The sequence below is a fragment of the Candidatus Pseudomonas phytovorans genome, from assembly GCA_029202525.1.
Classification (GTDB): domain Bacteria; phylum Pseudomonadota; class Gammaproteobacteria; order Pseudomonadales; family Pseudomonadaceae; genus Aquipseudomonas; species Aquipseudomonas phytovorans.
Genome location: CP119325.1, coordinates 781,167 through 1,011,852, shown reverse-complemented (window position 1 = coordinate 1,011,852; position 230,686 = coordinate 781,167). Strand labels below are relative to the sequence as shown.

Genomic DNA, 230,686 nt, shown 5'->3' with positions numbered 1-230,686 from the left:
CCCGCGAGGCCATTGGCGGCGTAGTGTTCGGCGGCCTGATCGGCTACGCCACCTACCGCATGATCAAGAGCATCGAGCAGTACCAGGTGGAAGTCATGCTGACGCTCGCGCTGGTCATCGGTGGCTCGGCCATGTGTTACGAGCTGCACGTCTCGGCGCCGATCGCCATGGTGGTGGCCGGCCTGATCATCGGCAACCTGGGGCGCAATCTGGCGATGAACGACATGACCCGTCGCTACATGGACGGTTTCTGGGAGCTCATCGATGACATGCTCAACGCCTTGCTGTTCGCACTGATCGGCCTGGAGCTGTTGCTGCTGCCGTTCAACTGGATGCACCTGGCGGCCGGCAGCGTGCTGGCGCTGGCGGTGCTGCTGTCGCGGCTGCTGACCGTGGCTCCGGCCATCGTGCTGCTGCGCCGCTGGCGCCCGGTGCCCAAGGGCACGGTGCGGGTGCTGACCTGGGGCGGCCTGCGTGGCGGGGTATCGGTTGCCCTGGCGCTGTCGCTGCCACTGGGTGAGGAGCGTGACCTGCTGCTGTCGATCACCTACATCGTGGTGTTGTCGTCGATTCTGGTGCAGGGTTTGAGCATTGGCCGGGTGGTGCGCCAGGTCAGCGCCCACCCTTGAGAATGCCGGGGCCGCTTTGCGGCCCAATCGCGACGCAAGGCCGCTCCCACAAGGAGAATGCGATTACCTGTGGGAGCGGCCTTGTGTCGCGATTGGGCTGCGGAGCAGCCCCAGAAAATCACTCTACTGCAGAGTCCGGGAACTGGTCCTGCACGTACTTGATCTCGGTACGCCCATGGGCTGCCGGCAAGCCATCATCGCCCAGGTTGACGAACACCATCTTGTCGACGGTCAGGATGCTCTTGCGGGTGATCTTGTTGCGCACTTCGCATTTGAGGGTGATCGAGGTGCGGCCGAACTCGGTGGCAGTGATGCCCAGTTCGATGATGTCGCCCTGGCGCGAAGCGCTGACGAAATTGATTTCCGATATGTATTTGGTGACCACGCGCTGGTTGCCCAACTGGACGATGGCGTAGATGGCCGCCTCTTCGTCGATCCAGCGCAACAGGCTGCCACCGAACAGCGTGCCATTAGGGTTGAGGTCTTCGGGTTTAACCCACTTGCGGGTGTGAAAGTTCATCTGTACTCCTGACCTGCTTGGCTAACGTGTAGCAATCATGGCAGAGCGGCCGCCTTCGCTCCATTGAACATCGACTATCGTCGCGATTAATCGACAGAAAACCTTGGGCAAGCCAGCAGGCGCAGCTATAATCTCCGCCGCTTTACATGGTTGCCCACAGCGGTGCCATGCCCGCCACCTGTCCGAGGGGCGCTGCAGCAGACTAGGGTTTGTAGCCTAGGCCTGTCAGGCTCGGATGGGGCGTTGCTCGCTCTTGCGGGCGCTTAACGCACAACGGCGCCCATTCGCACACTACGAATGGAGGCTCTCATGAGCGCTGCAAACATGCCTGCTGGTTTTACCGATTTCAAAGTCGCCGACATCTCCCTGGCCGCCTGGGGCCGTCGCGAAACCATCATTGCCGAATCGGAAATGCCAGCCCTGATGGGCCTGCGTCGCAAGTACCTGACCGAGCAACCGCTCAAGGGTGCGAAGATCCTGGGCTGCATCCACATGACCATCCAGACTGCCGTGCTGATCGAAACCCTGGTAGCCCTGGGTGCCGAAGTGCGCTGGTCGTCCTGCAACATCTTCTCGACTCAAGACCAGGCCGCCGCATCGATCGCCGCCGCCGGCATTCCGGTATTCGCCTGGAAAGGCGAAACTGAAGAAGAGTACGAGTGGTGCCTGGAGCAGACCATCCTGAAAGATGGCCAGCCATGGGACGCCAACATGATCCTCGACGACGGTGGCGACCTGACCGAACTGCTGCACAACAAGTACCCACAGGTACTGGACCGCGTGCACGGTGTGACCGAAGAGACCACCACCGGCGTGCACCGCCTGCTGGACATGCTGGCCAAGGGCGAGCTGAAAGTGCCGGCGATCAACGTCAACGATTCGGTTACCAAGAGCAAGAACGACAACAAGTACGGCTGCCGTCACAGCCTGAACGACGCCATCAAGCGTGGTACCGACCACCTGCTGTCGGGCAAGCAAGCCCTGGTGATCGGCTACGGTGACGTGGGCAAGGGCTCGGCTCAGTCCCTGCGTCAGGAAGGCATGATCGTCAAGGTCACCGAAGTTGACCCGATCTGCGCCATGCAAGCCTGCATGGACGGCTTCGAGCTGGTCTCGCCGTTCATCGACGGTATCAACGACGGCACCGAAGCCAGCATCGACAAGGCCCTGCTGGGCAAGATCGACCTGATCGTCACCACCACCGGTAACGTCAACGTCTGCGACGCCAATATGCTCAAGGCCCTGAAGAAGCGTGCAGTGGTTTGCAACATCGGCCACTTCGACAACGAAATCGACACCGCCTTCATGCGCAAGAACTGGGCATGGGAAGAGGTCAAGCCGCAGGTACACAAGATCCACCGCACCGGCGCTGGCAGCTTCGACCCACAAAACGACGACTACCTGATCCTGCTGGCCGAAGGCCGCCTGGTCAACCTGGGTAACGCCACTGGCCACCCAAGCCGCATCATGGACGGTTCGTTCGCCAACCAGGTGCTGGCACAGATCTTCCTGTTCGAGCAGAAGTACGCCGACCTGTCGGCCGAGAAGAAAGCCGAGCGCCTGACCGTTGAAGTGCTGCCGAAGAAACTCGACGAAGAAGTGGCCCTGGAAATGGTCCGCGGCTTCGGCGGCGTGGTCACTCAGCTGACCAAGCAGCAAGCCGACTACATCGGCGTGACCGTCGAAGGCCCGTTCAAGCCGCACGCCTACCGCTACTAAGCGACAGCCGCAGCACTCTTGAACGATGCCAAGCCAGGTCGGCCTCTACCGATCTGGCTTTTACTTGCAGCTTGCCGCTAGAAGCTTGCTGCCAGAGGAACGCCTGATGTCACAAGAACGCCGCTACAGTTTCGAGTTCTTCCCGACCAAGACCGACGCCGGTCATGAAAAGCTGATGGGCGTCGCCCGCCAGTTGGCTGCCTGCAACCCGGACTTCTTCTCCTGCACCTACGGTGCCGGTGGCTCGACCCGCGACCGCACGCTGAACACCGTGCTGCAGCTGGAAAACGAAGTGAAGGTACCTGCTGCACCGCACCTGTCGTGCGTGGGCGACACCAAGGCCGAACTGCGCGCCTTGCTGGCCGAGTACAAGGCCGCCGGCATCAAGCGCATCGTTGCCTTGCGCGGCGACCTGCCGTCGGGCATGGGCATGGCCAGTGGCGAATTGCGCTACGCCAGCGACCTGGTCGAGTTCATCCGCCAGGAAACCGCTGATCACTTCCACCTGGAAGTGGCCGCCTATCCCGAGATGCACCCGCAGGCACGCAACTTCGAGGCCGACCTGGGCAACTTCGTGCACAAGGTCAAGGCCGGTGCCGACAGCGCCATCACCCAGTACTTCTTCAACGCCGACAGCTACTTCTACTTTGTCGAGCGCGCACAGAAGCTGGGCGTGGACATCCCGGTGGTGCCAGGCATCATGCCGATTACCAACTACAGCAAGCTGGCGCGTTTCTCCGACGCCTGTGGCGCCGAAATCCCGCGCTGGATCCGCAAGCAGCTGGAAGCCTATGGTGATGACACCGCCAGCATCCAGGCCTTCGGCGAAGAAGTGATCACCCGCATGTGCGAACAACTGCTGCAAGGCGGCGCACCGGGCCTGCACTTCTATACCCTGAACCAGGCCGACGCGAGCCTGGCGCTGTGGAACAACCTCAAGCTGCCGCGCTGAAACTTTTTGGCAAAGTTTGCTTAAGAAATGCTTAAGGCTTGGGTCATAGACTCAAGCCTTATTCATTTTCGGGTCATACAGGTCTTGCCAGCCATGCAACATCCCCAGCCCTCGCGCCCGCAGCTCGTCTACCTGGCTTTCGGCCCGGCAACCTACCATCAGGAAGCCTGCTTCAGCATCGTCAGCGCCCTCGCCCACCTGGGCACGGCAGCAGGCGAGGCCATGGACATCCAGGTGTACACCGACAACCCGCAGCCCTACGCCAGCCTGCCCGTCACCGTTCATTTGCTGGACGAAGCCACGCGCCAGGCCTGGAACGCCCCGCACGGTTATCATTTTCGCAGCAAGCATGTACTGCTGCGCCAGGTGCTGCAGCAGCACCCGCTGGCAGTACTGATCGACACCGACACCTTCTTCCGCACCTCGCCGCTGCACCTGTTCGCCCGGGTGGCCCCGGGCAAGCTGCTGTGCAACGCCATTGGCCCGCGCTATGGCGCAAACCAGACGTGCCTGCTGTACCGGAACCTGCTGTCCATCCTGCAAGCCCGTGGCCTGGCCGACTGCCAGATGCCACTGGTCAACTCCGGGGTCATCGGCCTCACCGCCGGGGACGCCAGCGCCCTGGACCATTCCATCGACCTGATGGACGCGTTTCACCCGCTGGCGCGCGAGGCCTACACCCTCGAAGAGTTCTGCCTGGCAGTGGCGGCCTATCGCAAACTGGAAGTGACCGAGTGCACCGATGTCATCCACCATTACTGGAGCCGCAAGGCGCAATTTCGCGCCAAGATCCAGGCTTGGCTGCGCAAGCACGGCCATGACCCACTGAGCCAGGCGGCACTGGCCGACGTTGCCTTGGTCAACGACCAGCTGCCGCGGCCACCGACACTGCATCGCTTGGGCTACAAGGCGCTGAGCCTGACCCTGCCGAGCCACGAGCGCCAGTTTGCCCGCGAATTACTGTACGGCTGCTATCCCTACCCCAACGAGTTCGACCGTGCCTGCGCACCGGCCTGGTGGGACAAAGCGCTGGAAAACCTCAACGCCCGCCATGGCCGCATGGAACCCGAACGACTGCGCCAGTGCCTGCGTCACCCTGGGTTGCGCCTGTCACTGGGTGAGCGGCGCAAAGATATCGAGGTGCACCTGCTGAGGCCCTCCCAGACTGAGTAAGCCTGTGCTGGCCTTGATTCCGCCGAGCGCGTAATCTCCGGCCATGCCACTCGTCGCCCGCCTGTTCTGGATCCTGCTGCTCGCCTGCCTGAGCCCGTTGGCCCTGGGCGAGCGCCTGCGCCTGGTTTCAGATGACTGGGCGCCCTACATTTATCAACACGATGGCCAGCCCCACGGTATCGACTACGAGGTCACTACCGAGGTTTTCAAACGCCTTGGCGTCGAAGTGGAATGGCAGTTCCTTCCATGGAAGCGCTGCCTGGCAATGGTCGAACAAGGTCTGGCCGATGGCATTCTGGACATCTTTCAGACCGAAGCCCGGCGCCCCTATCTGGTATACGCCCCCGAGCCCTTGTCGGAGGTCGAGTTCGTGCTGTTCCAGGCGCGCGCACACCGCCATGCAGTGGCCGGGCCAGACGACCTCACGGGCCTCACTGTAGGTACCTCGCCCGGCTACGCCTATGGCGCCGCGTTCAACCAGGCCACACATTTTCAACGTGAAGCCGCACCGACCCAGGAAGCCAACTTCGGCAAACTGGTGCTGGGCCGTATCGACCTGGCAATCACCGACCGTATGGTTGGGCATTACCTGATCCGCCATCTGGGCCTGGCTCAGCAGGTCGAAGAACTGCCTCTGGTGATCAACCGCCAGGCCCAGTACCTGGGGCTGGTGCGCAAGCCGGGGCGCGAAGCACTGGCCCTGGCCTTTGCCGAAGAACTGCAGCGTTTCAAGCAGGAACCGGCCTTTGCCGCCATCAGTCAGCGCTATACAGGCGACATCGGAAACATTCTCAACGCCGTTGAGCAGCAGGAAAGCAGCACAGCGCGATAGCTCTGTTATACTCGGGCCTTCCCGCCCGGCTCACGCCCGGACGCTGGCCTCGCAACAGGCATCCCGATCGGCACCGACGCACCTTCGCGTCACCCTCCTTTCCCGGATGTGCAGTGAAAGCCCAGCTGGACCGGACGCGATCGCATCCCACCGATGCCCCTCGCGCCAGGCAGAACATCCCAACGGGCCCAGCCCACACGAGAACAGGATCGCCCATGTCCTTTGCTTCCCTCGGTCTCTCCGAGGCTCTTGTCCGCGCTATCGAGGCTGCGGGCTATACCCAGCCGACCCCTGTGCAACAGCGGGCGATTCCCGCCGTGTTGCAAGGCCGCGACCTGATGGTTGCCGCACAGACAGGTACTGGTAAAACCGGCGGTTTCGCCCTGCCGATTCTCGAGCGCCTGTTCCCGGCCGGCCACCCCGACAAGTCGCAGCGTCACGGCCCGCGCCAACCGCGCGTACTGGTCCTGACTCCGACTCGCGAGCTGGCAGCCCAGGTGCACGACAGCTTCAAGGTCTATGCCCGTGACCTGCCACTGGTCAGCGCCTGCATCTTCGGCGGCGTTGGCATGAACCCGCAGGTCCAGGCGATTGCCAAAGGCGTTGACGTGCTGGTTGCCTGCCCGGGCCGCCTGCTCGACCTGGCCGGCCAAGGCAAGGTCGACCTGGCCCATGTGGAAATCCTCGTGCTCGACGAAGCCGACCGCATGCTCGACATGGGCTTCATCCATGACGTCAAGAAGGTCTTGGCGCGCCTGCCAACCAAACGCCAGAACCTGCTGTTCTCGGCCACCTTCTCCAAGGACATCACCGACCTCGCCGACAAGCTCCTGCACAACCCGGAGCGTATCGAGGTCACGCCGCCGAACACCACCGTAGAGCGCATCGAACAGCGCGTCTATCGCCTGCCCGCCAGCCACAAGCGTGCGCTGCTGGCACACCTGATCACCCTGGGTGCCTGGGAACAGGTGTTGGTGTTCACCCGTACCAAGCACGGCGCCAACCGCCTGGCCGAGTACCTGGAAAAGCAAGGCCTGACCGCCGCTGCAATTCACGGCAACAAGAGCCAGAACGCCCGCACCAAGGCCCTGGCCGACTTCAAAGCCAACAGCGTGCGCGTACTGGTCGCCACCGACATCGCCGCCCGCGGCCTGGACATCGACCAGTTGCCCCACGTGGTCAACTTCGAGTTGCCGAATGTCGAGGAAGATTACGTGCACCGTATCGGCCGTACTGGCCGTGCCGGTCGTTCGGGCGAGGCCATTTCGCTGGTCGCACCGGATGAAGAGAAGCTGCTCAAGAGCATCGAACGGGTAACCCGGCAGAAGATCGCGGACGGCGACCTGATGGGCTTTGACGCCAGCCAGGTGGAAGCCGAGAAACCCGAGGTACGCGAACGCCCGCAAAGCAACGGCCGTGGCGGTCGCAACCAGCAGGCCCGTGGTGAAGGCAGTAAAGACACCAACGGCGGCCGCAAGGACAAAGGCAAGGATAAAGGCAAGGCCAAGCCACAGGCTGCCGAAAAGCCGGCCGACAAGGAAAAGAGCGGCGACAGGCAACAGCAGCCGCGAAACCCGCGTGACAAGAAACCACGCCAGCCACAGCAGCAGGCCAGCAGCAGCGCGCCTAAAGCACAGGGTAATCGCGACCCGGAAGAGTTCCTGGACGACGACGTCGACAACTTCGGCAACCGCGCCGACTATGTCAGCCCGTACCAAGGCAAGAACCAGGGGCGTAACCGTCGCCCGGGCGCTGCCGCAGGCGCAGGCGCAGGCGCAGGCCAGGCTCAGGGAACCAGTCAACGCAGCAACGCTGGCGGCCAGCAACGCAGTAGTGGCAGCGCTGGCGCCGAAAAACGCAGTGGTGGCAGCGCCGGCGGCGATAAACGCCCGCCCCGCGCCAACAACGGTGGCGGTGCCCGTCGTGATGGCGGCGCTGGTGGCCGCAGTCGCCCGGCCCGTGACGATGCTGCCCGGCAAGAGCCGGCCGTGCGCAACCCGCGTCAGCCGGAAAAACAGCCGGTGATCATCCGCAAGGAGTCCAAGCTCGACCGCTTCCCGACGCCTGAGCAGTTGGATGACCTGCCGAGTCGCCCCCGCGGCGAGAAGCCTGCGCTGCTGACCCGCAAGGGCGGATAGCAAAAAAAGGGGGCCGCTAAGCGGCCCCCTTTTTATTTCAGCTAAGCCGAATTACTTCTGCTTCACACCTTCAACACTGATATCCAGGTCCAGGGTCTGCGAAGTCGGGCCTGGGCCTTTGATGCCGAAGTCGTTCAGGTTAAGAGTGGTGGTGGCGTTGAAACCAGCGCGCTCACCGCCCCATGGGTCTTTGCCTTCACCGTTGAAGGTAGCCTTGAAGGTGACCGGCTTGGTCACGCCGTGCATGGTCAGATCACCAGTCACGTCAGCGGTCTTCTCACCGGTGGACTTAACCGCGGTGGAGACGAATTTCGCGTCAGCGAACTTGGCTACATCCAGGAAGTCTTTGCTGGCGATGTGCTTGTCACGCTCAGCATGGTTGGACCACAGGCTGGCGGTTTTCACATCAACGCTGATCTTGCTGGCTTCAGGCTTGGCGCTGTCCCAAGTGAAGTTGCCGTCGAAGTCCTTGAAGGTACCGTGGATGAAGCTGTAGCCCAGGTGGCTGATTTTCCAGTCTACGAACGCGTGCTGGCCTTCCTTGTCGATCTTGTACTCGGCAGCCATGGCCTGGCCGGCGGAAAGCAGAGCGGTACCGAGCGCCAGAGCGGCAAAAGTCTTTTTCAACATCCTTATGTCCTTCCTATGCAATTGAGGTTGAGAGTCAAGCTTTGCGGCCCAACATGCGTGTCAGGGTCGCGTCACGGTCGATGAAATGGTGCTTGAGCGCTGCCAGGGCATGCAACACGGCAAAAATCACCAGGCCCCAGGCCAGCCACAGATGAATCACACCCGCCACATCTGCCTGGTCGGGGAGGTCGCTGATCAGTGCCGGCACTTCAAACAGGCCGAACACCGGAATGCCGACGCCGTCAGCGGTTGAAATCAGGTAACCGGCAGCCATCACCGCAAACAGACCCAGGTACAGGGCCAGATGGCCCAGCTTGGCCGCCAGGCGTGTGACCGCGCCGTGGTTGGCCGGTGCCGGTGGTGGCGGGCTGATGAAACGCCAGACCACCCGCAACAGCATCACCGCCAACAGCACCAGGCCGATGCTCTTGTGCAGGTCCGGGCCGGCCTTGCGCCAAGGGCTGTAGTAGTCGAGCCCGACCATCCAAAGGCCCAGGCCGAACAGGCCGAAGACTGCCAGTGCCACGCCCCAGTGCAGAATGATGCTGACCACGCCGTAGCGAGAAGGTGAATTGCGCAGTTGCATGTTGGCGTGTATCCCCGTGAAAGCTGTGCACAGACTAACGCGTAACGTATCGAAGAAAAGCGGAAAAAGTTGCTTCGGTTTATCGAGAAATCCGATATGTATTCTGTAAGCTTCCCATTAAGGAAACATTAACGATAGTCGGAGAGTGCGAGGTTGTCAGTGCCGGCCCTATCGCCGGCAAGCCAACTCTCATAGAACTGCACTTAACATACAGATGTAGCAGGGACCCTGTGGGAGCGGGCGCGTCGAGGCGTCGAACCGCCGCGAACACCGGCGTTGCCGGTGCCATGCACCGCGTTGGATTCTTCGCGGGCGCGCCCGCTCCCACATGGACTGCACAGGCTCAATGCCTTGGCTGTACCTGTGGGAGCTGGCTTGCCGGCGAAAGGGCCAGCGCTGGCAATAAATCAGCCAGCCTTGGCCTGAGTATTGGCCACAGCCTTCTTGGCCGGTTCGGCCTTGGCAGTCGCTTTCTTGGTCTCAGCAGGCTTGTGCGCTGGCTTGTGCGCAGGCGCATGCTTGACCGATGCGGCCTTGGTTGCCGCAGGCTTGGCAGCGGCTTCCTTGACCACAGGTGCAGGCGCAACCGGTTCTGGGGTAGCTTGTGGCGCAGGCGCAACTACCGGCGCCACCTCCTCAGCCTTGGCGATTGGTTCCACCTTCGCTTCGGGCTTGTCCGCGCCACCAAACAGACGCTTGAAGAAACCGGGCTTGTCCTGCTTGGCCTCTTCGACCTTGGTCGGCTCGGCTTTGACAGGTGCCTTGTCAGCCTTGTCGCCCTTGTCGGACGAACCACCAAACAGGTTGGAGAAGAACCCGCCCTTGCTGTCCTTCGCGGCCGCCGCACCGGCTGCCGCTGCCGCCGCAACCGGCACCGCCTTGGCGGGGTCGAACGACTTGCCGGCCAACAGGTCCTGGGCCTGGATGGCCGCACGCTGGCCGCTGCGCAGGGCGCCTTCCAAGGTGCCCGGGTACAGGGCATCGGTGTGCTCACCGGCAAAGGTGATGCGCTGCACCGGGCGCTCCCACAGGCGCCAGTATTTGCTGATCTGCCCCGGCCCATAAGCCAGGTAGGCGCCACCGGTACCGGCGTCAGTGCTGTAGCGCTTGACCTCGTAACCGGTGAAGGCACCGCGGGCCTGCGGGTAGAACGCATGCAGGCGGATCAGTACCTGGTCGACCATCTGTTTGTCGCCGAACGCCTGCAGCAGGCGGGCGTTGTCGCCGGAGAGGTTGATCACCACGTTCGCGCCGCCTTTGAGCGCCGGCTCGATCCACAGCATGCCAAGGCCGGCGTTACTGAAGATTTCGCCCGACATGCGCGCGCGGCTTTCCCACACAGGCTTCTTGAACTTGAGCATCAGCTGGTCGCGCCAGCCATAGTTGGTACCTTTGAGCGCCGCCAGGTGCTGGTTGTCCAGGCCAGGGGTCATCTGGATCTTGGCAAGGGCGCGCAGCGGTACGGCCATGACCAGATAATCCGCCTGGTAGCCGACACTGCCGACTTTCACCGTGACGCCATCCTTGTCCTGGACGATGGCAGTGACCGGCGAGCTGGTCTTGATGGTTTTAAGCTGTTTGACGAAAGCCTGGGCCAGCACCGGGCTGCCACCCGGCAGGCGAGCTGCCCGCAGGTCACGGTCGCTCACGCCTCGGTACACGCGGTTCTGCTGGGCAAAGTACAGCAGCGACAGGCGCGACGGCTCATCATAGCGGGTACGGATTTGCTGGTTGATCAACTGACGGGCGGTGGTCGGCAGTTGCAGTTTGTCCAGCCAGGTGGAAACGTTGATCTGGTCAAGGGCGAACAGCGTGCTGGTGGCCTGCGGGTTCAGCGGGTCATCGATCGAACGGGCCAGGTCATCGAGGGTTTTCTCGTAGCGCTTGAGCGCTTCGGCGGTAGCGGGTTGCTTGGTGGCCAGGTCGGTGGCGCTGAAGTATTCACCGTCGATCAGGTAACCGGGGGTACGCACAAACTCTGGCGCCGGCAGTGTTTCAAGCTTGAAACGGTCAAGGTACTGGTTGAGCACCGGCTGCGCCTTGGCATTACCGATCCACTCGCTGGTGGCCAGGCCCGAACGCCCGCCCATGCCCGACTTGGCCTCCAGCAGGGTCACCTGCCAGCCTTTGTTCTGCAGCTCATAGGCAGCCGTCAGGCCCGCCAGGCCGCCACCCACGACAATCGCCGTGGGCGTCTTGTCCTTAGCCAGCGCGGCGCCACTGGAAACACCAATCAATACCAACGCGCACAGGCGCACCCAAGCAGCAGCCATGTCGGCGAACTCCGAGTCAAAGGTTACAGAAACGGGGAGAGGCAGGAATGCCCCGGGGGAGATGCGTTAAGAATACGTCACCACTGCCGACCCTGCCAGCGCAGTGATATCAAGTGCCTTTGGCAACTGACATTTTTGCCAGTAGCCATGCCATGCGGGAGCAGGCGAAGCTGGCGAGGATGGCCAGAAGCCCCGCCAGGAGGGCACGCGCATGATCTTCGAGGAGCACTTCCAACACGTTGAACGGCAGTTCTTGTGGCACAAGCAGACGCTGTGCACGCCTTCCGGGCTGAGTATCCGCTCCAACAGCACGTCATGGACCGGCTTTCATGAAGCGTTCAAGGGCGAAGAGGGTACCGAGTTGGTGATTGGTGAGCACAGTGACGTAGAAATCTCCTTCGGCGAGTGCCTGCGCCTGGAGTACTACGTGGTCAGCGATTTCCTGTGTGACGATCTGCACATGCTGTTCGATGCTGAGCAGCATGATTACGACCTGGCTACCCCTGCCCCGCGCAACTTCTACTGGCTCACCCTCGAAGGCAGCGGTTTTCGCGACCTGCGCCCAGGTCCCATCGCCACGCAGCCTTACCACCAGGTGATAGACGGGCCATTCCGGCGCCTGACCATCTCCACTTCGCAGGCTGGCACCGTGCACATCCGCAAGCTCGAATGGACCGGCACCCAGCGTCATTGAACGGCGGCGGTTGTCCTGCCCTGCGGCATTGCTTAGGCTTACGCGGTCGAACCACGCCGCAAAGCCAGGAGAAGTGCCCATGGGCCTCAATGATCAGTGGATGCAACGTGACCTCAAGGTCCTGTGGCACCCCTGTACCCAGATGAAAGACCACGAGCAGCTGCCGCTGATCCCGATCAGGCGCGGCGAAGGCGTGTGGCTCGAAGACTTCGAAGGCAAGCGCTACCTGGATGCGGTGAGCAGCTGGTGGGTCAACGTATTCGGCCACTCCAACCCGCGCATCAACCAGCGCATCAAGGACCAGGTGGACCAGCTGGAGCACGTGATTCTGGCGGGTTTCAGCCACCAGCCGGTGATCGAGCTGTCCGAGCGCCTGGTGGCCATGACCCCGGCCGGGCTCGACCGGGTGTTCTACGCCGACAACGGCTCGTCGTGCATCGAAGTGGCGCTGAAGATGAGCTTCCACTACTGGCAGAACGTCGGCAAGCCAGGCAAGAAGCGCTTCGTCACCCTGACCAACAGCTACCACGGCGAAACCATTGCCGCGATGTCGGTCGGCGATGTGCCGCTGTTCACCGAGACCTACAAGGCGCTGCTGCTCGATACGATCAAGGTGCCGAGCCCGGACTGCTACCTGCGGCCCGAAGGCATGGGCTGGGAAGAGCACTCGCGCAACATGTTCCAGGCCATGGAGCAGACCCTGGCCGAGCACCACGCCTCGATCAGCGCCGTGATCGTCGAGCCGCTGATCCAGGGTGCGGGCGGCATGCGCATGTACCACCCGATCTACCTCAAGCTGCTGCGTGAGGCCTGCGACCGTTACGACGTGCACTTGATTCACGACGAGATTGCCGTAGGCTTTGGCCGCACCGGCACGATGTTCGCCTGTGAACAGGCCGGTATCCGCCCGGACTTCCTGTGCCTGTCCAAGGCTTTGACCGGTGGCTACCTGCCGCTGGCCGCCTGCCTGACCACCGACAAGGTGTACCAGGCCTTCTACGACGACTACCCGACCCTGCGCGCGTTCCTGCACTCGCACAGCTACACCGGCAACCCGCTGGCCTGTGCTGCGGCGCTGGCGACCCTGGACATATTCGAACAGGACAACGTGATCGAAGCCAACAAGGCTCTGGCCACGCGCATGGCCACTGCCACTGCGCACCTGGCCGATCATGCCCACGTTGCCGAAATCCGCCAGACCGGCATGGCCCTGGCCATCGAAATGGTCCAGGACAAGGCCACCAAGGCCGCCTACCCTTGGCAGGAGCGGCGTGGCCTGAAAGTATTCGAGCATGCCCTGACCCGCGGCGCCCTGCTGCGCCCGCTGGGCAGCGTGGTGTACTTCCTGCCGCCGTATGTGATTACCCCGGAGCAGATCGACTTCCTCGCCGAGGTGGCCAGCGAAGGTATCGACATTGCTACCCGCGATAGCGTCAGTGTTGCAGTGCCGGCCAACTTCCATCCCGACTTCCGCGACCCGGGCTAATCTTGCGACCTGAACGCCTAACCCCTGTAGGAGCGGCCTTGTGTCGCGAAAGGGCCGCACAGCGGCCCCGGCAATTTGTGCATCACCGCTGAAATCCTGGGGCTGCTGCGCAGCCCTTTCGCGACACAAGGCCGCTCCTACAAAGGACGAGCCCCCTTTTCCAACGAGCACTCCATGAGACTGTCCCGCTTCTTCATCGACGCCCCCCTGAGCCTTGGCGAGCACGACCTGCCCGAAGCCCAGGCCCACTACATCGGCCGCGTACTGCGCATGGCCCCCGGCGACGCCGTGCAGCTGTTCGACGGCAGCGGCCACGAATACCTTGGCCAGTTGCTTGAAGTGGGCAAGAAGACCGTACGTGTCAGCCTCGACCAGGCCCTCGCCGGCCAGGCCGACTCCCCGCTGCATGTGCACCTCGGCCAGGGCCTGTCCCGTGGCGAGCGCATGGACTGGGCGATCCAGAAGGCCACCGAGCTTGGCGCCAATGAAATCACCCCGATCGTCAGCGAACGCTGCGAAGTGCGCCTGAAAGACGAGCGCGCCGACAAGCGCCTGGCCCACTGGCGCCAGGTTGCGATCAGCGCCTGTGAACAATGCGGCCGCTCTACCCTGCCGGTCATCCACCCCCCGGTGACCCTGGCCGAATGGCTGGCTGGCACCCAGGCTGACCTGAAACTGGTCCTGCACCCGGTAGCCGAGCCGCTTACCAGCCACGACAAACCTGCGACCCTGGCATTCCTGATCGGCCCCGAAGGCGGCCTGAGCGATGCCGAAGTCGAGCAGGCCAAGGCGTCTGGCTTCGACGCCGCGCGCCTCGGTCCACGCGTGCTGCGCACCGAGACAGCACCCGTGGTGGCGCTGTCGGTGGCACAGCAACTGTGGGGCGATTTTTAACTAGCGCACATAGAACGACACCGCCACGAAGTGCAGCAGGCTGCCGGCAATCACAAACAGGTGCCAGATGCCGTGCGCGTGGCGCAAGCGGCTGTCCAGGGCGAAGAAGATGATGCCCACCGTGTACAACACGCCGCCGGCGGCCAGCCAGACAAAGCCGGCGGTGCCCAGGGCCTGCAGCAGTGGGTTGACGGCTACCAGCACGATCCAGCCCATTACTGCATAAATGATGATCGACAGAACCCGCGCCTCGGAGCGCGGCTTGATCTCCTGCAGCATGCCGATCACCGCCAGCCCCCAGACCACACCGAACAAGCTCCAGCCCCAGGGGCCGCGCAGGCTGACCAGGCAGAACGGCGTATAGCTGCCGGCGATCAGCAGGTAGATCGACAGGTGATCGAGCTTGCGCATGATCACCTTCGCCCGCCCGCGGGTGCTGTGGTACAGGGTGGAAATGCTGTACAGCAACAGCAGCGTGCTGCCGTAGATGGAGAAACTGACGATTTTCCACGGGTCGCCTTGCAGGCCCGCGACCACGATCAGCCAGATAGCACCGATACAGGCCAGGACGGCACCGACCAGGTGGGTCCAGGCGTTGAAGCGTTCACCGTAATACATGCAAACACAGACCTCCTGAGGTGGGCTGGGTTCCTGATGTGATGCTTATGGCCTCTTCGCGGGCACGCCCGCTCCCACAGGTTATCCACTGGCCCTGTGGGAGCGGGCGTGCCCGCGAAAGGGCCCTGTGCCTTGCATCCTACCCAAGGTCAGGTTGCAGTTCGGCGTCACGCACCAGCCTCTCCAGCGCCACCAGGTCTGGCACCCGCGCCACCTGCTCACCCACCTGCACCGCCGCCAGTTCCAGCCGCCCCAGCGCCACATCCACATAATTCAGCTGGCTATCGAGCTTGCAAGAACGCGGTATGTCCTGCAGCAGCAGCGCCAGATAGCGCAGCCCGGTGTCGCCCAAGGCATTGAGTACCACAACCCGTGCCCGCTCGCCACACGGTGTCTCACCCCCGCACGCCGCCTCGAAGCCGATCAGCGGCAGGCGCTGTTGGCGCCAGTCGATCCAGCCCAGGTGCCAGGCGGGGTCGCCGTGCTGGCACACCAGGTTGCGCTGCCCGCTCAACTCGGCAACTGCCACGTTGGGCAACACCAGAGTACGGTCTCCCAACGGCAGCAACAGCCCGGTCAGGCTGCTACGCTGGCCGGAAATCAGTTCAAGCATGGGCCTGGCTCCAATGGGCGATGCTCTGCAGCAGCAGCGACTCCTGGTACGGCTTGCCCAGGTATTCGTTGACGCCGATGGCCATGGCGCGGTCGCGGTGCTTCTGCCCGGTGCGCGAGGTAATCATGATGATCGGCAGGTCTTTCAGCCGCTCGTCACGGCGAATGCGTGTGGCCACCTCGAAGCCGTCCATGCGTGGCATCTCAATGTCCAGCAGCAACACGTCGGGGCGGTGCTCTTCCAGCAGGGCCATGGCATCGACCCCGTCCTTGGCCGTAAGCACGCTCATGCCGTGGCGTTCCAGCAGGCGGCTGGTGACTTTGCGCACGGTCACCGAATCATCCACCACCATCACCAGCAACGCACGCCGTGGTGCCGGGCCGAGCAGCTGGCGCTGGCTGCCGCCACCGGGCAAACGGGCCAGGCGCCGCTGCTGGCCGCGCAGCTGGCCAAGCAGGTCGAGAATCAGCACTACCCGGCCATCGCCCAGCAATGTTGCCCCCGACAGCCCTGCAACCGCAGCAAATTGCGGGCCTAGGCTCTTCACCACGATCTCGCGGCTGGGCGACAGGTTGTCGGCCTGGATGGCGAACGATTGCTCCTTGGAATGCACCAGCAGCACCGGCAACGGCACGCTCTGCCCGAGCAACGCAGGGCGCGGCAGGCCTTGCAGCAACTCGCCCAGGTAGCGCAGTTCGTATTCGTGGCCGGCGTAGACATAGCGGGGCGAGTCCAGCTGATAGCACGCCGCCAGTTCTGCCGGCGGCACGCGGACGATGCCCTCGATGGTATTGAGCGGGATGGCGTACTGCTCTTCGCCCAGGTGCACCATCAGCGCCCGGTTGATCGACACGGTGAACGGCAGGCGGATCAGGAACCGCGCGCCCTTGCCCTGGGCCGACTCGATGCTCATCGAGCCACCCAGTTGCTTGACCTCCTCGTGCACCACATCCATGCCCAGGCCGCGCCCGGAAATCTGGGTGATCTTCTCGGCCGTGGAAAACCCCGGTCGCAGGATGAACTGCAGGATCTCGTGATCGCTCAAGTCCGCCTGCGGGTCCAGCAGGCCACGCTTGATGGCCTTGCGCCGTACCGCGTCCAGTGGCACACCGGCACCGTCGTCAGTCATTTCGATAACGATGTCGGCACCTTCGTGGAGCAAATTCAGGTGGATGGTGCCCTGCTCCGGTTTGCCGGCGGCCAGGCGTGCTTCGCGGCTTTCCAGGCCATGGTCGACAGCGTTGCGCAGCATGTGCTCCAGCGGCGCCACCATGCGTTCCAGCACACTGCGGTCCAGTTCGCCTTCAGCGTTGCCTACCACCAGTTCCACCTGCTTGCCCAGTTCGCTGGCCACCTGCCGCACCACACGCTGCAGGCGGGGTACCAGGCGTTCGAAGGGCACCATCAAGGTGGCGGTCAGGCCTTCCTGCAACTGGCTGTTCACCCGGGCCTGTTGCTGCAGCAGGCTGTAGGCCTCCTGGGCGCGCTGGGCGAGGGTTTCCTTCAGGTCGAGCAAGTCCGAGGCAGACTCGAACAAGGCCCGCGACAGTTGCTGCAACTGCGAATGGCGGTCCATTTCCAGGGGGTCGAAGTCGTCGTAGGCATCGCTTTCGAATGGCTGGCGGCTGGAAATCCGCCCTTGGGTCTCGATGTCCAGGCGCAGCAACTGGTCGCGCATGCGCTCCAGGGTGGTTTCCATCTCGTTAAGGGTGAACTGCGCGTCGTTGACCTGCTGCTCAATGCGCCCACGGATGATCGAATGTTCACCCGCCAGGTTGCCCAGGTCATCAAGCAACTCGGCATCCACCTTGACCATGTCGCCTGGCGCCCGCTCTGGTGCTGCCGCCGGCATCTCGCTGGCGGCGGCTTCCACGGGCCCTTGGCCGGCTGCACTGTCGGTCAGGGCTGCGCTGCTGAAGTTGCGGATATAGTCGATCAGCGCCGTGGCGGCATGCAAAGGCTGCCCCAGCCGCACGGCATCAAGCATGTGCGCCAGGCGGTCATGGCAGTTCTGCAACAGGGCGAACAGTGGCGGGCTCGGCGGCAGACGCCCGGCAGCCAGCAATTCGTAAAGGAATTCCAGCTCGTGGGCCAGGTCGCCGATCGGGGCAATTTCGACCATGCGCGCCACACCCTTGAGGGTGTGCAGGTCGCGCATGAGGTTGTCCACCTCGACGCTGCTGCGCGGGTCGGCCTGCCAGCGCGCCAGGGCCGCGGCGGCGCTCTCGACGATATCCGAGCTTTCTTCAAGGAACACTTCCAGCAGCTCTTGGCCGGGGCTTTCCGGCGCGTCAGGCAGTGACTCGACCACCTCTGGCAGCAACGTGTCATGCGACAGCCCCAGGGTATCGGTCAGGTCCATGTCCGGGTGCAGCGGTGTGACCGTGTCGATACCCACAAGGCCGGTGGCATCCGGTGCCAGGGCCTGGTCCAGCAGATTACGCAGGCTGTCGACCAGCTCCGGCCGTGACACGATGTCCTGCCCGGCGGCCACTTCGTCGAGCATGTCCAGCAGGGCTTCATGGCCGCGCTGCATCTGGGTGAAAAACCGTGAATCAGCGGGCAGGCTGCCCTCCTCCACCGCGCCATACAGGTCCAGCAAGGCCTCGCACACGTCATCCATCTGCCACAAGTCGGCCAGGTGCGCGGCGTGGCCCAGGGTAGTCATCTGGTCAAGCAGAGTATCCAGGGCGTCCCGCTGGCCGGGCTGTTGCTGCCAGCGCGACAGCAACGACTCGGCATCCAGCAGAGTGTCCATGGCCTGGGCGAGGAAGCTGGCAATCAGCTGCGGGTCGCGCTTGCTGCGCCGGGCATGCTGCGGGTCGTCGTGCACGCTGGCCAAGTGGCTATCGACGGCCTGGCCAACCGTTTCGATCAGCTCTGCGGCACCAGGGATGGCTGCCAGTGGTGTACTGTCGAGTTGCGCCAGGCCGAGATGGAACAGCGAGCGCGCGGCTTCCAGCCATTCGATCTCGGCCATTTGCAGTGGTAATTGGTGGCCCTTGTATTCCCGGGCCAGGCGGTCGAAGGCAGTGGCCAGTTCGGCGACCGGCATTACCCCGGCCATGGCGGCACTGCCTTTGAGTGTGTGCAGGGCACGTTGCAGGCCATCGCTGACCGGTGTGTCGTGGCCGTCGGCGCCCTGCAGGAAATCATCGAGGCTAGCCAGATGGCCATGCGCCTCACTGCGGAAGATATCCAGCAACTGTGGATCGAGGCCATCGATACTGGCCGCCGCCGGTGCGTCGTTTTCAGCCAGGGCATGCAGATGCCCCGCCAGCTGTTCGATTTCGGTCAGTTGCGGCAGTTGGCCGGCGGCAAAGTCGGCCAGCAGATCGGGCAGATGGACGAACGCTTGTTGCAGGGCCACCACGCCTTCCGGGCTAAGCACGCTGCGGCCCTCCAGCACCCGGTTCAGCAGGTGCTCGGCGCCCCAGGCCAGTTCGGCTACCGCTTCGGCATGCACCATGCGGCCACTGCCTTTGAGCGTATGCAGCGCACGGCGCACTTCCTCCAGTGCCCCGCGCTGCTGGTTGTCGGCACGCCAGCGTAGCCAGTGGCGCTCAATATCCGGCAACAATTCGCCCGCTTCTTCGAGGAACACCTCGCGCAGCTCGTCATCGATGCCATCGCCATTGGCGTCCTGGCCCGTTTGAGCGTCAGCCTGCGCACAGTACACGCCCAACGCCGCCAGGCTGCCACGCGCCCTGTCGATGAACGGCTGGCCATCGGCAAGCGGGTCGGCCACCCGCCACTGCAGGTAACATTCAACGGCGCTCAGGGCCTCGGCCAAGTGGGCCAGCTCATCGGCGGGCGGTTCCTCCTCCAGATGCTGCAACCAACGCTGTGCATAGCTTGCGCAGCCGGCAAGCAGCTCGGCCACGGCGGGTAGCATCAACATGGCCAACGCCCCGCGCACCTGCTGCAGCAGCCCGGGCAAGGGTTGCAACCGCTGCCGGGGCCAGTCGGACTCCACATAATCGCCGATCAGGTCCTTGGCCTGCTGCAACACGTTCAGCGACTCGTTCAGCACCAGCTGGCGGATCTCGGCCAGGTCCGAACCCGGCAGGCCGCCCTGGCCGTTTTCTTCCAGCGGGCCGACCATGCCGTTCAGCGAGGCCTCCACATACAGCAGGGCACCCGCTACATCCATCAACACCGCGTCGTCCACCGCTCGCTCACCCTGGGCCAGGGCCTGCAGCGCCAGCACCTGGTCGATGATCACACGCCGTGGTTGCTGGAAACCCAGCACAGCCAAGGTGTCAGCCACGTGGCGCAGCGGCGCCAGCAGGGCATCGAGCTGCTCGTTGTGCTGGCGGTCGCTGCGCACGAACTGGTCCAGGCGCTCCTTTATGCGCATTAGGTCGTCGCACAGCGCGGTCACCACCGAGCGCAGGGCATCGCGGCCCGGCCCGGCCTGCAACTGATCGCGCCAGTTGCCCAGCGACAGGTCGAGGTTGGCCAGGTCGTCAGAGCCGGCAAAGCGCTGCGCTGCGCCGCTGATCAGGCTGGCCTGGGCCAGCGGCTCGATGCCACGGCAGGCGCGCAGTTGGTTGAGCAGCGGCAGCATCACCAATGGCAGGTCGTGGCGGGCACCGCGCAAACGCTCCAGGTATGAGGGCAACTGCTCCAGGCCGCGGAACAACGCACCCAGGCAATCACCCCGTGGGCTCACCTGGCCGTCGGCCAGGGCCTTGGCGAACAGCTCCAGTTCTTCGGCCAGGCGCGTCGCACCTCGCAGCTCAAGCATACGTAGGCAGCCATGCACCTGGTGCAGGTTGTCGACCACGAAGGCCAGTATCGACAGGTCGCCGGGTTCCCCGGCAAAACGCTCCAGCGCTTGGCGCGCCTGCCCCAGGCAGTCGAGGATGGCAGCCTTTGTCCAGGCCAGCGCCACCGTGTCGTGACGCTCGGGGCTTAAAGCAACAGATGCCATGGGCACTTCCTCAGCGCGGCGCTTCACTTCGGTTCAGCAGGTGGCGGCAGGGTGAAACCGGAGACCGAACGGCGCATCTCGCTGGCCATACGGGCCAGGTGGCGGATGCTGTCGGCAGTGGCTCCGGAGCCGGCGGAGGTCTGCGCGGTAATCTGCTGGATGACTGCCATGGTGTGGGAGATCTGCCCGGCCGACGAGGTCTGCAGTTGGGCAGCATCAGAGATGCTGTGGATAAGATCGGCCAGGTTCTGCGATACCCCTTCGATCTCGGCCAGCGCCACGCCGGCATCCTGGGCCAGGCGGGCGCCGCGCACCACTTCGGCGGTGGTTTGCTCCATGGAGATCACGGCCTCGTTGGTGTCGGCCTGAATGGTGCGCACCAGCGCCTCTATCTGGCGGGTGGCCGAGGACGAGCGCTCGGCCAGGCGCTGCACCTCGTCGGCAACCACCGCAAAACCACGGCCGGCCTCACCAGCCAGCGAGGCCTGGATCGCCGCGTTGAGGGCAAGAATGTTGGTTTGGTCAGCAATGTCGTCGATCAGACTGACAATGTCGCCGATTTCCTGGGAAGACTCACCCAGGCGTTTGATCCGCTTGGCGGTGTCCTGGATCTGCTCGCGAATGTTGTCCATGCCATTGATGGTGTTGTGCACCACCTCGTTACCCTTGTTGGCGATGGCCACCGAGCGTTCGGCCACCTTGGCCGATTCGTAGGCATGCGCCGATACTCGATCGATCGACTCGACCATGTCGCCGACCGCCTCGGAGGCCTCGCTGATCTGATCGGCCTGGTGCTCCGAGGCCTTGGCCAGCTGGCGAGCGGTGTTTTGCGTGTCCTGCACGGCAGCGGCGACCTGCACGGCGCTGTGAATGATGGTGGCGACCAGATCGCGCAGCTGGTCCACGGAATAGTTGATCGAGTCGGCAATGGCGCCAGTGAAGTCTTCGGTCACCGATACGGTCACGGTCAGGTCGCCATCAGCCAGCTCTTCGATTTCGTCGAGCAGGCGCATGATCGCCTGCTGGTTGCGTTCGTTCTTTTCCGCCGTCTCGCGCAGCTGGCGGTTTGTGGTACGCACCATGACCAGGCCGATGAGGATGATCGAGGCCAGTGCCAGCAGGCCCAGGGCGTAGCCGCCCACTGTGTCGAGAGTGCGCCCACCGGCCAGGTTTTCGAAACTGTTGGCCAGGTGCGACGCTTCGTCGAGCAGGGTTTGCGACAAGCTGAAGATGTTGCCTGCTGCCTCGCGTACGCGGAACAGTTCGGGCGAGGTTTCGAGGATTTCATCCACGGAGCCTGCGACAAACTGGAACAGTTCAGCGATCTCGGCCAGGCGCGCGCGGGCGTCGGCGTCTTCGACGCGGGTTACCTGGATTGCCGCGTTGCCGCTGAGCATGCCTTCCAGCACCTGGCCAAAGCGCCCGGCATCGCGGCCAAAGGCATCGGCTGCCTGGGCTGCAGTATCGTCACCGGCCAGCACAGTGTTGACCGAACCCAGAATGCGCTCGGCCAGCAACAGCTGGCGCTGGGCGACCGCCACCTGGGCGGCCGGAGCGCCGCTTTGCAGCAGGATCTCGACCACTTTTTCGTATTCCACCTGCAACTGCGGCACGGTTTCGGCCAGCGTCGCCGCCACTTGGTGCAGCGACAGCACGGTCTGCTCGCTGGCCAGGATGGTGTCGGTGTTCTTGCGCAGGTTTTCCCAGTCGCGGCGTACCGACTCCATCTCGTCACGGACCGTGGGCGGCGCGGGCGGCAGGCCGGTGGACTTGTCACCCTGACGCAGGTAGCCCCAACGCCGTTCGAAATCATTGCGCGCATCCGATAGCAGCTTGAAGGCCAGAGCCTTGCCAGCGGCCGCTTCGGTGGCGTTCTTGGCGATGCGTTGCGACAGCACCCGCAGTTCGCCGGCATGGCCGATGTACTGCTTGTCGTAGTTGGATTGGGTGTTCAGGTACGCGAAGTTGGCGAACAACAGGATGATCGACAAGATCAGAATCAGGAACAGCACAGTGATCTGCGCGATGCTGCGGGTACGTGGGCTCACCGTGGTTGCGGTGACAGAGGTGGCAGGCTTGTTCACGTTCGCAGGTCCTATAACGCCACATCAAGAAAGCCCGGCGCCTGGGCCAGGGCGAAGGGGCTGAAAATCGCCCAATTGCGTTCGCGCGGGAAATGCCCCTGCACAAACCGTGCAGCAGCGTGGATCAGTGGCTGCGGCGGCGAAAGCTGCAGGCTGTCCAAGGCAAAGTGCTGCAAGCCCAGTACCTCGTCCACCAACAGGCCGACGAACAAGGCCTCGTGGTCCAGCACCAGCACCCGCCGTTGCTTGCCCGGGGCGACGTGACCCAGGCCGAAGAAGCTGCTCAGGTCCATCACCGGCAACAACCGGCCACGCAGGTTGGCTACACCGCACACCCATGGCTGCACACCTGGGACGCGGCTGCTGCGCGGCTCGCGCAGCACCTCGGCCACTTCGCCCATGGGCGCGACGAACCACTGCCCGGCAATGCGAAAACCAATACCGCTCCACTGTTGCAGGCGGTTGTCCTGCGGCGGTTGGTCGGCAACCAGCAGGCGGCAGCGCCGGTCAATGTCCAGCAACAGCTCGAAGGCGGTCAGCGACGCGCCCTGCGGGCGGGTGGTCAAGCGCCCAGCACTTCTTGGAGCTTGGCGATCAGATCGTCTTCTTCCACCGGTTTGGTCACGAAACCCCGCGCGCCTTGGCGCTTTGCCCAAATGCGATCAGTTTCCTGGTCTTTGGTGGTAACGACCAATACTGGAATGGCGCTGGTCTCGGGATCCTTGCTCAATTGCCGGGTCGCCTGGAAGCCGTTGAGAACAGGCATGACAATGTCCATCAACACGGCATCGGGCTTTGCCTGGCGGGCCAACGCCACGCCATCGGCACCGTTGCTGGCTTTGAGCACCTCATGACCGTGCTTTTCAAGCCATCCGGCCAATTTGTACATCTCTGTCGGCGAGTCGTCGACAATCAGAACTCGGGCCATGCTGTTTCCCCATCAGGAAAGTAAGGCCGTGCCATGGCGGGGCGCGGTCAGGGTGCGTGTTGTTGAGGCGCGGTAAACCCGGGCACATGGGCACGGATCGCGTCGAGCAGCTCTTCCTTGCTGAACGGTTTGGTCAGGAACTGATCAGAGCCGACCACCCGGCCGCGGGCCTTGTCGAACAGCCCGTCGCGCGACGACAGCAGAATCACCGGGGTGTCCTTGAAAGCACTGTTGTGCTTGATCACGGCACAGGTCTGGTAGCCGTCCAGGCGCGGCATCAGCACATCGACAAAGATGATGCTGGGCTGGTGGTCGACGATCTTGGCCAGGGCATCGAAGCCATCGCTGGCAGTGATCACCTCGCAGCCCGCTTCACCGAGCAGCATCTGCGCGGTGCGGCGGATCGTGCGCGAATCGTCGATCACCATCACCTTCAGGGGTTGTTCCATAGACGCCTACCAATGGAAATTAGCTGCACTTTTAGCACACTCCGGGTGGCCATTCCATCTGCGCCGCCCCTTGACCGGCGGCGTTCGCGGCGCCACCCTGAGCCACTTTTCTTTCGATCCATCGCGGCCACCTGCCGCCAAGAGGAACCACCCCATGAGCGTTCGCCTCGGCATTGTCATGGACCCCATCGCGTCCATCTCCTACAAGAAGGACAGTTCGCTGGCCATGCTGCTGGCCGCCCAGGCCCGCGGCTGGAACCTGTTCTACATGGAACAGCAAGACCTGTATCAGGGCGAAAGCAAGGCCCGCGCCCGCATGCGCCCGCTGAAAGTGTTTGCCGACGCGGCGCACTGGTTCGAGCTGGGCGAGGAGCAGGACAGCCCGCTGGCCGAACTGGACGTCATCCTGATGCGCAAGGATCCGCCCTTCGACATGGAGTTCGTCTACAGCACTTACCTGCTGGAGCAGGCCGAAAATGACGGCGTGCTGGTGGTCAACCGCCCGCAGAGCCTGCGCGATTGCAACGAAAAGATGTTCGCCACACTGTTCCCGCAGTGCACCACGCCGACGCTGGTCAGCCGCCGCCCGGACATCATTCGCGAGTTCGCCGCCAAGCATGTCGACGTGATCCTCAAGCCGCTGGATGGCATGGGCGGTACGTCGATCTTCCGTCACCGGGCTGGCGACCCCAACCTGTCGGTGATCCTGGAAACCCTGACCGCACTGGGCACCCAGCAAATCATGGCCCAGGCCTACCTGCCGGCAATCAAGGACGGCGACAAACGCATCCTGATGATCGATGGCGAGCCGGTGGACTACTGCCTGGCGCGTATTCCGGCCAGCGGCGAGACCCGTGGCAACCTGGCCGCCGGCGGCCGTGGCGAAGCACGCCCGCTGACCGAGCGCGACCGCTGGATCGCCGCCCAGATCGGCCCGACCCTGCGCGAGAAAGGCCTGCTGTTCGTGGGGCTGGACGTGATCGGCGATTACCTCACCGAAATCAACGTTACCAGCCCCACCTGCATCCGCGAGATCGATGCCGCCTACAACACCGATATCGGTGGCAAGCTGATGGATGCCATTGATCGCAAGCTCAAGGCGCGCTGACAGCCAACGCGAAGCAAAACTGCAGAGTGGGGTATGATGCCGGTCCTATTCGACTGAGCTGCTGCCCCGCCCTGCAGTTGCTGGATACCTGATGACGCTGCCCGCTGACATCCCTGCCGACCTGCTGCCTCCCCGTGTTCGCCCGGTGGACCGGCTCGGCTTTACCCTGTTCCTGGCTGCCCTGGTGCACTTGGCGCTGATTCTTGGCGTCGGCTTCACCGTGGTCAAACCTGCCGAAATCCGCCACACCATGGACATCACCCTGGCCACCTTCAAGAGCGAGAAGGCGCCGGAGAAGGCCGATTTTCAGGCCCAGGAGAACCAGCAGGGCAGCGGCACGCTGGACAAGAAAGCGGTGCCCACCACCACCGAGCTGGCGCCCTTCCAGGACAGCAAGATCAACAAGATCACCCCGCCGCCTGCCGCCAGGCCCGAGGTGATACCACCCCCTACCCCGCAGAAGTCGGCGGTAGTGACCACTGCGCCCAAGCCGCAGAAGGTCGAACCCAAGCCCAAGGAAAGCAAGGCACAGCCCAAGCCGGCCGCACCCGTGCCAGACTTCGACAGCTCGCAGCTGTCCAGCCAGATCGCCAGCCTGGAGGCGGAACTCTCCAACGAACAGCAGCTGTACGCCAAGCGCCCGCGCATCCACCGTTTGAACGCCGCGTCGACCATGCGCGACAAGGGCGCCTGGTACAAGGAAGAGTGGCGCAAGAAGGTCGAACGGGTCGGCAACCTGAACTACCCCGACGAAGCGCGCCGGCAGCAGATTTACGGCAACTTGCGGATGATGGTGTCAATCAACCGCGATGGCTCGTTGTACGAGGTGCTGGTGCTGGAATCGTCCGGGCAGCCGCTGCTGGACCAGGCAGCGCAACGCATCGTGCGGCTGGCGGCGCCGTTTGCGCCGTTTACCGGGGATCTGGCCGAGTTTGACCGGCTGGAAATTATCCGCACCTGGCGGTTTGCTCGTGGCGACCGTTTGTCCAGCAACTGATTTACTGGCTTCACCGGCCCTTTCGCGGGCACGCCCGCTCCCACAGGATTTACACCGGATCGGAAGCTCGTGGAGAACCTGTGGGAGCGGGCGTGCCCGCGAAGAGGCCGGCACAAGCGACACAAAGCGGACCTTGTCAGCCCCGTCACCTGGCGCCACACTATCCCCCATGAAAACCCTCGCCCCGAGCTACCTCAAGCACCAGTTCCTGATCGCCATGCCGCACATGGCCGATCCGAACTTCGCCCAGACCCTCACGTACATCGTCGAGCACAATGAGCATGGGGCCATGGGCCTGGTGGTCAACCGGCCGCAGGAGCTGAGCCTGTCCGACATCCTCGAGCAGCTGCGCCCGGACGAAATGCCGCCGGCCAGCACCTTGCAGGTGCCGATCTACCAGGGTGGCCCGGTGCAGACCGACCGCGGCTTCGTGCTGCACAGCAGCGAATGCAGCTTCCAGGCCACGGTGGCCCTTGAAGGGCTGTCGCTGACCACCTCGCAGGATGTGTTGCTTGCAATTGCCGCAGGGGTAGGCCCGAAACAGAGCCTGATCACACTGGGTTATGCCGGCTGGGAAGCGGGCCAACTGGAAGCGGAACTGGCCGACAACGCCTGGCTCAACTGCCCGTTCGACCCACAAATCATCTTTGACCGGGCCAGCGACCTGCGCCTGGAAGCAGCCGCCGCCAGCCTTGGCATCAACCTGCACCTGCTGACCAGCCAGGCGGGCCACGCCTGATGGCAGAACTTCAACCAGAGCTACGGCTGTTGCTGGGTTTCGACTACGGCACCAAACAGATCGGCGTGGCCGTCGGCCAGGTGATCACCGGCCAGGCCCGCGAGCTGTGCACCCTGAAGGCGCAGAACGGCGTGCCGGACTGGGCCCAGGTGGAAAAACTCATTGCCGAATGGAAGCCCGACGCCATTGTCGTCGGCCTGCCGTTGAACATGGACGGCACACCCAGCGAAATGAGCGCCCGCGCCGAAAAATTCGCCCGCCGCCTGAACGGCCGTTTCAACCTGCCCGTGCACACCCACGACGAGCGCCTGACCACCTTCGAGGCCAAAGGCGAGCGCATGGCCCGTGGTGGCCAGCGCGGCAGCTACCGCGACAACCCGGTCGACGCCATCGCCGCGGCACTGTTGCTGCAAGGCTGGCTGGAGGCCAATACCTGATCATCTTTGCCGCCGGGCCCGCCCGGCGCACCCTTCCGAGGAGCCCGCAATGAGCCTACCCAATCCCGCCGACCTGGTTCGGCAGATGGCTGTCGACCTTCGCGCCCACCTGGCGCGCCGGGCAATCACCGAGCCCCGTTACATCGGTATCCGCACTGGCGGTGTCTGGGTTGCCCAGGCCCTGCAGGAAGCCATGGGCGACACCAGCCCCATGGGTACGCTGGACGTTTCGTTCTACCGCGACGACTTCAGCCAGAACGGCCTGCACCCTCAAGTGCGCCCGTCCGAGCTGCCGTTCGAGGTCGAGGGCCAGCATCTGGTGCTGGTGGATGACGTGCTGATGAGCGGTCGTACCATTCGCGCGGCGCTCAACGAACTGTTCGATTACGGCCGCCCGGCCAGCGTCACCCTGGTCTGCCTGCTGGATCTGGATGCCGGCGAATTGCCGATCCGCCCGAATGTGCTCGGCGCCACCCTGTCGCTGGCCGCCCATGAACGGGTAAAATTGACCGGACCCGCACCGCTCGCCCTCGAGCGCCAGGACCTCGCCCCCGCTTCCGCCCTTTAAGAGTCCCCCGCGATGACGCCAATCGACGCCAAGCGCCCGCTGCAGCTCAATGATCAGGGCCAGCTGCGCCACTTCCTCTCGCTCGACGGTTTGCCCCGCGAACTGCTGACCGAGATCCTCGACACCGCCGACTCCTTCCTGGAAGTCGGTGCCCGGGCCGTGAAGAAAGTCCCGCTGCTGCGCGGCAAGACCGTGTGCAACGTGTTCTTCGAGAACTCGACCCGTACCCGCACCACCTTTGAGCTGGCGGCCCAGCGCCTGTCTGCCGACGTGATCAGCCTGAACGTGTCGACCTCCTCGACCAGCAAGGGCGAGACGCTGTTCGACACCCTGCGCAACCTGGAAGCCATGGCCGCCGACATGTTCGTCGTCCGCCATTCCGACTCTGGCGCCGCGCACTTCATCGCCGAGCACGTGTGCCCGGACGTTGCCGTGATCAACGGCGGTGACGGCCGCCACGCGCACCCGACCCAGGGCATGCTCGACATGCTCACCATCCGCCGCCACAAAGGCAGCTTCGAGAACCTCTCGGTGGCCATCGTCGGCGACATCCTGCACTCGCGCGTGGCCCGCTCCGACATGCTGGCGCTCAAAGCGCTGGGTTGCCCGGACATCCGCGTGATCGGCCCGAAAACCCTGATCCCGATCGGCATCGAACAGTACGGCGTCAAGGTTTACACCGATCTCGCCGAAGGCCTCAAGGATGTCGACGTGGTGATCATGCTGCGCCTGCAGCGTGAGCGCATGGCCGGCGGCCTGCTGCCCAGCGAAGGCGAGTTCTACCGCCTGTTCGGCCTGACCACCGCGCGCCTGGCCGGGGCCAAGCCTGACGCCATCGTCATGCACCCGGGCCCGATCAACCGTGGCGTGGAAATCGAGTCGGCCGTGGCCGACGGCAAGCACTCGGTGATCCTCAATCAGGTCACCTACGGCATCGCCGTGCGCATGGCCGTGCTGTCCATGGCCATGAGCGGGCAGAACGCGCAACGTCAATTCGACCAGGAGAACGCCCAGTGACCATCAGTATTCTTGGCGCCCGGGTCATCGATCCCAGGACGGGCCTGGACCAGGTGACCGACCTGCACCTGGAGAGTGGCCGCATTGCTGCCATCGGCGCCGCGCCGGCCGGTTTCAGTGCCAGCCGCACGATCCAGGCCGATGGCATGGTCGCCGCACCGGGCCTGGTCGACCTTGGCGTGTCCCTGCGTGAGCCGGGTTACAGCCGCAAAGGCAACATCGCCAGCGAAACCCGCGCGGCCGTGGCCGGCGGTGTCACCAGCCTGTGCTGCCCGCCGCAGACCAAGCCTGTGCTGGACACCTCAGCGGTGGCCGAGCTGATTCTGGACCGCGCCCGCGAGGCCGCCAACAGCAAGGTCTACCCGATCGGCGCCCTGACCAAAGGCCTTGAAGGCGAGCAGCTGGCCGAACTGGTGGCCCTGCGCGACACCGGTTGCGTGGCCTTCGGCAACGGCCTGAAACAAATCCCCAACAACCGTACCCTGGCCCGCGCCCTGGAGTACGCCGCCACTTTCGACCTGACAGTGGTGTTCCACTCCCAGGACCAGGACCTGGCCCAAGGCGGCCTGGCCCATGAAGGTGCCATGGCCAGCTTCCTTGGCCTGCCGGGCATCCCGGAAACCGCCGAGACCGTCGCCCTGGCGCGCAACCTGCTGCTGGTCGAGCAGAGCGGCGTGCGTGCGCATTTCAGCCAGATCACCAGCGCCCGTGGCGCAAGGCTGATCGCCCAGGCCCAGGAACTCGGCCTGCCGGTAACCGCCGATGTGGCGCTGTACCAGCTGATCCTCACCGATGAGTCGCTGCGCGAGTTTTCCAGCCTGTACCACGTGCAACCGCCGCTGCGCACCGCCAAAGACCGGGATGGCCTGCGCGCCGCAGTCAAATCGGGCGTGATCCAGGCAATTTCCAGCCATCACCAGCCGCATGAGCGCGACGCCAAGCTTGCCCCGTTCGGCGCCACGGAGCCGGGTATCAGCAGTGTCGAGCTGCTGCTGCCACTGGCCATGACCCTGGTGCAGGACGGCCTGCTCGACCTGCCGACCTTGCTCGCCCGCCTGAGCAGCGGCCCGGCTGCGGCCCTGCGCCTTCCGGCCGGTGAGCTGAAAGTGGGTGGTGCGGCCGACCTGGTGCTGTTCGACCCGCAAGCCTCGACGGTTGCCGGCGAGCAGTGGTTCTCGCGTGGCGAGAACTGCCCGTTCATCGGCCACTGCCTGCCGGGCGCCGTGCGTTATACCTTGGTCGATGGGCACGTTTGCCACGAGGCCTGAGTAACCCTCACTGGCCTCATCGCCGGCAAGCCAGCTCCCACAGGAAATCACTGCCCTCAAGGCCTGTGGTGTTCCTGTGGGAGCTGGCTTGCCGGCGATGAGGCCAGCGCAGGAGAACACTGACCATTCATCCCCCACGGTTGAAATCTTCCCCCCCACCCCCATATGAGTCTGCATCAGGCACTTTCGCCCCGCTGCGTGGAGACTCTCCCCTTGACCACCATCGTTTCTGTCCGCCGTAACGGCAAAGTCGTCATGGGCGGCGACGGCCAGGTATCCCTCGGCAACACCGTGATGAAAGGCAACGCCAAGAAAGTGCGTCGCCTGTACCACGGCCAGGTCATTGCAGGCTTCGCCGGTGCCACCGCCGACGCCTTCACCCTGTTCGAGCGCTTCGAAGGGCAGCTGGAAAAACACCAGGGCCATCTGGTTCGCGCCGCCGTCGAGCTGGCCAAGGAGTGGCGTACCGACCGTTCCCTGAGCCGCCTGGAGGCCATGCTGGCCGTGGCCAACAAGGACGCCTCCCTGATCATCACCGGCAACGGTGACGTGGTCGAACCCGAAGACGGCCTGATCGCCATGGGTTCCGGTGGCGCCTATGCCCAGGCCGCAGCCCGCGCCCTGCTGAACAAGACCGACCTTTCGGCCCGCGAAATCGCTGAAACCGCCCTGAACATCGCCGGCGACATCTGCGTATTCACCAACCACAACCTGACCATCGAGGAGCAGGACCTGGCCGACTGATTCAGCTGCTCTGGCGCCTCTTCCCGGTGAAGGGGCTTTTCCACGCTGACTCATCTGCCCAAGGCCCCTATTGACCATGTCCATGACCCCCCGCGAGATCGTCCACGAACTCAACCGCCACATCATCGGCCAGGACGACGCCAAGCGCGCCGTGGCCATTGCCCTGCGCAACCGCTGGCGCCGGATGCAGCTGCCTGCCGAGCTGCGCGCCGAAGTAACGCCGAAGAACATCCTGATGATCGGCCCTACCGGCGTCGGCAAGACCGAAATCGCCCGCCGCCTGGCCAAACTGGCCAACGCGCCGTTCCTCAAGGTCGAAGCCACCAAGTTCACCGAAGTGGGCTACGTGGGCCGCGACGTCGAGTCGATCATCCGTGACCTGGCCGATGCAGCGCTGAAGATGCTGCGCGAGCAAGAGATCATCAACGTGCGCCACCGCGCCGAAGACGCCGCTGAAGACCGTATCCTCGATGCCCTGCTGCCGCAGGCCCGGGTGACCAGCTTCAGCGAAGAAGCCGCCCAGACCAGCAGCGATTCCAACACCCGCCAGCTGTTCCGCAAGCGCCTGCGCGAAGGCCAGCTGGACGACAAGGAAATCGAGATCGAAGTGGCCGATGCCGTGGGCGTCGAAATTGCCGCCCCGCCCGGCATGGAAGAAATGACCAACCAGCTGCAGAGCCTGTTTGCCAATATGGGCAAGGGCAAGCGCAAGGCACGCAAGCTGAAGGTGAAAGAAGCGCTGAAGATGGTTCGCGATGAAGAAGCGAGCCGCCTGGTCAACGAGGAAGAGCTCAAGGCCAAGGCCCTGGAAGCGGTCGAGCAGCACGGCATCGTGTTCATCGACGAGATCGACAAGGTTGCCAAGCGTGGCAATGTTGGTGGTGCCGACGTTTCCCGTGAAGGCGTGCAGCGCGACCTGCTGCCGCTGATCGAAGGTTGCACCGTCAATACCAAGCTGGGCATGGTCAAGACCGACCACATCCTGTTCATTGCCTCGGGTGCGTTCCACCTGAGCAAGCCGAGCGACCTGGTACCCGAGCTGCAAGGTCGCCTGCCGATTCGTGTGGAACTCAAGGCACTGACCCCGGAAGACTTCGAGCGCATCCTGCAAGAGCCGCACGCGTCGCTGACCGAGCAGTATCAGGCCCTGCTGAAAACCGAAGGCCTGAACATCGAGTTTCTCGGTGACGGTATCAAGCGCCTGGCCGAGATTGCCTACCAGGTCAACGAAAAGACCGAGAACATCGGTGCCCGCCGCCTGCACACCCTGCTTGAGCGTTTGCTCGAAGAGGTGTCGTTCAGCGCTGGCGACCTGGCCAGCACCCATGACGAAGCGCCGATTCAGATCGACGCTGCCTATGTGAACAGCCACCTGGGTGAGCTGGCGCAGAACGAAGACCTGTCGCGTTACATCCTGTAAGACCGCAGGGGCCGCTTTGCGGCCCTTTCGCGACACAAGGCCGCTCCTACAGGGGGCCGCAATTTCCTGTAGGAGCGGCCTTGCGTCGCGATGGGCTGCAAAGCAGCCCCCCTTGCACATTCCCCAAAATCTCCAGAAGCTGTGCTTCATCAGCTACCGAGAGATTCCAGCCATGGCCCGCCTGCCCACCGCCATCAACCTGCACAAAGCCTCGAAAACCCTCACCCTCACCTACGCCCCCGGCGAGGTCTACCACCTGCCCGCCGAACTCCTGCGCGTGCACTCCCCCTCCGCCGAGGTCCAGGGCCACGGCAACCCCATCCTGCAATTTGGCAAAATCAACGTCGGCCTGGTCGGCCTGGAACCCGCCGGCCAATATGCACTGAAACTGACCTTCGACGACGGCCATGACAGCGGCCTGTTCACCTGGGAATACCTGGAGCAGCTGTGCCTGCGCCAGGAGCAGCTGTGGGCCGAATACCTCGACGAGCTGCACAAGGCCGGAAAATCCCGCGACCCGGCCGAATCGGTGGTCAAACTCATGCTCTAGCGCAAGGTCTTCAGGGTTTAGAGCGCATTTTCTAAATTCATCTGTTTGAATGACTTACAGACAGCCCAGTGAAGGGCTGTCTTGCGCATTACATGAAAGTCGGGTAACCAATGGGTGTGGCAAGTTCCCTGCATCACTTTGCAGGCAGTCAGAACCCCCGCAGCACCGCTGTTCCTTATCACTGGTCACCCGAGTAGCAGTACCGGGCTCAGAACTGTGCACCTGTCACAGCAACCGGTACTCGTCTCAGGACAACGGAGCGTCGTAGATGAGTAACAAGAACAACGATGAGCTGCAGCGGCAGGCCTCGGAAAACACCCTGGGGCTGAACCCGGTCATCGGCATTCGCCGCAAGGACCTGTTGAGTTCGGCACGCACCGTGCTACGCCAGGCCGTGCGCCAACCGCTGCACAGCGCCAAGCATGTGGCCCACTTTGGCCTGGAACTGAAGAACGTGCTGCTGGGCAAATCCAGCCTGGCCCCGGAAAGCGACGACCGCCGGTTCAACGACCCGGCCTGGAACAACAACCCGCTGTACCGCCGCTACCTGCAAACCTACCTGGCCTGGCGCAAGGAGCTGCAGGACTGGATCGGCAGCAGCGACCTGCCACCCCAGGACATCAGCCGGGGCCAATTCGTCATCACCCTGATGACCGAAGCCATGGCGCCGACCAATACCTTGTCCAACCCGGCAGCGGTCAAACGCTTCTTCGAAACCGGTGGCAAGAGCCTGCTCGATGGCCTGTCCAACCTGGCCAAGGACATGGTAAACAACGGTGGCATGCCCAGCCAGGTGAACATGGACGCCTTCGAAGTGGGCAAGAACCTGGGCACCAGCGAAGGTGCAGTGGTGTACCGCAACGATGTGCTGGAGCTGATCCAGTACAGCCCCATCACCGAGCAGGTGCATGCCCGCCCGCTGCTGGTGGTACCACCGCAGATCAACAAGTTCTACGTATTCGACCTGAGCCCGGAAAAGAGCCTGGCGCGCTACTGCCTGCGCTCGCAGCAACAAACCTTCATCATCAGCTGGCGCAACCCCACCAAAGCCCAGCGCGAATGGGGCTTGTCCACCTACATCGATGCGTTGAAAGAGGCAGTCGACGCGGTGCTGGCAATCACCGGCAGCAAGGACCTGAACATGCTCGGTGCTTGCTCGGGCGGCATTACCTGCACGGCCCTGGTGGGCCACTATGCCGCGCAGGGCGAACACAAGGTGAACGCCCTGACCCTGCTGGTCAGCGTGCTGGACACCACCATGGACAACCAGGTGGCGCTGTTCGGCGATGAGCAAACCCTGGAGGCCGCCAAGCGCCACTCCTACCAGGCCGGCGTGCTCGAAGGCAGCGACATGGCCAAAGTGTTTGCCTGGATGCGGCCCAACGACCTGATCTGGAACTACTGGGTCAACAACTACCTGCTCGGCAACGAGCCGCCGGTGTTCGACATCCTGTTCTGGAACAACGACACCACACGGCTGCCGGCCGCCTTTCACGGCGACCTGATCGAAATGTTCAAGACCAACCCGCTTACCCGTGCAGATGCACTGGAAGTGTGCGGCACCCCTATCAACCTGAAGAACGTGCAGTGCGACATCTTCAGCGTTGCCGGCACCAACGACCACATCACCCCCTGGCAGTCGTGCTACCGCTCGGCGCACCTGTTCGGCGGCAAGATCGAGTTCGTGTTGTCCAACAGCGGCCACATCCAGAGCATCCTCAACCCGCCGGGCAACCCCAAGTCGCGCTTCATGACCGGTGCCGATCGCCCGGGTGATCCGTTGGCCTGGCAGGAAAACGCCACCAAGCACGCTGACTCCTGGTGGCTGCACTGGCAAAGCTGGCTGGGCGAGCGCGCCGGTGAGCTGAAAAAAGCGCCAACCCGCTTGGGCAACCGTGCCTACGCTGCTGGCGAGGCCGCCCCTGGCACCTACGTTCACGAGCGTTGAGCTGCAGCGCCGTGGCGCTCTGCAGGCGCCACGGTGTTTACTTCACCCAAGAGTCACGCGCATGCCGCAACCCTATATCTTCAGGACCGTCGAGCTGGACAACCAGTCCATCCGCACCGCCGTTCGCCCAGGCAAGCCGCACTTGACGCCGTTGCTGATCTTCAATGGCATCGGTGCCAACCTGGAGCTGGTGTTTCCGTTCATCGAAGCGCTGGACCCGGACCTGGAAGTCATTGCCTTCGATGTGCCCGGGGTTGGCGGCTCATCAACGCCACGCCACCCGTACCGTTTCCCCGGGTTGGCCAAGCTGACGGCACGCATGCTCGACTACCTGGATTACGGCCAGGTCGATGCCATCGGCGTGTCCTGGGGCGGCGCGCTGGCCCAACAGTTTGCCCATGACTACCCCGAGCGCTGCAAGAAGCTGGTGCTGGCCGCTACAGCGGCCGGTGCGGTGATGGTGCCGGGCAAGCCCAAGGTGCTGTGGAACATGGCCAGCCCCAGGCGGTACATCCAACCGTCCCATGTCATCCGGATTGCACCGATGATTTATGGCGGCGCATTTCGCCGTGACCCGGACCTGGCCCTGCACCACGCTTCCAAGGTGCGCTCGGGTGGCAAGCTGGGTTACTACTGGCAGCTGTTCGCCGGGCTTGGCTGGACCAGCATCCACTGGCTGCACAAGATCCAGCAGCCCACCCTGGTGCTGGCCGGCGACGACGACCCGCTGATCCCGCTGATCAACATGCGCCTGCTGGCCTGGCGGATTCCCAATGCCCAGCTACACATTATCGACGACGGTCACCTGTTCCTGATCACTCGGGCCGAGGCCGTTGCACCGATCATCATGAAGTTTCTCCAACAAGAGCGTCAGCGCGCAGTCATGCACCCGCGTCCGGCATCGGGCGTGTAGGAGCGGGCTTGCCCGCGAAGCGCGGCATGGTCAGGACGAGGGAGTGTTGCCATGAAAGACAAACCGGCCAAAGGAACGCCAACGCTTCCCGCCACCCGCATGAACGTACACAGCGCCATCCTCGGCCTGCGCGGCCGTGACCTGCTTTCCACGCTACGCAGTGTTGGCCGGCACAGCTTGCTCAACCCCTTGCACACAGCCAGCCACCTGCTGGCTCTGGGCGGGCAACTGGGCCGGGTGATGCTGGGCGACACGCCCTACCAGCCCAACCCGCGCGATGCCCGCTTCAGTGACCCGACGTGGAGCCAGAACCCGTTCTACCGTCGCGGCCTGCAGGCCTACCTGGCCTGGCAGAAGCAGACGCGCCTGTGGATCGAGGAAAGCCACCTGAACGACGATGACCGAGCCCGGGCGCACTTCCTGTTCAACCTGATCAACGATGCCTTGGCACCCAGTAATTCGTTGCTCAACCCGGTGGCGGTGAAGGAGCTGTTCAACAGTGGCGGGCAAAGCCTGGTACGCGGCGTGGCGCACCTGCTCGACGACCTGCGCAACAACGATGGCCTGCCACGCCAGGTAGACGAGCGTGCTTTCGAAGTGGGCGGTAACCTGGCCGCGACCCCCGGCGCCGTGGTGTTTCGCAACGAGCAGCTGGAGCTGATCCAGTACAAGCCAATGAGCGAGAAGCAGCACGCCCGGCCACTGTTGGTGGTGCCGCCGCAGATCAACAAGTTCTATATCTTCGACCTCAGCGCGACCAACAGCTTCGTGCAGTACATGCTCAAGAACGGCCTGCAGGTGTTCATGGTCAGCTGGCGCAACCCCGACCCGCGTCATCGGGAATGGGGCCTGTCCAGTTATGTGCAGGCGCTGGAGGAAGCGCTGAACGCCTGCCGCAGCATCAGCGGCAACCGCGACCCCAACCTGATGGGTGCCTGCGCCGGCGGCCTGACCATGGCCGCGCTGCAGGGGCACCTGCAAGCCAAAAACCAGTTGCGCCGGGTACGCAGCGCTACCTACCTGGTCAGCCTGCTGGACAGCAAGTTCGAAAACGCGGCCAGCCTGTTTGCCGACGAGCAGACCATCGAGGCGGCCAAGCGCCGCTCGTACCAGCGCGGCGTGCTCGATGGCGCCGAGGTGGCGCGGATCTTCGCCTGGATGCGGCCCAACGACCTTATCTGGAACTACTGGGTCAACAACTACCTGCTGGGCAAGCTGCCACCCGCTTTCGACATCCTCTACTGGAACGCCGACAGCACACGCCTGCCCGCCGCCCTGCATGGCGACCTGCTGGACTTCTTCAAGCTCAACCCGCTGACCCACCCGGCCGGCCTGGAAGTGTGCGGCACCCCCATCGACCTGCAACAGGTCGGCCTGGACAGCTTCACCGTGGCCGGCAGCAATGACCACATAACCCCTTGGGACGCGGTGTACCGCTCGGCCTTGCTGCTGGGTGGCGACCGGCGCTTCGTGCTGGCCAACAGCGGGCACATCCAGAGCATCATCAACCCGCCCGGCAACCCCAAGGCCTACTACCTGGCCAACCCGAAACTGAGCAGCGATCCACGCGCCTGGTTCCACGACGCCAAACGCAGCGAAGGCAGCTGGTGGCCGTTGTGGCTGGAGTGGATCACCCCGCGCTCGGGCCCGCTCAAGGCGCCGCGCGCCGAACTGGGCAACGCCACCTACCCACCGCTAGGTCCTGCGCCAGGCACCTACGTGCTGACCCGATGAGCATGCTGACTGGATGAAGACTCGCGACCGTATCCTTGAGTGCGCCCTGCAGCTGTTCAACCAGCAGGGCGAGCCGAACGTTTCCACCCTGGAGATTGCCAACGAACTGGGCATCAGCCCGGGCAACCTGTACTACCACTTCCACGGCAAGGAACCCTTGGTGCTGGGCCTTTTCGAGCGCTTCGAGGAAGCGCTGATGCCGTTACTCGACCCGCCGCTGGAAGTGCGCCTGGATGCCGAGGACTACTGGCTGTTCCTGCATTTGATCGTCGAGCGCATGGCGCAGTACCGATTCCTGTTCCAGGACCTGTCCAACCTCACCGGCCGCCTGCCCAAGCTGGCGCGCGGCATGCGCAGCCTGATCAATGCCCTCAAGCGTACGCTGGCTGCATTGCTGGCCAGCCTCAAGGGCCAGGGGTTGGTAGAGAGTGAGACCCAGGCACTGGGGCAGCTGGTGGAGCAGATCACCCTGACACTGATGTTCTCGCTGGATTATCAGCGGGTGCTGGGGCGCGAGGGGGATGTGGGGATTGTGGTGTATCAGGTGATGATGCTGGTAGCGCCGCACTTGCAGGTACAGGCGCGGGCGGCGGCGGAGCAGTTGGCGATGAAGTACCTGGAGGGGTAAACCGCTGAGTCGGCACTGCTTTTGTGGGAGCGGGCTTGCCCCGCGAACCAGGGCGAAGCCCTGGCCATGAAACTCCGGTGTCCGGGCCGGCCTCTTCGCGGGACAAGCCCGCTCCCACAGTGGACTGCAGTGTCCTTGTGGAAGTGGGCTTACCCACGAAAAGCGCGACGCGGTATCAGATCAGGGTACCGGTGCTGGTTGGGGCCGACGGTGTGCTGCTGGCCGGAGCGGCGGTAGGTGCCGGGGCTGCGGTTGCAGCTGGCGCAGCGCTGGCCGCTGGAGCTGCAGGCTTGGCCGCCACTGCCGGTTTGGCCGGCGCTTTCTTCACTGCGGGTTTCTTGGCTGCCGCAGGTTTAGCCGCAGGCTTGGCGGCGACAGGCTTGGCTGCAGGTTTCGCCGCTGCCGTCTTGGCTGCCGGCTTGGCCGCCGCGGTTTTCGCCGCAGGCTTGGCCGCTGCCGCCTTGGCCAGTGGCTTGGCCGCTGCCTTGCTGGCTGCCGGCTTGGCCGCCGCTGCGCGCGACGAAATCGGCGTGACCGAAGCACCGGTCAGTTTCTCGATCTGCTTGGTCAGGCTGTCCACCTGCTGATGCAGGGCCTTGATCTCGTTGCGGCTCGGTACGCCCAGGCGCGAGATGGCGCTGTTCAGGCGTTTGTCGAAGGCCTCTTCGAGTTCGCTCCACTTGCCCAGTGCACGGTCCTTCACGCCAGACACGCGCGATGTAGTCGACGACTTCGCAGTGTCGGCTACTTCTTCAGCCGTCTTCTTCGCCTGTTTCTCGGCCTTCTCGCCATCTTTCACCAAGGCGTCGAACAGCTTCGGGCCGTCCTGGTCGACTTTCGAATAGATACCCAGCCCCGCCAGCCAGATCTTGCGGGAGTACTTCTCGATCCCGCCGACCCAGGAGCTGCCTTCTTTTTCGGTGTTCTTCTTGCCAGCCATCCTGCTCTCCTTATGGTTTGTGCGCGACGCGCTCAAGCAGCTCGTGCAGCTGTTCAAGCTTGACCGACAACGCCTCAACGTCATGTTTAGACGGAATGCCAAGGCGATTCAAGGCGCGCCCTACCCGTGCGTCGAAAGCTTTTTCGATCTTGTCGAGTTGAATTTCCACCTTGCCGCGTACGCGACTGACTTCTTCGGCGGCTTCGTCGATCTGATGGTTGGCAGCATCGAGCTCTTTGTCGATGTGTTTCTTGCCACGCTTCTCGACGCCTTCGCCGGCCTTGACCAGCTCATGGAAGTAGTCGGAGCCTTCCTGGCCAACCCGCGCATAAGCGCCGATGCCAGCCAGCCAGATCTTGCGCGCGTAGCCGCGCACTTCGCCCAGCGTACCCAGGGCGTCGTCCTTTTTCTTCACAGTCACTTTGGCCATGCTCTGTACCTCATGCTCATGAGTGGAGGAGAACCGCCCATGAAGGTTGGGCTTGAGCATAAGGTAGGGGCAGGAATTAGAATCTTCACCCTAAGATCGCCGCACTGATGTATCTACCGCAGTAGCTCCAGGCTGGCGCTCCAGCATTCGGCTCCCGCTTACTGGAGCCATAGCCATGCCCCTGTCACCGACCACGTCGCCCCTATCGCTCAGACAGCTGGTAGCGAAGCAGTTCGCCAACCGCCCCCGCTTGCGCGAGGTCATTGCCGCCGCAGGCTTCGACGCACTCGCAGCACGCTACCCATGGACCCGCAAGAACCACCCGCAGCTGCAATCCTTGAAGGGCTTCAGCATCCTGCCCGGCCCGGATGAACAAGCACCGGCACAGCCAGGCAAGCTGGTCGACACATTGCTAGAGCATTTCCTCAACGGTCAGCCCATGGCGCTCAAGCCCACGGCCCGGCTCAGCCTGGCCCCACCGGCCATCTTTCGCCCCCAGGAGGCAGCGCCGACCATCGACATTCGCATGGCCGACCTGAACACGGCCTTCGACGATATGCTTGCGACTCTCGGCGAGGCATTCCAGCAGGCACAAGTCAGTTTCTGGAACAGCCGCGAAGCCGACTCGGATGTCACCCCACTGTGCTGGATGCAGCAGGTTCTCAAGGCCGCATTGCTCGGCACGCTTGAACGCCAGGGCCTGGACAGCGACCAAAAGGCCTTGCTCTACGCCGTCCTCGCTCAAACCAGCCCATCGGCAAACGTGCAGGGTTTGCAGATTTCGTTCAACACTCAAGGCAGCACAGTTCATCAGGTATTGCCGGACCTGCTCGTCACTGGAAAAAAAGGCGCGCGCGATCTGGTCTTGTGGTGCAAGCCGTCTGGCACCGTACGCGGTTTCAACGGGCTTGCGGCCTTCGCCGCTGCCCTGCGCGAAGCGCTTTGCGAACACTATGCGTTCGATACGATGTCCTGGGCCTGCACAGCACTCACCGAAGACCCGTTCGGCTATCAGGCCCGGCAACTGCTCAACGCAATACTGCAACAGATCGACCGCGTGCAACTCGGCGCTACCAAACAGGCAAGTGATCTAGAGGCAGTCTTCAGCCGGCTGAGCGATCCTTCATCGACCTTCCCGGCGTGCTTCCTCCTTGAGCAATTGACACCCGCGATCAGGCTGCCTGACTGGCTGGAGAACGCCACGGTGACAGATCGGTTCCAGTACCACATGGCGCTGCTGGAGCTGTCGGCAGAGCACATGCTGGCACAGGGTGAATCATCCCTGGACGGGATCGAAGACCTGCAGCAATTCACTGTTCGCCGCCTGCGCGAGCAGATGCGCGATGACCACCCGGCCGATCCGCCTTACAACCCTGATCAGGTGCAAATAACGATTTCACAAGTGGTGCAGACGTCCTCCGCGGGGCCTGCGAGACTTGAGTACCTGAAAACCATCAGCCTGACCGAAATGGCCATCTCACGTCTGCCCTTGGGCAGTGACCAGGTAGCCTCGGCCATTCAATTGGCCGATCAACAGACGCTGAGCAGCTGGATGAACCTTGACTATGTCAATGCACTGATCGCAGCCGTGGACATTGGCGGCCACTATCCAAAATTTGTTCACGACCAGTTGCAGGCCGGTGCCGACACCGACAAACGCCGCCAGCGCTTTGCTCAGGAATGGCGTGCTGCCCTAATGCTGAGCGCGCTACAGGCAAAAATCGGCGGGCAGTTGACCGAGCAAACCTGGCAGGCAATCGCTGACTTCTGTCGCCGCAAAGCCGACTCCAGCGCACCGCTCAGCCTGGCGCCACTGGCATTCAACAGCGTGCCGGGTGGCCCGAAGGCCAACCAGGTACATGGCATGTTCGTCATCGAGGTACCTGCCACTGCGGCCTGGGTACTTTACCGCCCCATGGCCACAGCGCAGGCCGTCAGGCAGTTCGACAGCCGCAGCCAATTGATGACAGCCATTCGGGCTGAACAAGGCCTGCAGCAAGACATCCTCACCTGGCTGAATGACGACGCCCGGCCCATTTATGCCAATGACGGCTTTACCCACCCGCACCTGCATGCCGGCCTCACCGAACTGGCGCACCTGCTGGGGCCGGCCTCCGGGCTGGCCGTTGGTGCCATTGAGCAACTGAGGGCCCCCGTCACCTTGGCGTTCACGCCATGGACCGGTGATCCGGACCTGATGATGTTTCAGGCCAGGGCCGACATGCTCCTGTTGCTGGCTTCACGGCAGAGTGTTTCCAACGCCGAGCAGCGCTGGGCGCTGGTCGTGCAGTTCGCCTGGCTGGCGTTCAACACGGCGACGATCCTGCTGCGAGGGCCTGCCGGCCTGGTTGCCTGGTTGGTTGCAGCCCTGCTCAGCATCAAAGATGACCTGACAGCATTGACCCAAGGCAGCAGCGAAGAAAAGCTGCTCGCCGGCGCGGACATACTGCTGAACCTGGCCATGCTGCTGGCGCATGGGCACGTGACAGCCATCCCCGCCCCTGAAACCGAAACGCCGATTCGGCCCGGGCCGCGCCGCAGCCCCGGCGCAACGGCCAGGCAACCACCTGAACAAACAACCTGGCAGGCCCTCGCCGAGCAACCTCGGCCCGCAGCGCTGAACGTGAGCCAATGGGGCCACGACCAGCGGGTCGGCAACCTGCCCAGTGAAGCCCGCGCGGCCCTCGACACCTTGCGTGCGAAGGTCAACCTGAACGGGCAGCCTGCGCTGGCCAGCGGCCGTATGCGTGGCTTGTACAAGGTTGACGAGCGTTACTACGCAAAACTGCAGGGTGTCTTCTTTGAAGTCGAAGAGCGCTGGAACGGTATGCGCATCATTGGCCCGCAGGTCAGCGAAAGCGAATGGTCGCAGACCTGGGGCGCAGAGCCAGACGGCTACTACATGGCTGACCGCGAACGCAGCAACGGGCCTTGGCTGACGCGCTGGAACGGCGAATGGATGCTCGACCTGCACCTGCCGGGCGGCATGCCGAAAACGGCCAGGGCGCTGATCGATGAAAAAAAAGAAGCCTTCAGCAAAATGCTGGAAAGCCGAGTGGCAAATGACAAAAAACTGACCAGTACGGATACGTTCATCGATGGCTACCTGGAACGGGTAAAAGCCTACGACCAGGCGCACTTGGCATTCGAGAAATCCCTGGATGACTACCCCGGCGTTGCACTCGACAACCTGCCTGAACACCTGCAGGAGCGGCGGCAGGCGCTACGGACTCTGCGCAACGAAGCACGGGCAAACATCAATGTACTGGCCCTTACCTACGAAAAGCAGGCCGGGCTGATCAGGGAGCAGGCAGAGCTTTACGCCAGCATGAGCGACCCGAAATACGCCAGGTTCGACCCCAAGGGCGCTGCTGTCTTTGGCCGCGGTCAGTGGTGGGAGCAGTTGCTGACCGCCGACCTGCAGCAGTTCCGCCGCCTGCTCGACATGAATGACTATGAAGCGCTCAAGCGCCAGTCGCGTCGGCTGGTGCAACTGCCTTTCGGCCAGGAGCAGGCACAACTGTACCTTGACTACAGCAAGAACATCGACGCAGCACTGGGCATCCATAGACGTGTCTTCAACGTCAGTCAACGCCTGGACCAGAACCTCAACGAGGCACTGACAGACGGGCAGATCCAGTTCTCAGGCAAGCGCAAGAAGCTCGACACCATCATCAACAACCGGCGCTACTCGACCCTGATCACCCGTGGCCAGATCCTCAGCGATCTGGTTCAACTGGTCGTGAGAAGGGACCAGCTGACTGCAGAGAACTTCGAAAGCACCCTCCTTGCGCAACAAGACCTGCGCAGCAGGCATCTGCATGAGGCCCTGCTGAGCCACGACAGCCTCACGGCAGCCCACCTGAAGCCAGAAGAGCAGAAAGAGCCACTGGAGAGCGCACTGCGCGAGTACAAGCTGTCACTGGGCAACGCCGAGTATTTGCTTTCACGCAACATTCCCGCAGTGGACAACAGTCGGCTGAATGAATACATCGGCGAGATCAATGCCTTGATCAGCCTGACCGAGCATGACCTCGCCGCCATCTCGGCTGCGGCCGACACACAGGATGCGCTGCCCGAACAACAGCTGACCCATAAGGTACGCCCTGCCAGACGCAAGATCATCCGCACCAGCCGGGGCCGAGCCCTGGTCGTCGAGGAGGCTGAGGAGGGCAGCGAAGCCGTGCAGATCGACCCGCTGACCGAACAGACCATTACCCGCTATCAGCAACAGGGCGATCACTGGGAAGCGGTGCCGCAAAGGGTGCCCGCACCTGACTACGCTCGCCTGCGCCGTACCGGCAATGACCTGCTGGCCCAGAAAGCCGCCAGGATCGCCCACGCCTCCCGCCACCTGGACGGGCCCAACAGCCTGGCCGACCTGCTTGATTTCTATGTGCAGGACATGTCTGAGGTCGCCGTGCAGTTGCGAACCGGCCCGGAGCAAGGGCATTCACTGGCCAGCCGGCTGGAGCAGGCGATTGACGAAGTAAAGGCAGAAAAACAACGCCTGCTGACCAGCGCCTACCTTGGCACCCGGCACCCGGACAGCAGGGCCTTGCGTTTCCTGGTGCAAGCAGACGAAGTCGAGGTCAGGCTGAGCAAACGCCGCAAGAAGCTCAAGGCCAACGACTATCTGGATGTCTATGACATTGATCGCCTGCAACCCAGGCAGAAGCTTTGGGAAGCGCATTTCCACTACACGAGCGCCAGTGCCGCTGCGCGCCGCTTTGCGAAAGGCCATTTGAAGTTCCCGAACGCCATGAGCCGTGACGAGCGTCTGCAGCGGGCACTGGCCGCCACGGAGCGTTATGACATCTATCGGGGCGATCTGCGCCTGGAGCAGATCGAGGACCTTATCCCGTTCCCCGACAACTGACAGCAGCAGGTATCAGGCCAGCGCCTTTTCCAGCGCCCGCTCGATTTCGCCCTTGATGGTGCCGCTCATCATCGACAGCATCATGCCGAGCTTCAGCTCCACGCGGATGCTGTCTTCGCCGATGTGCACGCTGCCGTTTGCACCGCTGCGTGCCACGTCGACCCGGTCACCGTTCCAGGTGGCCTTGAGGTCATATTCGCGGCTGAGCTTGTCGACCAGCGCTTCTGCCTTGGCACGGGCAGCATCGCGGCCGAGGGAGTGTTTGCGTTCGACGCTGATCTGGGTCATGCGGGTGTTCCTGAAGATGAAGACATAATTGGCATTATGCCCGCCCCTGCCCACTGGCACACCCCGCCAAGACAAATCCGCCCGTTCGCCCTAGAATGGCGGTAATTTTTTCCGGTGAAGCGATATGAACGACCAGCGCAAAGGCGACCACGCCGAACCCACCACCCATTTCGGCTACGCAGACGTCCCTGAGAGCCAGAAGGCGAAAAAAGTCGCCGAAGTGTTCCATTCCGTGGCCGCCAAGTACGACTTGATGAACGACGTGCTGTCCGGCGGCATGCACCGCCTGTGGAAGCGCTTTACCATCGAGCTGTCGGGCGTGCGCAGCGGCAACCGGGTGCTGGACATCGCCGGCGGTACCGGTGACCTGGCCGCCAAGTTCTCGCGCCTGGTCGGCCCGACTGGGCAAGTAGTATTGGCCGACATCAACGATTCGATGCTCAAGGTTGGCCGTGACCGCCTGCTCGACCGTGGCGTGGCCGGCAACATCGAGTTCGTTCAGGCCGACGCTGAAAAGCTGCCGTTCCCGGACAACCACTTCGACTGCGTGACCATTGCCTTCGGCCTGCGCAACGTCACCCACAAGGACGAAGCCATCCGTTCGATGCTGCGCGTGCTCAAGCCCGGTGGCCGCCTGTTGATCCTGGAATTCTCCAAACCGACCAACAAGCTGATGTCCAAGGCCTACGACGCCTACTCGTTCGCCTTCATGCCGCTGGCCGGCAAGCTGATCACCAATGACTCGGAGAGCTACCGTTACCTCGCCGAATCGATCCGCATGCACCCTGACCAGGAAACGCTGAAAAGCATGATGGTCGATGCCGGTTTCGACCGCGTTACCTACCACAACATGACCAGTGGCATCGTTGCCGTGCACCGGGGGATCAAACCCTGATGCTGCTGGCCGGGCTGCTCGCCAGCGTCGAACATGGCCTGAACCGCGTCCTGCGCATGGACAGCACGGCCCTGCCGCGGCTGGCCGCGCTGGAAGGCAAGGTCATCGAGATCGACTGCCGCCAACCGGCCCTGCAGGTGTTCATCCTGCCAGATGAAGACGGCCTGTTGCTCGCCGCCCACTGGGAGGGCGAGGTCGACTGCAGCCTGCGCGCACCGGCCGGCAGCCTGGCGCACCTGGCCCTGGCCAGGGACAAGACCGCCGTGCTGCACAGCCCGCAGGTCGAATTGCATGGCGACAGCGCCGTGCTGCTCGACCTGTTCGGCGTATTGCAAGACCTGGAGCTGGACTGGGAGCACGAGCTGCAACGCTGGCTCGGCCCTGTGGCTACGGCGATGCTGGCAGGCCACATCCGCCTGCGTGCACGCTGGACCCGTCAGGGTCTGGCGCGCTTCAGCCAGAACCTTTCCGAGTACCTGGCCGAAGAGTCCCGCACCCTGGTAGGCAAGCGCGAAGCCGAAGCTGCCTTCAGCGCGCTCGATGCCCTGAAGCTCGATACAGAACGCCTCGAGGCGCGCATCAAGCGCCTCTCCCGATCCCTTGATACCAGCGAAAACGCATGAAGCTGCTCGCCGTCCGCCGTCTTTTTCGCATCCAGCGTGTGGTCATCCGCTACCGTCTCGATGACCTGCTGTTCGAACAGCCAATGCTGCCCTGGTGGCTGGCCAGCCTGCGCCTGCTGATGCCGTGGCGCTGGCTGCCACGCAAACCCACCGAACTCAGCCGTGGCGCGCGCATGCGCCTGGCGTTGCAGGACCTGGGGCCGATCTTCATCAAGTTCGGCCAGTTGCTGTCCACCCGGCGTGACCTGCTGCCCACCGACATCGCCGACGAGTTGATGCTGCTGCAGGACCGGGTGCCGCCGTTTGACCCGAAACAGGCCGTGGCACTGATTGAAGCGCAGCTGGGCGCGAAGGTTGGCGAGGTGTTCAGCCGTTTCGACGTCGAGCCACTGGCTTCGGCCTCGGTGGCCCAGGTGCACGCCGCTCGCCTCAAAACCGGCGAAGAGGTAGTGGTCAAGGTAGTGCGCCCGGGCCTGAAGCCGGTGATCGCCCAGGACCTGGCCTGGCTGTTCCTGATTGCCAAGGCCGCCGAGCGCGCCTCGGCCGATGCCCGCCGCCTGCACCCGGTGGAAATCGTCGGCGACTATGAAAAAACCATCTACGACGAGCTCGACCTGCTGCGCGAGGCTGCCAATGCCAGCCAGCTGCGACGCAACTTCGAAGGTTCCGAGCTGATGTACGTGCCCCAGGTGTACTGGGACCTGTGCCGCCCAAAAGTGCTGGTGATGGAGCGCATCTATGGCGTGCCGGTCACCGACATGGCCACTCTGGCCGACCAGCGTACCGACATGAAGCTGCTGGCCGAGCGAGGTGTGGAGGTGTTCTTCACCCAGGTGTTCCGCGACAGCTTCTTCCACGCCGACATGCACCCAGGCAACATCTTCGTCAGCACGGTCAAGCCGTGGAGCCCGCAGTACATTGCCATCGACTGCGGCATCGTCGGCAGCCTCACCGCCGAGGACCAGGACTACCTGGCGCGCAACCTGATTGCCTTCTTCAAGCGTGACTACCGCCGTGTTGCCCAGTTGCACATCGATTCGGGCTGGGTGCCGGCACACACCAAGGTCAACGAATTCGAAGCGGCAATCCGCACCGTGTGCGAACCGATCTTCGAAAAACCGTTGAAGGATATTTCCTTCGGCCAGGTGCTGATGCGCCTCTTCCAGACTGCGCGGCGCTTCAACATGGAGGTGCAGCCGCAGCTGGTACTGCTGCAAAAGACCCTGCTCAACATCGAGGGCCTGGGCCGCCAGCTGTACCCTGACCTGGACCTGTGGAGCACCGCCAAACCGTTCCTTGAACGCTGGATGCGCGACCGCTACAGCCCCAAGGCTGTGTTCGGCAATATTCATGGCCAGGTCGAGCAGTTGCCGCACCTGGCGAACATGGCCCGCGACCTGCTTGAACGCCTGTCGCAGCCGCACTTGAACGATCCGCAACTGCCGGAGCGCCGCCGTCAGGGTGACCGCTGGGCGCTGCGCCTGCTGGGCGCCGGCCTGCTCGGCGGTGGTGCGGTGCTGGCTGCTGGCGCCGCCGAGGCCTCCAGCCTGGCCGCCCCGGCTGCCTGGCCAGCCTGGCTGATGCTGGCCGCAGGCCTTTACCTGATCGTGCGCCAATAGCCAGCCGCGCCTGTGGCTGGCACACTAGCGCAAAGGGCCCGGCACAGGAGCGGGCCCGTTTTGGAGTCGACGATGAAAGACTGGCTGGACGAGATCAAGTGGAACAGCGATGGCCTGGTACCGGCGATCGCCCAGGACCACAAGACCGGGCGCGTGCTGATGATGGCCTGGATGAACCGCGAATCGCTGGTTCTGACGGCCACCGAGCAACGTGCCATCTACTGGTCGCGTTCGCGTGGCAAGCTGTGGCGCAAGGGCGAGGAATCCGGGCATGTGCAGAAGCTGCATGAAATGCGCCTGGACTGCGACGCCGACGTGATCATCCTGATGGTCGAACAACTGGGCCATATCGCCTGCCATACCGGCCGTGAAAGCTGCTTTTATCGCGTCTATGAAGACGGCCAGTGGAAAATCGTCGACCCGGTCCTGAAGGACCCGGATGCCATCTACAGCGCAGGACACTGACATGAGCGACACCCTCAACCGCCTGGCCGAAGTGCTTGAAGAACGCAAGCAAGCGGCGCCCGACAGCTCCTATGTGGCCAGCCTGTACCACAAGGGCCTGAACAAGATCCTCGAAAAGCTCGGCGAAGAGTCGGTCGAAACAATCATTGCCGCCAAGGATGCCGAGGTCAGCAAGGATTACAGCGATGTCATCTACGAAACCGCCGACCTGTGGTTTCATAGCCTGGTGATGCTCAGCGCGCTGGGCCAGCATCCGCAAGCCGTGCTTGATGAGCTGGATCGCCGCTTCGGGCTGTCCGGGCACGATGAAAAAGCCGCGCGCCAGCCTTCGGCTTGAGCAAACAGAATTCTAGGAGAGCAGCATGGGTATTTTTGACTGGAAACACTGGATCGTCCTGCTGGTTGTCGTGGTCCTGGTGTTCGGCACCAAGAAGCTGAAAAACTTCGGCAGTGACCTGGGCGAGTCGATCAAGGGCTTTCGCAAGGCCATGAACGACGAAGAGAACAAGCCGGCCGAGCAAACCCCGCCGCCAGCCCAACCTGTGCCACCGGTACAGAACACTGCCCAGCAGCAACAGGGCCACACCATCGAAGGCCAGGCCCAGCCGGTCCAAGAGCCACAGCGGAAAGACTGACCCATGTTCGGCATCAGTTTCAGCGAGCTACTGCTGGTCGGCCTGGTCGCCCTGCTGGTGCTCGGCCCCGAGCGCCTGCCCGGTGCCGCGCGCACGGCAGGCCTGTGGATCGGCCGGCTCAAACGCAGCTTCAACAGCATCAAGATGGAGGTCGAGCGCGAAATCGGCGCCGACGACATCCGCCGCCAGCTGCACAACGAGCACATCCTGCAGATGGAAGAGGAAGCCAAGCGCATCCTCAACCCGATGACACCACCCGCGCAGCCACCGGTGACCACAGCCAGCGTGCAACCACCTGCCGGGCTCGAAGCCCGGCCGGTAGAAGCACCTGCCGCCCCGGCCACACCTTCTGAACCGCCTCAACCGCCGCGAGCCCCATGAGCGAGAATCCGGAACAAGACCAGCCAATGCCGCTGGTTTCGCACCTGACTGAACTGCGCACCCGCCTGCTGCGCTGCGTTGCTGTCATTTTCCTGATCTTTGCCGGGCTGTTTTCCTTCGCCCAGCAGATCTACACCATCGTCTCGGCGCCACTGCGCGATCACTTGCCAGCCAACGCAACGATGATCGCCACCGATGTGGCCTCGCCGTTCCTCACGCCATTCAAGCTGACCATGATCGTGTCGCTGTTCCTGGCGATCCCGTTCATCCTTCAGCAAATCTGGGGCTTTATCGCGCCCGGGCTATACCGTCACGAAAAGCGCATCGCCATCCCGCTGCTGATATCGAGCATCCTGCTGTTCTACGCCGGTATGGCCTTCGCCTATTTCCTGGTGTTCCCGCTGATGTTCAGCTTCTTCGCGGCGGCCACACCTGAAGGCGTGTCGATGATGACCGACATCGCCAACTACCTCGACTTCGTGATGACGCTGTTCTTCGCCTTTGGCGTCGCCTTCGAGATCCCGGTCGCCGTGGTGCTGCTGGTGTGGATCGGCGTGGTCGATGTGAAGTACCTGAAGAAGGTCCGTCCCTACGTGATCATCGGCTGCTTCGTGGTCGGCATGATCCTTACGCCGCCGGACATCTTCTCCCAGACCCTGTTAGCCGTACCCATGTGGCTGTTGTTCGAAGTCGGCGTGCTGTGTGGCAGCCTGATCCGCAAGCGCAGCGCCCACGACGAAACCGCCGACGACCCTGACGACCAGCCACCAGCGACCCAACCGTGAACCTGTTGCTTCTTGAAGAGGCCGACTTTGTCTCGGCCGACCGCGTCGTTCTGGCTGATCGGCGCTTCACCCACATGCAGGAAATCCACGGCGTAGCGGTGGGCGACAACCTGCGCGTGGGCCGCATAAACGGCCTGATGGGCAAGGCCACAGTGCTGCGCCTGGAAAAGCACGAAGCCGAACTGGAAGTGGCCTTCGACCAGCAACCACCGGCCAAGCTGCCGCTTACCCTGGTGCTGGCGGTGCCACGGCCGAAGATGCTGCGCCGGCTGTTCCAGACCGTGGCCACCCTCGGCGTGCCGAGGCTGATTCTGGTGAACAGCTACAAGGTCGAAAAAAGCTTCTGGCAAACGCCATTCCTGCAGCCAGACAGCATTCGCGCCAACCTCATCCTCGGCCTTGAGCAGGCACGCGACACTGTGCTGCCCGAGGTGATCATCGAGAAGCGCTTCAAGCCCTTCGTCGAAGACCGCCTGCCGGCCATCGCCGACGGCACCCTCGGTTTAGTCGGCCATCCAGGCCCCTACCCCGCCTGCCCGCGCGCCGTAGAGCAGGCCGTCACGCTGGCCATCGGCCCCGAGGGTGGCTGGATCCCCTATGAAATAGAACTGCTCGGCAAGGCTGGCCTGGCACCGGTACAACTGGGTGATCGGATCCTGCGGGTAGAAACCGCCGTGACTGCGCTGCTTTCGCGTATTTTCTGACGTAAACGTCACTTTCTCGCCCATCAAGTTTCCCCCTCCCGAGCCGATGGCCTTGGCAACACTACAACTATTTGTGCTGCCAAGCCGCCCGGGAGTCGTACATGTATCAATGGTTAGCCCAATCGCTGGGCAATGTGAGCGTCAATCGCAAACTGGGGCTGGGCTTCGGCCTGGTGCTGCTGTTGACCTTGGCCATCACCCTGACCGGCTGGCTCGGCATGGACAGTATCATCGACCGTGGCGACAAGCTGGGGAACATCTCGATGATCCATCAGTACACCCAGGACTTGCGCATCGCCCGCCAGCACTATGAACGCAACCGCGACAACGTAGCCGTGGCAGAGCTGGAAAAGGCGCTGGACGACCTGGAGCGCCAGATCCAGCTGATGCTTGGCCAGATCGAAAAGCCCGACGACCAGCAACGCCTCCAGCAGCAGATGACAGCGGTGCGCCAATATCGGCAGGCGTTCGCTGACCTCAAGCAATCCGCGGCGGACCCGGACGCGACGGAGCAGGCCTTGCGGCACATGGCCGAGCAAGGCACGGTCCTCTTGCAGACCAGTCAGGCAATGACAGCCTCGCAAACTAAAGTGCGCGACGCCGGCGCAGCCCAGGCCAAAACCCTGCTCGCGGCGGCCACCGCGCTGGCGCTGGTGCTGGGGCTACTGGCGGCCTGGGCCATCACCCGGCAGATCATCATTCCGCTGCGCCAGACCCTGCGCGCCGCCGAGCGCGTGGCCAATGGCGACCTGACCCAGAACCTGCCGGTGCAGCGCCGCGACGAGCTGGGCCAGTTGCAGGCCAGCATGCAGCGCATGACCCAGGGCCTGCGTGAACTGATCGGCGGCATTGGCGATGGTGTCACGCAGATCGCCAGCGCTGCCGAACAGCTGTCGGCAGTCACCGAGCAGACCAGCGCCGGGGTCAACAACCAGAAGGTCGAGACTGACCAGGTGGCGACTGCCATGAACCAGATGACCGCCACCGTGCACGAAGTGGCACGTAACGCCGAACAGGCTTCGGAAGCCGCCTTGATGGCCGACCAGCAAGCGCGCGAAGGCGACCGCGTGGTGGGTGAGGCTGTGGCGCAGATCGAGCGCCTGGCCGGCGAGGTGTTCAACTCCAGCGAAGCGATGAACCAGCTCAAGACCGAGAGCGACAAGATAGGCAGCGTGCTCGATGTGATCAAGTCGGTGGCCCAGCAGACCAACCTGCTGGCCCTTAACGCCGCAATCGAGGCTGCCCGTGCGGGCGAAGCCGGGCGTGGCTTTGCCGTGGTTGCCGACGAAGTGCGCAGCCTGGCCCAACGCACCCAGCAGTCGACCGAAGAGATCGAAGAGTTGATCGCCGGCCTGCAAAGCGGTACCCAGCGCGTGGCCAGCGTGATGGACAACAGCCGCCAGCTGACCGACAGCAGTGTCGAGCTGACGCGCCGTGCGGGTAGCTCGCTGGAGACCATCACCCGCACCGTGTCGTCGATTCAGGCGATGAACCAGCAGATTGCCACGGCAGCGGAGGAGCAGACGGCGGTAGCCGAGGAGATCAACCGCAGCGTGATGAATGTGCGGGATATTTCCGATCAGACTTCGGCGGCGAGTGAAGAGACGGCCAGTTCAAGCGTGGAATTGGCGCGGCTGGGGACCCACCTTCAGGGGTTGGTGGGGCGGTTCAAGCTCTAAACTGAGGGGCGGGCTGCCTGCGCTGGCCTCTTCGCGGGCACGCCCGCTCCCACAGGTATCGCGCAGGTTTCACGGGCTGCGCAGTACCTGTGGGAGCGGGCGTGCCCGCGAAGAGGCCGGTGCGGTTAAAGCACCTGGCGCAGGAACGCCTGAGCACGCGGATCCTTCGGAGAAGCAAAGAACTCCGCCGGTGCCGAGTCTTCCAGCAGCTTGCCGTGATCGAAGAACAACACCCGGTCAGCCACTTCACGGGCAAAGCCCATTTCGTGGGTGACGCAGACCATGGTCATGCCTTCCTGAGCCAATGTCTTCATCACGTCCAGCACCTCGCCGACCATTTCCGGGTCCAGTGCAGAAGTCGGCTCATCGAACAGCATGACCTTAGGCTCCATGCACAGGGCGCGGGCAATCGCTACACGCTGCTGCTGGCCACCGGAAAGCCGCGACGGGTATTCGTTGGCCTTCTGTGCAATACCGACCTTTTCCAGCAGCGCCCGGGCCTTGGCCTCGCGGTCCGCCTTGTTGCGCTTGCGCACCACCTTCTGTGCCAGGCACAGGTTTTCCAGCACGGTCATGTGCGGGAACAGGTTGAAGTGCTGGAACACCATACCGACTTCGCGGCGGTAGGCGTTGATGTCGGTCTTCGGATCGGCCAGCTGCAGGCCGTCGATGGCCACATGGCCTTGGTCGAAATGCTCCAGCCCGTTGAGGCAGCGCAGGAAGGTGGACTTGCCCGAACCCGACGGGCCGAGCACCACCACCACTTCGCCCTTGGCCACCTGAGTGGTGACGTTATCCACAGCCCGTACCACCTGGCCACGGGTGTCGAAGATTTTCAGCAGGTCACGGACTTCAATCACTTTGCGCAAGCCTCCGCTCAAGCCGGCTGGCAATGTGCGACAGCGGCAGGTTGATCAGCAGGTACAGGCCTGCCACGCAGAACCAGATCTCGAAGGTCGAGAACGAGGTGGTGATGGCCTCACGGCCGCTCTTGGTCAGTTCAGTGATGGCGATCACCGACACCAGCGAGGTGTCCTTGACCAGGCTGATGAACTGGCCGGCCAGCGGCGGCAGCACGCGTTTGAACGCCTGCGGCAGGATCACGTGGCGCATCGACTGGCCAGCATTCAGGCCCAGCGAGCGGGCGGCCTCATTCTGACCTTTGGTAATCGATTGCACCCCGGCCCGGACGATTTCAGCCACGTAGGCGCCGGTGAACAGCGCCAGCGCCGCCACCCCGGCAAACTCGCGGGACAGGTTGAGCACGGTGCCGATGAAGAAGTAGAAAATGAAAATCTGCACCAGCAGCGGCGTGCCACGCACCAGCTCGACATAGACGGTCGAAAGGTCACGCAGGGTCGGGTTGCTGGACAACCGGCACAAGCCAGCGAACAAGCCGATGACCAGGCCCAGGGCGCCAGACACTACCGACAGCCACAACGTGGTCCAGAGGCCCCAGGCCAGCGGGCCGGCTGCCCAGTGACGGGTGACACCAATCTGGTCGCCTTCGGCAACATCGTCGCCGCGGCTCAGTTGCAGGCTGTCCTTCGCCACGTCGAGCACTTGCTCGTCACCTTGCTCGTCCTTCAGCGTGACGCGGGCGTTATCGCCGGCAATGACGATGTCCTGCACGGTGCCATAACCGGCGGCCCGCTGTACGTCCTCGGCCTTGTAGGCGAAGTACTGCGGTACACGGTTCCAGCGCCACTCGTAGGACATCATCGAGGTGGCCATGTACAGGCTGATCGCCAGGCCGACCAGCACCAGGGCGGTCAGCCCGTGCCAGGGCCACTGGGCTTTCTTGTGTTTGATCACGTGGGGTACTTCCGTAAATGCGAACGCGCAGGGTTTGCCTGCGCGTCGGGGTCAAAGCCGGGCTTGTGGCCTGGGCCTTATTCCATGTCCTTCAGCCAGTCCTTGTTCTTGAACCACTTGTCGTGAATACGATCGTAGGTCCCGTCATGCTTGATCTGGTGCAGGAAGTTGTTGATGAAGTTGATGCTGTCGTAGTCGCCTTTCTTCAGGCCGAAGGCCAGCGGCTCATAGGTGAAGGGTTCTTCGAGGAACAGCAGCTTGCCAGCGCCGGCCTTCTCTACCGCTACCACGTTGTACGGCGCGTCATAGACGAAGGCGTCAGCCTTGCCGTTGACCACGTCCATCACCGCTTCCTGTTCGTTGTCGTAGCCGTGGTACTTGGCTTTGCCGATCAGCTTCTTGGAGACCATTTCGCCGGTAGTGCCCAGCTTCGAGGTCAGGCGGTACTTCTCGTTGTTCAGGTCCTTGTACGACTTGATTTCGCCGGCCAACTCTTTGCGGATCAGCAGGGTCTGGCCAACCACGATGAAGGGTTCGCTGAAGTTCAGGCGCAGGTTGCGTTCCTGGGTCAGGGTCATGCCGCTGCCGATCATGTCGAACTTGTTGGTCAGCAGGGCCGGGATGATGCCGTCATAGGCGGTGGAAACAGCCTCGAACTTGACGCCCATGGACTTGGCCATGGCTTTGAGGATATCGACTTCGAAGCCGATGATCTCGCCACGCTTGTTGGTCATCTGGAACGGCATGTAGGTCGGGTCCATGCCCACCTTCAGGGTGCCGCGCTTGACCGCGTCGTCGATAGCGCCGGCCTGGGCCGCTGTCACGGCGACCAGGGCGGTAACACCGACCATCAGTCGCGAAAGGTATTTCTTGATCATCACCAAGTCCCCTAGCAAGAAAAGTAGCGAATCTTATTGTGTTGGCACGGCCGTACTGGCCGAAGCTTCGTATCGGAGAAGGATGCTAACGCATGGCGGCCCGGGGACCTAGAGCTGGCGGGGACTTTGTTGGCCAAAAAACGGGGGAGCCCTGAAAAGCTTCGCGGGCACGCCCGCTCCCACAGGTACTGCACAGCCTTTGAGGCATGCGCTGTACCTGTGGGAGCGGACGTGCCCGCGAGGAGGCCCTGTCAGGCGCCGACGAGTGCCGGTTGGCCTTCATTCTCCGGATGCAGCGGCAGCAACGGCGAATGCGGGTCGTTCTTGATCGACGCACGCCACACATCGATCCACGCCGCATTGTGCTCTGCCCACATTTGCTCATGCAGGCGAGTCAGCGCCACCGGGTCGCTGAGCAGGGCCAGGCGGGTGTTGAGATCCAGCCCTTTTGGGCCGACCTCGATCGCCTTGGCCACGCGCTCGGCACGCAGCGCTTCGATTGGCGCCGCCTGGCCGTGACGGGCAGTGGCCATGGCGCAAGCCAGGGCGTTCTGGCGCGGGTCGACCACGGCCCGCACGAAGCCGTCATGCAGGGCATGCCAGCGGTTTTCGTGGGTGTACTGGTCAGTAGCCAGCAGCTCTTGCGGAGTGGCGTATTCCTCGGGGATGAGGAACAGCTTCTCGTCCTTGGCCGCCAGGCCCAGGCGAGTGCGGCTGGAGATCACCGAAACCGGGATCGACAGCATCAGCGAACCAACGATTGGCGCCAGCCACCACAGGAAGCTCGGGTTCAGCCAGGCCACCAGAGCAGCCCAGGCAATGCCCAGCAGGGTTTGCGGGCCATGGCGACGCATTGCCTCGCTCCACGGCGTGGAGTCGTCGTCGCGCTGTGGCGAGTTCCAGGTCGCAGCCCAGCCGAGGAACGCGGCCAGCACGAAGCGGGTGTGGAAGATCATGCGCACCGGTGCCAGCAGCATGGAGAACAGCATCTCCATCAGCATCGACAGCGTGACCTTGATACGCCCGCCAAACTCGACCGCGCCCTTGGCCCAGATCAGGATGATGCTGAGCAGCTTGGGCAGGAACAGCAGCACGATGGTGGTGGAGAACAGCGCCACGGCCTTCTCGGGGTGCCACTGCGGCCAAAGCGGGTAAAGCTGATACGGTTCGATGAAGTACTGTGGCTCCATCAGCGTGTTGGTCGCCAGCAATGCGGTCGACAGCACCAGGAACAGGAACCACAGCGGCGCCGACAGGTACGACATCACCCCGGTGAGGAATACCGCACGGTGCACCGGGTGCATGCCCTTGACCAGGAACAGGCGGAAGTTCATCAGGTTGCCGTGGCACCAGCGGCGGTCGCGCTTGAGCTCATCGAGCAGGTTGGGCGGCAGCTCTTCATAGCTGCCCGGCAGGTCGTAGGCAATCCACACGCCCCAGCCGGCACGGCGCATCAGCGCGGCTTCGACAAAGTCGTGGGAGAGGATCGCACCGGCGAACGCACCCTTGCCCGGCAACGGCGCCAGGGCGCAGTGCTCGATGAACGGCTTCATGCGGATGATCGCGTTGTGGCCCCAATAGTGCGACTCGCCCAGCTGCCAGAAGTGCAGGCCAGCGGTGAACAGCGGGCCGTACACGCGGGTGGCAAACTGCTGCATGCGCGCGTACAGGGTGTCCATGCCCGAAGCTCTCGGCCCGGTCTGGATGATGCCGGCGTCCGGGTTGGCCTCCATCAGGCGCACCAGGCTGCTCAGGCATTCGCCGCTCATCACGCTGTCGGCGTCGAGCACGACCATGTACTTGTACTCGCCACCCCAGCGACGGCAAAAGTCGTCGAGGTTGCCGCTCTTGCGCTTCACCCGGCGCCGACGGCGGCGGTAGAAGATGCGGCCGAAGCCTTTGGTTTCGCGGCACACGTCCAGCCAGGCCTGTTGTTCGGCTACGGCAATGTCGGTGTCGTTGGTGTCACTGAGCACGAAGAAGTCGAAGCGGTCGAGGTTGCCGCTGGCGGCCACCGACTCGAACGTTGCGCGCAGGCCGGCGAACACGCGCGGCACGTCTTCGTTGCAGATCGGCATCACCAGCGCGGTACGCGCCTCGGGAGCAATCGGCTCGTTGCCGGCGCTACTGCCCGAAATCTTGTATTTGTCGCGCCCGGTGAGCAGCTCCAGGAAGCCCATCAGTGCGGTCCAGAAGCCCGCCGACACCCAGCAGAACAGGATGCCGAAAAGCACCAGGATGGAGGTTTGCAACGCATACGGCCACACCTGCACCACCGTATCCCACAGCGGCTGGCTGAGGATTTCGTCGAGGTCGACGAACGACCAGCCCTGATACGGCAGGATGCCCTTCATGTACCAACCGGCGATGATGGTCTGGCCGATCATGAGGGTCAGCAGGATGTAACGGCGAATGGAGCCGACCGTGCGCCAGCGTGCCGGCGGCAGCTCGCGCTGGGGTGGCTGGGGCGCGTTGGGGCGGCCGGTCATGCGCCGCCACATGCGGATCAGCACGTTGGTGCGCCAAGGTTCTGGCACCACTTTGGTACGTTTGATCGGCGGGGCGATCTTCAGGCAAAGGCGCCCGCTGCCGTCGACGCCGAGCATTTCGGCATCTTCCAGCTCGGCGGCGCTGCCCACGGTCAGGCGCGGGCCCACCGAGGCCTGCACGGCCTCGGCCGCGTTGGCGGCCGGGTTGGCCGCCAGGCGTTGGTGCAACTCAGTGAACGACGTGCAGTTGGCGAGTTCCGCCCGCTGCTCGTCACTCATCGGTAGGTGAGCCAGGTATTCGCCAAGCGATACTGGCCTTGCGCTTGAGTTACTCATCGGCAGGCAACTGATAGCTCCAGGTCTCGGTCAGCACCTTCTCGGTGGTGGCCGGGGCCCCGTTGGTGGGCGCCGCATCGGCGGCAGGTTGTTCGGCCTTGGCAGGTTGCTCAGCCTTGACGGCCTTCTCGGCCTTGGCATGCTTGGCTGCGGCCTTGTCCTGCTTGGCGTCCTGGGCAGGCTTGGCGGGTTCGACCGGCACATCACGCAGCAGCGCGGCACGCATTTCAGTCGATTTGTTGGCTTCCTTGACCTTCAGGCGCAAGGTCAGGCGCCAGCCCTTGGTCTCAGGGTTATAGCGCAGATTGTTCTCGACCACCTCGGCGTTGTCGTCAACGCTGATCTGGCTGCGCACTACGGTGTCTTGCGGCAATGCGGCCAAGGCCGGGCCGGCGAAGTCGACCAGGAATGCCACGCTGCCGTCTGGCTGGCGGATCAGGTTGGATTGCTTGACGTCACCGGTGGAACGCAGGGTCTGCTTGACCGAGCCCAGCTCAGGCGCCTGGAACTTCGCCTCGTCGATGGTCCAGTGCAGGCGGTAGGCGTACTCGATCGGCTTGCCGGCTTCCGGCAGCTTCTCCGGGCTCCAGAAGGCAACGATGTTGTCGTTGGTCTCGTCGGCAGTCGGGATTTCGACCAGGTCAACGGTGCCCTTGCCCCAGTCACCCTTAGGCTCGATCCAGGCGCTTGGGCGCTTCTGGTAGTTGTCGTCGAGGTCTTCGTAGTCGCTGAAGTCACGCTGACGCTGCATCAGGCCGAAACCACGCGGGTTCTCGACGCTGAAGTTGCTCACGGCCAGGTGTTTCGGGTTGTTCAGCGGGCGCCAGATCCACTCGCCATTGCCGGCGTGGATCGAAAGGCCTTCGGAGTCATGCAAGGCCGGACGGTAGTTGAGGACCCTGGACGGCTGGTTAGGGCCGAACAGGTACATGCTGGTCAGCGGGGCGATGCCCAGGCGGCTGACCTGGTCACGCAGGAACACGCGGGACTGCACGTCGACCACGGTGTCGTTGCCCGGGCGCAGGGTCAGCTTGTAGGCGCCGGTGGAGCGCGGCGAGTCCAGCAGGGCATAGATCACCAGGTGCTTGTCGGCCGGTTTGGGCTTCTCGACCCAGAACTCGGTGAAGCGCGGGAACTCTTCGCCCGACGGCAGCGCGGTGTCGATGGCCAGGCCACGGGCCGACAGGCCGTACACATGGCCCTTACCGACGACGCGGAAATAGCTGGCGCCAAGCAGAGTCATGATCTCGTCTTGCTTGTCGGCCTTGTTGATCGGGTACAGCACGCGGAAACCGGCGTAACCCAGGTTCTTGGTGGTGTCCGGGTCATGTGGCACGTCACCGAACTCGAAGCGGCTCGGGTCGTACTTGATTTCCTCGACCTTGGTGGCGGTGACCTCGTTGATTTTCACCGGGGTGTCGAAGTGCATGCCCTGGTGATAGAACGACAGCTTGAACGGGGTCTTGTCCTTGGCCCACTCGGCCTTTTCCTGCAGGAAATGAATTTTCTGATAGTCCGCGAACTTCATGTCGCGGAACACCGCCGGCAGGTTGCTTTTGGGTGCATCGTACTTCTGGCCGGCGAGATCCTTTGCCTTGGCTGCAACATCGTCAAGATTGAATGCCCACAGCTGGCCCGCGCTCATCAGGCCGACCACTGCCACACTGGCCAGCAGGGCCTTGCGTAGCCCGATGCCGGGGATTCTTGATGCTTTTTGGGGACTAACAATCACGAGCAACCCTCGCCGAAAACAGATCATGAAACCAACGGCCAGCGACAAATGCCGGGTTGGCGAGCACTGTTCGGACCCCGTGAGGGCGTAATGATTCCCCAAACGGATCCAGACAATGCTCGAGTCAGAGTGAAACGAACCTGCGAACGCAGGTCCATGCAGCGCGCGATTATCCAGCAGGTCGCGTGACAACGCATCAGGCTGGAACAACTATTTATCGTACAAAACCCCTTGTTTTCATATAAACAAAGGGTTTTTTGACCTCATATTTGTAACATAAATGTTACGGGGCCATCATTGATCAGATGCACCTGCATGTCTGCACCGAATCGGCCACTTGCCACGTTGCCGTGCTGGCCCTTCGCTTGCTGAAAAAGATAGTCGAATAATTCGGCGCCGAGGGCCGGCGGTGCTGCCGTCGAAAAACTCGGGCGCATGCCGTTGCGGGTGTCTGCCGCCAAGGTGAACTGCGACACCAGCAACAATCCACCTCCCACATCCTTCAGCGACAGGTTCATTTTGCCCTGTTCGTCGCTGAACACACGGTAGTTCAGCAGCTTGTGCAACAGCTTATCGGCCTGTTCGCGGGAATCTTCAGGCTCAACCGCCACCAACACCAGCAAACCGTGGTCAATGGCGCCGACCACCTCGCCGGCCACCTCGACCTTTGCGCCGCGCACGCGTTGCAGCAGGCCTTTCACGCTTCTTCCAACGGCAGGTCGAGCAGGCGCCGGGCCATCTGGTCGGCGGCACGCACCAGGGCATCGGTGATGCCAGGCTCGGACGCCGCGTGGCCGGCGTCACGGATCACCTTGAGCTCGCTGTTCGGCCAGGCCTGGTGCAGAGCCCAGGCGTTGTCCAGTGGGCAGATCACGTCGTAGCGGCCATGCACGATCACCGCCGGCAGGTGGGCGATTTTCGGCAGGTCACGAATCAGCTGGTCAGGCTCGAGGAAGGCGTTGTTCATGAAGTAGTGGCATTCGATCCGAGCAATCGACAGCGCCCGCTGCGGCTCGGAGAAGCGGTCGACCACCAGCGGGTTGGGGCGCAGGGTAGCGGTACGGCCCTCCCAGGTGGACCAGGCTTTGGCCGCATGCATCTGGGCGATCTGGTCGTTGCCGGTCAAGCGTTTGTGGAAGGCGCTGACCAGGTCGCCGCGCTCTTCCGGGGGAATCGGCGCGATATAGTCTTGCCAGTAGTCGGGGAACAGGCGGCTGGCACCCTCCTGGTAGAACCACTCGATCTCCTGCGGCCGGCACAGGAAGATGCCGCGCAGGATCAGGCCGTGCACGCGCTCGGGGTGCGTCTGGGCGTAGGCAAGGGCCAGGGTCGAGCCCCACGAGCCGCCGAACAGCACCCATTTGTCGATGCCCAGATGCTCGCGAATGCGCTCCAGGTCCTCGACCAGGTGCCAGGTGGTGTTGTTCTCCAGGCTCGCGTGGGGCGTGGAGCGGCCACAGCCGCGCTGGTCGAAGGTGATGATGCGGTACAGGTTGGGGTCAAAGTAGCAACGGCTCTGCGCGTCGCAACCGGCGCCCGGGCCACCGTGGATGAACACCACGGGCAGCCCCTCTGGCGAGCCACTTTCGTCGACATACAGCACATGCGGCGCTTCCACGGCCAGATCGTGCCGGGCGTAGGGTTTGATCTGCGGGTAGAGGGTCTGCATTGCGCACTCCGTGTGAGGATATTGACTGCCGTTGGGCATCATAAACCTGAATTGCGCTTTGAGCATGTGTCTGAGCGAGATCATCTTATGTGCAGGCCGCAGACTTGGCTCAATAGCATGGGGAGGTCCAGTCAAAGCGAGACTTCCCATGATCGACGCAACCAAACCTGAGGCGCACCGCGATCTTGTCGCCAGCAAGCTACCCGATTGGGTGGCCAATGCCCACCCGGAGCAGCGCCAGCTCATGCGCAGGGCGGCAAGCCAGCGCGATCCCCGATTCGACCGCGCATGCCAGGAAAACCCTGGGGTAGCACAGGCGCTGGTGCAAACCTATGGCCAACACCTGCAGGCACAGCCCAGGCTTGACGCATTGCTGGCAACGGTGCCGCAACTGCAGCAGTTCGCCACTGACCTGCTGTCGAAAGCAATCAGCAAGCGCTTCAACGAGCAGGTCGATGTCTCGAAGACCTACCTGATGAATTTGAGCATGGCTGCCGCTTTCAAAGAGGGGCTCTCCAGCCCCGGCAGCGACCCCTTTGTGACCTCGTCCCGCGCCCTGACCCTCGCTACCCAACCCCTTCTGCACAGCGCACTGCAAAACTTCGAGGCCTTCGAAGCACTGCCTGGAGGCTTGAGCGCCGGCAACAGTGCGTCATACATCCTCGACAGCAATGACGTCAGCCTGGCATCCAAAGCACGAAAGCTGCCCATCGCCGCCGAGGAATTTGCAGCGCTGGCACGCGAACTGGATATCGGCGGCAAGTACCAGGCACTGCTCGATGCTATCGATCCCCCGGCTTCCCAGCCTGACGCCGGGGCCTTTCGCGCAGTGTTCGCAGCCGCCGAGCGCTCCACATTCCATTTGCACGTTCACCACGCCTTTCTGCTTGGCAGAATCGACAAAGCGATCCATGAAACGTTACTTAAGCTCGATAGCGAAAAAAAAGTCGAACATGACGGCCATCCGGTGCTGTGTGGCGGCATCGAACTGTTGCACGTCGCACTCACCGGCGCCCTGACAGTAGGTATCGATGCGCGTGTCCCAACGGGGGCAGGGCGATTCCCGCCTGGCCCTGTATACCCCTATGACGGCTGGCTGGTGCTCTACCTACCCGGCATGCCCGAGCCACTGACCCAGCACGCCTCCAGGGCCCATGCCGAAGCATTCCTGCTCCAGCACTTGCCAGCGTTCCGGCGCCCAGAGGGCCTGCAACTGCTACCCGACCGCCACAAAAGCACGTTCCTCGACAGGCTCACCGACACTCTTGAGCCTTATACCTGGAACGCCAGTGGCCAATATAAAGAGCGTTTGCCCGACCCCGATGCCCAGGTCAGGCTCCACGTGCATCCGTTCACCCAGGCATTTCTGGATGAGCGGGTCACGCAGCGGCAACAACGCCTGAGGGATGACGGCCTGTTCCATGCCGTACCGACGGCAACGCAGGACGGCAAGGCCAGGCAGCGCCTGTTCGGCTACTTCGAGTCCATGGCCCTCCTCAGCCTGAACGTGACTGCGCTGTTCATACCGCCGCTTGGGGCCGTGATGCTCGGCGTAACTGCAGCGCAATTGCTCAATGAAGCCTTCGAGGGTATCGAAAGCTGGCTGGACCGAGACCGGCAGCAAGCGTTCGACTACCTGATGGATGTGATCGACAACGTCGCGATCATGGCTGCGCTGACAGCGACAGCCATGGCACAAGGCCGCCCCGTGGTAGAACGGATACCCGTGGAAACCCCCTCATTCATCGAAGCACTTGAGCCTGTCGCGCTGCCCGGCGGCGAGCGGCGACTGTGGAGGCCCGACCTGGCCCCTTTCGCCCATGACAAGGTGCTGACAGCAGGGCTCAAGCCCGACGAATTCGGTTTGTTTCACCACGATGGCAAGACCTGGCTGCCCATCGAGAACCGGGTTTTCTCGGTCAGGCAAACCGGCAATGGATATCACCTCGAACACCCTGCCCGTGCCACCGGCTATCAACCGCCGGCGCTGCACAACGGTGCAGGGGCGTGGCTGCTGCCCACAGAGCAACCGCGAAGCTGGGCCGGCATGCGCCTGTTCCGCAGGCTTGGGCACCTGCAGGCCAGTTTCAGTGAAGCTGCCACCGCGCAGATACTGCGTGTCAGCGGCACCGACGAGCACATGCTGCGCAATGTTCTGTCTCACAGCCAGCGGCTACCAGCGCTGCTGGAAGACACGATGGAGCGCTTTGCCCTTGATCAGCACATACAGCAGGTACTCCCCGAAGCATCGGTCATGGCACGCAGCGCGGAATTCAGCCGCCGCACCCAGGCAATCATCAACCCCCTTACCCCTCGAGCAGCGCTGCTACGCAGGGTCTACCCGAAACTGCCCGCCACGCTATGCGAGGAACTGGCGCGCAGTGCCTCGTACGCCGAACAACGCATGCTGACTGCTGGCAAGGTGCCTAACCGCCTGGCTGAGGAAGTTCGGCTTTATCAACAACACGTGCGCCTGGCGCGCGCTTACGAAGGCCTCTATCTGCGCTCTGCGCGTAACTGGGACAGCGACCGCCTGGCCCTGCGCATGCTCGAACGGCTGCCAGGCTGGCCCGACGACCTGAGGGTAGAGTTAAACCAACGGCAGGTTTCCCCGGCACAAACCGACAGCATCGGGCCGGTAGGGTCGAGTCGACGGCTATCAATCAACAGCGCCTGGGCCGGCTACCTGCAAACCCCGTCGGCCGATACCCCGGATGAGCAGATCCGCACCCACGACAGCCTGTACGCCGCCGTGTTCGAAGCCTTGACCGGCTCACATAAGTCGGCGCTGGGTATCGAGTCGGCGGCGGCCCTGTACGAACGGGTGCAGAACGCCCCTTTGCTCTCACGCGCTGAACTGCGCAACGTGTTGCACATGCAGCCAGCGGTGTTTCGTTCGCCGATGCGCCTGGCCGATGGGCGCCTGGGCTATCGCCTGAGCGGTGATGGAAAACTGGCAGAGCGGCCGAGCAGAAGCATCTTGTTGTCGCAACTTGACGAGATGACCTTGGCGCCCGAGTTCGCCGTATCATCGGAACGCGTCCTGGTGGCCCTGGAAACCGCTGGCCGGTCGCCCGGGCAGATACAGGCGCGTATCGAGCAACTACGTGCCGAGCACCAGGCACTGCGCCAGAGCCTGGACGAGGCATTCTCCGGGCCCGGCCAGATCGCGGGCCTGGGTGCCAGTCGCGCCAACAGGCAAGAAATCGAAATGGCCCTGTGGCAGCACTGGATTCACAGTGCCGTGCCCGAGCTTGACGAGTCGCCAGGCGTGCTGCGGCTTTCCAGGATGTTCATCGCCGAATTTCCCCGGCAATTGCCTGACTTCATTGGTTTACGGGTCAGCCGCTTGCAACTGGACAACATCGTCCTCGATCACTCGAACGACGGTGCGCTGGCCTGGACAGATTTCGAAGCGCAATTGAGCAACGTGTTCCGGCATTTCCCCAATCTGTTGGCCCTCGAAATCGGCCGTGACTACAACACCCACGCTGGCGCCTCGGGGTTCGCCAACAGCCTGCCGTTGATCGTCAGCAGTTTTCCCCAGCTCGATGAACTGAGGCTGATCAACCAGAACCTGACACTGTACCCGCTGGACCTCGAACGCTTTGCCGCGCGCGAGCAACTGCGCTACCTGGACCTGAGCGGCAACCGTCTCGCCCCCCTCACCCGCTTCAGCTTCCCGGACTGGTACCTGGACTACCTGGGCCTGGACCGGATGGCCCTGGAACAGTGGCCGCAATGGCTCGACGAGGCGGCGCTGGAGCGGATCGGCACCTTGTCGCTGCGGCACAACAACCTCACCTGGGTACCGACGCTGTTGGTGAACAACGCCGAAAGCCTGAACACGCAAACCCAAGTGCTATTGGAAGGCAATGCCCTGCGCCCTGCCCAGTTGCTGGATATGCACCGCAGCCAGACAAGCCTGCGCCGCCGATTCGGTTTCAGCTTCGGGCACACGCTTGTCATCGAGCAATATCAAGCGTTGCGCGACGATCTGGAGCAATGGAGCATGGCCTCTACCTCGTCGGCAGCGCCGGACGATCAAGCGGCAAGCGCCCGAGCCAGGATCGCCCAGTCGACCCTCGATTTCTGGGAACGTCGTGCCCGTGAAGACACCCTGAGCCCCTGGAACCTCGATGACTTCAGGCTCGAAGACTTCCCACCTTCGCTGCCGGCGTTCTTCATCCGCTGCGCCGACATTGTCAGGCTGACCCGCATGCAAGCCACGGCAGAGCAGCTTGACCAGTGGCTTGAACGCTTCACACATATCACCCATTTGACCCTCGACGGCCATGTCCAGCCGCTTTCGCGACTGCCCGAGGCACTGACCCAACTGCCGGCGCTCAGCCGCTTGAGTGTGATCAACCAGGGGTTGGTGATCGACAACCAGGCCATGCGCGTGATCGCACGGATGCCCGCCTTGAGGGAGGTGGATATCTCTGGCAACCGGTTGAGCCCGGAGTTGCGCAGCCTCAATGGCATGGCTCCGCGTCTGGACCGCCTGGCGCTACGCAATATAGGCCTGGAAAGCTGGCCTGACTGGCTGGACAATCTGATGCCCAGGTACACCTTAGACCTGCGGGAAAACCTTCTGACAGCACTTCCCCAGCCGATTCTTGACAACCCGCAAAGCACATTTGGCAGCGTCGCAATCCTGTTGACCGATAACCCGCTGACCACTGAAACGATGCGAACAGCCCATCTTTCGCAGCGCTACGACCGCAGCTACACCTTCGACATGGATTTGCCTTTTGACATCCTCAACGCCTTGCCAGGCGGTATCGAGCCCGACGGCGCCTTCGGCAGCTCGCTGGGCAGCCTTGGCAGCCTTGGCAGTACAGGCAGCACCGGCAGTTACCACCACCATGGCTTCGCCCCCTGGGCACCAATGCTCGCGCTGGATGCCGACCCCTGGCTGGAGGATGCGGGTAGCTTGCGAGCGCCGCGCAACGCGCAGTGGCAGCAACTGCGCCAGGCCGGCGACGCCGACAACCTGCTGCAACTGATCACCCAGCTGACAACTGCCGTGCCCTACCGCAATACCGAAACCCGGGCAGGTATCACCGAGCGTGTCTGGCGTGTGCTGGCCATCACGGCCAGTCAGCCCGATGAGCGGGAGGTGTTCGATGCGATTGCCGCCGAGGCGATCCGCGAGGGGACCTGCCCGGACGGGATCCTGCTGCAGTTCCAACAGGTCGAGCAGATGTGCATGATCGTCCAGGCCGTTCTGGATACGACCGGAGCGGATCGTGAGTCACGCCTCTATCGCTTGCTGCGCCGCCACTTCCGCCAAGAGCGGCTCGATGAAATCGCCAGTTCAAGGTCACTGCACCAGGATGCCGCTGAGGTGCGCCTGGCCTACCGGCGCCTGCTGGCCACACGCCTGGACTTGCTCACCCCCGCTGACGAAATGATGTTCGGCGCCGACGTGAGCTCAATGGACGCCACAGATGCGGCGCTACGTATCTGGGAACAAGAAGAGGGGGAAGACTTTCTGACGTTCGCCGGCATTACGCCCTTCTGGACAGATTATCTGCGCGAAGCTTACGCAGAGGCTTTTGACCGGATCGAAACGAAATTCCAGAGCGCGGTGAACAACCTGCAGTACGACCAGCCAGAGGCGAGCCTGGACGAACTGGAGGCGCCGACCCGCGCGCTGGAGGCTGGGCGTGACCAGCAGGTGGCAAACCTGATCGCCGAGCTGACCATGCGCATTCGGGCCGAGCACCAATAGCCGTTAGCGACCGTAGTGCTCATGCCCCCACTGCACGGTGGTTTCCAGCAGGCGGCGCAAGACCGACTGGGTCGGCTGCGCCAGCTGCTCACGATAAGTGAAAGGCTCCATTTCATCCATGTAGGTGCTCTGCGCCAGCTCCAACTGCACCGCATGGATGTTGTTCGCCGGATCACCGTAATGCCGGGTGATGTGCCCGCCTTTGAAACGGCCATTGAGCACATGGCTGTAGCTTGGCGCTTCGGCACATACGCCCAGCAAGCGGTCGGCCAGTGCCGGATCGCAGCTGGCGCCATTGAAAGTACCCAGGTTGAAGTCCGGCAACTTGCCATCGAACAGGTGCGGGATGTGCGAACGGATGGAATGCGCATCCCACAACAGCGCATAGCCAAACTGCTCGCGCAACCGGTCCAGTTCGCGACGAAGGGTGTCGTGATACGGGCGCCAGATCTGCTCCAGATAGCGATTGCGTTCTTCGCTGGAGGGCGCCAGCCCCTCCTTGAACAGCGGCTCGCCCTCAAACAGCGTGGCCGGGTACAGGCCTGTGGTCGCGCCGGCGTACAGCGGCTTGTCGTCATCCGGGCGGTTCAGGTCAATGACAAAGCGCGAATACTCCGCCGCCACCACGCTGGCCCCCATGTCGCGGGCAAAGTCGTACAACTGTGGGATGTGCCAGTCGGTGTCTGGCAAGCTGCGCGCCTGGGCGACCAGGCCGTCACGCACCGCGTCGCTCAGGCGCAAGCCCGCATGCGGCATGCTGATCAGCAGCGGCAGGCGGCCTTGGTGAAAACTCAGTACCTTGTCCATCGTGCCTCACTCAGTTGGAAATCTCGTTACCCTTGCGCACCACGCGCTTGGGCAGGTCGCCGCCCAGCCAATAGGCCAGGTCGGCGGGGCGTTCGATGTGCCAGGCGACGAAGTCGGCCACCTTGCCCACTTCCAGCGAGCCGTGGCTGTCACCCAGGCCTAGCGCCGTGGCGGCATGCACGGTGACGCCGGCCAAGGCTTCTTCCGGGGTCATGCGGAAACAGGTGCAGCCCATGTTCAGCATCAGCCGCAGCGACAGCCCTGGCGAAGTGCCGGGGTTGAGGTCGCTGGCCAGGGCAATCTTCACCCCGTGACGGCGCAATGCGTCCATGGGCGGTAACTGGGTTTCGCGCAGGAAGTAAAACGCGCCGGGCAGCAGCACCGCGACCGTGCCAGCCTTGGCCATGGCGATGGCATCCTCCTCGGTCATGAACTCAAGGTGGTCGGCCGACAGCGCCTGGTAACGCGCCGCCAGGCTGGAGCCGTGCAGCGACGACAGCTGCTCGGCGTGCAGCTTGACCGGCAGGCCCAGCTCGCGCGCTTTGATGAACAGGCGCTCGACCTGCGCCGGGGAGAACGCCAGGTGCTCGCAGAAGGCATCCACCGCGTCCACCAGGCCCTCGGCGGCCAGCGCCGGCAGCATCTCGTCGCAGATGTGCGCGATGTAATCGTCGGCACGGCCGGCGTACTCCGGCGGCAAGGCGTGGGCGGCCAGGCAGGTGGCGCGCACCGCCAGCGGCAGCTCATCGGCCAGGCGGCGGGCCACGCGCAGCATCTTGCGCTCGTTGGCCAGGTCCAGGCCGTAGCCGGACTTGATCTCAATCGTGGTCACACCATCGCGCATTAACGCCTGAACCCGCTGGCGGGCACTGGCGAACAGCTCGTCCTCGCTCGCCGCGCGGGTGGCCCGCACGGTGCTGGCTATGCCACCGCCCTGCGCGGCGATTTCGGCGTAGCTCACGCCCTGCAGGCGCTGCTCGAACTCGCCGCTACGGTTGCCACCGAACACGGCGTGGGTGTGGCAGTCGATCAGCCCGGGGGTGACCCAGGCGCCGCCCAGGTCCACGGTGCGGTCAGCGTCGACCGGCGCCAGTTCGGCTCGTGGACCGATCCATTCGATCAGGCCGGCGCTGGTGACGATGGCCGCGTCCTCGATGGCCGAGTAACGGCCCTCGGCCATGGTTGCCACATGGCAATGCTGCCAGAGGGTTCTCATGCACAATCTCCTTTGCTAGCGGTGCAGCTCGACCGGCTCTGCTACCGGCTTGCCCTGCCCTGCGCGCGGCTTGCACCACAGCAGGTAGGACGCCACCAGAAACACCACCCAGACCACGCCGACGATCAATGCCGGCTGGGAATCGGGGAAGTACCCGAGCACGCCAAAGATGAACACCATGAACGCAATGGCCATGGCTGGGCCGTAAGGCCAGAACGGTACCGGGAACTGCAGCTGCGCCACCTGCTCACGGCTCATGCTGCGGCGCATGGCCACCTGGGTAAGCAGGATCATCAGCCACACCCACACGGTGGCGAAGGTGGCGATCGAAGCAATCAGCAGGAACACGTTTTCCGGGATCAGGTAGTTGAGCAGCACGCCAATCAGCAGCGCGGCGCCCATCACCACCACGGTCATCCATGGCACACCGTGCTTCGACAGCTTGCCGAAGCTGCGTGGCGCATGCCCTTGATGGGCCAGGCCATACATCATGCGGCCAGCACCGAAGATGTCGCTGTTGATGGCAGAAATTGCGGCGGAAATCACCACCACGTTCAGCACTGCGGCGGCAGAGCCAATCCCCAGGTTGCTGAAGATCTGCACGAACGGGCTACCTTCGCTGCCGATCTGCGGCCACGGGTACAGGCACATCAGCACGAACAGGGTGAGCACATAGAACAGCAGAATGCGCAGGGGCACGGCGTTGATTGCCTTGGGGATGACCCGCTGCGGGTCCTTGGCTTCACCAGCAGTAACACCAATGATCTCGATGCCGCCGAAGGCAAACATCACCACGGCAAAAGAGGCGATCAGCCCGCTCACGCCATTGGGCATGAAGCCGCCATGGTCGAACAGGTTGCTCACACCCACGGCGTGCCCGGAACCCACTTGGCTGAAGCCGAAAGCCATGATGCCGAGGCCGGCCAGGATCATCGCGACGATGGCGCCGACCTTGAGCAGCGACAGCCAGAACTCCATCTCGCCGAACACTTTGACGTTGCACAGGTTCAGGCCGCCAATCAGGAAGACGATGCCCAGGACCCAGATCCAGCGGGCCACTTCCGGGAACCAGAAGCCCATGTAGATCCCGAAGGCGGTGACGTCGGCGATGGCGACAATGACCATCTCGAAGGCGTAGGTCCAGCCGAGGATAAAGCCGGCCATGGGGCCGAGGTAGGTGCTGGCATAGTGGCCGAAGGAGCCGGCAACCGGGTTGTGCACGGCCATTTCGCCGAGCGCGCGCATGACCATGAACACGGCGGCGCCGCCGATCAGGTAGGCCAGCAGCACGGCTGGGCCGGCCATCTGGATGGCCGAGGCAGAGCCGTAGAAAAGCCCGGTTCCGATCGCGGAACCGAGGGCCATGAAACGGATGTGGCGGGCATTTAGCCCGCGCTTGAGACCTTGAGCTTGTTGCATGTCACGTCCTTAAATTGTTTTTGTGGTCGTGAGATCGAGGGGCTTCTTGCAGCCCTTTCGCGGGAAAAGCCCGCTCCCACAGGTACCGCGCAGGTCTGAAACCTTTGGTACTCCTGTGGGAGCGGGCTTGTCCCGCAAATGGGCCGCACAGCGGCCCCAGAGGGCATTACAGGCTTGGCAGCACACCCGCCGGCAGCAGACCGGTCAGGCTACCCTTGGCCAACAGTTCCACAGCCTTTTCGATGTCCGGCGCAAAGAAACGGTCACGGTCGTAATGCGGTACTTCGCTGCGCAGCGCCTTGCGCGCCTGCTCCAGCTTGGCCGAAGTCTTCAGGCCTTTGCGCAGGTCCAGGCCCTGGCACGCGCCCAGCCATTCGATGGCCAGTACGCCACGGGTGTTATCGGCCATTTCCCACAGGCGCTTGCCGGCAGCCGGAGCCATCGATACGTGGTCTTCCTGGTTGGCCGAGGTTGGCAGGCTATCGACACTGTGCGGATGCGACAGGGCCTTGTTCTCGCTGGCCAGGGCTGCTGCGGTGACCTGAGCGATCATGAAGCCGGAGTTGACCCCACCGTTTTCCACCAGGAACGGCGGCAGCTGGGACATGTGCTTGTCCATCATCAGCGAGATGCGGCGCTCGCTGAGCGAGCCGATTTCGGCGATAGCCAAGGCCAGGTTGTCGGCGGCCATGGCGACTGGCTCTGCGTGGAAGTTGCCACCGGAAATCACGTCACCTTCGGCCGCGAACACCAGTGGGTTATCCGACACGGCGTTGGCTTCGATGCCCAGTACCTCGGCGGCCTGGCGCAGCTGGGTCAGGCATGCGCCCATCACCTGTGGCTGGCAGCGCAGCGAGTACGGGTCCTGGACCTTGTCGCAGTTCTTGTGCGACAGCGACACTTCGCTGGCATCGCCCAGCAGGTCGCGGAAGCAGGCAGCGGTGTCGATCTGGCCGCGCTGGCCACGCGCCTCATGGATACGCGCATCGAACGGCGAACGCGAGCCCAGTACGGCTTCGACGCTCAGGCCGCCGCAGGCAATGGCCGCAGCGTACAAGTCTTCGGCCTGGAACAGGCCACGCAGGGCATAGGCAGTAGACGCCTGGGTGCCGTTGAGCAGGGCCAGGCCCTCCTTGGCAGCCAGGGTCAGCGGTTCGAGGCCGGCAACCGCCAGGGCTTCGGTGGCCGACAGCCATTGGCCCTTGTAGCGGGCTTTGCCTTCGCCCAGTAGCACCAGCGACATGTGCGCCAGCGGCGCCAGGTCACCGGAAGCCCCCACCGAGCCTTTCAGCGGGATGTGCGGGTAGACTTCGGCGTTGACCAGGGTGATCAGCGCGTCGATGACTTTGCGGCGAATGCCGGAGAAGCCACGGCTCAGGCTGTTGATTTTCAGCACCATGATCAACCGTACCAGGTCGTCATCCAGCGGCGCGCCGATACCGGCGGCGTGGGACAGCACCAGCGAGCGCTGCAGGTTTTCCAGGTCGTGGCTGGCGATGCGGGTCGAGGCCAGCAGGCCGAAACCGGTGTTGATGCCGTAGGCAGTGCGGTCCTCGGCAATGATCTGCTCGACACAGGCGACGCTGGCGTCAATGGCCGGTGCGGCGCTGGCATCCAGTTGCAGGCGCACGGGTGCGGCGTAGATTGCGCGCAGCTGGGCCAGGGTCAGGGTGCCGGGCTTGAGGGTGAGTTCGGTCACGTTACTACTCCAAATCGCGTGGAGCCGCAGACCCGTTCGTGGGTGCCTGCGCGCTCCTTCTTGTTGTTCAGTATCACCCCTTGCAGGGTGCGATCCAAAGCGTGGCTATCAGCCAGTGATCATCGGCAGGTCCAGGCCCTGCTCCTTGGCGCAGTCGATGGCGATGTCATAACCGGCATCTGCGTGGCGCATGACGCCAGTCCCTGGGTCGTTGGTCAGTACACGGGCGATGCGCTCGGCAGCTTCGTCGGTGCCGTCGCAGACGATGACCATGCCCGAATGCTGCGAGAAGCCCATGCCTACGCCACCGCCGTGGTGCAGCGACACCCAGGTGGCGCCGCCTGCAGTGTTCAGCAGGGCATTGAGCAGCGGCCAGTCGGAAACAGCGTCCGAGCCGTCACGCATGGCTTCGGTTTCGCGGTTGGGGCTGGATACCGAACCCGAGTCCAGGTGGTCACGGCCGATCACCACCGGCGCCGACAGCTCGCCGCTGCGGACCATCTCGTTGAACGCCAGGCCCAGCTTGGCGCGCAGGCCCAGGCCAACCCAGCAGATACGTGCCGGCAGGCCCTGGAAGCTGATGCGCTCGCGGGCCATGTCCAGCCAGCGGTGCAGGTGGGCGTCGTCGGGGATCAGTTCCTTGACCTTGGCGTCGGTCTTGTAGATGTCCTCGGCCTCGCCAGACAGCGCCGCCCAGCGGAACGGGCCGACGCCGCGGCAGAACAGTGGGCGGATATAGGCCGGAACGAAGCCCGGGAAGTCGAAGGCATTGGCTACGCCCTCTTCCTTGGCCATCTGGCGGATGTTGTTGCCATAATCGAAGGTCGGGACGCCCTGCTTCTGGAAGTCCAGCATGGCCTGCACGTGCACGGCCATCGACTGCTTGGCGGCCTTGACCACTGCAGCCGGTTCGGTCTGCGCGCGGTCGCGGTACTGTTCCCAGGTCCAGCCGGCAGGCAGGTAACCGTTGAGCGGGTCGTGGGCGCTGGTCTGGTCGGTGACCATGTCCGGGCGCACGCCACGCTTGACCAGTTCTGGCAGGATTTCGGCAGCGTTGCCCAACAGGGCGATGGAGATGGCTTTGCCTTCGGCGGTGTACTTGGCGATGCGTGCCAGGGCGTCATCGAGGTCGGTAGCCTGCTCGTCGACGTAGCGGCTGCTCAGGCGGAAGTCGATGCGGCTCTGCTGGCATTCGATGTTCAGCGAGCAAGCGCCGGCCAGGGTGGCAGCCAATGGCTGGGCGCCGCCCATGCCGCCGAGGCCTGCGGTGAGTACCCACTTGCCTTTCAGGCTGCCACCGTAGTGCTGGCGACCGGCTTCGACGAAGGTTTCGTAAGTGCCCTGGACGATGCCTTGGCTGCCGATGTAGATCCAGCTGCCGGCGGTCATCTGGCCGTACATGGCCAGGCCCTTGGCGTCCAGTTCGTTGAAGTGCTCCCAGTTGGCCCAGTGCGGCACCAGGTTGGAGTTGGCGATCAGCACGCGCGGGGCATTGCTGTGGGTCTTGAACACGCCGACCGGCTTGCCCGACTGCACCAGCAGGGTTTCGTCGTCTTCCAGGCGGGTCAGGGTTTCGACGATCTTGTCGTAGCATTCCCAGTTACGGGCAGCGCGGCCAATACCGCCGTACACCACCAGCTCTTTCGGGTTTTCCGCAACCTGTGGGTCGAGGTTGTTCATCAGCATGCGCAGTGGCGCTTCGGTCAGCCAGCTTTTGGCGGTCAGCTTGTTGCCACGTGGGGCACGGATTTCAACGTCACGGTATTTGTTGTTGTCGGTCACGGGAAAGGTCCTCTGCGGTCGTCCGCGGGCGGGTATGTCGTGGTCAATATACAAACACACCTTTACTTGTATGTACAAGCATGGACAACCAAAATAATCGGACTGATCCGCTGATTGGCTCGGAAAACAACGGGGCCGCTGCGCGACCCTTCGCGGGCTTGCCCGCTCCCACAGAGAATTTCACAGCCTTCGAGGCTTGCGCTGGACCTGTGGGAGCGGGCAAGCCCGCGAAGGGCTGCGCAGCAGCCCCGGCTATCTCAATTTGGAATGAGTTCGATCAGGCAGCACCGCCCCTGCACATCCAGTCCCAGCAACTCATCGTTGCCTTCCAGCCGCAGGCAGTCATACAACCCCAGCCGCTGCATCTCGCGCCCGGCAATGGCCACCTCGACCTGATTACTGGCCGCAAACAGCAACACCGTCGAAGCCGAGCTATACACCTTGCTGGTCCCATCCAGCCACTGCAGCCTCGCCCGATACCGCTGCGGCGCATAGATCAGGTTGAAATCGCGAATCGCCCCACCCAGCAGCTTGCAGCTGACCTGGCTCTCGCCACTGAAGGCAAACGCATCGAACGGCAACAGCGGTCGGCTGGCTTGGCCGTCGACCTGCAAGCGCATGCCATCGCCCTGCAACACGGTGATGATCCGCTGGTAACCGGCAAAGGTGGAAAAGCCACCCGACTCCTCGATATCGGCAATCGACAGGCGCCAGCCAAAGCCGTCCAGGCCTTCGCCACTGTCGCGGGTGATCTCTTCGGTGAAACCGCCGCCGTTCTTCCACGGCATGCGCGGGTAATCCTGCGCGCGCAACAACTGCAACTGGCTCATTTGCTGAAACGTCCTTCCAGGCGATGACGGGAACCGGGGTGAATCAGCCGTGCAGCGGTCACCGGCTGACGACCGGACCAGGTACGCCGGCGAATCAGCAGACAAGGTTCGCCACGCTCGATCTGCAACAGCCGACACTCTTCTGGCTCGGCGAGGATCGCCTCGACCACGTGCTCGCCTTCGGTCAATGGCGCCACCTGAGACAGGTAGGCGTACGGTGTCTGCCGGGTGAAATCCTGCTTGAGGTAGTCGGGTGCGATCGCCGCGTTGACGTAGCGGTCCTCGATCTGCACCGGCACACCGTTCTCGAAATGCACGATCAGCGAGTGGAACACCCGCTGGCCTTCGCGCATGTCCAGGGCCAGGGCCCGCTCGGAACCGGCGGCTTCCTCGTTGAGGGTGATCACCTGGCAGCTATGCTGGTGGCCACGCGCGGCGATTTCGTCGGCAATGTTGTTGACCTCGAACAACGCCGAACGGCCTTTGGGCTCAGCCACGAACGTACCCACCCCTTGCATGCGCACCAGCAGACCATCGGCGGTGAGTTCGCGCAGGGCACGGTTGATGGTCATGCGGCTGAAGCCCAGCTCGCTGACCAGTTCGCTCTCCGAGGGGACCCGGTGATGGGGGGGCCAGCTGCCGTTGTCGATCTGCTGGATGATCATCTGTTTGACCCGGGCATAGAGCGGCGCCGGGCCCTCGCCCATCTGGGCAACCAGCGCGGAGACAGGAGGTGTCGGCACGGCGTTGAGTCCTTTGCAATGGAATGAGCGGTAGCTTGCCGCAGTTTACCCGGCAGGCAAACGCCTGTATATGTATATACAAGTTAACAATAACAGGATTTCCCCGATGTCCGCCTACTTCGCCGATCGCGCCTTGCTACCTACAGGCTGGGCCAGCCATGTCCGTATCGAGGTGGCCAGCGATGGCCATGTGTCCCGCATCGAGCCGGGCGCTTCGGCCGAAGGCGCCGAGCGCCTGGCCGGCCCGTTGCTGCCCGGCATGCCCAACCTGCACTCGCATGCCTTCCAGCGTGCCATGGCGGGTCTGGCGGAAGTCGCCGGCAACCCCAATGACAGCTTCTGGACCTGGCGCGACCTGATGTACCGCCTGGTCGGGCAGATCAGCCCGGACCAGTTGCAGGTCATCGCCCGGCAGCTGTACATCGAAATGCTGAAGGCCGGCTACACCTCGGTGGCCGAATTCCATTACGTGCACCACGATCAGGCTGGCAAGGCTTACGCCGACCCGGCCGAACTGTCCCGCCGCATCAGCGCCGCTGCGGCCGATAGTGGCATTGGCCTGACGCTGTTGCCGGTGCTGTACAGCCATGCCGGGTTCGGCGGCCAGGCCGCCAATGACGGCCAGCGGCGCTTCATCAACTCCACCGAACAGTATCTGCAACTGCAAGCGCAACTGGCCCCGCTGCTGGCCGCGCAACCCGCGCAGCAACTGGGCCTGTGCTTCCACTCGCTGCGTGCGGTGACGCCGGGGCAGATCGCCGAAGTGCTGGCGGCCAGCAACGCACAATGCCCGGTGCATATTCATATCGCCGAGCAGCAGAAGGAAGTGGACGACTGCCTGGCCTGGAGCGGCCTGCGCCCGCTGCAATGGCTGTACGAGCATGTGGATGTAGACCCCCGCTGGTGCCTGGTGCATGCCACCCATGCCGAGCCGGATGAAGTCACCGCCATGGCCCGCAGTGGCGCGGTGGCAGGGTTGTGCCTGACCACAGAGGCCAACCTGGGCGACGGGATTTTCCCGGCGGTGGACTTCCTGGCCCAGGGCGGGCGCATGGGTATTGGCTCGGACAGCCATGTGTCGCTAAGCGTGGTAGAAGAACTGCGCTGGCTGGAATACGGCCAGCGGCTGCGCGACCAGCGACGCAACCGCCTGTACCGCGGCGACCAGCCGATGGTCGGGCGCACGTTGTATGACGCCGCGCTGGCGGGCGGTGCGCAGGCACTGGGGCAAGCGGTCGGGGAACTGGCCGTGGGCAAGCGTGCCGACTGGCTGGTACTGGATGGACAGGACCCTTATATCGCCCTGGCGAATGGCGATGCCATTCTCAATCGCTGGCTGTTTGCCGGGGGTGATCGCCAGGTGCGCGATGTGATGGTGAATGGGCAATGGGTGGTGCGCCAGGGGCGGCATTCGCAGGAAGAGGAAAGCGCGCGGGCGTTTGCCGGGGTGTTGCGGCAGCTTTTGGGTTAGGTGTACTGGGGCTGCTTTGCAGCCCCGGAAAATCAGTGCATTTTTACGATTTGCTGATCGGACGCACGCCAGATCAGGCGGCTGGTGTCATAACCTTGCTGCCGCGCTTTGGACAGCAGGCTTTCACGCTCCCAGGCCGGTAGTGTCGGCGTGCGTGACAAAATCCACAGGTACTTGCGGTCCGGGCTGCCAACGACTGCCGTGCGGTAGTGATCGTCCACGTACAGGATCCAGTATTCCCCCCGAGCTACACCAGGCACCAGCTTGGTAAACCAGTTATCGAACTCTACCCACAGCTTGTCGGTGTGCCCCGGTTCCTGAATGTTGGCATGCCCTTCAGCGCGCAGCCATTCGTCACCCATGGTGCGACAGCGGTTGAGTACGCCATAGCTACCATCAGGTTTGAGGTTGTAATGGGCCTCGGACTGTTCGCAACCTTCCTGATAGCGCATGGGCAGGCGCGCCAGTTCGTACCATTTGCCCTGATAGCGCTTGAGGTCGACATTGCCAGCGGTTTTCGGCGCCAGCGGGTCGTGCACGGAGCCTGCACACCCCCCCAGCAACAACGCCAGGCATACGCCCATCAGCAGGTATAAACGCCTCATTTGAGCCCCTGCCCTGAATACATCAGCACCTTGTCAGCCGCGTACTGCACGCTGATGAAGCTCTTCTCGTCCCCCCAGGTGCAGCTGCTCATACCCAACGCGCCAGAGCACTCGGTCGGCGTGCCGAGCAACTGCTCGATCTCGGCCTTGTTCATACCGGCCTTGATCCTGGAATAGTTTTCCTGATTGATCTTGCTGCAGGCAGTCAGAACGACGCACAGCGACAACAGGGCGAGGGAACGCAACGACATGAAGGACACTCCTGGAGAGATGAGACAGGCGAGTGGCCTGCAGTGACCTTCGACGTGAAAATCCCTCCCAGGTTCCCTGCCCCACCCTGTTTGCCCCTACACCATTGGTCGGATGGCCACTACTGTGCGATTAATCACAAAGCATTAATCATCGCCCAATAAAAAAGCCGCCCCTGTAGGGGCGGCCTTGTATCACGATCGGGCTGCGCAGCAGGCACCCTGCGGCCTCAGAACCGAGACCCGGGCTCCAGCAGAAAGTCCATCTCTTCGCTGGTACTCGGACGCTCCAGCACCAGGTTGCGGTGCGGAAAGCGCCCGAACCGGGCGATTACCCGCTGGTGCTGCTCGGCGTAGTCGAGGAAGCCTTCGAACAACCGGCGGTTGGCCTCGGGCTGCTCGTCCAGCAGCGTCTGGTAGCGCTCCACGCACAGGTTCTGCCAGTCCAGCACCTCGGCATGCTCCAACACCAGCAGCACGAACACCCGCTGGATCGGCAGCAGCTGGTAGTCCCAGCCCTTCTGCAGGCCCTGCATGGCCACCACCTGGGCACGCCGGTCGCCCTCGAAGGCGCGCGGCGTGTCGCGGTAGATCATGCGTGGCAGCTGGTCCAGCAGAATCAGCAGGCCCAGCCAGCCCTGCGGGCTTTGCTGCCACTCGTCCAGCCCGCCCGCCAGGGCCTGCTCGACCAACTCGCCAAACAGCGCATGGGCATCGGCATCGTAATGCTTGCCGAACCACAGCGTGTTTTTCTCGTCAGCCACGGCCTGGGCATTAATGCCCCAACCGAACCACCATTCCAGCAACGGCTGCCAAGGTGCGAGCATGGTTTACTCCTTGTGGTACGCGGTGACGCGCTCGACCTCTTCCTTCGAGCCCAGAATCACCGACACGCGCTGGTGCAGGCCTTCAGGCTTGATGTCGAGGATGCGCTGGTAACCGTCGGTGGACACGCCGCCAGCCTGTTCGATGATGAACGACATCGGGTTGGCTTCGTACATCAGGCGCAGCTTGCCCGGCTTGCTTGGGTCGCGGGCGTCGCGCGGGTACATGAACAGGCCGCCACGGGTCAGGATGCGGTGCACGTCGGCCACCATCGAGGCGATCCAGCGCATGTTGTAGTTCTTTTTGAGCGGGCCGGTCTCGCCTGCCAGCAGTTCGCCGACGTAACGTTGAATCGGGGCTTCCCAGTGGCGCTGGTTGGACATGTTGATGGCGAACTCGGCGGTGCTTTCCGGTACGCGAATATTCTCGTGAGTCAGCACGAAGCTGCCCAGTTCGCGGTCCAGGGTGAAGCCTTTGACGCCGTTACCCAAGGTCAGGATCAGCATGGTCTGCGGGCCATAAATGGCGTAACCGGCGGCGACCTGCTCGGTGCCTGGCTGCAGGAAGGCGTTCTCGTTCAGGGTTTCGTTCTGGCTCAGGTACTCGTTAGGGCAACGCAGTACCGAGAAGATGGTGCCGACCGAAACGTTGACGTCGATGTTCGACGAACCGTCCAGTGGGTCGAAGACCAGCAGGTAGGCGCCTTTCGGGTACTTGCCCGGGATCTGGTAGGCATTGTCCATTTCTTCGGAGGCCATGCCGGCCAGGTGACCGCCCCACTCGTTGGCTTCGAGCAGGATATCGTTGGAAATCACGTCCAGTTTCTTCTGGACTTCGCCCTGCACGTTTTCAGTGCCCATGCTGCCCAGCACGCCGCCGAGGGCACCCTTGGACACGTGATGGCTGATTTCCTTGCACGCACGCGCCACCACTTCGATCAGGAAGCGCAGATCGGCAGGGGTATTGTTGCTGCGGGTCTGCTCAATCAGATAGCGACTCAGGGTAACGCGGGACATGTATGGCTCCGAACGGATTGGGGGAGTAAAAACCCCCGCAGTTTACAGGGAGAGTGTCAGGCTAGCGAGTGATGAGACTCGCCACGGCTGTCTGACGGCACAATAGGTCGGTAGTTCAGCCTGCGCCAGGCCGGCTGTCGAGTGGGACTGCTTTGCAGTCCATTCGCGGGGCAAGCCCGCTCCCACAGGTTTTGGGCTGCCTTCAAGGCAACGGAGATCCTGTGGGAGCGGGCTTGCCCCGCGAAGAGGCCGGTACAGGCCTACATCAATCCAGTGCCTTCCAGATCTCCGAGGCATACTCGCGAATGGTCCGGTCCGACGAGAACCAGCCCATCCGCGCCGTGTTCAGCACCGCCATGCGCCACCACTCCTGCGGCGTGTGCCACAGCTCCTCGACCCGCCGCTGGGCATCCCAGTAGGCGTCGAAATCGGCACATACCAGGAAGCGGTCATACGCCACCAGCCCGTCGATCAACCCGGTGTAGCGTGAAGGGTCGTCTGACGAGAACACCCCGCTGCGGATCGCCTGCAGCACATCGTTCAGGCGATTGGACGCCGCGATTGCGGCACTTGCACCAAAATCACCGGAGCGCTTGCGCGCCTCGACCTGCTGCGCGGTCAGCCCGAAGATGAACATGTTGTCGGCGCCCACCTGCTCGCACATTTCCACGTTGGCACCGTCCAGAGTGCCGATGGTCAGCGCGCCGTTCAGGCCGAACTTCATGTTGCTGGTACCGGACGCTTCATAACCGGCCGTGGAAATCTGCTCGGAAAGGTCTGCCGCCGGGATGATGCTTTCGGCAAGGCTGACGTTGTAGTTGGGCAGGAACACCACCTTGAGCAGGCCACGCACGGTCGGGTCGTTGTTCACCACCCGGGCGATGTCGTTGGTCAGCTTGATGATCAGCTTGGCCTGGTGATAACTGGCCGCAGCCTTGCCAGCGAAGATCTTCACCCGTGGCGCCCAGTTGGTGCCGGGGTCGTTACGTATGGCCTGATACAACGCCACGGTGTGCAGCAGGTTGAGCAACTGGCGCTTGTATTCGTGGATGCGCTTGACCTGTACATCGAACAGCGCCTCGGGGTTCACCGTGACACCTATGCGGTCCTGGATGATGCTGGCCAGGGCGCGCTTGCTGTGCAGGCGCTGAGCGGCGAACTGCTTGCGGAAACCGGCCTTGTCAGCGAAGGGCACCAAGCCTGCCAGTAGCCCTTCAGGGTTGTCCTTGAGCTCCGGCCCGAGCGCTTCGACCAGCATCTCGGTAAGCTGCGGGTTGGACTGGTACAACCAGCGGCGGAAGGTAATGCCATTGGTCTTGTTGTTGATCCGGTGCGGGTAGAGCTTGTGCAGCTCGGAGAACACCGTGCTTTTCATCAGCTTGCTGTGCAGCGCCGACACGCCGTTGACGCTGTGCGAACCCAGGAACGCCAGGTTGCCCATGCGCACCCGGCGGCCGTTGTCTTCCTCGATCAACGACACCGCGCGCAACACGTCGAAATCGTGCAGCCCTTTGGCCCGCAATGCGTCGATGTGGTAGGCGTTGATCAGGTAGATGATCTGCATGTGCCGCGGCAGCATGCGCTCCATCAGTGCGACCGGCCAGGTTTCCAGAGCTTCGGGCAGCAACGTGTGGTTGGTGTAGGCGAGCGTGCCAACGGTCAGCTCCCAGGCCTTTTCCCACGGCACTTCATGCTGATCCACCAGCAGCCGCATCAGCTCTGCCACGGCAATCGAAGGGTGCGTGTCATTGAGCTGGATGGCCGCCGCATCGGGCAGGTTGAGCAGGTCTTTGTGCATGTTCAGGTGGCGGCGCAGCAAGTCCTGCAGCGAAGCCGACACGAAGAAGTATTCCTGGCGCAGGCGCAGTTCCTGGCCGGCCTCGGTACTGTCGGCCGGATACAGCACGCGCGAAATGCTCTCAGCCCGCGCCACTTCGGCCACAGCGCCCAGGTGGTCGCCCGCGTTGAAGCGCTCCAGGTGCAACTCTTCGAGGGCTCGGGCACGCCACAGGCGCAAGGTATTTACGCTTGCACCGCGCCAGCCGACCACCGGCGTGTCATAAGCCACCGCACGCACCGTTTCGCCCGGCGACCACACCTGACGCTGCTGGCCGCGGCTGTCGTGCACCGTTTCAACGCTACCGCCAAAGCTGATCGGGTAGATCACCTCGGCGCGCTCGAACTCCCAGGGGTTGCCGAAATCCAGCCAGTTCTCGGTCTGCTCTTGCTGCCAGCCGTCGACGATGGCCTGACGGAACAAGCCATGCTCGTAGCGGATACCATAGCCGTGGGCGGCGATACCCAGGGTCGACATGCTTTCCATGAAGCAGGCCGCCAGGCGGCCCAGGCCGCCGTTACCCAGCGCAGCGTCGGGTTCGAGCAGGCGGATGCGCTCCAGGTCAACATTCAACCCTTCCAGTGCATCCCGGGCGATATCCAGCAGCCCCAGGTTGCTAAGGCTGTCGTACAGCAGGCGGCCGATAAGAAATTCCAGCGAGAGGTAGTAAACCCGCTTCTGGCTGCGTCTATAGGCCTGGCGAGTGTGGTCCATCCAGTGGTCGACCATGTGTTCGCGCGCAGCCAGGGCGATGGCTTCGAACCAGTCATGGTCAAAGGCGTGCTCCGGGTCCTTGCCGACCGCGTAGGTCAGCTTGTTGAGTACAGCGGCACGAAAATCCGCGACTTCGGCGTCACGTGCTTTGGGTTCCTGGGACATGCGGCATCCTCGGGCAAGTTGACGAGAGCGGAGGGAGATAGATGAGACTAGACCCTTCGACAGGGAGTGACAGTTACTGTTCGCAGTTTTCATGCCCACTCTGCGAATCCGGCAAAAGGTTGTTCATAATTTGAACAATTCCGGTATCATCGCGCGCCCCAAGACCGTGATACACCCTATAAAGATGAAAACGACCCTGATCGCCGCCGCCGAAGTCGACCGCCTGGAGACTTGGCAGCGCTACGCCAGCCACATGTGCCACGGCTGCCATTCGACCTGCTGCACCCTGCCGGTAGAGGTGAAGATCAAGGATCTGATCCGTATCGGCGTGGTGGACGAGTTCGAAAAAGACGAACCGCCGAAGAACGTGGCCAAGCGCCTGCAGAAAGACGGCATCATCGAGCGCTTCAACCAGAAGTCGGGGATCTTCACCCTGACCCGGATGAGCAACGACGACTGCATGTACCTGGATCGTAAAAGCCGCTTGTGCACCATTTATGACAAGCGCCCGGATACCTGCCGCAACCACCCCAAGGTCGGGCCGCGGCCTGGGTATTGTGCGTATAAGCCCAAGGTGGTTGGGCGCTGATCTTCAGCCTTCAAGGGCCTCTTCGCGGGCAAGCCCGCGAAGAAGCCAACGCAAATTCTGAAGGCATAAAAAAACGCCCCCGGCCTTTCGACCGGGGGCGTTTTCATTCAGCCGGAACTAACTTAGCTGTTCTTGGCTTTCTTGGCGGCGCGGGTACGCTCGCTTTCGTCCAGGATCTTCTTGCGAAGACGGATGGACTTCGGCGTTACTTCGCACAGCTCGTCTTCCTGGATGTATTCCAGAGCCTGTTCCAGGGTGAAGCGAACAGGTGGAACCAGAGCGATGACTTCGTCTTTACCCGAAGCACGCATGTTGTCGAGCTTCTTGCCCTTGGTAGGGTTGACGCCCAGGTCGTTGTCGCGGCTGTTCTGGCCTACGATCTGACCGTTGTAGATCTCTTGGCCGTGCTCGACGAACAGCTTGCCGCGCGCCTGCAGGGTTTCCAGCGAGTAGGTCAGCGCCTTGCCGGTTTCGACCGAAACCAGTACGCCGTTCTGACGGCCGGACATGTGGCCGGACTTCACGGTGTCGTAGCGATCGAAGATCGAAGTCAGGATGCCTGCGCCGTTGGTCAGGGTCAGGAACTGGTTACGGAAACCGATCAGACCACGTGCCGGGATGTTGTATTCCAGGCGTACACGGCCCTTGCCATCCGGGACCATGTTGGTCAGGTCGCCTTTACGCAGACCCATCTCTTCCATGACCTTGCCCTGCGCTTCTTCAGGGATGTCGATGGTGACGTTTTCGAACGGTTCCTGACGCACGCCGTTCACTTCACGGATGATCACTTCAGGACGGCCCAGGGCCAGTTCGAAGCCTTCGCGACGCATGGTTTCGATCAGTACCGAGAGGTGCAGCTCGCCGCGGCCCGAGACCTTGAACTTGTCTGGGGAGTCGGTTTCTTCAACGCGCAGGGCTACGTTGTACAGCAGCTCCTTGTCCAGACGGTCCTTGATGTTACGGCTGGTGACGAACTTGCCTTCCTTGCCGCAGAACGGCGAGTCGTTGACCTGGAAGGTCATCGAAACGGTAGGCTCGTCAACGGTCAGCGGCTTCATCGCCTCAACGGCAGTCGGGTCGCACAGGGTGTCGGAGATGAACAGCTCGTCGAAACCGCTGATGCAGACGATGTCGCCAGCCAGGGCTTCTTCGACGTCAACGCGGTGCAGGCCGTGGTGGCCCATCAGTTTCAGGATACGGCCGTTACGCTTCTTGCCGTTGGCGTCGATGGCAACAACCGGGGTGTTCGGCTTGATGCGACCACGGGCAATACGGCCAACACCGATAACACCCAGGAAGCTGTTGTAGTCCAGAGCGGAGATTTGCATCTGGAACGGGCCGTCACGGTCAACAGCTGGCGCTGGAACGTGGTCGATGACCGCCTGGTACAGCGGGGTCATGTCTTCGGCCATTTCGGTGTGGTCCAGACCGGCAATGCCGTTCAGGGCCGAGGCGTAGACAACTTTGAAGTCCAGCTGTTCGTCGGTAGCACCGAGGTTGTCGAACAGGTCGAAGATCTGGTCCAGAACCCAGTCAGGACGTGCGCCCGGGCGGTCAACCTTGTTGATCACGACGATTGGCTTCAGGCCAGCTTCGAAAGCCTTTTTGGTCACGAAGCGGGTTTGCGGCATCGGGCCGTCTTGAGCGTCGACCAGCAGCAGTACGGAGTCAACCATCGACATTACACGCTCAACCTCGCCACCGAAGTCGGCGTGGCCGGGGGTGTCGACGATGTTGATGTGGTAGCCGTTCCAGTTGATGGCGGTGTTTTTCGCCAGAATGGTAATACCGCGCTCTTTTTCCTGGTCGTTGGAGTCCATGACGCGCTCGTCGTTGAGCTCGTTACGCTCCAGAGTGCCGGACTGACGCAGGAGTTTGTCGACCAGGGTGGTTTTACCATGGTCAACGTGGGCGATGATGGCGATGTTACGCAGATTTTCGATCACAAGTGTATCTCGATCAGAGGATTCGGTTGCCGCCTATTGTAGGCGGCCAATATGTACTGTTTAAGGCTCAGCGGGCCCGGCGGTCGGGAGGGCGATGGCGGATACTGCCGCCATACAGCCCCGGCGTCTTATGTCGGACGATAAACACGCACATTGGCATGTCCCTCACTGAGCAGATGGTGTGCGTGCAAACGGCTCATCACACCCTTGTCGCAATACAGCAAGTACTGGCGCGTAGGGTCCAGGTGCTTGAACTTGCTGTTGATGGCATAAAACGGCATGGCCTGGACTTCGATACCTTCCAGCACCAGAGGTTCGTCTTCCTGGGCATCAGGGTGACGAATGTCGATAACGATCTGGCCTGGCAGCGCCTCGGCCACTTCCTCGATTTCGATGTCCTTGCCCAGTTCATCGATCACGTGGTCGATGGAAATGAACTTGGCGCGCTCCAGGGCACGCTCCAGCACGGCCATGTCGAACTGCTTTTCTTCGTGCTCCATGCGATGACGCTTGGCATGGGTGGTCGGGTTCACCGAGATCACACCACAGTATTCCGGCATGTGCTTGGCGAAATCGGCGGTTCCGATTTCGGTGGCCTGGTCGATGATGTCCTGCTTGTGGCTGGCCAGCAGCGGGCGCAACACCAGCTTGTCGGTGGCCGAGTCGATGATCGACAGGTTCGGCAGGGTCTGGCTTGACACCTGGGAAATTGCCTCACCGGTTACCAGCGCCTCGATCTGCAGGCGGTCGGCCATGTGCGCGGCGCCTCGCAGCATCATGCGCTTGAGGGTCACGCCCATGTAGCTGTTGTCGACCTTGTTGAGGATCTCGCCGACCACTTCTTCAAACGGCACGCTGATAAACAGCACGCGCTGGCTGCTGCCGTACTTCTTCCACAGGTAGTGGGCCACTTCCATTACGCCCAGCTCGTGGGCACGGCCGCCGAGGTTGAAGAAACAGAAATGGGTCATCAGGCCACGGCGCATCATCTGGTAGGCCGCCACGGTGGAGTCGAAGCCACCGGACATCAGCACCAGCGTCTGCTCCAGGGCACCCAGCGGATAGCCACCAATGCCGTTGTGCTGGTTGTGAATCACGAACAGGCGCTGATTGCGGATCTCCATGCGCACCACGACTTCAGGCGTCTTCAGGTCGATACCCGATGCGCCGCACTGCTGGCGCAGCTGGCTGCCGACGTAGCGGTCGACGTCCATCGAGGTGAAGTCGTGGTGGCCGCCGCGCTTGCAGCGCACTGAAAAGCGCTTGCCGGCCAGCAGGTGACCGAAGTGCTGCTTGCACTTGGCAACGATGTCGTCGAAGTCACCCAGCGGGTATTCCTCTACCTGCAGGAAGTGGGTGATACCCGGGGTGCAGGTGAGGCGTTCGATGATCTCGCGCTGGACCTTTTCGTCTTCGACGCGGGTGACCACTTCGAGATTGTCCCAGACACCATCGACCGCGAGCTCAGGATCGAGGTCCTTGAGCACGTTGCGGATGTTCTTGGCGAGCTGGCGGATGAAGCGCTTGCGCACCGGCCGGCTCTTGATGGTGATTTCTGGGAAGACTTTGACGATAAGTTTCATTGGTTAACAGCGCGCGCAGGGCCTGCCGAAAATGTGGGGCGCGAATTATATCGGAAATTGCTCAGGATTTGACCAACTTTTGATCAGAAGCTTTCAGATAAATGCAGGGGGTGAGTTTTGTGGCGCCTGTTCCGGCCCTTTCGCGGCGGTTCGGCGCTCCGACACGCCCGCTCCCACAGGGACTGCACAAATTTCGAGGGCTGTGAGATTCCTGTGGGAGCGGGCGCGCCCGCGAAGAGGCCCTCAAAGCAAGCACACCACTCAAGCAGTGCACCATATCAGTGCGCCTCAACCAAAATTCGCATCTTAAGGGTGCACTTTTCCGGGCCAACCCAACACCAAATGCCCCGAAACGCCTCCTTTTATCCCCCGCTCGCCATTTTCGGGCACTGGCATGCAATTTGCTCCCTTGTGAGGCAGGTAAGCTTGGCCGACTATCCGCGCCCGGCAACACCCTTTTTCCAGGGCAGCGGCCCACCGCGCTCTAGACCATCCGGAGGACAACATGTCGAAGTCGGTTCAACTCATCAAAGATCATGACGTCAAGTGGATTGATCTGCGTTTCACGGACACCAAAGGCATTCAGCACCACGTGACCATGCCGTCGCGTGACGCACTGGATGAAGACTTCTTCGAAGTCGGCAAGATGTTCGACGGCTCCTCCATCGCTGGCTGGAAAGGCATCGAAGCTTCCGACATGATCCTGATGCCGGTCGACGACACTGCCGTACTGGACCCGTTCACCGAAGAACCAACCCTGATCATCACCTGCGACATCGTCGACCCGTCGAGCATGCAGGGCTACGATCGCGACCCACGTGCGATCGCCAAGCGTGCCGAAGAGTACCTGAAGAGCACCGGCATCGGTGACACCGTATTCGCAGGCCCGGAGCCAGAGTTCTTCATCTTCGACGAAGTGAAGTTCCACTCGGACATCTCCGGCTCGATGTTCAAGATCTTCTCCGAGCAAGGCTCGTGGATGACCGGCGCTGACGTGGAAGGCGGCAACAAAGGCCACCGTCCAGGCGTGAAAGGCGGTTACTTCCCGGTTCCGCCGTTCGACCACGACCACGAAATCCGTACTGCCATGTGCAACGCACTGGAAGAAATGGGCCAGATCGTTGAAGTTCACCACCACGAAGTGGCGACTGCCGGCCAGAACGAAATCGGCGTCAAGTTCAACACCCTGGTGAAGAAAGCTGACGAAGTACAGGCCCTGAAATACGTCGTGCACAACGTTGCCGACGCTTACGGCCGTACCGCCACCTTCATGCCGAAGCCACTGTACGGTGACAACGGTTCGGGCATGCACGTGCACATGTCGATCTGGAAAGACGGCAAAAATACCTTCTCGGGTGAAGGCTATGCCGGCCTGTCCGACACCGCCCTGTACTTCATCGGCGGTATCATCAAGCACGGTAAGGCCCTGAACGGCTTCACCAACCCGTCGACCAACTCCTACAAGCGTCTGGTCCCAGGCTTCGAAGCCCCGGTAATGCTGGCCTACTCGGCTCGCAACCGTTCCGCCTCGATCCGTATTCCTTACGTCGGCAGCCCGAAAGCCCGCCGTATCGAAGCACGCTTCCCGGACCCATCGGCCAACCCGTACCTGGCCTTCGCGGCCCTGCTGATGGCTGGCCTGGACGGCATCCAGAACAAGATCCACCCAGGCGATGCTGCCGACAAGAACCTGTACGACCTGCCACCAGAAGAGGCCAAGGACATTCCGCAAGTCTGCGGCAGCCTGAAAGAAGCCCTGGAAGAGCTGGACAAAGGCCGTGCGTTCCTGACCAAGGGCGGCGTGTTCTCCGATGACTTCATCGATGCCTTTATCGACCTGAAGAGCGAAGAAGAGATCAAGGTACGTACCTTCGTACACCCGCTGGAATACGAGCTGTACTACAGCTGCTGATCTGATCGACGCCTGGCGTCGATGACATGATCAAGACGGCCTCCTCCGGGAGGCCGTTTTCGTTTCTGCTGCCTGCAGAAATTTCCCCCGCCACGCTATGCTCTATCTTGGTGCAAGATTTAGCGGCGTGCCCTGATTTGCTCCCCAATCTGGTTCAGATTAAACGATTCATCAAGACTTTCTGATCCGAAAGTGCGCAGATACAGGCCTTTATCGGCCAATCCCGCTTCTTTTCGGAGCTTTGGTTTGTTTCTTGCATTTTCTTCCAAGAGAGTCTCGCATCAGCCGATGCACCCCGAGCCCGGCCCTGGCCAAAAAAGTGCCAGGCAAGCGCCAAAAGAGGTCACCGACGCCTTATGACCATCAGCGATGCACAGCACCGCCTGCTTCTGGACAACCTGACCACCGCCACGCTGCTGCTTAACGCCGAGCTGCGCCTGGAGTACATGAACCCGGCTGCCGAAATGCTGCTGGCGGTCAGTGGCCAGCGCAGCCATGGGCAGTTCATCAGCGAACTGTTCACCGAATCGACCGAAGCGCTCAGCTCGTTGCGCCAGGCGGTGGAGCAGGCGCACCCGTTCACCAAGCGCGAAGCGCAACTTACGTCGCTGACCGGGCAGACCATCACCGTCGACTACGCGGTAACACCGATCCTGCACCAGGGCCAGACCCTGCTGTTGCTCGAAGTGCACCCGCGTGACCGGCTGCTGCGCATCACCAAGGAAGAGGCCCAGCTGAGCAAGCAGGAAACCACCAAGATGCTGGTGCGCGGCCTGGCCCACGAAATCAAGAACCCCCTTGGCGGTATCCGCGGCGCAGCCCAGTTGCTGGCGCGTGAGCTGCCCGAGGAAGGTCTGCGCGACTACACCAACGTGATCATCGAAGAGGCCGACCGCCTGCGTAACCTGGTCGACCGCATGCTCGGTTCGAACAAGCTGCCATCGCTGGCCATGACCAACATCCACGAAGTGCTTGAGCGGGTCTGCAGCCTGGTCGATGCCGAAAGCCAGGGTTGCATCACTTTGGTGCGCGATTACGACCCAAGCCTGCCGGACGTACTGATCGACCGCGAGCAGATGATCCAGGCCGTACTCAACATCGTGCGTAATGCCATGCAGGCGATCAGTTCGCAGAACGAACTGCGCCTGGGCCGCATCACCCTGCGCAGCCGCGCCTTGCGCCAGTTCACCATCGGCCATGTGCGCCATCGGCTGGTCGCGCGGGTGGAAATCATCGATAACGGCCCGGGCATCGCGCCGGAACTGCAAGACACCCTCTTCTATCCCATGGTCAGCGGCCGCCCGGACGGTACCGGGCTGGGCCTGGCCATTACCCAGAACATCATCAGCCAGCACCAGGGCCTGATCGAGTGTGAAAGCCACGCAGGCCACACCGCCTTCTCGATCTACCTGCCCCTGGAACAAGGAGCCACCGCCTCATGAGCCGAAGTGAAACCGTATGGATCGTCGACGATGATCGCTCCATCCGCTGGGTCCTGGAAAAAGCCCTGCAACAGGAGGGCATGACCACCCAGAGCTTCGACAGCGCAGATGGTGTCATGGGCCGCCTGGCACGCCAGCAGCCGGACGTGATCATTTCCGACATCCGCATGCCGGGCGCCAGCGGCCTTGACCTGCTGGCACAGATCCGCGAACACCACCCGCGCCTGCCGGTCATCATCATGACCGCCCATTCAGACCTCGACAGCGCCGTAGCGTCTTATCAGGGTGGTGCCTTCGAGTACCTGCCCAAGCCGTTCGATGTCGACGAAGCCGTCTCGCTGGTCAAGCGCGCCAACCAGCATGCCCAGGAGCAGCAAGGCCTGGATGTGCCACAGAAACTGGCGCGCACACCGGAAATCATTGGTGAAGCCCCGGCGATGCAGGAGGTGTTCCGCGCCATCGGCCGCCTCAGCCATTCCAACATCACCGTGCTGATCAACGGCGAGTCCGGTACCGGTAAAGAGCTGGTGGCCCACGCCCTGCACCGTCACAGCCCGCGTGCGGCATCGCCGTTCATTGCCCTTAACATGGCGGCCATCCCGAAGGACTTGATGGAGTCCGAACTGTTCGGCCATGAGAAAGGTGCCTTCACCGGTGCTGCCAACCTGCGCCGGGGCCGCTTTGAACAGGCCGATGGCGGCACCTTGTTCCTCGACGAAATCGGAGACATGCCCGCCGATACCCAGACTCGCCTGCTGCGAGTGCTGGCCGATGGCGAGTTCTACCGGGTTGGCGGCCATGTGCCGGTCAAGGTCGACGTGCGCATCATTGCCGCCACGCACCAGAACCTGGAGTCGCTGGTGCAGGCCGGCAAGTTCCGTGAGGACTTGTTCCACCGCCTGAACGTGATTCGTATCCACATCCCGCGCCTGGCTGACCGCCGTGAGGATATCCCTGCCCTCGCCCGCCACTTCCTCGCCCGCGCCGCTCAGGAGTTGGCGGTCGAGCCGAAGGTGCTCAAGCCGGAGACCGAAGAGTTCATCCGCAACCTGCCGTGGCCGGGCAACGTGCGGCAGATGGAGAACACCTGCCGCTGGATCACCGTGATGGCTTCCAGCCGCGAGGTGCTGATCGGCGACCTTCCGCCCGAGCTGCTGAATCTGCCCCAGGATGCCGCGCCGGTGACCAACTGGGAGCAGGCCCTGCGCCAATGGGCCGACCAGGCGTTGGCGCGTGGGCAGACCAACCTGCTGGACAGCGCGGTGCCGAGCTTTGAACGGATCATGATCGAGACCGCGCTCAAGCACACGGCCGGACGGCGCCGGGATGCGGCGTTGCTGCTGGGTTGGGGGCGTAACACCCTGACGCGCAAGATCAAGGAGCTGGGCATGAATGTGGCGGGTGGTGATGACGAGGAAGGTGACGAACACTGACTCTCGGTAATTCTGCAAGATCCTTGGGGCTGCTGCGCAGCCCATCGCGACACAAGGCCGCTCCTACAGGAGAACGCAATCCTCTGTAGGAGCGGCCTTGTGTCACGATGGGCCGCAAAGCGGCCCCAGCCATTTCAGCCCCCGATGCACCGATCCTGTGCCCGATGCACCTCGCGAAGGCACAAATCCCTTCAAAACCCGACCAAATCCCCCTCAAAGCCCAGTATTTCCGGGTTTTGCAAAACTGGCACGCCCCCTGCAATAGCTAATACATATCCAGTTTCGGGGGCCCTGGTACAGGCAGGCCGGGTGAACCCCTCTTTTATTTGCAGCACCGCCCGTTTCGGGGACCTCGGTACAGGCAGGCCGGGCCATCCCCTCTTTACACGCAATACGCCGTAGCCCTTTTTGGGGACCCTGGTACAGGCAGGCCGGGATATCCCCTCTTTTATTCGTGCAGTTTCACTTGCACCCGCCAACGCCCATCGTCCTCTGCACCGGCCCACTCGCCGTGCAGGGGACGCGCGGCAACCACCGTCAGCAACAACCCTTCTTCAGTCTTCTGCACCCGCCAACTGACCGGTTTGCCCTGCAGGCTCAATTGTCCCTGTCGGGCCTTGCCCTGGGCCTGGAACAACAGCGCAACCGTGCCTTCCACGTGCTCCCCATGCAGCTTGGGTTCTTCGTTGAACCACAGCGTCAGGCCATCCTGTACCACCTCCACCTGCTGCAGCTCTCGCTCGTCGGGCGCAGTCAGGCGGCCGATCATCAGCCCTACCATCAAGCCTACAATCGCCAGCGACAGCATTACCCGCGGGAAGGCCTTCGAACGCACGTCCGGTTCAGGGGTAGAATGCCCGTCATCTTCACGCTTGGAGCCGTGCATGTTTCACGTCATCCTTTTTCAACCAGAAATTCCGCCGAATACCGGCAACATCATTCGCCTGTGCGCCAACAGCGGCTGCCACCTGCACCTGATCGAACCCATCAGCTTCGAACTGGATGACAAGCGCCTGCGGCGCGCGGGGCTGGATTACCATGAGTATGCCACGCTCAAGCGCCACGAGAGCCTGGCCGGATGCCTGGAAAGCCTGGGTAATCCGCGGCTTTTCGCGTTTACCACCAAAGGCTCGCACCCTTTCCATGAAGTGGCCTATCAGCCGGGCGACGCTTTTTTGTTCGGGCCAGAGAGCCGTGGGTTGCCGGCCGAGGTGCTGGACAGCCTGCCGACCGAGCAACGCCTGCGCCTGCCGATGCGGCCGGGGTGCCGGAGCCTGAACCTGTCCAATACCGTGGCGGTGACGGTGTATGAGGCCTGGCGGCAAAACGGCTTTGCCGGTAGCTGATCTTTCACCTGCAAGGGCCCTTTCGCGGGCTCGCCCGCTCCCACAGGTACTCTGCCGATCTTGAGACTTGCACCTCACCTGTGGGAGCGGGCATGCCCGAGAAAGGGCCGGAACAGGCAACAAAAAAGCGCCCCGAGAGGCGCTTTTTTGATACTGAGCAGTTATTACTGCACAGTCGGCGCTTCGCCCGCTTCCTGCATGCGCTGCATTTCTTGCGCGTACAGGGCGTCGAAGTTGACCGGCGACAGCATCAGGGCCGGGAACGAACCGCGGGTCACCAGGCTGTCCAGGGTCTCACGGGCGTACGGGAACAGGATGTTCGGGCAGAACGCACCTAAGGTGTGGCTCATCGAAGCCGCATCCAGGTTGGCGATCAGGAAGATACCGGCCTGCTGCACTTCAGCAATGAACGCCACTTCATCACCGTTTTTCACGGTAACCGACAGGGTCAGTACCACTTCGTGGAAGTCACCTTCCAGGGCTTTCTGCTTGGTGTTCAAGTCCAGCCCAACGCTCGGCTCCCAGGTCTGACGGAAGATCTGCGGGCTTTTCGGGGCTTCGAACGACAGGTCGCGCACGTAGATGCGCTGCAGGGAGAACTGAGGGCTGTTGTCTTCTGCAGCAGCGCCGTTGGTCTGTTGGTCAGTCATGGCAGATCCTTATCCTAATGTTTTTGAATGCAGTGCAAATCAGGCCGCCAGCAGCGCGTCGAGCTTGCCGGCGCGCTCCAGGGCATAGAGGTCATCGCATCCACCGACATGGGTGCTGCCGATCCAGATCTGCGGCACCGACGTACGACCAGCCTTCTGGCTCATCTCGGCGCGAACCTGCGGCTTGCCGTCGACCTTGATTTCCTCGAAGGCCACGCCTTTGCTCTCAAGCAGGTGCTTGGCGCGCATGCAGTAGGGGCAGTAGTCGCTGGAATAGACGATGACGGGCTTCATATCACTTCACCAGGGGCAGGTTATCGGCTTTCCAGCTGGAAACGCCACCGCTCAGTTTGGCAGCGGTGTAGCCAGCCTTGAGCAGCTCGCGGCAGTGGGTGCCGGACTGCTGGCCCATTGCGTCGACGACGATCAGGGTCTTCTCTTTGTGTTTGTCCAGCTCGCTCATGCGGGCGGCCAGCTTGTCCTGCGGAATGTTGATCGCACCGACGATGTGGCCGGCGGCGTATTCCTTGGCAGTACGGATGTCGAGGACCAGGCCCTTGTCGGCATTGACCAGGGCGGTCAGTTGGCCATTGCTCAGGCTCTGGCCGCCGCGGCGGATTTCATTGAGCAGCAGCAGGACCAGCAGAACAACGAAGATCGCAACCAGGATGTAGTGATCTGTCGCGAATTGAATCAGGTGAGCAACCATCAGCGGTGTTCCAGGCGATTGAAAATGCCGGCCAGTATACACAGCCCCCCAGTACCACCAAAGCCCGACGGGCCGGCCGCAAAGGTACCTTCATGTTGCCACATTGGCCGCGCTGGTCAGGGAACAGGACGAATATTCGCCGCAGGTGGCGTATTTGCCCTAAAATGCGTGTCTTTATCATCTTTGAACAACCGTGAGTTTGATTGATGACGAGTACGCCCAAACCCCTGGTCCTGATCATCCTGGATGGCTTCGGCCACAGCGAAATCCCCGAACACAACGCCATCTTTGCCGCCAATACGCCGGTCTATGATCGCCTGCGCGCCACCCAGCCGCATGGCCTCATTTCCGGCTCGGGCATGGATGTCGGCCTGCCGGACGGGCAGATGGGCAACTCTGAAGTCGGTCACATGAACCTGGGGGCCGGCCGCGTCGTCTACCAGGACTTCACCCGCGTTACCAAGGCCATCCGCGATGGCGAGTTCTTCGAGAACCCGGTGCTCACCGGTGCCGTGGACAAGGCCGCGAGTGCCGGCAAGGCCGTGCACATCCTCGGCCTGCTGTCCGATGGTGGCGTGCACAGCCACCAGGACCACCTGGTGGCCATGGCCGAACTGGCTGCGCAGCGCGGTGCAGAAAAGATCTACCTGCACGCCTTCCTCGATGGCCGCGACACCCCGCCACGCAGCGCACAGTCGTCCATCGAACTGCTCGACGCCACCTTCGCCAAACTGGGCAAGGGCCGCATCGCCAGCCTGATCGGCCGCTACTTCGCCATGGACCGCGACAACCGCTGGGACCGTGTCAGCGCCGCCTACAACCTGATCGTCGACAGCGCCGCCGAGTACACCGCCGACACCGCCCTGGCCGGCCTGGAAGCAGCCTACGCCCGTGACGAGAGCGACGAGTTCGTCAAAGCCACCCGTATTGGTGAGGCGGTCAAGGTTGAAGATGGCGACGCCGTGATCTTCATGAACTTCCGCGCCGACCGCGCCCGCGAGCTGTCGCGCGCGTTTGTCGAAGCCGACTTCAACGAGTTCCCGCGTGCCCGCCTGCCTAAGGTGGCCGCCTACATCGGCCTGACCCAGTACTCGGCCAAGATCCCGGCGCCGGCGGCCTTTGCACCTTCCAGCCTGAACAACGTGCTCGGCGAGTACCTGGCGAAAAACGGCAAGACCCAACTGCGCATTGCCGAGACCGAGAAGTACGCCCACGTTACCTTCTTCTTCTCCGGTGGCCGCGAAGAACCGTTCGAAGGTGAAGAACGCATCCTGATTCCGTCGCCGAAGGTCGCCACCTACGACCTGCAGCCGGAAATGAACGCGCCGGAAGTGACCGATCGAATTGTCGAAGCCATCGAACAGCAGCGTTTCGACGTGATCGTGGTCAACTACGCCAACGGCGACATGGTTGGCCATACAGGCGTGTTCGACGCGGCGGTCAAAGCAGTCGAGGCGCTGGATACCTGCGTAGGGCGCATTGTAGAGGCGCTGGCCAAAGTTGACGGCGAAGCGCTGATCACCGCCGACCACGGCAACGTCGAGCAGATGGAAGACGAGTGCACCGGCCAGGCGCACACTGCGCACACCACTGAGCCGGTACCGTTCATCTATGTGGGCAAGCGCAATGTGAAAGTGCGTGACGGCGGCGTGCTGGCTGATGTTGCGCCGACCATGCTGAAGCTGCTGGGGCTGGAAAAGCCTGCGGAAATGACCGGTACATCGATTCTGGTAGACGCCTGAATCGGCGTATTGGGGCCGCTTTGCGGCCCTTCGCGGGCACGCCCGCTCCCACCGGATCGGCGATACACCCCGCTTTTGTGGGAGCGGGCGTGCCCGCGAAGGGCTGCGAAGCAGCCCCAATAACGCATGAATTCCAGACAAACGCCTCGCTACACTGGCAGCGAGGCGTTTTTTTTGCCCGCCCGGGCGGGCATACTAGGCCAGTCTCCATCCTTGGTACGCCAAACCCCATGCTTCGCGCCCTGATCCTACTCGCCCTGTCTTGCCTGCTCGGCCCGGCCTTCGCCGATGAGCGTGCACAGACCCAGCAGCAACTGGACGCCACCCGCCAGGACATTGCCGAGCTCAAGAAGACGCTGGGCAAGCTCCAGGAAGAAAAGGCCGGCGTGCAAAAGGACCTCAAAGCCACCGAGACCGACATCGGCGACCTCGAAAAACAGGTGGAGGCTTTGCAGCAAGAACTAAAAAAGACCGAGGGCGATCTGGAGCGCCTTGATACCGAGAAAAAAAAACTCCAGAGCGCCCGCGTTGAACAGCAGCGACTGATTGCCATACAGGCCCGTTCGGCCTACCAGAACAATGGCCGCGAGGAATACCTCAAGTTGCTGCTGAACCAGCAGAACCCCGAGAAATTCGCCCGCACCCTGAGCTATTACGACTACCTGAGCAAGGCGCGCGTGGAGCAACTGCGCACCTTCAACGAAACGCTGCGCCAACTGGCCAACGTCGAGCAGGATATTGCCACCCAGCAGCAACAGTTGCTGGCTCAACGCGCCGACCTCGACAGCCGCCGCCAGGCGCTGGAAACCGAGCGCGGCAAGCGTCAGCAGGTGCTGGCCAAGCTCAACAGCGACGTGAAAGACCGAGACCACAAACTGCAAAGCCGTGAGCAGGACCAGGCCGACCTGGCCAAAGTGCTCAAGACCATCGAGGAAACCCTGGCCCGGCAGGCCCGCGAAGCTGAAGAAGCGCGCAAGAAAGCCTTGCTGGCCCAGCAGGAAGCGGAAAAACGCCGCCAGCAGGAAGCCCTGGCCGCTGCCGCTGCCCGCGCCCAGGCACGCGAACCCGCAGAGCCTGTAGAGCCACCGAAAAAGGCCCGCAGCACCCTCGGCCCTATCGTTTCGACCGACGGCGCAAGCTACGGCGGCGCATTTTCTTCAGCACGCGGAAAACTTCCGTGGCCCGTCAACGGTCGATTGCTGGCACGCTTCGGCGATGCCCGTGGCAGCGACGCGCGCGCCAAGTGGGACGGGGTGATGATAAGTGCCAACCCGGGCACCCAGGTGCGTGCGGTACACGGCGGGCGCGTGGTGTTCGCCGACTGGTTGCGCGGTGCCGGGCTTCTGGTCATTCTCGACCACGGCAACGGCTACCTGAGCCTGTACGGCCACAACCAGAGCCTGCTCAAGAGCGCCGGTGATATCGTAAAGGCCGGTGAAGCCATTTCCACCGTTGGCGACAGCGGTGGCCAGGACGCGGCAGGCTTGTACTTCGCCATCCGCCAGCAAGGCCGCCCGACCGACCCTTCGCAGTGGTGCCGGGGCTAGTCAAATTTCTACGGCGTAGCCTGAATGCTGCGCCGATGCTCCCCAGGGAGCGCCTACAGGATCAGGAGTTCGTTCGACATGCTGCACTCGCCTCGTCTCACCCAGCTGGCCCTGTCCATCGCCCTGGCGGTCGGCGCGCCCCTGGCTATCGCCGCAGAGCCGGCCAAGGCCGCTGCAGTGCCCGCCACCGAGGTGACCGCCAAGGCGCCGCTGCCGCTGGAAGAGCTGCGCACCTTTGCCGAAGTCATGGACCGCATCAAGGCGGCCTACGTCGAACCGGTAGATGACAAGACCCTGCTGGAAAACGCCATCAAGGGGATGCTCAGCAACCTCGACCCGCACTCCGCCTACCTTGGCCCAGAGGACTTCCAGGAGCTGCAGGAAAGCACCAGCGGTGAGTTCGGCGGGCTGGGCATCGAAGTGGGCCAGGAAGACGGCTTCATCAAGGTGGTCTCGCCGATCGACGACACCCCGGCTTCGCGTGCCGGCGTGCAGGCCGGCGACCTGATCGTCAAGATCAATGGCGCCCCGACCCGTGGCCAGACCATGACCGAAGCGGTCGACAAGATGCGCGGCAAGATCGGCGAGAAAATCACCCTGACCCTGGTGCGCGACGGCGGTAACCCGTTCGACGTGACGCTGGCCCGAGCGGTCATCCAGGTCAAGAGCGTGAAGAGCCAACTGCTGGAGAACGACTACGGCTACATCCGCATCACCCAGTTCCAGGTCAAGACCGGCGACGAAGTGGGCAAGGCACTGGCCAAGCTGCGCAAGGACAACGGCAAGAAGCTTCGGGGCGTGGTGCTGGACCTGCGCAACAACCCGGGCGGCGTGCTGCAGTCGGCGGTGGAAGTGGCCGACCACTTCCTGACCAAAGGCCTGATCGTCTACACCAAGGGCCGCATCGCCAACTCGGAGCTGCGCTTCTCGGCCGACCCGGCCGACGCCAGCGAAGGCGTGCCACTGGTGGTGCTGATCAACGGCGGCAGCGCCTCGGCCTCAGAAATTGTCGCCGGCGCCCTGCAGGACCAGAAGCGGGCCGTGCTGATGGGCACCGACAGCTTCGGCAAAGGTTCGGTGCAGACTGTGCTGCCACTGGCCAACGACCGCGCCCTGAAGCTGACCACTGCGCTGTACTTCACCCCCAATGGCCGCTCGATCCAGGCGCAAGGCATCGTCCCTGACATCGAAGTGCGCCCGGCCAAGCTCACCGCCGAAGTCGACACCGACAATTTCAAGGAAGCTGACCTGCAGGGGCACCTGGGCAACGGCAACGGCGGTGCCGACCGCCCGACCGGCAGCAGCAAGCGCAAGGAACGCCCGCAGGATGACGACTTCCAGCTGAGCCAGGCACTGAGCCTGCTCAAGGGCCTGAACATCACCTCGGGCAAATGATTCAGCCCATGCGCTTTCTGCTGTGCCTGCTGTTCGGCCTGTTGGCCGGTTTCGCGCAAGCGGCACCGGCCACCAAGGCCTACATGAGCATCATCATCGACGACCTGGGCCAGAGCCCCGAGCGTGACAGCCGTACCCTCGCATTGCCGGGGCCGGTGACCATGGCGATCATGCCCGATACCCCCCATGCCACCGACTTCGCCCGCCAGGCGCACAAGGCTGGCAAAACGGTGATCCTGCACATGCCCATGGACCCGGCCACCGGGCCCTATGCCTGGCACCCGGGCATTGCCATCGAAGAACTGGCCCGGCGCCTGGACGCCGCCCTGCTCAAGGTGCCCTACGCTGCCGGCATCAACAACCACATGGGCAGCCGCATGACCGCCCAGCGCGAGCCAATGGCCTGGCTGATGGGCGAGTTGCAGCGGCGGCACCTGTTCTTTGTCGACAGCCGTACCAGTGCGGCCACGGTCGCTGCCGCCGAAGCGCAGGCACAGGACCTGGCGCATGTTTCGCGGGATGTGTTCCTCGACGACGTGCGCACTACCGAAGCGATTAACGCACAATTGCAGCAGGGCATCGCCGTTGCCCGCAAGCAAGGTTCGGCGGTGCTGATCGGGCACCCTTATCCACAGACCCTGGAAGTGCTGGAGCGCGAGTTGCCGAAGCTCAAGGGCCAGGGCATCGAACTGATAAGGCTCAAGCAGATGATTGCCGTGCGCAGCAACCTGGCGATGCCGGGGCACGGCAAGAACGGGCGCTACGCCAACCGCTGAAAATGCTGGGGCTGCTATGCAGCCCTTCGCGGGCACGCCCGCTCCCACAGGAATCTCACAGACCTGAGGCTTACGCGATCCCTGTGGGAGCGGGCGTGCCCGTGAAGGGCCGCACAGCGGACCCAATAAAAAACCCGCTCACAGGAGCGGGTCTTTTGTACCTCAAAGGCGATCAGCTATACACACGCCCCAGCAACTGGCGGTGGCTTTCGAACTGGTCCAGCACATCCCGCACGATCTGCTCGGGCGCAAAGCCCATCAGGTCGTACTCCTGACTGCCATCGTGCAGGTACACCTCGGCACGGTAGAAGCGCTGGCTTACTTGGGGCTCTCCTTCCACCGGTGCCTCACTCGGCGCAGCCATATAGCCATCCAGGCTCACCTCATAAACGAACGGGTTACCCTCGTCCATCATCACCCGCAGGCCCATCATGTTGCGCGACTGGCCGACGCGGGTTTCCACCTCGAAGCCCAGAGTCTGCAACTGTGCGGCGGCGTCTTTCAGCGCTGGGCTGACCTGCTTGTCCATGAAGCGCTGTACCACCGCCTGGGTCGGCTGCAGTTCCAGCTGGGTCAGACGCTCGCTGAAGCCGCGACGGCCACGGGCGGCCAACTCGGCACGCTCGCGCTCAACCACCATGTCCTGCTTCATGGCCTTGTACAGGCCAAACATGAACAGCACCAGCACCACCGAGAACGGCAGGCCAGCCAGCACCACCATGGTCTGCATGGCTTCGAAGTTACCGGCAAACAGCAAGCCGATGGTGACCAGGGTGATGATCACCGACCAGAACACCACCATCCAGTGCGGGGCGTCTTCGTCAACCTTGCCGCCTTTGCACGACAAGTTGGCCATCATCACCGCGCCGGAGTCGGCCGGGGTGAGGAACAGTACGAAGCCGACGAACACCGCTACACCGATGACGATTTTGGCGGCCGGGAAGTATTCCAGCAGCTGGTAGATCGACATCGAGGGTTGCTCAAGCGCGGTTTTGCCCAGCTCCACGGCGCCCTGGTTGATCACCAGGTCCAGCGCGGTGTTGCCGAAGATCGACAGCCACGCCAGGGTGAAGCCCAGCGGGATCAGCAGCACGCCCATGACCAGTTGGCGCACGGTGCGGCCCTTGGAGATACGGGCAATGAACATGCCGACGAATGGGCCCCAGGAAATCCACCACGCCCAGTAGAACACGGTCCACAGGCCCAACCAGCGTTCGGACTTGTCACCCGAACCTTCGTAGACATACAGGTCGAAGGTCTTCAGCACGATACCGTTCAGGTAGTCGCCAACGTTCTGCACCAGGCCGTTGAGCAGGTGCAGGGTTTCGCCACCCAGCAGCACGAAGATCAACAGGCCGCTGAACAGCATGATGTTCAGGTTGGACAGGCGGCGGATGCCGTTTTCCACACCCGAAACCGCCGCCACGGTGGCCACACCCGCCATGACCAGAATCACCACCAGCAGGTTGGTCTTGCTGTGGTCCATGCCGAACAGGTACTCAAGGCCGGACGACACCTGCATCGAACCGATACCCAGGTTGGTCACCAGGCCGAGCAGGGTGACGAACATGCCGAAGATGTCCACGGCATTGCCGGCAGCGCCCTTGACCCAACGCTCGCCGACCAGCGGGTACAGCGCCGAGCGCAGTGCCAGCGGCTGGTTGTGGCGGTAGGCAAAGTAACCCACGGCCAGGCCGACCAGGGCATAGATTGCCCAGCCGTGCAGGCCCCAGTGCAGGAAGGTCAGCTGCAGGCCCTGGCGCGCGGCCTCAAGGCTGGCGGGGGTGCCTTCCGGTGGGTTGAAGTAGTGGTCCAGCGGCTCGGACGCGCCGAAGTACAGCAGCGAAATACCAATGCCTGAAGAGAACAGCATGCCGGCCCAGGCGCCGTAGCTGAAGTCCGGCTGGTCGTCCTTGCCGCCCAGCTTGAGGCTGCCGTAGTCGGAGAACGCCAGGTAGATGACAAACACCAGATAGCTGCAGATGACCAGCATGTAATACCAGCCGAAGGTGCGCGTCAGCCACTTCTGGGCCACGCCCAGCACCTGGCCGGCAGTTTCGGGTACAGCGATCAGCAAGGCAGTCAGAACAAGGATCAACAGCGCAGAGGTGAAGAACACCACGCGGTTGACCCGTACCCTCTCGGCGGGGGGTTTGGTAAGGGAGGCAGAACTCATTGCACGAATGCTCCGGGCAGTACGGCTGTGGAGGCTAATCAGTCTTTCCTGCGCAATTGGTGGAATATCCCCACTGCGTCAGGTGTTATAAAAGCACCTTGGAAACCGTGATCCCGAATCGATACGTTGCAAAAAACAGACAGGTGGCCTGCTGATAAATGCCACGCCTTCGCAAAGGTGCGCGCATTCGTCACAGATCACCCCGCCCGCTCCAAGGGCCTGTCGCAGGGCCTGGGGCCGCACGGCAGAATCTGCATTTCGCATCGCTCATGCCCGTCAACGCCTTGTATTCCGGGGGTTACACGATTTCCTGGGGTGTCAATTCGTGCCTTCTCGACAGCCTTGAAAACTGTCAATGGAACAAATTGTCGCAGAGCTTATTCTTTATTGATTGAACGTTCAATCAAAACAAAATAGACTGGCCTTCGCCGAGTCAGCCGCCCGTCGTCTGCTCGCAGGCCTGAGGAGATAGCAAGATGCCCAAGGTCGGTATGCAACCCATCCGCCGCCAGCAGTTGATCGAAGCCACGTTGCAGGCGGTCGATCAGGTCGGTCTGGGGGACGCCAGCATTGCGCTGATTGCCCGTTTGGCCGGTGTGTCGAACGGCATCATCAGTCACTACTTTCGGGACAAGAATGGCCTGATCGCAGCGACGATGGGTTACATCATGAGCATGCTCAACGAAGGTGTCAGAGCACGCCGCCAGGCCCTGACGGACGACAGCCCGCGCGCTCACCTGAAAGTGATCATCGAGGGCAACTTCGATGCCAGCCAGGTGAACGGCCCGGCAATGAAAACCTGGTTGGCCTTCTGGGCTTCCAGCATGCACCAGCCCGATTTGCACAGGTTGCAGCGGATCAACGACCACCGCTTGTATTCCAACCTGTGCTGCCAGTTCCGCCGCGTATTGCCGCTTTACCATGCGCGCAAGGCAGCCCGCGGCCTGGCGGCCCTGATCGACGGCTTGTGGCTGCGTGGTGCCCTGTCGGGTGATGCATTCGACACTGACCAGGCGATACGGATTGCTTACGAATACATGGATCTACAACTGGCTAAACAGCACACCCTGAGCACCAACGACCAGGCCGCTGAACAAGCACGCACGGCCCTTGCCAACCCGGCAGGAGCGTGACGCGCAAGCCAAACCACACACTGCACTTGCGAGGACACTATGGCCCGTTTCGGAACGCAAAAACTCTACATTGATGGCGCTTACGTCGACGCTGGCAGCGATGCCACCTTCGAAGCCATCAACCCGGCCACCGGCGAAGTCCTCGCCCACGTACAGCGTGCCACCGAGGCTGACGTCGAGAAGGCTGTGCAAAGCGCCGAGCGTGGCCAGAAAGTCTGGGCTGCGATGACCGCCATGCAGCGCTCGCGCATCCTGCGCCGCGCCGTCGACATCCTGCGCGAGCGCAACGATGAGCTGGCCCAGCTGGAAACCCTGGACACCGGCAAGTCGTACTCCGAAACCCGCTACGTCGACATCGTTACCGGCGCCGACGTGCTGGAGTACTACGCTGGCCTGGTACCGGCCATCGAAGGCGAGCAGATTCCGCTGCGTGAATCGTCCTTCGTCTACACCCGCCGCGAGCCACTGGGTGTGACCGCAGGTATCGGCGCCTGGAACTACCCGATCCAGATCGCCCTGTGGAAATCGGCCCCGGCCCTGGCCGCCGGCAACGCGATGATCTTCAAACCATCGGAAGTCACTTCGCTGACCACCCTGAAACTGGCCGAGATCTACACCGAAGCCGGCCTGCCAAATGGCGTGTTCAACGTTCTGACCGGCAGTGGCCGCGAAGTCGGCACTTGGCTGACCGAGCACCCGCGCATTGAAAAAGTTTCCTTCACCGGCGGTACCACCACCGGCAAGAAAGTCATGGCCAGCGCCTCCAGTTCCTCGCTGAAGGAAGTCACCATGGAACTGGGCGGCAAGTCGCCACTGATCATCTGCGCCGACGCCGACCTGGACAAGGCCGCCGACATCGCCATGATGGCCAACTTCTACAGCTCGGGCCAGGTGTGCACCAACGGCACCCGCGTGTTCATCCCGGCTGAAATGAAGGCCGCCTTCGAAGCCAAGATCGCCGAGCGCGTTGCCCGCATCCGTGTTGGCAACCCGGAAGACGAGAACACCAACTTCGGCCCGCTGGTCAGCTTCGCCCACATGGAAAACGTGCTGGGCTACATCGCCAAGGGTAAAGAAGAAGGCGCCCGCGTACTGTGCGGCGGCGAGCGCCTGACCGAAGGTGATTTCGCCAAGGGCGCCTTCGTGGCCCCGACCGTGTTCACCGACTGCAGCGACGACATGACCATCGTCAAGGAAGAGATCTTCGGCCCGGTCATGAGCATTCTGTCCTACGAGACCGAAGAAGAAGTGATCCGCCGCGCCAACGACACCGAATACGGCCTGGCCGCTGGCGTGTGCACCAACGACATCACCCGCGCCCACCGCATCATCCACAAGCTGGAAGCCGGTATCTGCTGGATCAACGCCTGGGGTGAATCGCCAGCCGAAATGCCGGTTGGCGGCTACAAGCAGTCGGGCGTCGGCCGTGAAAACGGCGTCAGCTCGCTGGCTCAATACACTCGCATCAAGTCGGTCCAGGTCGAGCTGGGCGGCTACAACTCGGTCTTCTAAGGCCTTGTCCAGCCCCGCCCGTGCCACTGCGCACGGGCGTTCCCGCTCCCTGATCACCGCCAACACGAGGGTACTTTCATGTCCCAAGAATTCGATTACATCATCGTTGGTGCCGGCTCGGCCGGTAACACCCTGGCGACCCGCCTGACCGAAGACGCAGGCGTCAGCGTCCTGCTGCTGGAAGCCGGTGGCCCCGACTACCGCTTCGACTTCCGCACCCAGATGCCAGCCGCCCTGGCCTTCCCGCTGCAGGGCCGCCGCTACAACTGGGCCTACGAGACCGACCCGGAGCCGCACATGGACGGCCGCCGCATGGAATGTGGCCGTGGCAAGGGCCTGGGTGGCTCTTCGCTGATCAACGGCATGTGCTACATCCGCGGCAACGCCATGGACTTCGACGGCTGGGCAGAACTGCCAGGCCTCGCAGACTGGACCTACCTCGACTGCCTGCCGTACTTCCGTAAAGCCGAAACCCGCGACATCGGCCCGAACGACTACCACGGTGGCGAAGGCCCGGTCAGCGTTGCCACGCCAAAGGCTGGCAACAACCCGCTGTTCCACGCCATGGTCGACGCCGGCGTGCAAGCCGGTTACCCGCGCACCGAAGACCTCAACGGCTACCAGCAGGAGGGCTTCGGCCCGATGGACCGTTCGGTCACCAAGAACGGCCGCCGCTCCAGCACCGCCCGTGGCTACCTGGACCAGGCCAAGAAGCGCCCGAACCTGACCATCGTCACCCACGCCCTCAGCGACCGCGTGCTGTTCGACGGCAAGCGCGCCGTTGGCGTGACCTACCTGGTCGGCGACAGTGAAGAGCGCGTTGAAGCCCGCGCCCGCAAGGAAGTGATCGTCAGCTCCGGCGCCATCGCATCGCCGCAGCTGCTGCAACGCTCCGGCGTCGGCCCGCGCGCCCTGCTCGAAAGCCTCGACATCCCGGTTGTGCACGACCTGCCGGGCGTGGGCGAGAACCTGCAGGACCACCTGGAACTGTACCTGCAGTACGCCTGCACCCAGCCGGTGTCGCTGTACCCTTCGCTGCAGTGGTGGAACCAGCCGGCCATCGGTGCCGAGTGGATGTTCAAGGGCACCGGCATCGGCGCCAGCAACCAGTTCGAGGCAGGCGGTTTCATCCGTACCCGCCCTGAATTCGAGTGGCCGAACATTCAGTACCACTTCCTGCCGGTAGCGATTAACTACAACGGTTCCAACGGCGTGAAGGAACACGGTTTCCAGGCCCACATGGGCTCGATGCGCTCGCCAAGCCGTGGCCGTATCCAGGCCAAGTCGAAGAACCCGCGCCAGCACCCGAGCATCCTGTTCAACTACATGGCGACCGAACAGGACTGGCAGGAGTTCCGCGACGGCATCCGTCTGACCCGCGAAATCATGGCCCAGCCGGCGCTGGACCCCTACCGTGGTCGCGAAATCAGCCCGGGCGCCGACGTGCAAACCGATGAACAGCTGGACAAGTTCATCCGCGAGCACGCCGAAACCGCCTTCCACCCGTCCTGCTCGTGCAAGATGGGCACCGACGACATGGCCGTGGTCGATGGCGAAGGCCGCGTGCACGGCATGAAGGGCCTGCGTGTGGTCGATGCGTCGATCATGCCGATCATCATCACGGGCAACCTCAACGCCACCACGATCATGATCGCCGAGAAAATCTCGGACAAGATCCGCAACCGCAAGCCTTTGGCGCGCAGCACTGCCAAGTACTACGTGGCCAACGGCGCGCCGGTGAAAGGCAAGCCTATGCGCGAAGTGAAACAAGGCTAATTCCTTGCCCTTTCGCCAAGGTTGGCCGGCTTGACGCCGGCCAACCTCACCAGCTGACAGGCTGGCCAGGCACCTGCCCCTCAGGTGCCGCCATGCGCCACCTCTACACGCTCTTCTCCCCTTCTCCAGCGCCCCATCCGGGCCATTCCCCAATTGCCTCCCGGCAACAATCACGCTCGCTGCCAGTCACCTCGTCGGGTTTTCGGCACCGATGAAACATCCGTCATAAATTTGGATCCTAATTTCAGAATGCCATATTCTGCGCAAGCCAGGAGGCCAGCGTAGCCCCAGTGGCATCCCTTACAAGACGAGAACAAACATGGACTGTTGGCAAATCGAGCTGTTGCATGCACTGGAACGTGCTGGCGATGAGAACGTTATTTTCGCGTTAATCATGGAGGCCAGCCTCGCGCTGGATTTCAACTACTGCGCCTATGGCCTGCAGGTGCCGTACCCGCTATCGAGCCCCAAGGCGATCATGCTGAACAACTACTCAGCCTCGTGGCAGGAGCGCTACAGCAAGGCCAGGTACCTTGAAAGCGACCCCACCATTCTGCTCGGCCGCCAGTCGGAGCGGCCCATACTCTGGAGTGACCAGCTGTACGCAAAAACCCCTGAACTGTGGGAGGAAGCCCGCGGGCACGGTCTGCACAATGGGCTGTCGCAGTCGATGCTCAACACCGGCGGCAGCTGTGCGATGTTCACCGTGGCCCGCAGCGAAGCCATCAGCGAGCGCGAGCTGCACCATAACGGCGACAAGCTGCGCTGGCTGGCCAGCACCGCCCACGCTTCACTCAGCTCGATCCTCAACCGCCGGCACAGGAGTGCCGAGGCCCCCGAATTGACCGAGCGGGAGCGCGAAGTGCTCAAGTGGACAGCAGATGGCAAGTCAGCCAGTGAAATTGCCGACCTGCTGACACTGTCCAAAAACACCATCGACTTCCACATCAAAAACGCCGTGCGCAAGCTCAAGACCGCCAACAAGACCGCCGCAGTAGTGCGCGCAGCCATGCTCGGGCTGTTGTTCTAGGCACTGTACGAAAAGCCTGATCACAAATGGATTGCGCTGTACTGTAGGCGCTCAACGCAGCATCACCGAGTATCAAGGCTTTTCGTACAGAGCCGAACACCCTTGGCAAACCGTAAACATGACAGTGATGTGAAGCGCACCCTACTGTTTTTGGTAGGTTACACATTCAGTAACTGTTGTATCTAATAGCTCCGCCAACGAATGTTCGCGGAGCAAAAGAAATGGAATTCATCACGGGTACGTTGGAAACACTGGACGCCAGTATGCGCTCGGCCATGGCGCATTATCGATATCAGGTCTTTGTCCGCCAATTGGGATGGGAACTGGATTGTGAAGAAGACTCAGAGTTCGATCAGTTCGACCGGGAAGATACCGTTTATATCCTTGCCCGGGACAACCAGAAACAAGTGGTCGGTGTGGCGCGTCTATTGAGTACTGCCACCCCTTATTTGCTAAGCGAAGTGTTTCCCGAACTGATGGCCGGCCAGCCGCTGCCAGCCAGCGAGCAGGTCTGGGAGCTGTCGCGATTCGCCGCAGCCGGCGCTTCGCCGTGCCGCGCCGAGCGGCAGATCTCTTCGCCCAATGCTATTGCGCTGATGCAGGCGACATTGCGCTGTGCCGCGGAGCACGGGGCGCGCAAGTTGATAACGGTGTCGCCGCTGGGCATTGAGCGCCTGCTGCGCAAGGTAGGCATAGATGCCTCGCGCGCTGGCCAGGTATGCAGCAAATACGGCCAACCCTTGTATGCCTCCTGGATCACTGTGAACTGATCGGCGAACGCTTCGCCATTTGTTCCCACTTCACCTGACTGGAAAATAACATGAGCCTCGACCTGATCAATGATCATTGGTACGCGAAAGCGACGGTGCGTAGTACGCCGCGAATTATCGTCCCTGATTATGACGGTGAACAACTGATCTACCCTGTTTCGCGCTGCGCCATGTGTGAACACCCGACTATTCAAGCGCACGGGAAGGGCATCAAGAACTACCTGTTGACCCAGGCCGCCTATCAATTCCTGTACAACGTCGGATTACTGGAAACCAAGTTTATTATCCAGTGCTGCCTGGACATGCTGCACGATAAATTCCCCGGCATTGGCAACGTAGAAAAACTCCAGGCCCTCACTGTAATCATCGACGAGGGATACCATGCCCACGTGGCGCTGGATTACCTCACGCAGATGAATGAAAAAAGCGGTATCGAGGCTATCGAAGTGCCGCAGACAAACCAGAAGCTGGATGCGACCGCCCGCGCCTACGCGCAATTGCCCGAAACGCTGCGCACCGAGTTCCAGCTGCTGGCCGTGACCATCGCCGAGAATGTGCTGACCGACGAAGTGGCCAACCTTGGCCGTGAGCGCGCGCTGAGCAAGTCCTTCACCACCCTGATGGTCGACCACGTTCGTGATGAAGGGCGCCATTCGCGGTTCTTCGCCGACGTGATGAAAAAGCGCTGGCCTACTCTGCCGGAAAGCACCCGTGAGCGCTTCGGCCTCATGCTGCCCGCCTACCTCGATGACTTCCTGGACCTCGACCCCGAGCGACGATTCGAACGCCGCATGCTGGCCCATTGTGGCCTGACACCAGAACAGGCCGAACAGGTGATCCACGAATCCGACCCGACCTTCCACGCCGACCACGCGCGCATGAAGAAATCGATCCTCCAGCGCTTGTACCGGCTGCTGCGACAGATGGGCATCCTCGACCTGCCACAGGTCAGGGAAGCCTTTGCCGACCGTGACTACGCCAGCGCCTGAGTGGAGGACAACGGCCGTGAAAACCCTGATCGTCGACAACTTCGATTCGTTTACCTACAACCTTTTCCAGTTCATGGGCCAAGTCTGCGGCGAAGAGCCTGATGTCTTCACCAACGACGTGTCACCCGCCGACATCGACCTGGACCGTTACGCCGCCATCATCATTTCGCCCGGCCCGGGCACTCCAGCGCGCAAGGCAGACATCGGCCTCAGCGAGGATGTCATCCGCGATGCCCGCGTGCCGGTGCTGGGTGTGTGCCTGGGGCACCAGTGCATGGCCCACCTGCACGGGATGGACGTAGTCCACGCCCCCGAACCGATGCACGGGCGCCTGAGCCGCATCAGCCATGACGGGCAGGGCGTGTTTGCCGGGCTACCTGCCGACCTGACCGTAGTGCGCTACCACTCGCTGATGGTGCGTCAGGTCAAATCGCCGTTCGTCGTCAGCGCCTGGGACCAGTCCGGGATGATCCATGGCATCCGCCACAAGGACAGGCCACTGCACGGTATCCAGTTCCACCCCGAATCCATCTGCACCGAGGCGGGCCTGCAAATGCTTGGCAACTTCCGCGACCTCGCGCACCAGCACCATGCCGGCCTGTGCCGCTAGCCCTCGCCAGCCTTTCCGGAGATTCCTGATGAGCGACAACCGTGTCGAATTCCGGGCCTTTGACCATGTGCCCGACACCCTGGCGGCCTTCGAGCAAGAGTTCGCCCAGTCCCCGGCCCGCTTCCTGCTGGAGAGCAGTGTGGTGATCCCGGGGTTCTCCCGCTTTACCTTCATGGGCGATTCGCAAGGTCGCTGGGCCGAGGTACTGCGCTACAAGCAGGACAGCGCCAGCGTCGAGATAAGACGCTTGGAGGGTACCCTGCACGAACCCGCCGAGGACTTTCTCGCGTGGTTCGGTGAGCGCATGCTTGCCCAGCACACCCCCTGTCCCGAACAACTGCCATTCGACTTCAACCTGGGTTATGTCGGGGTACTGGGCTACGAACTGAAGGTGGCTACCCTGGCCGACCCGGTCTGGACATCACCTGCCCCGGATGCGTGCTTCATGCTCGCCACCCGCATGCTGGTGATCGACCATCAGGAAAACCGCAGCTACCTGTTGCACCTGGTCAAGGATGAATATGATCTGCCAGGTGCCAGCAGTTGGCTTGAACTAGCCGGCAAGCGCCTGCAGGCAATGCCTGCTGCCCAACCTTTGGCCAGGCGACCCCGGCGCATGTCCCTGGACCAGGTCGAGCAGTGGATCGCTGCCCATGCCAACGCCCGCCATGCAAAATCAGCCTACATCGACAAGATCCTTGAAGCTCAGCGCCAGATCGTCGATGGCGAAACCTATGAAGTCTGCCTGACCAACCTGGTGGAGTTGCCGTTCGAGCATAGCGCCTATGCCCTCTATCGCATCATGCGCGAACTCAGCCCGGCGCCGCACGCGGCCTATTACGCCATCCCCGGTTTCGAGATGGCCAGTTCGTCCCCCGAGCGCTTCCTCAAGGTGGACCGTGATGGCCTGGCCGAAGCCAAGCCGATCAAGGGCACCCGACCACGCAGCGACGATGCCCGGGAAGACCAACGCCAACTCGACGACCTGCGCCAGGACGAAAAGGACCTGGCCGAGAACCTGATGATCGTCGACCTGCTGCGCAACGACCTCGGCAGGGTGTGCCAGATCGGCACGGTGAAAGTGCCGGGGCTGTTCGTGGTGGAAAGCTACTCTCACGCTCACCAGTTGGTCTCGACCATTCAGGGCCAACTGAAACCTGGTATGCAGGCAATCGACTGCATCAAGGCCAGCTTCCCCGGCGGCTCGATGACCGGCGCGCCCAAAAAACGCACCATGCAGATCATCGGCGAACTCGAACAAGGCGCCCGGGGCACCTATTCGGGCTCTCTGGGATGGCTTTCGTTGGGCGGAGCCTGCGACCTGAGCATCCTTATCCGCAGCGTCGCTGTGCATGACGCTCGCGCCCGTTTCGGTGTTGGCGGGGCCATCACGGCACTGTCCGACCCGGAAAGCGAATACGTCGAGACCGTGGTCAAGGCCAGCGGCGTGGTAGAGGCAATCGCCCTGCTTGACGAGGTGTGCGCATGACTACCGACACTTGCCCGAATGAGAGGTTAGCGATCGTCGTCGGGGCCGCCGGCTCGATCGGGCGCATGCTCTGCGAGCAACTGAATGCCACCGGCCTGAAGGTACTGGGCGTCGACCTGGAACCTGTGCCGTCACCACAGGGCTATGAGGCAATGCAGGGCGATATCTGTGCACCCTCCACGTCCCTGTGCCAACACCTGGCAACAGCGCACCTGCTGGTGCTGGCGCTTTCGGAACAGGTATTGCTCAAAGCGCTCCCCGCCTTGGTGCCGCATCTGGCGCTGGACTGCTTGCTGGTCGAGACACTGTCTATCAAAAGTGCCTTCGCCACGCTGGTCCGCGATGTGTCGCTGCCGCAGCCGGTGGCCGGGCTCAACCCGATGTTCTCTGGCGACCTGGCCCCCGAGGGGCGACCGGTGGTGGTCGTGCCTTACCAAGCCGACGCAGCATTCGACGACCTGCGCGAACGCCTGGTAAGCCGCGGCATGCGCCTGTTTACGCTGACAGCGCAGCAGCACGACCAGGCCATGGCCCTGTTGCAAACCGTCGGTCACTCCATGGTCCTTGCCTTTGGCCACACCTTGGCCAGCAGCGGTGTGCCGCTTGCGCAACTGATCGAACTGGCCCCCCCACCGTTCAAGGTCATGCTCTGCCTGCTAGCCCGCATGATGACCAACCACCCGGACGTGTACTGGGAGATCCAGGCCGGCAACCCGGCGTCGGCAGCTGCACGCGAGCAAGCATTCGCCCAGTTGCAACGCCTTGATGGGCACGCCCGCAACGACTCCCACATCGAGTTCCTGGCCGCCATGGCCAGCCTGCGCAACCACCTGGAACATGCCCAACCACAACTGGCGGCAAGCTGCAGGCAGTTGTTCGAAGTGGTTCAGGCACAAACACCGGGGACCGAAGGCGGCAGCGCTGCCTTAGGCAGCCATCGCGAACGCATCGACCGTATCGACGATCAGCTGATCGACCTTGTCGCACAGCGGCTGGACATCATCCGCGAGGTGGCCGACAGCAAGAAGGGCAGCAATACCCCGGTGATGCAGCCAGAACGGGTCAGGCAGGTGCTCAGCCGCTGCACTGCGCGCGGGCGCACGCTCAATGTCCCGGCAGAACTGATCAAGCAGCTTTATCACGCCATCATCGAACAGTCCTGCCAACTCGAATACGACGTTATCGGCGGCCCTCGCCAGGCACTGCGTGCCGTCACACCGGAAGTGTTTTCACAGACAGGAGTCCGCTGAACATGAACCAGGATAAGCACACCGCTGGCCCAATTATCGAATGGTTGGCCCAGACCCTCGACCAGGACTACCAGTACCGCCAGGACACCCTTAGCCTGACCGCCAACGAGAACTATCCCAGCGAACTGGTACGCCTGACCTCCGGCAGCACCGCCGGGGCGTTCTACCACTGCTCCTTCCCCTTCCCGGTACCGCTAGGAGAGTGGCACTTCCCCGAGCCCGGGCAGATGAACGAGATTGCCGACGACCTGCGTGGCCTGGCCCGACGCATGCTCGGGGCGCAGGCCTTCGACTGGCGGCCCAACGGCGGATCTCCCGCCGAGCAGGCGCTGATGCTGGCAGCCTGCAAGCCAGGCGAAGGTTTCGTCCACTTCGCTCATCGCGACGGTGGCCACTTCGCACTTGAGCAGCTGGCGAGCAAGATGGGTATCGAGATCTTCCACTTGCCGGTCAACCCGCGCAGCCTGCTGGTCGATGTCGCCAGGCTTGATGAGATGGTGCGCCGTAACCCGCACATCCGCATCGTCATCCTCGACCAATCTTTCAAACTGCGCTGGCAACCGCTGGCTGAGATTCGCGCCGTGCTGCCCGAATCCTGCACGTTGACCTACGACATGAGCCACGACGGCGGCCTGATCCTGGGCGGCGTATTCGACTCGCCGCTGGCCTGCGGTGCTGACGTCGTGCATGGCAATACCCACAAGACAATCCCTGGGCCGCAAAAGGGCTATATCGCCTTCAAATCCGCACAGCACCCGCTGCTGGTCGACACCTCGATGTGGGTCTGCCCGCACTTGCAGAGCAACTGCCACGCCGAACTGCTGCCATCGATGTGGGCGGCCTTCAAGGAAATGGAAGTATTTGGCATGGACTACGCCCAACAGATGGTGAAAAACGCCAAGGCCTTGGCTCACCAACTGCACGACCTGGGCCTGGAGGTTTCTGGCGAGTCGTTCGGTTTCACCGAAACCCATCAAGTGCATTTTACCGTTGGCACCCTGCAACAAGCGCTGGCCATGTGCGTCGACAGCCTGCATGCCGGCGGCATCCGCTCGACCAACATCGAAATCCCTGGCAAACCAGGTGTTCACGGCATCCGCCTGGGCGTGCAGGCCATGACCCGTCGCGGTATGCGTGGGGACGATTTCCGTCAAGTGGCCGGGCTCGTGGCCGACCTTTACTTCAAGCGCACCGAGCCTGCGCGCGTTGCCACCAGGGTCAAGGAGCTGCTGGCTGGCTTCCCGCTGTCGCCACTGGCGTATTCCTTCGACGGACAGATCGACGAGGCGCGTCGCCATCTGATCGAGCGAGGGATCCAGCGATGAACGTACTGACCCGGCTTTTCACCGCGTCCAGGGAAATGACCCTGGGGCAGCTCGTGGGCCATGTGCTGGTAGAAAGCCAGATCAGCGACCTGTTTTGCATTCCTGGTGACTTCACCATGCAACTGTCGCGGGAGATGCTGGGTACACCCGGCCTCACTCTGCGCACCATGTCCCACGAGTACAGCACCACCCTTACCGCCCTGGGCTATGCCCTCGGTGGTCAGGCACCCGGCGCCGTGTGTTTCACCTATGGCGTGGGGGCGCTCAATGCCATCAACGGCATTGCCCAGGCTTACGTAGAGCGCCTGCCGCTGGTGGTGATATCCGGCTCGCCCGGGCACAAGGAACGCCAAGGCTCGATGTTTGCTCACCACACTATCGTCGACCATGGCACCCAGTTACGCATGATGAAGGAAGTCACGGTGCACCAGGCGTGCATTGAGGACCCGCATCAAGCCCAGGACCAGTTGCGCGAGGCCATTGCCATCGCCCTGCATGAGTCGCGACCGGTGTATGTCGAAATACCCCGCGACCTGTTCCTGCAGAAAGTGCGCCATACCCCACGGCGCGCACCGCTTGGGCGCCAACCGGCACTGTTCGACCAGCACGCATTGAGTGCTGCCGAGCAGGCGCTGAAGCTGCTCGACCAGGCCCGTCAGCCAGTACTGGTGCCTGGCCTCGACGTCAAGCGCGGGCACCTTGGTGCCGAAGCCCTGGCACTGTGCGAGAAGCTCGGCCTGCCCTGGGTCGAAACACCCATGTCGCGGGGCGGCATGCCCACCGCGCATGCCAACTACCGGGGCATCTATGCCGGACCGGCATCACCATCGCGTCTCACCCAGACGCTGGTCGACAACTGTGACGTGCTGATGCTTCTTGGGGAACCCAACTCGGACGTCAACATGGGTATCGCCAGCCAGATTGCCGGTGGCCGGCTGATCCACGCCAATGACGGCGTGGTGATGGTAGGCCGGCAGCGCTATGAACTGAGCACAGAAGCCTTCCTGCGCGCGCTGCTTGGCCTTGCCCCTTCGGCACGCCGGCATGGCCAGGCCCTGGTGCCACTGGAAGCGAGCCAGGCCGCCTTCATCCAGCCGTGCGCGTCAGAACAGCTGCTCGCTGCGGACTCACCCCTGACCCCCTACGAAATCATCGACGAACTGAACCGGGTGTTCGGCGCGCATCCCGACCTTGACCTGATTGCCGACTGCGGTGACGCCTTCTTCATGTCGCTGGGCATGTTCCCGCGCGATGTGCTGGCCTCATCGCTGTACATGAGCATGGGCCTGGCCGTACCGGGAGCCATTGGCTACCAATTGGCAAGCGGCAAGCGCCCGCTGGTGCTGGTGGGCGATGGCGCATTCCACATGACCGGCAACGAGCTGATGCATGCCGCCCGTTTCGGGACCAGTCCCATTGTCGTGATCCTCAACAACCGGCGCTGGACCTCGCTGTCAGGCAAGCCCCAGGACCGTCCACTGACCGAACAGCCAGACCTGGAGTTCATCGACATCGCACGTTTCCACAAAGTGCAGGGGTTCACCGCACACACGTCGGAGCAACTGCGCGAACAGCTTGCCGAAGCCTTGGCGATAGACCGTCCGGTACTGATCGATGCACGGGTTGCCCCCGATGCCCGCTCGTATCTCTGCGAGCGTTTCTTCGATGCAGTGCAGAAACAGCAGCACCTGCCCAAGGCCTGAGCAACCGTGCCCCCACACAATGGAGTCGTTTGAAATGGAAGCCGTCACCCCACTCCCGCTCACTGCCGCCCAGCATGCAATCTGGCTAGGACAGCAGCTGGCCAGCGACAGCGCCGCATACAACATTGCCAGCCTGCTGCACTTCGATGGCCGCGTGGACCCGCAGCGCTTGGCGGCCGCCCTGAACCAGGCAATGAGTGAGAGCACCTGCCTGCGCGCCCGCTTCTACGAGACGCAAGGGGTGGTGCAGCAACAGATCCTCGCCCCGTCGCAATACCCAGTCGCCGAACACGCCTTTGTCAGCGAAAGCCTGGCCCGCCAATGGATGGCCAGCGACCTGGCGACGCCTGTCGACCTCGGGCAGGGGCCACTGCTGCAAGCAAACCTGGTGCGTATCGGCGAACAGGCCGATTGCCTGTACGTGAAAAGCCACCATATCGCCCTTGACGGTGTTGGCCTTGGCCTGTTCCTCAAGCGCTGGGCAGCGCTTTACAGCGAGCAGGTCGACCACCGCGGCACCGCAGTGCCATTGGGTGGGTTCCACAGAGTGCTGGAAGCAGAAAGGGCTTACCAGTCCGCGCCCGACTTTGCGCGTGACCGCGCTTACTGGCAGCAGCAGATAGACAGCAGCCTGACAGTGGCCAGCCTCAATCCACAGGTAAAACTGCCCACCAGGCAGGCACTTCTGCACCGCAGCCAGTTGACCGAAGACGCATTCCAGCGTTTGCGCCAGTGCGCCAGCCAGTCGCAGAACCATTGGCTGCAGGTGCTTATTGGTGCCTTCGCCGCCTTCATCGGCCGCAGCACCGGCCAGCGAGACGTGGTCATTGGTATTCCGATGATGAACCGCCTGAGCACGCAGGCGCACGACGTACCCTGCACCTTGGCCAACGTATTGCCGTTGCAGCTGCGAATCGACCCGTGGACGCGTGTTGGTGAGCTTGTAGCAGACACCGTCAAGGCCCTGGCCGGCATGCGCGAGCATCAGCGCTACCGGGCAGAGGACATCCGCCGTGACTGCAACTTGCTGGGTGAAGGGCGACGCCTCACTGGCCCCCAGATCAATATCGACATCTACTCACCTGCGCTGGCCTTCGGCACGCTTGCCAGTGAAGTCGAAGTACTTAGCGCTGGCGCTGCCGACGACCTGTCACTGCTGGTACAGCCGATACCGGGCCAGGGGCTGCGCGTATGCGGCATGGCCAACCCCGAGCTGTACGAGCCTGAGGCGTTGCGTACCCACGTGGAGCGTTTCGTCGAATTCATCGAAGCATTCGTCAGCGATACCGAGCGCCCGCTCGGCCAACTGGCAGCATATTCACAGCCGGCCTGCCCGCCACTGGCACCCGCCAGCCTAGGCCAGGCGACGCTGCTGGACGGTTTCGCCCACTGGGTTAACAACACGCCGCATGCCATCGCACTTTCCCTGGATGAGCGCGCGCTGAGCTATCAGGACCTTGACCGCCAGGCCAACCGCCTGGCGCATCTGATCAAAGCCAACCTGGCCCCACGTACCCCTTCACCGCAGCGCACCATCGCACTGTTGCTGGAACGCTCCGTGGAAACCGTGGTGGCCATCCTGGCCGTGCTCAAGTGCGGTGCGGCCTACGTGCCACTGGACCCCGATGCACCGCAAGAACGCCTGGCCGGCATTCTTGAAGAATGTGCCGCCGACTACCTGTTGTGCTGCCAAGCCACCGCAGAAAAAGCCAGTGCCCTGCTCCCTGACAGCCAACCCTTGAACATCGACGCCCAAGCCACGCGCCAGGCGTTGCAACAGGCCGCAGAACACGCGCCGGGCGTTGGCCCGCAGCCCCAGGACAGGGCCTATGTCATCTACACTTCAGGGTCCACCGGCAAACCCAAGGGCGTATGCATCAGCCACCATAACGTGGTGCGGCTGTTCACTACTACCCATGCCTGGTTCGACTACCGCAACAGCGACGTCTGGACCGGCTGCCACGCCTACATGTTCGATGCCTCGGTCTGGGAGATGTGGGGTGCGCTGCTGCATGGTGGGCGCCTGGTGATCGTGCCGGTGGCCACTACCCGTGACCCCCATGCCTTGCTGGAACTGGTAGTGCGTGAGCAGGTTACCGTGTTCGGCCAGATTCCCTCGGCGTTCTACCGCTTCATGGAAGCCGAAGCCGACCACCCCGAACTGGTCGCACGCATGAAGCTGCGCTACCAGTGTTTCGGTGGCGAGCCCCTCGACCTGGGCCGGCTGGCCCCATGGTTCGAACTGCCGCGCCCGGCCAACCCGCAATTGCTCAACCTGTACGGCATCACCGAGACCACCATCAACACCTGTCACCGCTTCATCACTCACGAGCAGGTGCTGGCCAATGTCGGCAGCCTGATTGGCCGCCCGTACGCTGACATGGACATCCTGGTCCTGGACGATGCCCTGCAGCCAGTGCCCGAGGGCGCACAAGGCGAAATGTATGTCCGTGGCGAAGGCCTGGCCCAAGGCTATCTGGCCCGCCCCGAACTGGATGCCACGCGTTTCGTTGCGGACCCTTTCGGCGCGCCGGGCCAGCGCATGTACCGCAGCGGCGACGTGGCGATTCGCCTGGCCGACGGTGAGCTCGAATACATCGGCCGCGCCGACCAGCAGGTCAAGTTGCGGGGTTACCGCATTGAACTGGGTGAAATCGAAAGCTGCCTGCGCGCCCACGCATCGGTCTCCAATGCCGTGGCCCTGGTGGTCAGCGACCGCGCCAACGACCCACGGCTGATCGCCCACGTGGTGCCGGCGCCGGGCTACTCGACAGGCGACGTGGACAGCGAAGCACTGCGCGAGCACGTGCGCGAGCACCTGCCGGCCTACATGGTGCCGGCAGCGATCGGCGTGCAACAGGCATTTGCCATCACCGCCAACGGCAAGCTGGATCGCCGTGCCTTGCCGGCCATCGAGGCGGATTGCACGCGGCACCTGGAGCCACCACGGGACAGCCTTGACGAGCAGGTACTGGCCCACTGGTCGTCGCATCTGGACCAGCCGCGCATCAGCTTGGACGACGATTTCTTCGGCATCGGCGGCGACTCGATCAAGGCCATCGGCCTGTGCCGCGACATGGGCCTGCCGGTACTGCAACTGTTCGAGCAACCTACCCCCCGCAGTTGCGCCGACTACCTGCGCCACAACGGCACGAACGCCGCCGAAAACAGCTGGACCCAGGCCATGGGTGCGAGCGCACGCGCCGACCGGGCCACCTTGCTGCTGGTGCCGTTCGCGGGTGGCAACATATTTGCCTATCGGCAGTTGGTGGAGCAGTTGGGCACCTCGTTCAACTACCTGTGCGTTCGCCTGCCGGGCCACGATGTGGTGCAGGCCGACGAACCATTCGCAGACAACGCCACCATCGCCGCCGGTGTGGTCGGCGAAGTGCTGGCCAAGGTACAGGGGCCGTTGCTGGTCTACGGCCACTGTGCCGGCAACGCGCTGGCACTGGAAATCAGCCGGCGCCTGGAACAGGCCGGCGCTGACCTGCGCGGATTGACCATCGGCGGCATGCTGCTCGACCTGCAACCTGAAGCGATCGAGCAACAGGTAGCGCAGCGCTCGGGCGAGCAGATCATTGGCTTCCTGCAAGAGCTGGGTGGTTTCAAGGAAGTGCCAGACGCTCAAAGCCTGGCAGCCATTGCTCGAATGACCAAACACGATGCCGGGCAAACCGCCGCATTCTTCAGCAGCGAGGCCAGGCAACGCGGCACGCTGCGAGCCCCCATCCATGTCGTCGTCGGCAGTGCCGACCCCCTGACGCCTGATTACACCCGCCGTTACCTCGACTGGCAGGCCTACAGCGCGACTGTGTCCCTGGACGTGATCGAAGGTGGCGGCCACTACTTTGTCAGCGAACAGCCGCAGGCGCTGGCCCACGTGTTGTTGCGTCACAACGCGGCACTGGCCAAGCCCCAGTCTCGACGCGCGCAGCCCGTGCTGCGCGACTTCCACAACCCGTTCGATGCCGCTCATGGCCACTTCCTGCTGCTGCGCAACGGTGCCTTGCAACCTTCGCTGTGGCCCAGCTTCAGCCCGGTGCCACACGGCTGGCAAGTAGCGTTCGGCCCGGCTACGCGCCAGCACTGCCTGGACCACCTGCACAACCACTTACAGCCTGAGCCGCTCCAGCTGCCTGACCTGCATGCGCCCTACTGGCCCGAGCGCTTCGAACGCTACTACCGCCAACAAGGTGCCTGGACCGGTGAAACCCTCGATGCCTGCATTGCCCGACATGCCCGGCTGAACCCCAGGCAGGTAGCCGTGGTGGACGGCGAACGCCGGCTTACCTACGCCGAACTGCACAGCCGTTGCAACCAGCTGGCCGACGGGTTCACCCGGCTGGGGCTACGCCAGGGTGATCGCATGGTGGTGCAGCTGCCCAACGTGCTGGAATTCATCGAGACCACCTTTGCCCTGTTCCGCATGGGTGTGGTCCCGGTGTTCGCCCTGCCCACCGACCGGCGTAACGAGATCTGCCACATTGTCCAGGCCAGCAAGGCCGTGGCGTACCTGATCAAGGACCGCGCCGTGGGCTTCGACTACCGGGACATTGCCCGCGAGCTGCAAACCCTGCCCAGTGCGTTGCGTCACGTAATCGTCCTGGGGGACGCCGCAGAGTTCATACCCTACGCCAGCCTGTATGGCCAGGACCTGCCAGTAGCGCCCGTCGATAGCCGCACACCGGCGCTGATCACGCTGTCCGGTGGCAGCACCGCCATGCCCAAACTGATCCTGCGCCGGCATGACGATTATCTCTACAGCATCCGTGTCAGCGCCGAAATCTGTCAGTTGAGCCCGCAAAGCGTGTACTTGTGCGTGCTGCCGGCAGGCCACAACTTCACCCTCAGTTCACCCGGTTTCATCGGCACTCTGCTGGCGGGTGGCCGCGTGGTGATGCAGGCCGACCCCAGCGGCTCGGCCTGCTTCGCCAGCATCGCCCGCGAAGCAGTGACATTCACCGCCCTGGTGCCGAGCCTGGCGCAAGCCTGGCTGCACGCGCCGCGCCAGCACGACTTGGGCAGCCTGCGCTTCCTGCAGGTGGGCGGCGCGCGTCTGAGCGACGAGATTGCAGCACGCTTGACCCACAGCTTCGGGTTCACCTTGCAACAGGTGTATGGCATGTCCGAAGGGCTGGTCTGCTACACGGGTCTGGCCGGTGACCTCGACCAGTTGCTACACACCCAGGGGCGGCCGATGAGCCCGCTGGACGAAATCCTGGTGGTTGATGATGACGACCAACCGGTCGCCATCGGGCAACCAGGGCACTTACTGGTGCGTGGGCCATACACCATTCGTGGCTACCTGGACGCACCTCAGCAGAACGCCCGCGCCTTTACTGCCGACGGTTTCTATCGCACGGGTGATGTGGTGTGCCTGCGCGAAGACGGCTACCTGGTCGTCACTGGCCGGCACAAGGACCAGGTCAATCGCGGCGGCGAAAAAATAGCCGCCGAGGAAATCGAGGGCCACTTGCTGGCCCACCCCGGGGTGCTGGAAGCAGCAGTGATCGGCATACCCGACCCTCACTTGGGCGAGCGCGCGTGCGCCGTGCTGGTCGCCGCCCCCGGCCCAGGCTGCGACACCGAGTCACTGAAGGCCCACCTACAGGCACGCGGCGTTGCAGCACAGCGCATCCCTGACCAGTTCCAGTGGCTGTCCAGTCTGCCCAAGACCACCTTGGGCAAGACCGACAAGAAGGTACTGCGCCAACAATTCGCGGCGTGACCCGCCCTTTACGCTTTCAAGGACCTACCGATGGCAATTCCACAGATCCAGCATTACCCGATCCCCAGCCACGTCACGCTGAACCGGCCAGCCCTGCCCTGGACGCCTGCGCCCGAGCGGGCGGCGCTGCTGATTCATGACATGCAGAACCATTTTCTCAAGCCCTATGCCTCGCAGGCGTTCGTCGAAGGCCTGGTCCAGCGCATCCAGTCACTGCGCGTGGCATGCCATGCCCTCGGCATCCCCGTGTACTACACCGCCCAGCCCGGTGACCAGCAGGCCGAATCACGGGGGCTGTTGTGCGACTTCTGGGGCCCGGGGCTGGCCGAGGACGGTGTCAGCCCTGGCATCGTCGCAGGCCTGGCGCCCGACCCTCAGCGTGACGTGGTGCTGGTCAAGCACCGCTACAGTGCCTTCGCCCGCTCCGACTTTCTCGAACGGCTGCAGGTGGCTGGACGCGACCAGTTGATCATCTGCGGGGTCTACGCCCATATCGGCTGCCTGACCACCGCCACCGAAGCCTTCATGGCCGACATCCAGCCATTCGTGGTGGCCGATGCCCTAGGTGACTTTTCCCTGGAGCGCCACCAACTGGCTCTGGAGCACATGGCGCACTGTTCGAGCGTTGTGCTGTCGAGCCGGCAACTGCTCGACGCCCTCGCCCTGGTACAGGTGGCCCATGACCTGCCTGGCGATGTTGCGCGCTGCCTGGCGCTGCCCGTGGAACAGGTGGTGGCGGTGGACGATCCGGTGCAACTGGGCCTGGATTCGGTACGCCTCTTGATGCTGTTTGAACAATGGCAACAGGCAGGGCTGCCGGTGACGTTCCTGGAACTGCTTGAGCGCCGCAGCATTCGTGCCTGGGTGCAACTGATTGACCTGCGCCTGCAGGCCCAGCCCGCAGGAGAGGCGGCATGAAGCGCTTCATCGGCAAATCGGTCCTGATAACCGGTGCGGCGCGCGGCATTGGTGCCGCACTGGCCGAGCGCCTGCTGGCCGAAGGCGCCACGGTGATTGCCCTGGACTGCGACAGCTCCGGCCTTGAGGCGCTCGCCGAACGCCTGCGCTCGGACAACGTCAAGCTGCATGCCGCCGACATCACCGACCGGGAGCAGATTACAAGCCTGGTCGAGCGCATCGACGAACACTATCCGCTCGACGGCCTGGTCAACGCCGCCGGCGTCATGGAATCGGCTCCCTTCGAGCAGCTGTCCGCGCAAGCCTGGCTGCGGCTGTTCGAGATAAACGTGCACGGTACCTTCCATGTGTCCCAGGCTGTGGCCCGCTGCATGCTGGCGAGGCGCCGGGGTGCAATCGTCAGTGTTGCATCCAATGCCGCCACAACGCCGCGGGTAAACCTGAGCGGTTACTGCGCCTCGAAAGCCGCTGTGGCCATGCTCACCCGCTGCATGGGACTGGAGCTTGGCCAACAGGGGGTGCGCTGCAATGTGGTATCACCGGGCTCCACCCGTACTCCGATGCTGCACCAACTGGCCGGCGACGATGAAAGCCTGGACCGGCGCATGGTCCAGGGCGACCTTGGCCTGCATCGCATCGGCATTCCGCTTGGCAAGATCGCAGAACCTCAGGACATCGCCGCCGGCATCGCTTTCCTGCTCTCGGATGATGCCAACCACATCACCCTGCAGAACCTGGTCATGGACGGCGGCGCCACCTTTGGCTGAGTGCCCATCATGGATATTGCGAGGCAGACGGCAATGAACATCAATATTTCGCCCCTTTCCAGCGCCACGCCCAACAGCAACCCATTGTGCCAACTGCTGGGCAAAGTACTGAGTGGTGAAGGCTTCATCCAGTGGATCGAGCTGCCAGCCGACGCACCTGTTGATCGCCAGGCACTCGACATGACCAACCAACGCCTGCGTCGCTACCTGCAATGGATGATCGGCGGCCCGGTGTTGACGATTTTGCATGCCACCGCGCACCAAGCCCGCGACCTGTGCGGCATCAGCGATAGCTACCTGGCCGTGGACACCGCAGCGCCGCCTGGCTCGGCAGGCCAGCTGAGCCTGCTCGATAACCAGCTCCAACCCGCCTGGCCACAAACCTCGGCGCGGCCTATGGCATTGGCGGTGCACGGGCTGGAGCCGACACAAATTGCCCAACGGGTCGCTGACGCCAGGGCGGCGCAGGCCCATGCAACGGCGTTGCTGTTGAGCGATACCCCGCCGCAACACCCAGGCAGCCTGTGGCTGTTCGACCCCCGTGAAAACCTGCACAACCTACGCAGCGCAGCGCAGCCAGGCAGCCGCCCGCACGGACTGGTGCAGCGCTTGCGGGGTGCGGCCAGCAGCACGGGCATGCCACCTGCCCCTACGGATTTCGAACGGGGCCTGCAACTTTGCAGCCACCTGGCCCAGGCATTCAAGGAGCCATCTTGCGCATGATCAGCCACTTCGATTTTTCCCTCCCCACGCCTGCGCTAGGCGTACACGCCACCGGCACCGCGCTGCTCGCCGACTTGCGCCGTGCCTTTCCGGAGCTTGCCGGGCAGTTCAGTTGCGTGTTCAGCGAACATACCGACGGGCATGACCGTTCCGTGGTAGGCCTCGGCAGCCAATATCGCCTGTGCGTCACCCGTGACCCGCAGGCACTTCGTATCGACTGGCTCGACCAAGACCGGGTGCTGTGCCGTGACACCCTGCACATGGACAACGAACAGTCGTTTCACGAGCAGTTGTTCCAGGGCTTGGCCCACTTCTGGAAAACCCTGGCCGTCACCTCGCCAGTCTTGGCTGGCCTGCCCGGCAACGTACCCCTGCTGGGTGGCTGGCGCTGTGCCACGCACCCCGAGCGCCTGAACGAGCCGCTGATCATGACACTGCCGACTCTGTTCCTGTGGGTGGAGCCCGGCCGCATTTGCGGCGCAACCTTCGATGCCGACCTGTGCGCACAGGTGGAACGTGCCGTGGCGCAACTGGCACCCCGCACTTACCCGGCATTGCCTGCGGTCAGCGGCTGTGAGTTGATCCCGCCATGCACCGACTATGTCGACAACCTGCTCGACTTGCTCGACGAGATGGCTGTCAGCGCAGCAGACAAGGTAGTGATAGGCCGCGAAGTCCGTTTGCGCATGAGCGAGGCAGTAGACCCGTTGCAGCTGCTTGATCAGGTCGCACCCCGGCCCAACCCGCACTACGAGTACCTGTTCTGCTGGGACCAGGGGCCCGCCTGGATCGGTATTTCGCCGGAAACCCTGATTCGCACCGATGGCAGGAAAGTGGTCGTCGAACCTCTCGCCGGAACCCGGAAGGGCTCCAATGAAGCGTTCAAGCGCGACCGCTACCGCCAGGAATTGCTATCGGACAACAAAGAGCTGGAAGAGCACGAAACCGCCGCCCAGCTGTTTCTCGAACAACTCCAGCAAGTGTGCCAGCCGGGCTCACTGGACATGTGCGAATCCAGGAATGTCATCGACCTCGGCTACGTGCAGCACCTCAAAAGCCGCATAGAAGGCGAACTGGCGACCGGGGCCAACGTGTTCGACGCCCTGGCCGCCGTCTATCCACCGGCGACTATCTGGGGCAAGCCCCTGAATGTGAGCGGCGAACGTATCCGTCGCTTCGAGTACATCGACCGGGAGTTCTTCACCGGTGGCCTGGGCTACCTCACCCTGGAGGGCCGGTGCAACTTCGCCCTGGCCATCAGGACCGCCAAGGTGACAGCTGCGCATGTGCACATTTTTGCCGGCAGCGGCATCGTCAAAGCCAGCGACCCGTACCGCGAGTGGCTGGAGACCAGCAACAAGATGAAACCCTATCTGCAAAATGGCCCTTGGTCATATGAAGGGTGATAACGTTTCAGAGCCTTGCACAGGATCGCGCAAGGCTCTCAACACCGGCGCCTTCGCGCCAACGTCAAACTATATGGGCAACAAAAACATGATCTCTATCGCTCTACCGGATGGCAGTCGCAAGGAATTCCCGGAGCCGCTCAACGTCCAGCAACTGGCAATGTCCATCGGCAGTGGCCTGGCGGCCGCGACACTCGCGGCCAAGGTCGACGGGCGTCTGGTCGACGCCTCGCACATGCTGACGGGCAATAGCACGGTCGAGATCGTCACAAGCAAAAGCGAGGACGCCCTTGCCCTCGTCCGCCACTCCACCGCACACCTGATGGCACAAGCCGTGCAGCGCCTGTACCCAGGCACCCAGGTCACGATCGGTCCGGTGATCGACAACGGCTTCTACTACGACTTCGTGGCCGAACGCCCCTTCAACCTGGATGACCTGCCGCTGATCGAAGCCGAGATGCACCGCATCGTCGACAGTGGCCTGGCAATTAAACGCCGGGAGCTGCCGCGCGAGCAGGCCATCGACCTGTTCACCACCCTGGGCGAGTCGTACAAGGTGAAGATCATCGAGGACATCCCGGCCGGCGAAACCCTCTCGGTGTACCAACAAGGCGAGTTCACCGACTTGTGCCGCGGGCCTCACGTTCCCGATACCGGCAAGCTCGGGGCATTCAAGTTGATGAAGGTGGCCGGTGCCTACTGGCGCGGTGATTCCAGCAACGCCATGCTCAGCCGCATCTACGGCACCGCCTGGCTGAACGACAAGCAGCTCAAGGCCTACCTGTCGCAGCTGGAAGAAGCCGAGAAGCGCGACCACCGCAAGCTGGCCAAGCAGTACGACCTGTTCCATCAACAGGAAGAGGCGCCCGGCATGGTGTTCTGGCACCCCAAGGGCTGGGCAATCTGGCAGACGGTCGAGCAGTACATGCGCAAGGTGTACCGCGACAGCGGTTACCAGGAAGTGCGCTCTCCGCAGGTGGTGGACAGCTCACTGTGGCGCCGGTCGGGGCACTGGGACAACTACAAGGAGAACATGTTCGTCACCGAGTCGGAAAACCGTCAGTACGCGCTCAAGCCCATGAACTGCCCAGGCCACATCCAGATTTTCAAGTTCGGCTTGCGCAGCCACCGCGAGCTGCCGATCCGCTACGGCGAGTTCGGTGGTTGCCACCGCAACGAACCGTCGGGGGCCTTGCATGGCATCATGCGCGTGCGTGCCTTCACCCAGGACGATGGGCATATTTTCTGCACAGAACAGCAGATCGAAGCGGAAATCCGCACCTTCCACCAACAGGCACAGAAAGTTTACAAAGCCTTTGGTTTCGAGGAAGTAGCGGTGAAGCTCGCCCTGCGCCCTGAACCCGGCAAGCGCCTGGGCAGCGACGAAGTCTGGGACAAGGCCGAAAACCAGCTGCGCTCGGCGCTGACGGCTTGCGGAGTGAGCTGGGAAGAGCTACCTGGGGAAGGTGCCTTCTACAGCCCGAAGATCGAGTACCACCTGCGCGATGCCATCGGCCGTGAATGGCAGGTCGGCACCATCCAGGTCGACTACCACATGCCCGATCGTCTGGGTGCCGAGTACGTCGACGAACACTCGCAGCGCCGTCGCCCGGTCATGCTGCATCGGGCAATCGTCGGCTCGCTTGAGCGCTTCATCGGCATCCTGATCGAGCATCACGCCGGCGTCTTCCCAACCTGGCTGGCGCCGGTCCAGGCCGTGCTCCTGACCGTGACCGAGGCACAGAACGCGTATGCCGACCAGGTACGACAGCAATTGCACGATCGCGGGCTGCGGGTCGAGGCGGACCTGCGCAACGAGAAAATCGGCTACAAGATCCGCGAAAGCACGCTGCAACGTGTGCCGTATCTGCTGGTGATCGGTGACCGCGAGAAGGACAGCGGCACCCTTGCCGTTCGCAGCCGTGCCGGCGACGACCTCGGCACACTCAGCGTTGACGACTTTGTCGCCCTGCTGGCCAGGGACAGCCAGGTGAATTGACCCTGCCCGCCACGGGCTCAGGATGTACCGAGCCCGTGGCCAACCCAGGCATGACCTGCTCTGGAATGGACGCCGAACACAGGAGTTCGTGATGCTCAAAGCCCCACCCGATTAACGCAGCCAGCCCCTCGACACCCTCGCACTCCTTGCATCGCAGCCACGAACGCGCGGCTTGGCTGTGCCTGTTTCCCAGAACGACAACCAGGATGTCAGACATGAACACCATTGCCCCTTTGCGTTCGCCCCCCCATGTTTCGCCGGCCACAACCCTGGACGCCGTCTTCCAGACACTGCCCAGCGCCCAGACGCTGCGATCAGCCTTGCCACTGCACGAACAGCTGGCCCAACAGATTTGCCGGCACCGCCAGCAAGTTCGGGAGATCATCCATGGTCGCGACCCACGCCTGCTGGTGATAGTCGGCCCCTGCTCACTGCACCACGGCCAGGCCGCAGTAGAATATGGCGGCAGGCTGGCCGACCTTGCCGACGAGCTGCGTGACCGCCTGCTGATCGTCATGCGCGCCTACGTGGAAAAGCCACGTACCACCGTCGGCTGGAAAGGCCTGATGTACGACCCCGACCTCAATGGCAGCGACGATATGCAGGCCGGCCTGCAGCTGTCGAGGTCGCTGATGCTCGAACTGGCAGGGCTTGGCCTGCCACTGGCCAGTGAAATGCTTCAACCCATGGCCGCACACTACTTCAGTGACCTGCTGAGCTGGGTTGCAATCGGCGCCAGAACCTGCGAATCACAGATTCACCGCGAGCTGGTCAGCAGCCTCGACGTCCCCGCAGGGTTCAAGAACGGCACCGATGGCAGCCTGGGCGTCGCCTGCGACGCCATTTGTAGCGCCGCCCATCCGCACCGCTACTTCGGCATCGACCTGAATGGCCGCCCGGCGTTGATCAGCAGCGCCGGCAACAGCGATGGTCACCTGGTGTTGCGCGGTGGGCGCAACGGCCCCAATCACCACGCCGAAGCGGTTGCCCAGGCGCGCACCCAGCTGATGGCCGCCGGGGTTGCCCCGCGCCTGCTGGTGGATTGCAGCCATGCCAACAGTGGCAAGGACTATGCCCGTCAACCGCAGGTATTGGAGGATGTACTCGCACAGCGCAGTGCGGGCAATCGCGACCTGTTCGGCATCATGCTGGAGAGTAACCTCAACCCCGGCCGACAGGACCTGTCGATGCACTTGCGTTATGGCGTGTCCATCACCGACGGCTGCCTCGGCTGGGACGAGACCAGCGCGCTGTTACGCCGCGCTGCTGACCTGGCCTGAAGCCGGGGTCACCTTGAAGCCAGGTGCGGCGAGAAGCATCGGCCTTGAAAAGGCACCGATCCCGGTGCCTTTTTTTCATATGCAGAAACGCTTTACATGCTGCCAATTCATCAGGTTAGAATCGATTGGCACGCGACTTGCCAGTCCAAGTCTTCTTCCCTGCGCTATACCGGAGTACCTGCCTTTGGATGCAAGCACCATCAACAGCCTGTTCTTGATCGGCGCATTGCTGGTGGGCGCAAGTATCCTGGTCAGTTCGCTGTCGTCGCGCCTGGGCATCCCTATCCTGGTCATCATCCTGGCGGTCGGCATGATTGCCGGTGTCGATGGTGGCGGCATCATCTTCAACAACTACCCGACCGCCTACCTGGTGGGCAACCTGGCGTTGGCGGTGATCCTGCTGGACGGTGGCCTGCGCACGCGGGTGGCGAGCTTTCGCGTGGCACTGTGGCCGGCGCTTTCGCTGGCCACAGTAGGGGTAATGATCACCACCGCCCTCACCGGCCTGGTCGCGGCCTGGCTGTTCAACCTGAGTCTGATCCAGGGCCTGCTGATTGGCGCCATCGTCGGCTCTACCGACGCCGCAGCGGTGTTCTCGCTGCTGGGCGGCAAAGGCCTGAACGAGCGGGTTACCGCCACTCTGGAGATCGAGTCGGGCAGCAACGACCCGATGGCGGTGTTCCTCACAGTCACCCTGATCGACATGATCGCCAGCGGCCAGACCGGCCTGCACTGGAGCCTGCTTACCCACCTGCTGCGTGAGTTTGGTATCGGTGGCCTGCTGGGCCTGGGCGGTGGCTGGTTGATGCTGCAAATGGTAAACCGCATCAACCTGGCCGGCGGCCTGTACCCAATCCTGGTCGTGGCAGGCGGCCTGGCCGTATTCTCGCTGACCAACGCCCTGCATGGCAGCGGCTTCCTGGCCGTATACCTGTGCGGCCTGGTGCTGGGCAACAAGCCCATCCGCAGCCGCCACGGCATCTTGCACATGCTCGACGGCATGGCCTGGCTGGCGCAGATCGGCATGTTCCTGGTACTGGGGCTGCTGGTCACCCCCCACGATCTGCTGCCTATCGCCCTGCCCGCACTGGGCCTGGCGCTGTGGATGATCCTGGTGGCGCGCCCACTGTCTGTGGTCGCTGCGCTACTGCCGTTCAAAGCCTTCCATGGCCGCGAGAAGGGCTTTATCGCCTGGGTCGGCCTGCGCGGCGCGGTGCCGATCATTCTGGCGGTGTTCCCGCTGATGGCCGGCCTGCCGGACGCGCAGTTGTTCTTCAACCTGGCGTTCTTCATCGTGCTGGTGTCGCTGCTGGTGCAAGGCACCAGCCTGCCGTGGATGGCCAAATTGCTGAAAGTGACGGTACCGCCAGACCCGGCACCGATTTCCCGCTCCGCCCTGGAAGTGCACATCACCAGCGAGTGGGAAATGTTCGTCTACCGCCTGGGTGCGGAAAAATGGTGCATCGGCGCCGCCCTGCGCGAGCTGAAAATGCCCGAAGGCACACGGATTGCCGCCCTGTTCCGTGGCGAGCAGCTGCTGCACCCGTCGGGCAGCACCGTGCTTGAAGTGGGCGACATGCTTTGCGTGATCGGCCACGAGCACAACCTGCCGGCCCTGGGCAAATTGTTCAGCCAGGCGCCGCAGCGTGGCCTAGACCTGCGGTTCTTTGGCGACTTCGTGCTCGAAGGCGATGCCGAACTGGGTGCAGTGGCCGCACTTTATGGCCTGAAACTCGATGGCCTGGACGCGAAAATGCCGCTTGCGCAGTTCATCCGACAGAAGGTCGGAGGCGCTCCAGTAGTAGGTGACCAGGTCGATTGGCATGGCACGATCTGGACCGTGGCGACCATGGACGGGAACAAGATCCAGAAAGTAGGCGTCAGATTCCCCGAAGGAACGCGACCCGGACCAGGATTGTTCCTCTAAACTTCGTTTCTGCCGGATCCACAAGTAGTCTGCCTATGTCCCTGCGCGTGTACCTTCGCACAGCCCTGTTCGGGCTGTGCCTGTCCCTTTCCTTTGCCGCTACCGCCGCAGAGGCTCCGACCACCGCCAGCATCCAGAACAGCCTCGACAAGATCGCTGAGCGCAAGCTGCCTGAAGCCGACCAGAAGGCGCTGCAGCAGGTGCTCGAACAAACCTTGAGCCTGCTGGCCAGCAAGGAAGACAACGAGAAGAAGCTGGCCGCACTCAAGCAACAACTGACCAGCGCCCCGAAAGAAACCAGCGACAGCCAGAAAGAGCTCGCCAGGCTCAACGAAAGCAAGGCACAGCCCGTGGCCCAGCGCTACGCCACCCTCAGCGTGCCGCAGCTCGAGCAGATGCTCAGCGAACGCAACACCCAACAGGGTGAGCTGCAGAAGGCGTTGTCCGAAGCCAACAGCCTGATCATCAATTCGCAAACCCGCCCGGAGCGCGCACAAGCCGAGATCAGCAACAGCCAGGCACGCACCCAGCAGATCAACAACATCCTTAAAACCGGCAAGGACGGCGGTAAATCCATCAACGCCGACCAGCGCAACCAGCTGAACGCCGAGCTGGCCTCGCTCAATGCGCTGACCCTGCTGCGCCGCCAGGAACTGGCCGGCAACAGCCTGCTGCAAGACCTCGGTAACGCCCGCCACGACCTTTTGATCGAGCGCGCCGCGCGCCTGGAGCAGGAAATCCAGGACCTGCAGACCCTGATCAACGAAAAGCGTCTGGCCCAATCCCAGCAAGCCGTCACCCAGCAGTCGATCGAAGCACAAAAGGCGGGGGGCAGCAGCCTGCTGGCCAGCGAAAGTGCGGCCAACCTTAAGCTTTCCGACTACCTGCTCAAAAGCACTGACCGCCTCAACGAACTGACCCAGCAGAACCTGCGCACCAAGCAGCAACTCGACAGCCTGACACAGGCCGACCAGGCGCTGGACGAGCAAATCAGCGTACTCAAGGGCAGCCTGCTGCTGTCGAAGATTCTCTACAAGCAAAAGCAGGCCCTGCCACACCTGAAGCTCGACCGTGACCTGGCCGACCAGATTGCCGATATCCGCCTGTACCAGTTCGAGATCAACCAGCAGCGCGAGCAAATGAGCAGCCCGGTGACGTATGTCGACAAGCTGCTGGCCAACCAGCCGCAGGAAGACGTCACCCCCGCGTTACGCAAGGCACTGCTGGAAATCGCCATCACCCGAAGCGACCTGCTGGAACGCCTCAACCGCGAACTGTCGGCACTGCTCAACGAATCGATCACCCTGCAACTCAACCAGAAGCAACTGCTCGGCACTGCGCAGGGCCTGCGCACCACCCTTGATGAGCAGATGTTCTGGATCCCCAGCAACAAGCCGCTGGACTGGGACTGGTTGACGTTTGTACCGGAACGCTTTGCCAAACAGGTTGCAGACCTGCCCTGGGGCTCCGGCCTGAAAGAGCTGGCAGACGGCCTGAGCCAACGCCCTTTGCTGTTTCTGCCGCTGCTGCTGGTAATCGGCGCCCTGCTGTGGCGCCGCAAGTACCTGTATCAACGGCTGAGCAAGGTGCACCAGGATATCGGCCACTTCCGCCGTGACAGCCAGTGGCATACGCCCCAGGCGATCCTCATCAACATCCTCCTGGCAATGCCGGTGAGCCTGGGCCTGGCCCTGTGCAGCTATGCCCTGCAGATCGACGCCCGCGGGCAGAACGCCAACCTTGGCGCGGCGCTTTGGCAACTGGCCCAGGCCTGGCTGGTGTTCTACACCGCCTACCGTATCCTCGCCCCCGGCGGCGTGGCAGAAGTCCACTTCCGCTGGCACAAGCCACAGGTCGAATTCCTGCGAGGCTGGGTGCGCAGGCTGGGTAGCGTGGTGCTGGCACTGGTGGGCGTGGTAGCAGTGGCCGAGCACCAGCCTTCGGCGCTGGCCGACGACGTACTGGGCATCGGCGTGGTGCTGACCTGCTATGCACTGATGGCCTGGCTGCTCAGCCGCCTGCTGGCGAGCAGCCCGGCGCACCGCGACACCTCGCTGTTCCGCAGGGCCGTCGGGGTGGCGTTCACCGCCCTGCCCATCGCCTTGTTCGTGGCCGTGTGCTTCGGCTACTACTACACCGCACTCAAGCTCACCGACCGGCTGATCTACACCCTTTACCTGCTGATGTTCTGGCTGGTGATCGAGGCCGCCTTCGTGCGTGGCCTGTCGGTGGCCGCTCGGCGCCTGGCCTATCAGCGAGCCCTGAGCAAACGTGCAGCGGCCAAGGAAGGACTGGATGGCGAAGTCATCACCGAAGAGCCGACACTGGATATCGAGCAGGTCAACCAGCAGTCGCTGCGCCTGATCCGCCTGGCCTTGCTGGGCGGCTTCATTGCCGGCCTGTACTGGGTGTGGTCAGACCTGATCTCGGTGTTCTCCTACCTCAACAACTTCACGTTGTATGAATACACCAGCGGCACCGGCGCCGCCGCCAGCATGGTGCCGATCAGCCTGGGTGACCTGCTGGGCGCGCTGGTGATCGTCGGCATCACCTTTGCCCTGGCCGGCAACTTGCCGGGCTTGCTGGAAGTACTGGTGCTGTCACGCCTGAATCTGGCCCAAGGCAGTGCCTACGCCACCACCACACTGCTGTCGTACACCATCGTCGGGGTCGGCATCGTCAGCACCTTGTCGACCCTGGGTGTGAGCTGGGACAAGCTGCAATGGCTGGTGGCCGCGTTGTCGGTGGGCCTGGGCTTCGGCATGCAGGAAATCTTCGCCAACTTCATTTCCGGCATCATGATCCTGTTCGAACGACCGGTACGGATTGGCGACACCATTACCATCGGCAACCTGTCCGGTACGGTGAGCAAGATCCGCATCCGCGCCACTACCATCACCGACTTCGACCGCAAGGACATCATCGTCCCCAACAAGACCTTCATCACCGGCCAGTTGATCAACTGGTCGCTGACCGACACGGTCACCCGGGTAACCCTGAAGCTGGGCATCGACTACGGCTCCGACCTGGACCTGGTGCGCGACCTGCTGCTCAAGGGTGCGCATGAAAATCCGCGCGTGCTCAAGGACCCGGAGCCGATCGTATACTTCCTCAACTTCGGCGAAAGCTCGCTGGACCACGAGTTGCGCATGCACGTACGTGATCTGGGCGACCGTAACCCGACGCTGGACGAGATCAACCGCTACATCAACCGCGAGTTCAAGGCGCACAACATCAAGATCTCGGTACGCCAGGTCGAGGTGTTCCTGATGGATGCCAAAGGTGGCAAGCAACAGCTGATTTCCATGGATCAGCCGAAAACGGATGGCACTGCTTCAGCCTGAATAAGCCCGGATACTTTATTCTGTGCTGAAACCCGGCGAGGGCTCCGCCCTCGTTCGCGGGCTCGCCCGCTCCCACAGGGCCAGCGCTGACCCTGAGAGCGGCGCGATCCCTGTGGGAGCGGGCAAGCCCGCGAAGGGCCGCAAAGCGGCCCCAGTCAATCAAACTCTGGAGCCGGCCCGTGAAAGCCCTCGACCAACTCACCTTCGACAACCGCTTCGCCCGCCTGGGCGACGCGTTCTCCACCCAGGTGCTGCCCGAACCCATCGCAGACCCGCGCCTGGTGGTAGCAAGCGAGTCGGCCATGGCCCTGCTCGACCTCGACCCGGCCCAGGCCGAACAGCCGGTATTCGCCGAGTTGTTCAGCGGCCACAAGATGTGGGAAGAAGCCGACCCTCGGGCGATGGTTTATTCCGGCCACCAGTTCGGCTCGTACAACCCGCGCCTGGGTGATGGCCGTGGCCTGCTGCTGGCCGAGGTAGTCAACGATGCGGGCGACCACTGGGACCTGCACCTCAAGGGCGCTGGCCAGACCCCGTACTCACGCATGGGCGACGGCCGCGCCGTGTTGCGTTCGTCGATCCGCGAGTTCCTCGCCTCCGAAGCCCTGCACGCCTTGGGCATCCCCACCAGCCGGGCGCTGTGCGTGATCGGTTCCAGCACCGCGGTGTGGCGCGAAACCCGCGAAAGCGCTGCCATGCTCACGCGCCTGGCGCAGAGCCATGTGCGCTTCGGGCATTTCGAATATTTCTACTACACCAAACAGCCCGAACAGCAGCGGGTGCTGATCGACCATGTATTGCAGCAGCACTACCCCGAATGCTGTGACGCCGAACAACCGTACCTGGCCATGTTCCGCACCATCGTCGAGCGCAACGCCGAACTGATCGCCCGCTGGCAAGCCTATGGCTTCTGCCACGGCGTGATGAACACCGACAACATGTCGATCCTGGGCATCACCTTCGACTTCGGCCCATACGCCTTCCTCGATGACTTCGACGCCAACTTCATCTGCAACCACTCCGACGACCGTGGCCGCTACAGCTACGCCAACCAGGTGCCCATCGCCCACTGGAACCTCAGCGCACTGGCCCAGGCCCTGACCACGGTGATCGAGGTTGAGCCACTGAAAGAGGCACTGGGGCTGTTCCTGCCGCTGTACCAGGCCCACTACCTGGACCTGATGCGCCGGCGCCTGGGCCTGACCAGCGCCGAGGACGACGACATGGCACTGGTCGAGCGCCTGCTGCAGTGCATGCAGCGTGGTGGCGTGGACTACAACCTGTTCTTCCGAAAGCTGGGCGAACAACCGGTGGCCGAGGCGCTGCAGGTGGTACGCAACGACTTTATCGACCTGGCCGGTTTCGATGCATGGGGCACTGACTACCTGGCCCGCTGCGAGCGCGACGCAGGTAATGCCGAAGGGCGCCGTGAGCGCATGCATGCAGTGAACCCGCTGTACATACTGCGCAACTACCTGGCGCAGAAAGCAATCGAAGCGGCTGAAGCGGGGGATTACAGCGAGGTGCGGCAGCTGCATCAGGTACTGAGCAAGCCCTTCGAAGAGCAGCCTGGGATGCAGGCCTATGCCGAGCGCCCGCCGGAGTGGGGCAAGCACCTGGAAATCAGCTGTTCTTCCTGAATTGATGGTTGTTGTACTGGCCCCATCGCCGGCAAGCCAGCTCCCACAGGTACAGCGTCACACCTGAGCAATCGATAACCCTGTGGGAGCTGGCTTGCCGGCGATAGGGCCCGATCAAACAACACAAGGAATTGATATGCCCGAACCACTGGTAATCCCCTGCCCCCACTGCAACGGCCTGAACCGCCTACCAGCGGAACGCCTGGCTGATGCACCAAAATGCGGCCGCTGCAAACAGGCCGTTCTGCTGAGCCAGCCCTTCGAACTCACCGAAGCCAGCTACGCCAGCCAGATCAAAGGCGACCTGCCGCTGCTGGTGGACATCTGGGCCGACTGGTGCGGCCCGTGCAAATCCTTCGCGCCCACCTTTGAACAGGCGGCCCGCCAACTGACCGGCCGCTGCCGCCTGGCCAAGCTAGACAGCGAAGCCAACCGTAACCTGGCGGGGCAACTGGGCATTCGCTCGATCCCCAGCCTGCTGCTGTTCAAGAACGGCCGCGAAGTCAGCCGCCAGGCCGGGGCGTTTCCACTCCAGTCGCTGTTGGAGTGGTTGCGTAGCCAAGGGGTTTAAGCGTTTTCTTCAAGCAGCGAATGCAACTCGACAAACTGCAGGGTGAGCTTATGCTTCGGCTCCAGATGAATCAGCGGCAAGCTGGCGTGGTGCGACTCGCGCATCTTCACCGAGCTGCTCAGGTACACCGGTAGCACCGGCAGGCCCTCGGCTTGCAGCTCGTCGAGCATTTGCTGCGGAAGGCTGGCGCGGGACTGGAACTGGTTGACCACAATCCCTTCGACCATCAGGTCTTCGTTGTGGTCCTCCTTGAGGTCTTCGATTTCGGCCAGCAGGCCATAAAGGGCCTGGCGCGAGAAGCTGTCGCAGTCGAAGGGGATCAGCACGCGATCGGCAGCGATCAGCGCAGATACTGCATAAAAATTGAGCGCCGGCGGGGTATCGATGTAGATACGATCGTAGTCCTCGTCCAGCTCGTCGAGCAATTTACGCAGCTTGTTGATCTTGTGCTTTGCCTCAAGCTTGGGCTGCAGGTCGGCCAGCTCGGCAGTGGCGGTGACCACATGCAGGTTATCGAAAGGGGTTTCGTAGATATCGACCTTGTTCTTCTTGCTGAACGGTCCGCTGGACAGGCTCTGCTTGAAGAAATCGGCAATGCCCATGGGGATGTCCTCGCCGGTGAGGCCGGTGAGGTACTGGGTCGAGTTGGCCTGGGCATCCAGGTCGATCAGCAGGGTCCGGTAGCCTTCATTGGCACTGACCGCCGCCAGGTTACAGGCAATGCTCGACTTGCCCACGCCACCTTTCTGATTGAACACCACGCGCCGCATGATTGACCTCCGTGTATCAACGAATGCCCGAGTATGTGGCGCCGACGAGGCATTGGCCAGCGCCATCTGCCGGGTATCAATACATCACGCTTTCAGCCATAGGCCTGCCCGGTGACCAACTCCGCAAACGCCCGCGCCATCGCCGACCCACCACGCTCGCGCTGCACCAGCCACACTGCCGTCATCGCCCCCTCATCGAGCAAGGTGCGGTAAACCACCCCGTCAATACGCATGCGCTGGAACGACGCCGGCAGCACCGATACCCCCAGCCCTGCCGAAACCAGGCCGATGATGGTCATCGCCTCCCCCGCCTCCTGGGCAAAATGCGGACTGAATCCCGCCTGCCGGGCAAGGCTCAGCAACTGCGCATGCAAGCCGCTGCCATAACTGCGTGGGAAGAACACAAACGGCTCATGGGCCAGCGCCGCCATGTGCACGCCCTGTTCGGTTCCTTCCGCCAACGGATGCGAAGCATTGATCACCGCGACCAGCGGCTCCCGGAACAACTCGGTGGCCAGCAAACCCTCCGGCAGCGGCATGGGCCGCATCAGCCCCACCTCGATGGACTCGTCGAATACCCCTTCGGCAACATCGCGGCTGCTCATCTCCTTGAGGTTCAGGTGCACCGCCGGAAAGCGCTGGCGAAAGGCATGGATGGCCTTGGGAATTTTCGAGGTGAATGGCGCAGACGACGTAAAGCCGATCTTCATCTCGCCCAGTTCCCCCAACTGGGCACGCCGGGCCACATCGGCGGCCTTCTCTACCTGCGCCAGCACTTGGCGCGCTTCTTCAAGGAACAGCCGCCCCGCCTCGCTCAGCTCGACCCGACGATTGGTACGCTCAAACAACCGCGCCCCCAACTCCTGCTCCAGCGCCTGGATCTGCTGGCTCAAAGGCGGCTGTGAAATACCCAGTTGCTGGGCCGCACGGCCAAAGTGCAGCTCCTCGGCCACGGCGATGAAGTAACGCAGATGGCGCAGTTCCATGATCGGCTCCAAACAGGTCGTAAAACGTCTTAAATAGGTCGAACAATATATTGGATCTAATCATTAGCCAGCTATATGCTTTTTTCATTGCGCCAGAGGTACCCGCCGTGAAAACTGCTGTAGCCCCGCTTCCTACTGAACCAGAACCTGCCCCCCTGAACGAAATGTGGATCGAAAAAGGCACCCCCGCCTTCATGAAGACCGTGCTGGCCCTGTTCAGCGGCGGCTTCGCCACCTTTGCCCTGCTGTATTGCGTACAGCCGATGATGCCGCTGCTGTCGAAGGAATTTGCGATCAATGCGGCGCAGAGCAGCCTGGTGCTGTCGGTGTCCACCGCCATGCTGGCGCTCGGCCTGCTGATTACCGGCCCCATCTCCGACCGCATCGGGCGCAAACCGGTAATGGTGTTCGCCCTGGTCTGCGCTGCCCTTTCCACCCTGGCCAGCGCCGTGATGCCGAGCTGGGAGCTGGTACTGGCCACCCGTGCGCTGGTCGGCCTGTCACTGAGTGGCCTTGCGGCGGTGGCGATGACCTACCTGAGCGAAGAGATCCACCCGCAGCACATCGGCCTGGCCATGGGCCTGTACATCGGCGGCAACGCCATTGGCGGCATGAGCGGGCGGCTTATCACCGGTGTATTGATCGACTTCGTCAGTTGGCACACGGCGATGCTTTGCATTGGCGGCCTGGCCCTGGTGGCAGCGCTGGTGTTCTGGAAGGTGCTGCCCGAGTCGCGCAATTTCCGCCCACAGGTAATGAACCCGCGCAGCCTGCTGGACGGCTTCGTCGTGCACTTCAAGGACGCGGGCCTGCCTTGGCTGTTCCTTGAGGCCTTCCTGCTGATGGGTGCCTTCGTCACCCTGTTCAACTACATCGGCTACCGCTTGTTGGCCGACCCCTACCACATGAACCAGGCACTGGTCGGTTTGCTGTCGGTGGTGTACCTGTCGGGCATCTACAGTTCGGCACAGGTGGGTGCCTTGGCCGACAAGCTGGGCCGGCGCAACGTATTCTGGGCCAGCATCGTGGTGATGGCAGGTGGCTTGCTGATGACCCTGGCCAGCCCGCTGGCGATGGTGATCGTGGGCATGCTGGTGTTCACCTTCGGCTTCTTTGGCGCGCACTCGGTGGCCAGCAGCTGGATCGGCCGACGGGCGTTGAAGGCCAAGGGGCAAGCATCGTCGCTGTACCTGTTCAGCTATTACGCAGGCTCCAGCGTGGCCGGTACGGCGGGCGGGGTGTTCTGGCACCAGTGGGGCTGGAATGGTATAGGGCTGTTCATTGGCAGCCTGCTGGCGGTGGCGTTGCTGGTGGCTTTGCACTTGAGCAAGTTACCGCCCAAATCGGTGTGAAGCATTCGCGGGCACGCCCGCTCCCACAGGGTTCGGTGCAGTCCCTGTGGGAGCGGGCGTGCCCGCGAATAGGCCATCAGATCAGTTGATGATCTCGACAATATCCACATCCACTTCCCGGCTCATCAGGTGCTTCTCCACCTCACCGGTCAGCTTGACCTTGGTCTTGTCGTTGAACGGCGTTGGCGGCAGGTCTTCGTCATCGATCTCGACGGTGATGGTGCCGGTGTTGTCCCTGAATTCGTACTTGTCGTCGTTGTTGATTTTCTTGGTCACAAACCCTTGTAGCACAACCGGAGTGTCATCGGCAGCTTCGTTGGCAGCGGCCACGGTGGTGACCGACTGGGCGCCGGGGCCGGTGTAGGTCGCGGCCAGCGCGGCGGTGCTGAACAGTGGGGCAAGGATCAGTGCAAGGTAATGAGCTTTCATGAGGATCGGGTCCTGTTTCGGTTTTGATGGGACCAGATTAACGACGATCGCTGAATTAAAACTTAACGCACAAAAAAGCCCGGCGCATGGCCGGGCTCTGTTTTTCAGCGATCAGCTCACTGGTGGTACTGCGCCGACAGCTCGTGCACGGCGTTGATGAACACGCCAGCGTGCTCCGGGTCGACTTCCGGTGTAATGCCGTGGCCCAGGTTGAACACATGGCCAGTGCCTTGGCCATAGCTGGCCAGGATACGCGCCACTTCCTGGCGGATAGCCTCGGGTTTTGCGTACAACACAGTAGGGTCCATGTTGCCCTGCAGAGCCACCTTGTCACCCACGCGGCGGCGGGCGTCGCCGATCTCGCAAGTCCAGTCCAGGCCCAGCGCGTCGGCGCCGGCTTCGGCGATGCTCTCCAGCCACAGACCGCCATTCTTGGTGAACAGGATCACCGGCACCTTGCGGCCTTCGTGCTCGCGGATCAGGCCGCTGACAATCTTGCGCATATAAGCCAGGGAAAACTCCTGATACGCCGCCGCCGAGAGGTTGCCGCCCCAGGTGTCGAAGATCTGCACGGCCTGGGCACCGGCCAGGATCTGGCCGTTGAGGTAACTGGTGACCGACTGCGCCAGCTTGTCCAGCAACAGGTGCAGGGCTTGCGGGTTGTCGTAGGCCATGGCCTTGGTCTTGCGAAAATCCTTCGACGAGCCGCCTTCGACCATGTAGGTGGCCAAGGTCCAGGGGCTGCCGGAGAAGCCGATCAACGGCACGCGGCCGTTAAGCTCGCGGCGAATGGTGCTGACTGCGTCCATCACGTAGCCGAGGTCTTTTTGCGGGTCGGGGATTGGCAGTGCTTCGATATCGGCCGGGGTGCTGATGACCTTCTTGAAACGCGGGCCTTCGCCGGTTTCGAAGTACAGGCCCAGGCCCATGGCGTCGGGGATGGTGAGGATGTCCGAGAACAGGATCGCTGCGTCCAGCGGGTAGCGGTCCAGCGGCTGCATCGTGACCTCGCAGGCGAACTGCGGGTTCATGCACAGGCTCATGAAGTCCCCGGCCTTGGCGCGGCTGGCGCGGTACTCCGGCAGGTAGCGGCCGGCCTGGCGCATCATCCACACCGGGGTGACGTCTACGGGTTGCTTGAGCAGTGCACGCAGGAAACGGTCGTTCTTCAGGGCAGTCATGTCGGCATCCGGAAAAATAGTGCGGGCATTTTCTCAGACGCCAACGCAAAAGGCACGGCCATGGCCATGCGTTTTGTCTATCAAGTGCTATGGATCAAACGATTTTGTATACAAATTGCTACCTGCCGCTCTGCTCGAAGGCATAACCAAGCGATAGCAACACTCCGTCGGACCATTGTGGACCGATAAAACACAGGCCGGTCGGCCTGCCGTCTTCATCGAGCCCGGCAGGCACCGTAAGGCCTGGATACCCTGCCTGGGCGCCATAGCTGTTCAAATAACCCAACGGCAGGTCGATCAGCGCCGCAAGGTCATGGACCTGCAGCGCGGTGTCGAGCAAGCAGCGACTCTGGCTGCGCAGCTGGTGGGCTACACACGTGTAGTCTTCTTCATTGAACGCCAACGCCTCGCTACTTTCCAGCAAGCCTTGGGCATAGCCCTCCGGCAACGGATTAGCGGTGTTGAAGGCGATCACATCGGCGAGGCTTTTCACCCCGACGCCTGGCCGCCCAGCCAGGTACCTTGCCAGTTCTCGCTTGAAGTCATAGCTCAACACAGCCATCTGTTCCGGGAACAAGTCTGGGAACTCGAACTGGACCGGAACCACCGTGGCGCCAGCACTTTCCAACCTGCTTAGCAGAGCAGCAAAAGCGGGATCATCCGCCATCGTAGCCCCTCCCCCACTGTGCACCGGGTAGCCCAGACGAACACCCCACAACGCGGAGTCGTCCAGCGCTGCAGCATACGCCACAGGCGCTTGAGGTGCGCCCTCCGGCACCTGGTCTGGCCGGTCCAGGCCAAACATCGCATCGACCAACAGCGCGGCGTCGGTGACAGTACGCGCCATCGGACCTGGGGTATCTTGCAAGCTGCTCAACGGCAGCATCCCGTACTGGCTGAGCAGCCCCAGTGTAGGGCGCAGACCTACCACGTGATTGCAATAAGCAGGCCCAACCAGCGAGCCGTTGGTCTCCGTACCGACAGCGATGGCGACGATACCGGCGCTGACAGCCACCGCCGAGCCGGCACTGGAACCGTATACAGGGAAGTCGCGACCTAGCGCACTTCTGGTCTGGCCACCACGGCCACTCCACCCCAAAGGGGCCGTCCAGTCACGAAAACCCATCCACTCACTGGTATTGGCCTTGCCAAGGATGATCGCGCCGGACGCACGCAGCCGCTGAACTACATAGGCGTCTGCCGCTGCCGGCTCGCCGACCAGTGCCAACGAGCCGGCACTGGTCTGCATGCCATCGCCGCTGTCGAGGTTGTCCTTGAGGAGCACGGGGATACCGTGCAACGGGCCGCGCAGCACCCCTTCAAAGCGCTCGGCATCCCGGTCTTGCGCAATAGTCAGGGCATCCGGGTTGGTTTCGATGACGGCCCTGAGTTGTGGGCCCTTTTCGTTGAGCGCGCTGATCCGTGCCAATGCACGGGTCACCAGATCGACGGATGTCAGGTTGCCTTCAGCCAGCTTCTGCTGAAGTTCGGAAAGGGTCGCGAAATCGTTGCTATCGGGATCGATGATCGACGCAAACACAGGACCATCGAAGCCTTCCTGCAGATCGTCGAGCCGGTACGCCAGATCGATCACGGATATCGCGGGGTTTTGCTGAAGATTGTTCATGCATCTGATTCCTTGACTGAATGTTCGCTCCTTGAGGAGCCCATCCAGTCTCGGAATCAGTTGCTGGCGAGTACAGTCTGTTGCTTCGTCAGGCCGTGTAGGAACCGTCCTTCTTTACAAGACTGATCACACCTCCAGATAGTCAAGGATACCTTCGGCAGCAGTACGCCCCTCGAAGATAGCCGTCACCACCAGGTCCGAACCGCGCACCATGTCGCCACCGGCAAATACTTTCGGGTTGCTGGTCTGGTGCTTGAACTTGCTCTTCTCCGGCGCCACCACACGGCCCTGGCTGTCCAGCTGGATGCCATGCTGCTCGAACCAAGGCGCCGGGCTTGGGCGGAAACCGAAGGCGATCACCACGGCATCAGCCGGCAGGATCTCTTCAGAGCCCGGGATCGGCTCGGGGCTGCGGCGGCCACGGGCATCCGGCTCGCCAAGACGGGTCTCGACCACCTTCACGCCTTCAACCTTGTCTTCGCCGACAATGGCGATAGGCTGGCGGTTGTAGAGGAACTTCACGCCTTCTTCCTTGGCGTTCTTCACCTCTTTGCGCGAGCCCGGCATGTTGGCTTCGTCACGACGGTAGGCACAGGTCACCGCCTGGGCGCCCTGGCGGATCGAGGTGCGGTTGCAGTCCATCGCAGTGTCACCACCGCCCAGCACCACCACCTTCTTGCCCTTCATGTCGACGAAGTCTTCCGGCGACTTCTCGAAGCCCAGGTTGCGGTTGACGTTGGCGATCAGGAAGTCCAGCGCGTCATGCACGCCCGGCAGGTCTTCGCCCGGGAAGCCGCCCTTCATGTAGGTGTAGGTACCCATGCCCATGAACACTGCATCGTACTCGGCGAGCAGCTGCTCCATGGTGATGTCGGTGCCCACCTCGGTGTTCAGGCGAAACTCGATGCCCATGCCGGTGAACACTTCGCGGCGGTTGCTGAGCACGGTCTTTTCCAGCTTGAACTCGGGGATGCCGAAGGTCAGCAGGCCACCGATTTCCGGGTTCTTGTCGAACACCACCGGCGTCACACCGGCGCGCACCAGCACGTCGGCGCAGCCCAGGCCAGCCGGACCAGCGCCGATGATGGCGACGCGCTTGCCGGTGGGCTTGACCTTGGACATGTCCGGGCGCCAGCCCATGGCGAAGGCGGTGTCGGTGATGTACTTCTCCACCGAACCGATGGTCACCGCGCCGAAGCCGTCGTTCAGGGTGCAGGCACCTTCACACAGGCGGTCTTGCGGGCACACGCGGCCGCACACTTCCGGCAGGGTGTTGGTCTGGTGCGACAGTTCAGCTGCGGCCAGGATGTTGCCTTCGGAGACCAGCTTCAACCAGTTGGGGATGAAGTTGTGCACCGGGCACTTCCATTCGCAATACGGGTTACCGCAGCCCAGGCAGCGGTGCGCCTGGTCTACAGACTGCTGCGGCTTGAACGGTTCGTAGATTTCCACGAACTCCTTCTTGCGCTGGCGCAGCAGCTTTTTCTTCGGGTCCTTGCGGCCCACTTCGATGAACTGGAAGTCGTTGTTCAGACGTTCAGCCATTTTTCAAAACCTCTTTACAGCAGCTGCAAGCTACAAGCTGCAAGCCGCAAGACGATCACTTAAGCCGGGCAAACCTCGTACTGCCTTTACGTGCAGCGTGAGGCTTGCCACTTGCAGCTGTTTTTACTGCGGGTTGGCACGGGTGCTGGACAGCAACTGCTTCAGGTTGGCCGCCTTCGGCTTGACCAGCCAGAAGCGCCGCACGTAGTCGTCCAGGTTCTCCGAGAGCTCACGCCCCCACTCGCTGCCGGTTTCTTCCACATACTCGCCCAGGACCCGCGCCAGGTGGCTGCGGTAGGCCTCCATCGCTTCACCACTGATACGCTGGATTTCCACCAGTTCGTGGTTGAGCTTGTCGACGAAGCTATTGTCCATGTCGAGCACGTAGGCGAAGCCGCCAGTCATGCCAGAACCGAAGTTGTAACCGGTCTTGCCCAGGACGCACACAAAGCCACCGGTCATGTATTCACAGCAGTGATCGCCAGTGCCCTCGACAACAGCGTGGGCGCCGGAGTTACGTACAGCGAAGCGCTCGCCCGCAGTACCCGCGGCAAACAGCTTGCCGCCAGTGGCACCATACAGGCAGGTGTTGCCGACGATGGCGCTGTGCTGGGTAGCGAAGGGGCTGCCGGCTGGCGGCACGATGGTGACCTTGCCCCCGGTCATGCCCTTGCCGACGTAGTCGTTTGCATCGCCTTGCAGGTGCAGGTTCAAGCCACCGGCGTTCCACACGCCGAAGCTCTGACCAGCAGTACCCTTGAAGCGGAAGGTGATCGGGTTGGCAGCCATGCCCTGGTTGCCGTACAGCTTGGCGATTTCGCCAGAGATACGGGCACCGATGGAGCGGTCGCAGTTGCAGATGTCGAGGTTGAACTCGCCACCGGCCTGATCGCGAATCGCCGGCAGGGCCATTTCCACCATCTTCTCGGCCAACTCACCCTTGTCGAACGGCGGGTTCTTGTCGACTTCGCAGAACTGTGGCTTGTCGGCCGGGATGTGCGAGCTGCCCAGCAGCGGCGACAGGTCCAGGTACTGTTGGCGCTCGGTGTCGCCTGGCAGCATTTCGAGCAGGTCGGTACGGCCGATCAGCTCGCCCAGGCTACGCACGCCCAGCTTGGCCAGCCACTCGCGGGTTTCTTCGGCGACGAAGGTGAAGAAGTTGATCACCATGTCGACGGTGCCGATGTAGTGGTCCTTGCGCAGCTTGTCGTTCTGGGTGGCTACGCCGGTGGCGCAGTTGTTCAGGTGGCAGATACGCAGGTACTTGCAGCCCAGGGCGATCATGGGCGCGGTACCGAAGCCGAAGCTTTCGGCGCCGAGGATGGCCGCCTTGATCACGTCCAGGCCGGTTTTCAGGCCGCCGTCGGTCTGTACCCGTACCTTGCCGCGCAGGTCGTTGCCACGCAGGGTCTGGTGGGTTTCGGCCAGGCCCAGTTCCCACGGGGCGCCGGCGTACTTGATCGAGGTCAGTGGTGAAGCACCAGTCCCGCCGTCGTAGCCCGAGATGGTGATCAGGTCGGCATAGGCCTTGGCCACGCCAGCAGCGATGGTACCAACGCCGGCTTCCGCCACCAGCTTGACCGATACCAGCGCCTGCGGGTTGACCTGCTTGAGGTCGTAGATCAGCTGGGCAAGGTCTTCGATCGAGTAGATGTCGTGGTGCGGCGGTGGGGAGATCAGGGTCACGCCCGGTACTGCATAACGCAGCTTGGCGATCAGGCCGTTGACCTTGCCGCCCGGCAGCTGGCCGCCTTCGCCAGGCTTGGCGCCCTGGGCCACCTTGATCTGCAGCACTTCGGCGTTGACCAGGTACTCTGGGGTCACGCCAAAGCGGCCAGTAGCCACCTGCTTGATCTTGGAGCTGCGGATGGTGCCGTAGCGCGACGGGTCTTCACCGCCCTCGCCGGAGTTGGAACGCGCACCCAGGCGGTTCATGGCCTCGGCCAGCGCTTCATGAGCCTCTGGCGACAGTGCGCCCAGCGAGATACCGGCGGAGTCGAAACGCTTGAGGATGGCCTCCAGCGGCTCGATCTGCTCCAGCGCCAGCGGCTGGTCGGCCACTTTCACCTTCAACAGGTCGCGGATCATCGACACCGGGCGCTGGTCGACCAGCGTGGTGTATTCCTTGAACTTGGCGTAGTCGCCCTGTTGCACAGCGGCCTGCAGGGTGTTGACCACATCCGGGTTGTAGGCGTGGTATTCGCCACCGTGGACGAACTTCAGCAGGCCACCTTGCTGGATCGGCTTGCGCGCGCTCCAGGCTTCGGCTGCCAGCAGCTTCTGGTCGCTTTCCAGGTCTACGAAACGCGCACCCTTGATGCGGCTGGACACGCCTTTGAAGCTCAGGCCGACCACTTCCTCGGCCAGGCCGATAGCTTCGAACAACTGCGCGCCACGGTACGAGGTGATGGTGGAGATACCCATCTTCGACAGGATCTTCAGCAGCCCCTTGGAGATACCTTTGCGGTAGTACTTGAAGACCTCATCGAGGTCGCCCAGCACTTCGCCGGTACGGATCAGGTCGGCCAGCACTTCATACGCCAGGTACGGGTAAACAGCCGAGGCACCGAAGCCCAGCAGCACGGCGAAGTGATGCGGGTCGCGGGCGGTAGCGGTTTCTACCAGGATATTGCTGTCGCAACGCAAGCCTTGCTCGGTCAGGCGGTGATGCACGGCACCCACGGCCAGCGAAGCGTGCACCGGCAGCTTGCCCGGGGCGATGTAGCGGTCGCTCAGCACCAGCTGGGTCTTGCCAGCGCGCACGGCTTCTTCAGCCTGGTCGGCGATGTTGCGAATGGCCGCTTCCAGGCCAACGCTCTGTTCATAGTTGAGGTCGATCAGCTGGCGATCGAAACCTTCGCGCTCAAGGTTCATCAGCGAACGCCACTTGGCGGGCGAGATGACCGGCGAGCTGAGGATGACCCGCGAAGCGTGCTCCGGGGACTCCTGGAAGATGTTGCGCTCAGCGCCCAGGCAGATCTCCAGCGACATCACGATGGCTTCGCGCAGCGGATCGATCGGCGGGTTGGTCACCTGGGCGAACTGCTGGCGGAAGAAGTCGAACGGCGAACGCACACGCTGCGACAGCACCGCCATCGGCGTATCGTCACCCATCGAACCAACGGCTTCCTGGCCCTGCTCACCGAGCGGGCGCAGCACCTGGTCACGCTCTTCGAAGGTGACCTGGAACATCTTCATGTATTGCTTGAGCTGGTCAGCGTCGTAGCTGGCCGCGCCTTGGTCGTCGGTCAGCGTCGCCTGAATGCGGGTAGCATGCTGACGCAACCAGCGCTTGTACGGGTGGCGCGACTTCAGGCGGTTGTCGATGGCGTCGGTGTCGAGGATCTGGCCGGTTTCAGTGTCCACGGCAAGAATCTGACCCGGGCCTACACGGCCCTTGGCCAACACTTCCTCAGGCTGGTAACCCCATACGCCAATTTCCGAGGCGATGGTGATGTAGCCATTGGTGGTGGTCACCCAACGCGCCGGGCGCAGGCCGTTGCGGTCAAGCAGGCACACCGCATGGCGGCCTTCGGTCATGACGATACCGGCCGGGCCATCCCACGGTTCCATGTGCATGGAGTTGTATTCGTAGAAGGCGCGCAGGTCGGCGTCCATGGTCTCAACGTTTTGCCAGGCTGGTGGTACCAGCATGCGCACGCCGCGGAACAGGTCGATGCCACCGGTCACCATCAGTTCCAGCATGTTGTCCATGCTCGACGAGTCGGAACCGACGCGGTTGACCAGCGGGCCGAGCTCTTCGAGGTCGGGGATCTGGTCGTTGGCAAACTTGGTGCGACGGGCCATGGCCCAGTTGCGGTTGCCGGTGATGGTGTTGATCTCGCCGTTATGGGCGAGGAAGCGGAACGGCTGCGCCAGCGGCCATTTCGGCAGGGTGTTGGTGGAAAAGCGCTGGTGGAACACGCAAATCGCGGTTTGCAGGCGCTCGTCACTTAGGTCTGGATAAAACGCCGCGAGATCGCGCGGCATCATCAGGCCTTTGTAGATGATGGTCTTGTGCGAGAAGCTGCAGATGTAATGGTCGGCGTCGTGGGCGTTGGCCACGGACGAACGGCGACGGGCACTGAACAGCTTGATGGCGAATTCCTGGTCGCTCAGGCCTTCACCGCCAACGAACACCTGTTCGATCTGCGGCAGGCGCTCCAGGGCCAGGCGGCCGAGCACGCTGGTGTCGATCGGAACCTTGCGCCAGCCGACCAGTTTCAGGCCAGCGGCGAGGATCTCGCGGTCCATGTTGGCGCGGGCGGCTTCGGCTTTGACCGGGTCCTGGTTGAAGAACACCATGCCAACGGCGTACTGCTTGGGCAGTTCGACGGCGAAGTGTTCCTGGGCCACGGCTCGCAGGAATTGATCGGGCTTCTGCATGAGCAGACCGCAACCGTCACCGGTCTTGCCGTCGGCGTTGATACCGCCGCGGTGGGTCATGCAAGTCAGCGCCTGCATGGCGGTTTGCAGAAGGTGGTGGCTCGGTTCGCCCGTCATATGGGCAATCAGGCCAAAACCACAGTTGTCCTTGAATTCTTCGGGATGGTACAGACCTGTTTTCATAGACACATTCTCACCAGGTTCACCCCTCAACGGAGGCAAATCTCTTTTTTAACAACCACTTACCATCCACGCCGATCAAACGCCAGCTTTTTTGCGGTGGTCATGGAAAACCATTGTTGCACAGCGACAGCGATGCCCACAAATTTTCATGTCTCACCATTGAAAATTTATGTCGCAATTTTGAATTTTTTTGCGCCATGCGCCGTGATAACGGCTTGGCTAGAGTCTGAAGCGTTTCAGCCATGACTGCAACAAAGGGCTTGTGGCCAGCAGTCCGGGACAGAAAAGCCTGCCGCGCTCAGGCGCAGCAGGCTAGACGAAAAGTCAGGTATCGCTCAGCAACTGGGCGGCGGGGTGGTGCCGCCCGGCAGGTATCAGCGGGCCGTGGCCAGCTCTTGTTGGACGCTGGCGACAGTACGTGGCCAAGGTTTACCAGCCTGAACCTTCGCTGGCAAGTTCTTGATTGCCGCAACCGCTGCATCGCGGTTGGCGAAGCTGCCGTAAGTCACGACGAACAGCGGTTTGCCCTGCAGGTTTTTCTTGAAGTAGCGATAGTCGCCACCCTGGGCCTTGACGTAGGCCTGGGCCGAAGCCTCAGAGCTGGTACCGAGGATCTGCACGACGTAATTACCCGGTTTCTGGCCGGCGTACCAGCCTCCACCACCACTGCCAGCCGGCGCAGGCTTCTCAGCAGGTTTTGCAGCGGGCTTGGCAACGGCGACCTGAGTCGGCGCAGGCGCAGGCTTGACCGGCGCAACCGGCTTGGCAGGCTGGGTTGCGACAGGTTTCGGCGCAGGCGCAACCGGCTGCACTGGCGCAACGGCTACTGGCTGTGCAGGTGTAGGCGCGGGGCCGGCCGGCACACCTTGCGGCGGCGCAATGGTGGTCACGGTTGGCGGCGGGTTGCCAGGCTGCAGGGCGGTATCGCCCGCCTGGCTGCCTTCTTCACCCTCGCCCATGCCGGCAGCCTGAGCCAGCGGCTCACGCATCACCGGCTGCGACTGGCCAACCAGCGGCAGCGGCATCGGCTGGGACGAGCCGGAGAACTCTATGGCAGCACCAGGCTTGCCTTCGCCAAGTGGCAGCTGGGCCTGGGCAGCAGGCGCTTCGGCGGGTGCCTTGTCGCCTTTCTTGGGCATCAACACCGCGGCCGCAACGGCAACCACGACCACAGCGGACAGCGCGAGCACATGTTTTTTAGGCATCTTGAACCCCATGGATGGTCGCTTGGCCGTGGAGCGGCTGGCGATCATGGCTTCGATCAAAGTGTCCCGGGCGACCTGGTTGATGTTGCCAGGCCAACCGTCGGAGTGTTCATGGATATCGACGATCTGTTCACGGCTGAACACCTCGATGCCCCGGCCAGCCCCTTCCAGGCGCTGTTCCAGGTACTCGCGGGTTTCCTCTTCACTGTAGGGGGCGAGCTCGATGATGTGGAAGCGTTCTTCCTCGACATTGAGTTCATCCAACCCGGCAATCAGCGATGGCTCACCGAACAGGAATACGTGCGGGCGACCTTCCGGCACCCCCGCCGCCAACTCCAGCAACGCTTGGAGTGCCGACTCGTCGAGTTGTTCCGCATCGTCCACCAGCAAATACACTTCCTGCCCGGTCAGTGCCAACTGCACCACCCTGGACAGGATCGCCTGCACTTCGGGCTGAGCCACACCCAGATCCTGCGCGACCTGGGCCAGCACGCTGGAGGCATCGCTGGCACTGCGGGCAGACACCACCACACTCTGCACAGCCTGCTTGTTGGTGCTGGCCACCAGGGCCTGGCGCAGCAGCGACTTGCCGCTACCCAGCGGGCCGCTGACCACCAGCATCAGCTGACTGTAGCGCGCCAGATGGTGCAACTGGCCAAGCACGGGCTTGCGCTGGGCCGGGAAAAACTTGAAGCCGGGCACGCGGGGCGCGAACGGATCGTGGCTCAACTGATAATGGTCGAGAAAGGCCTCATCGGCATGCAAACTGGTCATTGCGCTGTCACAACCTCAAAGCTGGGCCACGATCGCGCGGTAATCCGCCGACAGCGTGGCCTGTAGAATCTCTTTCGGATAGTCGTCGGTCACAACGGCCTCGCCCATCTGGCGCAACAGCACCAGACGCAGGCGGCCGTCGATCACTTTCTTGTCGACCGCCATGTGCTCCATGAAATGCGCCGGGGTCATTTCCTGTGGTGGCACCACCGGCAAACCTGCGTCCTGCAACAGGCGGATCCCGCGATCACGCTCGGCCTGGTCGATCCAGCCAAGGCGCATGGACATTTCCAAGGCCATCGCCGTGCCCGCTGCCACGGCTTCGCCGTGCAGCCACACGCCGTAGCCCATGTGGGTTTCGATGGCATGCCCGAAGGTATGCCCAAGGTTCAGGGTGGCCCGCACACCCGACTCGCGCTCGTCGGCACCGACCACGGCAGCCTTGGCCGCACAAGAGCGGCTGATGGCCTCGGTCAGGGCTACCGAGTCGAGGGCTCGCAGGGCCTGCATATTGTCTTCGAGCCAGGCGAGGAAGGGCATGTCGCAGATCAGGCCGTACTTGATCACTTCGGCCAGGCCTGCGGACAGCTCACGCGCTGGCAGGGTCTTCAGGCTGGTGGTGTCGATCAGCACCGCGTTGGGCTGGTAGAAGGCACCGACCATGTTCTTGCCCAGCGGGTGGTTGATGCCGGTCTTGCCGCCCACCGAAGAATCAACCTGAGAAAGCAGGGTAGTCGGCACCTGGATGAAGTCGACACCGCGCTGGTAACAGGCAGCAGCGAAGCCGGCCATGTCACCGATCACGCCGCCGCCCAAGGCAACTACGGTGGTGCGGCGATCATGGCGGGCGGTCAGCAGGCCATCGAAGATCAGTTGCAGGGTTTCCCAGTTCTTGTGCGCTTCGCCATCGGGCAATACCACCGGCAGCACCGAGTAGGCACCGAGGGTCTTGCTCAGGCGTTCGAGATACAGGGGCGCGACGGTCTCGTTGGAAACGATGGCGACTTGCCGGCCGGCAATGTGCGGCGCCAGCAGCTCGGGCTGGTCCAGCAGGCCTTCGCCAATGTAGATCGGGTAGCTGCGCTCGCCCAGGTCGACCTTAAGTGTCTGCATGTATCCCCACAATGTACTTGGGCGCGGCGCCGTTCGGGCAACCACGCGCTAACGTTGAACCTCGCCTCGGCGCTGGTGGCCGAGAATAGTCCCGGGTTAACGGGGCGGCAACTGCTGCAAGCGTTCGAGAATATCGATCACAACCATGCGTGGCGGCCGTTCGTCGGTTTCCACCACAACGTCGGCGATCTCGCGGTAGAGCGGGTCGCGGGCTTCCAGCAGGGCGCGCAGGGTCGCCTCGGGGTTGGCGGTGCGCAGCAGCGGGCGATTGCGATCACGTGCGGTTCGGCCAACCTGCTGTTCTACCGAAGCATGCAGGTAGATAACCCGGCCACCCCGGCGCAATGCCAGGCGATTGGCTTCGCGCATCACCGCGCCACCGCCGGTCGCCAGGACCACGCCGTCAAGTTCGCACAGTTCCGCGATCATCGCCTGCTCGCGCTCACGGAAACCCGGCTCGCCTTCCTTGTCGAAAATCCACGGGATGTTGGCGCCGCATCGCAGTTCGATTTCCTTGTCGGAATCCTTGAACAGCAGGCGCAGCTCTTTGGCCAATAGGCGTCCGATGGTGCTTTTACCAGCGCCCATGGGCCCCACAAGTATCAAATTTCGCACAGAATCAACGACTCACAGCAATCGCCTGGTCACTCATGATACGCGGAGTCAGGAAGACCAGCAGCTCGGATTTTTTCTCTTGTAATGCATCGCGTCGAAACAGCCGCCCAACATACGGCAGATCGCCTAAAAATGGCACCTTGTCGACCACATTGTTTTGCGAAGTCGAGTACACGCCACCGATCACGATCGTTTCGCCATCCGCCACGCGCACCTTGGCATTGACCTCGTTCTTGCGGATTGGCGGTACGTTGTTCAGGGCATTGACGTAATCCGGCTCGTCCTTGGTCACCCTGACAGCCATGATCACTTTGTTGTCCGGTGTAATCTGCGGGGTCACCTCCAGCGACAACGAGGCTTCGCGGAAGGCCACCGAGGTGGCGCCGCTCTGGCTGGTCTCCTGGTAGGGCACCTCGGTGCCTTTGAGGATCCTGGCCGTTTCCTTGTCGGCCGTGACCACCTTGGGCTGCGAGATGATCTCGCCGTTGCCGCTTTTTTCCATCGCGCTGAGCTCCAGGTCGAGCAACACGTCACCGCGCAACAGGCCCAGACCGACGCTGCTGCCCGCCCGCTCCACGCCGAGGTCGATGAACAGTTCCTTGCCCGGCCGCAGGTTTTCACCGTACAGCGGCCCACCCCAGCGTACCCCCAGGCTTTTTTCGTAGTCGACGTTGGCCTCGACGATACGTGCCTCGATCGCCACCTGGCGCACCGGCACATCCAACTGGGCAACCAGTTGCCGCAAATCGGCCAGGCGATCGGCGGGCTGGTGCGCCACCAGTGTATTGGTGCGCTCATCGACACCCAGGCTGCCACGAGCCGTGAGGGGGCCGTCATCCGCCAGACTGGTGAGCAACAGCTCAACCAGCCCGGCGGCGTCGGCATGGTGGATCGGTATCAGTTCACGGTGCAACGGCTGCATCTGTGCATCCGGCAACAGGCCCACCTGGGCATTGAGCGGCTGTGGGACAAACGCTGCCGCAGGCACCACCAGCAGCACATTGCCCTCCTGGCGCCGGGCCAGACCTTTGCTGCGCAGCACCAGATCAAGGGCCTGATCCCAGGGCACGTCTTGCAAGCGCAAGGTCACGCTGCCCTGCACATCATCGCTGGCGACCAGGTTGACCCCCGCATAATCGGCCAGCACCTGCAGCACCGAGCGCACTTCCACATCCTGAAAGTTCAACGACAGGGGCTCACCCTGATAAGACATCGCCGACGCCAGCGGAATCGGCAGCAGCGCTGCCAACACCCATTTCATCACGTTCTTCATTCTGGTTCCGGGCCTCCTTGCCCAGGCGTTTTGCAAGGGTGATGAACGCCGTGCGCTCGTGCCACACCCCCGCCATGAATAGCCGTTCTCGCACTTCGACCTGGCCTGGATCGATCCGCGCCACCACACCGCGGTTGCGCCCCAACCGCTCACCTGTCCGCACGCGGTAGAGCCTGCCAGCCGCCATCAGCAGCGCCTCATGCGCCGCCCCTCGCGACAGACTGCCGACCATTTCCATCTGTGCCAGCGGCACGCTTGCCAGCCCGGAGCCAGCCATTCGCAACGCGCCAGGGGCGAAGGGATCGACCACCGGCGCTGGCGTCGCGGCCTTGGCCGGCATCCGCGCAAGCACGTCAGGTGCCGGTATGGGCGCTGAGGCCTGGAAGGCATCGACTCGCAGTTGCAGACGCAAAAGCCCAGGTTGCCCCTCGACTGCGGTCAGTTTCATGTCACCGCTGCGCAACAGGCGTGCCTGCCCCAGCCAGTCGCCCAGCCACTGACGCACGTCCCTGTAACGCCCCACCACCTGCACCTGCAGCGGAATTTCCCAATGGCCGGCCTGTTGCTCGGCCTCCTTCACATCAAACCGCTCGACCAGCAAGCCATGCGCATGCCCCGAAGCCGCCAGGCGGTCAAGCAAATCGCTCATGCGCTCCCCGGCGGCCAAGTACCAGTGAGCTCCCAGCAACCGCCGCTCGGCAGAATCCACAGAGGCCTGCAGGCGCTCCAGCTCGACCAGTTGTGTCGCACTGGCTGCCTGCTGCTCGCTCAGCGCGGCCTGCCTGGCCGCTTCTTGCGCCTGCTGTTGTAGCCCTGCTGGCAGGCGAAACGCGCATCCCAGGCCGAACACCAGCCCAGCGACCAGCAATGGCGCGATACGCCGAATGTTTCTGGAACGCCCGGCTACCGCCAACCAGGCAAGGATCGGAGCTGCGCTCATGACCAGAACGCCGAAACGCGCGCAACCAGCAAAAATTCATCACCGCCCGGCATGCTCCTGACGCGCTTGAGCGCCAGATCGAGCAAAACACCAGACCGATCCAGATCGCGCATGAACTGCGCAACCTCGGCGCCGGACGTAGCCAACCCGGTCATCTGCAGGTGGCCGTTTTCCAGGCTGAGGTCAAGAAGCTGAACCCCAACCGGCAGTGCCACCTCAAGATCGGCGAACACATCACCCAGCACACCTTGCTGGGCCCGCAAGCCCTCCAGCGCAGCCAAACGGGCCATGAGTACGTCATGCTTCGCGCGCACATCAGCCAGCGGCTGCAGTTGTTCGGCCAGCACCTCAAGGTTGGCCTGTTGCCGGGTGTTGGCCAGCGCCTCCTGCTGCCCGCGCTGGCGGGCTAGCTGGTCGACCAGCGTCACGGCGCACAGCGCTAGAAGTGCGCCAGCAATCAGCTGGACGCGAAAGCGCCGAACCGCCGCTTCGCGCTGCCGTTCACGCCAGGGCAACAGGTTAAGCCGCATCATGGGCGCAACCCTCCAAGGGCCAACGCGCACGCCAGGATCATCGTGGCATCAACGTGCTCCAGCCCCTTCAAACCAGGCAAATGCCTGCACGGGGTATTCAGCAGGCGGCCAAGGTTTTGCAACCAGCTCGGCTCCACCGATGAGCCACTGGCAATCCACAGGCCCGCTGGCAAATGCTCCTCGGCAAGCAGTGCGTGCAGGCGTTCCGGCAACTGCTCCATGCCCTTCAGCCCCTGCGTTTGCAGTTCACGACGCTGGTAAGGCCGCCCGGGATGCCAGTCATAAAGCACTGCGCTGTGCGCCTCGACACGCAGTAATGCCGAACCTTCGAGGCAGCCCTGGGGCAACATTCGGCACAAGGCAATGATGTCGACCTCGATGGCCTCAAGTTGCAACCCGGCCTCCCCAACGATGGCATCAAGCGACGCCAACGCACTGTGCCGACACGCGGCCACCAGCACCTCAGCGCACCCCGGTTGCATGCTGGAGGCCCCCAAGACCTGAAAGTCCAGGGCCAGGTCCTCCAACGGAAACGGAAACATCCGCTCGGCATCGGCCAGCAACTGCGCCTCCAATTCTGCCCCGACCAGCTCCACTGGCAAATGACAGCGCTTGCAGATCACCTGGCTGGCCGGCAACGCCAACGCTACCCGAGGCTGCCTGAGGCCGCTGCGCAGGTAGGCACGGCGCAAGGCGGCCACCACCGCAGCGGGCTCCTCAACCCAAGCCTTGCCAGCTGCGGATTCAAATGGCTCTTGTGCCGACGCAACTACCTGGCAGCGCCTGCCACGCCGCTGAAGTTGCACAACACGAACAGCGTCAGGGGCAATTTCCACCCCCACGAGTGAACTGGCATCCTTGCCGAAGCGTCCTAACATCGCGGCTTCCTTGCTGCCTGGTGCAGCGGCCTGTCGCAAACCCGCGTCAACACTAGGCCCGGCCTGCCCATCGGGGCGACGGGCAGCCTGGCCGGTAACCCGGAGAGGCGAAAAAATGCTTATAATGCCCAGCGTTTTCTGCTCCGCCGGACCTGCGTGCAACCCACTCCCAACCTGGACACCGAAAAGCCTTGATACGTCTGCTGAAGTTCTTCTGGTGGTCTTCCGTCGCAGTCATCTGCGCGCTCGTACTCGGTGTGAGCGGTGCGTTTCTGTATCTTAGTCCCAGCCTGCCCTCGGTCGAGTCCCTCAGAAGCATCCAGTTGCAGATCCCCCTCAGGGTGTACAGCAGCGACGGTAAGCTGATTGCCGAATTCGGCGAAATGCGTCGCTCGCCGATCCGCTTCGCGGAAATTCCGCCACAGTTCATTCAGGCACTTCTGTCAGCAGAGGACGACAATTTCCTCAACCACTACGGTGTCGACCCCAGCAGCCTGATGCGCGCAGCGACCCAGTTGGTGAAAACCGGGCATATCCAGACCGGCGGCAGCACCATCACCATGCAGGTGGCGAAGAACTTCTTCCTCACCAGCGAACGCAGCTTCTCGCGCAAGATCAACGAGATCCTGCTGGCCCTGCAGATCGAGCGTGAATTGACCAAGGACGAAATCCTTGAGCTCTACGTCAACAAGATCTACCTGGGCAACCGCGCCTACGGCATCGACGCCGCCGCGCAGGTGTACTACGGCAAATCGATCCGCGACGTGAGCCTGGCGCAGATGGCGATGATCGCCGGCCTGCCCAAGGCACCGTCACGCTTCAACCCGCTGGCCAACGCGGTGCGTGCCAAGGAGCGCCGCGACTGGATTCTGGGCCGCATGTACAAGCTGGGCAAGATCGACCAGGCCAGCTACCAGGCTGCCCTGGCCGAACCGCTAAATGCCAGCTACCACGTGCCGACACCTGAGGTGAATGCGCCTTACATCGCCGAAATGGCCCGCGCCGAAATGGTCGGCCGCTACGGCAGCGAGGCCTACACCGAAGGCTTCCGCGTTACCACCACGGTGCCCAGCGACATGCAGGAAATGGCCAACAACGCCATTCTCAAAGGCCTGTCCGATTACGACGAACGCCACGGCTACCGTGGCCCCGAAGCACGCTTCCCGGGCCGCACCCAGGCCGCCTGGCAGCAGGAACTGGGCAAACAGCGCATCCTTGGTGGCCTGGAGCCAGCAATCGTCACTCACGTCGATAAAACCGGCCTTCAGGTGCTGACCCGAGACGGCCAGCAAGCCGAAGTTGCCTGGGACACCATGAAGTGGGCACGCCCGTTCATCAACAATAACGCCCAGGGCCGTGCGCCACAGTCGCCTGCCGATGTGGCACAGGTCGGTGACCTGGTGCGCCTGCAGCGTCTGGAAGACGGCAAGTTCAAGTTCAGCCAGGTACCTGGTGCGCAAAGTGCCCTGGTCACCCTCGACCCTTACAACGGCGCCATTCGTGCGCTGGTTGGCGGTTTCTCGTTCGAGCAGAGCAACTACAACCGCGCCATGCAGGCCAAGCGCCAGCCAGGTTCGAGCTTCAAACCGTTCATCTACAGCGCCGCACTGGACAGCGGCTATACCGCATCAACCCTGGTCAACGATGCACCGATCGTGTTCGTCGACGAATCCGTCGACAAAGTGTGGCGACCGAAGAACGACACCAACACCTTCCTCGGCCCGATCCGTATGCGCGAAGCGCTGTACAAGTCGCGCAACCTGGTTTCGATCCGGTTGTTGCAGGCCATGGGTGTAGACCGCACCATCGACTACATCGCCAAGTTCGGTTTCAACAAGCAGGACCTGCCGCGCAACCTGTCGCTGGCGCTGGGCACCGCGACCTTGACCCCGATGGAAATCGCCACCGGCTGGAGCACCTTTGCCAACGGCGGCTACAAGATCACCCCATACCTGATCGACCGTATCGAAAGCCGTAGCGGCGAAACGCTGTTCACCGCCAACCCGGCCCGCGTGCCTCAAGGTGCCGAGGACCAGGCTGGCCTGGCGGCACCCGAACAGCCGATCAGCACCGCAGCCATGCCAGGGGAAGCACCTTCCGCCTTCAACCCGGCGGCCGCTGCACCGCAAGCGCCGGCAGTGGCCGAACAAATCGTCGACGGGCGTACCACCTACATCCTCACCAGCATGCTGCAGGACGTGATCAAGCGCGGGACCGGCCGCCGGGCGCTAGCCCTGGGCCGCACCGACCTTGCGGGCAAGACGGGCACCACCAACGAATCCAAGGACGCCTGGTTCTCTGGCTACAACGCCGACTACGTGACCACCGTGTGGGTCGGCTTCGACCAACCGGAAACCCTCGGCCGCCGCGAGTATGGCGGTACGGCGGCGCTGCCGATCTGGATGAGCTTCATGGGCGCGGCGCTCAAGGACAAACCGAATCACGCACCGGCAGAACCGGAAGGCATCCTCAGCTTGCGCGTCGACCCGGTCAGTGGCCGTGCGGCATCGCCGAGCACACCGAATGCCTACTTCGAGCTGTTCAAGGCTGAGGATTCACCGCCCTCGGTGGACGAACTGGGCAATGGCGCAGCACCGGGCAGCCCACTGCCAGCCGATGAAGCAGCGCCGATGGACCTGTTCTGATGCAGGGTGCCTGACTGGGGTTTTGCGTGGGCGCGTAAATCGAGCGCCGCCCGCGCGGCGCTTCGCGGGACAAGCCCGCTCCCACATTTGTTGCAACGAGCCGAACCTGTCAGGCCATGGTTGCCTGACAGGTTGCCTTGATTCATTTTCCTGGATGGCGCTGCCGCCGCCCCATCTGCCTCAAGACATGCTCCAAGGCTCACAACGCCGCTTCCACAGACATGGCCACGTTGCAACAAATGTGGGAGCGGGCTTGCCCCGCGAAGCGCCGCGCGGGCGGCGCTCGATCTCATAGGCGCCAAAAATGTCATGCCAAGCACCTGGTAGCCCTGACACATTCCCATCGCCCACAAAAAAAGCCCCGGTTCACAAGAGCCGGGGCTTTTTCATGTCGCTACAACAGCAATCAGCCGTTGAAGACTTCATCCACGCTGTTCAGTGGGTAATGCTTCGGATACGGCAGGGTAGCCACACCGGACTCGATAGCGGCCTTGGCCACAGCGTCGGAAACGACAGTGATCAGGCGTGCGTCCAGCGGCTTCGGAATGATGTACTCACGACCGAACTCCAGGCCTTCGACACCGTAGGCTTCGCACACTTCTTTCGGCACTGGCAGCTTGGCCAGGTCCTTCAGGGCGATAGCGGCGGCGATCTTCATTTCTTCGTTGATACGCTTGGCACGAACGTCCAGGGCGCCGCGGAAGATGAACGGGAAGCCCAGTACGTTGTTGACCTGGTTAGGGTAGTCGGAACGACCGGTAGCCATGATCACGTCGCTGCGAGTGGCGTGTGCCAGCTCTGGAGAGATTTCCGGATCCGGGTTCGAGCAGGCGAACACGATCGGGTTGGCCGCCATCGACTTCAGGCCTTCTGCGCTCAGCAGGTTCGGGCCGGACAGGCCTACGAACACGTCGGCACCGTCGAGTGCGTCAGCCAGGGTGCGCTTGTCGGTGGCGTGGGCGAACTGCGCCTTGTACTGGTTCAGGTCGTCACGGCCAGCGTGGATCACACCGCTGCGGTCGATCATGAAGATGTTTTCGACCTTGCCGCCCATGCTCACCAGCAGTTTCATGCAGGAGATGGCGGCAGCACCGGCGCCCAGGCAGACGATCTTGGCCTCTTCGAGCTTCTTGCCGGCGATTTCCAGGGCGTTGATCATGCCGGCCGCAGTCACGATAGCGGTACCGTGCTGGTCATCGTGGAATACCGGGATGTCGCACTGTTCGATCAGGGTGCGCTCGATTTCGAAGCACTCAGGCGCCTTGATGTCTTCAAGGTTGATGCCACCGAAGGTGATCGAGATGCGGCGAACGGTATCGATGAACGCTTGCGGGCTTTCCGATTCGACTTCGATGTCGAACACATCAATACCAGCGAAACGCTTGAACAGAACACCCTTGCCTTCCATGACCGGCTTGGAAGCCAGTGGGCCGAGGTCACCCAGACCGAGGATGGCGGTGCCATCGGAAATCACCGCAACCAGGTTGCCTTTGCCGGTGTATTTGTAAGCCAGCTCTGGATCACGGCCGATTTCACGCACGGGCTCAGCAACACCTGGGCTGTAGGCCAGGGCGAGGTCACGGGCGGTGGCAGTGGGCTTGGAGAGTTCGACGCTCAGTTTCCCCGGACGAGGTTGAGCGTGGTATTCGAGAGCGGCGGTTTTCAGGTCTGACATGGTGGGCATTCCGCTATTTACTGTTCTGACGGACCGCCGAGGATACGCAAAGAGCCGGGGAGCCACAAGACTGGTCGGTCACTTGTGTCAAGGCCTTTAGCCTACGACTTTACGCTATAACCCACGGGGGCATACGGCTAACAGTGTGTACAATCCAGTAGTGAAATGTCTACATCTTTTAGCCTGAAAAGCGCTGCAACATGCTCGGATCGGTCAATGGCAACACCCAGCGTCGCTGCCCGGGCTTCAGGCCACCCTTGCGGGAACGATCCAGCACCCAGCCACGCGCTTCGACCTGGCGCCCCTTGAGATTATCGAAGAAGCTGGCGGGGAAGTTGCGCTGCAGACGAGCGGGAACCTGCAGCACCACAGCGTCGTCCAGCGTCAGCCAGACTCCGCCACGGTTGCGCTCGATACCCTTGATACGGCCACCGATCACCGCGAAACCCGACTGACTCACATCACCTGCACGCACCACCGGCGAGCGCCGCCACACACCGATGCCGGCCTTGCGCGCCGCTTGCTCGGCAACCTGCTGGCAGCCGCTGAGTTTTACATTGGGGGCAACTGCCACGCGGTAGCCCAGCCCCTCGCTGAGCAACCGTGCTTCCAGATTGTCGCCACTGCGGCTGTAGATATGCGCCAGTGTGCGGCCATACTTGTCTTTTTTCTCCGTACCCGGCACCAGCCCGACGCGCCCGTCACTGGCGCTGACCAATGCTTGAAGGCGCCGCCTGGCGGCCTCGGCATAGGGCTCGCTGGTGCGCCCTTTGCGGCCGATTTCCGGGGTATTGATGCCAATCAGGCGCACGCTGCGGCCATCGACCAGGCGCAAGGTATCGCCATCCACTACCTGACGTACCTGCACTTGCTGTGGCGGCTCCCGCAGCGGGCAGAACGCCAAGGCTGGGAAATGCCAGATGACGCCCATAAAAAAAGCGCCCACAAGGGGCGCTTTTTTTTGCAGCAATGCGAAACCCGAGGGGTTCGCCATGCGCATGATTACTTCTTGGCACCGAACATGCCGAAGCGATCGGCGAACTTCTGTACGCGACCACCGGTGTCCAGGACTTTCTGCTTACCGGTGTAGAACGGGTGGCACAGGTTGCAAACGTCGATCGACAGGGTGTTGCCCAGAGTCGAACGGCTTTCGAACTTGTTACCGCAGCTGCAGGTCACTGCAACTGCTTCATAGTTCGGGTGGATACCTTCTTTCATGGTTGCTTCCTCGAGCTGCGTGCCGCCATCCAACACCAATTGTTGAATACCGCACGTAATTAGGCGGCAGATAATACCAGAGCGTTGCGCCAGTGCAAGTTGTCGCTTGTACCGACCGTCGTCTGCTAGGCTCGCCAGTCTTTGATACGCCCTGCGAGACCTTCTGCGTGCCCGACGTCATCCTGCGCCTTGCCCTGCCCTCCCCGCTACGTCGCCTGTTCGACTACAAGGCACCCGCGAGCATGGCGCGCCAGGCCTTGACCCCAGGCATGCGCATTCGCGTGCCATTCGGCCGCCGCGAAATGATCGGTGTGCTGGTGGAGGTGTGCGCACAGAGCGAGGTGCCCGCCGACAAGCTCAAGCCGGCCAGCGCCCTGCTCGATCCGGTATCGCCGATCCCGCCATCGCTGTTCAAGCTGTGCCTGTGGACCGCTCAGTACTACCAGCACAGCCTGGGGGACACCCTGAGCTGGGCCCTGCCGACGCTATTGCGCCAGGGCGAACCCGCCGAAATGCGCCAGGAACGCTTCTGGCACATCGCCCCCGGCGCCCGCCTGGAAGACCCGCGCATCGCCCGCGCGCCGCGCCAGCGTGACGCCCTCAAGACCCTGGCCCAGCACCCGCACGGCGTGGCTCACACCCTGCTGGCCAAGCTCAACCTGAACAAGGACAGCCTCGACCTGCTGCTGGCCAAGGAGCTGGTACAGATTGAAATCCGCCGACACCTGCCGGCGCTACGCCACGAACACTGGCTGGCGCAGCCGGAATTGCCGCTTAACGAGGAGCAACGCGACGCGTTTGACGCCGTGCGCGAAGGTTTCGGGAGCTTTGGTGCGTTCCTGCTGGCCGGCGTTACCGGCAGCGGCAAGACCGAAGTCTACCTGCAGCTGATTCGTGAAACCCTGGAAGCCGGCAAGCAGGCACTGGTGCTGATCCCGGAGATCAACCTCGGCCCACAGACCCTGGCGCGCTTCGAACAACGCTTCAACGCCCGCATCGCCCTGCTGCATTCGGCGGTGAACGACCGCGAGCGCCTGGATGCCTGGCTGGCCGCCCGGGACGGCGAGGCCGACATCATCATCGGCACCCGCTCGGCATTGTTCACACCGATGAAAAACCCCGGCCTGATCATCATCGACGAGGAGCACGACGGCTCCTATAAACAGCAGGAAGGGCTGCGCTACCACGCCCGTGACCTGGCAATGGTTCGCGCCCACCAGGAGAACATCCCGATCCTGCTCGGCTCTGCCACACCATCGCTGGAAACCCTGCACAATGCCCTGACCGGCCGCTACCGCCTGCTGCGCATGAACCAGCGCGCTGGCGGAGCCCGGCCGCCGCGCATGCTGCGCCTGGATGTAAAGAGCCTGCCACTAGACAGCGGCATCAGCGGCCCGTTGCAACAGGCCATCCGCCAGACTTTGGAAGCCGGCCAGCAGGTGCTGGTATTCCTCAACCGCCGCGGCTTTGCCCCGACCTTGCTGTGCCACGACTGTGGCTGGCTGTCCGAGTGCCCGCGCTGTGATGCCCGCATGACCGTGCACCAACGCTCTGGCGTGCTGCGCTGCCACCACTGCGGCTACGAAGAACGCCTGCCGCACCAGTGCCCGACGTGCAACCACGTTGACCTGCGCCCGGTTGGCGCAGGTACCGAGCGTGCCGAAGAACGCCTGAAGGTGCTGTTCCCGGACTACCCGATCCTGCGGGTGGACCGCGACAGCACGGCGCGCAAGGACGCCATGCACAACCTGTTCAGCACCATCCAGAAGGGCCAGCCGAGCATCCTGGTCGGCACCCAGATGCTCGCCAAGGGCCACCATTTCCCTCGGGTCACCCTGGTGGCCATTCTCGATGCCGATGGCGGGCTGTTCTCGGGTGATTTTCGCGCCAGCGAGCGCATGGCGCAGTTGATCGTACAGGTGGCCGGGCGGGCCGGGCGAGCAGAAGAGCCAGGCAAGGTCATCATCCAGACCCACCTGGCCGACCACCCGCTGCTGGTGCAGCTTACCGAGCAGGGCTACTTCGCCTTTGCCGCACAGGCCCTGGACGAGCGCCGCGCCGCCGGGCTGCCGCCTTACTCCCACCTGGCCCTGCTACGGGCCGAAGCTCACAAGCCTGGGCAAGCCGAAGGTTTCCTTGACGAAGCCTGCGCCGCCGCCGAGCGCCTGGTCGCCGAGCAGCACCTGCCAGGCATCGAACTGCTGGGCCCGGTACCGGCGCCCATGGAGCGCCGCGCCGGGCGCTTTCGCGCACAACTGTTGATACAGGCCAATACCCGGGCGCCTTTGCATCGACTGATCAGCGCCTGGTTGCTAGTGTTGGAGCAGATGCCAAGCGGGCGACAGGTACGTTGGTCGCTGGACGTCGACCCGGTCGACCTGTATTGACGCCTGACGCTGCTTTGCAGCCCCAAAGGTTGGCAACCCGCTTCCGGCAACGGATAATGCCCAGTTTTTCCACCTGCGCATCCAGGCGCTCACCGCGCTTGCGGTCGAAAAGAGATCCCCATGAAAGACACCATTCGCCAGCTGATCCAGCAAGCCCTCACCCAACTCGTCACCGAAGGTGTGCTGCCTGAAGGGCTGTCGCCGGCGATCCAGGTGGAAAACGCCCGGGACAAGACCCACGGCGACTTCGCCAGCAACATCGCCATGATGCTGGCCAAGCCGGCCGGCATGAAGCCACGCGACCTGGCCGAAAAACTGATCCAGGCCCTGCCGACCAGCGCCGACATCAGCAAGGTGGAAATCGCAGGCCCCGGCTTCCTCAACTTCTTCCAGAACACCGACGCCCTGGCCAACCGCCTGGACGCCGCCCTGGCCGACGAACATCTAGGTGTGCGCAAGGCCGGCCCGAGCGAAAAGGTCGTCATCGACATGTCGGCGCCGAACCTGGCCAAAGAGATGCACGTCGGCCACCTGCGCTCGACCATCATCGGTGACAGCGTCGCACGCGTGCTGGAATTCCTGGGTGACAACGTCATTCGCCAGAACCACGTCGGCGACTGGGGTACCCAGTTCGGCATGCTGATGGCCTACCTGCAGGAAAATCCGATCACCAGCGACGAGCTGTCGGACCTGGAAAACTTCTATCGGGCGGCGAAGAAGCGCTTCGACGAATCGGAAGAGTTCGCCACGCGCGCCCGTGGCCTGGTGGTCAAGCTGCAGGCCGGCGACCCCGAGTGCCTGGCCCTGTGGACACGCTTCAAGGACATCTCGTTGTCGCACTGCCAGAAGACCTACGAGCTGCTCAACGTCAAGCTGACCATGGCCGACGTGATGGGCGAAAGCGCCTACAACGACGACCTGGCCAACGTGGTGGCCGACCTCAAGGCCAAGGGCCTGCTGGTCGAAGACCAGGGCGCCCAGTGCGTGTTCCTAGAAGAATTCAAGAACAGCGAAGGCGAACCACTGCCGGTGATCGTGCAGAAAGCCGACGGCGGCTACCTGTACGCCACCACCGACCTGGCCGCCGTGCGCTACCGCAGCAACGTGCTCAACGCTGATCGCGCGCTGTACTTTGTGGACCAGCGCCAGGCCCTGCACTTCAATCAGGTGTTCGAAGTAGCGCGCCGCGCAGGCTTTGTCGGCCACCCGATGCAGATGGAACACATGGGCTTCGGCACCATGAACGGCGCCGACGGCCGCCCGTTCAAGACCCGCGATGGCGGCACCGTCAAACTGATCGACCTGCTCACCGAGGCCAAGGAGCGCGCCTATGCGCTGGTCAAGGAAAAGAACCCGAGCCTGGCCGACGAAGACCTGCGCCACATCGGCGAAGTGGTTGGCATTGGCGCGGTGAAATACGCCGACCTGTCCAAGCACCGCACCAGCGACTACAGCTTCAACTTCGAGCTGATGCTCAACTTCGAAGGCAACACTGCCCCTTACCTGCTGTACGCCTACACCCGCGTTGCCGGCGTGTTCCGCAAGCTGGGCAAGGGCTTTGACGAAGTCGACGGCAAGATCGTGCTGCAGGCCGCCCACGAGCAGGACCTGGCTGCACGCCTGGCGCAGTTTGGCGAAACCCTCAATAGCGTCGCCGAGAAAGGCACGCCGCATGTGCTGTGCAGCTACCTGTACGACCTGGCCGGCCTGTTCTCCAGCTTCTACGAGAACTGCCCGATCCTTGCCGCCGAAACCCCTGAGCAGCAGCAGAGCCGCCTGCGCCTGGCCGCCCTGACCGGCCGCACCCTCAAACAAGGTCTGGAACTGCTCGGCCTGGAAACCCTGGAGCGCATGTAAGTTGGCTGCCAAGAAAAAACCCGCCCCCAAACGCGGCGCCAGCCGCCAGTCGGCACCAGCCAAGCAGCCGATCCCTGGTTGGGTATGGATGGCCGTCGGCCTTACCGTCGGCGCGTTCATCGTGTTCCTGATGAAGCTCGAGCCGGGGGGCGAAGACATCAAGCGCGCCAAGCCCGAGCAGCAGAAGGTGGAGAAAGCGGCCGAAGCCGGCAAGCCTGCGCAGGCCACCCCACAGCAGCCGGTCAAACCGAAGTACGACTTCTACACCCTGCTGCCGGAGTCCGAAGTGATCGTGCCGCCGGAGGCCGTGCCCGAGAAGACGCCGCCGGTACCGGCTCAGCCGGTGACCCCGGTGACGCCGGCAGAAGCTGCGAAGATCGACACTGCACGGGCCCAGGCGGCGTTGCTGGGCCAGACCCCGCCACCGCCACCACCCGTGATCAAACCGGCAGCGACCACCCAGTACTTCCTGCAGGCCGGCTCGTTCCGCAAGCAGGCCGATGCCGACAAGGTCCGCGCGCAGATCATCCTGCTGGGCCAGTCGGTGAAGGTGGAGTCGGGTACGGTCAAGGACGAGACCTGGTACCGCGTACTGGTCGGCCCGTTCAGCAACCGTGAACAGCTGACCGGCGCGCAGAAGCAACTGGCCGGGGCAGGTTTCAACAACCTGTTGCTGCAACAGCGCCAGACCCGTCAGTAACCGGTATGAGGGGGCGCTTTGCGCCCCCTCACCGTTAACGTCGACTGGCGTTGACTTGCGAAACCTGGCTGTTCAGCGTCCAGAAGTCATACAGCACCCCCACCAGGAACAACCCGCCGGTAAAGAAGTAGATGATCGCGGTCACCCACTTGCCCTGATACAGCCGGTGCAGGCCAAACACCCCAAGGAAGGTCAGGAGGATCCAGGCGATGTTGTAATCGACACGCCCGGACTGGAACCGCAGGTCCGCTTCACGGTCCATGGCCGGGATCAGGAACAGGTCGATCAACCAGCCGATGCCCAACAGGCCCAAGGTGAAGAACCAGATGGTGCCAGTGACGGGCTTGCCGTAGTAAAAGCGATGCGACCCGGTGAAGCCGAAAATCCACAGCAGGTAGCCGATGACCTTACTGTGAGTGTCGTGATAGGGCGCCCCCTGTTGATAACTGTTCATGCATAGCCCTCGTGGGTTATCCGAAAATTTTCTAAAGAAAAATGTGACTTTCTTGTCTCAGGCCGACGTACGGCAGTTGGGCAATCGACCAACGGATCAAATTTTGATCAAAAAGCTGTTATAAAGTTGCGCGCCCAACACATAACTATTCATAAGAGCTTCATCTATGCCGCCTTTACTCAAGACATGGCTGACCCTCTGTCTATTATTGCCCCTGGCCGCCCACGCCACCAATCGTGAGCAACGTCTTCCCAATGGTTTCACCGGCTATACCACCAATGCCGGGGTGAAACACGCGCCGGTCAAGCAGGCCGCCCTGCGCGCGCGCCCAGGCAATGCCGCCAGCAACCGCGGCTTGCCAGTGGCGGCCATGTCGCCGAAGCAGAGCAGCGATGTGCTCAGCCGTGCGGTGAATGTGCTCGGTACCCCTTATGTTTGGGGTGGCAGCAGCCCGAAAAAAGGCTTCGACTGCAGCGGGCTGGTGAAATACGCATTCAATGATGTCGCAGACGTCGACCTGCCGCGCACCTCCAATGCCATGGCCCAGGGCCACGGCGTCAAGGTGGCCAAGGGTGACCTCAAGCCTGGCGACCTGATCTTCTTCAACATCAAGAGCCGCCGGGTAAACCATGTCGCCATCTACCTGGGCAACGACCGCTTCATCCACGCACCGCGCCGCGGCAAGCGGGTGAGCATCGACAACCTGAGCAAGCCTTACTGGCAGAAGCATTACGTAGTGGCCAAGCGTGTGCTGCCGAAAGAGCAGCAGCTGAGCCTGGCCAAGCGCTAACAGGTCTGGCCTCTTCGCGGGCACGCCCGCTCCCACAGGTGCACCACAGCCTCGAAGTCTGTGTTATCCCTGTGGGAGCGGGCGTGCCCGCGAAGAGGCCAGGACAAGCACTACAGATCATTGATCAGCCGCCGCTCTCTCAACCCGCGCATAGCCCCCTCCATCGTCCGCATCCCCTCAGCCGCTCCGCTCTGCATCACCGAACACAACTGCGCCATCCGCCCCTCGCGCACCAGGTTACGCACAGCAGGCGTCGCCACCAGCACTTCCCGCGCAGCCACCCTGCCACCACCCACACGCCTGACCAGCACCTGCGCCACCACAAGGCGCAACGACTCGGCCAACATCGCCCGCACCAACGGTTTTTCTTCGGCAGCAAACACCTCCACCAACCGGTCAATGCTGCTGGCGGCCGAACGCGCATGCACGGTCGCCAGCACCAGGTGCCCAGTTTCGGCCGCGCGCAGGGCAAGGCGAACGGTTTCCAGGTCCCGTAACTCACCAATCATGATCACATCCGGGTCCTGGCGCAGCGCACTGCGCAGCCCCTGGGCAAAACCGCCGCTATGGCGGCCAATCTCGCGCTGGTTGATCAGGCTGCGCTGGCTGCTGTGGATAACTTCGACCGGGTCTTCGAGGGTGATGATGTGCAGCGCCCGCTCACGGTTCAGCTGGTCGAGCAACGCCGCCAAGGTGCTGGACTTGCCACTGCCAGTAGGCCCACCTATCAGGATCAGGCCATCACTGCACTGCGCAACAGCTTGATACACATCCCCCAGGTCAAGTTCATCCAGCGTGGCGATCCGCCCCGGGATCAGCCGAAAGGTAACCCCGGGGCCGTTCAGCTGGCGAAACAGGTTCAGCCGAAAGCGGCCAAGCGTGGGGATCTCCAGCGCCATGTCCAGCTCATCACCCTGGGCCCACTGCCGCCGTTGGTGTTCCGCCAGCAAAGGGGCCATGCCCTCGGTCAGGTCTGCCGGCACCAGAGCCGGCATGTTCATACGCTGCAAGTCGCCCTCCAGGCGCAGCATCGGGATCTGGCCCGCCGCCAGGTGCAGGTCCGAGGCCCCCGCATCCAAGGCCCGGGCCAACAGGTCGGTCACATCCATGAGACTCCCCAAAGGCCTTCAAGTAGGTAGAATGCCGCAGACCCTAAAGCTGCCGGCATCTGTCCATGTCCACCCTAGCAGACAACCTTTCCGCTATTTGCGCCCGTATCGCCAGCGCTGCCCAGGCTGCCGGGCGCGATCCGGCCAGCGTCCAGTTACTGGCCGTGAGCAAGACCAAGCCCGCCAGCGCCATTCGCGAAATCCACGCCGCTGGCGTGCGCGATGTCGGGGAAAACTACCTACAAGAAGCGCTGACAAAGCAGCAGGCGCTAAGCGACCTGCCCTTGATCTGGCACTTCATCGGCCCCATTCAGTCGAACAAGACCAAAGCCATCGCCGAGCATTTCGACTGGGTACATTCCGTGGACCGCCTGAAAGTTGCCCAACGCTTGTCTGAGCAGCGCCCTGCTGGCCTGGCGCCGCTGAACCTCTGCCTGCAAGTGAACGTGAGTGGCGAAGACAGCAAGTCTGGCTGCGCTCCCGCTGACCTGCCGGCCTTGGCCAAGGCTGTGGCCGGGCTGCCCAACCTGCGCTTGCGCGGGCTGATGGCAATCCCCGAGCCCACCGACGACCGCGCCGCCCAGGAGGCTGCCTTTGCCCGTTTGCGCCAGCTGCAGGAAAGCCTGGGCCTCGACCTGGACACGCTGTCCATGGGCATGAGCCACGACCTGGAAGCGGCTATTGCACAGGGTGCGACCTGGGTACGCATCGGCACCGCCCTGTTTGGTGCACGCGACTACGGCCACAGCTGACTCCATGCTTTACTCACTCTTCCCCACAAGGACCTGACATGAGCAAGACACGTATTGCCTTTATCGGCGCCGGCAACATGGCCGCCAGCCTGATCGGTGGTTTGCGTGCCCAGGGCCTGGACGCCTCGCAGATCCGCGCCAGCGACCCGGGCGCCGAGACCCGCACCCGCATCCAGGCCGAGCACGGCATCGAAACGTTCGAGCACAACGCCCAGGCCATCGACGGCGCTGATGTCATCGTGCTGGCGGTCAAGCCGCAGGTGATGAAAGCCGTGTGCCAGGCCCTGCAGCCCAACCTGCAGGATGGCCAGCTGATCGTTTCCATCGCCGCCGGCATCACCTGTGCCAGCCTGCAAAGCTGGGTGGGCGCTCGCCCGGTTGTGCGCTGCATGCCCAACACGCCGGCACTGCTGCGTCAGGGCGTAAGCGGCCTGTACGCCACCGCTGAAGTGTCCGACGCACAGCGCCAGCAGGCCGAACAACTGTTGTCGGCCGTGGGCACTGCCCTGTGGCTGGAGCAGGAGCAACAACTGGACGCTGTGACTGCGGTGTCCGGCAGCGGCCCGGCGTACTTCTTCCTGCTGATCGAGGCCATGACCGCAGCTGGCGAAAAACTCGGCCTGCCCCGTGAAACCGCTTCGCAGCTGACCATGCAAACAGCACTTGGCGCTGCCCGCATGGCGGTTGCCAGCGATGTCGATGCCGCCGAACTGCGCCGCCGTGTCACCTCGCCCGCCGGCACCACCGAAGCGGCAATCAAATCGTTCCAGGCCAGTGGCTTCGAAGCCATCGTCGAGCAGGCGCTGCAGGCTGCAGCCACGCGCTCGGCCGAGCTGGCCGAACAACTGGGCAAATAAGGAGTTTTAGATGAATGCACTGTCCGGTGCCGCGATCTTCGTGGTGCAAACCCTCGTCAGCCTGTACCTGGTGATCGTCCTGCTGCGCTTCGTCCTGCAGCTGGTCAAGGCCAACTTCTACAACCCGCTGTGCCAGTTCGCCGTGCGTGCCACTCAGCCCCTGCTCAAACCGATCCGCCGGGTGATACCTAGCGTCGGTGGGCTGGACACTTCATCACTGCTGCTGGCGGTACTGATCCAGGCGCTGCTGATGGGCTTCGTGCTGATGGTCACCTACGGTACCTTCGGCGACGTCCTGCACCTGCTGATGTGGGCAATCATTGGCATCACTTCGCTGTTCCTGAAGATTTTCTGGGTGGCAATGATCGTCATGGTGATCGTTTCCTGGGTTGCACCCAACAGCCACAACCCAGCGGCCGAGCTGGCCTACCAGATCAGCGAGCCGGTGCTGGCACCGTTTCGCCGCATCGTGCCCAACCTGGGCGGCATGGACATTTCGCCGATCTTCGCCTTCCTGGCGATCCAGGTGATCCAGTCGTTCGTGATGCCACCGCTGGCCGCCTACGCCGGTATGCCGCAAGAGCTGTTCCGGATGATCTGAGCCTCACCAGGCCCCGCTTACCCCCAGTCGCAAGCCTTTGCTTGCCGCTGGGGGTAGCGCTCTTTAGACTTACGCCTCCGTCAAGCGTGAGCAGGGTCGATGTCCACTGTCTTTCCCGAAGATTCCGTCGGTCTGGTAGTACCGCAAACCGCCCGGTTCGATGAACCGCTGGCACTGGCCTGCGGCCGCTCCCTGGCCAGTTACGAGCTGGTCTACGAGACCTATGGCACCCTGAACGCCAGCGCAAGCAACGCCGTGCTGATCTGCCATGCCCTGTCTGGCCACCACCATGCTGCCGGCTACCATGCCGCCACCGACCGCAAGCCGGGCTGGTGGGACAGCTGCATCGGCCCAGGCAAGCCAATCGACACCAACCGCTTCTTCGTCGTCAGCCTGAACAACCTCGGCGGCTGCAACGGCAGCACCGGCCCCAGCAGCGTCAACCCGGCCACCGGCAAACCTTATGGCGCCGACTTCCCGGTGCTGACCGTAGAGGACTGGGTGCACAGCCAGGCGCGACTGGCCGACAGCATGGGTATCCAGCAGTGGGCGGCCATAGTCGGCGGAAGCCTGGGCGGCATGCAGGCACTGCAATGGACCATGACCTACCCCGATCGCGTACGACACTGCGTCGACATCGCTTCAGCACCCAAGCTGTCGGCACAGAACATCGCCTTCAACGAAGTAGCACGCCAGGCCATCCTCACCGACCCCGAATTCCACGGTGGCTCGTTCCAGGACCAGGGCGTCATTCCCAAGCGCGGCCTGATGCTGGCGCGCATGGTCGGCCACATCACCTACCTGTCCGACGACTCGATGGGTGAAAAATTCGGCCGTGAGCTGAAAAGCGACAAGCTCAACTACGACTTCCACAGCGTCGAGTTCCAGGTCGAAAGCTACCTGCGCTACCAGGGCGAGGAGTTCTCCGGCCGTTTCGACGCCAACACCTACCTGCTGATGACCAAGGCGCTGGACTACTTCGACCCGGCCGCCGCCCAAGGCGGCGACCTGGCCGCCACCCTGGCCCAGGTCACGGCGGATTACTGCATCATGTCGTTCACCACCGACTGGCGTTTCTCGCCAGCGCGTTCGCGCGAGATCGTCGACGCCCTGATGGCGGCGCGCAAGAACGTCTGCTACCTGGAAATCGATTCGCCTCACGGGCACGATGCCTTCCTGATCCCCACGCCTCGCTACATGCAGGGTTTCTCGAACTACATGAACCGCATTGCCATCTGAGGACAGCATGAGAGCCGATCTGGAAATCATCCACGACTGGATCCCCGCCGGCAGCCGGGTACTCGACCTGGGCTGCGGCAGCGGCGAACTGCTGGCCTCGCTGCGTGACCGCAAGCAGGTCACCGGCTATGGCCTGGAGATCGACGCCGACAACATCGCCGCGTGCGTGGCCAAGGGCGTCAACGTCATCGAGCAGGACCTGGACAAAGGCCTGGGCAACTTCGCCAGCAACAGTTTCGACGTAGTGATCATGACCCAGGCCTTGCAGGCCGTGGAGTACCCCGACCGCATCCTTGACGAGATGCTGCGCGTGGGCCGCCAGTGCATCATTACCTTCCCCAACTTCGGCCACTGGCGCTGCCGCTGGTACCTGGCGACCAAAGGCCGCATGCCAGTCTCGGACTTCATGCCGTACACCTGGTACAACACGCCGAACATCCACTTCTGCACCTTCGCCGACTTCGAAGAACTGGTGCACGAACGCAGGGCCAAGGTGCTCGACCGCCTTGCCGTCGACAACCTGCACCGTAATGGGTGGGGTGGCCGGCTATGGCCTAATCTTCTAGGTGAGATCGGCATCTACCGCGTCAGCAGCCCGGGCCTGCAAGAGCACCAGCTCGCCGTCTGACGCCCACCGGAGGAATTGCCCCATGCGTCGCCTAGCCCTGTTCCTGATCAGCCTGTGCCTGGCATTGCCGGTACTGGCTGCCGATGCCGCCCGACCCGAGCGCAAGGAGGTGTTTGGCGACGTGACGGTGCATTACAGCGCATTCACTTCGAGCATGCTCACACCCGAAGTGGCCGCAGCCACCGGCCTGGTACGCAGCAAGAACCAGGGCGTGCTCAACGTTGCCGTGCTCAAGGCCGACAAACCCACCCCGGCGTTGGTCAGCGGCACGGTCAAGGACCTGACCGGGCGCAGCAGCCCGCTGTCGTTCAAGCAGATTACCGAACAGGGCGCGGTGTATTACATCGCCCAGTTCAAGATCGAACAGCCAGAAACCGTCACCTTCGACCTGAACATCGAAACCGGTGGCGTCAGCAACTCCCTCAGCTTCAACCAGGACGTGTATCCAGGCGAATGATGAATTTCCAGCAACTCGTATTGGCCAGCCATAACGCCGGCAAACTCAAGGAACTCCAGGCCATGCTCGGCCAGTCCGTGCAACTGCGCTCGATCGGCGAGTTCAGCCAGGTCGAGCCGGAAGAAACCGGCCTGTCGTTCGTCGAGAACGCCATCCTCAAGGCGCGCAACGCTGCGCGTATTTCCGGCCTGCCGGCGCTGGCCGACGATTCCGGCCTGGCGGTGGACTTCCTCGGCGGCGCGCCAGGTATCTACTCGGCGCGTTATGCCGACGGCAAGGGTGACGCGGCGAACAACGCCAAGCTGCTCGAAGCCCTGAAAGACGTACCTGAAGCCGAGCGTGGCGCGCAGTTCGTCTGCGTCCTGGCGCTGGTACGCCATGCCGACGACCCGCTGCCGATCCTGTGCGAAGGCCTGTGGCACGGCAGCATCCTGTTCGAGGCCAGCGGCGAGCACGGCTTTGGCTACGACCCGCTGTTCTGGGTGCCGGAGCGCAACTGCTCCAGCGCCGACCTGGCCCCTGTGGATAAAAACCAGCTCAGCCACCGCGCCCGTGCCATGGCCCTGCTGCGCCAACGTCTGGGCCTGGCATGATCGCAACGCTGTCCACCCCCGGCGCCGTTGGCTTTACCAGCCTGCCGCCGCTGGCGCTGTACATCCACATTCCGTGGTGCGTACGCAAGTGCCCTTACTGCGACTTCAACTCCCACGCTGCCGGGCCTGAACTGCCAGAAGACGCCTACGTCACCGCGCTGCTGGACGACCTCGATCAGGAGCAGGCCGCCGTACAGGGCCGCCCGATCAGCTCGATCTTCTTTGGTGGCGGTACGCCAAGCCTGTTCAGTGCCAACGCCCTGGGCCGGCTGTTGCGCGGCGTGGAACAACGAATCCCGTTCGCGCCAGACATCGAAATCACCCTGGAAGCCAACCCGGGCACGTTCGAGCAGGACAAGTTCAAGGCCTACCGGCAAACCGGCATCAACCGCCTGTCCATCGGCGTACAGAGCTTCCAGGCCGCCAAACTGGAGGCGCTGGGGCGCATCCACAATGGCGACGAAGCGGTCCGCGCGGCGGGCATGGCCCGGGCCGCCGGCTTCGACAACTTCAACATGGACCTGATGCATGGCCTGCCCGACCAGTCGCTGGATGACGCGCTGGGCGACCTGCGCCAGGCCATTGACCTGGGGCCGACCCACTTGTCGTGGTACCAGCTGACCGTGGAACCGAACACGGTGTTCTGGAACCAGCCACCGGAGCTTCCGGAGGACGACATCCTCTGGGACATCCAGGAGGCCGGCCAGGCACTGATGGCCGAGCAAGGGTTCCGCCAGTACGAAGTCTCGGCCTATGCCCAGGCGGACCGCGCGGCCCGACACAACCTCAACTACTGGCGCTTTGGCGATTTCATCGGCATTGGGGCCGGCGCCCATGGCAAGCTGACCTTCGCCGACGGGCGCATCCTGCGTACCTGGAAAACCCGGCTGCCCAAGGACTACCTGAACCTGGCCAAGCCGTTCAAGGCCGGCGAGAAACTGCTGCCCGTGGACGAACTGCCGTTTGAATTCCTGATGAACGCCCTGCGCCTGACCGATGGCGTGGAAGCCGAGCTGTTCACCCAGCGCACCGGACTGCCGCTGGAGCAACTGCGTGAAGCGCGCCGGGCTGCCGAACAAAAAGGCCTTCTGCAGGTCGAACCGGATCGACTGATGGCCACGCCAAGAGGCCAGCTGTTCCTCAATGACCTGCTGCAGTATTTCTTGACCTAAGGATGACCCATGGATCTGGTACTTGATCTGCTTGCGACGGTTTCCCGCTGGAGCCGTGGCAACCTGTCGGAGATTTCGCTGGCCCTGGTAGGCTGCCTGCTGGTGCTGTTTGGCAGCGATGTCAAAGGCTGGGCCGAACAACGCCTGGGCAGCCTGGCGGGCGCCCTGCGCGTGCCGTTCATGGCCCTGATGTTGATGATCGGCAGCGGTGCGGCGCTGATCTATGCCACGCCGTGGGTGGTGAAGGGGCTGAGCCAGTTCAACAACTACGCGCTGGCGCCGGTGTTGTTGGTGGTGCTGGTGATTATTGGCGTGGTGGCTGACCGGCGAGGCTGAAGGTTGCTAAAAGCTGCCCCGGAAACCAGGGCAGCCCAACCACCTGACTAGCCCTTAGCGGGCATCATCGAAGTGGTCGCGCATGAAATCCCGAACGGTCTTGAGCACAACCAAGATCCGGATGAGCGTCCAAACGCGGCTCAGCGTATCAAGCAAACGCTTCATATGCCTTGGCCTCCGTGTTGGCGGGCCAATCTTCCAGCATCTAACCGGTACTTCGATGCCTTCGAAAACCGTGTAAGTCTTCAGTGAAGTGGCCAGGTCAATGGCCCTTCGAAAAGCATCACCGGCACGGTTCTCAAGCCGCGTCGAAGGGGCCGAAAAGCAGAATTCTTCTCCTACCCGGCCCATCACTGAATACCCTTAAACGGGAGCAGCGCGATGGTACTCGCATTCTCCGATCAAGACTGTTAACCACTCCGACACACGTGATGCTAAAGATTTTCGGGCATTGACGCGGCATCCGGGCCTGCCTATGATCCGTGGACCGTGTGAGTTTTCAGTGAAGACCTGAGCGACGGATACTCAGTCCTACCGCTCACAAAAAAACCGCTCTTCTCAGAGCGGTTTTTTTTGCCTGCAGTTTCTGCAGACCTCAGCACATCGAAAGGCTTACCCAGCCAATCAATCCACCTTCTCGAACTTCAAATCCCACACCCCATGCCCCAGCCGCTCGCCGCGGCGTTCAAACTTGGTGATCGGGCGCTCTTGCGGGCGTGGCACATAGGTACCGTCTTCAGCACGGTTGCGATAGCCCGGGGCAGCGCTCATCACTTCCAGCATGTACTCGGCGTACGGTTCCCAGTCAGTGGCCATGTGGAAAACACCACCGGGCTTGAGCTTGCGACGTACCAGCTCGGCAAACTCCAGCTGGACGATGCGGCGCTTGTGGTGACGCGCCTTGTGCCATGGGTCCGGGAAGAACAGCATCAAGCGGTCAAGGCTGTTGTCCGCCACGCAGCGGTTCAGTACTTCGATGGCATCGCAGTCATAGACCCGCAGGTTCTTCAACCCCTGGGTCAGCACGCCGTTGAGCAGCGCACCAACACCCGGTCGGTGCACTTCCACGCCGATGAAGTCCTGCTCAGGCGCGGCAGCCGCCATCTCCAGCAGGGAATGGCCCATGCCGAAGCCGATCTCCAGGGTGCGTGGCGCCGAGCGGCCGAACACCTGGTCGTAGTCCACCGTGCTGTCAGCCAGCGGCAGGATGAACAGCGGGCCGCCTTGGTCCAGGCCACGTTGCTGGCCCTCGGTCATGCGCCCGGCGCGCATCACGAAACTCTTGATGCGGCGGTGCGGGCGGGCTTCGCCGTCGGGGGTGATCGGCGTATCGTGCGATTCAGTCATCAGGAGCTCTTACTTGATCAGACCATCCAGCGGCGAAGAGGCGCTGGCATAGAGTTTCTTCGGCATGCGGCCGGCCAGGTAGGCCATACGACCGGCCACAATGGCGTGTTTCATGGCTTCGGCCATCAGCACTGGCTGCTGGGCGTGGGCGATCGCCGAGTTCATCAGCACCGCCTCGCAGCCCATTTCCATGGCGATGGTGGCGTCAGAGGCGGTACCCACGCCGGCATCGACCAACACCGGCACCTTCGACTCTTCGAGGATGATCTGCAGGTTGTAGGGGTTGCAGATACCCAGGCCGGTACCAATCAGGCCAGCCAGCGGCATGACCGCGATGCAGCCGACTTCGGCCAGCTGGCGGGCGATGATCGGGTCGTCGCTGGTGTAGACCATCACGTCAAAACCTTCCTTGACCAGCACTTCGGCGGCCTTGAGGGTTTCGATCACGTTGGGGAACAGGGTTTTCTGGTCGGCCAGCACTTCCAGCTTGACCAAAGTCCGCGTCTCATGAGACTTGCGGCCATCGAGCAGCTCGCGGGCCAGACGGCAGGTGCGTACCGCTTCCACGGCGTCAAAGCAGCCTGCAGTGTTCGGCAGGATGGTGTACTTGTCGGGCGACAGTACGTCGAGCAGGTTCGGCTCGCCCGCATTCTGGCCAAGGTTGGTGCGGCGTACGGCGACGGTGACGATTTCGGCACCCGAGGCCTCGGTGGCCAGGCGAGTTTCTTCCATGTCACGGTACTTGCCGGTACCGACCAGCAGGCGCGACTGGAAAGTGCGCCCGGCCAGAATGAAGGGCTTGTCGCTACGAACGTTGCTCATCGTTGTTCCTCGGGAAAGGTTGCTGGGCTTGCTTGTGAACCGCCGGGCTGCTGTCAGCCGCCACCGATGGCGTGGACCACTTCGACCTGATCGCCGTCGTTCAGCAGCGTGCTGTCGTGCTGGCTACGCGGCACGATATCCAGGTTCAGTTCCACTGCCACACGGCGCCCGGCCAGCTCCAGGCGCATCAGCAGGGCTGCAACGCTTTCACCAGCAGGCAGTTCGTAAGGTTCACCGTTCAGTTGAATGCGCATGCGCACGGCCACCATTGTTCTTTGGGGCCCGCATTCTAGCGCCGAACCGCCCTGCAACCCAAGGCCGGTGCGCGCCATTAGTCGCGATTGTGGACCACCCGGTCAGCCCAGCCGCCAGGCTGCCAGGCCCAGGCAAAGCCACCCGGCCAGGAAGCACAGGCCGCCAATAGGGGTGATGATGCCCAGCTTGCTCACGCCGCTGAGGGTCAGCAGGTACAGGCTGCCGGAGAACAGCACGATCCCCACGGCAAACAAGCCGCCGGCCCAGCCTATGAGGCGCCCGGGCAGGTGCACCGAGAGCACGGCGACACCGAAGATCGCCAAGGCGTGCACAAGCTGGTAGGTCACGCCTGTGTGGAAAATCGCCAGGTAGTCTGCAGCCAGCCGGCTTTTCAGGCCGTGGGCGGCAAAGGCCCCCAGGGCGACCCCGGTAAAACCGAAAAAGGCGGCAAGCATAAGGAAGCTGCGAAGCATGGGACGACTCCTTGTATCGGGTCTGTATAATGGCCCCTTCCACCCGAACGGCCAAGCCATCACCATGCTGCCAACCCTTCTCCGCCGCCTTTCCCGTGCCCTGCTCTGGTTCGCTGCCGGCAGCATTGTGCTGGTACTGGTGTTCCGCTGGGTGCCGCCACCCGGCACGGCGCTGATGGTCGAGCGCAAGGTGCAGTCCTGGGTCAATGGCGAACCGATCGACCTGCAGCGCGATTGGGAGCCGTGGGAGAACATCTCCGATGAGCTGAAGGTTGCCGTGATCGCGGGCGAGGACCAGAAGTTTGCCAGCCACTGGGGGTTCGACATCCCGGCCATCCAGGCTGCGCTCGCCTACAACGAGCGTGGGGGCAGTGTTCGCGGGGCCAGCACGCTGACCCAGCAAGTGGCCAAGAACCTGTTCCTGTGGTCCGGGCGCAGCTGGTTCCGCAAAGGACTGGAAGCCTGGTTCACCGCCTTGATCGAGCTGTTCTGGTCGAAGGAGAGGATTCTCGAGGTTTATCTGAACAGCGCCGAATGGGGCAAGGGCGTGTTTGGCGCCCAGGCGGCGGCGCGCTATCACTTTGGTATCGATGCCAGCCGCCTTAGCCGCCAGCAGGCGGCGCAGCTGGCGGCTGTGCTGCCCAGCCCGATCAAGTGGAGCGCTAGCCGGCCAAGCGCCTACGTGGCCAGCCGGGCGGGGTGGATTCGGCGGCAGATGAGCCAACTGGGTGGGCCGAGCTACCTGATGCAGCTCGACACTTCGCGTAAGCTTTAAGGCCCTCTTCGCGGGCACGCCCGCTCCCACAGGTACAGTGCAAGTCTCAAAGACAGCGCTGAACCTGTGGGAGCGGGCGTGCCCGCGAAGAGGCCCTCAAAGACAACACCAATAAAAAAGCCGCTCACCCAGTCAGGGCCAGCGGCTTTTTTCGCAACCAAGGCTCGATCAGACCGCAATCAACGCCTTGACCTTGTTCATCGCATTCTTCTCCAGCTGGCGAATCCGCTCAGCCGAAACGCTGTACTTGTCAGCCAGCTCATGCAACGTGGCCTTCTCTTCCGCCAGCCAACGCTGGTAAAGAATGTCGCGGCTACGCTCGTCCAGCCCTTGCAGCGCTTCGTGCAGGTTGCTGGTGGAGTTGTCGCTCCAGTCGGCGTCCTCCAACTGCACCGCCGGGTCGTAACGGTGGTCTTCCAGATAATGCGCAGGCGACTGGAAGGCGCTGTCGTCGTCAGCTTCCGCTGCCGGGTCGAAGGCCATGTCCTGGCCGCTGAGGCGGCTTTCCATTTCGCGTACTTCACGCGGTTCGACGCCAAGGCTTTCTGCCACGCGATGCACTTCGTCGTTGTTCAGCCATGCCAGACGCTTCTTCTGGCTGCGCAGGTTGAAGAACAGCTTGCGCTGGGCCTTGGTGGTGGCCACCTTGACGATGCGCCAGTTGCGCAAGATGAACTCGTGGATCTCTGCCTTGATCCAGTGCACGGCGAACGACACCAGGCGCACGCCCATTTCCGGGTTGAAGCGCTTGACGGCTTTCATCAGACCGACGTTGCCTTCCTGGATCAGGTCGGCCTGGGCCAGCCCGTAGCCTGCATAGCTCCGGGCGATGTGTACGACGAAACGCAGGTGGGCCATCACCATTTGACGAGCGGCCTCGACATCCTGCTCATAATAGAGACGCTCGCCCAGATCACGCTCCTGCTCGACCGTCAGCAGCGGAATGCTGTTGACCGTGTGCACATAGGCTTCCAGGTTTGCACCGGGTACCAGGGCATAGGCAGGTTGCAACGATGTGGTCATTCAAGAACCTCCGACTTACTAAACTCGCGCCTTGTGGGCGCTGCCAACATTGACCTGGAACGACGGTACAAGTTCCATGGTGAAGAAAATGTCAATGCCAGAACGTAAAAACTATCGCGGTGCCAGCTCGTTGAGGTGACGTGCGACGGCAATCCATGCACCGATATACCCCAACAGCACCGCTCCGATCAAGAGCGACAGACCATCGGACGCCGGCACCCCGCCCAGGGCGAAGTCACTGCCGTACAGCCCGGAAAGCCCTACCACCGCATCGTTAAGCCAGTTCAGGCCAAACGCCAGAATACCCCACGCCAGCAGGCCCGCACCCAGGCCATACAGGGCGCCCATGTACAGGAAAGGCCGGCGCACGTAGGCGTCAGTGCCGCCTACCAGCTTGATCACTTCGATCTCGACGCGGCGGTTTTCAATGTGTAGACGAATTGTGTTACCGATTACTAACAGCAGGGCAGAAATCAGCATCACCGCCAGGCCGAAGACGAAGCGGTCACCCAGTTTGAGGATGGCCGCCAGGCGCTCGACCCACACCAGGTCCAGTTGCGCCACTTCCACCCGCGGCAGCTCGGACAGGCGCTGACGCAGGGCATCCAGGGCCGGCTTGTCGACCTCGGTCGGGGTCACTACCACCACACCAGGCAGCGGGTTGTCAGGCAGTTCGCGCAGGGCCTCGCCCAGCCCGGACTGCTGCTGGAATTCCTCCAGCGCCTGCTCGCGGCTGACAAATTGCGCGTCCGCCACCCCAGGCATGCCCTTGATCTCGTCGCGCAGTGCCTCGCCATCGCGGCTACCGGCATCAAGCTTCAGGTACAGCGAAATCTGCGCAGCGCGCTGCCACGAGCCGCCAAGCTGCTCGACGTTCTTCAGCAGCAACGACAGGCCCATGGGCATGCTCAGCGCCACCGCCATCACCAGGCAGGTGAAGAAGCTGCCGATCGGCTGCTTGCCCAGGCGGCGCAGGCTGTCAGCCATGCTGGCGCGATGGCTTTCCAGCCAGGCATGCAGCAGCGTGCGGAAATCCGGGCCGTCATCGTCTTCGCCGCGTTTTTTCTTCGCCGGTTGCGGGTCGGCCGGCTTTGGCGCCACCCGCTCGGAAACCTTCGGCGTACGTGTAGTGCTCATTGCCCGGCCTCCCCATCGCCGATCAAGCGGCCGCGCTGCAAGGTCAGCATGCGGTGGCGCATGCGTGCAATCAGTGCCAGGTCGTGGCTGGCGATCAATACCGTGGTGCCCAGGCGGTTGATGTCCTCGAACACGCCCATGATCTCTGCTGCCAGGCGCGGGTCGAGGTTACCGGTAGGCTCGTCGGCCAGCAGCAGCGCTGGCTGGTGAACGATGGCGCGGGCGATACCCACCCGTTGCTGCTGCCCGGTGGACAGGTCGGCGGGGAACAGTTCGCCTTTGTCGACCAGCGACACACGCTCCAGGGCCGAGTCCACGCGTTTGGCAATCTCGGCCTTGGACAAACCGAGAATCTGCAGTGGCAAGGCGATGTTGTTGAACACGGTGCGGTCGAACAACAGCTGGTGGTTCTGGAACACCACACCGATCTGCCGACGCAGGAACGGGATCTGTGCATTGCTGATCTGGCCCAGGTCCTGGCCAGCCAGCATGAGCTTGCCGCTGGTCGGGCGTTCCATGGCCAGCAGCAGGCGCAGCAGGGTGCTCTTGCCGGCGCCCGAGTGGCCGGTGACGAACAGGAATTCGCCCCGGCGCGCCCGGAAACTCAGCTCATGCAAACCCACATGACCGTTGGGATAGCGCTTGGCAACCTGTTCGAATCGGATCATGGTCAGTCTCGCTCGGCGAACAGAGCCTTGACGAACGGCTCGGCTTCGAAGGTACGCAGGTCATCGATGCCTTCACCGACGCCGATGAAGCGGATCGGGATGTTGAACTGCTTGGCCAGGGCGAAGATCACCCCGCCTTTGGCAGTGCCGTCCAGCTTGGTCAGTGCCAGGCCGGTCAGTTCGACGCTCTGGTTGAAGTACTTGGCCTGGCTGATGGCGTTCTGGCCGGTGCCGGCATCGAGCACCAGCAGCACTTCGTGCGGCGCATCGGCATCCAGCTTGCCCATGACCCGGCGCACTTTCTTCAGCTCTTCCATCAGGTTGTCTTTGGTGTGCAGGCGGCCGGCCGTGTCGGCGATCAGCACATCGGCGCCACGGGCCTTGGCGGCCTGCACGGCGTCGAAGATCACCGATGCAGAGTCGGCGCCGGTATGCTGGGCGATCACCGGAATCTGGTTACGCTCGCCCCACACCTGCAACTGCTCGACCGCTGCGGCACGGAAAGTATCGCCGGCAGCCAGCATGACTTTCTTGCCTTCCAGCTGGAGCTTTTTCGCCAGCTTGCCGATGGTGGTGGTCTTGCCGGCGCCGTTCACGCCAACCACAAGGATCACATAGGGTTTGTTCTGCGCCTGCACTTTCAGCGGCTGCTCGACCGGGCGCAGCAGCGCGGCCAGTTCTTCCTGCAGCGACTTGTAGAGCGCGTCGGCGTCGGCCAGCTGCTTGCGTGCAACCTTCTGGGTAAGGTTCTGGACGATGGCCGAGGTGGCTTCCACACCCACGTCGGCGGTCAGCAGGCGCGTCTCGATTTCATCGAGCAGGTCGTCGTCGATGACCTTTTTGCCGAGGAACAGGCTAGCCATGCCTTCGCCGATGCTGGCACTGGTCTTGGACAGGCCCTGCTTCAGGCGGGCAAAGAAACCGGGTTTGGCCTGTTCGGTAACGGCAGCCACCGGCTCGAGCTCGGGCTGGACGGGCTCTGCAACCTGACGCTCGGGAATCGCTGGCGGGGCCTTGGGCTCCAGGTCAGGGACGAGAGCGACGGGCTCTTCGGCAACCGGCAGGACCAGATTGCTGACAGGGGGCTCGACAGGTTGAATGGCCGGGGCTGCTACTGGCGCAGGCGTTTCGACCTGTGCAGCGGCTGGCTCCGCATTCGCGGGCACGCCCGCTCCCACAGGGGCCTGGGCAGGCTCGGGAGCTGGGGTAACTACCGGGGCAGGTGCAGGCTCAGAGACCGGGGCAGCCACTGGGGCAGGGGCAGGGGCAGGCACCGGCGCAGAGGCAGGCTCAAGGACCGGCGCAACCACTGGGGCAGTTGCAGGCTCAGGGGCTGGTACTGGTGCTGGCTCAACAACCGGAGGGGCTACGGTTGCAGGTGCGGGTGTTTCTGCAACCAACGGCTCGACCGGAGCAGCTTCAGGGGGCTCGACGGCGGGCTGCGGCGCTACAGGCTCTGCAACCTGGGATTCAGGGGCTTGCGGCTGTTCGGCGACAGGTTGCTGCGGCTTCTTTCGAAACCAGCTGAACAGGCCTTTCTTATCGCCAGCCTCGGCCGGCGCTTTCTTGTCGTCGTTGGAACCAAACATGGAGGACGGCTATCTCAGGGTAGCGATGAGCCAGCTATGGCACATCGGGAATTCTCTCTACGCAGAACAGACTATCTTGAAGCCGGCTGGTTCATGCGCAACGTTTTGTCGTAGTGTCCTGTGGGCCAGAACGGCGACAGGCATGGTCGCCAGGCAACCGGATCAGTATCCTAGCACCTCCTGGCCCGTCGACGCTAAACCCAGCGGGCCGCCGAACAGGTTAAACACCTTATGAATGCTCTAGCCCGCCGCGCCGCTGGCCTGTTGCTCGGCACGCTCTGCCTGCCGCTCGCGGCCTTTGCCGCCGATGTGCAACCCACCCACGAATTCATCCTCGACAACGGCCTGAAGGTGGTCGTGCGCGAAGACCATCGCGCCCCGGTAGTGGTCTCGCAGATCTGGTACAAGGTCGGCTCCAGCTACGAAACCCCGGGCCAGACCGGCCTGTCCCATGCGCTGGAACACATGATGTTCAAGGGCAGCGCCAAGGTCGGCCCCGGCGAGGCCTCGCGCATCCTGCGTGACCTGGGCGCCGAAGAGAACGCCTTCACCAGCGACGACTACACCGCCTATTACCAAGTGCTGGCCCGCGACCGTTTGCCGGTCGCCCTGGAGCTGGAGGCCGATCGCCTGGCCAGCCTGCGCCTGCCGGCCGACGAGTTCAGCCGTGAAATCGAGGTCATCAAGGAAGAACGCCGCCTGCGCACCGACGATCAGCCCAATTCCAAGGCGTTCGAGCTGTTCCGCGCCATGGCCTACCCGGCCAGCGGCTACCACACGCCGACCATCGGCTGGATGGCGGACCTGGAGCGCATGAAGGTCGAAGAGCTGCGCCACTGGTACGAGTCCTGGTACGCTCCCAACAATGCCACGCTTGTGGTGGTCGGCGATGTTACCGCCGACGAGGTCAAGGGCCTGGCGCAGAAGTACTTCGGTAGCATTCCCAAGCGCGCCGTGCCACCGGCCAAGCTGCCGCTGGAGCTGGCCGAGCCTGGCCAGCGCCAGTTGACCCTGCACGTACGCACCCAGCTGCCCAGCCTGATCTATGGCTTCAACGTGCCCGGCCTGCCCACCGCCAAGGACCCGCGCACCGTGCATGCCCTGCGCCTGATCTCGGCACTGCTCGACGGCGGCTACAGCGCCCGCATGCCGGCACGCCTGGAGCGTGGCCAGGAGCTGGTAGCGGGCGCCTCTTCCAGCTACAACGCATTCACCCGTGGCGACAGCCTGTTCCTGATCTCGGCCACACCGAACGTGCAAAAGCAGAAAACCCTTGCCGACGTCGAAAAAGGCGTGTGGCAGTTGCTGGACGAGCTCAAGACCACCCCGCCCAGCGCCGAAGAGCTGGAGCGCGTACGTGCCCAGGTCATTGCCGGCCTGGTCTACGACCGCGACTCCATCAGCAGCCAGGCCACCACCATCGGTCAACTGGAAACCGTCGGCCTGTCGTGGAAACTGATCGATAGCGAGCTGGACGAACTCAAGCGCGTTACCCCACAGGACATCCAGGATGCCGCGCGCACCTATTTCACCCGTGAACGCCTGAGCGTTGCCCATGTACTGCCCGAGGAGTCCGCTCATGAGTGATCGTCGCGCACCGCGCCCTACCCTGCTGGCCAGCGGCATCCGCGCGCTGGCGCTGGCGGCCGTACTGGCCGCCCCGGCCATGGCCGACACCGCCGCCAAGGCCGACAGCAACGCGGCCCGCCCGGCCAACACCTTGCAGTCACTGGCCGAACTGGATGGCAAGGCACCCAGCCGGCGCCAGTTGAACATCCAGCACTGGAGCACCGCTGAAGGCGCCCGGGTGCTGTTCGTGGAGGCCCGCGAACTGCCAATGTTCGACTTGCGCGTCACCTTTGCCGCCGGCAGCAGCCAGGACGCCGGAACACCCGGCGTGGCGGCGCTGACCAACGCCATGCTCAACGAAGGTGTGGCTGGCAAGGACGTAACCGCCATCGCCGAAGGTTTCGAAGGCCTGGGCGCAGACTTTGGCAATGGCTCCTACCGCGACATGGCCGTGGCATCGCTGCGCAGCCTCAGCACCAAGGACAAGCGCGAACCTGCGCTCAAGCTGTTCACCGAAGTAGCCGGCAAGCCGAGCTTCCCCGAGGACGCCCTCAAGCGCATCAAGAACCAGATGCTGGCGGGTTTTGAATACGAAAAGCAGAACCCCGGCAAAATCGCCGGCAAGGCGCTGTTCGGCAACCTCTACGGCGACCATCCCTACGCCCACCCAAGCGACGGCACTGCCGACAGCATCAACGGCATCACCCTCGCGCAGCTGCGCGCCTTCCATGCCAAGGCCTATACGGCAGGCAACGCGGTCATCGCACTGGTCGGCGACCTCAGCCGCAGCGAAGCCGAAGCCATCGCCGCGCAGGTGTCTGTCGGCCTGCCCAAGGGCCCGGCACTGGCCGCACCTGCCCAACCCGCTGAAGCCAAGGCGGGCCTGACCCACATCGACTTCCCGTCCAAGCAGACTCACCTGATGCTGGCCGAATTGGGTATCGACCGCCAAGACCCGGACTGGCCAGCCTTGTCGCTGGGCAACCAGATTCTCGGTGGTGGCGCCTTCGGTACCCGGCTGATGAGCGAAGTACGTGAGAAGCGCGGCCTGACATACGGCGTATACTCCGTATTCAGCCCCATGCAGGTGCGCGGCCCGTTCATGATCAACCTGCAGACCCGTGCCGAGCTCAGTGAAGGCACGCTCAAGCTGGTGCAAGGCATACTTGCCGACTACCTCAAGACAGGCCCTACCCAGCAAGAGCTGGACGATGCCAAGCGTGAACTGGCCGGCAGCTTCCCGCTGTCCAATGCCAGCAACGCCAGCATCGTCGGCCAATTGGGCGCCATCGGCTTCTACAACCTGCCGCTGACCTGGCTGGAAGACTTCATGCAGCAGTCCCAAGCCCTCACCGTCGAGCAGGTCAAGGCCGCCATGAACAAATACCTGTCAGCCGATAAACTGGTAATTGTCACCGTGGGCCCGAAAGTGCCACAAAAAACGCTGCCAGCACCCACTGAAAAACCCTCCGAGCAAGCGCTCGGAGTACCGGAGCACTAATGCCAAGATCCACCCCTCCCGCCCGCCCGCAATCGGGCCAAAGCAAGGGCCAGGGTCACCTGCGCATCATCGCCGGCGAGTGGCGCAGCCGCCGCCTGGCGGTCCCGGAAGGCGAAGGCCTGCGGCCAACACCTGACCGCGTGCGGGAAACCGTATTCAACTGGCTGGCACCCTACATCGAGGGCGCACGTGTGCTGGACGCCTTCACCGGCAGCGGCGCGCTGGTGCTCGAAGCACTGTCCCGCGGTGCCAAGGATGCCGTGGCGCTGGACAGCAACCCCGCGGCCATCGCCAACCTGAAGAACAACCTTGAGATTCTGCGCTGCCCGCGTGGGCAGATTCTGCAAACCGACGCCCTGCGCTACTTGCAGAGCCCGGCCAAGCAGCAGTTCGACGTGGTGTTCCTCGACCCACCGTTCCACCAGGACCTGCTGGCCAACACCTGCAACATGCTGGAGCAGAACCAGTGGCTGGGCGAACGGGCGCTGATCTACACCGAAAGCGAAGCAGCGCCATCCACGCTGCCGATGCCCGGCAACTGGCGCCTGCACCGCGAGAAGAAAACCGGCCAGGTGCATTACGCGCTCTGGCAGCGAGCATGACCCCGTAATCTTCGTTTGGTGTATTGGGTTACCGCACGCCCGCCGCTTCCATGGCTGAAGCTGCTCCTTCATTTCTTGAAGGAGCACTTCACCCATGCCCGAACGCCCCTCCCCGTCCACACCGGCCAGGCTGGCAGGTGCTTTTACCCTCGCCAATGGGCTGCGTGTCTACCTGCGTGAAGACCACCGCGCACCACTGGTCAGCGTGCAGCTTTGGTATCACGTGGGCTCCAGCTACGAGCCCGAAGGCCACACGGGCCTGTCACATGCCCTTGAGCATCTACTGTTCGAAGGTAGTAGCAAGTTGGCTGGAGGCCAATACTCCACCCTCATGACCCACCTGGGTGGTGAGGCAAATGCATTCACCCTCACCGATGCCACGGCCTTTCCGCTGACGCTGCCAGCCAGCCGCCTGGAAATTGCCCTGGAAGCCATGGCCGATACCATGGCCAGCGCCACCCTCAGCGATGCACCTTTTGCCCGCGAACTGGCGGTTGTCATGGCCGAACGACGCGAGGATGTCGATAACGACCCATGGTCACTGGCTCTGGAGCATCACCTGCTGCTGGCCTATGACAACTGCGGCTATGGCACGCCCGTGATCGGCTACAAGACTGACCTTGGCCACATGACCCCTGCGGCGGCACGCACGTGGTACCTGACCTGGTACCACCCAAACAACGCGACGCTTGCTGTGGCCGGTGACATTACCCTTGCGCAACTGCAAACGCTGGTAACGCGACACTTTGCAGCGATCCCCGCCCATCGCCTGCCCGCCCGACAGACACCTGTAGAGCCCTCCAGGCGGGTGAGGCGCGTTCAAACCCTGCGTCAGCACGGCCTGCGCACAGGCGTGATCATCAGTTTCAACCTACCCAGCCAATGCACCGCCCGGTCTGGCTCACAAGCGTATGCACTGCGCCTGCTGCCCCAGATTCTTGCCCAAGGCCACGCCAGCATCCTCCAACGCCTGCTCGTGCGCGATGAACCGGTACTGCAAGGCGTGTGGTCGGACTATGAGCCTTGGCAACGTGGCGACAGCCTGCTGACCTTTTACGCGTTCTGCAGCCCGCAGGTTGCACCCGAGGTGGCTGCAGAACGACTGCTGCTGGAAATCGAAGCGTTCCGCCAGTCAGCGCCCAGCAAAGAAGACCTTCAGCGCGCCAAGGTACGACTTCTGGCCGAGCAATGGTTCGACAGGGACGATATCGGCCATCAGGCCGAAGCCATGGGCAAGCAGGCCGCCTGCGGCCTGGACCCTGTTGCACTGGAAGATGAAAGGCAAGCCATCGAAGCCGTGACAGCCGAGCAGGTAGGCCTGGCCGCTTATGACTTCCTGACCGAATCCCGGACCGCCATCACCTTTACGCATCACAAGGAAAGCGCTGATGAATGACTCGAACTCATACCCGCAGCGACCCGCGGTAGAAAGTCCTGTTCAGGGTGGTCTGGTTTCGGCCCAGGGGGTTGATCTGGATCACTTCCAACCTCTTGATACCCAAGTGCTGGCATGGACAACCGATGACGGGGCAGGCGTGAAATTCGTCGAAGCTCGAGGGCTGCCCATCATCGATGTTGTGCTGCGATTCAAGGCCGGTACGACCCAGGAGACCGTACACGCCGGCTTGGCGGCCCTTACGTTTTACATGCTCGACGAGGGCAGCCAGCAGCACACGTCCACCCGGCAAGCAGAGCAACTGGAGCGGCTTGGCGCAATCCTGGAACAGAAACTGAGCCTGGACCATGCGACTTTGAGCTTTCGAAGCCTGAGCACCAGTGGGGTGTTCGATCCGGCACTGGAACTTCTCATTGACTTCGTGGCACGGCCCTCCTTCACTGCTGGCGCGCTAGCCAAGATCAAGAGCGAACTGCTGCAGCACAATGCGTCTCGCGAACAACACCCCCGCTTGAGGGCGCGTAGCGAAGCCTTTCGTCATTTGTTCAAGGGACATCAGTATGGCAATCCATCGGGCATCAATCAGCAAGGGATAGACCAGACTACTCTTGCGGATCTGAGGCGCTTCCACCAACGCGCCTACTGCGCCAGCAACCTGAACATGGTTATAGTGGGGGACCTTTCCCTTGCACAGGCACAGGCCGTTTCACAACGGATCAGTCAGTCACTGCCCCAAGGCTGGTCCGCCATTGAGCCACCGGCCGCCGTGCCTGCAGCCGGCACGACGCTCAATGTCGAGCAGCCTGGTGCAAGCAATGCCATCCTGCTTGCAATCCCCATGAACGTCCCGGCCAATGACCCGGAATACCCGGCCCTGGTATTGGCCAGTGAGGTGTTGGGGGCGGGAATCGAATCACGCTTGATGAAAGCGCTGCGGCACCGTCGTGGCTTGACGTATGACGTTTTCACCCGACTAAAGGCATTGAGCGCTGGCGGCCTGTTCACGGCCGAATGGGACATCGCGCCATGGCATGTCGAAGGCTCTCAAGCACTGGTAGAAGCCTTGTTGCGCGAGTTCATCGACCAAGGGCCAACCCAGGCCGAGTTGCAACTTGCGCGCAAACAACTGGCGGGACGACTGCTGCGCAATGTGGCGCAGAACAAGAACCTGGCAGCCTTGCTCACGGAAATCACCGATCAGCGTCAGCCCGCCGACTTTCTCGACAACTACATCGAACGTCTCGCCAGGCTGACCCCGGATGATATCCGCGCTGTCATGCAGCGGCGGCTCGACCCTGGCCGCACGGTACGCGTGAGTGTTGGCCCACGCGCCGAGCAACAGCCACTGCCAGCCCTCGACCAATAGCGCAGGTACAGTGGCGCTGTTTCATGGCACTCTAACCAGGCACATCACGAGTCGCCCAGAATGCCCACCTCCAGCGCCACGTTCTGCCCGGCCACCGGCCTGTCCAACCCCCACCTGCAAACCCTGTGGGGGCCGCTGTGGCGCAAGCTGCCTGAATTGCAGCGCAACCGCGAGCGATTGTGGCTGGCCGATGGCGACTTCATCGACCTGGACTGGCATGGCCCGCACCTGCCGCATGCGCCGTTGGTTTTGGTGCTGCACGGGTTGACCGGTTCGTCCCACTCGCCCTACGTCAAAGGCTTGCAGCAAGCACTGCAGGACCGCGGCTGGGCCAGCGTGGCGGTGAACTGGCGTGGGTGCTCGGGCGAGCCCAACTTGTTGCCACGTAGCTATCATTCAGGCGCCAGCGAGGACTTGGCCGAGATCATCAGCCACCTGCGCGCCCAGCGCCCATTGGCGCCGTTGTATGCGGTGGGGTACTCGCTGGGGGGCAATGTCTTGCTGAAGTACCTGGGCGAGAGTGGCGTGGCCAGCCAGCTGCAGGCAGCGGTCGCGGTGTCGGTACCATTTCGCCTTGACCATTGCGCAGACCGTATCGGCCAGGGCTTCTCCAAGGTGTACCAGGCGCACTTCATGCGCGAGATGCTGGCGTATGTTCAGCTCAAGCAGCGACACTTCCATGACCAGGGCCAGCATGAACGGCTAGCGACGCTGGAACGCCTGGGGCCACTACGCGACCTGCGCACGTTCTGGGATTTCGACGGTAAGGTCACCGCCCCGCTTAACGGCTTTCGCGACGTGCATGACTACTACCGCCGCTCGTCGAGCCACTTCTTCCTTGGCCAGAACCGCACACCGACGCTGATCATCCATTCCAGCGATGACCCGTTCGTCTCCGACCATAGCCTGCCCACCGCCCGCGAGCTGGCGCCGCAGACCCGCCTTGAACTGCACCGACGCGGTGGCCATGTAGGCTTTGTCGACGGCAGCCTGCGCAACCCGGGGTATTACCTGGAGCGGCGGATACCGCAGTGGCTGGTCGAGGGCCAATAACACTCGAAATCCAAATCTTGCGCCGCTCCCACAGAGTCCCGGCTAAAGCCGTCGATATCGTTAGTCGCCAGTTACCACGCCATGCTCAGGGTTGTTGATCCACTCGCTCCAGGACCCGGCATACAACTTGGCCAGCGGGTACCCTGCCAGCGCCATCGCAAACAGGTTATGACAAGCCGTTACCCCCGACCCGCAGTAAGACACCAGCTGCTCCGGCGCCCGTCCGGCCAGCTTCTCGGCAAACCGCTGCTTGAGCTGATCCGCCGGCAGAAAGCGCCCATCTACCCCCAGGTTTTCGGTAAACGCCGCGCACTGGGCCCCGGGAATATGCCCCGCCACCGGGTCGATCGGCTCCACTTCACCGCGAAAACGCGGCAACGCACGTGCATCGATCAAGGTCAGGTCTGTGCTACCAAGGCGCTTGCCCAAGTGGTCGGCATCGATCAGCAGCTTGGCGTCCGGCTCACCACTGAAGGTGCCCTCGCGTTTGGGTGGCGGGTCCAGGCTCAGCGGCAGGTGCGCTGCATGCCACGCCTTCAGGCCACCATCAAGGATCGCCACGTCGTTGCGCTTGCCCAGCCAGGCCAACAGCCACCAGGCCCGAGCGGCAAAGGCGCCAGCGCCATCGTCGTAAAGCACCACTTCGCTGTCGTTGTTCAGGCCCCATTCGCGCAGGCGCTCGACCAGCCGCTGTGCATCGGGCAACGGGTGGCGCCCGGTGCGCCCCTTGCTCACCGGCCCGCTGAGGTCGCGGTCCAGGTCGGCAAAATGCGCCCCGGCAATATGGCCCAGGGCATAGCTGCGTTGGCCATAGTCCACATCCTCGAGGGCAAAGCGACAGTCGAGGATCACCAACCTGGGCGAGTCCAGGCGCTCAGCCAACTGCTGCGGTGTGATCAATTGCGCAAGGGGCATGACAATCTCCTGATCGATGGCACAAGGGCCCTGGGTTACTGTTCCAGAGCCTGGTTGAACGGTACATGGAATTCCTGGCACAGCGCGTCCACAGCAGTACGGGCAGCCTCGGTAACGTAGCCGAGTTCCAGCACCAGTACCTGATAGACGCCCCGCTTGAAGGCTTCTTCACCCAGGTGCGCGGAATGTTCACGCGTGGTGCTGAGAAAACGGACCCAGGACGTCAGCACGATCCAGGCATTGATGGTCAGGGATTCGATCTGCGCCGGCGCCATGGCCAGGATGCCTGCGTCGACAAAGCCGCGGTATATCGCCTGGCCCTGACGCAGGCAGCGCTCGGAAAAACGCCGGTAACGGGCGGCCAGTTCGGCATCGCTGTCCAGCAGGTGCTCCAGGTCGCGGTGCAGGAAGCGGTAGTTCCACATCGCCGCCAGCAAGGCCTTGAGGTAGAAGCGCTTGTCCTCCACGGTGGCCTTGCGGCCTTGTGGCGGGCGCAAGAAGCTGTCTACCAGTTCTTCATACTGGCTGAACAACAGGGCAATGATCGCCTGCTTGTTGGGGAAGTGGTAATACAGGTTGCCGGGCGAAATTTCCATGTGCGCGGCAATGTGGTTGGTACTGACGCTGCGTTCGCCCTGCTCGTTGAACAGCTCCAGGCTGTTCTGCACGATGCGCTCTCGGGTCTTCATGCGCGGGGCCATGCTCAGCTCCCAGTCTATGGGCCTTCATCAAAGGGTCATCTTACGGCGTATCACAGGTGGAATGCACCGTTCGGCGGTACGGAAAGTTCGCACCATCGTTCAGATTAGAGTATAGGCTCTAGACACTCACTGACCGGATCCGACGCCGCCATGAACGCGCCCAGTGCCGTGCCCCCTGTGCAGTCCGAGCTCGACCTCACGGCGATATTCGCTGCCCAGCGCCAGGCCTTTGCCGGCAACCCCCTGCCACCGGCAGCCCAGCGCCGGCAATGGCTGAGAAACCTGCGCCAAGCCTTGCTGGCCGGCCAGGCCGGGTTGATCGAGGCCATCAGCGATGACTTTGCCGGGCGTAGCGCCGACGAAACCCTGTTGGCGGAACTATTGCCCTCGATACAGGGCCTACGCCACGCAGAAAGGCACCTGCACCGCTGGATGCGCGCCAGCCGGCGACGGGTGGGTCTGGCCTTCCAGCCGGCCAGCGCGCAAGTGCGTTATCAGCCGCTTGGGGTGGTTGGCATCATTGTGCCGTGGAACTACCCGCTGCTCCTCGCCATCGGCCCGCTGACCTGTGCCCTGGCCGCCGGCAACCGGGTCATGCTCAAGCTCAGCGAAGCCACGCCCGCCAGTGCCCAGGCCTTGAAACAGCTGCTGGAACAGGTGTTCCCCACCGACCTGGTCAGCGTGGTGCTGGGCGAGGTCGAGGTGGGCGAGGCCTTCGCCCGCCTGCCCTTCGACCACCTGCTGTTCACCGGTGCCACCAGCGTGGGCCGGCAGGTCATGCTGGCTGCCGCGCAGAACCTGACACCGGTCACGCTGGAGCTGGGCGGCAAGTCACCGGCCATCGTGTCGACTGATGTGCCGCTGGACAGCACCGCCGAACGCATCGCCTTCGGCAAAACCCTCAACGCCGGCCAGACCTGCGTGGCCCCCGACTATGTGCTGGTACCACGCGAACGGCTGTCGGCCTTCAGCGACGCCTACCAGCGCGCCGTGCGCCGCCTGTACCCACGCATCGGCGACAACCCCGACTACACCGCCATCATCAACCCGCGCCAGTTGCAGCGCTTGCAGCACCTGCTGGACGATGCCCGCGACAAAGGTGCGCAAGTGCTTGACCTGTACCCTGGTGAAGCCCGCCAGGGCCGACGCCTGCCGCCGCACCTGCTGCTGGACGTGAACGACAGCATGCAGGTGATGCAGGACGAAATCTTTGGCCCGCTGCTGCCGCTGGTGCCCTACGACAGCCTCGATCAGGCGCTGGCCTACATCAACCAACGCCCGCGGCCTCTGGCGCTGTACTACTTCGGTTATGACCGGGCCAGCCAGGAGCATGTGCTGCGCCACACCCACTCTGGCGGGGTATGCCTGAACGACACCTTGCTGCACGTGGCCCAGGACGATCTGCCCTTCGGCGGCATCGGCCCTTCGGGCATGGGCCACTACCATGGTCACGACGGTTTTCTGACCTTCAGCAAGGCCAGGGCGGTACTGGCCAAGCAACGCCTCAACGCCGCACGGCTGATCTACCCGCCTTATGGCAAAACCTTGCAGCGTCTGGTCTACAAGCTGTTTATCCGCTGAGCGCCAGCCTGTGCACCGCCGCCTGGCACACAGCGCATGACAGCGAATGCGGCCCCTGTCTATAGTGCCATCAGCTGGCCGCATGACTTGGCCGGGCGCAGTCGCTGCGCTACCATCCGACTCCCCAACGCACTCCAGCCAGGATGACGCGATGAACCGAGTGTTGTACCCGGGTACTTTCGACCCCATTACCAAAGGCCATGGCGACCTGGTCGAGCGCGCCTCGCGGCTGTTCGATCACGTGATCATCGCGGTGGCGGCCAGCCCGAAGAAAAACCCCCTGTTCCCACTGGAGCAGCGGGTGGCGCTCGCGCGTGAGGTCACCAGGCACCTGCCCAATGTCGAAGTCATCGGCTTCTCCTCCCTGTTGGCGCATTTCGCCAAGGACCAGGGCGCCAACGTCTTCCTGCGTGGCCTGCGTGCGGTGTCCGACTTCGAGTACGAGTTCCAGCTGGCGAACATGAACCGGCAACTGGCTCCCGATGTCGAGAGCCTGTTCCTGACGCCTTCTGAGCGTTATTCGTTCATTTCCTCGACGCTGGTCCGGGAAATCGCCGCACTGGGCGGTGATATCAGCAAGTTCGTCCACCCGGTGGTGGCCGAAGCGCTGACTGAACGCTTCAAGAAGTAACCTTTAGCGCCTGATCATCGCGCCCGCGTGCACTGCGGGCGCGAATGCGGCACAATTGTGCCCATTGCGTTGAACATGCCCGGGCCATGAGCCCCGGCCGGAGTCCCCATGTCCCTGATCATCACCGACGATTGCATCAACTGCGACGTCTGCGAACCCGAGTGCCCGAACGAGGCCATCTCCCAAGGCGAAGAGATCTACGTGATCGACCCTAACCTGTGCACCCAGTGCGTGGGTCATTACGACGAGCCGCAGTGCCAGCAGGTCTGCCCGGTCGACTGCATCCCGCTGGATGAAGCGCACCCGGAGTCTGAAGAACAGCTGATGGCCAAGTACCGCCTGATTACCGGCAAGGCCTGATCACTGCCTGGCAAGGGCTTCGCCCTTGTTCGCGGGTAAACCCGCTCCCACACTACAGCGCAGGCCTTGAGGACAGTGCAATGCCTGTGGGAGCGGCGGTGCGGCGGTCCGATTTACCCGCGAATTGGGCCGCACAGCGGCCCCCAGCCTCAGCGCTGGCAGCGCGGGCAGAACACGCTCGCCCGCTGCCCCAGCTTTACCTCGCGCAACTCCGTGCCACACACCTTGCACGGCTGCCCGCCCCGCCCGTAGACGAACAGTTCCTGCTGGAAGTACCCCGGCTGCCCATCACCACCGATGAAGTCGCGCAGGGTGGTACCGCCACGCTCGATCGCTGCCGCCAGCACCCGTTTGATCTCGATCGCCAGCTTCAAATAGCGCGCCCGGGAAATACCGCCCGCCTCCCGACGTGGGTCGATGCCGGCGGCAAACAGCGCCTCGGTGGCGTAGATGTTGCCCACCCCCACCACCACCGCGTTGTCCATGATGAACGGCTTGACCGCCATCGAGCGCCCGCGCGACAGCTGAAAAAGGCGCTCCCCGTCAAACAGGTCAGTCAGCGGCTCAGGCCCCAGGCGCAGCAGTAGCTCGTGGTTCAGCGGGTCCAGGCTCCACAGCATGGCACCGAAGCGGCGCGGGTCGGTGTAGCGCAGCATCAGCCCCGACTCAAGCTCGATGTCGACATGTTCATGCTTGGCCGCCGGTAAACCCAGCTCTACCAGCCTCAAGTTGCCCGACATCCCCAGGTGGCTGATGAGCGTACCCACCTCAGCATTGATCAACAGGTATTTGGCCCGCCGCTCGACACTGACAATGCGCTGCCCCGACAGGCGCACATCCAGGTCTTCCGGGATTGGCCAGCGCAAACGCCGGTCACGCACCACCACGCGGCTGACGCGCTGGCCTTCCAGGTGGGGCGCAATACCGCGCCGGGTGGTTTCTACTTCTGGCAATTCCGGCATGTGTCAGTGCCCGCTCAACTCGCGAATGTTCTGCTTGAGGTTTTCGAAATCGTATTCCGACAAACCAATGTAATCGAGCACCAGCGGGCCGACCACATTCCATTCGTGGTCCACCGCCTGGTTGCCCAGCACCCGATAGGAGGCGCAGATGTGCTCGGCCATTTTCAAAACCGCCAACAGGTTTTTCAGCTGGTTCTGCGTATTGCGGCAGCTCTCGTCGCGAAATACCGCCAAGGCATTGTGGTGGTTGGCGATGGCTGCCGTGAGGTGCTCGGGCAGGCGCCAGGATTTGGCGGTGAAATAGCCGACCACCGAATGGTTGGTGTTGAACGCGCGATTTTCGGTGTCGACTACCCGTGTTTCCCCGTCAGCTTTGGCATAAGCCTCTTCCAGCACATCCATGTAGTTGGGGAAGCGCTTGAGCATCAGTGGCACGCCACAGTCGTGGAACAGGCCGAGGGTATAGGCCTCGTCAGCCGCCTGGATGCCGGTGCGCTTGGCCAGGGTCAGGCAGGTCATCGCCACGTCCTGAGCGGTGTCCCAGAAACGGTTGAGGGTGACGATGGTCTCGTCGCTCATCTCACCCTTGATCGACTGGGCGTTGATCAGGTTGATGATCGAACGGCTGCCCAGCAGGTTCACCGCGCGCTGGATCGAGCCGATCTTGTTGGAAAGGCCGAACTGCGATGAGTTGACCAGCTTGAGCAAGGCGCCTGAGAGGCCCGGGTCCTGGGAAATCAGCTTGGCGATGGTTTCCAGGTCCGGGTCAGGCATGTACTGCTCGAACTGCAGGTCGACCATGATCTGCGGTTGCGGCGGGATGGTGATGCCTTGCAAGGCTTGCTGGATCTGTTCGGCGCTGAGTTCTTGGGACATACGTGCACACTCGTTTAGGACGGGGGATTCTAACCCAGTTGGCCGCGCCAGCGCTTTGTCGTGCCCCGAACCGAAGTGCAGGCCGACAGGGTATACTCCCGCTCTTTTTTCCCGGAGCGACGCCATGTCCCTGCCCAGCCTTCGCCTCAAAGCCAATGCCGACCGCCGCCTGCGCGCCGGCCACCTGTGGGTCTACAGCAACGAAGTCGACGTCACCGCGTCACCGCTGCAAGGCTTCCAGGCCGGTCAGCAGGCCGTTCTCGAGGCGGCCAACGGCAAGCCGCTGGGCATCGTCGCCCTCAGCCCGAACAACCTGATCTGTGCCCGCCTGCTGTCGCGCGACATCAAGCTACCGCTGGACAAGTCGCTGCTGGTTCACCGCCTCAACGTCGCCCTGTCGCTGCGCGAGCGCCTGTTCGACCAGCCATGCTACCGCCTGGTGTATGGCGATTCCGACCTGCTGCCGGGCCTGGTGGTCGACCGCTTCTTCGACATCCTCGTGGTTCAGCTGGCCTCGGCCACCATGGAAGCGCACAAGGACGACGTGATCGCTGCCCTGGTGCAAGTGCTCAAACCAAGCGGCATCCTGTTCAAGAACGATTCCGCCGCGCGTGACGCCGAAGGCCTGCAGCGCTATGTCGAGACCGTCTACGGCGAAGTGCCGGACTGGGTAGCGCTGGAAGAGAACGGCGTCAAGTTCGAAGCCCCCGTGCGTGAAGGCCAGAAGACTGGCTGGTTCTACGACCACCGCATGAACCGCGCGCGCCTGGCGCCGTATGTAAAGGGCAAGCGTGTGCTCGACCTGTTCAGCTACATCGGTGGCTGGGGCGTACAGGCCGGTGCCTTCGGCGCCAGCGAAGTGTTCTGCGTCGATGCCTCGGGCTTTGCCCTGGATGGTGTAGAGCGTAACGCTGCACTGAACGGCATCAGCGAGAAGCTGACCTGCATCGAAGGCGACGTGTTCGAAGCCCTGCGCGAGCTCAAGGCCGCTGAAGAGCGCTTCGACGTGATCATTGCCGACCCACCCGCCTTCATCAAGCGCAAGAAAGACCTGAAAAACGGCGAAGCGGCCTACCGCCGCCTGAACGAACAGGCCATGCGCATGCTGAGCAAGGACGGCATCCTGGTCAGCGCCTCGTGCTCGATGCACCTGCCCGAAGACGACCTGCACAACATTCTGCTGACCAGCGCTCGCCACCTGGACCGCAACATGCAGCTGCTGGAGCGCGGCGGCCAGGGCCCAGACCACCCGGTGCACCCGGCTATTACCGAAACCCGCTACATCAAGAGCATCACCTGCCGCTTGCTGCCTAACAGCTGATATCTGCCAAAAAGGGCCGCCCAGCGGCCCTTTCCTGCTGCAATCTCCCCGCCAGCCATCCACATCTGCATTCCTTCGCCGCGCCAGCGGTGTAGAATCGGCCTATTCATCGCCAGTCATCCCCGGCGGGTTTATGAGCTCTGGCCAAGCACGCGGCGATCCCGTTGTGTCTTCGGCCCCATCCGTGCCTGTGGCAACCGGCCAGCGGCACAAAGGACAAGAGAAGCTCACTCCCCTTTATGTGACCTGATTAAGCCGCCAGGAGTGTTTCATGCCTGATTATCGTTCCAAGACTTCCACCCACGGCCGCAACATGGCCGGCGCCCGTGCCCTGTGGCGCGCCACCGGGATGAAGGACGAAGACTTCAAGAAACCGATCATCGCCATCGCCAACTCGTTCACCCAGTTCGTCCCGGGCCACGTGCACCTGAAGGACCTGGGCCAGCTGGTTGCCCGCGAAATCGAACGCGCCGGTGGCGTGGCCAAGGAATTCAACACCATCGCGGTCGATGACGGCATCGCCATGGGCCACGACGGCATGCTCTACTCGCTGCCAAGCCGCGAGATTATTGCCGACGCCGTGGAATACATGGTCAACGCGCACTGCGCTGACGCCATCGTCTGCATCTCCAACTGCGACAAGATCACCCCCGGCATGCTGATGGCCGCCCTGCGCCTGAACATCCCGGTGATCTTCGTTTCCGGCGGCCCGATGGAAGCCGGCAAGACCAAGCTGGCCAGCCACGGCCTGGACCTGGTCGACGCCATGGTGATCGCTGCCGACTCCACGGCTTCCGACGAAAAAGTCGCCGAGTACGAGCGCAGCGCCTGCCCGACCTGCGGTTCGTGCTCCGGTATGTTCACTGCCAACTCGATGAACTGCCTGACCGAGGCCCTGGGCCTGGCCCTGCCGGGCAACGGCTCGACCCTGGCCACCCACGCCGACCGCGAGCAGCTGTTCCTCACCGCCGGCCGCACCATCGTCGAGCTGTGCAAGCGCTACTACGGCGAGAACGACGCCTCGGTACTGCCGCGCAGCATCGCCAACTTCAAGGCGTTCGAGAACGCCATGATGCTCGACATCGCAATGGGCGGGTCGACCAACACCATCCTGCACCTGCTGGCTGCAGCACAGGAAGGTGAAATCGCCTTCGACCTGCGCGACATCGACCGCCTGTCGCGCACAGTGCCACAGCTGTGCAAAGTGGCGCCGAACATCCAGAAGTACCACATGGAAGACGTGCACCGCGCCGGCGGCATCTTCAGCATCCTCGGTTCGCTGGCCCGTGGCGGCCTGTTGCACACCGACCTGCCGACCGTGCACAGCCGCAGCATGGAAGAAGCCATCGCCAAGTGGGACATCACCCAGACCGATGACGAAGCCGTGCACACCTTCTTCAAGGCCGGCCCTGCCGGTATCCCGACCCAGACGGCGTTCAGCCAGTCGACCCGTTGGGAAACCCTGGATGACGACCGCGAAAACGGCTGCATCCGCAGCTTCGAACACGCCTACTCGCAAGAAGGCGGCCTGGCCGTGCTGTACGGCAACATCGCCCTCGACGGTTGTGTGGTGAAAACTGCCGGTGTCGATGAGTCGATTCACGTGTTCGAAGGCAACGCCAAGATCTTCGAGAGCCAGGACAGCGCTGTGCGCGGCATCCTTGCTGACGAAGTGAAGGCCGGCGACATCGTGATCATCCGCTACGAAGGCCCGAAAGGCGGCCCGGGCATGCAAGAGATGCTCTACCCGACTTCGTACCTGAAGTCCAAAGGACTGGGCAAGGCTTGCGCCCTGCTTACCGACGGCCGCTTCTCGGGCGGTACCTCGGGCCTGTCGATCGGCCACGCCTCGCCGGAAGCCGCTGCTGGCGGCGCCATCGGCCTGGTGCGTGACGGCGACAAGGTACTGATCGACATCCCTAACCGTTCGATCAACCTGCTGGTCAGCGACGAAGAGCTGGCTGAGCGCCGCGTCGAGCAGGACAAGAAGGGCTGGAAACCAGTCGAAACGCGCCCACGCAAAGTGACCACCGCGCTGAAGGCCTATGCCCTGCTGGCGACCAGTGCCGATAAAGGTGCTGTGCGTAACAAGGCGATGCTGGAAGGGCTGTAAGGCTCTGACTGCGTGAATGAAAAACCGGCGCCACGAGCGCCGGTTTTTTTATGCCTGTTCCGGCCTCTTCGCGGGCACGCCCGCTCCCACAGGTACTGCACAGTATCTGAAAATCGTGCAGTACCTGTGGGAGCGGGCGTGCCCGCGAAGAGGCCAGCTCAGGCAATACAATGCTTAAAGACCTCAAAGCAGCTGCAAACACCGCGTTGATTGCAATCCGCAGCACATCGTTATTCTATAAACGACTAAGCAAATTCCATTTGGGTATAAATTCGTTGCTTTTCAGGCTGTTAGCATTTCTGTTCGAAATCGCACACAGAGGCGATGAATCATTTTCTGAATTTCGGAGCTTCAATGAACCTGCCGCTGTCACTTAACCTGCTGGCGTTCCTGGCCCTTTTGCTGGGCCTGGCACAAACCCGCCGCACCGACTGGAGCCTGGCCAAGAAGGTACTGCTGGGCCTGGTGCTGGGCGTGGTCTTCGGCCTGGCACTGCATACGATCTATGGCGCGGGCCATCCCGTGCTCAAGGCCACCATCAGCTGGCTCGACCTGGTCGGCAACGGCTATGTCGGCCTGTTGCAGATGATCGTCATGCCGCTGATCTTTGCCTCGATCCTCAGTGCCGTGGCGCGCCTGCACAATGCCTCGTCGCTGGGCCGCATCAGCGTGCTGAGCATCGGCACCCTGCTGCTGACCACCGCGATTGCCGCACTGATCGGCATCGTGCTGACCAACCTGTTTGGCCTGAGCGCCGAAGGCCTGGTGGCCGGTGCCCAGGAAAGCGCACGCATGCAGGTTATCCACAGCGACTACGCGGGCAAGGTCGCCGACCTCAACATCCCGCAACTGCTGCTGTCGTTCATCCCCAGCAACCCGGTGGGTGACTTGGCACGCGCCAAGCCAACCTCGATCATCAGCGTGGTGATCTTTGCCGTGTTCATCGGCCTGGCTGCGCTGCAACTGATCAAGGACGACGCCGAAAAAGGTGAGCGCGCACTGTCGGCCATCGACACCTTGCAGGCCTGGGTAATGCGCCTGGTGCGGGTGGTGATGAAACTGACCCCATATGGCGTGCTGGCACTAATGACCAAGGTGGTCGCCAGCTCGAATATGGACGACATCCTCAAGCTGGGCAGCTTCGTGGTGGTGTCTTACCTGGGCCTGGCACTGATGTTCGTGGTGCATGCAATCATCCTGGCTGCCACTGGCGTGAACCCGCTGCGTTTCTTCCGCAAAGTGTGGCCGGTGCTGACCTTTGCCTTCACCAGCCGCTCCAGTGCCGCCAGCATTCCACTGAACATCGAAGCGCAAACCCGCCGCCTGGGCGTGCCGCAGTCGATTGCCAGCTTTAGCGCATCGTTCGGCACCACCATTGGCCAGAACGGCTGCGCCGGCCTCTATCCCGCCATGTTGGCAGTGATGGTGGCACCAGCGGTGGGCATCGATACCTTCGACCCGCTGTGGATCGCTACCTTGGTAGCCATCGTCACGCTGAGTTCGGCAGGGGTTGCCGGTGTGGGCGGCGGTGCCACCTTTGCCGCGCTGATCGTGCTGCCGGCCATGGGCTTGCCGGTGGAGCTGGTGGCGTTGCTGATTTCGGTGGAGCCCTTGATCGACATGGGCCGCACGGCGTTGAACGTGAACGGTTCGATGACTGCGGGCGTGGTCACCAGCCAGCTGCTGAAAGAGACCGACAAGGACGTGCTGACGGGCGATGAGCATGCCGAGCTGAGCCATACCTGACAGGGCCCTATCGCCGGCAAGCCAGCTCCCACAGGTTCTGCACTGGCCTTAAGCCTTGTGCAATACCTGTGGGAGCTGGCTTGCCGGCGATGGGCTGCAACGCAGCCCCGGCATTCTCAGATCAGTAACTGGCCCGCAAGCTCAACGTCAGGTTCCGTGGCTCGCCATAGAAGTTCGACCCCCAGGCACTGTCCACCCGCTCGTAATACTTGCGATCAAACAGGTTGTTGGCCGTCAGCGTCGTGGTCAGGTGCTTGTTGAGGCGGTACCCCACCTGCGCCGTCGCCACGCCGTAGCCACCCTGCACAAAGTCTACGCCGTTGCGCATGTAATAGGTCTCGCTCACCACTCTCACGCCGCCTCCCACGTTTACCCCCTGCAACGGCCCATCACTGAACTCGTAGCGCGTCCACAAGTTGAAGTTGTGCTTGGGGGTGATGCTGATGCCCTGGTAATCCTCGTTGCTCATCGACTTGAGCATGGTGAAGGCGTAGCCGGTGCTGATGCTCCAGTTATCGGTCAGGTTGCCGGAAAGTTCGGTTTCCCAGCCTTGGCTGCGCACCTTGCCCTGGGCCTCGTAGTACGTCGTCTGGCCCACCAACTGCGCACGGTTCTCATCATAGATGCGGAACACCGCCACACTGCCGTTCAGGCGACCGTCGAAGAACTCACGCTTGAGCCCCAATTCGTACTGCTTGCCTTTACGCGGGTCGATCGGCGTGGTGTCGAGAGCCACCTCGGTCTGCGGCTTAAAGATACTGGTGTAGCTGGCGTAAGCCGAAAGTTCCGGTGTCAGCTTGGCTACCAAAGCCGCATAGGGGATGAACTTGTGGTTAATGTTGGTTTCCGTAGGGATGAAGTCGTGGAAGAACGGGTTGGCGTTGCGCGCCTCGCTGTCAAACCAGGTCAGGCGACCGCCGGCGATTACGTCCAGCCAGTCGGTGGCACTCACCTTGGCCCGGGTATAGGCCCCGTACTGATTGGACTTCGACCAGTTGCCATTAGGCATGTCGTAGTCCTGCCTGGGAATATTGATACTGCCCGGGTCGAAAACGTTAATAGGGAAGTAGTCCCCGCCGCCGTAGGTAAAGTCCTTGTCCAGGTGCTGGTACTCGGCCCCCAGCGTAAACTCGTGGCTGCGCCCGAACGCTTCCACCGGCAGGGTGACGAAGCTGTCCAGGCCCACTGATTTGATATGCGTGTAGTAGGAATAGGCTAACGCCCAACTGTCGCCGGTTTCCGGATCAACAGCATCGTCGGTCCAGGTAAAGTTGCGGGTCGGCGTTTCCGCATCGCGGTAGGTCAGCGAAGTCTTGAATTGGCCACCGTTGTCCAGTGTATGGTCAACCTCGAAGAAGCTTTCCCACAGGCGCTCGTCCAACTCGTTCCATTTGGCATCAACGAAGGTCGAACGGCTGACGTCCAGCAGCTTGCCGTCGGCATAGGCTGGCAGGCCGAAGGCTGGCGTGGAATTGTTACGTTGGTAGGTGCCACCCACAGACAACGTGGTAGCCGGGGTAATATCGTATTCCAGGCGGCCGTAAACCATCGGCCGCTCGTTCTGGGCGTAGTCGACAAACGACTGGTTGTTCTCGTAGGCCGTGACAAAACGCCCACGCAGGGTGCCCTGGTCGTTCAGCGGCCCGGTGATGTCAACCGTGGAGTGATAGCGGTCCCAGCTGCCGGCCGATACCTCGCCAGACAAACCGAATTGCCCCAGCGCCCGCTTGCGTACCAGGTTGATGGTGCCGCCTGGTTCACCCGCGCCCTGGTACAGCCCAGATGGGCCACGCAGTACCTCGACCCGATCGAACATGGCCAGGTCGAAGCTGGTGGCCATGTCACCCTGCCCGGTGCGCTGGGAAACACCGTCTACCTGCACCTGATCGACCAGGAAGCCGCGGATGTACACGTCGTTCAGGTTGGAACCGGTGTTATAGGACTTGATCGTCGCTCCGGTCACCTGGCGCATGGCGTCCTGCAGGCTGTTCATGTTCTGGTCGTCCAGGCGCTGGCGAGTGACCACCGAGACCGACTGGGGGATGTCCTTGAGCTTCTGCTCACCTTTGCCGATGGTCAGCGCACTGGTGGTGTAGGAGCGGGTACCTTCGGTGGTGGTGCCCAACTGCCGGCTATCGATTTTGATCGCGCCCAGTTGCAGCGAGGCATCGTCGTCACTGCGACGCCGCTCCAGAGTTACGCTGTCGGCGTCGATATACGTGGCACTGAGGCCCGTGCCCTCCAGCAGGCGTGCCAGCGCCTGGGCCTGTGGATAACTGCCACTCACGCCCGGCGAACGCAGCCCTTGGGTGAACTCGCCCGGCACCAGCACCTGAAGCCGCGTCACCGCACTGAAGGCCGCCAGCGCCGAATCAAGCGGCTGTGCCGGGATCTCGAAACGGTAGGCCTGGGCTTGCGTGGCGGCGCTGGCCTGCAGCGGCACGGCCAATGTGCCGCAGGCAAGTGCGACGGCCAGCCCGAGCGCGGTGCGCGTGGCGATGATCTTCATGTGGTGAGGCTCCCCGAATTCGTCCTGATGATCGACGGCGCGGCACTGTCTGAGAGTGCTTATTATTTGCGCCTACCCAATCAAGGACGTCGGCTCGGCTGGAATCCCCGAAAAATTTTTGAAAAATCTTCGCTCAACCTTCACGCAGGATGCGCAACCACGGCGTGTACTGCTCGGCGCGCAACCCCAAGGTATGCGTCAGCGCCTTGAGCACGGCATCAGGCTTGTCGATCTCGAACACGCCAGACACCTTGCGCTGGCGCAGGCCCTCGCCCAGCAGCACGGTCTGGCCCGGCCAATAGCGGTTCAACTCGGCAACCACTTCGGCCAGCGGTTGCTGGCTGAACACCAGCTGCCGCTGCCGCCAGGCAAAGGCACTGGCCTGATCGAACGGATGCAAGGCGGCCAGCGAGCCCGCCGCATACTCCACGGCCTGCCCCGGCCCAAGGAACACACCCGAGCCACTGCCAGCGTTGACCTCGACCCTGCCCTGCCCGACCTTGACGCGGGTCTGGCCAGTGTCACTGGCCACGCTGAAGTGGGTACCGACCACCCGGACCCAACCCTCCCCGGCACTCACCACGAACGGCCGGGCGGGGTCGCGCGCTACGTCGAACCAGGCCTCGCCGCGCAAGAGCCGCACCCGCCGCTCGCCCTGCGCCAGGGTTACCTGTAGCGCCGTGTCGGTGTTCAGTTGCACGTGTGAGCCATCGTCAAGGCGAACACTGCGCGACTCACCTGTGGCGGTTGCATAGTCGGCGCGCCAGCGGTCGACATACGGCGTCTGGCCAACCAGCGAGCCCAGCAACAAGGCCGCCGCTACGCTCTGCGCAACCTTGCGCCAGCTACGCCGGGCAGGCTTGCGCCACTGTTGGCGCTGCTGTTCGCGCAGCTGTGCCGCGGGTGCCTGCAAAGCGCCCAGCAACTGGATCACTTCATCCCAGGCCTGCATTTGCGCAGCCCCGACCGCCTTCCAGGCAGCGAACGCCGCTTGATCCTCAGGCGTGACATCGTCGGCCTGCAAGCGGTAGTACCAGGCTGTGGCTTCGGCGAACATCTGCTCGCTGTCGGGCGTTTCGCTCATCGGGGTATCTGAAATTCCAGAGTTCATGGCCGCGGTGCCCTCACCTGGCCGGCCAGTTGCCGCTTGATGAAGGCGCGGCAATCCAGCAGTGCCCGGCGCAGCTGGTATTCGACGCTGCGCGGGGTAACGTTCATGCGCCCGCCGATTTCCCGGTAGCTGCAGCCGTCGACATGGTAAAGCAGGAAGATATGCCGGGTCGCCTCGGGCAACGATTCGATCGCGGCCTGCATCAAGGCGTGTTGCTGCTGGTCCAGCAGTTGCTCTTCGACACCGGGTTCGTCGCTGGCCAGTTCTTCACTGGGCTCGCCACCGTCCAGCCGCTCACGGCGAATTGCCTGGCGCTGGTGATCGCGTACCAGGTTACTGGCGATGGTGAAGAGAAAGGCCGGCAGGTTGTCGATCTGCTTGTCCGCAGGCAGCCGCGCCAGGCGCAGGAACGACTCCTGGGTCAGGTCGGCAGCGACCTGGGCATTACCGGTGCGCCGTGCGACAAACGCCTCCAGCGCTTTCTTCTGCTCGGTGAACAGCCGGGCGATCTGCTTGTTCCATGAAGACACGGCACGCCTCGGCTGCAAGTCTCAAGAGGTGCGCACGCTAGCAGAAGATGAGATGCATTCGCAATTGATACGATACTGAACACCCCAATATCCAGTAACTCAATGGCACGGGACGCGAACAACAGGGGGCCATTGGCGTCGCTATACTGCTAGTCGGGCTTAGCGAATACGCCGAGAGCAAGGAACCACCATGCAGCAGTACGACATGACCCAGGCCGAAGCCGAAAAGATCCGCGTTGAGGTGGCCAAGATCCGCGTCGAGGTGGACAAGCTGATGGCCGAAACGCGCAAACTGAATGCTGAAGCCGTCAAAATGACTCGCGAAACCTTCTGGTACCCGGTTGCCATCGCCGTCGGCTTCGTCACCACAGTGGCCACTGTCACCGCCGTAATCATCAAGCTACTCACCTGAGTGTGGGAGCGGGCGGGCGCGCGAAGAATCCAACGCAGTGCATGGCACCGGCTACGCCGGTGTTCGCGGGCGCGCCCGCTCCCACAGTGACCGCACAAGCCTTGACCCGACAATCTCAAACCTTATCCCAAACCTCGAAGTGATAAGCAGGCTTACCTTCCTCAGCCTGAGCATCACTCGACACCCGTTTCCACTGCCCCTCATCGAACGCAGGGAACCAGGCATCTCCTTCCGGCGAAAGCTCAACCCGCGTCAGGTACATCCGGCTGACCAGGCCCTTCTCCAGCGCCTGCCCATACAGCTGCGCGCCACCAATCAGCATCAGCTCTTCAACGCCCTGCTCACGCGCCCACTGCTCGGCCCGCACTAGCGCCTCTTCCAGCGAGGCAAACACCTCGGCCCCCACCAGTTCCAGCCCTGGCTGGCGGCTGACGACGATATTCAATCGCCCAGGCAGCGGCCGCCCCAGCGAGTCCCAGGTCTTGCGCCCCATGATGATCGGCTTGCCCAGGGTGGTGGCCTTGAAGTATTTGAAGTCCCCCGGCAAATGCCAGGGCATGGAATTGTCGATGCCGATCACGCGGTTCTCGGCATAAGCCGCGATCAGGCTGAGAGGGAGTGATGTATTCATGCCCGCGAGGATAGCACCGGCCGTGTGGGTTATGCTTCTGCCCTGACCTGTGCAATGGAAGACCTTGTGACTGGACCGACTCCACTGGACAAGCGCTGGCTCACCGAAGCGGTACGCCTGCGCGAGGAACATGCCGGCCCCCTGGAGGACCAGGAAGCCAACCGCCGTGCCCGCCAGCTAGGCGGCGACCTGGCAACGCGCATCGAAACCCGTGCGCTGTTCCTGGCCGAACGCGACGGCATGAGCACCGCCCTGCGCCACTGGAAGCAGGGCGCACGCCTGGCCCTGCTGGCCTTGTTGCTGATTGCCGTGCTCAGCGGCGCGGGCCTGGCCCTGGCCGCCTTGGGCGACGGGCAGCGCGCGGTGAACGTATTCTGGGCCTTGGGCAGCCTGCTCGGGCTGAACCTGCTGATGCTGCTGGGCTGGGCCATCGGTTTTGCCCTCAGTGGCGAGCATGGCGCGGGGTTGGGCCGCCTGTGGCTGTGGCTGAGCGAACGCTTTGCCCGCGACGCCAAGGCCGCACACCTGGCACCGGCGCTACTGGTGCTGCTGCAACGCCAGCGCCTCAACCGCTGGCTGCTCGGCCTGCTGGTACATGGCCTGTGGCTGTTGGCGATGCTAACCGCGCTGTGCATGCTGCTGGCCTTGCTGGCTACCCGTCGCTACGGTTTTGTCTGGGAAACCACGCTGCTTGCCGCCGATCCGTTCATCCACCTGACCCAAGCCTTGGGCGCCTTGCCCTCGCTGCTGGGCTTTGCCGTGCCCGACGAGGCCATGATCCGCGCCAGCGGCGAAACCTTGCCTGCCCTGGAACTGGCCCGCCAGGCCTGGGCCAGCTGGTTGCTCGGGGTGGTGCTGGTGTACGGCCTGTTACCCCGCTTGCTGCTGGCTGCGCTGTGCCTGTGGCGCTGGCGGCAGGGGCGCGAGCGCCTGGCGCTGGACCTGAGCCTGCCCGGCTACGCGCAACTGCGCGAAGCACTGATGCCGCGCAGCGAACGCATCGGTGTGCAGGATGCCGCCCCAGAGGCCCTGCCGGAGTTTGCTGCCGGCCAACTGGAAAGCGGCAGCAGCGGCGCCCTGTTGGTTGGCCTGGAGCTGGACGACCAACGTCCTTGGCCGCCCGCCCTGCCGAACAACGTGACCGATGCCGGCGTGCTCGACAGCCGCGAATCGCGCAACCGCTTGTTGGAACAGCTCAGCCGCTTCCCGCCAGCACGCCTGGCCATCGCCTGCGACCCACGCCGTTCGCCGGACCGCGGCAGTTTGGCGCTGCTAGCCGAACTGGCACGCAATGCCGGCGCAACCCGCATCTGGCTGCTGCAGGCCGCACCGGGCGAGGCCCTGGATGCCCAACGCCTGGGCGACTGGCACGAAGCCCTCGAACGCCTTGGGCTGCAGCATGCCGACACCTCACCGCTGACCTGGCTGGAGCATGGCCATGACTGAGCCACTGAAATTGGCCGTGGTGGGCCACACCAACGTCGGCAAGACCTCGCTGCTGCGCACGCTGACCCGCGATGTCGGCTTTGGCGAGGTATCCCATCGCCCCAGCACCACCCGCCATGTCGAAGGCGCGCGGTTATCGGTGGACGGCGAACCCTTGCTTGAGCTGTACGACACCCCAGGCCTGGAAGATGCCATCGCCCTGCTCGACTACCTCGAACGCCTGGAGCGCCCGGGCGAGCGCCTGGACGGCCCAGCCCGCCTGGAGCGCTTTCTGCAGGGCAGCGAAGCACGCCAGCGTTTCGAGCAGGAGGCCAAGGTGCTGCGCCAGTTGCTGGCCAGTAATGCCGGCCTGTATGTGATCGATGCGCGCGAGCCGGTGCTGGCCAAGTACCGCGACGAACTTGAAGTGCTGGCCAGCTGCGGCAAGCCGCTGCTGCCGGTGCTCAACTTCGTTGCCAGCCACCAGCACCGCGAACCGCAATGGCGTGAAGCCCTTGCCCGGCTTGGCCTTCACGCGTTGGTGCGGTTCGACAGCGTGGCCCCGCCAGAGGATGGCGAGCGCCGTTTGTACGAAAGCCTGGCCCTGTTGCTGGAGGACGCCCGGCCGGCCCTGCAGCGCCTGATCGACGACCAGCAGGCACAGCGCCTGGCCCGCCAGCACAGCGGCAAACGGCTGATTGCCGAGCTGCTGCTGGACTGCGCCGCCTGCCGGCGCAGCGTCGAGGCCGAGCCTGCGGCTGAAGCCCGGGCCATAGAAGCGCTACGCCAAGACATTCGCCAACGTGAACAGCGCTGCGTCGAGGCGCTGCTCAAACTGTATGCTTTCCGCCGCGAGGATGCCCATGCCAGCGACCTGCCCTTGCTGGATGGCCGCTGGGGCGATGACCTGTTCAATCCCGAGACCCTGAAGTTGCTGGGCGTGCGCCTGGGCAGTGGCGTAGCGGCCGGTGCTGCAGCCGGTGCCGGGGTTGATTTGCTGGTCGGCGGCCTGACCCTGGGTGCTGCCGCGCTGGCCGGGGCGATTGCCGGCGGCGCACTGCAGACCGCGCGCAACTACGGGTCGAGGTTGATGGGCAAGCTCAAGGGCAAGCGCGAGCTGACGGTGGACGACACGGTATTACGCTTGCTGGCGTTGCGTCAGCAGCAGTTGATGGTGGCGCTGGACAATCGCGGGCATGCGGCACAGGACAGCATTCGGCTGGGCGAGCTGGATGAGAAGGCCTGGCGTGAGGGCAAGTTGCCGGAGGCGCTGGTCAAGGCGCGGGCACATCCGCAGTGGTCCACGCTTAACCCCGGGGCGAAGCTGAACCAGGCGGAGCGGCAGGAGCAGTTGGAGGCGCTGGTTTCACAGATTTGAGCCAGCAGGCCCGGCCTCTTCGCGGGCATGCCCGCTCCCACAGTGATCGTGCACAGCCATGAGACTGCGCAGTACCTGTGGGAGCGGGCGTGCCCGCGAAGAGGCCGGTACAGGTTACTGCTGGGCCACCTTCTCCGACTTGCCATCATAGCGCTTGCGCCATTCCGCCAGAATCTCGTCACGATTCTTCGAGGCCCAGGCAAAGTCATTCTTGATCAGCCGCTGTTCATAGTCCGCCGGCAGCTCAGTCTGCGGCTTGGCAATGCCCGGCGCAGCCAGTACGGCGAAGTTTTCCTTGTACAGCTCCATGGCCGCCGGGCTTGCCGAGAAATCGGCCAGGCGTTTGGCCGCACCCGCCTTGGGCGAACCCTTGATCAATGCAGTCGCCTCGATCTCCCAGCCCAAGCCTTCCTTCGGCAGCACGATGTCCAGCGGCGCACCCTGGCGCTTGAGCTGCACGGCCGGGTACTCGAACGAGATGCCAATCGGGAACTCGCCCGCCGCCGCCAGCTTGCACGGCTTGGAGCCGGAGTGAACGTACTGGCCGATGTTCTGGTGCAGCGCGTCCATGTAGGCCCAGCCTTGCGGCTCGCCAAAGGTTTGCAGCCAAGCGCTCACATCCAGAAAACCGGTACCCGATGAAGCCGGGTTCGGCATGACGATCTTGCCCTTGTACTCGGGCTTGGTCAGGTCCTGCCAGCTCACCGGCTTGCTGAGGCCCTGCTTCTCGGCCTCGACGGTATTGAAGCAGATGGTCGCGGCCCACACGTCCATGCCCACCCAGGCTGGTGGGTTGGCAGCGTCGCGGTAGTTGCCGGCGATCTTGCCCAGGTCCTTGGGTGCATAGGGTTCAAGCATGCCGTTCTGGTCGAGGACAGCCAGGCTGGACGCCGCCAGGCCCCATACCGCGTCGGCTTGCGGACGGTCTTTCTCGGCCAGCAGCTTGGCGGTGATGATGCCGGTGGAGTCACGCACCCACTTGATCTCGATGTCCGGGTTGGCTTTTTCAAAAGCCTGTTTGTAGCTCTTCAGCTGCTCGGCCTCCAGCGCGGTGTAGACCGTCAGCTGAGTACCGGCGGCCGAAGCCTGCAGGCTGAATACGGCGCAAACGGCAGCGGTAAGTGCAAGGTGCTTGTACATGGGTAGGTTCCTTACAGGTCAGACGGTCGCGGCGCGTTGGCGCCAGGCTTGGGAGCGGCGCAACAGGCCGCGCGAGGCTGCGGCCAGCAGCAGTGAAGCGCCGGCACTGGTCAGCAGAATCAGGGTGGACATGGCAGCGGCGCCGCCGACGTTGCCGGCGTCGTCCATATTCAGCACGGCAACAGCCGCCAGGATGGTGTCGGGGCTGTACAGGAAAATCGCCGCCGAGACAGTGGTCATGGCCGAAACGAACAGGTAGCGGATGATATCCAGCAGCGCCGGCAGGCAGATCGGCACGGTCACCCGCAGAAAGTGCTTGTATAGCGGCGCCTTCAGCGACAGCGCGGCGGCCTCGAACTCGCCATCAAGCTGGCGCAGCGCGGTGGTTGCGGTCATCTGCGCGGTGGTCAGGTAATGGGCGATGGTGCACACCACCAACAGCCCCATGCTGCCGTACAGCACATGCAGCGGGTTGCCGTTCAGGTTGAAGAAAAAGACATAACCCAGGCCCAGCACCAGGCCCGGCACGGCCATGGGGATGAAACTGAGCAGGCGCAGCACTTGGTTGAGCATGCGTTGGCCTTGGGTTTTCTCCATCAGGTAGGCACCGGTGAAGATCACGATGCTGCCGATCAGGGCGGTGCCGATGGCCATGGTCACGCTGTTGCGATAGGCCAGCCAGCCGCCACCTGCGGTGTCTTCAAACATGTAATGACGCAGAGACAACGACAGGTTGTACGGCCAGAAGGTGACCAGCGACGAATACACCGCCATACCGATCACTAGCAGCAACACTGCACACACCAGCAGCACGACCGCCAGGAAGCAGGCATCGCGGCCACGCGATGGCTTGGGTTCGAACACCTGGGCACGGCCGCTCATGGCCTCGCCCTGGCGCCGGCGCAGCCAGGCGTCGACGCTGAAGCTGAACAGGGCCGGCAACAGCAGCACCATGCCGATCAGCGCACCGCGGCCAAACTGTTGCTGGCCGACCACCGCCTTGTAAGCCTCCAGTGCCAGCACCTGATAATCGCCACCGACCACCACCGGTACACCGAAGTCGGTGATGGTCAGGGTGAACACCAGGCAGAACGCCGCAAACACCGCTTGGCGCGTGGCCGGCCAGGTGATGCTGGTAAACGCCCGGGACGGGCCGGCGCCCATGCTGGAGGCGGCATCGAACAGGCGGGCATCGGCCAGCGACAGCGCCGACAGCAAGATCATCAGCGCATGCGGGAAGGTGTAGATGGCCTCGCCCAGCACGATGCCCCAGAAGCCGTAGATGTTGTCGCTGAGCAACCCGCGCAGCAGCCCCTGGTTGCCAAACAGGTAGACCAGAGCGATGGCCGGTAGCATCGACGGTGCCAGCAGCGGCAGCAGCGAGATCCCCCGCCACAGGCCTTTGGCCGGGATCAGCGTACGTTGCAAAGCATAGGCAAACAGGTAGGCCAGCGGCACCACGATGGCCGCGACAGTGAACGCCACCGACAGGCTGTTGCCCAGTAACCAGTGAAAGTTATCGCTGGCAAACAGTTCGCGGGCTGCCGGCAGGCCGCCACCCTGGCCTGCGTCAGCGCTCAAGCCACGCCAGAAGATCGCCAGCAGCGGCATCAGCACCGCCAGCATCAAGAGGATCAGCAGCAGGCTCTTGCCGCCGACCACGAACAACCGGTCACCCAGGGCGACACCAGCACGCGGTGCGGCTTTGCCATGGTTCAGCGGCAGGGACATTGGCGCGGCCATCTCAGGCAAACACCTGCAGGCTCTGCGGCGGCAGTGCCACCCAGATGTCCTGCGAACCCAGCCGCGGCATGGCCTCGGGAGCCAGTTCGGCCAGCAGGGCATGGCCTGGCAGGGCCTTGAGCTCGAAGCTCATGCGGCAGCGGTTACCGAGAAAGGTGATTTCACGGACCATGGCCGGGAACAGGTTTTCCTCATGTACCACCGGGTTGACCGTGATCGCCTCGGGGCGGCAGAACAGCCGCCCACTGCTGGCCTGGGACGAGCCCGGCGCCAGGCGCATGTTCATGCCGCCGACCTGGGCGTGGCTGTCGCTGCTGCGCAAAAACGGCAGCCAGTTGCCCTGGCCGACGAACTCGGCGACGAACGGCGTGGCCGGCTGGTCGTAAATTTCCTGCGGGGTGGCGTACTGCTCGACCTGGCCGTTGTTCATCACCGCAATACGGTCGGCCATCAGCATGGCCTCGTCCTGGTTGTGGGTGACCATCAAGGTAGTGATGCCCAGCTGGCGTTGCAGCTGGCGCAGCTCGGTGCACAGGTGCTCGCGCACCCGGGCGTCCAGCGCCGACATCGGCTCGTCTAGCAGCAGCAGGGATGGCGACGGCGCCAGCGCGCGGGCCAGGGCCACACGCTGCTGCTGGCCACCAGAGAGCTGGCCTGGGTACTTCTTCTCGCTGCCAGCAAGGCCCACCAGTGCCAGCATTTCGGCTACCCGCTGGCGGGCCTGCTCTCGGCCACTGCCGGTCAGGCCGTAGGCAATGTTGGCTTCGACGGTAAGGTTGGGGAACAGCGCGTAGGACTGGAACAGGATGCCGTAGTCACGGGCCTGGGGCGGCAGCTCGGAGATATCGCGCTCGCCGATGTACAGCGTGCCGCGGTCCTGGCGCTCCAGGCCGGCGATGCAACGCAGCAGCGTGGTCTTGCCACAGCCGGACGGGCCGAGCAGGCACACCAGCTCGCCGGCAGCGATGTCCAGCGAGACATCGTTGAGCGCGGTGAAGGCACCGAAGCGCTTGTGGATGTTGCGCACTTTCATCTGTGCGCCGGGGGTGGTGTGGTTCATGGCAAGGCCTCATCGAAGAGATGGGGGCCATGCTAGGAAGGCTGTGCGAAGGTTCTGTGGCGTTAGGGCAAAAGCGGGTGATAGTGGTATAGGCAGATTTTGTACTGGCCTGCGAGGGCCTCTTCGCGGGCTTGCCCGCTCCCACAGGGCCCGCACAATATTCAGAACCTGCGCAGTACCTGTGGGAGCGGGCAAGCCCGCGAAGAAGCAAACGCAGGTTTAGAACTGTGAACCGGCCACTTCCTGCGCCACCCCCAGAAATGCCGCCGGCAACCTGGCCTGACGCCGCTCCTTCAGGCAATACAGGTACTCATGCATCACCGGCGCATTCTCCAGCGCCAATACCCGCAGTTCAGCGTTATGCGGTACCTCGTGGCGGGCAATCACGCTGATACCGATATTTCGCAGCACCGCCTCGCGGATCGACTCGCGGCTGCCAATTTCCAGCAACGCCCCGGCCTTCACCCCGGCCTCCTGCATCATCTGCTCGGTCAGCTTGCGCGTGGTCGAGCCCTGCTCGCGCATCAACAGACAATGCCCGGCCACCACGTCGATGGACACCGTCTGGCGGTGGGCCAGCGGGTGATTGCGGTGCACCGCCACCACCAGCGGATCGGTGCCCAGCACCCGCCGCACCAACCGCGCATCCTCCACCAATTGCGACGACGCGGCGATATCCACCCGGTAGTCTTCGAGCATTTCCAGCACTTGCTGCGAGTTACCGATCTCCACCGCCACATCCACCTGCGGCAAGCGTTCGCGGTAGATCTTCACCAGGTCGAGAATGTAGTAAGGCGCCGTAGCGGCGATGCGCAAGCTGCCCTGGGCCTGGCCGCTGTTGCGCAGCTCAAACTCGATGTCGGCCTCCTGTTGCAGCAGCGCCTTGACCATCGGCAGCAGCCGAACGCCCTCCTCGCTCAACACCAGGCGCCGCCCGCCACGGTAGAACAGCTCAACCGCGTACTGGCTTTCCAGGTTGCGGATCTGCGTGGTCACCGTGGGCTGACTGAGCCCGAGCTTCTTCGCCGCCAAGGTGATGCTGCCCAGGCGGGCCACCATGTAAAAGGCTTTCAGCTCTGAACTCAGCATGCACGTCCTCTATTTGCGCAAAAGGCGCAAGCCGTTGAACACCACCAGCAGGCTCACGCCCATGTCGGCAAACACCGCCATCCACAGGGTGGCCATGCCGGCAAAGGTAATCGCCAGGAATATCGCCTTGACGCCCAACGCCAGAACGATGTTCTGCATGAGGATCGCCGCACTTTGGCGCGACAGCCTGACGAACGCCGGGATTTTGCGCAAGTCGTCGTCCATCAACGCCACATCGGCAGTTTCGATGGCGGTGTCGGTGCCGGCGGCGGCCATGGCAAAACCGATTTCGGCACGGGCCAGGGCCGGGGCGTCGTTGATGCCGTCACCCACCATGCCCACACGATGGCCCTGTGCGTACAAGGCTTCGATGGTGTTCAGCTTGTCGGCAGGCAGCAGGTTGCCTTCGGCGCGGTCGATACCCACCACGGCGGCGATGGCCTGCGCGGTATGCGGATTGTCACCGGTCAGCATGACAGTCTTGATGCCCAGCTCATGCAGTTCGGCGATGGCCTGGCGGCTGCTGTCCTTGACCGTATCGGCCACGGCAAACAGGGCCAGTGGGCCGCTGCGGTCGAGTAGCAGCACCACGGTCTTGCCTTGGCGCTCCAGCGCATCCAACTGGGCTTCCAGCTCGGGTGAGCACAGCCCCAGCTCCTCGACCAGGCGGTGGTTGCCCAGGTGGTAGACCTCGCCAGCGATAGTGCCACGCACGCCGCGCCCGGCCAGCGCGGCGAAGTCATCGACCTCGCTCAAGGCCAGCCCTTGCGCCTTGCCGAACTGGGCAATGGCACGGGAAACAGGGTGGTCCGAACGTTCACCCAGGCTGGCGGCCAGCGCTTGCGCGCGGTCTTCAAACAGCGCCACCAGTACCTTGGCGTCGGTCTGCACCGGCTTGCCGTGGGTGATGGTGCCGGTCTTGTCCAGGGCCAGGTAGTCCAGGTGGCGGCCGCCCTCCAGGTACACGCCACCCTTGATCAGGATGCCTTTGCGCGCAGCAGCAGCCAGGCCGCTGACGATGGTCACCGGGGTCGAGATCACCAAGGCGCACGGGCAAGCGACCACCAACAGCACCAGGGCGCGGTAGATCCAGTCGAACCAGCCTGCGGCCATGAACAGCGGCGGAATTACCGCCACAGCCAGGGCGATGGCGAACACTACCGGGGTGTAGATACGCGAGAACTGGTCGACGAAGCGCTGGGTAGGTGCCCTCGCGCCTTGCGCCTCCTCCACGGCCTTGATGATTCGCGCCAGGGTGGATTGCCCGGCGCCGGCGGTAACGCGAAACTCCAGCGCACCCGCCTGGTTGATGGTACCGGCGAACAGCTTGTCGCCCACGGCCTTCTCAACAGGCAGGCTTTCACCGGTGATCGGCGCCTGATCGACGCTGGATTGCCCACTGGTCACTTCACCGTCCATGCCGATACGTTCGCCGGGGCGCACTCGCACCAAGGCGCCGATGGCCACCTCACGCACCTCTACCTCGCGCCATTGGCCATCTGCCTGCTGCACTGTGGCCATGTCCGGGGTCAACTGCATCAGCCCGCTGATGGCATTGCGCGCGCGGTCCAGCGAGCGCGCTTCGATCAGCTCGGCTACGGTGAACAGCACCATCACCATGGCTGCTTCCGGCCACTGGCCGATCAATACAGCACCGGTTACGGCGATGCTCATCAGCGCGTTGATGTTGAGGTTGCGGTTTTTCAGGGCAATCCAGCCCTTCTTGTAGGTGCCAAGGCCGCAACCAAGAATGGCTGCCAGCGCCAATGCTGCCACCAGCCATTCCGGGGCCAGCGCGCCAAAGTGCACGATTTCGGCAGCGATGGCGGCAACGCCCGACAATGCCAGCGGCCACCAGCGGGTCTTGGCCGGCTGTGGTGCGGCGGCGGCGCTGTCGCCTTCAGCGCCAAGGGGCTCGGCCTTCATGCCCAGGCTGTCGATAGCCCGCTCGATCTCGCCGGTGCCGTCCAAGGTGTGGCGCACGCCAAGCACGCGGTTGATCAGGTTGAATTCCAACTGCTCGATACCGGCGAGCTTGCCCAGCTTGTCCTGGATCAGGGTCTGCTCGGTGGGGCAGTCCATGGCATCAATGCGGAAACGGCTAAGGCGGGCGTGGCTGCTGGCCTTCTCGCTCAGTTGCACTTTAGCGGGCGCAGCGGCAGCGCCACAGCAGCTGTGGGCGTGGTGATCGTGCTTGTGTTCGTGGCTGACAGGCTGGTTCATGGGGTCATCCTTAAAGTGAGCCTGTTGCCAAGTGAACACCCTGTAGCCACTATAGGGTCAAGCCACTTGCTGGAGATTTCGTGATGAAAATTGGAGAACTGGCGAAAGCCACCGACTGTGCGGTGGAAACCATCCGCTACTACGAACGTGAAAACCTGCTGCCGGCGCCTGCACGTACCGAAGGCAACTACCGGCTGTACACCCAGGCCCACGTGGAGCGGCTGACCTTCATCCGCAACTGCCGTACCCTGGACATGACCCTGGACGAAATCCGCAGCCTGCTGCGCCTGCGCGACAGCCCGGATGACTCATGCGGCAGCGTGAATGCGCTGATCGACGAGCATATCGAGCATGTGCAGGCGCGGATCGACGGTTTGGTGGCGTTGCAAGAGCAGCTGGTGGAGCTGCGGCGGCGCTGCAATGCGCAGGGGTCGGAATGCGCGATCTTGCAGCAACTGGAGACGAACGGGGCGGTAACGGTGCCGGATACCGAGCATTCGCATGTGGGGCGTAGCCACGGGCATTGAGCCAAAAGCTTCGCGGGTAAACCCGCCCACAGGAACCGCGCCGCACCTGAAGGCTGCGCTGTACCTGTGGGAGCGGGCGTGCCCGCGAAGAGGCCAGATCAGGAAATAAAGAGCTATCAGACCGCCATCGGCGCCGTCATCGGTGCATGGTGCTCATACCCTTCCAGCCAGAAATCACCCGGCTCGATCTTCTCCAGCCACTCCGGCTCGTACTTCCCAGTCTCGGCAAACGCCGGCACGCGGTCACTGATCACCAGCTTCGGCGCTTCCAGCGGCTCGCGCTTGAGCTGCTCGTTCAGCATGTCCAGGTGGTTTTCATACACATGGGCATCGCCGATGAAGTAGGTGAACCAGCGCGGGGTATAGCCGGTCAGGCGGCCGAACAGCGACAGCAGCGCCGCACCTTCGGTGAGGTTGAACGGTGTGCCCAGGCCCAGGTCGTTGGAGCGGATGTAGAGGGTCAGGGAAATCTCTTTCGTCTCTACATTCGGGTGGAACTGGTACAGCAGGTGGCACGGCGGCAGGGCCATTTCGTCCAGCTGCGCACAGTTCCAGCCGTGGAACAGGATGCGGCGGCTGCCCGGGTCGTTGGCGATGGTGTCCAGGCACTGGCGCACCTGGTCGATGGCCTTGTACAGGACAACGAACGCAACGCCGTCCTCTTCGTCCTGGGCGATACGGCGGAAACCGGCCTTCTCGGCCATTTCGATGGCCGCCGGGTTGCTCAGCGCGATGCGCTTGTAGCCCGGCCACTGGCGCCATTGCACACCGTAGATCTCACCCAGGTCGTCATGGCCCTGGCGGAACGGGTTGGCCAGCCAATGGGCGTTTTCGTTGGCGTTCTGGTCCCAGACCTTGCAGCCCAGCTCGCGGAATTCACCGGCGTTTTTCACGCCCCGCAGGAAGCCGACCATCTCGCCGATCGCCGACTTGAACGCCAGCTTGCGCGTGGTGATGGCCGGGAAGCCCTTCTGCAGGTCGAAGCGCAGCATGGCGCCCGGCATGCTGATGGTACGGATGCCGGTGCGATTGCCTTGCAACGTACCGTTCTCGATGACTTCACGGACCAGATCTAGATACTGTTTCATGACTTTCCTGTAACAAGAACGGCAGGGGGATCACCCCTGCCGTGAAAATCATACGGCTGGTTTTGCCGTAGGTTTGCGGTTGTAGGCCAACCAGATCAAGAAGATGCCGCCGACGATCATCGGCACGCAAAGCAACTGACCCATGGTCAACCAGCCGAATGCAATGTAGCCAAGCTGGGCATCAGGAACCCGCACAAACTCTACGATGAAGCGGAAAATGCCGTAGAACAGCGCGAACATGCCGGAAACGGCCATGGTCGGGCGCGGTTTGCGCGAGTACAACCAGAGAATCACGAATAATGCCACACCTTCCAGGGCAAACTGGTACAGCTGCGACGGATGACGGGGCAACTGGGCAGGGTCGCTGAACGGCGGGAAAACCATTGCCCACGGCACGTCGGTCGCCTTGCCCCACAGCTCGGCGTTGATGAAGTTGCCGATGCGCCCGGCACCCAGGCCGATCGGCACCAGCGGGGCAACGAAGTCCATCAGTTCGAAGAACGACTTGTTGTTGCGCTTGCCGAACCACAAGGCCGCCAACATCACGCCGATGAAGCCGCCATGGAACGACATGCCGCCCTTCCATACCTCGAAGATCAGCGTCGGATTGGCCAGGTACGCATGCAGGTCGTAGAACAGCACGTAACCCAGCCGGCCACCGACGATCACCCCCATCGATAGCCAGAACACCAGGTCGGAAAGCTTTTCGCGCGACCAGGTGGGGTCGAAACGGTTCAGCCGGCGCGAGGCCAGCAGCCAGGCGCCACCAATGCCGATCAGGTACATCAGGCCGTACCAATGAATTTTCAGCGGCCCGATGGCCAGGGCCACGGGGTCTATCTGCGGGTAAGGCAGCATTTAACTTCCTCTCGATTCAAATCAAAAAGCTGAGGCCGACACAGAACAGCAGCGCTGCGAACAGGCGTTTCAACAAACGGGGCGACAGCTTGTGCGCCAGGCGCGCGCCAAAGCGGGCGAAAAACATGCTGGTCACGGCAATGCCGACCATCGCCGGCAGGTACACATAGCCCAGGCTATGGGCCGGCAGGTGCTCCTCGTGCCAGCCCAACAGCATGAAGCTCAGGGCACTGGCTACGGCAATCGGCAGGCCACACGCCGAAGATGTGGCCACCGCCTGCTGCATGGGCAGGCTGCGCCAGGTCAGGAACGGCACCGTCAGCGAACCGCCGCCGATGCCGAAAATGGCCGAGGCCCAGCCAATCACCCCACCGGCCCCGATCAATGCGGGTTTGCCGGGGATGCCGCGGCTGGCCTTGGGTTTGAGGTCCAGCGCCATCTGTGCGGCGATGATCAAGGCAAACACACCAATGATCTTTTGCAGCAACGGGCCCTGGATCAGCGAGGCGGTCTTGGCACCGACGCCGGCCCCTAGCAGGATGCCGAGGGTCATCCAGGCAAAGATCGGCCATTGCACTGCACCCTTGCGGTGGTGCTCAAGCACAGCGTTGATCGAGGTGAACACGATGGTTGCGAGTGAAGTGCCGACGGCCAGGTGGGTCAGCACCGAAGCGTCGAAGCCCTGCAGGGTGAAGCTGAACACCAGCACCGGCACGATAATGATGCCACCGCCCACGCCGAACAGCCCGGCCAGCACACCGGCACAGGCGCCCAACAGCAGATAGAGCACGAATTCCATTCGGCTTCCCCAGGAAAACAATCCGGCATGGTAACGGAAGCCGGGTTCAAGGCTCTAGTGAAGTCTGTGTCAGGATGGATCCGCCCCGCAGCTGTGGGTACAGTGACAGAAAACACAGAGGCCCCACCGATGTGCCTGATCGTATTTGCCTGGCGGCCGGGGCATGCCCTGCCGCTGATCGTCGCGGCCAACCGCGACGAATTCTATGCCCGCCCTACCCAGCCCCTGGCAGCCTGGGAGGATAGCCCTGGGGTGCATGCCGGGCGCGACCTGGAGGCCGGCGGTACCTGGCTGGGCGTAGGCCCGCAGGGGCGCTTTGCCGCGCTGACCAACATCCGCGACCCGGGCCAGCCGCTGGGGCCGCGCTCGCGGGGTGAACTGGTAGCGGCTTACCTACAGGGTGAGTTGGGGGTCGAGGCTTATCTGGACCAGGTGGCCGGTCGCAGCGAACAGTATTCGGGGTTCAACCTGTTGGTGGGTGATGGGCAGCAACTGGGTTACCTGCATGCCCGTGATGCGGCGCCACGCCTGCTGGGGGCTGGGGTGTACGGGCTGTCCAATGCCGGGCTGGATTCGCCGTGGCCGAAGCTGGTGAAGGCGCGTAGCGGGCTGGAGGCGTTGCTCGAAACGCCGGAGCCGACGCGATTGCTGGCGTTGCTGGCTGATGGAGAGCCTGCGGCTGAAGGGGATCTACCGGAGACAGGCGTGGGGATGGCGACCGAGAAGTTGCTATCGAGTGTGTTTATTGCCAGCCAGAATTACGGGACCCGGGCCAGCACCGTGTTGATTGTGGATGATCAGGGAAGAAGGCAGCTTATTGAGCGTAGTTTCGGGCCCTTTGGTGGGCATCTGGGGGAAGTGGAGCTGTCGGTCTGATCATTTGATGTTGGCTGTGCTGGCCTCTTCGCGGGCTTGCCCGCTCCCACAGGTATAGCGCAGCCTTCAGATGCGGCGCGATACCTGTGGGAGCGGGCGAGCCCGCGAAGAGGCCCGAACAGGCAACCTCAGATTCAAAGGGTTTTATTGGCCCCAGGCCCGATCATCCGCGCCAACCCAAGGTTTTTCAGGGCCAGATTCAGCGAGCTGTGGATAACCTGCGGGTTGTCATGGCTCAGGGCATCGGCCAGCAGTTCAGTGGCCTTGCTCATGTTCACCTGACGCAGCATCCACTTCACCTTTGGCAGGTTGGTGGCGTTCATCGACAGGCTGTCGAAGCCCATGGCCATCAGCAGGATTGCCGCCGCCGGGTCACCGGCCATCTCACCGCAGATGCTCACCGGCTTGCCTTCGCCATGGGCGTCGCGCACAACCGTGTTCAGCGCTTGCAGCACCGCCGGGTGCAGGTAGTCGTACAGGTCGGCAACCCGTGGGTTGTTGCGGTCCACCGCCAGCAGGTACTGGGTCAGGTCGTTGGAGCCGACCGACAGGAAGTCCACCTGACGTGCCAGCTCCTTGGTCTGGTACACCGCCGCAGGAATTTCCACCATCACGCCCACTGGCGGCATCGGCACATCGGTGCCTTCGTCACGCACCTCGCCCCAGGCGCGGTGAATCAGGTGCAGTGCCTCTTCCAGCTCGTGGATGCCGGAAATCATCGGCAGCAGGATGCGCAGGTTGTTCAGGCCCTCGCTGGCCTTGAGCATGGCGCGGGTCTGCACCAGGAAGATTTCCGGGTGGTCGAGGGTGACACGGATGCCGCGCCAACCCAGGAAGGGGTTTTCTTCCTTGATCGGGAAGTACGAAAGCGCCTTGTCGCCCCCGATGTCGAGGGTACGCATGGTCACCGGCAGCGGGTGGAAGGCCGCCAGTTGCTCGCGGTAGATGGCCAGCTGCTCTTTTTCGCTGGGGAAGCGCTGGTTGATCATGAACGGCACTTCGGTGCGGTACAGGCCTACCCCTTCGGCGCCGCGCTGCTGGGCACGCGCCACGTCGGCCAGCAGGCCGGTGTTGACCCACAGCGGCATGCGGTGGCCGTCGGGGGTAACGCACGGCAGTTCGCGCAGTGCATCCAGGCCCTGGGCCAGTTGGCGCTCTTCCTCGACCACTTCGCTGTACTGCTTGCGCAGCACATCGCTGGGGTTGGTGAACACCTCACCTTTGTAACCGTCGACGATCAGTTCAATACCGTCGACTTTCGAGTACGGCAGGTCGACCAGGCCCATTACCGTGGGGATGCCCATGGCGCGAGCGAGAATGGCGACGTGCGAGTTGCCCGAGCCCAATACCGAGACCAGGCCCACCAGCTTGCCTTCCGGCACTTCGCCGAGCATGGCCGGGGTCAGCTCTTCACTGACCAGGATGGTGTTGTCGGCATACACCAGCGACTGCGAACGGGCTTCCTGCAGGTAGGCCAGCAGGCGGCGGCCAAGGTCCTTGACGTCGGAGGCGCGCTCGCGCAGGTAATCATCGTCCATCAGCTCGAAGCGGCTGACGTGCTCGCCAACCACCTGGCGCAGGGCGCCCTGCGCCCACTGGCCGGTCTTGATGACTTCGGTCACCTCGCCGCCCAGTGCTGCGTCTTCAAGCATCATCAGGTACACATCGAACAACGCACGCTCTTCAGGGCGCAGCTGGGTTGCCAGCTTTGCCGACAGCTTGCGCATGTCGTCGCGCACGCCTTCAAGGGCGTTCTGGAACAGCTTGAGCTCAGCGTCGATGTCATCGACGGCCTTGTCCGGCACCACTTCAAGGTCGGCGGGCGGCAGCATCACCACAGCGCGCCCCACGGCCGCACCAGGCGAGCCAGGCACACCGACGAAGCGCGCTTCCTGGATACCCTTGCCCTGGCGGCCCAGGCCACGGATCGAGCCAGTGGCTTCAGCGTGGGCAATTACCCCGGCGAGCTGGGCGCTCATGGTGACCAGGAAGGCTTCTTCGCCCTCGTCGAACTGGCGGCGCTCCTTTTGCTGAATGACCAGCACCCCGACCACGCGGCGGTGGTGAATGATCGGCGCACCCAGGAAGGAGGCGAATTTTTCTTCACCGGTTTCGGCAAAATAGCGGTAACGCGGGTGGTCGGCAGCGTTTTCCAGGTTCAGCGGCTCTTCCCGGGTACCCACCAGGCCAACCAGGCCTTCGTTGGGGGCCATGCTGACCTTGCCGATGGAGCGCTTGTTCAGGCCTTCGCTGGCCATCAGCACGAAACGGTTGGTTTCAGGGTCCAGCAGGTAGACGGAGCAGACCTGGCTGCCCATGGCCTCCTTGACGCGCAAGACAATGATCCCCAACGCCGACTTGAGATCTTTGGCGGAGTTTACTTCCTGGACGATCTTGCGCAGCGTATTGAGCATGGCTCGGGGTCGAACTCCGTCGTCAGTCGCGCGTCAGCAGACGCGGTGCTAGCTCTTTCAGGGCGCGTCGGTAGACCTCGCGCTTGAATGTCACAACCTGGCCCAGCGGATACCAATAGCTCACCCAGCGCCAGCCGTCGAATTCCGGCTTGCCGGTCAGGTCCATCCGCACCCGCTGTTCATTGCTGACCAGCCTTAGCAAAAACCACTTCTGCTTCTGGCCGATGCACAGCGGCTGGCTGTGGGTACGTACCAGTCGCTGGGGTAAACGATAACGCAACCAACCGCGGGTGCAGGCAAGTATTTCCACATCATCGCGTTCAAGGCCAACTTCTTCGTTCAGCTCGCGGTACAGGGCATCTTCCGGCGTCTCGTCAGGGTTGATACCTCCCTGGGGAAACTGCCAGGCATCCTGGTTGATCCGGCGAGCCCATAGCACCTGCCCGGCATCATTCGTGAGAATGATCCCGACATTGGGGCGAAAACCATCCGGGTCGATCACGGCAGCAACCTCGCAAACGCATGTCACCGCATTGTTCCACAAAGCTTGCGAGCGCAGCAACGCGCCCGCCAAGCTTATGTGCAGCAGCGTGAAAACTCCGTATTCTGCGGGCCTACCTTGTGGCTGATGCGAGTGACCGCGATGCGCCTGGCTTTATTCGACCTGGACAATACCCTCCTCGGTGGCGACAGCGACCATGCCTGGGGTGACTACCTCTGCGAGCGCGGCATCCTCGACCCGGTTGCCTACAAGCAACGCAACGATGGCTTCTACCAGGAATACCTCAACGGCACCCTGGACCTGCAGGCCTACCTGGCCTTTTCCATGGAGATACTGGCGGCGACGCCGGTGGCCCAGCTCGACGAATGGCACCGCGACTTCATGCGCGACTGCATCGAGCCGATCATCCTGCCCAAGGCTCTGGCCTTGCTGCAGCAGCATCGCGACGCGGGCGACCAGCTGGTGATCATCACCGCCACCAACCGCTTCGTCACCGCACCGATTGCCCGGCGCCTGGGAGTACGGGTATTGCTGGCGACTGAATGCGAGATGCACGACGGCCGCTATACCGGGCGTAGTACCGATATACCGTGTTTCCGTGAAGGCAAAGTGACGCGGCTGGAGCGCTGGATGCTGGAGAACGGTTTTGATCTGGAAGACAGCTACTTCTATAGCGACTCGATGAATGATCTGCCGTTGCTGGAGCGGGTGAGCCATGCGGTGGCGGTGGACCCCGATCCGAACCTGCGGGCCGAGGCAGAGAAACGAGGGTGGCCGGTGATTTCGCTGAGAGCCTGAGTTTTTCCTGTGCCGGCCTCTTCGCGGGGCAAGCCCGCTCCCACAGGGTCCGCACAATTTCTGAATGCTGTGCAGTACCTGTGGGAGCGGGCTTGCCCCGCGAAAGGGCCAGCACAGGTGGCAGAAGGCTGTCAGACTGGCTTGGCACCCATCAGCCCCGCGATGGACAGGAAGCACACTCCACTGAACACCGCCAGCGCCAAGGTAAACCGCAACCCCACCACTTCGGCCTTGCGCAGCCGGTTCAGCCGCACCAGCAGCCACCACACGGCAAAGGCGCCGAAGGTATAGATAACGCTGGAAGCCAACACCCAGGTCTGCCCCAGCGGCCAGCCCACCAGGTGCACCAGCCACCACCCGGTGAACGGCATGCTCACCAGGCACACCCCCATCACCAGCCAGACGAACACCAACGGCCGACGCAGCAGCTTGGCGTAGGCCTCGGCATCGCCCTGTCGGCGGGCGCGCACGGTCCAGATCGCCAGGCCCAGGGCGCCCAACAACAGCAGGGCCGTGGCGATGATGTGCAGGGTTTTTAGTGTGGTCAGGTGTTCCATGTCTCTGTTGTCCTTGAGCAGGCCATTTTGTGCTGCCTTCTTCGCGGGCTTGCCCGCTCCCACAGGGGTATCACAGGCCCTGAGTCCTCGCAGTACCTGTGGGAGCGGGCAGGCCCGCGAAAGGGCCATCAGCCCTAGCTTAGCCGCTCAGCCCAGGAACAGCTTGTAAGCCGGGTTCTCGGTCTCGTCCCAGTACGGGTAGCCGATCTTGGCCAGCGCTGCAGGCACCAGGTGGCGCTCGTCCTCCGGCACTTGCAGCCCCGCCACCACGCGCCCGTCTGCCGCGCCATGGTTACGGTAATGGAACATCGAGATGTTCCAGCGCCCGCCCAGCTTGTTGAGGAAATTGAACAACGCCCCCGGCCGCTCGGGGAATTCGAAGCGCAGCACCATTTCATCACTGGCGCCGGCCGAGTGGCCGCCGACCATGTGGCGAATATGCAGCTTGGCCAGTTCGTTGTCGGTCAGGTCGGTAACCGGGAAACCCTGCTCGGTCAGGTGCTGCACAAGCGCCGCACGCGGGTCGTTTTCCGGGTGGGTCTGCACGCCAACGAAGATATGCGCCTCGTCGGAGGTGTGCTTGCGATAGTTGAATTCGGTGATCTGGCGCTTGCCGATAGCCTCGCAGAAGGCCTTGAAGCTGCCTGGGCGTTCCGGGATGGTCACCGCGATGATCGCTTCGCGTTTCTCACCCAGCTCGGCACGCTCTGCCACATGACGCAGGCGGTCGAAGTTGACGTTGGCGCCGGATTCGATGGCCACCAGGGTCTGGCCAGTCACGCCGTACAGTTCAACATACTTCTTGATACCCGCAACACCCAGCGCGCCGGCAGGCTCGGTGATCGAGCGGGTATCGTCGTAGATATCCTTGATAGCTGCACAGATTTCGTCGGTGCTGACCGTTACTACTTCATCCACATGCAGGCGGCAGATATCAAAGGTGTGCTGGCCAATCTGCGCCACCGCCACACCATCAGCGAACAACCCGACCTGGGGCAGCACCACACGCTCACCGGCAGCCATGGCCGCCTGGAGGCAGTTGGAATCGTCCGGCTCGACACCGATCACCTTGATTTCCGGGCGCAGGTACTTCACGTAGGCGGCTATGCCAGCGATCAGGCCACCACCACCCACGGGCACAAAGATGGCGTCCAGCTGGCCAGGATGCTGGCGCAGGATTTCCATGGCCACGGTGCCCTGCCCGGCAATGGTGTGCGGGTCGTCGTAAGGGTGGACGTAGACGAAGCCCTTTTCATCGACCAGTTTCAGCGAATAGGCCAGCGCCTCGGGGAACGAGTCGCCATGCAGCACGACCTTGCCACCGCGCGAGCGCACACCTTCGATCTTGATCTCCGGGGTCGTCTTGGGCATCACGATAGTGGCCTTGATGCCCATCTCGCGCGCCGCCAGTGCCAGGCCCTGTGCATGGTTGCCGGCCGAGGCGGTGACCACGCCACGGGCCAGTTCTTCTGCCGTCAGCTGCGCCAGCTTGTTATAGGCCCCGCGAATCTTGAACGAGAACACTGGCTGCAGGTCTTCGCGCTTGAGCAGAATCTGGTTGCCCAGGCGCTTGCTCAGTTGCCCGGCGCTCTGCAGTGGGGTTTCGACGGCAACGTCATAGACGCGCGAGGTGAGGATCTTCTTGACGTACTGTTCGAGCATCGGGAAAGCATCACTGGGCCGCGGGACAAGGGCTGCGAGTCTACCCCAGCGCTACGTCGGGCGACCACAGCAAAGCCGCCCAAGCCGTTATACTAGGCAACTTTGAAAACCGCCCTGCCCCTTTTCGGAGCCCGCATGACCCAGGACCAACTCAAACAGGCCGTCGCCCAGGCCGCTGTCGATTTCATTCTGCCCAAGCTGGATGTAAAGAGCGTTGTCGGCGTCGGTACCGGTTCTACTGCCAACTTCTTCATTGACGCCCTGGCTCAGCACAAAACCGCCTTCGACGGCGCAGTCGCCAGCTCCGAAGCCACCGCTCAACGCCTGAAGGGCCATGGCATTCCGGTCTACGAGCTGAACAGCGTCAGCGAGCTGGAATTCTACGTGGACGGCGCCGACGAGAGCGACGCGCACTTGAACCTGATCAAAGGCGGCGGCGCGGCACTGACCCGCGAGAAGATCGTCGCTGCCGTGGCCAAAACCTTCATCTGCATCGCCGACGGCAGCAAACTGGTGCCGGTACTGGGCGCTTTCCCGCTGCCTGTCGAAGTGATCCCGATGGCCCGCAGCCACGTGGCGCGCCAGCTGGTCAAGCTGGGCGGTGATCCGGTCTACCGTGAGGGCGTGGTTACCGATAACGGCAACGTGATTCTTGACGTGTATAACCTGCAGATCACCAACCCGGTGGAACTGGAAGCGCAGATCAATGCCATTGTTGGCGTGGTCACCAACGGCCTGTTCGCGGCGCGGCCGGCGGATCTGCTGCTGCTGGGTACTGCTGAAGGCGTGAAGAGCCTGAAGGCCGAGTAACCATCTTCGCGGGCATGCCCGCTCCCACAGGTACTGCACAGGGCCTGAAACCTGAGGCGTACCTGTGGGAGCGGGCGCGCCCGCGAATGGGCCATCAAACCCATCAATCAGCCGGCTGCTTGAACACATAGAACAGGTTCGGCTCACTGACCAGGTAAATGGTCCCCGCCTCATCCATCGCAATCCCCTCCGCCTGCGGCACCGTCGCCTGCAACCCCTGGAAGCCCTTGCGCAACGACAAGGTACTCAGCGGCCTCCCTTGCACATCCAGCTCCAGCACCAGCCGCGACTCGTCCGAAAGCGCCAGCAAATGCCCGCTGCGCTCATCGAACTGCAAGCTCGACAAATCCCGCACGAACAACCGCGAATCGCGCTTGCGGTCCTGCACCACATGCACGGCATAAGGCTTGTCCGAGTTGTCATGCGGGAAACCGTGCACCTCGTAGATCAGCATCGGGTCACGTTCCTTGGCCACGAACAGGCGTTTGCCCGCCGAGTCGTAGGCCAGCCCTTCGAAACCTTTGTTGCCGTTCAGGCCAATGCCCAGGCTGAGCTGCTCGGCGTCACCGGCATCGAGGAACATCGTGTCGTCTTCCAGGCGCACGCGAATCAGCCGCTGCTGACGCTCATCAGTGATCACGTAACTGTTCGGCCCCACGTATTCCACGGCTTCCGGGTCGCCGAAGCCCGTCAGCGGCACGCGGCGCAGGATACGGCCGTCCAGCGACAGCTCGATCAGCTCCGAACGGGCATTGGTGACGGTGAACAGGGTCTTGCGGTCGGGGTCGTAGGTCAGCGCGGAAATGTCGTCATCCAACCCTTCGACCGGCTGCGCCTCCACCACCACCCGGTAACGGTCAAGGCCGATGCTCTGCTCGGCGGGCTGCCACCAGGTCTTGAGGTTGAACCAGCCACGCTCGAACAGGCGGAACTCCTGCCCGGCCCAGCCCAGCAGGAACAGGCCGACAACGGCCATGACAAGAAACAGGCGAACAATACGGCGCATGAAGGCAGACTCGACACAGGGATGGCGAATCTAACCATTAGCGGCTGAAGCAAAGCTTAATGCCAGCGTCAGGCGAATCTGATGATGCCGTCAGTTCTTCTTGAAGCGGTAGAACAGCGCCGGCTCGCTGACCATGTACAGGTTGCCCTTGTCGTCCATGGCTACACCTTCGGCGCGCGGGATGGTGTCTTCGAGCCCATTGAAGCCGCCCAGCAAGGTCATGAAGCTGACCTGCTGACCCTGCTCGTCCAGCTCCAGCAGCATGTTCGAATCGGCAGACAGTACCAGCAGGTGGCCAGTGCGCGGGTCTACGCCGAGCGCCGAAAGGTTGCGCAGGTCGAGTTCATCGCTGGGCATTGGCTGCTTTTCACCCTTGAGCGGGCTGCGGCCATCGGTATTCCAGGTGTACAACTTTGGCGGGCGCTCTTCGCCGATGACCAGCCGCTGGCGCAGTGGGTCCCAGGCTACTCCTTCAAAGCCCTTGTTGCTCTTCACCGACGGGCCCAGGTCGTGGCTCTGGAAATCGCCGTGGTTCAACACCGTGGTCTGCGCATCCACCTTGACCACGGTCAGGTCATGCAGGCGCTCGTCGGTGATCGCCAGGTAGTCGTCTTCCAGCACGGCGACGCCTTCGGGGTTGCTCCAGCCGTTGAGCGGGATCTTGCGCAGTACATCGCCGTCCAGGCTCAGTTCGACAAGGAACGGGTTCTTGCCCATGACCGCAAACAGGGTACGGGTACGCGGATTGAAGGCCACGTCCGAGGCTTCGTCATCGTCCATGCCTGGCAGCGGCTTGGCATCGATGTCCACCTGGTAGTCCGGCAACCACACGCTTTCGCTGCGCTCGGCGGTGCTTTCAAAGCCCTCCTTCACCCACAACGCGCCGCGGTCATCCCAGTGCATGGCTACCGCCACGCCGTAGCCGATCACCGCTGCCACGGCCAGGCCGAAGGGCCAGCGCAGGTAAAAACGACGCTTGGAAGTTGCCGGGGCGCTGGAGGGTGATGGCATGCGGGGTTCCTGGGGATAGGGGCGTAGGTGCGCGCATTATCCGGATCGGGTGTGAAAAATCGGTAAACAGGTTTGGCCTCTTCGCGGGCACGCCCGCTCCCACAGGGTTCTCTACAGGCCTGAAGCTTGTGACATTCCTGTGGGAGCGGGCGTGCCCGCGAAGAAGGCGACGCGTTTTCGGCTCAGAGCACCCGGCTTTCGAAGCGGCTCACACCCGGCAGCTCCAGCACCAGCTCGTCACCAACATTGAACGGTCCCACGCCCGCCGGCGTACCGGTGAGAATCACATCCCCCGCCTGCAACGAGAAATGCGCCGCCATGTACTGGATCATCGGTACGATCGGGTTCAGCATCATCGCGCTGCTGCCGTCCTGGCGCACTTCGCCGTTGACGGTCAGGCGCACCGGTATGTCGGTCACGTCCTCGAAGCTGCCGGCCGAGACGAACGGCGGCAACACGCAGGCGCCATCAAAGCTCTTGGCCAGTTCCCACGGCAGGCCCTTCTCCTTCAGCTTGGCCTGCACGTCGCGCAGGGTCAGGTCCAGCGCCGGGGCGTAACCTGAAATGGCGTCCAGCACCTCTTCCTCGCTCGGCTGGGAGGACAGTGCCTTGCCCAGCAGCACGGCAATTTCGGCCTCGTAGTGCACCGAACCACGCTCGGCCGGGATCTTGAAGCCGCCTTCGGCCGGCACCACGCAGCTGCCAGGCTTGATGAACAGCAGCGGCTCGGTAGGGATCGGGTTGTCCAGTTCCTTGGCATGCTCG

192 protein-coding genes and 1 riboswitch (2 of these 193 only partly in view) are annotated in these 230,686 nt (G+C 62.9%); of the genes, 102 read left to right on the top strand and 90 right to left on the bottom strand.

From position 1 onward, the window contains the following. Positions 1 to 629, top strand: the 3' portion of a protein-coding gene (locus P0Y58_04420) for a sodium:proton antiporter (GenBank protein WEK31446.1). 607 nt of this gene lie to the left of the window's left edge; 629 of the gene's 1,236 nt are visible here — the last part of the coding sequence; the start codon falls outside the window, past its left edge; its stop codon occupies positions 627 to 629. 118 nt (positions 630 to 747) lie between these two features. Here P0Y58_04420 and P0Y58_04415 read toward each other — a convergent pair whose 3' ends face one another. Next, positions 748 to 1,149: a hotdog domain-containing protein gene (locus P0Y58_04415; protein WEK31445.1), complete on the bottom strand. Its 402-nt coding sequence runs from the start codon at positions 1,147 to 1,149 to the stop codon at positions 748 to 750. 178 nt (positions 1,150 to 1,327) lie between these two features. Continuing rightward, a riboswitch (S-adenosyl-L-homocysteine riboswitch) is annotated at positions 1,328 to 1,438 on the top strand. Between the two features lie 20 nt (positions 1,439 to 1,458). Here P0Y58_04415 and ahcY point away from each other — a divergent pair. The 5 genes from ahcY to P0Y58_04390 all read left to right on the top strand — a co-directional run bounded on the left by ahcY (position 1,459) and on the right by P0Y58_04390 (position 7,963). Beyond that, on the top strand, positions 1,459 to 2,868 hold the full coding sequence (gene ahcY, locus P0Y58_04410) for an adenosylhomocysteinase (GenBank protein WEK31444.1): 1,410 nt from the start codon (positions 1,459 to 1,461) through the stop codon (positions 2,866 to 2,868). A gap of 106 nt (positions 2,869 to 2,974) precedes the next feature. Next, on the top strand, positions 2,975 to 3,820 hold the full coding sequence (gene metF / locus P0Y58_04405) for a methylenetetrahydrofolate reductase [NAD(P)H] (GenBank protein ID WEK31443.1): 846 nt from the start codon (positions 2,975 to 2,977) through the stop codon (positions 3,818 to 3,820). Positions 3,821 to 3,913: 93 nt separating this feature from the next. Beyond that, positions 3,914 to 4,993 carry a hypothetical protein gene (locus P0Y58_04400; GenBank protein WEK31442.1) on the top strand — a complete coding sequence of 360 codons (1,080 nt, stop codon included), beginning with the start codon at positions 3,914 to 3,916 and terminating at the stop codon, positions 4,991 to 4,993. Between the two features lie 43 nt (positions 4,994 to 5,036). Continuing rightward, on the top strand, positions 5,037 to 5,825 hold the full coding sequence (locus P0Y58_04395; protein WEK31441.1) for a transporter substrate-binding domain-containing protein: 789 nt from the start codon (positions 5,037 to 5,039) through the stop codon (positions 5,823 to 5,825). 215 nt (positions 5,826 to 6,040) lie between these two features. Then, positions 6,041 to 7,963 (top strand): DEAD/DEAH box helicase, encoded by a 1,923-nt coding sequence (locus P0Y58_04390; GenBank protein ID WEK31440.1) that lies wholly within the window; start codon positions 6,041 to 6,043, stop codon positions 7,961 to 7,963. A 51-nt stretch (positions 7,964 to 8,014) separates the two neighbouring features. On the opposite strand, the gene P0Y58_04385 is transcribed toward P0Y58_04390, so the two are convergent. The 3 genes from P0Y58_04385 to P0Y58_04375 all read right to left on the bottom strand — a co-directional run bounded on the left by P0Y58_04385 (position 8,015) and on the right by P0Y58_04375 (position 11,452). After that, positions 8,015 to 8,593 (bottom strand): YceI family protein, encoded by a 579-nt coding sequence (locus tag P0Y58_04385; protein WEK31439.1) that lies wholly within the window; start codon positions 8,591 to 8,593, stop codon positions 8,015 to 8,017. A 34-nt stretch (positions 8,594 to 8,627) separates the two neighbouring features. After that, entirely contained in the window at positions 8,628 to 9,179 is a 552-nt protein-coding gene (locus P0Y58_04380; protein ID WEK31438.1) for a cytochrome b, read from the bottom strand. Positions 9,180 to 9,586: 407 nt separating this feature from the next. Further along, the gene (locus tag P0Y58_04375; GenBank protein ID WEK31437.1) at positions 9,587 to 11,452 is read right to left on the bottom strand and encodes an FAD-dependent oxidoreductase; all 1,866 of its coding nucleotides are present in this window, start codon (positions 11,450 to 11,452) and stop codon (positions 9,587 to 9,589) included. A gap of 211 nt (positions 11,453 to 11,663) precedes the next feature. Between P0Y58_04375 and P0Y58_04370 the strand changes: the two genes are divergently transcribed. The 3 genes from P0Y58_04370 to P0Y58_04360 all read left to right on the top strand — a co-directional run bounded on the left by P0Y58_04370 (position 11,664) and on the right by P0Y58_04360 (position 14,526). After that, on the top strand, positions 11,664 to 12,146 hold the full coding sequence (locus P0Y58_04370; protein ID WEK31436.1) for a hypothetical protein: 483 nt from the start codon (positions 11,664 to 11,666) through the stop codon (positions 12,144 to 12,146). A 79-nt stretch (positions 12,147 to 12,225) separates the two neighbouring features. Then, positions 12,226 to 13,632, top strand: coding sequence for an adenosylmethionine--8-amino-7-oxononanoate transaminase (locus tag P0Y58_04365; GenBank protein WEK31435.1), 1,407 nt, complete (start codon positions 12,226 to 12,228; stop codon positions 13,630 to 13,632). A 174-nt stretch (positions 13,633 to 13,806) separates the two neighbouring features. Continuing rightward, a complete protein-coding gene (locus tag P0Y58_04360) occupies positions 13,807 to 14,526 on the top strand; it encodes a 16S rRNA (uracil(1498)-N(3))-methyltransferase (protein WEK31434.1) in 720 nt (239 codons plus the stop codon). Here the strand turns inward: P0Y58_04360 and P0Y58_04355 are convergent, their stop codons facing one another. The 7 genes from P0Y58_04355 to P0Y58_04325 all read right to left on the bottom strand — a co-directional run bounded on the left by P0Y58_04355 (position 14,527) and on the right by P0Y58_04325 (position 24,154). Further along, a complete protein-coding gene (locus tag P0Y58_04355) occupies positions 14,527 to 15,144 on the bottom strand; it encodes a hemolysin III family protein (protein ID WEK31433.1) in 618 nt (205 codons plus the stop codon). 139 nt (positions 15,145 to 15,283) lie between these two features. Then, the gene (locus tag P0Y58_04350; GenBank protein ID WEK31432.1) at positions 15,284 to 15,757 is read right to left on the bottom strand and encodes a chemotaxis protein CheW; all 474 of its coding nucleotides are present in this window, start codon (positions 15,755 to 15,757) and stop codon (positions 15,284 to 15,286) included. Then, positions 15,750 to 20,693, bottom strand: coding sequence for an Hpt domain-containing protein (locus P0Y58_04345; GenBank protein WEK31431.1), 4,944 nt, complete (start codon positions 20,691 to 20,693; stop codon positions 15,750 to 15,752). Before P0Y58_04345 ends, P0Y58_04350 begins: the two co-directional genes overlap by 8 nt. Positions 20,694 to 20,716: 23 nt before the next feature. Next, positions 20,717 to 22,741 carry a methyl-accepting chemotaxis protein gene (locus P0Y58_04340; GenBank protein ID WEK33275.1) on the bottom strand — a complete coding sequence of 675 codons (2,025 nt, stop codon included), beginning with the start codon at positions 22,739 to 22,741 and terminating at the stop codon, positions 20,717 to 20,719. Positions 22,742 to 22,788: 47 nt separating this feature from the next. After that, positions 22,789 to 23,343: a chemotaxis protein CheW gene (locus P0Y58_04335; GenBank protein ID WEK31430.1), complete on the bottom strand. Its 555-nt coding sequence runs from the start codon at positions 23,341 to 23,343 to the stop codon at positions 22,789 to 22,791. Continuing rightward, positions 23,340 to 23,705, bottom strand: a complete 366-nt coding sequence (gene pilH, locus P0Y58_04330) for a twitching motility response regulator PilH (GenBank protein ID WEK31429.1) — start codon at positions 23,703 to 23,705, stop codon at positions 23,340 to 23,342. The genes P0Y58_04335 and pilH overlap by 4 nt, the downstream gene beginning before the upstream one ends. A gap of 47 nt (positions 23,706 to 23,752) precedes the next feature. Further along, positions 23,753 to 24,154, bottom strand: a complete 402-nt coding sequence (locus tag P0Y58_04325; protein WEK31428.1) for a response regulator — start codon at positions 24,152 to 24,154, stop codon at positions 23,753 to 23,755. Positions 24,155 to 24,308: 154 nt separating this feature from the next. Between P0Y58_04325 and gshB the strand changes: the two genes are divergently transcribed. From gshB to P0Y58_04255, 14 genes are all read left to right on the top strand, one after another. After that, a complete protein-coding gene (gene gshB, locus P0Y58_04320; protein WEK31427.1) occupies positions 24,309 to 25,262 on the top strand; it encodes a glutathione synthase in 954 nt (317 codons plus the stop codon). Positions 25,263 to 25,353: 91 nt separating this feature from the next. Next, a complete protein-coding gene (locus P0Y58_04315) occupies positions 25,354 to 26,259 on the top strand; it encodes an energy transducer TonB (GenBank protein ID WEK31426.1) in 906 nt (301 codons plus the stop codon). A gap of 169 nt (positions 26,260 to 26,428) precedes the next feature. After that, entirely contained in the window at positions 26,429 to 26,998 is a 570-nt protein-coding gene (locus tag P0Y58_04310; protein WEK31425.1) for a YqgE/AlgH family protein, read from the top strand. Beyond that, positions 26,998 to 27,435: a Holliday junction resolvase RuvX gene (gene ruvX / locus P0Y58_04305; GenBank protein ID WEK31424.1), complete on the top strand. Its 438-nt coding sequence runs from the start codon at positions 26,998 to 27,000 to the stop codon at positions 27,433 to 27,435. Before P0Y58_04310 ends, ruvX begins: the two co-directional genes overlap by 1 nt. A gap of 49 nt (positions 27,436 to 27,484) precedes the next feature. Further along, the gene (pyrR, locus tag P0Y58_04300) at positions 27,485 to 28,003 is read left to right on the top strand and encodes a bifunctional pyr operon transcriptional regulator/uracil phosphoribosyltransferase PyrR (GenBank protein WEK31423.1); all 519 of its coding nucleotides are present in this window, start codon (positions 27,485 to 27,487) and stop codon (positions 28,001 to 28,003) included. Positions 28,004 to 28,015: 12 nt separating this feature from the next. Beyond that, positions 28,016 to 29,020 carry an aspartate carbamoyltransferase catalytic subunit gene (locus tag P0Y58_04295; GenBank protein WEK31422.1) on the top strand — a complete coding sequence of 335 codons (1,005 nt, stop codon included), beginning with the start codon at positions 28,016 to 28,018 and terminating at the stop codon, positions 29,018 to 29,020. Continuing rightward, positions 29,017 to 30,288, top strand: a complete 1,272-nt coding sequence (locus P0Y58_04290; GenBank protein ID WEK31421.1) for a dihydroorotase — start codon at positions 29,017 to 29,019, stop codon at positions 30,286 to 30,288. The genes P0Y58_04295 and P0Y58_04290 overlap by 4 nt, the downstream gene beginning before the upstream one ends. A gap of 213 nt (positions 30,289 to 30,501) precedes the next feature. Further along, positions 30,502 to 31,032 carry an ATP-dependent protease subunit HslV gene (gene hslV, locus P0Y58_04285; protein WEK31420.1) on the top strand — a complete coding sequence of 177 codons (531 nt, stop codon included), beginning with the start codon at positions 30,502 to 30,504 and terminating at the stop codon, positions 31,030 to 31,032. A gap of 76 nt (positions 31,033 to 31,108) precedes the next feature. Next, positions 31,109 to 32,452: an ATP-dependent protease ATPase subunit HslU gene (gene hslU, locus P0Y58_04280; GenBank protein ID WEK31419.1), complete on the top strand. Its 1,344-nt coding sequence runs from the start codon at positions 31,109 to 31,111 to the stop codon at positions 32,450 to 32,452. Between the two features lie 172 nt (positions 32,453 to 32,624). Then, positions 32,625 to 33,002: a DUF971 domain-containing protein gene (locus tag P0Y58_04275; GenBank protein ID WEK33274.1), complete on the top strand. Its 378-nt coding sequence runs from the start codon at positions 32,625 to 32,627 to the stop codon at positions 33,000 to 33,002. Positions 33,003 to 33,270: 268 nt separating this feature from the next. Next, positions 33,271 to 34,950, top strand: a complete 1,680-nt coding sequence (phaC, locus tag P0Y58_04270; protein WEK31418.1) for a class II poly(R)-hydroxyalkanoic acid synthase — start codon at positions 33,271 to 33,273, stop codon at positions 34,948 to 34,950. A 61-nt stretch (positions 34,951 to 35,011) separates the two neighbouring features. Beyond that, positions 35,012 to 35,863 (top strand): poly(3-hydroxyalkanoate) depolymerase, encoded by an 852-nt coding sequence (gene phaZ, locus P0Y58_04265; protein ID WEK31417.1) that lies wholly within the window; start codon positions 35,012 to 35,014, stop codon positions 35,861 to 35,863. A gap of 51 nt (positions 35,864 to 35,914) precedes the next feature. Further along, positions 35,915 to 37,597 (top strand): class II poly(R)-hydroxyalkanoic acid synthase, encoded by a 1,683-nt coding sequence (gene phaC, locus P0Y58_04260; GenBank protein ID WEK31416.1) that lies wholly within the window; start codon positions 35,915 to 35,917, stop codon positions 37,595 to 37,597. Positions 37,598 to 37,610: 13 nt separating this feature from the next. Beyond that, positions 37,611 to 38,225, top strand: a complete 615-nt coding sequence (locus P0Y58_04255; protein ID WEK31415.1) for a TetR/AcrR family transcriptional regulator — start codon at positions 37,611 to 37,613, stop codon at positions 38,223 to 38,225. Between the two features lie 175 nt (positions 38,226 to 38,400). Here P0Y58_04255 and P0Y58_04250 read toward each other — a convergent pair whose 3' ends face one another. After that, a complete protein-coding gene (locus P0Y58_04250) occupies positions 38,401 to 39,165 on the bottom strand; it encodes a phasin family protein (GenBank protein ID WEK31414.1) in 765 nt (254 codons plus the stop codon). A gap of 10 nt (positions 39,166 to 39,175) precedes the next feature. Beyond that, on the bottom strand, positions 39,176 to 39,595 hold the full coding sequence (locus P0Y58_04245) for a phasin family protein (GenBank protein WEK31413.1): 420 nt from the start codon (positions 39,593 to 39,595) through the stop codon (positions 39,176 to 39,178). A 175-nt stretch (positions 39,596 to 39,770) separates the two neighbouring features. On the opposite strand from P0Y58_04245, the gene P0Y58_04240 reads away from it, so the two are divergent. Then, positions 39,771 to 44,474 carry a hypothetical protein gene (locus P0Y58_04240; GenBank protein WEK31412.1) on the top strand — a complete coding sequence of 1,568 codons (4,704 nt, stop codon included), beginning with the start codon at positions 39,771 to 39,773 and terminating at the stop codon, positions 44,472 to 44,474. Between the two features lie 12 nt (positions 44,475 to 44,486). Here the strand turns inward: P0Y58_04240 and P0Y58_04235 are convergent, their stop codons facing one another. Continuing rightward, the gene (locus tag P0Y58_04235; GenBank protein ID WEK31411.1) at positions 44,487 to 44,762 is read right to left on the bottom strand and encodes a polyhydroxyalkanoic acid system family protein; all 276 of its coding nucleotides are present in this window, start codon (positions 44,760 to 44,762) and stop codon (positions 44,487 to 44,489) included. A gap of 124 nt (positions 44,763 to 44,886) precedes the next feature. On the opposite strand from P0Y58_04235, the gene ubiE reads away from it, so the two are divergent. The 10 genes from ubiE to P0Y58_04185 all read left to right on the top strand — a co-directional run bounded on the left by ubiE (position 44,887) and on the right by P0Y58_04185 (position 52,548). Further along, the gene (ubiE, locus tag P0Y58_04230; GenBank protein ID WEK31410.1) at positions 44,887 to 45,657 is read left to right on the top strand and encodes a bifunctional demethylmenaquinone methyltransferase/2-methoxy-6-polyprenyl-1,4-benzoquinol methylase UbiE; all 771 of its coding nucleotides are present in this window, start codon (positions 44,887 to 44,889) and stop codon (positions 45,655 to 45,657) included. Continuing rightward, positions 45,657 to 46,280 carry an SCP2 sterol-binding domain-containing protein gene (locus P0Y58_04225; GenBank protein WEK31409.1) on the top strand — a complete coding sequence of 208 codons (624 nt, stop codon included), beginning with the start codon at positions 45,657 to 45,659 and terminating at the stop codon, positions 46,278 to 46,280. Before ubiE ends, P0Y58_04225 begins: the two co-directional genes overlap by 1 nt. Further along, on the top strand, positions 46,277 to 47,899 hold the full coding sequence (ubiB, locus tag P0Y58_04220; protein ID WEK31408.1) for a ubiquinone biosynthesis regulatory protein kinase UbiB: 1,623 nt from the start codon (positions 46,277 to 46,279) through the stop codon (positions 47,897 to 47,899). Before P0Y58_04225 ends, ubiB begins: the two co-directional genes overlap by 4 nt. A 72-nt stretch (positions 47,900 to 47,971) precedes the next feature. Beyond that, the gene (gene hisI / locus P0Y58_04215; protein ID WEK31407.1) at positions 47,972 to 48,364 is read left to right on the top strand and encodes a phosphoribosyl-AMP cyclohydrolase; all 393 of its coding nucleotides are present in this window, start codon (positions 47,972 to 47,974) and stop codon (positions 48,362 to 48,364) included. A gap of 1 nt (position 48,365) precedes the next feature. Beyond that, positions 48,366 to 48,701, top strand: coding sequence for a phosphoribosyl-ATP diphosphatase (locus P0Y58_04210; GenBank protein ID WEK31406.1), 336 nt, complete (start codon positions 48,366 to 48,368; stop codon positions 48,699 to 48,701). A gap of 25 nt (positions 48,702 to 48,726) precedes the next feature. Next, complete coding sequence (locus P0Y58_04205) at positions 48,727 to 48,999, top strand: twin-arginine translocase TatA/TatE family subunit (protein WEK31405.1); 273 nt, start codon at positions 48,727 to 48,729, stop codon at positions 48,997 to 48,999. A 3-nt stretch (positions 49,000 to 49,002) separates the two neighbouring features. Further along, on the top strand, positions 49,003 to 49,380 hold the full coding sequence (gene tatB / locus P0Y58_04200; GenBank protein WEK31404.1) for a Sec-independent protein translocase protein TatB: 378 nt from the start codon (positions 49,003 to 49,005) through the stop codon (positions 49,378 to 49,380). Beyond that, a complete protein-coding gene (gene tatC / locus P0Y58_04195) occupies positions 49,377 to 50,165 on the top strand; it encodes a twin-arginine translocase subunit TatC (protein WEK31403.1) in 789 nt (262 codons plus the stop codon). Before tatB ends, tatC begins: the two co-directional genes overlap by 4 nt. Beyond that, positions 50,162 to 50,869, top strand: coding sequence for a 16S rRNA (uracil(1498)-N(3))-methyltransferase (locus P0Y58_04190; GenBank protein WEK31402.1), 708 nt, complete (start codon positions 50,162 to 50,164; stop codon positions 50,867 to 50,869). The genes tatC and P0Y58_04190 overlap by 4 nt, the downstream gene beginning before the upstream one ends. Positions 50,870 to 50,970: 101 nt before the next feature. Then, complete coding sequence (locus P0Y58_04185) at positions 50,971 to 52,548, top strand: methyl-accepting chemotaxis protein (GenBank protein ID WEK31401.1); 1,578 nt, start codon at positions 50,971 to 50,973, stop codon at positions 52,546 to 52,548. Between the two features lie 125 nt (positions 52,549 to 52,673). Here the strand turns inward: P0Y58_04185 and P0Y58_04180 are convergent, their stop codons facing one another. The 7 genes from P0Y58_04180 to pip all read right to left on the bottom strand — a co-directional run bounded on the left by P0Y58_04180 (position 52,674) and on the right by pip (position 61,467). Then, complete coding sequence (locus P0Y58_04180; GenBank protein ID WEK33273.1) at positions 52,674 to 53,408, bottom strand: amino acid ABC transporter ATP-binding protein; 735 nt, start codon at positions 53,406 to 53,408, stop codon at positions 52,674 to 52,676. After that, positions 53,401 to 54,363: an amino acid ABC transporter permease gene (locus tag P0Y58_04175; GenBank protein ID WEK31400.1), complete on the bottom strand. Its 963-nt coding sequence runs from the start codon at positions 54,361 to 54,363 to the stop codon at positions 53,401 to 53,403. Before P0Y58_04175 ends, P0Y58_04180 begins: the two co-directional genes overlap by 8 nt. Before the next feature lie 77 nt (positions 54,364 to 54,440). Next, positions 54,441 to 55,238, bottom strand: a complete 798-nt coding sequence (locus P0Y58_04170; protein WEK33272.1) for a transporter substrate-binding domain-containing protein — start codon at positions 55,236 to 55,238, stop codon at positions 54,441 to 54,443. Positions 55,239 to 55,492: 254 nt separating this feature from the next. Further along, positions 55,493 to 58,066 (bottom strand): glucans biosynthesis glucosyltransferase MdoH, encoded by a 2,574-nt coding sequence (gene mdoH / locus P0Y58_04165; GenBank protein ID WEK31399.1) that lies wholly within the window; start codon positions 58,064 to 58,066, stop codon positions 55,493 to 55,495. Beyond that, positions 58,059 to 59,798, bottom strand: a complete 1,740-nt coding sequence (locus P0Y58_04160) for a glucan biosynthesis protein G (GenBank protein WEK31398.1) — start codon at positions 59,796 to 59,798, stop codon at positions 58,059 to 58,061. Before P0Y58_04160 ends, mdoH begins: the two co-directional genes overlap by 8 nt. A 263-nt stretch (positions 59,799 to 60,061) precedes the next feature. Further along, positions 60,062 to 60,499, bottom strand: coding sequence for a D-aminoacyl-tRNA deacylase (gene dtd, locus P0Y58_04155; GenBank protein ID WEK31397.1), 438 nt, complete (start codon positions 60,497 to 60,499; stop codon positions 60,062 to 60,064). Continuing rightward, on the bottom strand, positions 60,496 to 61,467 hold the full coding sequence (pip, locus tag P0Y58_04150) for a prolyl aminopeptidase (protein WEK31396.1): 972 nt from the start codon (positions 61,465 to 61,467) through the stop codon (positions 60,496 to 60,498). Before pip ends, dtd begins: the two co-directional genes overlap by 4 nt. A 148-nt stretch (positions 61,468 to 61,615) precedes the next feature. Here pip and P0Y58_04145 point away from each other — a divergent pair, with 148 nt between their 5' ends. Beyond that, on the top strand, positions 61,616 to 67,204 hold the full coding sequence (locus P0Y58_04145; protein ID WEK31395.1) for an NEL-type E3 ubiquitin ligase domain-containing protein: 5,589 nt from the start codon (positions 61,616 to 61,618) through the stop codon (positions 67,202 to 67,204). A 3-nt stretch (positions 67,205 to 67,207) separates the two neighbouring features. Here the strand turns inward: P0Y58_04145 and hutG are convergent, their stop codons facing one another. The 7 genes from hutG to hutC all read right to left on the bottom strand — a co-directional run bounded on the left by hutG (position 67,208) and on the right by hutC (position 75,664). Continuing rightward, complete coding sequence (hutG, locus tag P0Y58_04140; GenBank protein ID WEK31394.1) at positions 67,208 to 68,011, bottom strand: N-formylglutamate deformylase; 804 nt, start codon at positions 68,009 to 68,011, stop codon at positions 67,208 to 67,210. Positions 68,012 to 68,021: 10 nt separating this feature from the next. Then, positions 68,022 to 69,227, bottom strand: a complete 1,206-nt coding sequence (hutI, locus tag P0Y58_04135) for an imidazolonepropionase (protein ID WEK31393.1) — start codon at positions 69,225 to 69,227, stop codon at positions 68,022 to 68,024. A 15-nt stretch (positions 69,228 to 69,242) separates the two neighbouring features. Further along, entirely contained in the window at positions 69,243 to 70,646 is a 1,404-nt protein-coding gene (locus tag P0Y58_04130; protein WEK31392.1) for an amino acid permease, read from the bottom strand. A 166-nt stretch (positions 70,647 to 70,812) separates the two neighbouring features. Beyond that, on the bottom strand, positions 70,813 to 72,345 hold the full coding sequence (gene hutH, locus P0Y58_04125) for a histidine ammonia-lyase (GenBank protein ID WEK31391.1): 1,533 nt from the start codon (positions 72,343 to 72,345) through the stop codon (positions 70,813 to 70,815). A 108-nt stretch (positions 72,346 to 72,453) separates the two neighbouring features. Continuing rightward, the gene (gene hutU, locus P0Y58_04120; protein WEK31390.1) at positions 72,454 to 74,127 is read right to left on the bottom strand and encodes a urocanate hydratase; all 1,674 of its coding nucleotides are present in this window, start codon (positions 74,125 to 74,127) and stop codon (positions 72,454 to 72,456) included. A gap of 257 nt (positions 74,128 to 74,384) precedes the next feature. Continuing rightward, positions 74,385 to 74,957, bottom strand: a complete 573-nt coding sequence (locus tag P0Y58_04115; protein ID WEK31389.1) for a HutD family protein — start codon at positions 74,955 to 74,957, stop codon at positions 74,385 to 74,387. Beyond that, positions 74,954 to 75,664: a histidine utilization repressor gene (hutC, locus tag P0Y58_04110; protein WEK33271.1), complete on the bottom strand. Its 711-nt coding sequence runs from the start codon at positions 75,662 to 75,664 to the stop codon at positions 74,954 to 74,956. Before hutC ends, P0Y58_04115 begins: the two co-directional genes overlap by 4 nt. Before the next feature lie 142 nt (positions 75,665 to 75,806). On the opposite strand from hutC, the gene P0Y58_04105 reads away from it, so the two are divergent. Beyond that, a complete protein-coding gene (locus tag P0Y58_04105; GenBank protein WEK31388.1) occupies positions 75,807 to 77,171 on the top strand; it encodes a formimidoylglutamate deiminase in 1,365 nt (454 codons plus the stop codon). 32 nt (positions 77,172 to 77,203) lie between these two features. Here P0Y58_04105 and P0Y58_04100 read toward each other — a convergent pair whose 3' ends face one another. The 5 genes from P0Y58_04100 to P0Y58_04080 form a co-directional block, all read right to left on the bottom strand. Continuing rightward, complete coding sequence (locus tag P0Y58_04100) at positions 77,204 to 77,776, bottom strand: lipocalin family protein (protein WEK31387.1); 573 nt, start codon at positions 77,774 to 77,776, stop codon at positions 77,204 to 77,206. Then, complete coding sequence (bamE, locus tag P0Y58_04095; GenBank protein ID WEK31386.1) at positions 77,773 to 78,027, bottom strand: outer membrane protein assembly factor BamE; 255 nt, start codon at positions 78,025 to 78,027, stop codon at positions 77,773 to 77,775. Before bamE ends, P0Y58_04100 begins: the two co-directional genes overlap by 4 nt. Positions 78,028 to 78,254: 227 nt before the next feature. Then, complete coding sequence (locus P0Y58_04090) at positions 78,255 to 78,851, bottom strand: DUF924 domain-containing protein (GenBank protein WEK31385.1); 597 nt, start codon at positions 78,849 to 78,851, stop codon at positions 78,255 to 78,257. 3 nt (positions 78,852 to 78,854) lie between these two features. Then, on the bottom strand, positions 78,855 to 79,865 hold the full coding sequence (locus P0Y58_04085) for a class 1 fructose-bisphosphatase (protein WEK31384.1): 1,011 nt from the start codon (positions 79,863 to 79,865) through the stop codon (positions 78,855 to 78,857). A 265-nt stretch (positions 79,866 to 80,130) separates the two neighbouring features. Then, on the bottom strand, positions 80,131 to 82,581 hold the full coding sequence (locus P0Y58_04080) for a glycogen/starch/alpha-glucan phosphorylase (protein WEK31383.1): 2,451 nt from the start codon (positions 82,579 to 82,581) through the stop codon (positions 80,131 to 80,133). A gap of 184 nt (positions 82,582 to 82,765) precedes the next feature. On the opposite strand from P0Y58_04080, the gene P0Y58_04075 reads away from it, so the two are divergent. Further along, complete coding sequence (locus tag P0Y58_04075) at positions 82,766 to 83,170, top strand: YkgJ family cysteine cluster protein (protein ID WEK31382.1); 405 nt, start codon at positions 82,766 to 82,768, stop codon at positions 83,168 to 83,170. 122 nt (positions 83,171 to 83,292) lie between these two features. Here the strand turns inward: P0Y58_04075 and typA are convergent, their stop codons facing one another. Next, positions 83,293 to 85,116 (bottom strand): translational GTPase TypA, encoded by a 1,824-nt coding sequence (gene typA / locus P0Y58_04070; protein ID WEK31381.1) that lies wholly within the window; start codon positions 85,114 to 85,116, stop codon positions 83,293 to 83,295. Positions 85,117 to 85,244: 128 nt separating this feature from the next. Next, positions 85,245 to 86,699 carry a tRNA 4-thiouridine(8) synthase ThiI gene (thiI, locus tag P0Y58_04065; protein ID WEK31380.1) on the bottom strand — a complete coding sequence of 485 codons (1,455 nt, stop codon included), beginning with the start codon at positions 86,697 to 86,699 and terminating at the stop codon, positions 85,245 to 85,247. A 505-nt stretch (positions 86,700 to 87,204) separates the two neighbouring features. Here thiI and glnA point away from each other — a divergent pair. The 3 genes from glnA to ntrC all read left to right on the top strand — a co-directional run bounded on the left by glnA (position 87,205) and on the right by ntrC (position 91,486). Then, on the top strand, positions 87,205 to 88,611 hold the full coding sequence (gene glnA, locus P0Y58_04060; GenBank protein ID WEK31379.1) for a type I glutamate--ammonia ligase: 1,407 nt from the start codon (positions 87,205 to 87,207) through the stop codon (positions 88,609 to 88,611). A gap of 356 nt (positions 88,612 to 88,967) precedes the next feature. Next, positions 88,968 to 90,053, top strand: coding sequence for a nitrogen regulation protein NR(II) (gene glnL, locus P0Y58_04055; protein WEK31378.1), 1,086 nt, complete (start codon positions 88,968 to 88,970; stop codon positions 90,051 to 90,053). Further along, positions 90,050 to 91,486 (top strand): nitrogen regulation protein NR(I), encoded by a 1,437-nt coding sequence (gene ntrC / locus P0Y58_04050; GenBank protein WEK31377.1) that lies wholly within the window; start codon positions 90,050 to 90,052, stop codon positions 91,484 to 91,486. Before glnL ends, ntrC begins: the two co-directional genes overlap by 4 nt. A 448-nt stretch (positions 91,487 to 91,934) precedes the next feature. Here the strand turns inward: ntrC and P0Y58_04045 are convergent, their stop codons facing one another. Then, a complete protein-coding gene (locus P0Y58_04045; GenBank protein ID WEK31376.1) occupies positions 91,935 to 92,372 on the bottom strand; it encodes a hypothetical protein in 438 nt (145 codons plus the stop codon). Between P0Y58_04045 and trmL the strand changes: the two genes are divergently transcribed. Continuing rightward, positions 92,371 to 92,832, top strand: coding sequence for a tRNA (uridine(34)/cytosine(34)/5-carboxymethylaminomethyluridine(34)-2'-O)-methyltransferase TrmL (gene trmL / locus P0Y58_04040; GenBank protein ID WEK31375.1), 462 nt, complete (start codon positions 92,371 to 92,373; stop codon positions 92,830 to 92,832). The genes P0Y58_04045 and trmL overlap by 2 nt on opposite strands. Before the next feature lie 164 nt (positions 92,833 to 92,996). Here the strand turns inward: trmL and secB are convergent, their stop codons facing one another. From secB to P0Y58_04025, 3 genes are read right to left on the bottom strand one after another with little or no spacing between them, the layout of a single operon-like run. Further along, a complete protein-coding gene (gene secB, locus P0Y58_04035) occupies positions 92,997 to 93,482 on the bottom strand; it encodes a protein-export chaperone SecB (GenBank protein WEK31374.1) in 486 nt (161 codons plus the stop codon). A 39-nt stretch (positions 93,483 to 93,521) separates the two neighbouring features. After that, entirely contained in the window at positions 93,522 to 93,776 is a 255-nt protein-coding gene (gene grxC / locus P0Y58_04030; GenBank protein ID WEK31373.1) for a glutaredoxin 3, read from the bottom strand. Between the two features lies 1 nt (position 93,777). Next, positions 93,778 to 94,191 (bottom strand): rhodanese-like domain-containing protein, encoded by a 414-nt coding sequence (locus P0Y58_04025; GenBank protein WEK31372.1) that lies wholly within the window; start codon positions 94,189 to 94,191, stop codon positions 93,778 to 93,780. Positions 94,192 to 94,397: 206 nt separating this feature from the next. Here P0Y58_04025 and gpmI point away from each other — a divergent pair, with 206 nt between their 5' ends. The 4 genes from gpmI (at position 94,398) to P0Y58_04005 (ending at position 99,651) form a co-directional block, all read left to right on the top strand. Continuing rightward, on the top strand, positions 94,398 to 95,933 hold the full coding sequence (gene gpmI, locus P0Y58_04020; protein WEK31371.1) for a 2,3-bisphosphoglycerate-independent phosphoglycerate mutase: 1,536 nt from the start codon (positions 94,398 to 94,400) through the stop codon (positions 95,931 to 95,933). 230 nt (positions 95,934 to 96,163) lie between these two features. Further along, a complete protein-coding gene (locus P0Y58_04015) occupies positions 96,164 to 97,480 on the top strand; it encodes a murein hydrolase activator EnvC (protein WEK31370.1) in 1,317 nt (438 codons plus the stop codon). A gap of 78 nt (positions 97,481 to 97,558) precedes the next feature. Continuing rightward, a complete protein-coding gene (locus P0Y58_04010; protein ID WEK31369.1) occupies positions 97,559 to 98,875 on the top strand; it encodes a S41 family peptidase in 1,317 nt (438 codons plus the stop codon). Positions 98,876 to 98,883: 8 nt separating this feature from the next. Then, on the top strand, positions 98,884 to 99,651 hold the full coding sequence (locus tag P0Y58_04005) for a divergent polysaccharide deacetylase family protein (GenBank protein ID WEK31368.1): 768 nt from the start codon (positions 98,884 to 98,886) through the stop codon (positions 99,649 to 99,651). Between the two features lie 172 nt (positions 99,652 to 99,823). Here P0Y58_04005 and P0Y58_04000 read toward each other — a convergent pair whose 3' ends face one another. Continuing rightward, on the bottom strand, positions 99,824 to 101,770 hold the full coding sequence (locus P0Y58_04000) for a BCCT family transporter (GenBank protein ID WEK33270.1): 1,947 nt from the start codon (positions 101,768 to 101,770) through the stop codon (positions 99,824 to 99,826). 533 nt (positions 101,771 to 102,303) lie between these two features. Between P0Y58_04000 and betI the strand changes: the two genes are divergently transcribed. From betI to trxC, 22 genes are all read left to right on the top strand, one after another. Further along, a complete protein-coding gene (gene betI / locus P0Y58_03995; protein ID WEK31367.1) occupies positions 102,304 to 102,960 on the top strand; it encodes a transcriptional regulator BetI in 657 nt (218 codons plus the stop codon). 39 nt (positions 102,961 to 102,999) lie between these two features. Beyond that, complete coding sequence (betB, locus tag P0Y58_03990) at positions 103,000 to 104,472, top strand: betaine-aldehyde dehydrogenase (GenBank protein WEK31366.1); 1,473 nt, start codon at positions 103,000 to 103,002, stop codon at positions 104,470 to 104,472. 78 nt (positions 104,473 to 104,550) lie between these two features. Then, positions 104,551 to 106,248 (top strand): choline dehydrogenase, encoded by a 1,698-nt coding sequence (gene betA / locus P0Y58_03985; GenBank protein WEK31365.1) that lies wholly within the window; start codon positions 104,551 to 104,553, stop codon positions 106,246 to 106,248. Between the two features lie 319 nt (positions 106,249 to 106,567). Continuing rightward, positions 106,568 to 107,278, top strand: a complete 711-nt coding sequence (locus P0Y58_03980; GenBank protein WEK31364.1) for an autoinducer binding domain-containing protein — start codon at positions 106,568 to 106,570, stop codon at positions 107,276 to 107,278. A gap of 221 nt (positions 107,279 to 107,499) precedes the next feature. Beyond that, on the top strand, positions 107,500 to 108,048 hold the full coding sequence (locus P0Y58_03975) for an acyl-homoserine-lactone synthase (GenBank protein WEK31363.1): 549 nt from the start codon (positions 107,500 to 107,502) through the stop codon (positions 108,046 to 108,048). Positions 108,049 to 108,098: 50 nt separating this feature from the next. Further along, on the top strand, positions 108,099 to 109,037 hold the full coding sequence (locus tag P0Y58_03970) for a diiron oxygenase (GenBank protein WEK31362.1): 939 nt from the start codon (positions 108,099 to 108,101) through the stop codon (positions 109,035 to 109,037). Between the two features lie 16 nt (positions 109,038 to 109,053). Then, positions 109,054 to 109,647: an aminodeoxychorismate/anthranilate synthase component II gene (locus P0Y58_03965; protein WEK31361.1), complete on the top strand. Its 594-nt coding sequence runs from the start codon at positions 109,054 to 109,056 to the stop codon at positions 109,645 to 109,647. Between the two features lie 28 nt (positions 109,648 to 109,675). Then, a complete protein-coding gene (gene pabB, locus P0Y58_03960) occupies positions 109,676 to 111,136 on the top strand; it encodes an aminodeoxychorismate synthase component I (GenBank protein WEK31360.1) in 1,461 nt (486 codons plus the stop codon). Continuing rightward, positions 111,133 to 112,386, top strand: coding sequence for a prephenate dehydrogenase/arogenate dehydrogenase family protein (locus tag P0Y58_03955; GenBank protein WEK31359.1), 1,254 nt, complete (start codon positions 111,133 to 111,135; stop codon positions 112,384 to 112,386). Before pabB ends, P0Y58_03955 begins: the two co-directional genes overlap by 4 nt. A 2-nt stretch (positions 112,387 to 112,388) precedes the next feature. Next, on the top strand, positions 112,389 to 113,711 hold the full coding sequence (locus tag P0Y58_03950) for a hypothetical protein (GenBank protein ID WEK31358.1): 1,323 nt from the start codon (positions 112,389 to 112,391) through the stop codon (positions 113,709 to 113,711). After that, on the top strand, positions 113,708 to 115,414 hold the full coding sequence (locus P0Y58_03945) for a thiamine pyrophosphate-binding protein (GenBank protein ID WEK31357.1): 1,707 nt from the start codon (positions 113,708 to 113,710) through the stop codon (positions 115,412 to 115,414). The genes P0Y58_03950 and P0Y58_03945 overlap by 4 nt, the downstream gene beginning before the upstream one ends. 34 nt (positions 115,415 to 115,448) lie before the next feature. Further along, positions 115,449 to 121,145, top strand: a complete 5,697-nt coding sequence (locus tag P0Y58_03940; protein ID WEK31356.1) for an amino acid adenylation domain-containing protein — start codon at positions 115,449 to 115,451, stop codon at positions 121,143 to 121,145. 30 nt (positions 121,146 to 121,175) lie between these two features. Further along, positions 121,176 to 122,063, top strand: coding sequence for an isochorismatase family protein (locus P0Y58_03935; protein WEK31355.1), 888 nt, complete (start codon positions 121,176 to 121,178; stop codon positions 122,061 to 122,063). Continuing rightward, on the top strand, positions 122,060 to 122,830 hold the full coding sequence (locus P0Y58_03930; protein WEK31354.1) for a 2,3-dihydro-2,3-dihydroxybenzoate dehydrogenase: 771 nt from the start codon (positions 122,060 to 122,062) through the stop codon (positions 122,828 to 122,830). Before P0Y58_03935 ends, P0Y58_03930 begins: the two co-directional genes overlap by 4 nt. 33 nt (positions 122,831 to 122,863) lie before the next feature. Then, on the top strand, positions 122,864 to 123,553 hold the full coding sequence (locus P0Y58_03925; GenBank protein ID WEK31353.1) for a hypothetical protein: 690 nt from the start codon (positions 122,864 to 122,866) through the stop codon (positions 123,551 to 123,553). Next, positions 123,550 to 124,959 (top strand): chorismate-binding protein, encoded by a 1,410-nt coding sequence (locus P0Y58_03920; GenBank protein ID WEK31352.1) that lies wholly within the window; start codon positions 123,550 to 123,552, stop codon positions 124,957 to 124,959. Before P0Y58_03925 ends, P0Y58_03920 begins: the two co-directional genes overlap by 4 nt. A gap of 88 nt (positions 124,960 to 125,047) precedes the next feature. Then, entirely contained in the window at positions 125,048 to 126,958 is a 1,911-nt protein-coding gene (gene thrS / locus P0Y58_03915; GenBank protein ID WEK31351.1) for a threonine--tRNA ligase, read from the top strand. A 215-nt stretch (positions 126,959 to 127,173) separates the two neighbouring features. Further along, positions 127,174 to 128,238 carry a 3-deoxy-7-phosphoheptulonate synthase gene (locus P0Y58_03910; GenBank protein WEK31350.1) on the top strand — a complete coding sequence of 355 codons (1,065 nt, stop codon included), beginning with the start codon at positions 127,174 to 127,176 and terminating at the stop codon, positions 128,236 to 128,238. Positions 128,239 to 128,422: 184 nt separating this feature from the next. Then, entirely contained in the window at positions 128,423 to 130,165 is a 1,743-nt protein-coding gene (locus tag P0Y58_03905; GenBank protein ID WEK31349.1) for a potassium/proton antiporter, read from the top strand. Between the two features lie 35 nt (positions 130,166 to 130,200). After that, the gene (mscK, locus tag P0Y58_03900) at positions 130,201 to 133,509 is read left to right on the top strand and encodes a mechanosensitive channel MscK (GenBank protein ID WEK31348.1); all 3,309 of its coding nucleotides are present in this window, start codon (positions 130,201 to 130,203) and stop codon (positions 133,507 to 133,509) included. A 179-nt stretch (positions 133,510 to 133,688) separates the two neighbouring features. Further along, complete coding sequence (locus P0Y58_03895; GenBank protein WEK31347.1) at positions 133,689 to 135,149, top strand: YdiU family protein; 1,461 nt, start codon at positions 133,689 to 133,691, stop codon at positions 135,147 to 135,149. A 136-nt stretch (positions 135,150 to 135,285) separates the two neighbouring features. Further along, positions 135,286 to 135,720: a thioredoxin TrxC gene (trxC, locus tag P0Y58_03890; GenBank protein ID WEK31346.1), complete on the top strand. Its 435-nt coding sequence runs from the start codon at positions 135,286 to 135,288 to the stop codon at positions 135,718 to 135,720. On the opposite strand, the gene P0Y58_03885 is transcribed toward trxC, so the two are convergent. Together P0Y58_03885 and P0Y58_03880 are read right to left on the bottom strand one after the other, a co-directional pair. Beyond that, positions 135,717 to 136,490 carry a ParA family protein gene (locus P0Y58_03885; GenBank protein ID WEK31345.1) on the bottom strand — a complete coding sequence of 258 codons (774 nt, stop codon included), beginning with the start codon at positions 136,488 to 136,490 and terminating at the stop codon, positions 135,717 to 135,719. The two genes, trxC and P0Y58_03885, sit on opposite strands and share 4 nt — an antisense overlap. Positions 136,491 to 136,582: 92 nt before the next feature. Then, complete coding sequence (locus tag P0Y58_03880; GenBank protein WEK31344.1) at positions 136,583 to 137,476, bottom strand: LysR substrate-binding domain-containing protein; 894 nt, start codon at positions 137,474 to 137,476, stop codon at positions 136,583 to 136,585. Positions 137,477 to 137,640: 164 nt separating this feature from the next. Here P0Y58_03880 and P0Y58_03875 point away from each other — a divergent pair, with 164 nt between their 5' ends. Further along, positions 137,641 to 138,828, top strand: coding sequence for an MFS transporter (locus tag P0Y58_03875; GenBank protein WEK31343.1), 1,188 nt, complete (start codon positions 137,641 to 137,643; stop codon positions 138,826 to 138,828). 81 nt (positions 138,829 to 138,909) lie between these two features. On the opposite strand, the gene P0Y58_03870 is transcribed toward P0Y58_03875, so the two are convergent. The 12 genes from P0Y58_03870 to pilM all read right to left on the bottom strand — a co-directional run bounded on the left by P0Y58_03870 (position 138,910) and on the right by pilM (position 155,510). After that, positions 138,910 to 139,257, bottom strand: coding sequence for a NirD/YgiW/YdeI family stress tolerance protein (locus P0Y58_03870; protein ID WEK31342.1), 348 nt, complete (start codon positions 139,255 to 139,257; stop codon positions 138,910 to 138,912). Between the two features lie 116 nt (positions 139,258 to 139,373). Beyond that, a complete protein-coding gene (gene hemE / locus P0Y58_03865; protein WEK31341.1) occupies positions 139,374 to 140,438 on the bottom strand; it encodes a uroporphyrinogen decarboxylase in 1,065 nt (354 codons plus the stop codon). A gap of 118 nt (positions 140,439 to 140,556) precedes the next feature. Beyond that, positions 140,557 to 142,065 (bottom strand): amidase family protein, encoded by a 1,509-nt coding sequence (locus tag P0Y58_03860; GenBank protein ID WEK31340.1) that lies wholly within the window; start codon positions 142,063 to 142,065, stop codon positions 140,557 to 140,559. A 126-nt stretch (positions 142,066 to 142,191) separates the two neighbouring features. Next, positions 142,192 to 143,610, bottom strand: coding sequence for an FAD-dependent oxidoreductase (locus P0Y58_03855; GenBank protein WEK31339.1), 1,419 nt, complete (start codon positions 143,608 to 143,610; stop codon positions 142,192 to 142,194). Positions 143,611 to 143,733: 123 nt separating this feature from the next. Further along, positions 143,734 to 148,179, bottom strand: a complete 4,446-nt coding sequence (gltB, locus tag P0Y58_03850; GenBank protein WEK31338.1) for a glutamate synthase large subunit — start codon at positions 148,177 to 148,179, stop codon at positions 143,734 to 143,736. Between the two features lie 374 nt (positions 148,180 to 148,553). Further along, positions 148,554 to 150,158 carry an AAA family ATPase gene (locus P0Y58_03845; protein ID WEK31337.1) on the bottom strand — a complete coding sequence of 535 codons (1,605 nt, stop codon included), beginning with the start codon at positions 150,156 to 150,158 and terminating at the stop codon, positions 148,554 to 148,556. Between the two features lie 15 nt (positions 150,159 to 150,173). Continuing rightward, complete coding sequence (gene aroB, locus P0Y58_03840) at positions 150,174 to 151,271, bottom strand: 3-dehydroquinate synthase (GenBank protein WEK31336.1); 1,098 nt, start codon at positions 151,269 to 151,271, stop codon at positions 150,174 to 150,176. Positions 151,272 to 151,367: 96 nt separating this feature from the next. Then, positions 151,368 to 151,886, bottom strand: a complete 519-nt coding sequence (aroK, locus tag P0Y58_03835; protein ID WEK31335.1) for a shikimate kinase AroK — start codon at positions 151,884 to 151,886, stop codon at positions 151,368 to 151,370. Between the two features lie 4 nt (positions 151,887 to 151,890). Beyond that, entirely contained in the window at positions 151,891 to 153,159 is a 1,269-nt protein-coding gene (locus P0Y58_03830; protein ID WEK31334.1) for a secretin N-terminal domain-containing protein, read from the bottom strand. Then, positions 153,083 to 154,099 carry a pilus assembly protein PilP gene (locus P0Y58_03825; GenBank protein WEK31333.1) on the bottom strand — a complete coding sequence of 339 codons (1,017 nt, stop codon included), beginning with the start codon at positions 154,097 to 154,099 and terminating at the stop codon, positions 153,083 to 153,085. The genes P0Y58_03830 and P0Y58_03825 overlap by 77 nt, the downstream gene beginning before the upstream one ends. Continuing rightward, positions 154,096 to 154,632 (bottom strand): PilN domain-containing protein, encoded by a 537-nt coding sequence (locus P0Y58_03820; protein WEK31332.1) that lies wholly within the window; start codon positions 154,630 to 154,632, stop codon positions 154,096 to 154,098. The genes P0Y58_03825 and P0Y58_03820 overlap by 4 nt, the downstream gene beginning before the upstream one ends. After that, positions 154,629 to 155,510 carry a pilus assembly protein PilM gene (gene pilM / locus P0Y58_03815; protein WEK31331.1) on the bottom strand — a complete coding sequence of 294 codons (882 nt, stop codon included), beginning with the start codon at positions 155,508 to 155,510 and terminating at the stop codon, positions 154,629 to 154,631. Before pilM ends, P0Y58_03820 begins: the two co-directional genes overlap by 4 nt. A gap of 191 nt (positions 155,511 to 155,701) precedes the next feature. Here pilM and P0Y58_03810 point away from each other — a divergent pair, with 191 nt between their 5' ends. Beyond that, positions 155,702 to 158,155 (top strand): penicillin-binding protein 1A, encoded by a 2,454-nt coding sequence (locus P0Y58_03810; GenBank protein ID WEK31330.1) that lies wholly within the window; start codon positions 155,702 to 155,704, stop codon positions 158,153 to 158,155. 406 nt (positions 158,156 to 158,561) lie between these two features. Here the strand turns inward: P0Y58_03810 and P0Y58_03805 are convergent, their stop codons facing one another. The 3 genes from P0Y58_03805 to rpmE all read right to left on the bottom strand — a co-directional run bounded on the left by P0Y58_03805 (position 158,562) and on the right by rpmE (position 161,048). After that, positions 158,562 to 159,830 carry a malate dehydrogenase gene (locus tag P0Y58_03805; GenBank protein ID WEK31329.1) on the bottom strand — a complete coding sequence of 423 codons (1,269 nt, stop codon included), beginning with the start codon at positions 159,828 to 159,830 and terminating at the stop codon, positions 158,562 to 158,564. 178 nt (positions 159,831 to 160,008) lie between these two features. Then, positions 160,009 to 160,830, bottom strand: coding sequence for a thermonuclease family protein (locus P0Y58_03800; GenBank protein WEK31328.1), 822 nt, complete (start codon positions 160,828 to 160,830; stop codon positions 160,009 to 160,011). A gap of 2 nt (positions 160,831 to 160,832) precedes the next feature. Beyond that, positions 160,833 to 161,048, bottom strand: coding sequence for a 50S ribosomal protein L31 (gene rpmE / locus P0Y58_03795; GenBank protein WEK31327.1), 216 nt, complete (start codon positions 161,046 to 161,048; stop codon positions 160,833 to 160,835). A 167-nt stretch (positions 161,049 to 161,215) separates the two neighbouring features. Between rpmE and P0Y58_03790 the strand changes: the two genes are divergently transcribed. The 3 genes from P0Y58_03790 to P0Y58_03780 all read left to right on the top strand — a co-directional run bounded on the left by P0Y58_03790 (position 161,216) and on the right by P0Y58_03780 (position 165,992). Next, complete coding sequence (locus tag P0Y58_03790) at positions 161,216 to 163,435, top strand: primosomal protein N' (protein ID WEK31326.1); 2,220 nt, start codon at positions 161,216 to 161,218, stop codon at positions 163,433 to 163,435. Between the two features lie 120 nt (positions 163,436 to 163,555). Continuing rightward, positions 163,556 to 165,292, top strand: a complete 1,737-nt coding sequence (gene argS / locus P0Y58_03785; GenBank protein WEK31325.1) for an arginine--tRNA ligase — start codon at positions 163,556 to 163,558, stop codon at positions 165,290 to 165,292. 1 nt (position 165,293) lies between these two features. Then, positions 165,294 to 165,992 carry an SPOR domain-containing protein gene (locus P0Y58_03780; GenBank protein WEK31324.1) on the top strand — a complete coding sequence of 233 codons (699 nt, stop codon included), beginning with the start codon at positions 165,294 to 165,296 and terminating at the stop codon, positions 165,990 to 165,992. 34 nt (positions 165,993 to 166,026) lie between these two features. Here P0Y58_03780 and P0Y58_03775 read toward each other — a convergent pair whose 3' ends face one another. Then, complete coding sequence (locus P0Y58_03775; GenBank protein WEK31323.1) at positions 166,027 to 166,446, bottom strand: TM2 domain-containing protein; 420 nt, start codon at positions 166,444 to 166,446, stop codon at positions 166,027 to 166,029. 166 nt (positions 166,447 to 166,612) lie between these two features. Here P0Y58_03775 and P0Y58_03770 point away from each other — a divergent pair, with 166 nt between their 5' ends. Continuing rightward, entirely contained in the window at positions 166,613 to 167,236 is a 624-nt protein-coding gene (locus P0Y58_03770; protein ID WEK31322.1) for a C40 family peptidase, read from the top strand. Positions 167,237 to 167,346: 110 nt separating this feature from the next. Here P0Y58_03770 and P0Y58_03765 read toward each other — a convergent pair whose 3' ends face one another. After that, a complete protein-coding gene (locus P0Y58_03765) occupies positions 167,347 to 168,345 on the bottom strand; it encodes a PilT/PilU family type 4a pilus ATPase (protein ID WEK31321.1) in 999 nt (332 codons plus the stop codon). Positions 168,346 to 168,410: 65 nt separating this feature from the next. Between P0Y58_03765 and P0Y58_03760 the strand changes: the two genes are divergently transcribed. The 9 genes from P0Y58_03760 (at position 168,411) to P0Y58_03720 (ending at position 174,980) form a co-directional block, all read left to right on the top strand. Next, positions 168,411 to 169,097, top strand: coding sequence for a YggS family pyridoxal phosphate-dependent enzyme (locus tag P0Y58_03760; GenBank protein WEK31320.1), 687 nt, complete (start codon positions 168,411 to 168,413; stop codon positions 169,095 to 169,097). 38 nt (positions 169,098 to 169,135) lie between these two features. Beyond that, on the top strand, positions 169,136 to 169,954 hold the full coding sequence (proC, locus tag P0Y58_03755; protein ID WEK31319.1) for a pyrroline-5-carboxylate reductase: 819 nt from the start codon (positions 169,136 to 169,138) through the stop codon (positions 169,952 to 169,954). 10 nt (positions 169,955 to 169,964) lie between these two features. Continuing rightward, a complete protein-coding gene (locus P0Y58_03750) occupies positions 169,965 to 170,555 on the top strand; it encodes a YggT family protein (GenBank protein WEK31318.1) in 591 nt (196 codons plus the stop codon). A 99-nt stretch (positions 170,556 to 170,654) separates the two neighbouring features. Next, positions 170,655 to 171,794 (top strand): homoserine O-acetyltransferase, encoded by a 1,140-nt coding sequence (locus P0Y58_03745; protein ID WEK31317.1) that lies wholly within the window; start codon positions 170,655 to 170,657, stop codon positions 171,792 to 171,794. Positions 171,795 to 171,801: 7 nt separating this feature from the next. Further along, positions 171,802 to 172,422: a methionine biosynthesis protein MetW gene (gene metW, locus P0Y58_03740; GenBank protein ID WEK31316.1), complete on the top strand. Its 621-nt coding sequence runs from the start codon at positions 171,802 to 171,804 to the stop codon at positions 172,420 to 172,422. A 22-nt stretch (positions 172,423 to 172,444) separates the two neighbouring features. After that, the gene (locus P0Y58_03735; protein WEK31315.1) at positions 172,445 to 172,879 is read left to right on the top strand and encodes a DUF4426 domain-containing protein; all 435 of its coding nucleotides are present in this window, start codon (positions 172,445 to 172,447) and stop codon (positions 172,877 to 172,879) included. Then, positions 172,876 to 173,472, top strand: a complete 597-nt coding sequence (gene rdgB / locus P0Y58_03730) for an RdgB/HAM1 family non-canonical purine NTP pyrophosphatase (GenBank protein ID WEK31314.1) — start codon at positions 172,876 to 172,878, stop codon at positions 173,470 to 173,472. Before P0Y58_03735 ends, rdgB begins: the two co-directional genes overlap by 4 nt. Beyond that, entirely contained in the window at positions 173,469 to 174,644 is a 1,176-nt protein-coding gene (hemW, locus tag P0Y58_03725) for a radical SAM family heme chaperone HemW (GenBank protein ID WEK31313.1), read from the top strand. Before rdgB ends, hemW begins: the two co-directional genes overlap by 4 nt. 9 nt (positions 174,645 to 174,653) lie before the next feature. Beyond that, positions 174,654 to 174,980, top strand: coding sequence for a DUF3392 domain-containing protein (locus P0Y58_03720; GenBank protein WEK31312.1), 327 nt, complete (start codon positions 174,654 to 174,656; stop codon positions 174,978 to 174,980). A gap of 624 nt (positions 174,981 to 175,604) precedes the next feature. Here the strand turns inward: P0Y58_03720 and trmB are convergent. The 4 genes from trmB to P0Y58_03700 form a co-directional block, all read right to left on the bottom strand. Beyond that, a complete protein-coding gene (gene trmB / locus P0Y58_03715) occupies positions 175,605 to 176,327 on the bottom strand; it encodes a tRNA (guanosine(46)-N7)-methyltransferase TrmB (GenBank protein ID WEK31311.1) in 723 nt (240 codons plus the stop codon). Positions 176,328 to 176,336: 9 nt separating this feature from the next. Next, positions 176,337 to 177,149 (bottom strand): thiazole synthase, encoded by an 813-nt coding sequence (locus P0Y58_03710; GenBank protein WEK31310.1) that lies wholly within the window; start codon positions 177,147 to 177,149, stop codon positions 176,337 to 176,339. Positions 177,150 to 177,202: 53 nt separating this feature from the next. After that, entirely contained in the window at positions 177,203 to 177,403 is a 201-nt protein-coding gene (gene thiS, locus P0Y58_03705; protein WEK31309.1) for a sulfur carrier protein ThiS, read from the bottom strand. 102 nt (positions 177,404 to 177,505) lie between these two features. Beyond that, positions 177,506 to 177,877, bottom strand: coding sequence for a DUF423 domain-containing protein (locus P0Y58_03700; protein WEK31308.1), 372 nt, complete (start codon positions 177,875 to 177,877; stop codon positions 177,506 to 177,508). 64 nt (positions 177,878 to 177,941) lie between these two features. Between P0Y58_03700 and mtgA the strand changes: the two genes are divergently transcribed. Further along, positions 177,942 to 178,652, top strand: coding sequence for a monofunctional biosynthetic peptidoglycan transglycosylase (mtgA, locus tag P0Y58_03695; GenBank protein WEK33269.1), 711 nt, complete (start codon positions 177,942 to 177,944; stop codon positions 178,650 to 178,652). 168 nt (positions 178,653 to 178,820) lie between these two features. Here mtgA and rpoH read toward each other — a convergent pair whose 3' ends face one another. The 4 genes from rpoH to ftsY all read right to left on the bottom strand — a co-directional run bounded on the left by rpoH (position 178,821) and on the right by ftsY (position 183,069). Then, positions 178,821 to 179,675 (bottom strand): RNA polymerase sigma factor RpoH, encoded by an 855-nt coding sequence (gene rpoH / locus P0Y58_03690; protein ID WEK31307.1) that lies wholly within the window; start codon positions 179,673 to 179,675, stop codon positions 178,821 to 178,823. A gap of 111 nt (positions 179,676 to 179,786) precedes the next feature. Beyond that, positions 179,787 to 180,812 (bottom strand): permease-like cell division protein FtsX, encoded by a 1,026-nt coding sequence (gene ftsX, locus P0Y58_03685; protein ID WEK31306.1) that lies wholly within the window; start codon positions 180,810 to 180,812, stop codon positions 179,787 to 179,789. Continuing rightward, positions 180,809 to 181,480, bottom strand: a complete 672-nt coding sequence (gene ftsE, locus P0Y58_03680) for a cell division ATP-binding protein FtsE (GenBank protein ID WEK31305.1) — start codon at positions 181,478 to 181,480, stop codon at positions 180,809 to 180,811. The genes ftsX and ftsE overlap by 4 nt, the downstream gene beginning before the upstream one ends. A 2-nt stretch (positions 181,481 to 181,482) precedes the next feature. Further along, entirely contained in the window at positions 181,483 to 183,069 is a 1,587-nt protein-coding gene (gene ftsY / locus P0Y58_03675; GenBank protein ID WEK31304.1) for a signal recognition particle-docking protein FtsY, read from the bottom strand. Between the two features lie 231 nt (positions 183,070 to 183,300). Here ftsY and P0Y58_03670 point away from each other — a divergent pair, with 231 nt between their 5' ends. The 6 genes from P0Y58_03670 to P0Y58_03645 all read left to right on the top strand — a co-directional run bounded on the left by P0Y58_03670 (position 183,301) and on the right by P0Y58_03645 (position 190,556). Next, complete coding sequence (locus P0Y58_03670; protein WEK31303.1) at positions 183,301 to 184,656, top strand: pitrilysin family protein; 1,356 nt, start codon at positions 183,301 to 183,303, stop codon at positions 184,654 to 184,656. Next, positions 184,649 to 186,139, top strand: a complete 1,491-nt coding sequence (locus P0Y58_03665; GenBank protein ID WEK31302.1) for a pitrilysin family protein — start codon at positions 184,649 to 184,651, stop codon at positions 186,137 to 186,139. Before P0Y58_03670 ends, P0Y58_03665 begins: the two co-directional genes overlap by 8 nt. Beyond that, positions 186,139 to 186,741: a 16S rRNA (guanine(966)-N(2))-methyltransferase RsmD gene (rsmD, locus tag P0Y58_03660; GenBank protein ID WEK31301.1), complete on the top strand. Its 603-nt coding sequence runs from the start codon at positions 186,139 to 186,141 to the stop codon at positions 186,739 to 186,741. The genes P0Y58_03665 and rsmD overlap by 1 nt, the downstream gene beginning before the upstream one ends. 94 nt (positions 186,742 to 186,835) lie before the next feature. After that, positions 186,836 to 188,137 carry a pitrilysin family protein gene (locus tag P0Y58_03655; GenBank protein ID WEK31300.1) on the top strand — a complete coding sequence of 434 codons (1,302 nt, stop codon included), beginning with the start codon at positions 186,836 to 186,838 and terminating at the stop codon, positions 188,135 to 188,137. Continuing rightward, complete coding sequence (locus P0Y58_03650) at positions 188,130 to 189,503, top strand: pitrilysin family protein (GenBank protein WEK31299.1); 1,374 nt, start codon at positions 188,130 to 188,132, stop codon at positions 189,501 to 189,503. Before P0Y58_03655 ends, P0Y58_03650 begins: the two co-directional genes overlap by 8 nt. 60 nt (positions 189,504 to 189,563) lie before the next feature. After that, the gene (locus P0Y58_03645) at positions 189,564 to 190,556 is read left to right on the top strand and encodes a hydrolase (protein WEK31298.1); all 993 of its coding nucleotides are present in this window, start codon (positions 189,564 to 189,566) and stop codon (positions 190,554 to 190,556) included. A gap of 60 nt (positions 190,557 to 190,616) precedes the next feature. Here P0Y58_03645 and P0Y58_03640 read toward each other — a convergent pair whose 3' ends face one another. Together P0Y58_03640 and P0Y58_03635 are read right to left on the bottom strand one after the other, a co-directional pair. Next, on the bottom strand, positions 190,617 to 191,471 hold the full coding sequence (locus P0Y58_03640) for a sulfurtransferase (protein WEK31297.1): 855 nt from the start codon (positions 191,469 to 191,471) through the stop codon (positions 190,617 to 190,619). Positions 191,472 to 191,506: 35 nt separating this feature from the next. Further along, positions 191,507 to 192,172 carry a TetR/AcrR family transcriptional regulator gene (locus tag P0Y58_03635; GenBank protein WEK31296.1) on the bottom strand — a complete coding sequence of 222 codons (666 nt, stop codon included), beginning with the start codon at positions 192,170 to 192,172 and terminating at the stop codon, positions 191,507 to 191,509. Between the two features lie 150 nt (positions 192,173 to 192,322). On the opposite strand from P0Y58_03635, the gene P0Y58_03630 reads away from it, so the two are divergent. The 3 genes from P0Y58_03630 (at position 192,323) to P0Y58_03620 (ending at position 194,744) form a co-directional block, all read left to right on the top strand. Next, positions 192,323 to 193,753, top strand: a complete 1,431-nt coding sequence (locus P0Y58_03630) for a coniferyl aldehyde dehydrogenase (protein ID WEK31295.1) — start codon at positions 192,323 to 192,325, stop codon at positions 193,751 to 193,753. Positions 193,754 to 193,904: 151 nt separating this feature from the next. Next, a complete protein-coding gene (coaD, locus tag P0Y58_03625; protein WEK31294.1) occupies positions 193,905 to 194,384 on the top strand; it encodes a pantetheine-phosphate adenylyltransferase in 480 nt (159 codons plus the stop codon). A gap of 108 nt (positions 194,385 to 194,492) precedes the next feature. Then, the gene (locus P0Y58_03620; GenBank protein WEK31293.1) at positions 194,493 to 194,744 is read left to right on the top strand and encodes a YfhL family 4Fe-4S dicluster ferredoxin; all 252 of its coding nucleotides are present in this window, start codon (positions 194,493 to 194,495) and stop codon (positions 194,742 to 194,744) included. Between the two features lie 149 nt (positions 194,745 to 194,893). Here the strand turns inward: P0Y58_03620 and mutM are convergent, their stop codons facing one another. Both mutM and P0Y58_03610 read right to left on the bottom strand, forming a co-directional pair. Beyond that, positions 194,894 to 195,706 (bottom strand): bifunctional DNA-formamidopyrimidine glycosylase/DNA-(apurinic or apyrimidinic site) lyase, encoded by an 813-nt coding sequence (gene mutM / locus P0Y58_03615; GenBank protein ID WEK31292.1) that lies wholly within the window; start codon positions 195,704 to 195,706, stop codon positions 194,894 to 194,896. 3 nt (positions 195,707 to 195,709) lie between these two features. Beyond that, entirely contained in the window at positions 195,710 to 196,528 is an 819-nt protein-coding gene (locus P0Y58_03610; protein WEK33268.1) for an HDOD domain-containing protein, read from the bottom strand. Between the two features lie 178 nt (positions 196,529 to 196,706). Here P0Y58_03610 and P0Y58_03605 point away from each other — a divergent pair, with 178 nt between their 5' ends. The 3 genes from P0Y58_03605 to P0Y58_03595 all read left to right on the top strand — a co-directional run bounded on the left by P0Y58_03605 (position 196,707) and on the right by P0Y58_03595 (position 201,762). Continuing rightward, on the top strand, positions 196,707 to 197,903 hold the full coding sequence (locus P0Y58_03605) for a class I SAM-dependent rRNA methyltransferase (GenBank protein WEK31291.1): 1,197 nt from the start codon (positions 196,707 to 196,709) through the stop codon (positions 197,901 to 197,903). A gap of 271 nt (positions 197,904 to 198,174) precedes the next feature. Beyond that, positions 198,175 to 200,016, top strand: a complete 1,842-nt coding sequence (gene ilvD / locus P0Y58_03600) for a dihydroxy-acid dehydratase (GenBank protein ID WEK31290.1) — start codon at positions 198,175 to 198,177, stop codon at positions 200,014 to 200,016. Between the two features lie 354 nt (positions 200,017 to 200,370). Continuing rightward, on the top strand, positions 200,371 to 201,762 hold the full coding sequence (locus P0Y58_03595) for an L-cystine transporter (protein ID WEK31289.1): 1,392 nt from the start codon (positions 200,371 to 200,373) through the stop codon (positions 201,760 to 201,762). A gap of 121 nt (positions 201,763 to 201,883) precedes the next feature. Here the strand turns inward: P0Y58_03595 and P0Y58_03590 are convergent, their stop codons facing one another. From P0Y58_03590 to P0Y58_03580, 3 genes are all read right to left on the bottom strand, one after another. Further along, complete coding sequence (locus P0Y58_03590) at positions 201,884 to 204,271, bottom strand: TonB-dependent siderophore receptor (GenBank protein WEK31288.1); 2,388 nt, start codon at positions 204,269 to 204,271, stop codon at positions 201,884 to 201,886. A 133-nt stretch (positions 204,272 to 204,404) separates the two neighbouring features. After that, positions 204,405 to 205,355: a FecR family protein gene (locus tag P0Y58_03585; GenBank protein WEK31287.1), complete on the bottom strand. Its 951-nt coding sequence runs from the start codon at positions 205,353 to 205,355 to the stop codon at positions 204,405 to 204,407. Between the two features lie 23 nt (positions 205,356 to 205,378). After that, positions 205,379 to 205,912: a sigma-70 family RNA polymerase sigma factor gene (locus P0Y58_03580; GenBank protein WEK31286.1), complete on the bottom strand. Its 534-nt coding sequence runs from the start codon at positions 205,910 to 205,912 to the stop codon at positions 205,379 to 205,381. A 205-nt stretch (positions 205,913 to 206,117) separates the two neighbouring features. On the opposite strand from P0Y58_03580, the gene P0Y58_03575 reads away from it, so the two are divergent. After that, on the top strand, positions 206,118 to 206,324 hold the full coding sequence (locus P0Y58_03575) for a hypothetical protein (protein WEK33267.1): 207 nt from the start codon (positions 206,118 to 206,120) through the stop codon (positions 206,322 to 206,324). A gap of 115 nt (positions 206,325 to 206,439) precedes the next feature. Here the strand turns inward: P0Y58_03575 and P0Y58_03570 are convergent, their stop codons facing one another. Then, a complete protein-coding gene (locus P0Y58_03570; protein ID WEK31285.1) occupies positions 206,440 to 206,955 on the bottom strand; it encodes a dihydrofolate reductase in 516 nt (171 codons plus the stop codon). Positions 206,956 to 207,009: 54 nt separating this feature from the next. Here P0Y58_03570 and P0Y58_03565 point away from each other — a divergent pair, with 54 nt between their 5' ends. Both P0Y58_03565 and P0Y58_03560 read left to right on the top strand, forming a co-directional pair. After that, entirely contained in the window at positions 207,010 to 208,401 is a 1,392-nt protein-coding gene (locus P0Y58_03565; protein ID WEK31284.1) for a DUF2868 domain-containing protein, read from the top strand. Continuing rightward, positions 208,394 to 209,758: a GTPase/DUF3482 domain-containing protein gene (locus P0Y58_03560; protein ID WEK31283.1), complete on the top strand. Its 1,365-nt coding sequence runs from the start codon at positions 208,394 to 208,396 to the stop codon at positions 209,756 to 209,758. Before P0Y58_03565 ends, P0Y58_03560 begins: the two co-directional genes overlap by 8 nt. Positions 209,759 to 209,872: 114 nt before the next feature. On the opposite strand, the gene P0Y58_03555 is transcribed toward P0Y58_03560, so the two are convergent. The 5 genes from P0Y58_03555 to P0Y58_03535 all read right to left on the bottom strand — a co-directional run bounded on the left by P0Y58_03555 (position 209,873) and on the right by P0Y58_03535 (position 217,013). Then, on the bottom strand, positions 209,873 to 210,898 hold the full coding sequence (locus tag P0Y58_03555; protein WEK31282.1) for a putative 2-aminoethylphosphonate ABC transporter substrate-binding protein: 1,026 nt from the start codon (positions 210,896 to 210,898) through the stop codon (positions 209,873 to 209,875). 18 nt (positions 210,899 to 210,916) lie between these two features. Continuing rightward, positions 210,917 to 212,641 (bottom strand): putative 2-aminoethylphosphonate ABC transporter permease subunit, encoded by a 1,725-nt coding sequence (locus P0Y58_03550; GenBank protein ID WEK31281.1) that lies wholly within the window; start codon positions 212,639 to 212,641, stop codon positions 210,917 to 210,919. Position 212,642: 1 nt separating this feature from the next. Next, positions 212,643 to 213,701, bottom strand: coding sequence for a putative 2-aminoethylphosphonate ABC transporter ATP-binding protein (locus tag P0Y58_03545; GenBank protein ID WEK31280.1), 1,059 nt, complete (start codon positions 213,699 to 213,701; stop codon positions 212,643 to 212,645). 219 nt (positions 213,702 to 213,920) lie between these two features. Then, positions 213,921 to 214,790, bottom strand: a complete 870-nt coding sequence (locus P0Y58_03540; protein ID WEK31279.1) for a LysR family transcriptional regulator — start codon at positions 214,788 to 214,790, stop codon at positions 213,921 to 213,923. Positions 214,791 to 214,799: 9 nt separating this feature from the next. Next, a complete protein-coding gene (locus tag P0Y58_03535) occupies positions 214,800 to 217,013 on the bottom strand; it encodes a heavy metal translocating P-type ATPase (GenBank protein WEK31278.1) in 2,214 nt (737 codons plus the stop codon). A gap of 83 nt (positions 217,014 to 217,096) precedes the next feature. Here P0Y58_03535 and cadR point away from each other — a divergent pair, with 83 nt between their 5' ends. Beyond that, positions 217,097 to 217,540 carry a cadmium resistance transcriptional regulator CadR gene (cadR, locus tag P0Y58_03530; protein WEK31277.1) on the top strand — a complete coding sequence of 148 codons (444 nt, stop codon included), beginning with the start codon at positions 217,097 to 217,099 and terminating at the stop codon, positions 217,538 to 217,540. Between the two features lie 116 nt (positions 217,541 to 217,656). Here the strand turns inward: cadR and P0Y58_03525 are convergent, their stop codons facing one another. From P0Y58_03525 to P0Y58_03515, 3 genes are read right to left on the bottom strand one after another with little or no spacing between them, the layout of a single operon-like run. Then, the gene (locus tag P0Y58_03525; protein WEK31276.1) at positions 217,657 to 218,628 is read right to left on the bottom strand and encodes a thymidylate synthase; all 972 of its coding nucleotides are present in this window, start codon (positions 218,626 to 218,628) and stop codon (positions 217,657 to 217,659) included. A 48-nt stretch (positions 218,629 to 218,676) separates the two neighbouring features. Further along, positions 218,677 to 219,486, bottom strand: a complete 810-nt coding sequence (lgt, locus tag P0Y58_03520) for a prolipoprotein diacylglyceryl transferase (protein WEK31275.1) — start codon at positions 219,484 to 219,486, stop codon at positions 218,677 to 218,679. Positions 219,487 to 219,502: 16 nt separating this feature from the next. Next, positions 219,503 to 220,285, bottom strand: a complete 783-nt coding sequence (locus tag P0Y58_03515) for a sulfite exporter TauE/SafE family protein (protein WEK31274.1) — start codon at positions 220,283 to 220,285, stop codon at positions 219,503 to 219,505. 129 nt (positions 220,286 to 220,414) lie between these two features. Here P0Y58_03515 and P0Y58_03510 point away from each other — a divergent pair, with 129 nt between their 5' ends. Further along, positions 220,415 to 221,161, top strand: a complete 747-nt coding sequence (locus tag P0Y58_03510) for an NRDE family protein (GenBank protein WEK31273.1) — start codon at positions 220,415 to 220,417, stop codon at positions 221,159 to 221,161. Positions 221,162 to 221,295: 134 nt separating this feature from the next. Here P0Y58_03510 and ptsP read toward each other — a convergent pair whose 3' ends face one another. Then, positions 221,296 to 223,575, bottom strand: a complete 2,280-nt coding sequence (gene ptsP / locus P0Y58_03505; protein ID WEK31272.1) for a phosphoenolpyruvate--protein phosphotransferase — start codon at positions 223,573 to 223,575, stop codon at positions 221,296 to 221,298. A gap of 22 nt (positions 223,576 to 223,597) precedes the next feature. After that, entirely contained in the window at positions 223,598 to 224,077 is a 480-nt protein-coding gene (locus P0Y58_03500; protein WEK31271.1) for an RNA pyrophosphohydrolase, read from the bottom strand. Positions 224,078 to 224,218: 141 nt separating this feature from the next. Here P0Y58_03500 and P0Y58_03495 point away from each other — a divergent pair, with 141 nt between their 5' ends. After that, positions 224,219 to 224,875, top strand: a complete 657-nt coding sequence (locus P0Y58_03495) for an HAD-IB family hydrolase (protein ID WEK31270.1) — start codon at positions 224,219 to 224,221, stop codon at positions 224,873 to 224,875. 131 nt (positions 224,876 to 225,006) lie between these two features. Here P0Y58_03495 and P0Y58_03490 read toward each other — a convergent pair whose 3' ends face one another. Further along, positions 225,007 to 225,432, bottom strand: a complete 426-nt coding sequence (locus tag P0Y58_03490; protein WEK31269.1) for a DUF2269 domain-containing protein — start codon at positions 225,430 to 225,432, stop codon at positions 225,007 to 225,009. 147 nt (positions 225,433 to 225,579) lie between these two features. Beyond that, a complete protein-coding gene (gene ilvA / locus P0Y58_03485; GenBank protein WEK31268.1) occupies positions 225,580 to 227,094 on the bottom strand; it encodes a threonine ammonia-lyase, biosynthetic in 1,515 nt (504 codons plus the stop codon). A gap of 135 nt (positions 227,095 to 227,229) precedes the next feature. Here ilvA and rpiA point away from each other — a divergent pair, with 135 nt between their 5' ends. Then, a complete protein-coding gene (gene rpiA, locus P0Y58_03480; protein WEK31267.1) occupies positions 227,230 to 227,904 on the top strand; it encodes a ribose-5-phosphate isomerase RpiA in 675 nt (224 codons plus the stop codon). A 103-nt stretch (positions 227,905 to 228,007) separates the two neighbouring features. On the opposite strand, the gene P0Y58_03475 is transcribed toward rpiA, so the two are convergent. From P0Y58_03475 to P0Y58_03465, 3 genes are all read right to left on the bottom strand, one after another. Next, positions 228,008 to 228,910 (bottom strand): SdiA-regulated domain-containing protein, encoded by a 903-nt coding sequence (locus P0Y58_03475; GenBank protein WEK31266.1) that lies wholly within the window; start codon positions 228,908 to 228,910, stop codon positions 228,008 to 228,010. Between the two features lie 90 nt (positions 228,911 to 229,000). Further along, a complete protein-coding gene (locus P0Y58_03470) occupies positions 229,001 to 229,921 on the bottom strand; it encodes an SdiA-regulated domain-containing protein (GenBank protein WEK31265.1) in 921 nt (306 codons plus the stop codon). A gap of 182 nt (positions 229,922 to 230,103) precedes the next feature. Beyond that, a protein-coding gene (locus tag P0Y58_03465) for a fumarylacetoacetate hydrolase family protein (protein ID WEK31264.1) crosses the window boundary here: on the bottom strand, positions 230,104 to 230,686 show its 3' portion. Its footprint extends 83 nt past the window's final position; the window shows 583 of its 666 coding nt (coding positions 84-666); its start codon lies off the right edge, out of view — the gene reads right to left on this strand; its stop codon occupies positions 230,104 to 230,106.

Coding starts and splice junctions, on each gene's coding strand:
- P0Y58_04415 (WEK31445.1), bottom strand. CDS start 1,149: ATGAACTTTCACACCCGCAAGTGGGTTAAACCCGAAGACCTCAACCCT.
- P0Y58_03880 (WEK31344.1), bottom strand. CDS start 137,476: ATGGAACTGCGCCATCTGCGTTACTTCATCGCCGTGGCCGAGGAGCTG.
- P0Y58_03735 (WEK31315.1), top strand. CDS start 172,445: ATGCGTCGCCTAGCCCTGTTCCTGATCAGCCTGTGCCTGGCATTGCCG.
- P0Y58_03765 (WEK31321.1), bottom strand. CDS start 168,345: ATGGATGTGACCGACCTGTTGGCCCGGGCCTTGGATGCGGGGGCCTCG.
- pabB (WEK31360.1), top strand. CDS start 109,676: ATGAGCGACAACCGTGTCGAATTCCGGGCCTTTGACCATGTGCCCGAC.
- betI (WEK31367.1), top strand. CDS start 102,304: ATGCCCAAGGTCGGTATGCAACCCATCCGCCGCCAGCAGTTGATCGAA.
- hutC (WEK33271.1), bottom strand. CDS start 75,664: ATGGGCGAGGGCCCGGCGCCGCTCTATGCCCGGGTCAAACAGATGATC.
- bamE (WEK31386.1), bottom strand. CDS start 78,027: ATGTCGTTGCGTTCCCTCGCCCTGTTGTCGCTGTGCGTCGTTCTGACT.
- P0Y58_03805 (WEK31329.1), bottom strand. CDS start 159,830: ATGTCAGACCTGAAAACCGCCGCTCTCGAATACCACGCTCAACCTCGT.
- hemE (WEK31341.1), bottom strand. CDS start 140,438: ATGACTGCCCTGAAGAACGACCGTTTCCTGCGTGCACTGCTCAAGCAA.
- P0Y58_03980 (WEK31364.1), top strand. CDS start 106,568: ATGGACTGTTGGCAAATCGAGCTGTTGCATGCACTGGAACGTGCTGGC.
- trxC (WEK31346.1), top strand. CDS start 135,286: ATGCCCGAACCACTGGTAATCCCCTGCCCCCACTGCAACGGCCTGAAC.
- P0Y58_04080 (WEK31383.1), bottom strand. CDS start 82,581: ATGTCCCAGGAACCCAAAGCACGTGACGCCGAAGTCGCGGATTTTCGT.
- P0Y58_04275 (WEK33274.1), top strand. CDS start 32,625: ATGGCCCGCCTGCCCACCGCCATCAACCTGCACAAAGCCTCGAAAACC.
- P0Y58_03870 (WEK31342.1), bottom strand. CDS start 139,257: ATGAAAGCTCATTACCTTGCACTGATCCTTGCCCCACTGTTCAGCACC.
- P0Y58_03935 (WEK31355.1), top strand. CDS start 121,176: ATGGCAATTCCACAGATCCAGCATTACCCGATCCCCAGCCACGTCACG.
- ftsX (WEK31306.1), bottom strand. CDS start 180,812: ATGAGCACTACACGTACGCCGAAGGTTTCCGAGCGGGTGGCGCCAAAG.
- P0Y58_04100 (WEK31387.1), bottom strand. CDS start 77,776: ATGAGGCGTTTATACCTGCTGATGGGCGTATGCCTGGCGTTGTTGCTG.
- rdgB (WEK31314.1), top strand. CDS start 172,876: ATGATGAATTTCCAGCAACTCGTATTGGCCAGCCATAACGCCGGCAAA.
- phaC (WEK31416.1), top strand. CDS start 35,915: ATGAAAGACAAACCGGCCAAAGGAACGCCAACGCTTCCCGCCACCCGC.
- P0Y58_03940 (WEK31356.1), top strand. CDS start 115,449: ATGGAAGCCGTCACCCCACTCCCGCTCACTGCCGCCCAGCATGCAATC.
- P0Y58_04145 (WEK31395.1), top strand. CDS start 61,616: ATGATCGACGCAACCAAACCTGAGGCGCACCGCGATCTTGTCGCCAGC.
- P0Y58_04365 (WEK31435.1), top strand. CDS start 12,226: ATGGGCCTCAATGATCAGTGGATGCAACGTGACCTCAAGGTCCTGTGG.
- P0Y58_03605 (WEK31291.1), top strand. CDS start 196,707: ATGTCCCTGCCCAGCCTTCGCCTCAAAGCCAATGCCGACCGCCGCCTG.
- P0Y58_03525 (WEK31276.1), bottom strand. CDS start 218,628: ATGAAACAGTATCTAGATCTGGTCCGTGAAGTCATCGAGAACGGTACG.
- hutG (WEK31394.1), bottom strand. CDS start 68,011: ATGGACAAGGTACTGAGTTTTCACCAAGGCCGCCTGCCGCTGCTGATC.
- P0Y58_03565 (WEK31284.1), top strand. CDS start 207,010: ATGGAAGACCTTGTGACTGGACCGACTCCACTGGACAAGCGCTGGCTC.
- P0Y58_03800 (WEK31328.1), bottom strand. CDS start 160,830: ATGCGCATGGCGAACCCCTCGGGTTTCGCATTGCTGCAAAAAAAAGCG.
- pip (WEK31396.1), bottom strand. CDS start 61,467: ATGCAGACCCTCTACCCGCAGATCAAACCCTACGCCCGGCACGATCTG.
- P0Y58_04345 (WEK31431.1), bottom strand. CDS start 20,693: ATGGCATCTGTTGCTTTAAGCCCCGAGCGTCACGACACGGTGGCGCTG.
- P0Y58_04360 (WEK31434.1), top strand. CDS start 13,807: ATGAGACTGTCCCGCTTCTTCATCGACGCCCCCCTGAGCCTTGGCGAG.
- P0Y58_03635 (WEK31296.1), bottom strand. CDS start 192,172: ATGGCCCCGCGCATGAAGACCCGAGAGCGCATCGTGCAGAACAGCCTG.
- P0Y58_04210 (WEK31406.1), top strand. CDS start 48,366: ATGAGCGACACCCTCAACCGCCTGGCCGAAGTGCTTGAAGAACGCAAG.
- betB (WEK31366.1), top strand. CDS start 103,000: ATGGCCCGTTTCGGAACGCAAAAACTCTACATTGATGGCGCTTACGTC.
- pilM (WEK31331.1), bottom strand. CDS start 155,510: ATGTTAGGACGCTTCGGCAAGGATGCCAGTTCACTCGTGGGGGTGGAA.
- P0Y58_04130 (WEK31392.1), bottom strand. CDS start 70,646: ATGCAACAAGCTCAAGGTCTCAAGCGCGGGCTAAATGCCCGCCACATC.
- mutM (WEK31292.1), bottom strand. CDS start 195,706: ATGCCGGAATTGCCAGAAGTAGAAACCACCCGGCGCGGTATTGCGCCC.
- P0Y58_03595 (WEK31289.1), top strand. CDS start 200,371: ATGAACCTGCCGCTGTCACTTAACCTGCTGGCGTTCCTGGCCCTTTTG.
- P0Y58_04015 (WEK31370.1), top strand. CDS start 96,164: ATGCTTCGCGCCCTGATCCTACTCGCCCTGTCTTGCCTGCTCGGCCCG.
- P0Y58_04310 (WEK31425.1), top strand. CDS start 26,429: ATGAAAACCCTCGCCCCGAGCTACCTCAAGCACCAGTTCCTGATCGCC.
- P0Y58_03470 (WEK31265.1), bottom strand. CDS start 229,921: ATGCCATCACCCTCCAGCGCCCCGGCAACTTCCAAGCGTCGTTTTTAC.
- gpmI (WEK31371.1), top strand. CDS start 94,398: ATGACGAGTACGCCCAAACCCCTGGTCCTGATCATCCTGGATGGCTTC.
- P0Y58_03720 (WEK31312.1), top strand. CDS start 174,654: ATGGATCTGGTACTTGATCTGCTTGCGACGGTTTCCCGCTGGAGCCGT.
- gshB (WEK31427.1), top strand. CDS start 24,309: ATGAGCGTTCGCCTCGGCATTGTCATGGACCCCATCGCGTCCATCTCC.
- P0Y58_03490 (WEK31269.1), bottom strand. CDS start 225,432: ATGGAACACCTGACCACACTAAAAACCCTGCACATCATCGCCACGGCC.
- P0Y58_04240 (WEK31412.1), top strand. CDS start 39,771: ATGCCCCTGTCACCGACCACGTCGCCCCTATCGCTCAGACAGCTGGTA.
- P0Y58_04235 (WEK31411.1), bottom strand. CDS start 44,762: ATGACCCAGATCAGCGTCGAACGCAAACACTCCCTCGGCCGCGATGCT.
- P0Y58_03930 (WEK31354.1), top strand. CDS start 122,060: ATGAAGCGCTTCATCGGCAAATCGGTCCTGATAACCGGTGCGGCGCGC.
- P0Y58_03560 (WEK31283.1), top strand. CDS start 208,394: ATGACTGAGCCACTGAAATTGGCCGTGGTGGGCCACACCAACGTCGGC.
- P0Y58_03655 (WEK31300.1), top strand. CDS start 186,836: ATGCCCGAACGCCCCTCCCCGTCCACACCGGCCAGGCTGGCAGGTGCT.
- argS (WEK31325.1), top strand. CDS start 163,556: ATGAAAGACACCATTCGCCAGCTGATCCAGCAAGCCCTCACCCAACTC.
- P0Y58_03670 (WEK31303.1), top strand. CDS start 183,301: ATGAATGCTCTAGCCCGCCGCGCCGCTGGCCTGTTGCTCGGCACGCTC.
- mscK (WEK31348.1), top strand. CDS start 130,201: ATGTCCCTGCGCGTGTACCTTCGCACAGCCCTGTTCGGGCTGTGCCTG.
- P0Y58_04245 (WEK31413.1), bottom strand. CDS start 39,595: ATGGCCAAAGTGACTGTGAAGAAAAAGGACGACGCCCTGGGTACGCTG.
- P0Y58_03510 (WEK31273.1), top strand. CDS start 220,415: ATGTGCCTGATCGTATTTGCCTGGCGGCCGGGGCATGCCCTGCCGCTG.
- P0Y58_04005 (WEK31368.1), top strand. CDS start 98,884: ATGCGCTTTCTGCTGTGCCTGCTGTTCGGCCTGTTGGCCGGTTTCGCG.
- P0Y58_03665 (WEK31302.1), top strand. CDS start 184,649: ATGAGTGATCGTCGCGCACCGCGCCCTACCCTGCTGGCCAGCGGCATC.
- P0Y58_04085 (WEK31384.1), bottom strand. CDS start 79,865: ATGTCCCGCGTTACCCTGAGTCGCTATCTGATTGAGCAGACCCGCAGC.
- glnL (WEK31378.1), top strand. CDS start 88,968: ATGACCATCAGCGATGCACAGCACCGCCTGCTTCTGGACAACCTGACC.
- phaZ (WEK31417.1), top strand. CDS start 35,012: ATGCCGCAACCCTATATCTTCAGGACCGTCGAGCTGGACAACCAGTCC.
- P0Y58_04390 (WEK31440.1), top strand. CDS start 6,041: ATGTCCTTTGCTTCCCTCGGTCTCTCCGAGGCTCTTGTCCGCGCTATC.
- P0Y58_03975 (WEK31363.1), top strand. CDS start 107,500: ATGGAATTCATCACGGGTACGTTGGAAACACTGGACGCCAGTATGCGC.
- cadR (WEK31277.1), top strand. CDS start 217,097: ATGAAAATTGGAGAACTGGCGAAAGCCACCGACTGTGCGGTGGAAACC.
- hutI (WEK31393.1), bottom strand. CDS start 69,227: ATGAGAACCCTCTGGCAGCATTGCCATGTGGCAACCATGGCCGAGGGC.
- rpoH (WEK31307.1), bottom strand. CDS start 179,675: ATGACCACATCGTTGCAACCTGCCTATGCCCTGGTACCCGGTGCAAAC.
- phaC (WEK31418.1), top strand. CDS start 33,271: ATGAGTAACAAGAACAACGATGAGCTGCAGCGGCAGGCCTCGGAAAAC.
- P0Y58_04225 (WEK31409.1), top strand. CDS start 45,657: ATGCTGCTGGCCGGGCTGCTCGCCAGCGTCGAACATGGCCTGAACCGC.
- metW (WEK31316.1), top strand. CDS start 171,802: ATGAGAGCCGATCTGGAAATCATCCACGACTGGATCCCCGCCGGCAGC.
- mtgA (WEK33269.1), top strand. CDS start 177,942: ATGCTGCCAACCCTTCTCCGCCGCCTTTCCCGTGCCCTGCTCTGGTTC.
- thrS (WEK31351.1), top strand. CDS start 125,048: ATGATCTCTATCGCTCTACCGGATGGCAGTCGCAAGGAATTCCCGGAG.
- P0Y58_03535 (WEK31278.1), bottom strand. CDS start 217,013: ATGAACCAGCCTGTCAGCCACGAACACAAGCACGATCACCACGCCCAC.
- P0Y58_04075 (WEK31382.1), top strand. CDS start 82,766: ATGAAAACGACCCTGATCGCCGCCGCCGAAGTCGACCGCCTGGAGACT.
- P0Y58_04025 (WEK31372.1), bottom strand. CDS start 94,191: ATGGTTGCTCACCTGATTCAATTCGCGACAGATCACTACATCCTGGTT.
- P0Y58_03540 (WEK31279.1), bottom strand. CDS start 214,790: ATGCTGAGTTCAGAGCTGAAAGCCTTTTACATGGTGGCCCGCCTGGGC.
- rsmD (WEK31301.1), top strand. CDS start 186,139: ATGCCAAGATCCACCCCTCCCGCCCGCCCGCAATCGGGCCAAAGCAAG.
- P0Y58_03820 (WEK31332.1), bottom strand. CDS start 154,632: ATGATGCGGCTTAACCTGTTGCCCTGGCGTGAACGGCAGCGCGAAGCG.
- ftsY (WEK31304.1), bottom strand. CDS start 183,069: ATGTTTGGTTCCAACGACGACAAGAAAGCGCCGGCCGAGGCTGGCGAT.
- P0Y58_04115 (WEK31389.1), bottom strand. CDS start 74,957: ATGAGCCAGTTGCAGTTGTTGCGCGCGCAGGATTACCCGCGCATGCCG.
- pyrR (WEK31423.1), top strand. CDS start 27,485: ATGAGCCTACCCAATCCCGCCGACCTGGTTCGGCAGATGGCTGTCGAC.
- P0Y58_03910 (WEK31350.1), top strand. CDS start 127,174: ATGAACACCATTGCCCCTTTGCGTTCGCCCCCCCATGTTTCGCCGGCC.
- P0Y58_04205 (WEK31405.1), top strand. CDS start 48,727: ATGGGTATTTTTGACTGGAAACACTGGATCGTCCTGCTGGTTGTCGTG.
- trmB (WEK31311.1), bottom strand. CDS start 176,327: ATGACTGAATCGCACGATACGCCGATCACCCCCGACGGCGAAGCCCGC.
- P0Y58_03955 (WEK31359.1), top strand. CDS start 111,133: ATGACTACCGACACTTGCCCGAATGAGAGGTTAGCGATCGTCGTCGGG.
- ptsP (WEK31272.1), bottom strand. CDS start 223,575: ATGCTCAATACGCTGCGCAAGATCGTCCAGGAAGTAAACTCCGCCAAA.
- P0Y58_03710 (WEK31310.1), bottom strand. CDS start 177,149: ATGAGCAACGTTCGTAGCGACAAGCCCTTCATTCTGGCCGGGCGCACT.
- P0Y58_03640 (WEK31297.1), bottom strand. CDS start 191,471: ATGCCCCTTGCGCAATTGATCACACCGCAGCAGTTGGCTGAGCGCCTG.
- hemW (WEK31313.1), top strand. CDS start 173,469: ATGATCGCAACGCTGTCCACCCCCGGCGCCGTTGGCTTTACCAGCCTG.
- ilvA (WEK31268.1), bottom strand. CDS start 227,094: ATGCTCGAACAGTACGTCAAGAAGATCCTCACCTCGCGCGTCTATGAC.
- thiS (WEK31309.1), bottom strand. CDS start 177,403: ATGCGCATTCAACTGAACGGTGAACCTTACGAACTGCCTGCTGGTGAA.
- P0Y58_04090 (WEK31385.1), bottom strand. CDS start 78,851: ATGCTCGCACCTTGGCAGCCGTTGCTGGAATGGTGGTTCGGTTGGGGC.
- P0Y58_03650 (WEK31299.1), top strand. CDS start 188,130: ATGAATGACTCGAACTCATACCCGCAGCGACCCGCGGTAGAAAGTCCT.
- P0Y58_03745 (WEK31317.1), top strand. CDS start 170,655: ATGTCCACTGTCTTTCCCGAAGATTCCGTCGGTCTGGTAGTACCGCAA.
- coaD (WEK31294.1), top strand. CDS start 193,905: ATGAACCGAGTGTTGTACCCGGGTACTTTCGACCCCATTACCAAAGGC.
- P0Y58_03570 (WEK31285.1), bottom strand. CDS start 206,955: ATGAATACATCACTCCCTCTCAGCCTGATCGCGGCTTATGCCGAGAAC.
- P0Y58_03845 (WEK31337.1), bottom strand. CDS start 150,158: ATGACCAGTTTGCATGCCGATGAGGCCTTTCTCGACCATTATCAGTTG.
- P0Y58_04395 (WEK31441.1), top strand. CDS start 5,037: ATGCCACTCGTCGCCCGCCTGTTCTGGATCCTGCTGCTCGCCTGCCTG.
- P0Y58_04010 (WEK31369.1), top strand. CDS start 97,559: ATGCTGCACTCGCCTCGTCTCACCCAGCTGGCCCTGTCCATCGCCCTG.
- pilH (WEK31429.1), bottom strand. CDS start 23,705: ATGGCCCGAGTTCTGATTGTCGACGACTCGCCGACAGAGATGTACAAA.
- P0Y58_04255 (WEK31415.1), top strand. CDS start 37,611: ATGAAGACTCGCGACCGTATCCTTGAGTGCGCCCTGCAGCTGTTCAAC.
- ftsE (WEK31305.1), bottom strand. CDS start 181,480: ATGATCCGATTCGAACAGGTTGCCAAGCGCTATCCCAACGGTCATGTG.
- gltB (WEK31338.1), bottom strand. CDS start 148,179: ATGAAAACAGGTCTGTACCATCCCGAAGAATTCAAGGACAACTGTGGT.
- P0Y58_03920 (WEK31352.1), top strand. CDS start 123,550: ATGATCAGCCACTTCGATTTTTCCCTCCCCACGCCTGCGCTAGGCGTA.
- P0Y58_03475 (WEK31266.1), bottom strand. CDS start 228,910: ATGCGCCGTATTGTTCGCCTGTTTCTTGTCATGGCCGTTGTCGGCCTG.
- P0Y58_04045 (WEK31376.1), bottom strand. CDS start 92,372: ATGCACGGCTCCAAGCGTGAAGATGACGGGCATTCTACCCCTGAACCG.
- P0Y58_03545 (WEK31280.1), bottom strand. CDS start 213,701: ATGAACCACACCACCCCCGGCGCACAGATGAAAGTGCGCAACATCCAC.
- P0Y58_03830 (WEK31334.1), bottom strand. CDS start 153,159: ATGAAGAACGTGATGAAATGGGTGTTGGCAGCGCTGCTGCCGATTCCG.
- P0Y58_03700 (WEK31308.1), bottom strand. CDS start 177,877: ATGCTTCGCAGCTTCCTTATGCTTGCCGCCTTTTTCGGTTTTACCGGG.
- ubiB (WEK31408.1), top strand. CDS start 46,277: ATGAAGCTGCTCGCCGTCCGCCGTCTTTTTCGCATCCAGCGTGTGGTC.
- P0Y58_04315 (WEK31426.1), top strand. CDS start 25,354: ATGACGCTGCCCGCTGACATCCCTGCCGACCTGCTGCCTCCCCGTGTT.
- hisI (WEK31407.1), top strand. CDS start 47,972: ATGAAAGACTGGCTGGACGAGATCAAGTGGAACAGCGATGGCCTGGTA.
- ilvD (WEK31290.1), top strand. CDS start 198,175: ATGCCTGATTATCGTTCCAAGACTTCCACCCACGGCCGCAACATGGCC.
- trmL (WEK31375.1), top strand. CDS start 92,371: ATGTTTCACGTCATCCTTTTTCAACCAGAAATTCCGCCGAATACCGGC.
- thiI (WEK31380.1), bottom strand. CDS start 86,699: ATGAAACTTATCGTCAAAGTCTTCCCAGAAATCACCATCAAGAGCCGG.
- P0Y58_04355 (WEK31433.1), bottom strand. CDS start 15,144: ATGTATTACGGTGAACGCTTCAACGCCTGGACCCACCTGGTCGGTGCC.
- aroB (WEK31336.1), bottom strand. CDS start 151,271: ATGCAGACACTTAAGGTCGACCTGGGCGAGCGCAGCTACCCGATCTAC.
- P0Y58_03585 (WEK31287.1), bottom strand. CDS start 205,355: ATGAGCGAAACGCCCGACAGCGAGCAGATGTTCGCCGAAGCCACAGCC.
- P0Y58_03825 (WEK31333.1), bottom strand. CDS start 154,099: ATGAGCGCAGCTCCGATCCTTGCCTGGTTGGCGGTAGCCGGGCGTTCC.
- P0Y58_03620 (WEK31293.1), top strand. CDS start 194,493: ATGTCCCTGATCATCACCGACGATTGCATCAACTGCGACGTCTGCGAA.
- ruvX (WEK31424.1), top strand. CDS start 26,998: ATGGCAGAACTTCAACCAGAGCTACGGCTGTTGCTGGGTTTCGACTAC.
- P0Y58_03970 (WEK31362.1), top strand. CDS start 108,099: ATGAGCCTCGACCTGATCAATGATCATTGGTACGCGAAAGCGACGGTG.
- P0Y58_03630 (WEK31295.1), top strand. CDS start 192,323: ATGAACGCGCCCAGTGCCGTGCCCCCTGTGCAGTCCGAGCTCGACCTC.
- P0Y58_04380 (WEK31438.1), bottom strand. CDS start 9,179: ATGCAACTGCGCAATTCACCTTCTCGCTACGGCGTGGTCAGCATCATT.
- P0Y58_04400 (WEK31442.1), top strand. CDS start 3,914: ATGCAACATCCCCAGCCCTCGCGCCCGCAGCTCGTCTACCTGGCTTTC.
- P0Y58_03945 (WEK31357.1), top strand. CDS start 113,708: ATGAACGTACTGACCCGGCTTTTCACCGCGTCCAGGGAAATGACCCTG.
- P0Y58_03950 (WEK31358.1), top strand. CDS start 112,389: ATGAACCAGGATAAGCACACCGCTGGCCCAATTATCGAATGGTTGGCC.
- P0Y58_03760 (WEK31320.1), top strand. CDS start 168,411: ATGTCCACCCTAGCAGACAACCTTTCCGCTATTTGCGCCCGTATCGCC.
- secB (WEK31374.1), bottom strand. CDS start 93,482: ATGACTGACCAACAGACCAACGGCGCTGCTGCAGAAGACAACAGCCCT.
- P0Y58_04185 (WEK31401.1), top strand. CDS start 50,971: ATGTATCAATGGTTAGCCCAATCGCTGGGCAATGTGAGCGTCAATCGC.
- P0Y58_04250 (WEK31414.1), bottom strand. CDS start 39,165: ATGGCTGGCAAGAAGAACACCGAAAAAGAAGGCAGCTCCTGGGTCGGC.
- P0Y58_04370 (WEK31436.1), top strand. CDS start 11,664: ATGATCTTCGAGGAGCACTTCCAACACGTTGAACGGCAGTTCTTGTGG.
- P0Y58_03875 (WEK31343.1), top strand. CDS start 137,641: ATGTGGATCGAAAAAGGCACCCCCGCCTTCATGAAGACCGTGCTGGCC.
- P0Y58_04350 (WEK31432.1), bottom strand. CDS start 15,757: ATGCTTGAACTGATTTCCGGCCAGCGTAGCAGCCTGACCGGGCTGTTG.
- P0Y58_03645 (WEK31298.1), top strand. CDS start 189,564: ATGCCCACCTCCAGCGCCACGTTCTGCCCGGCCACCGGCCTGTCCAAC.
- P0Y58_04295 (WEK31422.1), top strand. CDS start 28,016: ATGACGCCAATCGACGCCAAGCGCCCGCTGCAGCTCAATGATCAGGGC.
- P0Y58_04385 (WEK31439.1), bottom strand. CDS start 8,593: ATGTTGAAAAAGACTTTTGCCGCTCTGGCGCTCGGTACCGCTCTGCTT.
- metF (WEK31443.1), top strand. CDS start 2,975: ATGTCACAAGAACGCCGCTACAGTTTCGAGTTCTTCCCGACCAAGACC.
- ubiE (WEK31410.1), top strand. CDS start 44,887: ATGAACGACCAGCGCAAAGGCGACCACGCCGAACCCACCACCCATTTC.
- rpmE (WEK31327.1), bottom strand. CDS start 161,048: ATGAAAGAAGGTATCCACCCGAACTATGAAGCAGTTGCAGTGACCTGC.
- P0Y58_03575 (WEK33267.1), top strand. CDS start 206,118: ATGACCCAGGCCGAAGCCGAAAAGATCCGCGTTGAGGTGGCCAAGATC.
- P0Y58_03495 (WEK31270.1), top strand. CDS start 224,219: ATGCGCCTGGCTTTATTCGACCTGGACAATACCCTCCTCGGTGGCGAC.
- P0Y58_03925 (WEK31353.1), top strand. CDS start 122,864: ATGAACATCAATATTTCGCCCCTTTCCAGCGCCACGCCCAACAGCAAC.
- proC (WEK31319.1), top strand. CDS start 169,136: ATGAGCAAGACACGTATTGCCTTTATCGGCGCCGGCAACATGGCCGCC.
- tatB (WEK31404.1), top strand. CDS start 49,003: ATGTTCGGCATCAGTTTCAGCGAGCTACTGCTGGTCGGCCTGGTCGCC.
- P0Y58_03750 (WEK31318.1), top strand. CDS start 169,965: ATGAATGCACTGTCCGGTGCCGCGATCTTCGTGGTGCAAACCCTCGTC.
- P0Y58_03860 (WEK31340.1), bottom strand. CDS start 142,065: ATGAACAATCTTCAGCAAAACCCCGCGATATCCGTGATCGATCTGGCG.
- P0Y58_03550 (WEK31281.1), bottom strand. CDS start 212,641: ATGGCCGCGCCAATGTCCCTGCCGCTGAACCATGGCAAAGCCGCACCG.
- P0Y58_03855 (WEK31339.1), bottom strand. CDS start 143,610: ATGGCTGAACGTCTGAACAACGACTTCCAGTTCATCGAAGTGGGCCGC.
- ahcY (WEK31444.1), top strand. CDS start 1,459: ATGAGCGCTGCAAACATGCCTGCTGGTTTTACCGATTTCAAAGTCGCC.
- betA (WEK31365.1), top strand. CDS start 104,551: ATGTCCCAAGAATTCGATTACATCATCGTTGGTGCCGGCTCGGCCGGT.
- mdoH (WEK31399.1), bottom strand. CDS start 58,066: ATGAGTAACTCAAGCGCAAGGCCAGTATCGCTTGGCGAATACCTGGCT.
- P0Y58_03555 (WEK31282.1), bottom strand. CDS start 210,898: ATGTACAAGCACCTTGCACTTACCGCTGCCGTTTGCGCCGTATTCAGC.
- P0Y58_03885 (WEK31345.1), bottom strand. CDS start 136,490: ATGCGGCGCGTGGTGTTCAATCAGAAAGGTGGCGTGGGCAAGTCGAGC.
- ntrC (WEK31377.1), top strand. CDS start 90,050: ATGAGCCGAAGTGAAACCGTATGGATCGTCGACGATGATCGCTCCATC.
- rpiA (WEK31267.1), top strand. CDS start 227,230: ATGACCCAGGACCAACTCAAACAGGCCGTCGCCCAGGCCGCTGTCGAT.
- P0Y58_03590 (WEK31288.1), bottom strand. CDS start 204,271: ATGAAGATCATCGCCACGCGCACCGCGCTCGGGCTGGCCGTCGCACTT.
- P0Y58_03515 (WEK31274.1), bottom strand. CDS start 220,285: ATGGAATTCGTGCTCTATCTGCTGTTGGGCGCCTGTGCCGGTGTGCTG.
- tatC (WEK31403.1), top strand. CDS start 49,377: ATGAGCGAGAATCCGGAACAAGACCAGCCAATGCCGCTGGTTTCGCAC.
- lgt (WEK31275.1), bottom strand. CDS start 219,486: ATGCTGCCTTACCCGCAGATAGACCCCGTGGCCCTGGCCATCGGGCCG.
- P0Y58_04325 (WEK31428.1), bottom strand. CDS start 24,154: ATGGAACAACCCCTGAAGGTGATGGTGATCGACGATTCGCGCACGATC.
- grxC (WEK31373.1), bottom strand. CDS start 93,776: ATGAAGCCCGTCATCGTCTATTCCAGCGACTACTGCCCCTACTGCATG.
- P0Y58_04375 (WEK31437.1), bottom strand. CDS start 11,452: ATGGCTGCTGCTTGGGTGCGCCTGTGCGCGTTGGTATTGATTGGTGTT.
- hslU (WEK31419.1), top strand. CDS start 31,109: ATGTCCATGACCCCCCGCGAGATCGTCCACGAACTCAACCGCCACATC.
- P0Y58_04105 (WEK31388.1), top strand. CDS start 75,807: ATGTCCGCCTACTTCGCCGATCGCGCCTTGCTACCTACAGGCTGGGCC.
- glnA (WEK31379.1), top strand. CDS start 87,205: ATGTCGAAGTCGGTTCAACTCATCAAAGATCATGACGTCAAGTGGATT.
- P0Y58_03775 (WEK31323.1), bottom strand. CDS start 166,446: ATGAACAGTTATCAACAGGGGGCGCCCTATCACGACACTCACAGTAAG.
- P0Y58_03770 (WEK31322.1), top strand. CDS start 166,613: ATGCCGCCTTTACTCAAGACATGGCTGACCCTCTGTCTATTATTGCCC.